The following is a 230,686-nucleotide window of genomic DNA, read 5'->3' as shown; positions in this document are numbered from 1 at the left end:
TTCCCCGATCCTGATGGCACTGGTGTGGCAGGAACAGCGATTGGCTGAGAGGTCGGCTCGCCCCTTTCTGGAAATAACGCACGTTTTTCTTCCGGTGAAGATTGCATCATATTTTGATACAACTCACCCTGTTTTTTCTGGTAGCTTTCCTTATGATGTGCTTGCGATGTGCCACGATCATGATGTTCATACCGTCGTGAAGGTGCCTCATCAGCTCGCTCATTACGCTTGCCGAGAAAATGATTTTCTCCCGCAGAAGGGCGATTCTCCGGCACCCAGCTTGCCGCACTTTCTTGGCAACCCAGCGCCAACTCATCTCCTCCAGTGCGTTGTTTCAGTACCGCCGCCACGCCTTGGTAAATAAAATCATGGACTAAGCGAGCCTGATGGAAACGGACTTCATGTTTGGCGGGATGCACATTGACATCCACTTGGCGCGGATCGATTTCAAGATACAAAACATAAGCGGGTTGCTGTTCACCCTTAATCAAATCCTGATACGCTTGACGAATCGCATGATTAATCAGGCGATCCCGCATCATGCGCCCATTGACATAGCAATATTGGATATCGCTGACTGCCGTATTCACGGGATCAGCAACCCAGCCCTTAATGGACAAGGAATCATGCTGCCATGACAACGCCAGCGCTTGTTGCACAAACGCGGCACCACAAATCGCGGCCAAGCGGCGTTCATACTGAGATTCATCTTTGGCGGGGCGATACTGACGCACCAATTTCCCATTGTGATTCAGATTGATGGCGACATCCAACCGCGCCAGCGCTATCCGACGTATCACTTCATCAATGTGACCAAATTCCGTTTTTTCCGTTCTCAGGAATTTTCGGCGAGCCGGCGTGTTATAAAACAGATCCAACACTTCAACGGTGGTTCCCACCGGATGAGCGGCAGGTTTTACCGTCACCTCCATATCACGGCCTTCAGCATAAGATTGCCACGCTTCTGTCTGGCTTTCAGTACGGGACGTTAATGTCAGCCTTGAAACAGAGCTGATACTCGCCAGCGCTTCCCCACGAAACCCCATACTGACAATCGCTTCCAAATCATCCAATGAAGCAATTTTACTGGTTGCATGGCGTGCCAGCGCCAGCGTCAGATCTTCCTGACTGATCCCACACCCATTATCGCGGATCCGAATCAATTTCGCGCCACCCCGTTCAATGTCAATATCAATACGGGTTGCACCGGCATCAAGGCTATTTTCCACCAATTCCTTGACCACAGAGGCAGGGCGTTCAACCACTTCACCGGCAGCAATCTGGTTTGCTAATTGTGGGGGTAATATCTTGATAGCCATATTTGACCTTACTTACGTTTTGACTTTGACACAGACTATTTACTTTGGTGCAGACTGCAATGGGTTAGCCTGAAAATAGTGACGTAACCCCAAGTGAATGGCTTGTGCCAATTTTTCCTGATATTGATTGGAACCTAATAGTTCTTCTTCAGACAAGTGACTGATAAATCCCGTTTCGACTAAAATAGACGGGATATCCGGCGAGCGCAAAACACCCAGGCTGGCATGTTCTGGTGTGCGCTTATGCAGAGAACCAATTTTAGTGAGCTGATTCAACACTTGCACAGCAACGTCATAGCCAACACGTTGTGAGTGCCCAAATTGCAAATCCAGCACCGCCTGACTCAGATAAGGATCACTACCATTGGCAAGTACATTTCCCGCACCGCCCAGTAATTCCGATTGTTTCTCATGCTGTTCCAGCCAATTTCCCATTTCACTGTTTGCACGACGGTTGGAGAGCACCCAAACCGAAGCACCTCTGGCGCTGCGATTGGGTGCGGCATCGGCATGAATCGAGACTAACATATTGGCTTTATGTTTACGGGCAACTTCGGAACGCCCCGCCACAGAGATAAAATAATCGCCATTTCGCGTCAACACCGGCTTGAACATGGGATCATTGCGCAAAAGGGCTTCCAACTTACGGGCAACATTAATCGTTACGTTTTTTTCTTTCAATCCCCGTTGCCCAATCGCACCCGGATCTTGCCCACCATGCCCCGCATCAATAGCCACGACAATCGAACGAGTGATTCTTTCTTGTGCAGATTGGCCAGCCTGTTTTTTCACACTTTGTTCACGGTGATTCGCGACTGGCTTCGTCTCTTCTTTTCCCGTCAGCGCCGCATTATTTGTAAGTAATCGCTTACTGTCATTTTGTAAGGCATGATGATTGGATACTGGCGCGTTGCTGGTGACTCCATGAGTTTTCAGTGTCAGCACCACTTGCGATTTATTAGCGCCATTTTTCGCCGAAGACGTTTTCACCACAGAAGTTGCCGTGGCCTTATGTGTTAACTCCAATACCACCCGCTGATGATGTGCATCAGGTGATTGGCTGGAGCGTACAAGTTTTACCAGATTCTGGCCGGATAAACGCAGCGGCAACCCAATAACTTTACCGGATTGGCGAATATCCACCACCAATCGCTCAGGAGAATGCAAAGGAAAGAATCGATAATCAGGATACCCGCCGGTGAATTCCAACGTCACGACGGCCTCGGAGGAACCATTTTTCACATGAATATCTGACAACGTGGCCGCTGAGGCGGTCGTCATGATCAACTGACCCAACATGAAAAACAGAACACTGGCCATCCCCCAATGGGCACGCCATTTTTTGCTTATATTCACAAAAAAATCATTCGCAAAACAAACAGTCACGAAAAAGGCATTCATCATGGTCGGGGATTCCTTCATAAGGACTTCAAATTATCCAACAGACTTTCACCATATTTAGATAACGCAACAAAACGTGCCTGTCGCCCTTCACGGTCGTAGCTCAAGTGCAGCTCAATATCCGCATCCGGCAAAACGCCAGCTCCCTGCTGAGGCCATTCCACCAAGCAAATGGCGTCCTGATGGAAATAATCACGGATACCCATAAATTCCAGCTCTTCAGGGTCAGCCAAACGGTAAAGATCAAAATGATAAACAGGCCGTGGTTGTAAGGCATAAGGTTCGACTAACGTATAAGTCGGACTTTTCACATGCCCCTGATGGCCGAGAGCTTGCAGAAAACCACGACTAAATGTAGTTTTTCCCGCACCAAGATCGCCATATAAATAAATAACATAGCCGCGATCGCCAACTGCCGCCACTGCGTTACCCAATGCAACGGTGGCATCTTCATTTGGAAGTGATAAAACGAGTTCTTTCATTGAAAAATATCTATGTTGATTTATTGGATTAGAAACGAATCAGGTAGACATATCAGTTAAATAGCTAACCAATAACCATAACATAATTTAGACGTGATCATTGAGAATCTTCTGCACTGCCATGTATTAAGCTAAGTATTCAACTGGCGTGAAGAAAAGTGTCTGTGTGTCGCGGAAGGTCCGGCAATTTGCCGTATCAAGACTGGGTGTGCTTAATAAGCAATCAGCCGAATTTCTTATAAAAAAACCCGTTCGTTTCCTTGTGAATAAAAATAAAAATACTTTGCTGATCAACTAACAAACAGAGAATAAACACTGATCATGTTATTTTTAAATTAGGTTAATTACTTTAATTAATCAATAAGTTAAGTTTGAACTATGGTTGTGAATGATAAACCTAAAAAACCAAACACGAAGAAGCCTCCTGTGGATAACTCTGTGTAACAACTAGAGCATCATCAGGTGACTCAGCAGGGTAATCATGTTAAATACTGTGGATAAAAAACAAGAATTGAATTCTCGTGGACAACACCAGAAATCAGCAGCGAAATAAAAAATCCACTCATCCATTCTAGACGCTAGTGGAGAAATTTTCCTCTGCCTCTTCAAAAATGAGGCGGCATTATGGACCTGTTGGAATCGGATAGCAAGTGCTTTATCGACAATTTATATTTGGTAGAGATTGTCTTGCAATAAGTACCAACATCTCTACGCTGACGCTATTTTCCTACTGTCCAGTCACTACCGACTATTCCTTACAGGCTATGTCTCCATAGCCCATAATTAGTAGATAATATAGTTAGTAGACAACATAATTAGTAGACAACACAGTTAGTAGACAACACAGTTAGTGGATAAGGTTAAAGTAAAACTAGGATACTGTTATATTCTCAACTAATTCTTTCGAGAATTTCCAATCATAACGATCATAAAAACGATTAAGCGTGACAAAATGTGAACCGGAATAAAACATTTCATATTGCAAATGCCTTGACGCGAATTCCGAACCAACCGAATCCCAAACCAGTTTCATCAACCGAACTTTTTCTATCGGGGAAAGAGTAGATGAATACTGCGTTTTCTCAACCACATTTAATACTTCATCATTTAACAAATCTTCTTCACTGGATGGCAACATAATGACACCACCGCCGACCAAATTCCGTATCGTATCCATTACTTTTGGGTAAATAGATTGCGCAATAACCTGACAGGCGTAAAGTTGGGTTTGATCAGGAAGATAAAATCCATTATGTCTATTTGGATTATGTATCAGACTTCTAAAAAGTCCTTCAATATTCATTGCATAGCACGCAAGTTCAGCAAGAGATTCTCTCACCGCAGGATATTTATTGATTCCATTAGCCTCCGACATCGCTTGAGCTAACCCAGCAAGAAAATGCAACTTCACGGCATACCTAGCCATACTCTGGGTATCCATCAGCATTTCTGCCCCCGTTGCATGAAATTGCTTACGACACATCTCAATATCTTCAAAAATAAATACACGTTCCCAAGGCACAAGTACATCATCAAAATAGAGAATCGCATCATTCTCATCAAATTGGCACGATAACGGATAATCTTTGGGATTTACCCCCAACCCATAAGATCGCCGTGAAATAATCTTGATACCTTTTGTACTCAATGGCATAGCAAAGGACAAAGCATAGCGCTCATCAATGCCAGGTTTGAGGGGATTATGTACACCAATCAGTACTTCATCAGCCAATGGCGCTCCTGTTGCAAGCATCTTCGAGCCTCTGACAATGATTCCTTGTGAATTTTTTTCAACCAATCCGAGTGTGTGATAGATATTTTTGGCGTGTTCACCTGGTGTTTTCGAACGATCTCCCTGCGGGTTTACTAGTGCATAAGTTAGGTAAAGATCTTTCTCACTCACATAGGCAAAGTAATTTTTCAAAGCATCCGCACGCTCTTTTGAATAGGACTCGAATACATCAATATGAGTCATCATCCCAACCAACGCAGACGAAACGTGATCGGGACCTCGTCCTATCCATCCAGCGCCTTGCATCGCCCAATCATAAGCAGCTTGTCCGCGTTCTATTAATTTTAGAGCTGTTGTCGGAAACTCCCAATATCGCCCTATTCGATTACCTGACTTTGTTATGAAAGTCATTTTTTCAAAATTTTCTTTCTGATAATCGTATAAACCAGCTATCGTTTTAATCGCATTTTTAAATGCGGCGTGATCTACATGATGAGTAATTTTTTCTCCATTTATAAAAATGGTACGCCCATCACGAAGATCCTTAATATATTGCTCTCCTGTTCTTATCATCTTTTCTACACTCCTTCAGTCCATACGGTTCATTTTAAAGATCAAGAAAAGAAATTTTTCTATTCAGTACTGAACGCCCAACATACAAAGATAGTTGTTCCCATTGAGACCCAACATGACCACGATACATTTGTACATCATTAAAATATTGAAGAAGACGAGATCCTTTTAATGCAGCCGATGAACCAGCACTTCGAAAAAGCATATCAATACTTTCACTTGCTAAACGACCGGCTTGTTGCAACTGTCCCCATAAACGTAAATTTTCATCTACAGTCATAGGCAATCGATGCTGTTCCCAACGCTGACACAATGAAGCGTACTTATCGAATACATTAAATAAGATAGCTTCTGCTGAATCAGAAAGTAATGTTGCCAAACCTAATGCGCGTACAAATACCATTTCATTGACATCACCAGATTTTTCATATTTCCTGAATTCTTCAAGTGCAGCTTTACTCGCCCCAATAATAGGAACAAGCAGATTAGCGTGGTAAGGAGCCATCAAATAACCAAGGTACATAGAATTATGATGTATTCTTGTTCCTTCAGTGCCATTATCAACATCTTGATCTGCATAAAATGCCCGAAAAGGCCTGGCCATTCTCTCTGGTACGAACACCGAATTCAGCCGAATGCTATTGGAACCACTAGCCCACATACCCAACGTCCGGTATTCTCCCCAGTCATTTAATATTTCAAAATCTCGCCTAGGAATAATGCAGCTCATCGGATGCTGATTAGGTTGTTGGGAATCACAAATCACAGTGAGAATTACGTGGGTTGCATACGTGATACCACTACAGTAAGGAAAAATGCCATCTACAATATATCCCTGATTTATCTTTCTGCACGTTCCTGCCGGAAATGCCTTGTGCGCTGCAATAAATTGTTCATTCCCATTAAAAAGCTCATCTTGAACAGACTCAGAATAATGTGACGCAATTAAAAAAACATGCGAAGCCCCAAGAGTTAAATTCCAACCAAGAGAAGGATGCCCCTCTGATATTGCCAACATGATTCGATAATATTCAGAAAAAGAAAATTCAAAACCACCATACCTCTTTGGTTGCAATAAACGGTAAAATCCCCGTTTCAGAAAAAACTCATGTAACTCTTGAGAATATGTCCCTAATTTATTGTGTTCGTCTTGTTTTTCCCTCAGCAAGTTTCGCATATTTAAAGCCATTTGGTGAAAATGGAGAAGCGATGTTGGCATAACACCGCTGTTTTCTCTCAATGCAGCATACATTGTACTTTGCATTCTTTTCTCCTCATAAACGTTCAATTTCCCTGAAACGAGCGGTAAAGTGTCTTAATATTTTGGGTTCATATTCAAATTCAAGAGGTTTTAACATGTCAGCATTTTTAACAACATTAATCAGCGAATCAGCAACATAACTCATATGATTATCAGTATAAGTTCGACGTGGAATGGTTAACCTCATTAATTCAAATAATGAAGGTTCCTGCTGCCCTGTAACGGGATCTCTTCCCATCATTAATGAACCTATTTCAGTTGCTCTGACGCCACTTTCTAAATACAGGGCATTACAAAGAACCTGAGCAGGGAAATTTTCCGGTTTAATATCAGGAAATATTTTACGCGCATCAACAAATACAGCATGTCCCCCTACAGGGGTTTGGATAGGAATACCTGCTTGTTGTAATTTATATCCCAGATATTCAACTTGAGCTATTCGACTACGTAGATGATCCTCATCCAGTGCTTCCCGCAATCCGGTGGCCATTGCTGCCATATCCCGCCCCGCCAGCCCTCCGTATGTCACAAACCCTTCCATTGGGACACACCTTAGCTGAACTTGTCTAAATAAAGATTCATTGTTACGGAAGCAGCACAAACCCCCAATATTCACCATACCATCTTTCTTTGCAGACATAATAAATATGTCTGCCTCATTAAATATTTCTTTAACTATCTTAGATATAGATTTATGAGAAAATTCACTATCCCTTTGCTTAATAAAATAGGAATTTTCTGCAAATCGTGCAGCATCAATAATAACAAGAATACCAGAATCACGAGCCATTCTTGCAGCGGCTCGAATATTCTCCATCGAAACTGGTTGCCCACCTACACTATTACAGGTAATTGTAATAATAATGGCGACAATATTCTTCTGATTATATTTAATTTCATTGTACAATTCATTTAAATCAAAATTACCTTTCCAATCATCCGCAATTTCTGTTTGTAAAGAAGAAGAGCAAATGAAATTCTTAGCTCTAGCCCCTGCCATCTCTATGTGAGCTTTTGTTGTATCAAAATGGTGATTAGACAAAAAAACAGGCTTGGAAGCCCCCTTTTCTTTCGCTAATTCCACAAGCAATGGAAATAGTATTTGTTCTGCCCCCCGACCTTGATGCACAGGAATTGTGTATTGAAAATCAAATATCTCTTCAACAGCCTGTGATAATAGATAATAACTCTTACTACCTGCATAAGATTCATCACCTAAAAACATGCTGGCCCACTGCTGATCACTCATGGCGCCTGTTCCGCTATCAGTGAGTAGATCAATAAATACATCTTCTGATTTTAAAATAAATGGGTTCAATCCCGCTTCTATCAATGCATTTTTGCGTTGAGATTGGGTTGTCATTCTTATTGGCTCAACCATTTTGATTCGCCAAGGCTCTGGAACAAGTTTTGACATAACTATTGCCCTCAAATAATGATTATTGTTATGAAGTTACTATTGATACATTAAATATGATTTCAAAACTGCCATTTGCTCATCACTGAGACCGATTTTTTTATTATTATTCAGCATATGTTTTATAGCATTCAAACCACGATCACCATATTTATGTATATATTCTTTGACATATTCTATTGAGTCTGAAAGAAATGCTATGTCAAATTCCACCATCTCTCTAACAACTAATAATGGTATAGGTGAACGTAAAGGATAAAAGCTTGAATTTCGTAATCCTCTTTTTTCACAAGAACTAAAAAACTCTCCCAACATTAATCCCGCATGTAAAAATATGGGTTTCATTTCATAATGCAAACGAGAAATATCTTCTTCGGAATAAATATCATCCCATATACTAACAATAGTCTTAAATTGAGTTTCCTCACCAGCACGAGGTTCTTGTTTATGGAATAGATAAGAAAGACTGATAACATCTTTCTTTATTTCTTCTTCAGTTCGTCCTTTAGTTTTTATTTCAGTAAGCCAAAATGTTTCTTTTTTCATGGAAATAGGAGAGTAGGGACAAACAACACCCGACCTTCCTAACTCAGGATGTGGCTTACATAAATAATCAATACACCACTGAGCAGTCGTCTTCAATGCATTTGAATTTAATTCATTAAACGATAACACATCTGATATCGGAATAAGTTTTGGTGAACAATATGAATGAGTTACTAATGGAGCCAAATTCGTCTGCATGGTAACGCCTCCAAGCTAAGTTTTTATCAAGCATTTTGTTACACTGGTCTTAATTAGAACGTACAGCTATTCAATCATTTCTCAAAGTCACAAAACAAACAGCAGCAGCCAATAATGTTATTCCCATTAGGGTATAAATCAGGATACTGAAAGCGCCACTATAAATAGCCATCAAACCTTGTTCTGATAAACCGACAAACAATCCCTTAGCACTCTCAAAATTTCCTGTTGTCAAATTATTCGCCGCAGTTGAAATGGTACTTGGAGATTGTTGGGAAACCTGTTGTAAATCTATATGTAAAAGAAAATTCAACATTGCCAACGCTCCCGCAACACATATAGCTTCACCACAAGCCCGCATTGTGGTGAAAATACCTGTCGCCATTCCTGCCCGTTCAATCGGAACCACTCGGATTGAAAGATCATCCATCAATCCCCAAGGGAAACCCGTGCCAATGCCAATCAACAACAATGGCAACATTAACATTGTCGGCTCTGTTCCCACTGGCAGATTTGCTAACCACGCCAACCCAACGGCTGCACACAGCAAGCCCATACAAGAAAGTATCGGTGATGAAATCCAACGGGTCAGTAATGCCGCCAGAAAAGGAACAAGAAGCATCGGGGCTGACAGTGCAATCATCATTTTTCCTGCCTCAATTGCGCTGTAACCTTCAATACCGATCAGACGAATCGGAAACAATATCAGCAAAACAATAAAGCAGACTGCGGTTGCCAGAGGCAAGAATTGCACTCCAACAAACTTTTTGAATCGGAAAAGAGAGATATCTAACATTGGGCGAGCATGAGTGAGTTCACAGGTAATAAAAATAACCAACATGAGAACTGCTGCACTGAGAAGCAAAATAACAGGGAAACTACCAATACCACTTTGCGGAATTTGCATAATGCCAAATGTCAGCAATACGAGAAATGCCGTAAAACTAATTAACCCCTTAATATCGAGTTTAGCTGCATCAGGATCACGCGAGTCTCGCATATGAAGGCTACCGATTATCAATGCAATGCCACCGAACAAAGCTCCCAATAGAAAAACAGAACGCCAACCTAATGTTTCGACTAAAGCCCCTGAGATCACAGGCCCAAATGCTAATCCGGCACCAAAAGCTGTTCCCAGTAATCCGAAAGCCTTTGTTCTTGCTCTCCCCTCAAACTCTTGTGCTAAGGACGCATTACCTCCTGCCATCGTTAAGGCGGCAAAAAACCCTTGAACTCCGCGCACCAAATCAAGAAAAACGACATGAGTGGCAACACTGACGATGACAGAAAATAGCGTAAAACCCGCTATGCCGATCACAAACATCTTCTTACGCCCATATTGATCGGCTAATGCCCCTGCCGCCATCACGGCACTGCCAAAACTTAGAGCAAATGCATTGATAACCCAAGATAAAGCAATTCCGCTGCCGCCCAATTCAGTTTGGATCGCGGGTAATGCTACGGCTGGGCCAGTATATTCCAATGGTAAAATCAGCCCTGCCATGCAAACAGCAGCCAAGACCCAATAACGGCTCCAAGATTTCTTATCCATTATCTGCATGCGACGTTCTCCACAAAGAATATCTTTCAAAACAGAACCACTCGATTGTTTGATTTTACTTATGTAAAATCAGCAATAATATTGCTATATACTCAAATATAAATTGTGGAAATGGCATGAATCATGATCTGACACTCTGGCAGCTCTTTTTTCGTATTGTCGAGAGAGGCAGCCTGACAAAAGCAGCAAAAGACTTGCGATTAGATCCCTCTGTTGCCAGCCGACGCTTGGCCGCCCTTGAGCATCAACTCAAGGTTCAATTAATTAATCGTTCAACCAGAAAACTTAGCCTAACAGCCGCCGGAACGTTGGCCTATGAGCAAATACGTCCCTTACTGTATGAAATGGATGGCATATTGGGTGATATCAGTAATAAGTCATTGGCTGGTAAAATAAAAATAACCACCCCTGTAAATTTAGGGGAACGTTATGTCACACAATGGCTAACGCTTTTCCAGCATCAATATCCTGACATTACCTTCGACTTAGTACTTTCGGACAATTGCTTGGATCTTCAGCAAGAAGGAATTGATCTTGCTATGCGTATTGGGGAATTACCCGCTTCCAGTTTGGTCGCTAGAAAATTGGGCAATATGGCTGGAGTATTATGCGCCAGCCCTGATTACCTACAGAAATACGGTACGCCAAGGCATCCACAAGATCTGAGTTTTCATAAAACTATCATTTACTCGCTTCATCAACATATCTCCCCCACTCGCCTGCAACTCTCCCGCGATCATGAAATAGAGCAAATAGAACTATCCGGCAACTTTTACCTGAATAATGTCGGTGCAATTTACCAAGCTGTCTGCCACGGTGCAGGAATTCATGCTGGTCCTGCCTGGCTATTCAATGAAGCCATTTACAGCGGGAAATTAGTCAAACTGCTACCTGATTGGCAACTGCCTGCACTACCTGTTCATCTGCTAAGAATGAAAAGCCACTATGTTCCCCACCGGATATCGGTATTGATGGATTGGATGGTGTTATGTTGGCAGGAGATAGAGGGCGGTACTGGAAAACAGCACCAAAATAGTAACGGAAAATAAGAAAGCTCGTTATATTAATTATTCCTTATGTTTCAGGAAATGTTTGATTAAGTACTCAAGAGAAATTAATTGCAAATTGGTTACCATAACCGCCCAATAACGTATTTAATTCATTCTCCATTGTCTCCTGAGTCCAAGTGATAAAACGTCGCCAATGGTATTTGGCTTGTTTCCAGACGATTTCAATCAAATTCAGCTCTGGGCTGTAGGCGGGAAGGTAGAATAAAAACAGGTTGTGTTCTCGTAACCAGCTATTTCTGATTTTTTCTTCAATCCCGTGATGGATACGCGCATTATCCAACACTAAAAATGTCAGGCGGTTGTCCCCTTGTTGGGCGAGCTGCTCTAAAAAATCAATCACGTCATCTCGCGTGATACTGCCTGACGTTGTCTGGTAAAACAGCGTGTTATCCGTGTAATTTAACGCCCCCAGAACTGACCGCCTGTCATGCTCTTGAGGCTCAGTTTCATGGGGCTTACCCCGTGGACTCCATCCATATTGCACCGGAGGAGATGCGGCAAAACCCGCCTCATCAAAATAGACCAAACGGTAATGGCCTAACTGTGCTCCAGCCTTAATTTTATTCAGCAAGGCGGATTTGTTAGCAAACTCCGTTTCGTTGCGCTTTTTTTAAGCGATAGACGGGTGCGTTTATAGGTGAGCCCCTGCTTTTTCAGGGTATTTGCCAGCGTTTCAAGCGTACAAGGCAGGGGCCCATGCTTTGCCTCAACGCACTGGGCTATCCGTGCGAGAGTTAGGGACTCTGCACAGGCAGCTTCGACCGCAGTGGCAATCATTTCAGGCGTCATAGCGAGATACCGGCCTCCAGCATGACCGCCTAATAATCCCGCTATCCCTGAATTGTGCCACATGTGAACCCAATTATAGATAACCCGGAGACTGCATCCTATTTCAGCGGTGATCTGGGACGGCTTGCTCCCTCTGGCAAGCATGAGCAAACCCGTTCCTAGCGTACGGATATCCCGGTGGGGATGATTCAAAGCGAGTTGTTGCAATGTTATTCGTTCAGGCTCAGAGGGTATTATCTTCGATTTCATAAGGACAGGCAGAAAATCAGGTTATCGTGTTATCGATTGTAACAGTAATGCAGATAGTTTATCTGATTAACTTAATACAAGAATACGAATAAAACGGACAGAATTAATGTATTAACGCTAATTAAATAAATGGTTCTTTTTATAAAGAATAAAGAAAAGAATACAAAAGCAGACACAAAAATAAGCGATTGTTGGAATTATAAAGATTTTTTATAAAAAAAAGAGAGAAGAAATTGGAGCGGGAAACGAGACTCGAACTCGCGACCCCAACCTTGGCAAGGTTGTGCTCTACCAACTGAGCTATTCCCGCGTCGCTGACAGCTAATATTATTAGCTAGAGATACCTGAATACCGACTTCTGACATCCGTTAACCCTATGAGTTACCAGATGATTATTGGAACCTGCATATCAGGAATGGGCGTCATTATGAACGTGTTCAGATAAGATGGCAAGCCCTTTGCTTCCACTTCCGTGCTAAATGCCCAAAATATACTCGCCCAAGTTTGAAAAAAAATCCATCCCCGCACCTCAACAGTTATCTGGAATAACAAACATCATGGCGTTAACATAAAATAAACAACTAACCAACATCTAATAATGTTTATGCTTGTCGTAACGATTTTGTGGAAATAGATTAACAACAATTTTGGTCATTACTTAGATGATTATTCTCTTGAGAGAGGGTCAAAAATATGGCTCGATATTATCAATCTAAATTCGTCACGGGCACTGAGGCACTGGTTGACCTTCTACTCGCTCAAGCTGAGTTGGATAAAGTCCATAATCTCAACACAGCGGGGTTCGTTTCAGGTTACCGTGGTTCCCCTTTAGCTCGTTTAGATCAAACATTATGGCAACACAGCAAACAACTTATTCAAGCCAATATTCGCTTTCAGCCTGCCGTCAATGAAGATCTTGCAGCCAGTGCGCTGATAGGAACACAAAAAGTCGAAACCGATCCGGACAGACAGGTTAGCGGTGTTTTTAGCATGTGGTACGGCAAAGGGCCAGGCGTCGATCGTTCCGGTGATGCGCTTAAACACGGTAATGCCTACGGTTCCTCTCCACACGGCGGTGTGCTGGTTATCGCCGGGGATGATCATGGTTGTGTCTCTTCTTCCATGTCCCATCAATCTGATCTCAGTATGATGGCTTGGAGTATGCCCATCCTGCATCCCGCATCGGTTGCCGACTATATGAGTGTCGGTTTATGGGGTTGGGCGGCATCCCGTGTGAGTGGTGCATGGTTTGGCTTCAAAGCCATCAGCGAAGTGGTGGAAAGCGGTGCGGTCAGGGAAAGCCAGCCACTCCCTGATTATCAAATTCCACAGGTTGATCCGGGTCCCGATGGGCTGCATTGGCGCTGGCCTGATCTGCCCGGCCCACAGATTGAAAAGCGCCTGGCCTATAAACTGAAAGCCGTCGAAGAGTTCGCTAAACTTAATCCCATTGATTACCTGCTCGTTCCTTGTGAACATCCACACGCTTTATTGGTCACGGTGGGCAAAGCCCATAAAGATGTGATGGAAGCCCTGCGTGTCGGGGGATTAACACCTTCTGAACTGGCCCAACACGGGATCGCCTTTCTCCATGTCCGCTTAGTTTATCCTTTATCCCCCCTTCTCAGTGAACTGGCGGCGCAAGTCAGTCATATTTTTGTCATTGAAGAAAAAGCCGCTATGGTTGAAATGCTGCTGGCGCACCGATTAGTTCAATTACAAAAAAATATTCGCCTGATAGGTAAGCATAATCATCTTGGTCAGAAATTATTACCCACTGACGTTGAACTACGCCCTTCACGGGTTATCTCCCCCCTTGCGGGATGGTTACAGCAATTCAATATATTTCTCTCCGTGCCACCAGAATGGTCAACCGCAGTCATTCAGCACGATGCAACTTTGCCCAAACGCACCCCTTATTTCTGCGCCGGATGCCCCCATAGTACGTCAACGCGCTTGCCAGACGGCAGCCAAGCCCAGCCTGGCATTGGCTGCCATGTCATGGCCTCGTGGATGGATCGCAACACCGGAAGCGGCCTCTTACCTATGGGGGGAGAAGGCGTTGACTGGATAGGGCATTCCCCGTTTGTGAATCGCTCTCACGTCTTTCAAAATCTGGGAGATGGCACCTATTTTCATTCTGGTCACTTAGCCATTCGCCAATCCGTCGCCGCAGGGAGCCATATTACTTACAAATTGCTGTTCAATGATGCCGTGGCGATGACGGGCGGGCAGCCTCTGGATGGCAATATCACCCTACCGCAAATAGTTTCTTTGATGCTGGCAGAAGGTGTGAAAGAGGTGGTTGTCGTAACGGATGACCTTGATAAATATAAAGATAAAAACAACCTTCCTGCCAATGTAAAACTCTATGAGCGCGATTATCTGGAAGATGTCCAGAAGCGTCTTCGGGATATTGTTGGCGTCACGGTGCTTATCTACGATCAAGCCTGTGCCACAGAATTACGCCGTAAAAGAAAGCGTGGCTTGGTGCCAAAAGTCACGCGCCGCGCCGTCATCAATGAATGGGTTTGTGAGGGATGTGGTGACTGCCAAATACAATCAAATTGCCTTGCCGTCATTCCCGCCAAAACACCTTTAGGTACTAAGCGTCAGATAGACCAACACGTTTGCAACTCAGATCTGTCCTGCCTGAAAGGATTTTGCCCCAGCTTTATCACGGTCGAAAATGCCACCCCACGCGCAGATCTCAGCAAACTCATCCCACATGATGAGTTAGATAAAATTATCCACCAATTACCGCAGCCAACGCGGGTTTCTGCCGAAACACCTTATGAAATCCTGTTAGTCGGCATCGGTGGTACAGGTATTGTCACCGCAGGGCATTTACTCTCAAATGCCGCGCAATTAGACAATTGTTTCGTCAACTTGCTCAATTTTACCGGTTTTGCCCAAAAAGGCGGGGAAGCAATAACCCATGTTCGGTTATGCCATAACCAAGATAAACTGCATCAGGTCAGGATTGATCGGGGACGCGCCAATCTGGTTATCGCCGCGGATTTAGTGGCAGCAACCGGGCAAAGCTCACTGGAAGTGATGTCGAGAAGCTCAACAAAATGCCTGCTGAACACCCACGAAACACAAATCGGCACCATGCTTCGCTCCCCTATGCTGGATTTAGATCACCCCAAAATGCTGGATACCCTGCATCAACACACGCAGACATTACTTTCCATTGATGCAGAAATGATGGCAGCGCATCTCGTCGGCGACAGGGACCAAACAAATATCATCTTAATCGGTTATGCCTGGCAACTCGGCAAACTCCCCATCACATTATCTGCTATCAATAACGTCATGCGAGAGCTGGGAGCTTCAGCAGATAATGCGCAGCGGGCTTTCTGTATAGGCCGCATTGCAGCCGTGCAACCCGATATTCTGCAAAAACACCTCACTATGACGCCACAAAAAAAGATAAAAAGTCTGGACGATCTCATTATGCATCGCTATCAATTTCTGGTTGATTACCAAGATGAAAGATATGCGATGCGTTATCTCAGCCGCGTTGCCCAAGTTCAAATGGTTGCTCAACAGATCGATGCCGAAGAGATTACCCAATCCATTGCGGAAAATTTATTCAAATTGATGGCGTATAAAGATGAATATGAAGTGGCACGACTTTATGTCAAAACTGGTTTTTTTGATAAACTCCGCGCGCAATTTGATAATACCGATACCCTTCGTTTTCACCTTAGCGTTCCCCTCTTCAATCGCAAAGATCCCCGCACAGGCCAGCGAGGAAAAAGGGAATACGGTTCGTGGATCATTCCTGTATTCCGCCTCCTTGCCGCCTGTAAGCCACTGCGTGGCACTGTTTTCGATATTTTTGGTTATCAGGACGAGCGTAAGCAGGAGAGAAATTTGCTGCTTGAATATGAGCGGTTAATTGATTTTTTGATCGAAAAGATGGATCGCACTAATTTGGCAACCTGTCAGCAACTCGCGGAACTCCCCAATCAGGTGCGCGGCTTCGGTCATGTAAAGCAAAAAGCGATACAACGCATGTTGGAAAGTAAAGCAGAGTTGCTGAAAGCGTTATAAAAACAGAATGATAATCTATTGATTGAATACGAAAAAAGCACCTAAAGGTGCTTTTTTCTATGACTTGCAGACTCTGATAAAATCTACCGTCCTGAATTTGGAGCGGGAAACGAGACTCGAACTCGCGACCCCAACCTTGGCAAGGTTGTGCTCTACCAACTGAGCTATTCCCGCATGGCTAGCGCATTATTACAGTGATATAAAATCTGCAATCATTTGATTGTAAATAGATTTTTATCATCTACGCATCAGAATGGGCGCTATTATGGCTTGGTTTGAAAGAGATGGCAAGCATTTTACACACGGCAAAACATCAAGCGCTCAAAATACATTCTAATTAATACTATTACTGCCTCCAATTATCACTACTTAACATCTGCAAGTTATTCACTCATACAGGGATAAAGTACTACGGACTGTTAATTGTTGACGAAAAGTTAAAGTCATATTAATCTGTCATTCAATAATTACATTGAATGTTTTATTTTAATGGCATCATAGTATTTCATACCACTCTTTATCTATTAGGAGTTTTCATCATGCCGTCTAACAATATTTCCTCTAAAAACAATGAAGAACTACAGATAAAATCGACACAGAATACCCAGAGACTAGCATTCACGATCTTGGCAATCGTCCAGTCAACTCTGATATTTACGATCGCATTAATCACAGTTCCACTTCCAAAAATCGCGATAGAATTCAACCTCACATCCGCTGATCTACTCCTTGTTCTTGCTGCCTACGGACTCCCATTCAGCAGCCTATTACTCTTTGGAGGGCGGCTGGCAGACAGGTTTCAAGGACGACGAATGTTCGCTGTTGGTTTACTCATCTTCGGTATATCTTCCGTTATTGCTGGTTTCTCTCCTACGTTTAAGGTACTTGTTGCCATGCGATTTGCTCAAGGGATAGGGGGAGCGTTGACAGCACCAGCTGCAATGGCTGTATTACGTGCTTTGTTCCCAGAGCATAGTGCCTTTTCCCGGGCAATGACCACATGGGGAGGTGTTTCTGTTCTGGGTGCCGTCTTAGGATTTGTCATCTCAGGAGTAGCAACAACATGGATTTCTTGGCGATGGATGTTCGCTATCCCTGTCTTGGTTTCATGCATAGGTTTGATCAGCGCTCGCACCCTACTTCCAGCCGGAGCTGATGACTCTCATCAGCATAGGCCAAAATTAGACTTGATTGGCGCAATACTCGCCACTCTCGGCATTTCTTTAAGTAGTTATGGCTTGATATTAACGGGCGATCACCCGTGGATATCATCAATTGTACTGTTCCCACTGCTGACTGGCCTTTGCTTATTAGTTGCCTTTGCAGTACTCGAACGTTTCGTCCGTGACCCACTTCTTCCTCCCGGATTTATTTTCGAACGGTCTCGACTAACTGGGTTATTTGGTATGTTTCTCGCTGCCGTAGGATCAGGTGTTATCAACTTTGTTTTATCTCTCTACCTACAACAAGAGTTAGGATGGACACCGCTTATGACAGCAACTGCATTCTTACCATTTGCTATCGCTCTTATCGCAATCGGACAAATGACAACACACTTAGTTGGTCGCTTGGGAGCAATACGGGTAACAAGCTCAGGGCTATTTATCGCTGCGATAGGATTTGGATTGTTGGTTAATATTGACAGAAATACGACTTACGTTATGGGGCTACTACCCAGTTTGATTCTTGTGGCAGTAGGTACCGCGCTGGCTTTTTCAGGTTCTGCCGTACTTTCCACAATGAATGTACCACAACACCAAGCGGGACTGGCTGGAGGAGTCATGAACACAGCTATGGAACTCGGCCCCACTATAGGCTTATCAGCATTAATGGCCGTAGCCGCGACACAAGTAGATGCTATTGATGGATATGTATGGGCGTTTGGAACTGCTGCCGTTGTTTATACCAATCGCCATTGAAGATGCTTGATTTCTTATCCAAACCCGATCATGCTTGCAATCATGAAAATTCATCTGACACCAGAACAAAAACGTGCCCTCGAATTGATGCATGATACCACTCGTGATAGTCGAGTCTGTGATCGCATCAAGGCCGTGCTTTTGGCGTCAGAGGGCTGGACAGCTCAGATGATTGCTCAGGCCTTACGTATTCATGAAACTACGGTAAGCCGTCACCTAAAAGATTTCATCGCGCAGGAAAAACTCACCCCCGAAAATGGCGGTTCTGAAAGCCATCTCTCTGCCAAACAAACCGCCGATCTGGTTGATTATTTGACGGCAAATTTGCTGCATACGACCGCTCAAATTGTGGATTATGTACGAGCTCGTTGGCAGGTGTCTTTCAGCGTGGGAGGCATGACGAAATGGCTTCACCGACAAGGTTTCAGCTACAAAAAGCCAAAGGGCGTTCCTCATAAATTCGATGCGGATAAGCAGCAACAATTTATTGATGACTACCAGTCTCTGAAAGACCGGGCAGGTCAGAATGAACCTATCCTATTTATTGATGCGGTGCATCCTTCGCAGTCCACAAAGCTCAGCTATGGTTGGATGAAAGCGGGGAAAAATCAGGTAAAAGTGGTCGAAACCACCGGCAGTCGTACCCGTCTCAATCTTCTGGGCGCCCTCAATTTACAACGAATTGAAGACACCGTGATCCGTGAATACCCGAGTATCAATGCCGAAAATATCGCGTATTTTTTCGGCGCTATTAGAGAAACTTACCCACTTTCGCAAAAAATTCATATTATTCTGGATGGGGCGGGTTACCACCGGGCAGAATTGGTGAAAGAGGTGGCATATGTCCTTAATATTGAACTGCATTACCTACCGCCTTACAGCCCAGGCCTCAATCCAATAGAGCGATTGTGGAAGTATATGAATGAGCAAGTACGTAACAATGTTTATTTTCCGGATGCAAAGACATTCCGTGAAACCCTTCGTCACTTTTTTCATGTGACTTTGCCAGAAAAAGCGAAAGAACTCACGACTAGACTGACTGACAACTTTCAGATTTTAAAACCTGCATCTTCAAGTTAGATTGGTATATATCATTGCAGCATTACTGGCGATCCTGCTTACAAACCGAAATTCTGTTGCATTAGGAAAACCGCATCATGAATAAAATTCAATCAGAGAGTGCTAGCCCGAAAGATTTATCGGGAATAACAGAATCACCAACACAAAAGCAGCGCGATATACCGATCTCCATTTATTTGCTCGGACTGACGATATTTATACTTACCACCTCTGAGTTTATGGTTGTAGGTATGATGCCATCATTAACCGGGGTGTTTGGGGTCACTGTCGCGGATATTGGCTACCTGATTTCACTCTATGCTATCGGCATGGTCGTCGGTGGGCCGATATTGACAGCACTGTTTGTCGCGCTACGAATCCCCAACAAAAAAGCGCTACTTTGGCTGCTGGCGCTTTATAGCTTCGGAGGGATAATAGCCGCAACTGCTGGAAATTATCTAACTATGGCTATTGCCCGAGTTATCACTGGTGTTGCAGGTTCTGCTTGTATTGGTATCTCCTTAGCAATCTGTGGTGAAGTTGTCAGAACTGAAATGCGAGGAAGAGCCTCATCAATTGTACTCGGTGGCATGATGTTAGCGACCGTTTTAGGCGTACCCGCAGCAACCGTGATCGATCAGCACCTTGGCTGGCGTTTGAATTTTTGGTTGGTTGTTATATTCACCATTACTTGTTCCTTCATCGTGTGGGCGCTAGTGCCTGTTTCGCGCAATACCTCAGATATCCGTATTAGCGATCAACTGACCTCATTCAGAAATGGGAAACTTTGGGCGGCTTATGCTACAAGTGCCCTCATCATCGGGGCATCTTACGCAGCTTTCAGCTACATTTCTGCAATCTTAACTGAAGTCACAGGGTTACAGCCTACCATTGTGCCTATTTTACTCGGCCTTTACGGTGTAGCGAATGTTATTGGCAACACGATTACTGGTCGTTTTGCTGATCAACAGACCTTCGTGGTACTCACTATTGGGATTAGCATACTGGCTATATCGTTACTGATATTCGCACTTTTTCCAGAAAATCGTTATATAAGCGTTATTGCCTTTTTAATAATTGGTCTTGTCGGTGTTCCCATGAGTCCCGCAATGATTACACGTGTTATGCGAGTAGCAAATGCAGGCCCACTGGTCAGTAGTGTTCATGTATCTATCATTAACAGCGGCTTGGCATTTATCGCATGGGCTGGAGGGTTAAGCATTGGTGCAGGATATGGATTAATATCGCCACTATGGATAGGCTTAATTCTGGCTATCTTTGCCCTACTTTCACTTACACCGCGTAGTGTTAGAATTTCAATAACACCACCTAAAGTGAGATAATAATGGACTATACCAGCCGATGGATTTCCTCTCATTGGAGAATGTGGAATGAATGGACTTTGGCTGGTTACTGGCACGTATCGAGATGGTTTGCATCAATCACCTCTGCTAGCTGACTACGTTGCCAATGCCATCTATGGAAAACCAAATACTGACATCGATCTTAGTGATTTTACTCCCATACGTGCCCCCTTAACTGGCCTTTCCCGCGACATAACGGCCAAAGAAACCGTCTCACAAATGCTTGGTGTAGGTTATGAGTGTCTCTGGGATATCAAGCCAAATTGGTCCCCAATGATTCAAGAAGGGCTGTTGCATCGTTACGATAATTTAATTCATTCTCTTCATCCTCGTTTTACGCCTCCTCCGGAGATCATCGCTTTCTCCCACTACAACGACAAGATAAGAGAACGATTACTGGCATACTATGACGCTTGGTCATAAACAATACTGTAATTAAGCCTATTGAGATATGGTTAGAGATAGTGTGCGTGTCCACCATGCAGGCTATCTTTTTCTCGGACTAGAAAAGTGAACGATAGATAGGGTCTTATGAAATCTGAGAAATCGATGTAGATTTGTGAACGAAGATTTGGAGCGGGAAACGAGACTCGAACTCGCGACCCCAACCTTGGCAAGGTTGTGCTCTACCAACTGAGCTATTCCCGCGTAAATTTTGGCGTGCTGTACTTTTGAATTTCTTCATCGGTACGGGGAGCGCATTATACGAGAAATTATTCCTCTGGCAAGTCCCCCAAAAGCAAAAAATCGGGTTTTCTCTCTGATTGATGATTAAATCGACAAATTATCCGCTTAACCACCAACTCAGAGATTAATTTACGTACATTTTTGTACTCAGTACCGCACCTTATTTTTGGGCTATTTATATTTATTTCTGGATAAAGTGCTCACGGTAATAGACCAATTCAGCAATCGATTCCCGAATGTCATCCAATGCCTGATGGGTATTTTTCTTGCTGAACCCTGATAACATCTCAGGCTTCCAACGACGCGCCAACTCCTTGAGCGTACTGACATCCAAGTAACGATAGTGAAAATACTTTTCTAACTCTGGCATATAACGGAACAGAAAACGGCGATCCTGCCCCACGCTATTGCCACAAATTGGGGATTTTCCTGCCGGCACCCACTGTTCCAAAAAAGCAATAGTGGCTTTTTCAGCTTCTGCATCACCACACTGGCTCTGCTTTACACGTTCCACCAATCCACTGGCGGTATGCGTGCGGACATTCCAATCATCCATCAACGCCAATTGTTCATCCGACTGATGAACCGCAATCACGGGGCCCTCTGCAAGGATATTCAATTCCGAATCGGTGACAATAGTCGCAATTTCAATTATGCGATCGCGCTCGGGATCTAACCCCGTCATCTCTAAATCTATCCAGATAAGATTGTTCTCACTTTTTGACATGATATATCCTAGTTTCCTTCAAAAGAGGTAGTCTGTCTCTGTGAGGTATCATAGCGTTTTTGATCACTCACAGCGATGATCAGCAAGATAGATGAAAGATAAACGAAAAAATAAGTGAGGTTCGGTGGCTAAAAATAAACTCTCCAAAGGGCAACAACGCCGTGTGCAGGCCAATCACCAGCGCAGGCTGAAGAACGCGGATGCCCAAAAGCCAGAAATGGATGACAGCCAGTTGGGTGAGCCACAGGAAGGATTGGTGATCAGCCGGTTCGGGCAACATGCCGATATTGAAGCCGCAGATGCTTCTATACAGCGTTGCAATATCCGCAGGACAATACGCTCATTGGTCACCGGCGATCGCGTGGTATGGCGCCCGGCACTGCAACGCCAGTCTGATGTCAAAGTGAATGGGATCGTAGAGGCGGTTCACGAACGCACTTCCGTTCTTACCCGTCCTGACTATTATGATGGCATCAAGCCCATTGCATCCAATATCAACCAAATCGTGATTGTTTCCGCTATTTTGCCCGAACTTTCGCTGAATATTATCGATCGCTATTTAGTCGCCTGTGAAACGCTCAATATTGAACCGTTAATCGTCCTCAATAAAATTGATATGTTGGATTCCGAAAGCCGTGAATGGGTCAACGAGGTAATGGATATCTACCGTCATATCGGCTATCGCGTACTGGAACTCTCCAGCTATACCGGCGAAGGTATCCCTGAGCTGACGGCGATGCTGGCTGACAAAATCAGTATCTTTGCCGGGCAATCCGGTGTCGGGAAATCCAGCCTGCTCAATACCCTGCTGCCTGACGATGAAGACGATATTCTGGTCAACAATGTTTCAGATAATTCAGGTCTCGGCCAGCATACCACCACCGCTTCACGCCTTTACCATTTCCCGCTGGGGGGCGATGTGATCGACTCTCCAGGGGTGCGTGAATTTGGGCTGTGGCATCTCACGCCAGAACAGGTTACCCAAGGTTTTGTTGAATTCCGCGAATATCTGGGGGGATGCAAATTCCGTGACTGCAAGCATCAAGATGATCCCGGATGTGCCTTAAGGGAAGCGCTGGAACAAGGCACCATTGCTGAAGAGCGTTTCGAAAATTACCACCGGATTCTGGAAAGTATGGCACAGGTTAAACCTCGCCGAAATTTCACAAGCGGTCAAAAATAAGACAATAATTAACGATATCCTGACATTCAAAATAATGGCAGGTACAATAGCCAACTTTTGTCCAATTTGCCAAGAAAAGATCCAAGAGGTTGACGTGCTGGATAATTTTAAAATCAGTCTACAATATTTACTGCCAAAACAAGCTATTACAAAATTGGCGGGTTGGTTTGCCAATAAAAAAGCGGGATGGTTGACTCAGCTTGCCATCAAGGCTTTCGCCAAAGTCTATAAAGTGGACATGAATGAAGCCAAAGATCCTTCATTTACCGCTTATGCAACATTCAATGAATTTTTTGTCCGTCCGCTTAAAGAGGACATTCGCCCTGTCGTCAATGAAGCCCATCAGTTGGCTCTGCCGGCCGACGGCACGGTAAGCCAGCTTGGGGCGATCCGCGAAGATCAGATTATTCAGGCCAAAGGCCACTACTACACGATAGAAGCCCTGCTGGCCGGGCAGTATCAACTGGCTGAACAGTTCCGTGATGGTCAATTTATCACGACTTACCTGTCGCCAAGGGATTATCATCGTGTCCATATGCCGTGTGACGGCGTGCTTAAAGAGATGATCTACGTTCCGGGTGATCTGTTTTCCGTGAATCCATTGACGGCCGCCAATGTGCCAAACTTATTTGCACGCAATGAACGTGTCATCTGTTTATTTGAGACCGCATTCGGCCCAATGGTACAAATTCTGGTTGGTGCTACCATTGTTGGCAGTATTGAAACCGTTTGGAGTGGCTGTGTTACTCCTCCTCGTGAAGGCATCATCAAGCGCTGGACTTACCCGGTTGAAGGTCAGGAAGGCGTTATCTCACTGAAAAAAGGCGAGGAAATGGGGCGATTCAAGCTGGGTTCAACCGTGATCAACCTGTTTGCTGCCAATCAGATTGATTTTACCAACAACTTATACAGTGGTTCACCGACCCGTATGGGCGCCATGATGGCGCAAGCTGTCACCCCAGAAGAACCCACAGTCAATACCGATGAATCCATGACCAATGAATCCATGAATTAACGATATCGTCAGCAAATTAGAACCAAGGAGCCCCTTATTGTGCGCCTGATTATCAGTTTACTTCTCAGCCTCTTGATCACGAGCCCGGCTTTTGCCTCTGTGTTGCCGTTGGATGAAAACCAACTGAAACAAGAGTTAAAGCAGGTTGGGGGCAACAAAAGCTCACAAGATTCTGAAATCACACACGCACTCCAAGGGGCAATAAATTGGGTTAATGAAGCAAAATCCGCTAATGAGCGTACCCAGAAGTATCAACAATCTATTGATGAATTTCCGAAAATCATCAAAGAACTACGCCAGAAAATCCTTACTGAAAACGATCTTGCTGGAAAAAATCCTGCTGAAAACAATGTCGCTACCCCCATTCCGGCCAATCAGACGATCAGCAATTTAGAACAGCAAATTATCCAGACCAATAACCAATTGCAGGAGCAGGGGCGCCAATTACAGCACGAACAAAATAAGCTCCGGGAAATCAGTGATTCCATGGGTCAATTGCCTCAACAACAAGCTGAGGCAAAGCGTCTGCTGGCTGAGGCGACAGCTCGACTCCAGTCACTGGACTCACATTCCACGCCGCTGGCTAAAGCACAATTGACGCTGGCACAAGCAGAAGTCAACGCGCGTAAGGCGGTGGCCGATGAATTGGAGATGGCTCAACTTTCTGCCAATAATCGTCAAGAGATTGCGCGTATCCGCGCCGAGTTATACAAAAAACGCTATCAACGACTGGATGTTAAACTCCAGCAATTACGCAACCAGCTAAATACGCAACGCCAGCAGAAAACGGAATCTGCACTGGAGTATACCGAAATGCTGGCAGAGCAAAGTGGCGGAAAATTGCCCCAATTTTTGCAGGATGAACTCCAGCAAAACCGCCAATTATCGCAAATGCTCAATCAGCAAGCCCAGAGAATGGAAGCCATTGGTTCAAAACAGCGCAAGGCCAACAGCGAGATTTTGTCTGTTCTCCAAACACTGAATACGATCCGTGAACAAGCACAATGGCTCAACGATTCCACTGCCCTTGGCGAAGCCCTGAGAACCCGGGTCACCCATATTCCTGATATGTCAAAATCCCAGCAAATTGACCGGGATATTGTCGAACTGCGGGTCGAAAGGTTGAAATATGAGGAAATACTGGAACGCTTGCAACGCCCCCTCGAACAGATATTACCTTCGTATCACACTCTGACGCCAGAACAGAAGAAAGTCTACGAATCTCTGATCCGCACGAGGAAAGAGCTATTAAATTCTCTGCTATCAGGCTATGACAATGAGATACTGGAACAGACACAATTTAAGGTCATCACCAACAAATTAAATGATGCCCTGAAAGAAGTTCAGGATGCGACTCACCGCTATCTGTTCTGGGTTGCGGATGTCAATCCCATCTCTCTCAATTATCCGCTCCAGATGGTGCAAAATCTGACGCGCCTGCTATCGTTGGATACGTTCTCTCAATTGGGTGCCGCAATCCACGGCATGTTGACCAAGCAAGACACCCTGCTCTATTTACTGGGGACTTTGCTACTGGTCATTTTTAGTATTAGTTCACACCGCCAGTATCATGCTTTTCTTGAGCGTTCGAGCAATCGCATCGGTAAAGTGACGCAAGATCATTTCTCTCTGACTGTACGTACCGTTTTTTGGTCGGTCATCGCAGCATTACCGCTGCCCATGCTCTGGTCAGCCATTGGTTATGGGCTGCAAAATGCGTGGCAGTATCCGATAGCGACCGCAATAGGCAACGGTGTCCGTGAAACAACGCCCGTTCTGTGGGTCTTTATGCTCAGTGCCGCCTTTGCCCATCCCAATGGCTTATTTATCGCCCATTTTCGCTGGCCGGAAGAGCGCATAAAACGAGCGATGCGTTTCTACCGTCTTTCCATTTTCCTGATCGTGCCACTGATGATGGCATTGATCACTTTCAATCATTATAAAGACCAAGGCTTTATCTCAACCCTCGGCAGACTGTGTTTCATTATGCTGTGTATCTCGCTGAGTCTGGTCACCAGCAGCCTGAAACGTGCCGGCATTCCACTTTATATGGACAAACATGGTTCCGGCGAAAATATCGTCAGCTCTGTGCTCTGGTGGATACTACTTTCTGCCCCAATCCTGGCAGCACTCGCTGCGATCCTGGGTTATCTGCAAACCTCACAGGCGCTCTTGGGTCGTCTGGAAACCTCAGTTGCTATCTGGTTCTTTTTGCTGGTCATTTACCACATTGTGCGCCGGTGGATGCTGATCCAGCGCCGCAAAATTGCGTTCGAGCGGGCAAAACAACGCCGGGCGGAAATATTGGCCCAGCGTGCCAAAAGTGAAGAAGATTCTGCCAATATCAATAGCAGTGTCGAAGGTTCAATCGAGGTTGAAGAGCCTGTCATCGATCTGGATGCCATCAGTGCTCAGTCGTTAGGGTTAGTGCGTTCAATCCTGACCATGACGGCACTGGTTTCACTTATCCTCTTGTGGTCTGAGCTGCATTCCGCTTTCTCTTTCCTGGAAAATATCCGGCTTTGGGACGTTAGCACAACCATCAACGGTGTGGATAGCGTTCAGCCCATTACCATGGGTTCCGTGTTAATTGCCATCTTGGTGATTGTCATTACTACACAACTGGTCCGTAACTTACCGGCCCTGTTGGAGCTTGCCCTGTTACAGCATCTGGAGCTAACACCGGGAACCGGTTACGCCATTACAGCACTGACCAAATACAGCATTACGCTCATTGGCGGCTTGGTGGGGTTCTCTCTGGTGGGGATTGAATGGTCGAAACTCCAATGGCTAATTGCCGCAATGGGGGTTGGGCTGGGTTTTGGCTTACAGGAAATTTTCACCAATATTATTTCGGGTCTGATCATCTTATTTGAAAAGCCGATCCGCATTGGTGATACCGTGACCATCCGTGGTCTGACCGGCAGCATCACCAAGATCAACACGCGGGCAACCACCCTGTCTGACTGGGACAGAAAAGAGATTATCGTTCCCAACAAAGCCTTTATTACCGAGCAATTCATCAACTGGTCACTGTCTGACACCATTACCCGTATTGTCCTGACCATCCCGGTGCCGGCGGATGTTGATTCAGCAAATGCGACCGACATCTTAATATCTGCCGCCAGAAGTTCACCTTTAATCCTTGATAACCCGATGCCGGAAGTCTATTTAGTGGATTTGCAACAAGGCATTCAGATTTATGAACTACGTGCCTATGCCGCAGAGATGGGGCATCGTATGCCTGCCCGTCATGAAGTCCATCAACACATTTTGCAGGAATTCCGCAAGCATGATATTACCTTGCCATTCCCGCCATTTCAGGCGCGTGTTGATATTTTTGGGCAAGAGATCCGCAGTGCAACCACTAATTATACGGGGCGTAATCCCCCACGCAGGCCGGGAGAACTGTAACCTGATACCAACATGACCAAACGAATCCCTTTTCAGGTTAGCGGGTTACTGGCATTCAATGGCGTTTCTATTTTGGGAAACGCCATCACTGAAATTGCTATTCCCTGGTTGATTCTGGAAATATCAGGCAGCCCACTTTTGGTTGCTGGCGTGATGTCCGCCAAAATCCTTCCCTTACTCTTTTCCATTTTCTTTAGCGCTCAGTTAGTGGATAAATACGGGGCATACCGTATTTCCCTGTTATCTGATTTAGTGAATTTCCTCAGCGTGTTGCTGATCCCGCTGTTTTATTCGATGGATATCCTGCACTTTTATTTGTTGGCGGTTTTACTGATATTTTCCACTATCTTGGATTCCCCTGGACGCCTGGCAAAAGATATTATTTTGGCGAAAGAGATTAAACAGCATAAAAGTGAACATGAGTTGATCAATGGGATTAACAGTACGATTGAAAATATTTGCGATCTGATTGGCCCAGCCGTTGGCTCACTGCTTATTGCCACACTTGGCACGATCACTGCCCTCTATTTCGATGCCGTGAGTTTTTTAGTTGTAGCACTGGGAATCATGATTCTGAAAAAACATTTTGTGGCCAATATTAATGAAGTCACTCAAGCGCCCGCCCTACCACACCATTATTTCCTCGAAGCATTCAGATACATTAAATCTGCAAAAACACTTTTCGCTGTACTGATTATCAGTTCAGTCGTGAATTTTGTTATCTCGCCGTTTTTGATCGTTTATTTACCCTACATGAATAAGCAAGAATTTAATTCCGTTTTAAGCCTCGGTGTTTCAATGACCTGCTTTGGCGCAGGAACAACGCTCTCGGCGTTACTCTATGGTATCTATGGCAAATATTTTTCTGGTAACCGTATTATCATTGTCGGCTACAGCTTATTGACGTTATGCCTGATATCTCTGAGCCTATTTAACGGACAATATGCCTTGTTCCTCCAGCTTTTCGCGATTGGCATGTGCATTGGTTTCTCTGCTCCCGTTGAAATCACGCTAATTCAACGTCAAGTACCAGAAAATTTGTTTGGCAGGATCATGACGTTATTCTCTTCTACACGGTTCCTCTCTGTGCCTGTAGGATATCTCTGTTTTGGTGCCTTGCTGGAATCCAACCTTGCCGAACAAACGCCATTAATCATGGCTACCGTGGTCTTGGGGGGATTGGTGAGTTATTGGCTGGTGCGTAAGGAACGTCAATGAAAACGACTTTAAGACAAAGTGCCGGATAAAAGGATCAGCACTTTGTCAATAATCTAATGGCTGGCTATTTTTATAGCAGATTATTTCCGGTTCAGAAAATAACAGATGCAGGTAAAGATTAATGCAAGTCCTGCCAAAAATAATGTTAGCGCTTGATAACCTTGAGCTAATGTATTAAATCGGGCTAATAAAAATACAGCAAAAGCGATACCACAAGCGCCTCCCATATTATGAATAGTCCATGAAGTTCCCATAGCAACTGCCGCTTGCTCTTGAGGTAAAGCCCCCAATGCAATTAATGTTGATGGCCCAAGAATTAAGCCCCATCCCATGCCAAATAACAGCAACGGGATAATAAAACACCAAGCATTTTCCTGTGCTGATGCGAAAGCAAGTAAAGCCGCAGCCGCTACAAACAATAGCAGGCCAACCAAAATGATCCGTGGAGGACCTAATTTTTCACTGCGATTACCTACCCAAGGCGAGGTTAAAGCAAACATGACTGTAGCAGGTAACAAAAATAAACCTATCTCAATATCATTTTTCTCCAATTGCCCTGCAAAAAATATAGGTAATGTCAACAGAACTATGCAATAGAAAAAAGCGAGAAAAAATGTTGCAAATAGTGCTGAAACAAAACGCATATTACGGAAAAAATGGAACTCAACAATCGGTTCTACTGTTTTCAACTCATGCCGTATAAAGATAAACAGAGCTATCACAGCAATCACCAACAGACTCCATTGTTGTAGCGAATTTCCATCCAGGGAAAAATAACTCACCAGACTCATTAGAAAAATAATCAGGAAAAGACAACCGAGCACATCCAATTTTTTCACTTTTTCTGCTTTATATTCAGGTATAGACCAGATGCATAAAATAAAGCTAATTATGATAAAAGGAATATTTATCAAAAAAGCATAACGCCAATCTACAATACCCGCAAATAATCCACCAATAATAGGGCCTATTGCAAGACCCAATCCATTAATACCAAATAAAATTCCAAGCGCTTTTCCTTGATCATTTTTATCAAATAAATAGGAAATAATGGCACCAGAAACAGTATAGAGAATGGCACAGCCCATTCCTTGAATAAATCTAAAGACAGTGATCGTGGCAAGGTTAGTTGCGAGACCAACAAATAATGACGCTGCACCAAACAGCATTAACCCCCACATCAATATTTTTTTACGCCCGAAGCTGTCAGCCAGTGTCCCGACAGGGACCATAAAAGCGGAAAGCGCTATCATAAATACAGACGTAATCCACTGTGTTTCCCTTAACGAGGTATTAAATTCACGCCCAATTGCAGGAATAATCGTATTCACAACAGTGAGATCTATACACCCAAGAAAACTTGCAATACATATTCCGATTAATCCGGTATATTTTCGGATTTCAATTGCTGATTCACTCATTCATTAGTTCCCTTTGCTCTGCCTCAATAGAAGATTGTGATTTTTTCTTAAATTTCAAAGAGAGCCAATTAGCGTATTTATTATATGACTCTTCAACAAAAATCTCTCTGGTTTTACTCATTGCCGCAGTCATTGATTTCGGATAAATGATGAAATCGATACCATCATTTGCCCACATTGGCATGATGATAGGACATTCTTCAAGAATATAAAAAAGTGATCGATAAAAAGCACCTTCGTATTCTGGAGTTCCATATTTAAGATTATTTCTTTCTGCAAATACATTGATGGTTTCATTTATGCATGCACGATAATTTTCATTAGAGTAATACTCATTTAGAATACGATCATAATAATGCTTATAATCTTCACGCTTAAGATATACGTCCCAGCGAATTATCTCATTAGGTATTGTTAAATTAGATAAACTCTTTGCATTATTCTTTATCCATTCATTTCCGCGCATCAAGCTGTAGTGGTAATTATCACGTGCTGTGCCAGTACTATAGTTATGTCGTTGTAAGGAATCTGCTACAGCAATTATGCATTTACTGAAACCTGATTGATTTATTTTATCTATTGTTGCAGAAAATTTTTCTCCCTCATGATATTCTTTTCCTACACTGATCAATAGAAGTACTGTCTTATCCATATAATGATTCGCTTTAAATTTTCCTTGCGCTTGTAATGAAACTTTGTACATTTATTAACTCCAATAAACTAACGGATCATTTTCAGATATGACCCCAATGAAAGAACTAAGAGTTATACGATCTTGTTCTTTAACTGGACGAACAGCATGTATAAAACGAGGATTTAAAATGATTAGATCACGTATTTTTGGTTTAATTACTAAATCAGGCGAAGGCATATCGTGACGATTAATACCGTAATGTCGTTTTCCTTTCAGGCGCCCATACTCTAGAGCACTAGGTTGAATATTCCATATCTCAAGCTCACCACCATTATCAGGAACCTGCATGTAGATATTAGCTGAAAGTTGATATTGTAATATCCAATCAGCATTAGGAGGAAGTGTCCATTCTAAACTATCAATATGAGGCTCAAGATCAATATTTGGGGTAAGATAACGACAAACACCAACAAAACATTTTTGTCTTTTAACCGATAATAAACGAGCACCTTCTGGCCAAATATCATCTAGTAACATTCTGAAACTATCTATTGGTGAAACTAATACCCCGAATATATCACGTGTCCGTTGGATATTTTTTATTGCTTGTTGGTGGTATTCTTGTCTTACCTCATCTGTCTCTATTTCAGCATAAGCGATACCGAGTCGAGTAAACTCTTGAGCATGTCCGAGAGCGCCTTTCTCCTGATGAAAGAATAATTTTTCTTTTGCTCTCTCAATAACTTCAGTTTGAACAAAATTAGGTATTCTTATAGCTAAGATATCACCAATACACAGTGCGCGCAGATGATTATCTGTCAAAGAATTTACATCAACTTCTATTACTTTATTCATATTATCTCCTTTATGAAAACATAGAAATAGTCTTGCATAAAAAAACAGAAACAAACAAATAACAAATAATGATGAATTTATAATCTTTCATAATAAACAATTATGATACTTAATAAGCGTTCCGTGATAATAGCCATTAAACTTAATAAATGATTATCTTGAATAAAATCAATTACTATATGTTGTATTGATAATATATTCCCTATAGACTTCAAGTTGCAGCCGCAAAACGAAATAAGCTTATCTCTATGATGTAATTCGTTGTGTTTCATAGTAATTTAATAAATTTAATCACATATAAAAGAACACCAGATTATTATCTTGAAGCACAGCGAGTATAAATGATAAATTTAATTTATTCTTTTCAAGAAACATTTATCAATCCGTCATTCCGCCAGCATATTGTAATATCATGTTTTAATTAAGAATTAATGTGTGTATACAAAATATATAAATAATTATAAATCATAATATTACAGAGTTAGGTGCGAAATGTAGGATAAATCTAAATAACCTGCATTTTAGATAAGAAATAAAAATAAATGCCTGTCCCAAGATCAGAGTTTTAGACATTGAGTAGGGGGCAAGATCACTCCCGCTGTCCTCTCATATACATAGACCCCTAGTTTACCAAACAATCGTTTTTCGGTTTAGCCTTTTTATCCGGGTACAATCAACAAAAACATGCGCCACATCAATGTGGCTACAATCTTAACCTAATTCTAGTCATGACAAGCGATAGGTTATTCCAAGTCCAAAGGAATGCACGATCAAGTGATAGGAACTTTCATTAAGCGTGAACATTATTTTTAATACTCAATCTAACCATTTAATATATGGCCATTTTTCTCTACACGATTTCTTGCTGTACCTGTAGGATATCTCTGTTTCAGTACCGTGCTGGAATCCAGCTTCGCCGGACAAACGCCATTAATCATGGCGGCTGTTGTCTTGGGAGGATTGGTGAGTTACTGGCTGGTGCGCAAGGAGCATCAATGAAAACTGCTATTTTTCCGGCGAATAAACCATTACAGCATAATAGTCCTTTACCCCTCTATCACCAGATATACCAACGCCTTATTCAAGCCATCAACCAAGGCATATTAAAACCAGGGCAACGGATACCTTCTATTCGTACATTATCCAGTGAATTACACGTTTCACGTAGTACGGTTGAATCCGCCTATACACGATTACTTGAAGAAGGCTATCTGGAAGCCAGAGGGCAAGCTGGTACGGTGGTTTCCCCACGGCTTGCTGACACACCTTCACCGCCTGCAACACAAATATTTCCTGTTTCGGATAAAACAGATTTATCGTTATTCGATTCGGCTGCATTAACGCAACCACTGACTTATCAACTGGGATTACCTGCGCTGGATCTTTTTCCCCGTAAGTTATGGAACACACTGACAGCTAAACAGATCCGCTTGCAAAGCCGGCATATGTCTTATCCGCAATCTGCGGGTTATCCGCCATTGCGGGAAACCATTGCCGCTTATCTGCAATTATCACGGGGAATAAATTGCACCCCACAACAAGTTTTTATCACTGCGGGGTATCGCGGGGCGCTCAGTCTTATCGGTCGGGCTGTTCTAAAACAGCAAGATCAAGTCTGGCTTGAAGATCCCTGTTTTCCACCCAGTTATCATTTGCTGACTCAAATGAGTGCCGAGATCGTTCCCGTGCCCGTTGATCAAAATGGAATCAATGTCGCCACAGGTAAAACGCTCGCCCCGAATGCACGTTTCGCACTAATAACACCTGCTCACCAAAGCCCGTTGGGAGTGACCTTATCAATGGCACGGAAACAGGCGCTTTTAGCATGGGCAGAACAAAACAGGGCGTTGATTATCGAAGATGACTATGACAGTGAATTTCTCTACGATCACCGCCGCAAGCCAGCGCTGGCCAGTCTATCGAATAATGTTTTGTATATTGGTACATTCAGCAAAGTCCTGACACCCGCGCTCCGGCTCGCTTATCTGGTTGTGCCTCCTAATCTCCTGTCGCATTTCAATACCACATGCCACGCTTGGCATGATGGCTGCCCTTTATTGCAGCAGGCCATTGTCACTGATTTTATGCAGGAAGGTCATTTCTCACGCCATCTGCGTAAAATGCGTGCCATCTATGCTAAACGCAGGCAAATGGTGATTGAGAGCTTAGATCAGGTTTTTGGTTCCCGATTTAAATTCGATATTCCTATTGGCGGGCTGCATTTACTGGCAAAACTTGCTCAACATGAAGATGATGCCGCCTTAGCTCAACAGGCCAGAAAATATGGGTTTGGGATTGCGGCGCTGTCTTCACGCAGTTTAAACGCGGATTGTGGCAAGGGGTTACTGTTTGGATTTGCTAATGAGCCAACACCAGAAACCGCCTTGAACCATGCTAAGGATCTGCAAAAGTGTCTTTTACAAGTTACTGACGCATCCCGATAGCCAGCCGGTTCATTCCATTCATCAGCGCAATGGCAAACGTCAGATCAGAAATTTCCTGATCGGTGAAATAGTCTTTTAACGGCAAGTAAGCACCATCATCAGCATGGGTTGCCGTCACATATGTCAGTGCTTCTGCCCACGCCAATGCTGCTTTTTCACGAAAAGTAAATTGGCTGCTGACACGCCATCCTGCCAATTCGGCCAATCGACGTTCGGTTTCTTCGGTCTGGCGCAAAGACTGCGTGTGTTTGTTTAAGCAAAAAGCACAACCATTGATTTGGGAAACCCGCAGATAAACCAATTCGACCAACGGTAGCCCCAACGGACTTTTCTCCAATCCCTCTTTGACAGAACGAAACCCTTGCAACAGTTCGGGGGACAAATCGTAATAAGCAAGACGCAATTGACTCATACACCATACTCCTTATCTCAATGAATGCGATTAACGATATGGCAAACCCGCCATTAAGATAAGGGACAAGATTGGCATTTTTGATCAGGACAAGTTATTTTAGAAATAAAAAACACTGCCTATTATTTTAAGCAATGTTTTTATTTACATGGCAAACTACAGAGTTAATTTATGCTATATCTTAATAATTCTTTTTAGGGTCTACACCATAATCATTATCACCCTTCGTCCCTTCGATGCAGTAAAACGCTAATAAAACAATACCGCCAAAGGGAATAATGGAGATTAATAACCACCAACCCGAATGATTAGTATCATGAAGGCGGCGTACTGTGACTGCAAGACTCGGGATCATAGTCAGAATCACATAAACAGCAAACAATGCCATACCGGCATTTTCATCAATCGCTGAACCTAATACGATGAGGGCTACGCATACAATTGAATGAAATAAAGAAAACATCCAATATTCTGTGCGACGCGCACGTCCTGAAAAATCTGCATAATTTTTTAAAACACTAAGATACCAATTCATAATGTCACTTTACTAAAATTAAATGATATAAGTACTCAAGAGAAATTAATTGCAAATTGGTTACCATAACCGCCCAATAACGTATTTAATTCATTCTCCATTGTCTCCTGAGTCCAAGTGATAAAACGTCGCCAATGGTATTTGGCTTGTTTCCAGACGATTTCAATCAAATTCAGCTCTGGGCTGTAGGCGGGAAGGTAGAATAAAAACAGGTTGTGTTCTCGTAACCAGCTATTTCTGATTTTTTCTTCAATCCCGTGATGGATACGCGCATTATCCAACACTAAAAATGTCAGGCGGTTGTCCCCTTGTTGGGCGAGCTGCTCTAAAAAATCAATCACGTCATCTCGCGTGATACTGCCTGACGTTGTCTGGTAAAACAGCGTGTTATCCGTGTAATTTAACGCCCCCAGAACTGACCGCCTGTCATGCTCTTGAGGCTCAGTTTCATGGGGCTTACCCCGTGGACTCCATCCATATTGCACCGGAGGAGATGCGGCAAAACCCGCCTCATCAAAATAGACCAAACGGTAATGGCCTAACTGTGCTCCAGCCTTAATTTTATTCAGCAAGGCGGATTTGTTAGCAAACTCCGTTTCGTTGCGCTTTTTTTAAGCGATAGACGGGTGCGTTTATAGGTGAGCCCCTGCTTTTTCAGGGTATTTGCCAGCGTTTCAAGCGTACAAGGCAGGGGCCCATGCTTTGCCTCAACGCACTGGGCTATCCGTGCGAGAGTTAGGGACTCTGCACAGGCAGCTTCGACCGCAGTGGCAATCATTTCAGGCGTCATAGCGAGATACCGGCCTCCAGCATGACCGCCTAATAATCCCGCTATCCCTGAATTGTGCCACATGTGAACCCAATTATAGATAACCCGGAGACTGCATCCTATTTCAGCGGTGATCTGGGACGGCTTGCTCCCTCTGGCAAGCATGAGCAAACCCGTTCCTCGCGTACGGATATCCCGGTGGGGATGATTCAAAGCGAGTTGTTGCAATGTTATTCGTTCAGGCTCAGAAAGTATTATCTTCGATTTCATAAGGACAGGCAGAAAATCAGGTTATCGTGTTATCGATTGTAACAGTAATGCAGATAGTTTATCTGATTAACTTAAAATAAAAACGGGCAAACTATAAAGGATGGTGGATTTTATACTTAATTTTCTTTTGAAGTCCATCATCCATTATTGGATAGTTAATACCATCTGATTTACGCCATTATTAGATAGTGAATTAAAAAATACTTCCAAATATCAAATTAGAAACAGAATCAACAGGAATGTTTTTCATCCATAGCAAAGTTACGCTTAAATCCATTAGAGAAATAAGGCTCATTAATTTATGATTAATGGGTCTTAGAGAGTTATTTGATTTCAAAGATTATAATTATCTATGTTATTTATATAAAATGCCTAATTTCAAAATAAAAATACTAATTTCGATTCCATAACAGCGGGAAAGTCAAAAAGTGCTGAATTCGCAATCAGTCCATTTACATAAAGTTAACTAAGGGGTTATGTCATTTTAGTGTGATGTACTGCCATAGGAATTTACTCGACTGACAACGAAAGTCTGTCACTTAAGTTTACAGCCACAAGATTCACCAATCTGTAATTCAAATTCAAACTCACGTTCTTGTGCTGTCCCATTCCATGTCCTCAATATTTCGATGGCGGTTTGGGCCATTTTGTCGATGGGCTGGCGCACTGCCGTTAAAGAAGGCACATTAAACTGTGATTGCTGGGTGGCATTAAAACAAACTAATGCAATATCATCAGGGACTGCCAGCCCGTTTTCGGCCAACGCGCGCAAGCAACCAAAAGCCTGTAATTCATTAGTCGCAAACAGGGCACGAGGCCGCTTTCCTTTTAACATTTGTAACGCGGCTTCATAACCGCCCTGACGAGTATATTCAGCAGGAAAAATCCATTCATCACATATCGTCACATTTGCCTGAATCAACGCATCACCCCAGCCAGATAGCCGATCCTGCGTATTTAGCATCTCAAGAGGGCCACAAATAATGGCGATATCGCGATAACCATGCTGAGCCAGATGTTGAGTTACCTTGAATGCCGCTATCCGCTCATTGACACGAATTGCACTGACATTTGAACCCGCATTTACCCAATCCAACATCACACAAGGCGTACCGCTGGCCTGAATAAGATCGATATAAGGATGCCGATCAACGCTGGTATACAGCAGGCCATCAATCTGGCGGTTCAATAAATTATTGAGCAGTTCTTTCTCACGGCGGCGATTATCCCCCGAATCCCCAGGCAATAATACTTGCCCATGTTTGAAAGCCTCTTGCTGCAAAGCGTGAGCAACAGAAGAGAGGAAAGGGTTGGCGATATTCGGCAAAATAAGCCCATAAGCGTGTGTCGTGCCAGAAACCAATGCCTTGGCAATGCTATTAGGCCTGTACCCTGTTTTTTGAATAGCGGCCAATACCCGTTGGCGGGTTGCTTCTGCAACCGGTCTTGGGCCGCCATTAATCACATAACTCACAACGGCGACCGAGGTTCCGGCCTCTTTTGCAACATCACTACGTGTCACTCTTTTCATCGGCACTAAATCGCATCCTCAAGTAAATTGAGATCCCTGCCGCGTGTTTCTGGCGCGAAGAATGTGGTGATAAACCCAATACCTGCCATCAATGAAAAATAACCCGCAATCGGCCACCAATGCCCGGTGAAAGACAAGAATGCCGATGCAATCAATGGCGCCGTTCCCCCTGACAGCATCGCACCCAACTCTTTTGCGAAAGCCATTTTGCTATAACGATTCGCTACCCCAAAGAGTTCCACTCCCCATGCCGCCTGAGCACCAAATATCCCCAAAGAGGCTAACCCCATTCCCACGACAATCGTTGGAATAACAATCATCGGTTCACGACTTTCCAGTAAGATAAAAGCAGGAAACGCGTACAGCACAAGTAACAGGCAAAACCAGCGGTAAGTGATACGGCGTCCAAAACGATCGGATAGATAGCCCGAAAATGGAATGATCAGGAACCCCAAAATGGACGCGATAAATACCGCGATTGTGGGAATAAATTTATCCAGCATCAGAACATTAGCCACATAACCAATCATGAATCCTTGAGCCAGATATGATGGGCCATTCTCGCCAATTCGTAAGCCAACCATGATCCAAAAGGCTTTGGTTCGTTGCCAAAAACGCGGTTTTTCAGCCACTTGTTGGTGTTCACTTGCAGCTAATGATTGCAAACGTTGTTCTGCCAACATTGCCTTATAACGCTCAAAAACCGGGGTCTCATTCATATGTCGGCGAATATAGAGTGCAACTATCGCGATTAAGGCGCTCGACAGAAATGGAATACGCCAGCCCCAATCCAGCAAACTCTGTTTATCCATGCTCAATACCAACAACCAAGTCAGTGATGCCAATAACGTTCCACTATTCGAACCCAAGGCAATGACAGACGAAACCAAACCGCGTTTTGCCGGAGGCGAAAACTCGCCCAAAATGACGGTACCACCAGATAAAGCCGCCCCTGCCCCCAAACCCTGCATAAACCGCAATATGACTAAACAGGCAGGAGCCCAAGCACCGATATGGGCATAACTTGGAATAAGCCCTATTAACGTGGTAGAAATTCCCATCAGAATAACCGTCATTATCATGACGATCTTGCGTCCTTTGCGATCCCCTAACCATCCAAATACCAGAGCACCAAACGGCCGGGCAATGAATCCCACAGAATAGGTTGCAAAACTGGCAAAGAGGGCAACAGCGGGCGTCATATCAGGAAAGAAAACATCAGCAAAAATAATGCCCGCAGCTAAACCATACAGAGCGAAATCGGCATACTCCATTGTTGTCCCGAACCAACAAGAAAAAATGGCATTCCTAAACCCTTTGCGCCCTTCTTTTGTTGCCAGACACGCTTCTGAAGCATGTTGTATTTGAGTGACAGCGAATGCCGTATTTTTATACGGCATAGCGAGATATTCCCTGAATGTTGGAACAGTAAATGTTTAATTCCAACCGAATATGCTGAATAATACTATGGTTATTCATGAATTATATTTATGTATAAACTTATCTACTCGCGTAGAATATTCAAACGTAAGAAACCAATAGTTGAACACCAGTCACAAATATCAGGGAAAAATTCACTTTTGTAATTAATAAATTTTAAAACAAGCAAATAAAAAAACAGCATCACACAGGATGCTGTTTTCAAACACGTATTCAGGCTATTCGCTTCTTTTTCACGCCATTAGCTTCAAACCTGATACCTTTTCGGCAAATATTTTACGTAAATAACCAGAAACGGCATCATCCGCATTGGAACCAATGACTTCCATATCCGGTAAGCTGTCTTTCAGGCGTTGGTGCGCTCCCTGCATAATGCAACCCTTACCGGCCACAGTCAGCATTTCCTGATCGTTCATGCCATCGCCAAAAGCAATGCAATCACTCAATGGATAGCCAATCAATTGACAGACTTGCGCCAATGCGTGCCCTTTAGAAACCCCACCCGCCATCACTTCCAGGCAATTTCTCAGTGAAAAACTGACATTCACCCTTGCTCCCCAACGCGCTTTAATTCTCTCTTCCAACTCCACCAAATAATCATGATCTTCACTGGTGTAGTAAACCTTGCACACGCCATCGGTGGGAAAATGGTTGCGTTGAAAAAGTTGGTAATGGAAAACGGATTCCTGAAAAAATTCTTCCTGTTCAGGCGCTTCTCTATTTATTAGCCAATCATCGTTATTGAAGTAATTGGTCAGGACATTGGGATTATCAAATTCCAATAAACACAAATCATGGGCAATCTCAGGATCTAAGTTATGGCTGAATATCAATTCATCCTGAATATTGTGAACTCTGGCGCCGTTGGACGTGATCATATAAGCATCAATGCCCAATCCATCACGGATCTGCCCCACATCAATATGATGACGCCCTGTTGCGAAAACAAAATGAATCCCTTGTTCCGTCAGTAAGTTCAATGTTTCCTTGGTATACGGGGTGATTTTATGGTCGGGAGACAACAGCGTGCCATCTAAATCTGAAGCAACAACATGATACATAGTTATGGTTCCTAAACTGAATCAGTTCTGGTCAAAAAAATCACAAATTGCATTGAGAGCCTGCGCCCGCAATATATCTTTTTCGAACAGGATTTCGTGATGAGCCCCTTGGATAACCAGAGGATTTTGTTCCGCTTTTCCTGTTGCCGCTTTTTGGCGTGATGCACAAAAAGCCAGTAATTCCCGGTTACTCACAATCTTATCTTCACTCGCCTGTAATATCATGAGTGGCGTTTGGATCTTATCTGCATTTTCAATCAGGTTATCGCCCATCAGCATGCTCTCACGCATCCAATGGTAAGTCGGCCCCCCAAGGCGCAATTCAGGATAATCCGCATAGTAACGCAAATAACGCTGGTAACGCGCATAACTGTGCGTTAACAGATTGATAAAATAGGGTAATGGCCGCCATTGCCCCGTTGATAGCGCATAAGCATTACGTCTTTGGGCCTTGGGTTCTGCCTGGTTAACCAGAAAATTTGCCAGCCAGCGCGGCATGGGTAAATTGATACCAAACATCGGCGCACATAACGCCGCAGCACGAAAAATCGGCTCCTGATAGCGCATCAGAAAGCGGCTCAAAATCGCACCGCCCATTGAATGGGCGAGTGCATAACAGCGATGAGATTGGCGAGGTGTCACTTCAAGTTCAATAAATTTAGCCAAATCATCCACATAGTGGTCGAACGCTTCAACGTGGCCTTTTTGTCGGTCATCCAACATTCGTCCTGAACAGCCTTGTCCACGATGATCAATAATGAAAATATCATAGCCTAAGTGGTAAAAATCATAGGCCACTTCGGGATATTTCACGTAGCTTTCACTACGGCCGGGCAAAATGATGAGTGTTTTGTCATGATGGGGAGAACAAAAGGAGACATAACGGATGGGAATATCGTCAATTCCCATAAATTGCCGCTCTTCTCTTGTTCGCCAAAAATCCAGTAATGATCCGTTCGTAAAGGCGGAGAACTGAGGTTCACGGTTTAACCAGCTCGCTTTCAATATCTCAGGCGCCATTTATCATCCTCTGTTTATTCCCCTTTAGCGATTCAAATCATTCAGTTACTCGAATTCTTCAAAATGCTCACGGATTAATGCCATAAATGCCTCACCAAAACGCTCCAATTTCCGCTGCCCAACACCGTTAATCAGCAAAAGTTCATCCGGTGTGATTGGGCACTGTTCTGCCATCTCAATTAACGTGACGTCATTAAAAACGACAAAAGGAGGAATATTGTTGTCATCAGCAATGGATTTACGCAATTTGCGCAATTTGGCAAATAACTTGCGATCATAGTTGCCGCTGTATGATTTGTTTTGTTGATTGCGGCTTTTCAGGTTTTGGATACGTGGCACAGCAAGTTGTAGAGACACTTCGCCGCGTAATACAGGTCGCGCAGCTTCCGTCAGTTGTAGCGCAGAGTAGTTGGCAATATTTTGGCTAATCAGCCCTAAGTGAATGAGCTGACGCAAGACACTCGTCCAATGCTCCTGACTCTGTGTTTTACCAATGCCATAAACCGGCAGCTTGTCGTGCCCAAAATCTCTAATACGTTGATTATTTGCACCACGCAGCATTTCTACAATATAGCCAATCCCAAAACGTTGTCCAACGCGATAAATACAGGATAGTGCTTTTTGTGCCTCCACCAGACCGTCATAACGCTTGGGAGGATCAAGACAAATATCACAGTTACCACAAGCTGTTTGGCGGCTTTCCCCGAAATAATTCAGCAAGACTAAGCGCCGGCAAGTTTGTGCCTCTGCAAATGCGCCCATCGCATTGAGTTTGTGCCGTTCGATGTCCTGTTGTTCACTCGCGGGTTTTTCTTCCAAGCAACGACGCAGCCACACCATATCCGCAGGATCGTAAAACAGCACGGCTTCCGCCGATAAGCCATCCCGCCCGGCCCGGCCCGTTTCCTGATAATAAGATTCGATATTGCGGGGAATATCAAAGTGCACAACAAAGCGCACATTCGGCTTGTTGATCCCCATACCAAACGCAACCGTTGCCACAACGACCTGCAAATCATCTCGCTGGAAGGCATCCTGCACCCATGCACGTTGATTGTTTTCCAGCCCCGCATGATAAGGGGCAACACTCAGCCCCCGTTTTTGCAGGCGCTCCGCGGTCTCTTCCACTTTAGTGCGACTATTGCAGTAGATAATGCCACTTTTTCCCTGCTGACCACGGACAAATGACCAGAGCTGATCAAGGGGTTTGTATTTCTCCACTAAGGTGTAGCGAATGTTGGGACGATCAAAGCTGCTGATATGGATAATCGGCTCATGTAACTCTAATAAGCGAACGATATCCTGACGGGTCGTTTTATCTGCCGTCGCGGTGAGTGCAATCACAGGCAGACCGGGGAAGCGGCGGCGAAGTTGCCCTAATGCCCGGTATTCCCGGCGAAAATCATGCCCCCATTGAGAAATACAGTGCGCTTCATCGACGGCCAGTAAAACGGGCTGCCAATCGTGCAGTTGGTCAAGAAAGTTATCCGTGACCAGCCGTTCAGGGGCGATATAGAGCAGTTTAATGCTCCCTTTACGGCAACGTTGAATAATATCGAATTGCTGTTCACGACTTTGGGTTGAGTTCAGACATTCCGCTTCAACGCCATTCGCGCGCAGTTGATCGACCTGATCTTTCATCAATGAAATTAACGGAGACACAACCAACGTCAGCCCATTGTTAACCAGTGCGGGGATCTGATAACACAGCGATTTACCGCCTCCCGTTGGCATAATCACCAAACAGTCGCGCCCGTCAAGAACGGCGTCGATAACCTGCTGCTGCCCTGGTCGGAATTGCTGGTATCCGAATGTTTTTCGTAATGCTTGTTCAGCCAGCGATGCCGTGCTGATGAGTTCTGCGGTAGACACGCCTTTCCTCGATCGTTAGAAGCTAATTTCTGAAAAAAACTAAATATACCCGATAAACTTCAAGTTGCAGCTTATAAGACGAAAGCCGCTGATTATCTTGAAGTACGGCGAGTAGATGTTATTTCACTGTAAGGGCAGTTACAGCATGTCATTCAACATGACACCGATACCAAAACGGGTTTGCTTGAAATTGTAGTCAATCATCGATTCGCCATAACCACAGAAAAGCTGCGTGTAAATACGGACATGATTTGCGAGCGGATAACTCCAGCCCAACTCGCCACTGCCATAACCGCTGTTCCAGTTATAGCGCCCTTGGGCGGTAAATACGCTGTCACCCCAGATATAACCAACTTTCAGCCGGTAATAGCCCATATAACGGTTCATATCTGGGTTATCATCATGACGGGCGCTTTCGGGCAGCCGATACCACGATTTCAAATCCGCCTGCCAATTGCCATTCTGCACCATAAAACGGGCATAGAGGCGATTCCAGCTACGAGAAGTCGCTTCCGGCCGCCCGTTAGATTGATGGTTAAACCCCGCTTCAATTTCCCGCAGGCGCCAACCCGCAAATTCATAATCCGTTAACCATGCCAGAAAAAGTTGGGGTTCATAATTCGTTTCACGAAATGGAGATGATTCTTTTTTATTACTGAGTTGCCACCATGAACGCTGTGTGTAAGAAGCCCCAAGCAACGAGTTCTCTCCTGCAATTCCCCGCCACAAGGGAAAACCAAAACTTATCTGAAAGCTCACTTCATCTCTGCGGGCATTATCTGCCCAATCATAACTATGAATTGCCGATTTATTCATATTGGCATCATAAGTATAAATAATGTAATTCGTATCATAGGGATAGAGCATTAGAGGAGAATCTTGCTCGCCCAGCATCGTCGAGAGCACGCTCCCTCTCACGCCACCCCCCTGCTTTTCTGCTGCATGGGCCAATGGAGATAATAGGCCGATAATAACCAGTATTTTCCATAATAAACGCATGTCTGGTTTTCCTGTTGAATAATTTCAAGCTAAAAAAATTACCGCTTATTCTACACGCTATTTGATTATTTTTTGTAGTCCGTTTTTGCCCTGAGAAAGGGTTTGTCGAAGCGCTTCACAAACTGGCAAAGTCGATAATGAAAGCATAAACTTAACAAGTTATTAACCACAAACACCCATTTAATATTGGTTTGTTTTACTTTTTATTATCAGGAATTCCGCCATGGAAAATATTCAGCGAGTAGACACCCTCTTAACCCCAGAAGAAGCCCGTCAATTTATTGGTGAAGTTTTTGTGTACCATATGCCATTCAATCGCCTGTTGGGTCTTGAACTGCTCCGCTTTGAGCAAGACTACGCAGAACTGCAATTTCACCATCAGGAAAAGTTGGTCGGCAATATGATCCATAAGATTCTGCACGGTGGTGCGATCGCGTCCATATTGGATGTTGCCGGCGGGCTGGTTTGTGCAGGCAATGCACTAACAGCAATGGAAACGCTCACCATCGCTGAGATCCAAAAACGCCTGACCACATTAGGTACTATTGATTTGCGCGTGGATTATCTGCGACCCGGACGCGGTGAAATATTTACCGCCAGTTGCAACATTATCCGTGCCGGCAATAAAGTCTCTGTCGCCAGAATTGAACTGCATAATGAAAAACAGGTGCATATTGCCAGTGCAATGGGGACTTATTTAGTGGGTTAATGTTTTTGAGCTTATGTTTTTGAATTTATGTTTTTGATTTTATAAATTGAAGGTATTGACAGGAGAGGCAAAGTTTTATTTTTTGCCTCTCACACCTTCATCATTATTCACAACACGCCACTCTGTGTATATGATACCCCAATACTGCGAACAGATCCCCAATAACCCGAAAATCTCACAACACTTTGTTTTTACCATTAATTAATCATAAGCAAATTAGATATTTTTTCATATTCATCATAGTGAGCGTCTGCAATCTTGTCGCGCAGAACAAGATTAACCCCTGACATTTTGAAACGATATTCAACATGAGAATAGGCTATGAACCCAAGAACCAAAGCAGAATCGGAGATCCTCGCTGGTAGGGCTGTTGATGCTGTCGTCTATATCTGGTATCCCTGCCGGAGCTTCGCGGTTGGACATGCTGCTATTTATATCGGTGGCGTACCGAAATATCCTTGGACGGATTTATATCCACGGCATCCACCCGATGATAACTATGTCAGTTTCCTTGCCGAACCCGATATATCGCGAGGCATTTTATCCTGTGCGGGAGCCTTGAACAGCCTTCACGCTGATTTTGTCGATCCCCCACATGTGGAATATTATCTGATTGGTTTAGATGTTGAAAAAATGCGAGACCACGCGGATGAAATCCATAAAGGCAAAAAATATGGCAATTTCAGGATAAGCCACAGTTATAATTCCATTAATAAAAATTGTGCAACAATGGTTGCCAACATATTAAAAGCCGGTGGAGTCGAAAATCTCTTAAATACCATTCAACAAGTTGGTTATGCCAAAAATATCTATTGGACACCTAAAGATATCGCTCAATTGTGTAATGAGTTAAGAAATAATGATAAAGCAGTAAAAGTAAAAGGGTTGGATTGTCCAAGTAAACTGGATTTACCATTTAAAACATTAATGGGCTTTAGATAGCGATAATAAAATAGATTTATCTACCTAAAGCGCCCTTGGGTAAGGTGTCTGTTTTTCAATTTAACATAAAGTGCTATTCAGCTCAGTAGAAAAATTTAATTTATTACTCATGCCATTAACTACTTGTAAATCATTCATCCCAATGACACATTGTATGGGTCTACGAGCTATCACCTTAACAAGCTCTTCTGATTTTCTGAACATTCTCTAAACATTCAAGGATATTATGAGTAACCAACAGACGGCCAAAGGTATCTTGTATGCCTTGGGAGCTTATCTTATTTGGGGATTGGCACCCATCTACTTCAAATCCATACAATATGTCCCTCCCGATGAAATTGTGTCACATCGTGTGATCTGGTCAGTTTTCTTTATGGTATTGATGATCACGTTGACGCGTCACTGGCGTCAGGTTTGGGGGGTGGTTCGCCAACCGAAGATATTGCTGTTATTAGGCATTACGGCCTTTACCATTACCAGTAACTGGCTGACCTATATCTGGGCAGTCAATAATGGGCATTTGCTGGAAGCCAGTCTGGGATATTTTATTAACCCGCTGGTGAATGTTTTGTTTGGCATGATCTTTCTTGGTGAACGTTTCCGGCGTATGCAGTGGATTGCCGTGGGGCTGGCCTTTACTGGCGTACTGATCCAGCTATGGCAGTTTGGTTCCGTACCGGTGATTGGTTTGTATTTGGCAACGACATTTGCGGTCTATGGGTTGGTTCGCAAAAAATTAGGAGTTGATGCTCAGACCGGTATGTTAATTGAAACCACCTGGGTATTCCCTGTCGCGCTGATTTACCTGCTGTTCTTCACCCATAGCCCGACCAGTAATATGTTGGATAATAGCTACTCTTTGAACCTGATGCTGATTGCGGCCGGTATTATTACGACGGTGCCTCTGCTGCTCTTCACCGCCGCCGCTGCGCATCTGCGTTTGTCCACGCTGGGTTTCTTCCAGTATCTTGGCCCAACCTTGATGTTCTTACTGGCAACGCTGGTTTATGGTGAGCAAATTGGCCCGGATCGTTTGATCACGTTTGGCTTTATCTGGGCGGCCCTGATTCTGTTTACCCTGGATGCGCTCTATACGCAACGCCGTTTACGGAAATAGTCAAATTCTGGCAACAAGCATCAATATCCATCATCTTTCTGAACTGACCCAACATGTTATCTGACATTTGGGTCAGTTTTTTCATAAAATAACACGCTCTTCCTCAATAATATCTTGGCGTTCAGATAGAAATTCCGCGTCGGCTTTATCCTCATATAAAAATGAATCCCAGCTAGGTCTTACCGGACGCAATATAATAGTTTCTCCTTCTCGGGTAATTTCCAGTTCATTGATACCCTCAAAATCCAGATCCTTAGGTAAACGGATAGCACGGTTATTACCATTTTTAAAAATTGCTACAGTCCGCATGGTAAATCTCCTGTATTAAAAGTACATACCCTAAGCATATGCAAACCCATATCACTGGTCAATATATAAACACAACTACCCTATTTTCATTTTGAAAACTATGCAATCGGTGGTTTTATTACAGCCAATTTTTCCGTTTGAAATAGAGATAAGGCGCCAGACCCGCTGCTATCATCAATCCAATGGCCGCAGGATAGCCGAATGTCCAATGCAACTCCGGCATAAATTCGAAGTTCATGCCATAGCTGGACGCGACCAGCGTCGGTGGCAGGAATACCACGGAAACCACGGAGAAGATCTTGATAATGCGGCTCTGTTCGATGTTGATAAAGCCCATCGCCGCCTGCATCAGAAAGTTCACTTTCTGGAACAACGATTCATTGTGTGGCAGCAAGGATTCAATATCGCGCAGAATTTCACGCGCCTGTTCCAATTGATTGGTCGGCAAGCGGGCACGGCGCACAAGGAAGTTCAGGGCGCGCTGGCTATCCATCAAACACAGGCGGACTTTCCAACCGATGTCTTCCTGTTCAGCCAGGTTAGACAAAGCCGAATCAAATTCATCGCCCTGCTTGCCATTCATAATGACCCGGCTCAGGGATTCCAGCACGCTGTAAATGTTTTCAATGACATCCGCCAACTGTTCAATTTTGGTTTCGAACAAATCCATCAACAGTTCATAGGCATTCCCGTCAACCATCGTCTGGTTGCGGGCACGCATGCGGTATAACCGAAAGGCAGGGAGTTCACGCTCTCGCAATGTGTAGAGACGACCGTCACGGATGGTAAATGCGACCGTCGAGTTGCCAGCATGGTCTTCGGCATCTTCAAAATAGAAGAATGAGTGGACGTGCATACCATCTTCATCTTCAAAAAAACGGGCCGATGCCTCGATGTCATCCAATTCAGTGCGGGTTGCCAGAACTTGCCCCAGCTCATTCTGGACTCGGAGACGATCATTATCCCCCAGCCCCACCAAATCTACCCACATAGAGTCAGATAACTTATCACCTTCTTCAAGTTCAAGACGGAGCAGGCGATTATTCTCTAATTTAAATGCGTTCAGCATGTACCATAAGTCTCCTTATACTCCCTACGTTTATCGTAAGGCGCGAATGTTACGCTGAGAAGAAAAAACCTGTCAACATTCGACCGGATTATTGCCCCGTTTCGAGTCTGGCATAAGCGGCCACCAGCCATTTGATGCCTTCACCCTGAAACGCGATTTGCAAGCGGCAATGTTCACCACTGCCTTCGATATTGACAATCGTCCCTTCACCAAATTTGGGATGGCGTACACGCTGCCCAAGTGCGTAACCACTGTCGTTGGCGCTGATGGGCGTGCCCAGCCGTTTATGGCTGACCGGACGGGAAACGGTCGCTCGCAGGCGAACTTCTGCCACGCATTCCGGCGGCAATTCGCCGATAAAACGGGATGGGCGATGATACACTTCTTTGCCATATAAACGACGGCTTTCCGCATACGTCAGCGTCAGTTTTTCCATCGCTCTGGTCACCCCGACATAGGCCAAGCGACGCTCTTCCTCCAGCCGATCCCCTTCGTCAATGGACATCTGGCTCGGAAACATGCCCTCTTCCACGCCGACAATAAAGACTTGCGGAAATTCCAGCCCCTTCGCAGAATGCAGGGTCATCAATTGCACCGCATCCTGATAGATATCCGCCTGACCTTCCCCCGATTCAAGCGCGGCATGGGAAAGGAAGGCGGGCAATGGCAGCAGGTTTTCATCTTCATCCTGATAACTGAATTGACGGGTTGCGGTCACCAGTTCCTCAAGGTTTTCAATGCGCGCCTGTGCCTTTTCGCCTTTTTCCTGTTGATACATCGCCCACAAGCCGGAATCACGAATAATGCGATCGGTTTGCACATGCAGTAACATTTCCTGCGTTTCGGTTTCCAGTGCTTCAATGAGTTCAATAAAGCGCTGCAACGCGGATGCTGCACGGCCAGCCAGCACTTTTTCCTGTATCAATAGCAAGCTGCTTTCCCACAAGGTTTTTTGCTGATCACGCGCCACTTGGCGCACCACATCCAGCGTTCTGTCACCAATACCGCGCGTCGGTGTATTCACCACGCGCTCAAACGCCGTGTCATCGTGGCGGTTTGCCACCAAACGCAAGTAGGATAAGGCATCTTTGATTTCCTGACGCTCGAAGAAACGCTGGCCCCCATAGATGCGGTAAGGCAGGGACGCCTGCAACAAGGCTTCTTCCAAGACGCGGGATTGGGCATTGCTTCGATAGAGGATCGCACACTCTTTCAGTGCGCCACCCTGCTCTAACCAGTGCTTGATACGGCCGACAACATAACGGGATTCATCCAGTTCATTGAAGGCGCAATACAGTGAAATCGGCTCGCCCTCGCTCCCCTCTGTCCACAGGTTCTTGCCCAAGCGGTCGCTATTATGGGCAATCAGGGCATTGGCCGCTTTCAGGATATTGCTGGTCGAACGGTAATTCTGTTCCAGACGGAGCATGCCCGCGCCCGGAAAATCCTTGAGGAAACGCTGGATGTTTTCTACCTGCGCGCCGCGCCAGCCATAAATGGACTGGTCATCGTCACCGACAATCATGACTTTGCCGCTTTCGCCCGCCAAAAGGCGAACCCAAGCGTATTGAATGCTGTTGGTATCCTGAAATTCATCCACCAGAATATTGGTGAAACGTTCACGATAATGTTGCAGGATCTGCGGCTTGTTCAGCCAGAGTTCATGGGCGCGTAGTAATAATTCGGCAAAATCCACCAGCCCGGCACGGTCACACGCTTCCTGATAGGCCTGATAGATTTTCAGCCAGGTGGCTTCTACCGGATTGCCGTAACTTTCAATGTGTTGTGGACGCAAGCCTTCATCTTTTTTGCCATTGATGTACCACATTCCCTGACGGGCTGGCCACTTTTTATCATCCAGATTCATCGCTTTGATGATGCGTTTAATCAGACGGTGCTGATCGTCGCTATCCAGGATCTGAAAATCTTGCGGCAGGTTTGCATCAAGGTGATGGGCGCGCAGCAGGCGATGGGCAAGGCTATGGAATGTCCCGACCCACATTCCGCCTTGACTGGTGCCAATCAGGTTTTCAATGCGGTGGCGCATCTCAGCCGCCGCTTTATTGGTGAATGTGACCGCCATGATGGAAAATGGCGAGGCATTTTCAACTGACAGTAACCAGGCGATCCGGTGTACCAGCACGCGCGTTTTACCACTGCCGGCACCCGCCAGCACCAGCATATTATTACGGGGTGCTGCGACCGCTTCGCGTTGTTTATCATTGAGGCCTTCGAGCAGATATGAAACGTCCATAATTACCATCAATTGTTTGCAAGGTTCGGTAGGATTAACAAGCCAAGCTGTTTTTTTATATATATTCGTCGTACTTCAAGGTGCTTTTATTATCTCTCCGCGTTGCGGGGAGATAATAAGCCGTTTTCGTTTTGCGAGCTGCAATTTGAAGTGTATAGGGTATAGATTTCAATTTGAAATTATATCAGTGCTATCAAAGAAGCCAAATCAGAAATCTCAACATGTGGAACCCGTCGTCCTTCCGGTTCCTGCATCAAATTTTTATTTTCGATGTTGATCCAACAGGCCTGCATGCCGCTGCAAAGCGCCCCTTCTACATCGGTATTCAGGTTATCCCCCACATGCAGGATCTGATGGATGGGGAGGTGGAGCCGTTGCGCCGCCAGACGGTACATATCCGGGTAAGGTTTGGCACGCCCATCCACGCCCGCTTTCAATACAAAAGCAAAGTAAGGGGCAAGACCGCAGGCAGCCGGTTCAGCATTCCCATTGGTGATTGCCACCAGCGGCATTTTTTCCGCCAAGACAGACAAAGTGTGATGAGTCGATTCAGGCACGGTGATTTGGTTACGCCAGTACATAAAGCAAGACATAATTTCATCCGTGCCACGCATTGTCTCTTCATGATTGAAGCCATGATGAGTAAACATCAGTTCTGCGGATTGGCGGCGCCATGAGGTCACATCGTGATAAATATCCGGTTCCTGTTCAAGCACAGCCTGACGGTATAAACGCAGCTCTTCATGCCCAAAGTGGCCGAATTTGGCATCGTACTGCCTGATAAAACACAACACTTCTTTTTCGGTTTTATCGATCACAGGATGGTTATCGTAAAGCGTATCATCCAGATCGAATGTCATCGCCGCAAACGGCGCGAGAGGCCGATAAAAACGCATTATGATTTTCCTCGTTTGGCTCTGGGGTGAGCCACGTCATAGACTTTGGTCAGATGCTGGAAATCCAGATGGGTATAGATCTGGGTCGTCGATAAATTCGCATGACCGAGTAATTCCTGTACTGCCCGCAGATCACCGCTGGACTCCAGAATATGTGTAGCAAAAGAGTGGCGCAGTTTATGAGGATTGATATGGCTGCTAACGCCTTGTCGAATTCCCCACTGTTCAAATCGTTTCTGTACGTTACGGGCAGAGAGACGTTTTCCGCTCTGGCTGGAAATAAAAAGCGCGTCACTTTCCGGCTCAAACAACTCGCGCATTTCCAGCCAACGCCGCAGCCATTCCTGAGCCATGCGACCGAACGGCACCTTACGCTCTTTACTGCCCTTGCCATGTACCCAAACTTCCCCGCTTTCCAAATCCAAATGGCGACAATCAAGCCCCACCAGCTCAGACAAACGCAAACCCGCTCCGTACATGACTTCCAGCATCGTTCTGTCACGCACTGACAGCGGATCGTTGAGATTAATATTGAGGAGTTGGTTAACTTCGTCCACGTCCATGTTTTTCGGCAAGTGGCGTTTTTTACGGGGAGCACTGACGGTTTTCGCAGGATTGGCCGCCAGTTTATTTTGCATCACCATCCAGTCAAGAAAGCTACGCAAGGAAGAAAGGCGCAGGGCAAGGCTGGCGGACTGCAAACCTGCCCGACGACTGCGGGAGGCAAACATTCTGACTTGGGCAGGCTCCAGCGCCTGCCACTCACGTATTCCCATTTCCAGTGCCATTGCCGCCAAAACCGCCAAATGGCGCCGATAATTGGTGATAGTGGCAGGGCTTAAGCGGCGCTCAACCCGCAAATAGTGCAAAAAGTCTTCCACGGGCGCTAGCAGTAAATCAATGGGCTGGGTCATGCGCGTTCAATCCAGCGGGACAGCAAGCCCGGCAGCAGCTTCGCCAAATGGTCGAGAATGTCCGTTCCCATGCCTTCGTGGTAGTGCTGTTTATCATGGCTGTTGAAAATCACCAGACCCAAATCCCCTTGTGCGCCTAACAGGGAAATGGCCACGGAGCCAACATGGCGTGCCTGTGGCATCAACAATAAAATCTCCGGGCCATGCAACTGGCCGAGATAATGATTTTTTTCACCAAAGCGCTTAATGCGGACGGTCTCAAAGGCATGACGGGAAATCGCCAGCTCCGGCGAATTCAGGGGTGCACCAAGATGCCATTTATCACTGAACAACCGAATATAGCTGTTACTCAATCCCAATGTTTTTGACCATGAACTCAAGCAGGAAAGAAAATCCTGCAAACTCTTGGCACCAGAAAGAGTTGACAGCAATTGCAACAGATTGCTAAACAGCACTTCATTCTGCTTCGCCTGCTCTATCAAATGGTTGAGATCATCTTCCAAATAGCCGATGCGTTTCCTCTGGCGACTCATATGCCATTCCATCAAAGAGATACTCTCCCGCACCGGATGGGGAACTCTTATCTTATCAACCCGATTGGCATTACGGATAAAAAAATCGGGATTATTCAACAAATAATCCATGACCGATTGATCATCCAGCCGGTTGTCGCTATGCAATGGATCGTCTTTTTTAGCCATTTTCCAATGCCCCATATTTCAGAGTGACTCAATCACAAATGAATCGTGCCATCATAGACGTGGGTTGCAGGCCCGGTCATAAAGAGTGGCTTGCCTGGCCCATCCCAGCGAATTTGCAGGGTTCCTCCCGGAAGATCAACCCGAACTTGATTATCCAGCAGATTTTGCTGGATACCGACGGCGACCGCGGCACATGCGCCACTGCCACATGCCTGTGTCTCACCCGCACCACGCTCAAAAACACGCAACCGAATATGGCCCCGATTGATCACCTGCATAAAACCAATATTGGCCCGCTGCGGAAAACGTTCATGGCTTTCTAACACCGGCCCCAATATGGCCACTTCAGCGGTGTTCACATCCTCAACCTGTATGACACAGTGAGGGTTCCCCATCGACACAACGCCACAAAGCACCGTGCGTTCGATGGCACGGATAATATAGGTTTTCTCCGCTTTATTGGCGCGAAAAGGAACCCGCTGCGGTTCAAAATCCGGCTCACCCATGTTGACACAAACTTGGTCATCATGGGTGATGCTCAATGTCATGTAGCCTGCTTGCGTGCTGACCTTGATATCGCGTTTATTGGTCAGACCCTTGAGGCGAACAAAACGGGCAAAACAGCGCGCCCCATTGCCACACTGGGAAACTTCACTGCCATCCGCATTAAAAATGCGGTAGTGAAAGTCTAAGTCAGGATCATAGGGGGCTTCAACAACCAAAAGCTGATCAAAACCCACCCCAGTATGCCGGTTAGCCAGACGGCAAATTAACTCTGGAGAAAAATAAACATTTTGGGTCACGGCATCAACGACCATAAAGTCATTGCCAAGACCGTGCATTTTGGAGAACTGCATATACGGCCCCAAGAGAAATCACATTACCGGATTGCTATCATTAAGCATCCATTGAGCTATTGTCTTTTAATAAGCTGTTTTCTGACAATTTTTCTGGCTGCACCTTATCCGCTTTGTACACAGATGCTTGTGTTGCTGAGGTTTCCGCCGGGGGAAAATAAAGGGGCCCTTTCAAGCCACAACCAGTCAGAGAAAGTAATGTTATGATAGTCAGTGACCAACAGAGTTGTTTTTTCATTATATTAATGCCTGTGATTCATGCGCCAATACTCTCTATAATCGCAGCTAGGCCCTGAAAAGCAAATAGGAAATAAACATGAACGATAGCGAATTTCATCAATTGGCAGATCAATTGATGCTTCATCTTGAAGAGCAACTGGATAATTACGATGGAGATTCGGATATTGACTATGAAACCAACGGCGGTGTGATGACACTGAGTTTTGAAAACGGCAGCAAAATCATTATCAACCGCCAAGAGCCTTTCCATCAGATATGGCTGGCAACCAAAAATGGCGGTTACCATTTTGATTATCAGGATAGTCAGTGGATTTGTGACCGCAGTGGTCACGATTTTATCGCCATGCTGGCACAAGCGATCACTGACCAAAGCGGTGAGCCATTTCAATTTTCGTGAATATTTTTCACGGCAATCCAGTAAAAATCATTATATTAACCAAAAGCGCCTGATAAAACAGGCGCTTAGTGTCATTGATAACGAAAAATATCAAAAAGACAAATATCAATAGTGATACAACGAACGATAAGGATCATCCCGGCATGTCTTATCAAGGCACACCTCAACATGCAGCCTTGCGTCATTCGCTTCGATATCATCCACCGGATACACGCCTTCTATAAACGGGGTGACATGGGTGCGCTCACCTTTATTAACGATTTGATAGAACTGCGGTAAATTGAAATTGACAAAACTGGAACCATAAGTGAAGCGATCATGCGATGATGAATAAAAGCGGCTGATATCCCGCACTAATTCTTCTTTGCTCCCTTCACAATGGGAATAAATTTCCACCCGATTGGATTCATCAAGAATATAGATATTGAATCCCTGATTATTTTCGATATCTTCGAAAAAAAACTGAATAATTCCCTCGCAGGCAAAACCGTCTATGACCGGGGGTAAGTGTTTTTCTTTAGTATCAATCTTGACTGGCAGGCCATGCAGTTTGGTATTGGAAATCGCCCCATAGAACTCCACGGCATTTTCCAGTTTTTGCACCGAAACGTTTAACCGTTCGAAGAATAATCCCCAAGTTTGCCCTGAAAGCCGTAACGCCTTAAAACGATTAGGATCTTGTCGATTACTGGACAGACGTAACTCGATACACTCCGACACTAATTGCTGGATACGGGTGCGGATCAATCCACGCAAGTGTTTGCTATAACAGAAGACTTCAACATCCGCCGGTGGCGCTGCATCTTGATGCATTTTGCCCAATATGGTCTTTAAGGCTTCCAGTACCGATTGTTCACCACTGAAATGCAGCGTTCTCACTTCGTTCCATGAATTGCGATAGAGCAAATCAATGCTGCCGACCAGACATTGCTGCAATTCGCCAAAACTGAAAACATTCAGGTTCCTTAAATCAAAACGAACAATTTGTTCGAAAAATGCCGCCGTTGGATCTTGCTCTAAATTAACAATGATCGCCAAATGGCGGATTTCGCAAGGGCTGTAGAGTGCTTTGGGTGTCGGTGCAGGTAAGCGGAGCGGGAAATGAGAGGCAATATCATTCACCAAATCACCTAATTTTTGCCTGTCACACTGGGATTTCCCATGATGAATATGCAGCCGGGTTGCTTGGGTCAGCAGGCCATTAAAATAGGTCCAGGAAACTAATTTATTCAGATAACGATTGTATTCCAGCGGTTGGTGACCCATGATCGATTCAATCGTTGGGGCATGATTGTAAAGATACCAGCCACTTCGGTTTACTCGCCCAGGAGGCACATAAATGAAAGTCAGATCCTGTTCTGACAGATCCGGTGAGATCTGGGGATTGACCAACGTCACTTTACCGGGCAAGGCTTCAAAAGCCGCATACAATTTACGGGTCAATACACCAATATCTTGCGGGCTGGCACTCACACTTAAATTATTGCGGCGGGCAAAACGGATCAGGTTGCGATAACTCTGCATCATGGTATCAAGCAATTCGTTATGGGCATCACGCACCTGCTCAATTTTCCATGCATTACGGTTGTCCAGCATGGCCAGTTTATTGTCATCCCAATCCCATTCTCGCACCAATTGGGAGATAACCTGACGACGCCATCCGGTACAGCCTTTGTCACCCTGACTTTCCGGTAATTTCTCACATACCTTGAGATAAAAACAACGACGCGCCAAATCGAGGCGCGTAAGATCGTTCGTAGCAGCCAGGTAGCGGGTTACGCGTTCCAGCATCATGCTATAAGCATCGAGGCCAAAGGAAACAATCGCGCCGTCATGAAAATATTGCTTCATCTCCATCGCCAGCAGTTTTCCATTGGGATATTCCCATGAATACGCTTCCAACAGCAGGCTTTTCAATACGGCCTTATAAGGCGAGTCCACACTTTTATAAAGCTGCCAAAGACTGGCCCCAAAATATTCTTCTGCCGACAATTCACCCAAGCCGCCCAAGTCCAGCCATTCATTTGGCGTCAACACCCCTTGGGCATAAAGAGAAAGGACATACTCATCATAATGCGCTTCCTCTTCCACCGGAACCATTGCCCACAACAAGCGTTTGCCAGCCATACAGACCGCTGTGCGGTAAAATTCATCAAGCAGAAGGATATGTTGGGTAGAACCGCAGTCTTCACCGTTCAAACTACCACAGGCGTTATGCCGAAAACGGTTTTCATCAATCAGAAAAAAAGTCACCTCGATGCCCAGTGACGCTGCCCACTGTTCTATCAAGGTACATTTTTGTTCCAGTAAGGCTTTTTCATCACTATCCAACCAAGATTGATGGCAGACCCAAACATCCACATCAGAAGAGCAGCTTTGCCCGATAGAAGAGGTACTGCCCATCGAGTAAATCCCGGTAATCGGCAATTCACCATTGGACGTATGCAACAATACATCTGGCAAGGCACCAGTCAACTGGCTGTCCAGATCATTAATCCAAAACTGCTGTGCTTCATCAGGCATAAAAAAGCAAACACCGTGAGGGACGTCGCTTTTGATATAGCCCGGCATCATTGGATGATGATAATGTAATAATACTGGAATTAAACTATAAACTTGCTTGAAAGCGTCACCCATTAAACTCGTGGCGCGTTCTAATCTAAGTTGGTTAATTGCATCCAGTCGCTGCTTCAGCGTTTCAATATAGAGATACAAGAGTTTTGCCTGATATCAGTTCCAGTGCCCAAAGTAGTCCCCTGTTTCCGATAACGCGTGGTATTGCAAGATTATTTAAAATTATTTTTACAAACTTATTGTCGGAAACGTGATCAATTTAACACCTTGCAGTCAAAGCGTAAAGTACGCAATACCATCTTTTCTCTTCACCTGCAATAGCCAAAACATAATTAACCCTTTGTAAAATATTAAGTTAATCACGAAATAGACACAATAATATGCTTTTTTAGCATAACTATCATAGTTGATTATTTTTCGTATCGTAGATGTAAAGCATTGTAAGTACATCATTCTTCCGTAAATATTTAATCTAAACCTATTTTTCTATTGTTAAATATTTGCACCGCTTTTTATCATCACGCTAAACAAAAATGTTAATTTGCTTTTAAGTCAATCTTTTTGTTTATTTTCTCCATTCAAATAAAATATTATTTAATAATTAAAATTATTTTTATCTTATAATCGGTATATCCATAAACTATTTTGATTTTTTTCTGGCTTTTTCGTCACTGGAAAAAAAATCATTGAAATGTTAAAACTGGCACTATTTTCTGACTAATTGGTGACTAACTGGTGGCTAAAAACCATTATCCCAATCAATTAATACACTGACCCAATACATTTACCCAATATACTATCCATGACAATGAAAACCATTCGCATCGCTACCCGCCAAAGCCCATTAGCCATGTGGCAAGCGCAATATGTGCAAAAACAACTGAAACACTTTCATCCAGAACTGAAAGTCGAGCTGGTGCCGATGGTGACACGCGGCGATATTATCCTCGATACGCCATTGGCGAAGGTCGGCGGCAAGGGGCTGTTTGTAAAGGAGTTGGAACTGGCTCTGCTTGAAAAGCGGGCTGATATTGCCGTCCACTCCATGAAAGATGTCCCTGTCGCATTTCCTGAGGGTTTGGGGTTGGTCACAATCTGCGAACGGGATGATCCACGGGATGCTTTCGTTTCAGTAAACTACGCCTCGCTTGATGACCTGCCCGCCGGCAGTGTGGTGGGAACATCCAGCCTGCGCCGCCAGTGCCAGATTCGCCAGCAACGTCCTGATCTGGTGATCCGTGATTTGCGCGGTAATGTCGGGACACGTTTGAGCAAGCTCGATAACGGCGATTATGATGCCATTATTCTTGCCACCGCGGGGCTGAAACGGCTGGGGCTGGAAGAGCGCATCCGTATGCCGTTAGCGCCTGAGTTATTGCTGCCCGCCGTCGGTCAAGGAGCGGTAGGGATTGAGTGCCGGCTTGATGATCACCAAACCCGTGAACTGCTGTCCCCCTTGAACCACGCCAGAACAGAAACCTGCGTTCTCGCTGAAAGAGCCATGAACACCCGCCTTGAAGGCGGCTGCCAAGTCCCGATTGGCAGTTATGCCATCTGGCAGGAAGACCGTATTTGGCTACGCGCACTCGTCGGCGCACCGGATGGTTCAGTGATCGTGCGCGGTGAAAGAGTGGTCTCACCCAACGAGGCCCGTCAAGCGGGTATCGCCTTGGCGGAAGAGTTATTGGAGAAAGGCGCCCGCCAGATTTTGGCTGCCGTATACCAGAGGAATCCACCGGAATGAGTATTTTGATCACCCGCCCTCTCCCTGCCGGAGAGGAGTTAGCCAAGCGACTGCGATCTATGGGAAAATCCGCTTTCAGCGCGCCCCTCATCGACATTCAACCTGGGGCTGATTTACCCTTACTGTCACAAAAACTGCAATGGCTGTCTGCGGGCGATCTGATTTTCCTATTATCAAAAAATGCCGTCCATTATGCCCATAAGCAACTGATGCAAGAAGGCCAGTCATGGCCTAATCAACTCTCTTATTATGGTATCGGCAAATCCACTTCCCTGATGTTTCATCGACTCACTGGGTTAGACATCTTCTGTTCCGGGCAAGGTGAAACCAGTGAAGATCTGCTGCAACTTCCCGCCTTACAAAAAATGGACAATAAAAAGATTTTATTGCTCCGAGGCAATGGTGGCCGCGAAGTGATCGCCTCAACATTAAGGTTTCGGGGAGGTGAAGTCGATTATTGTGAATGTTATGCACGTCGGCCGGTCAACTATGATGCCGCCAATTTCAGTCGTCACTGGCGGCAATGTGGTATAAAAACCCTCGTTGTGACCAGTGGCGAAATGCTGCAACTGTTATATAACTTAGTCACTGATAGCGATGGGAAAGCGTGGTTACTGAATTGTAAGCTGATTGTGGTCAGTGAACGCCTTGCTGATATCGCCCACACCTTGGGCTGGCAAACAATAAAAGTCGCCAAGAGTGCAGATAATGACGCCTTAATCCAGGCGCTGGAATAAATTAATATGGGATGTCCAATGATGACGGAACAAAAGCAAACTACCGATGCGGTTGAGACAAAACGCCCTCAGCAACCTGCAACGGCTCCCCATAAATCCAAGAGTTATGGATGGGTGGGCAATACGCTCTCAATTGCCATTTCTCTGGCGATAGGGGTGGGTGGCCTTTATATTTATTATCATGGTCAACAGCAGAATGCAGCATTAAGCGACAAAAATCTTGCTCTTCAACAAGAGATGGCGGCTCTGACACAGCAGCAGTCTGCCAATAAACAAAATTTTGATGCCAAACTCCAAGCGCTGGAGACGTCCTTACAACGAGCCAGTTCGCAAAGCCAACAGTTAGATGATCGCATTGCAGAGCTGCGCAACCGTGTTTCGGCCTTGTCAAATACGGATATCGAAAACTGGCGGCTGGCGCAGGCAAGCTCCCTCGTTAAGATGGCCGGCCGAAAAGTCTGGAGCGAGCAAGATATCACCACCGCCATCGCGTTGCTGAAAGATGCTGACCAGAATCTGGCTGAAATGGATGATCCCAGCCTGCTCTATGCCCGTAAAGCTATCATGGCCGATATCGATTCTCTGACCAAAATCAAACAGGTTGATTTGGATGGCATTATCCTGACGCTGAATCAGTTATCAAATCAGATCGATCATTTACGCCTTGCCGATAAAGTAGAGCAAGCCACATCAGAGCAAGCAGATAACCATGAAATTACCGCTTCACTCTCTGACTGGCGTCAAAACCTCAGCAATAGCTGGCACAGCTTTATGGATAATTTCATTACCATTACCCCGCGTGATAACAGCAAAGCGCCGCTGTTGGCACCTAATCAGGGGGTTTACCTGCGCGAGAACATTCGTTCCAAGCTGCTCATTGCTGCGCAGGCCGTTCCCCGCCATCAGGTTAAAATTTATCAGGGGGCGTTGGAAGATGTGCAAACTTGGGTGAAGACCTATTTTGATACGGCTTACCCAGATGCAGAAAACTTCTTAAAAGAGGTGGATTCACTGCAAAAAAGACCGCTGTCTATCGATATCCCTGAACAACTGAGCAGTCAGTCAATATTGACAGAGTTGGTACGTAAGCGTATCTACAATTTACCGTCTTCAAAGCAGTTACCGTCTGCAAAACCATTGCCTCATTCCAAGCCACCTCAAACGGGTTCCCAGTCAGACACTCAGCCTGATGCGCAATCACTGCCGACCACAACAGAAACGGCAGATGATCAAGAACAAACATCTGCCGGGGAGATCTGAACATGCTAAAAGTCTTATTGCTGTTCGTTATCCTGATTGCTGGGATCGTGCTCGGCCCCTTGATGTCTGGTCATCAAGGGTATGTTTTGATCCAGACGGACGAGCACAATATCACCACCAGTATCACCGGGCTGGTGATCATCTTCCTTCTGCTGCAATTCCTGCTGATTTTTCTCGGTTGGGGCTATCGTCGCTTGAAACGCACCGGCACCTCCACCCGTAGCTGGATCTTTGGCGGGTATAAACGTCACCGTGCCCGTTCACAGACCAGACAGGCGCTGCTGAAATTCACCGAAGGGGACTTCAAACAGGTTGAACGCCTGATGGCGCGCAACGCTGACCATGCAGAACTGCCTGTCGTGAACTATTTGCTGGCCGCCGAAGCCGCTCAACGGCGGGGTGATTATTTCCAGACCCACCACTATATTGCACAAGCGGCAGAAGTTGCGGATAAAGACCAGCTTCCCGTCGATATTAGCCGTGTGCGTGTCCAACTGGCGCAAGGTGATGTTCATGCCGCCCGCAAGGGGGTGGAGAAACTGCTGGAACATACCCCTCGTCACCCCGAAATATTGCGATTGGCTGAACAGGCTTACTCGCTTTCCGGTGCTTATCAATCCCTGATTGATATGTTGCCTTCTATGCTGAAAGCCAACCTGCACAGTGAAGAAGAGATTGTTAAATTGCGTCAGCAAGCCTACGTCGGATTAATGAATCAGGTTATGGCAGGGAAAGGCAGCACCGGGCTGAAAGTATGGTGGAAAGATCAAAGCCGCAAAATTCGCCATGATATTGTGCTGCAAGTCGCGATGGCAGAGCATTTGATTGAATGCAATGATCACGAGACAGCCCAGCAACTCATTTTGGATGGGCTAAAACAGCAGTATGACGAACGTCTCCTGCTATTAATTCCACACCTTAAGATAACGGATGCGACAACCATACAAAAAACGCTTTCTCACCTATTAAAGCAACATGGCGCTACCCCATTGCTCAACAGTACACTGGGACAGGTTGCTTTGCGTCAGGGTGAATGGGCGAACGCTGAATCGGCATTTAAGGCAGCATTAGCACAGCGACCGGATGCCCACGATTACGCATGGCTTGCCGATGCACTGGACAGATTGCACAAGCGTGAAGAAGCCACCCAAATCCGCAACAAAGGCTTTATGCTGACTTTAAAGCGTGACAGTGACGTCGAAGCATAAGGCATAACTTCTGCCTCAGTTAACGATTCGGTGCATGGATGCCGTTGAGTCGTTAACCGGGGTCTGCAGATCAACAGACAAAAAAAACACCTATCAAAGAAGACAGGTGTATAAATACAATCAGGTCTACAGACGGATAGTGCCTCACTCAACGTTATGTCCGGTTTGCGATGAAAAGACAGAATGCTCATTCATCTATAACATGGACCATAGGCACTGACAATCAGCTCTACATCATCCTGAGGTTTATGAAGCCACAGGCTGTCATAAGGAGTAGGATGAGTATCTACGGTTTTAATTAATGCATTTTACGTGCCAATTTTCTCAGTCTGGATAAACCTTCCTTACCCAAGATTTGCCAGGCTTTCCAGAATAGATAGCGTATTTTTCACCAAGTCTCGTTAAAAAGACCGTCTCTCATTTGAGACGTCTTTTGAGTCGTTTACATATAGGCAATATAAATCATGGTGTTAAATGTCTCCTATTTGAGACATTCGATGGTACTGCTTGTCGTTGAAATACAACACCAATACAAAAATAGCTTTTAAAACAGAATGTTAATTCATTAATAAACGCAACGGCATTTAATTTTACGCTAAAAAATCAACCAGAAATTAACAGGAAACAGGAAGGAAAAAACTTTTTATCAGCGGGAAAAGCAGAAAGAAATAAAAAGAAAAAACCCCGACAAGCGGGGTTTTCTCAGAATCTGGTCGGCGAGAGAGGATTCGAACCTCCGACCCACTGGTCCCAAACCAGTTGCGCTACCAAGCTGCGCTACTCGCCGAAATATTTTTTATCTCTTTTATGGTGCGAAGGGGGGGACTTGAACCCCCACGTCCGTAAGGACACTAACACCTGAAGCTAGCGCGTCTACCAATTCCGCCACCCTCGCGTTTCATAAAAAAGATGGGGTGGCTAACGAGACTCGAACTCGCGACAACTGGAATCACAATCCAGGGCTCTACCAACTGAGCTATAGCCACCATAACAACTATCTTTTTTCACATATTGCTATTTTCATAGCAATATTTTTACAACAACGTTGCCTACCAAAATAACCCACTATCACTGCTCTTGCACGCTTTAAATGGCGCGCCCGACAGGATTCGAACCTGAGACCTCTGCCTCCGGAGGGCAGCGCTCTATCCAGCTGAGCTACGGGCGCTTAACGCCGTTGCGGTGGAGGATAGTACGGATTTAATGTCGTACTGTCCAGTGCTTTTTTAAAAGAAATGATGCGTTTGATTACGCTTTACTCATTTAGCTGATAAAGACAGCACATTGCCACCGCAGCCGTGCTATGAACAGGACCTTTTTGGCAAATACAACTTCATCAATCCATAAATGGATGACACGATCAGCAAAAATATTCCCCCGACCATCAGCGAGAAACGTGTATCCGGGTTAATCGCCATGCCGACCAAGACACAACACAGGAAAAACAATGTCAGGTAGTTAACATAAGGGAACAGAATCGATTTAAACCGATGCTGTTTCATGGCTTCCTCATGATGTTTACGGAAACGCAATTGGCTGACCAGGATCACAAACCACGGCACCATGCCGGGCAATACGCTGGCACTATAAACGTAAACAAAGACTGACTGCGGATTGGGTATTAGGTAATTCAGGCTGGAACCCGCAATCAGGCAAATAATGGTAATGGCAATACATCTTACCGGCACACCATTTTTCGACAACTTCAGCAATGAAGCAGGCAATTGGCGGTTCTGCGCCAAGGCATACAGCATTCTGCCACCGCTGTACATGCCGCTGTTACAGCCTGACAGCGCAGCGGTCAGCACAACAAAGTTAATCACTGCGGCCGCAGAAACGATACCCACTTTCGCAAAAGTCATCACAAACGGGCTGCCATGTGCACCGACGTCGGTCCACGGAAACAAAGTCACGACAATAAAAATCGCACCGACATAAAAAATCAGGATACGCCATAAGATGTTATTGATCGCTTTTTTCAGGGTCACTTGTGGGTTTTTCGCTTCACCGGCGGTAATCCCAACCAGCTCTACCCCCTGATAGGACGCAACCACAATACAGAGAGCAAATAAAAAGCCTTTCCATCCACCGGAGAAGAAACCACCATGTGAGGTCAGGTTATCCAAACCAATCGGTTGCCAGTCATTGCCCAAACCAAAGAAAATCAAGCCGATGCCAACCAAGATCATCACAATAATCGTTGTGACTTTGATCATGGCAAACCAGAATTCCAACTCACCATACAGCCTGACCGCTGCCAGATTTGCCAGGGCAACCAATCCAACCGCCACCAGTGCGGAAACCCATTGGGGTAATTCCGGAAACCAGAATTCAGCATAGACGCCCACGGCCGTGATCTCTGAGATCCCGACAGAAACCCACATGAACCAGTAACCCCATGCGGTGAGGCATCCCCAATAAGGACTGAGATACTTATGCCCAAAAGCGGCAAATGAACCCGTGACAGGTTCAAGGAACAACATTTCTCCCATGGAACGCATGATGAAAAAGACAAAAAGCCCAGCAATCATGTAAGCCAGCAAAACAGAAGGACCGGCCCATTTCAAGGTACTGGCTGACCCCATGAACAGCCCGACACCGATGGTGCCACCCAGCGCAATCAGCTCAATATGACGTGCCTCAAGTCCCCTTTGCAGGCTCTGTTTTGAATCACTCATAAAACTCCCTAATCCACTTTTATGATGTTTATATTTGCAAACAGAAAAATACAGGAATTGATAATCAATCGTTGTAAAAAGGCTGGGATCAAAACACGTTTTGCCCATCAGTGAAATAAAAAAATGATAAAACGTCGGTTTTCCGCGTTTTTGCCACATAAGATTTGGGAACAGGCAGAGAAACGATAAGAACAGTGATCAGGAATGAAGCAGTAACCTGCTGCACAAGATCGATGCAGCAGGCAGGTAGAAAGAAAATAGAAAGAAAAGCAGGGAGATTACTGGGATCAGAGCTTGCCGCCGTAATAATAGCCAAGGAATCGCAACAGCTTTATCTGTCTGCGGATGCGACTTGGTTGAGAGAGCAAGCGATACAACCACTCCAGACCTAAGTTTTGCCAGATTTTCGGGGCACGTTTCACTTGCCCGGTAAAGACATCATAAGTGCCGCCAATCCCCATATACAGGGCATCCGGATGTACCTTGCGGCAGTCGCGCATAAAGATTTCCTGTTTGGGTGATCCCATTGCCACCGTAATAATCGCAGCGCCACTGGCGTGGATTTGCTCAAGCACCTGATCGCGCGTTTCGGGGGTAAAATAGCCATCTTGGCTGCCGACGATATTCACGTTCCATTGGGCACGCAATTTCTTTTCAGTCTGTGCCAAAACATCCGGTTTTCCGCCGACCAGAAAGACCTGCGTGCCTTCACGCCCGGCTCGCTCCATCAGGGCTTCCCACAAATCAGCGCCTGCAATACGCGACACATCCGCATCGGCGTATTTACGGCGAATGGCACGGACAATACTAATGCCATCTGCGTACAAATATTCCGCCTCATCCAGCAACATGTTCAGTGCATTGTCTTGCTCTGCGGTGAGCACTTTTTCGGCGTTAATCGCCACCAATGTGCCGGTTTTGACCTGCCCATTCTGGAAAAGGTGGTCGAGGAAATGCGACATGCCGCGGAATCCCCAGATATTGAGGCCACGAATGCGGTATTTGGGAATGTTATTCAATGCCATTTTTTTTCCTTACATCCAAAAGAACAGATGTTTTTTGCGAAGTCGCCAAGCTACTGACCATCAACGTTCGGATAAGCCCGGCACTTTCAAACAGCCAATACAGCAATTTCGCCACGACCAGACACAGGCCAAAGACAATACAAAAGAACACCACCCGTGAAACAAACGAATCGACACCTTCACGGGCCAGCACAATCATGTTAAAGATGGCACCAAAACAAAACGCCTGCAAAATGGCTGCCTTATAGCGATTGCGCTCTTGTTTCCCGGCTTCATAAATCCAGTCAAACCATTTGATAATAAAACCGACGGCTATCGCCCCCAGAGGAATAAAGAATACGCCGCCCATCACCACCAGAGAACCAATCAGTGTGGGTGAAATTGCAAGACCAGAGTGGTTATTCAATACATCCCACGTGAAATAGTTAGCGGTATTCCAGACCAGATTCGGTCTGTCCGTCCATACCCAACTGGGGATAAAGACATAAAAATCACGGACAATCGGTGCCAGACCCTGAAACTCTATTTTGCTGTAATTATCCAGCAATAGCGCCAAATTTTCCCACGGCGAGAAAGTATCGCGCGTGAGATACAGGAAGGTATAAAAGGCTTCTGCCCCGCTCACATCCAGACTGTAGCGCTTCAACGCCAGCCAGAACATACCGACAATGCCCATCATTCCCGCAGCAAACAGCATCCATAATGTGATCCAGCCTCGGACAATCCCGATAAACAGGAACAAGGCAAACGCGATAATGATGTTCGCCCGCGTTCCCCCCACCACGACATACGTCAGGATACCAAACCCGACTGTTGCCACTAAAAAACACAACCAGCGTGCCTTGGTCGGTTTCAGGAAAAAGACCACCAGCATGGCAGGAATAAAGAAATAGAAGAACCGCTTGAGTGCCACGCCGGAAACCTGGCTGGAAAATATCTGGCTGTAGGATTGGAGCTTAAACAGCAAAAAGCCGTTCTGCATAAAGAACGAACCGACCGTAAAGACAGCAATGCCGGCAAGCAACAGCCATGTCAGGTTCGTCTCCACCCGGTTCATGGTAAACAGCGGCTTGCGCGATGCAATCACCCCTGCGGTGCCAGATTTGGCCTTATCACTGATTCGGGTTTTATAAGCCACATAATAAATGGCATAAAAACAACCCGATGCCAACATCGCATGCAGCAACGAATCGACAGGCACGACCTGCACACCAAACTGAAAAACCAACAGACTGGTGAGTGGAAAGCCAAAATAGAATGTCAGCAAATATAACAATGAGAAGAAGACATTAAAATTAAAGCGGACACGGCGAAATTCTTGATAGGTCAAGGTCAAAATAAAGGCCACCGAAATGACATAAACAACGAAAAGCCCACCGAATTGTGTCAAGGTCATCGATACTCTCCAGATGCAACCGACAGGGCGGTTTTCCACCCCTCAATGAAATTGGGATCAAAAAAAGCAATCGCCTTTTTATCGAGGGACAGCATCTGACGCTGTGCTTCCTGCACCCAGTGTTTATTCAGTTCATCACCATCAAACAGAACCGGGATCTGCTGCTCAGTTAAATCATGCCAGAATGGATTTTGACGGCTCAACACAAACGGAATACCAAATTGAATCAACAAGCAGAGGGTTCCAATCCCCTGCTGACGATTGAAAATGAAATAACCCAAATCGCATTGGCGCAACAATGCCAAGTATTCATCAAACGCGAGTTGTTTTGTCAAAATACGGACATTTTGCGCCGGAAACAACGACAATGCCGTTTGCTCTACACGCTGAATATAGGCTTGGTTATTTTCAGGATAACCCATTGGTATCACCACCCTCGCCTCATCGCCAAACTGACGGTGAATTTTCGGCAAGGCTTCAATATGGTGGTTGGATTGATCCCCTGAGTTTCCCAATATGATGGTGATTTTTTTCTGTGAATCCGGGGAATCCGGTGAAAACGTTTTCTCCGTCACCGTCAGCGCAGGGTCCATGCGAGTCGGGAAATAGAGCAATGATGAGGGCACGGGCTTGGCCTGCGTTGAATGGCGAAAAAAATACCGGAGATCGCCGCGCGTGGCAAAAATATGCCCGACCCGCTTCTGTGCCAGACGCCGGATCAGATAGAACAAACGAAATTTCAGTTGACGGGATTCTTCATATAAATCCGCCCCCCAAACATGCCACAAAAATTGATGCCGCTTGATTTTGCCCGTTAATAAAGCCAGCCACAAAGCGGCATTAAACTGCCCGTGGAAAAAGAAACGAACGGCTCTATTGGCCTTCGCTTTCTCTATTACCGCCCGTGACAAGGCAGATTTATTGTTATAAAGGAAAATCGTTAAGTTAGGGTAATCCGCTAACCCTGTCTGGTCTTTAGACACCATCATAAAACACGGTTTGGCGGAAAAATGGATTTCCTGAGCCAAGACGTCATTAAAGAAACGCAGTAACGTTTGATTGTGATGTGGGATATCCGATCCCAGAACGTGAATTAGGGTTGTCATGCTCGCCTGCGGTAAATAATAAATACGCTACAACAAAGAATGAAATAAACAAGGTAAGTTGCCATATATGACTGTGCCGCCCCCAATGCCCCATTGGCGGGTATCAGCCAATGAGAAAAACCCGTTAGTAAAAGGAACTGGCTCACTTCCGTCAATAGATAAAAACGCAGTGCCGCTTTCGCTATCACTAAATAACCAAACACATAAGCGCCCACTTTCAACACATCGCCCACTAACTGCCACGCAAACAGATCCCGCATGGCAATGAATTTGTCGGAAAACAACAGCCAAATAACAACATCACGCAACAGCCAGACAGAAAAGCTGGCAACAGCCACAGCAGGCAAAACAAATTTCAGGGCCTTCACAATTTCGCGGGTAATGTCTTGCTTACTCTCCAGACGAGAAAGCGTCGGCAACAGATAGACCGTGAAGGAGGCGGTGATAAATTGTAAATACGCATCCGAAATAGTGCTGACGCCCTGCCAAATCCCGACCTCCTCCCAGCTATAACGCGCGGCCAGCAGGTTTCGCATCATGACATAAGCCACGGGTAAGGTAATGGCGGTCAGCAGCGCCATCAGAGTGAATTTACCCAGATTGCCGGCAATCGCGCGATCCCACCTCGGCTTTAAGGCAGAAAAGGTAATGACCTTGTGATGCAGTATCATCAAACCAGCGGGTAAAACCACCAATGCAGGGACTAGCGCCAGACCCGCTAACGCACCTTCGTAGCCGCCCAACCCATAACACAGGCCATAGGCAAGCACCCCTGTCAGGCTGCCCAAAATAATTGCCAGCGCATTTCCCTTAGCATCCCTGAACCCTTTCAGGATAGCCAGAAAATAGTTGGCATAAGCGATACCCATTTGAATAAATGCGAGCGCCTGCACAACTGTTTTGTAATCGGTGTGACCGAACAAGCCAATACTGATCTCTTCACTGAACAAAAGGAAGAGCGCCGCCAGTAAGGTTGAAAAACCCAGAATCATTGAGGACGATGTGCCTAATAGCGCCCTGAGCCTTTCCGGTTGCTGGTGATGTTCCGCGACGTATTTGGTGACACCATTAAAAATCCCCGCGCCAGAGAGCACCCCCAGTACGGTAATGAGTTGGCGGAAATTGCCGGCTTGCCCAACACCCGTTGGGCCAAAAGAGACCGCCAGCAGTTTAATGACCAGCAACCCCGCGCCGACTTTGATCAGCGTGGAGCCTGCCGTCCAAACAGAAGTTTTGGCAAGTGACATATCAGGCAAAAAATTCCTTGATACGGTCGATAACGACTTGCTGTTCTGCATCAGTGATGTTGTAGAACATCGGCAAGCGAACCAAGCGGTCACTTTCGCGGGTGGTAAAGCGATCTTCGCCGTGGAAGCGGCCACATTTCTCACCCGCAGGACTGGTATGCAAAGCCACGTAGTGGAAGACACTGAGGATGCCATTCTCTTTCATGTAACGGTTGAATGTGCCGCGCTCTTCGACATCCTTGAGCTTGATATAGAACATATGGGCGTTGTGTTCCAGACCTTCCGGCACAATGGGCAACGCTAAATGCCCCGCGTCTGCCAACGGTTTCAGGGCTTGATAGTAGTTATTCCACAAAGTCAGGCGACGCTGGTTGATTTTTTCCGCCAGCTCCAGTTGTCCCCACAGGTAAGCCGCTTGCAGATCAGACAACAGATAGCTGGAACCGATATCACGCCAGGTGTATTTATCGACTTGCCCGCGGAAAAATTGACTGCGGTTGGTACCTTTCTCACGGATGATTTCAGCACGGGCAATCATGGACTTATCATTGATTAACGTTGCCCCACCTTCACCCCCGGCAGAGTAATTTTTGGTTTCATGAAAACTGAAACAGCCAATATGCCCAATCGTGCCCAATGCCCGGCCTTTATAGGTGGACATGACGCCTTGGGCGGCATCTTCCACCACAAACAGGCGATATTTTTCCGCCAGTGCCATGATGGTATCCATTTCACAGGCCACGCCCGCATAATGCACCGGCACAATAGCACGGGTTTTCTCGGTAATGGCGGCTTCAATTTTGTTTTCATCAATGTTCATGGTATCCGGCCGAATATCCACGAACACAATGGTGGCACCACGCAAGACAAACGCATTGGAGGTCGAAACAAAGGTATAGCTCGGCATGATGACTTCATCACCCGGCTGGATATCCAACAGCATGGCCGCCATTTCCAGCGACGCGGTACAAGAGGGGGTCAGCAAGACCTTCGGGCAACTGAAACGCTGTTCCATCCAGGCTTCACAACGTTGGGTAAATTCACCATCACCACACAATTTACCGCTCGCCATCGCTTGCTGCATGTATTCAAGTTCTGTGCCGACTACGGGTGGTTTATTAAATGGAATCATTTCGTCCTCTGTATAACCAATAGGCGGTGCTCTCAATCATGGCACCACGACGTGTATAAAGACGCAAGGCAGGGGTATTGCTGAGTTGTGTCGCCACTCTCAACCGTTGTATCTGATGGTTCTGACACCACTGCTGCGCCGCCGACATTAATTTATCGCCAATCCCTTGATGATGATGACCCGGTACTGCGGCCAGTAAACCGACGCGCGCTTCTCTGTTACCGAGGTCCCTTAAAGTGACAAAACCCGCGATTTGATCGTGTTCATTATTGATAAGCAGGCATTCGTGATCAAACGACCCCAAAACGGCTTTTTCAACCCAAGCGGCATAGAATCGCCCGCTGTCATCCGGTTGATACCAAGGGGCGCGGAAGCGGCTGGCGGTAAAGACACGCGCCGCCGCAGCCTGCAATACGGGGATATCTTGTGGTTTTGCCGTCATTAACGGTTTGGCAGTACCCGCCCCAATCGCCAGCTGTAAATCCACTTCACCTTCCACCAGAGAAAACCCCAAGGCAGCAAGTTCATCAAGCGTGGCAGTTTGTTGGGCGGCCACCTTGGCTTGCACCAAGGCATATTGATTCAAATCGGCAGCCGTCAACACGGACGCGGCTGACGAAAAATTCAGGCGGGCAGTGGACAAGCCAAAAAATTGGCTATCCCAAGCCAAAGGTTCAAGGTTGGCGTGTATAGACATTGAGCAGATCCACCAGATATTTGCCATAACCGGTTTTCGCCAATTCCGTCGCCGCGATTTTTAATTGCTCATCACTGAGCCAACCGTGACGCCATGCGATCTCTTCCAGACAGGCAATTTTGAAGCCCTGGCGTTTTTCGACGGTCTGGACAAAGGTACTGGCCTCAATCAGGCTGTCATGCGTTCCGGTGTCTAACCAGGCAAAACCCCGCCCCAATAATTCAACATTCAATTCACCGCACTCCAGATACATCTGGTTGATACTGGTGATTTCCAGTTCTCCGCGGGCAGAAGGTTTCACCTGTTTGGCAAAATCCACCACTTTGTTGTCGTAAAAATAGAGGCCGGTCACCGCCCAATTGGATTTAGGTTGTACCGGTTTTTCTTCGATGGACAGTACCCGATATTGCTCGTCAAATTCCACGACGCCAAATCGTTCAGGATCCATCACTTGGTAACCGAAGACGGTTGCGCCGGTGTTTCTGGCTGCGACATGTTGCAGTTTCGGGCTAAACGCTTGGCCAAAAAAGATATTATCCCCCAGCACCAGACAACACGCCTCATTGCCGATAAATTCCTCGCCAATCAGAAATGCCTGTGCCAGACCCTCCGGTGAAGGCTGTTCGGCATAGCTAAGATGAATGCCAAATTGTTCGCCACTGCCGAGTAATCGTTTAAAAGCTGGTAAATCTTCCGGTGTCGAGATAATCAGGATATCGCGTATTCCCGACAGCATTAACACTGACAGCGGATAGTAAATCATCGGCTTGTCATAAATCGGCAATAACTGCTTTGATACGCCACGCGTTATTGGATACAAACGGGTGCCGGAACCTCCGGCCAGTATAATTCCTTTCATCTGCTCCCCCTGACGGGTTTATTTATTCCCCAGCCCAAGCCGCTCCCCGGCATAAGAACCATCCTGAACCCGGCGCCACCAATGCGCATTGTCCAGATACCATTGTACGGTCTTGCGAATGCCAGATTCGAATGTTTCCTCTGGGGTCCAACCCAGTTCGCGTTCAATTTTTGCCGCATCAATCGCATAACGCAGATCATGCCCCGGACGATCCGCCACATGGGTAATCAGATCGCGATAATACGCCACTCCCGCCGGTTTTTCCGGGCACAACTCTTCCAGCAGTGCACAAATCGTTTCCACCACCTCAATGTTGCGGCGCTCATTATGCCCGCCGATATTATAGGTTTTACCGGCTTCTGCTTGGGTGACGACCAGATACAACGCCCGCGCATGATCTTCCACATAGAGCCAGTCGCGGATTTGTTCTCCCTTGCCATAGACCGGCAAGGCTTTACCTGCCAGCGCGTTCAGGATCACCAATGGGATCAGTTTCTCCGGGAAATGATAAGGGCCATAGTTATTCGAACAATTGGTAACTACGGTCGGTAAACCATAGGTACGCTGCCATGCCCTGACCAGATGATCGCTGGACGCTTTTGAGGCGGAATAGGGGCTGCTCGGCGCGTAAGGCGTGGTTTCCGTAAAGAAGCTCTCTGTACCGTGCAAATCACCATACACTTCGTCGGTTGAAATATGGTGGAAGCGGAATTTGGCCTGTTTTTCCTGATCCAACGATTGCCAAAAGGCACGTGCCGCTTCCAGCAAGGTATAAGTGCCGATGATATTGGTTTCGATAAACGCCGCTGGCCCGTCAATGGAACGATCAACATGGCTTTCTGCGGCCAGATGCATCACCGCATCCGGCTGATATTGCTGGAACACACGATCTAAGGCATCACGCTGACGAATATCAACCCGCTCAAAGGCATAACGGGGATGGTTCGCAACCGAGGCCAGTGATTCAAGATTACCGGCATAGGTCAGGCTATCAACCACCACGACGCAGTCTTGAGTCTGGTCGATAATGTGGCGCACCACCGCAGAGCCAATAAAACCGGCACCGCCTGTAATAAGAATACGTTTCAACGCCAAACTCCTTTTGTATCAACCACCCATTTTTGTTTTATTGCCGCACCCTGAATGGCTTTAAACTGGCGATGATCCACCAGCATCAATACCACGTCCGCCTCTGCTAATGCCTGCTGGATATCCACCAGCTTCACCAAATCTTTCAGCGAATCAGGCAGCTCATGCACATTGGGTTCAATCGCGAGGGTTTGCCCGGCATGCCACTGTGCAACCCTTTTGGTAATATGAACGGCAGGGCTTTCCCGCAAATCATCGATGTTCGGCTTAAAGGCCAAGCCAAAACAGGCAATCTTAATCTCATTCGCCCGTTTGCCACTCTCAGCCAAACAGTCAGCGACAGCGGCTTTCACTTGATCCACCACCCACAATGGCTTGCTGTCATTCACCAAACGCGCGGTATGAATTAAACGAGACTGTTCCGGGTTCTGGGAGACGATAAACCACGGATCGACGGCAATGCAGTGCCCGCCAACACCCGGACCGGGTTGCAGGATATTGACCCGTGGATGGCGGTTTGCCAGACTAATCAGCTCCCACACGTTGATCCCCTGTTCGGCACAGATCAGGGACAATTCGTTGGCAAACGCGATATTCACATCACGGAAACTGTTTTCTGTCAGCTTGCACATTTCCGCGGTTCTGGCGTTGGTGATCACACACTCACCTTCAAGGAAAATCTTGTACAACTCACTTGCCCGGCGGGAGGATTTGGCGGTCATCCCGCCCACGACGCGGTCATTTTTGATCAATTCCACCATCACTTGCCCCGGCAAGACACGCTCAGGGCAATAGGCGATATCAATATCCGAGTGGTCACCCGCTTGTTGCGGGAATGAAAGGTCAGGACGTGCCACAGCTAACCATTCTGCCATCTGTTCTGTGGCACCCACGGGAGAAGTGGATTCCAAAATAATCAAATCGCCTTTTTTCAAGACAGGGGCGATAGATTCCGCCGCAGAACGCACATAAGCCATGTCCGGTTCATGCTCCCCTTTAAAGGGTGTCGGAACCGCAATCAAAAAGGCATCCGCCGTTTGTGGCACCGTGACGGCTTTCAGAAAACCGCCTTCTACCGCCACTCTCACCACTTCATCTAAATCAGGTTCAACGATATGAATCGAGCCACGGTTAATCGTCTCTACCGCATGTTGATTAACATCGACGCCAATCACCGTTTTTTGACGGGAGGCGAATGCCGCTGCGGTGGGCAAACCGATATAACCCAGGCCGATCACAGAAATTGTTTCAAAACTCATAATGTCACCTGACTTTTTCTTAATGCTTCGAGAATTCGCTGGCAAGCCCGGCCGTTACCATAGGGGTTATGGGCATGGCTCATTTGTTGGTAAGCGTTAACATCTGTCAATAGACGCGTCACTTCCGCAACGATAGTTTGGGTTTCTGTTCCCACCAGTCGCACGGTTCCCGCGTCAACTGCTTCAGGTCGTTCAGTGGTATCGCGCATCACCAGAACGGGTTTGCCCAAAGAAGGCGCTTCTTCCTGAATCCCCCCTGAATCGGTCAAGATCAAATAGGCATGATTCATCAAATAGACGAAAGGCAGGTAATCCTGTGGTTGGATAAGGATCACGTTATCAATGTCATGCAAGATGCGCTTCACGGGTTCATTGACATTCGGGTTCAGATGAACCGGATAAACCACCTGAACATCAGGATGTGCCCTGGCAATCTGTGCCAAGGCTTCACAAATGCGCTCAAACCCTCGGCCAAAACTTTCACGGCGGTGACCGGTCACCAAGATCATCTTTTTATTCGGGTTAAGGAAAGGATAAAGTTCAGCAAGCTGCCCGGACAGGGCTTCATCATTCATGATGCGATCACGTACAGATAGCAGCGCATCAATCACTGTATTGCCGGTAACAAAAATACGCTGGTCCGCAATGGATTCTTTTAAGAGGTTGTCGCGGGAATTTTCCGTCGGTGCAAAATGGTACATGGCCAAATGCCCGGCAATCTTACGGTTGCCTTCTTCCGGCCACGGCGAATAGAGATCGCCCGTTCTCAAGCCCGCTTCAACATGGCCGACCGGAATATGCTGATAGAAAGCCGCCAGACTGGTTGCCATAGTTGTGGTGGTATCACCATGCACCAACACCACATCGGGTTTAAATTCTTCCAACACCGGCTTCATCCCTTGCAGGATACGGCAGGTAATATCTGTCAGATCCTGCCCTTTTTGCATGATATTCAGATCAAAATCCGGCGTTATCCCAAACAGGTGCAATACCTGATCCAGCATTTCTCTATGCTGGGCTGTGACACAGACTTTTGCTTCGAAGGCCGTATCCATCGCCAACGCATGGACCAACGGGGCCATTTTAATGGCTTCCGGCCGGGTACCAAACACAGTCAACACTTTCACAGTGACTCTCTTATTTTGTCAATCATTGCAGATACTTCCAAGAAAGGGGGATTAAAAACCTGTCGCTTATTTATATTGTTACTGATATGAACAGGCAGAGCGTGAGCGCCTGACCAAAGCGACCCCTGCACCCACCAACATGCCAACAGCTCCCCACAAAATCATCATAAAAACACGGCGAGGGCTGTCCCGGCTGACGGGTTCCTCCGGTGTTCTGAGATAACGGTAAGTCAGGAAAGAATTTTGCAAAGTCGGGCCAACATTCAATGTCGTCAGCATCGCAATATTTTGATCATAATCGAGGCTGTAATCAGGGCCTGTAGCTTCCAAGGTTTCCATTTGGGCTTGCAACAATGATGTGCCCAGCATAAACATTTTGGATTCAGGGAGTTCTTCGAGGGGGATATTGGTCTGATTACGGTGAATACCTTGTTTCTCAGCCACTTTTAGCGATTGCTGCAAGACATTCAATTCACGACTATAGATCGCCTTTGCCACTATTTCCTGACGCTTCACCAGCGCTTTCATGGACTGGGTACGTGTCGCCCACGCACCCTTAATTTCGTTGTTCAGGTGAGAATTCGCCCGTTGGTTGGCAAACGCAATATACTGGCGCAGAAGTTGGTTAGCATCAACGGCGGTTTCTGCCGTCAGTTTGATACTGTCATTTGACGACGTTTTATCATCACTGCGCGTGATTTTAATATCGTTAATCAATTCATCCAACAATACCGCATCCGCTTTGGCCTGCCCTTCCCTGCGTTGTTTATAATATTCAGAATGAAGCCAGAATTCACGGCGGGTGTCATACGCTGAAACCTGTGTCATGAACTCTTTGTATGCCCCGTCTGGAATGGTCGGTAATTGCGCCTCTGGCGAGGCATTGATATGGGTATCTAAATTACGCAAGAATTGTTGTTGCGAATAGTAGCTACCCAAATTATTGGTTGTCGGTAAATCCACAATAGCGGTTGCGCTCCATTTTTGCTGCATCAGATAAGATGCACCCAGAGCGACGGCAGCGAAAATCATTGCCAGTGCGATAATCCATATCTTTCCACGCCATAAAGCATAACACAGTGCCCGAATATCCAGTTCATGCTCTATAGCAGGTTGATCCTGTATAGATTTCGTTTCTGAGTTTATCACTGCACAAAACCCCTTTGATAGTCGATGTTTTTAATGATGGCTTGCTGCCCGACGCATACGCCGCTTACACCGTTTGATAAAACGGGCGACTTTCCACGCGCGTTTGATGCAATAGCCATACAACATAAATGCAAGCAAAAATAATGCCAACATCACCCACTCAGGAACAAAAATCAACCGCTCAGCTATTATTCCGATCGATGCCAATAAAGCCGCCGCCAAAGTGATCAAAATAAATGCCTGACGAGAGGTAAAACCAGCACGCATAATCAAATGGTGGATATGCTGGCGATCCGGAGAAAACGGGCTCATCCCCTTACGCAATCGACGGTACATAATCGCGACCATATCCATCAGTGGGATCGCAATAACCCATAATGCGGTCACAGGACTAATAGACGCATTTTCTCCTTGTGTCGCTTCAGTCAGTAACCAAATAATGGTAAAGCCGATTAACGTACTTCCCGCATCCCCCATAAAGACTTTAAAACGTTTTCCTAATATTCCAAGATTAAGGAAGATGTAAGGCAAGATCCCTGCGATAAACGCAAAACACCAAAACGCCAGTGCCGTATTACCACTTGCGTACAACAAAATACCCAAGGCACCGAAAGAGACGCAAGATAGCCCGCCCAATAGCCCATCGATACCATCCACCATATTGAAAGCGTTAATCGCGGCCCAAACAGCGAACAGGGTCACAACGTAGCTGAATGGCCCAAGTGACATTTCCCATGCCCCGAATGCGTGTCCCAAGCTATCAAGTTTCAGGCCAGCAAAATACATCATGCTGATACCAACCAGAGCCTGAATGGTGGCCCGAATCTTCACACTGATATCAAAACGGTCATCCAAGGCACCGATAAGAACCAATATTCCGGCACAAACCAAATACAGCCACTTATGAGGTATAAACTCTTTTGTAATCACAAATGCGAAACACACGCTAAAAAAAACAGATATGCCTCCTACCAAAGGCACTAAACCCTGATGACGTTTACGGTAATTAGGTTTATCAACCAGGCCGATTTTTTTTGCTGCCTTACGCGCCACAAACAAAAACACCAATGAGAATATAAATACGCAAAAAATTTCGACACTCATACTGGGAATATTCACAATAACAACTCTCTATAAGATAATGATGGGGCATCTATTATTTTATTCATTGACTTATGGATGTCCCACTTGACACCGAATCCATAAGTTCCCTGTTAACAAAACAGGGCATCCTGACTCATAAAATTAATCAATTGGACCATGCAACCTGTAAAGCATGATTCATCATTATAAAACGTTTGGTCAGGAAAAACGCATCTAATCACTCGAAAAACATGCAAAAAATGTACCATTTCAGTCAAATAGAGTCAGTAACTGATAAAAAAAGCGCCACAAAAACGTGGCGCTTTAGAGAAGTGAATAAATATTATTTATTACTTAATATGGATGATTACGGAACTATCCAATTTCACAAAAACGATATTTCACAACAACTATATTTCACAACAACTATGAGCGTTTCATAAAGTCGAAGAATTCTTCGTTTGTTTTTGTCATAGCCAGTTTGTTGATAAGGAATTCCATCGCATCGGTTTCACCCATCGGGTGAATGATCTTACGTAAGATCCACATCTTCTGTAGCTCATCCTGTGTAGTGAGCAGTTCTTCTTTACGGGTTCCAGAGCGGTTGTAATCAATGGCTGGGAAGACACGTTTTTCAGCAATCTTACGTGACAGGTGCAATTCCATGTTACCTGTACCTTTAAACTCTTCGTAAATAACCTCATCCATCTTGGAACCGGTATCAACCAGCGCAGTCGCAATGATGGTCAGGCTGCCGCCTTCTTCAACGTTACGTGCCGCACCAAAGAAACGTTTCGGACGATGCAGGGCGTTCGCATCCACTCCCCCCGTCAGAACCTTACCGGAAGCCGGAACCACGGTGTTATAGGCACGAGCCAGACGGGTAATGGAGTCCAGCAGGATGATAACGTCTTTCTTGTGTTCAACCAGACGTTTCGCTTTTTCGATAACCATCTCAGCCACTTGAACATGGCGGGAAGCCGGTTCATCAAAGGTTGAAGCAATGACTTCGCCTTTTACCAGACGCTGCATCTCGGTGACTTCTTCTGGACGCTCATCAATCAGCAAAACCATCAGAACGCAATCGGGATAGTTGTGGGCAATGTTAGCTGCGATATTTTGCAGCAGCATGGTTTTACCGGCTTTTGGTGGCGCCACAATCAGGCCACGCTGACCACGACCAATCGGCGCGGCCAGATCCAGAACACGGGCAGTCAAATCTTCAGTCGATCCGTTACCACGTTCCATACGCAAGCGGTTATTGGCATGAAGTGGCGTCAAGTTTTCAAACAGGATTTTACTGCGGGCGTTTTCAGGTTTGTCAAAGTTAACTTCATTAACTTTCAACAGGGCAAAATAGCGTTCACCTTCTTTGGGTGGGCGGATTTTCCCTGAAATGGTGTCACCGGTACGGAGGTTAAAGCGGCGGATTTGGCTAGGAGAAACGTAGATATCATCGGGACCTGCAAGGTAAGAACTGTCTGCGGAGCGGAGGAAACCAAATCCATCCTGCAATATCTCCAGCACACCATCTCCAAAAATATCCTCTCCGCTTTTCGCATGCTGTTTGAGAATAGAGAAAATGATGTCCTGCTTACGCATACGAGCCAGGTTTTCCAGCCCCATATTTTCGCCGAGAGTAATCAACTCAGATACCGGCGTATTCTTTAATTCGGTAAGATTCATAATGGTGGGTTCTTTAACTCGGGGTATATCTCGAACTATGAACGTGAATGGTATGGCAGCATTATCGATGCCTGTTTATTTGTACCAGAAACAAATAAGACCTTCTAACATATTAAATGATATTACAAGGCAATAGTTTGAAGTACTCAGATTGATTTCAAAATAGATGCCATATGTTATAACTATCTATAATGTAAGTACAATTCTATGATGCAAATACTATTATAAGGTTTAATAGTGGGCACTATTTCAGCATATACATCTTTCAGCATAAACGTTTTTTAACGTAACTGTTTTTTGACATAAGCACTGTTAGCGGATTCGGGACCTAACGTAAGAAGGTACAACATAAAAATGCTTAGGATAAAAACACCCTGCTTAAAGATATTCAGCATTAGAACGCTATGGGTGTACCAAGCTATATACTGGATTGTTCGTATATAGACTCAGAAATTCTACCAAATGCGATATGCCATCAGATACTTCAGGTGACCCAGAGATAACAGATTTATCAGACACTACAAACTGTTTAGTATGCAACATGCTTAATGTCAACTCTTTATATCAATCAAGATATGTCAATAAGCCTTTATATCGAATAAAGAATCCGCTCAAGCGAGGCTTCACATTAGCACATGCCCGCTAACTTACCATGCTTCGTAGCGGACGTCTAGCGGTCAATAGGATAAATCACCTTATCCGCCAAACGCCCGTCATTACTGTGACCTGACTCTAAATTAGAGGTGTGGTTCCAAAAACTCTTTCAGTTGAGTTTTTGACAAGGCGCCCACTTTTACTGCAACCTTCTCGCCATCTTTAAACAAAATCAGGGTTGGAATACCACGAATACCGAATTTTGGTGCGGTTTCAGTGTGATCATCAACATTCAGCTTGGCAACTGTCAGTTTCCCTGCATACTCTGAAGAAATTTCATCCAAAATAGGAGCAATCATTTTGCAAGGACCGCACCATTCAGCCCAGAATTCGACAAGGGCGGCACCACTTACATTCAGCTTATCTTCGTTGAAATCACCGTCAGTCAGATGAATGATGCCTGCATGCACAGCCTCATCGTTCACAATCTTTTCATTCATTTTGTTGCTCCAAAAGTAAAATCTTTTACAGTGTCAGTGTACATTAACCAACATTAGGGTGTCTTTATTTCAGCGGATACACTTTCTTAAAGCAATAGTTAACTGATATTCTACCATACTATGAGCAAAACACATTTGACAGAAAAGAAGTTTTCCGACTTCTCATTGCACCCCAAAGTCTTAGAAGCCCTTGATAAAAAGGGGTTTTACAACTGCACGCCGATACAGGCGCTAACATTGCCTTTAACTGTCGAAGGCCGAGATGTTACGGGGCAAGCACAAACCGGAACGGGCAAGACGCTGGCATTTTTGGCGTCTACTTTTAATTACTTATTGACCCATCCTGCGGCGAGAGAGCGTAAAACGAATCAGCCAAGAGCGCTGATCATGGCGCCGACCCGTGAATTGGCGGTTCAGATATACTCTGACGCAGAAGAATTGGCGGAAGTCACTGGGTTGAAAATGGGTCTTGCCTACGGCGGCGATGGCTATGATAAACAGCTTAAGGTACTGGAAGCTGGCGTCGATATCGTCATTGGTACCACAGGGCGTTTGATCGATTACACTAAACAGGGTCATATCCATCTTGGGGCCATTCAAGTTGTTGTGCTTGATGAAGCTGATCGCATGTATGATCTGGGCTTTATCAAAGACATTCGCTGGTTGTTCCGCCGGCTGCCTGCGGCGACAGAAAGAATGAATTTGCTGTTTTCCGCAACGCTCTCTTATCGGGTACGTGAGCTCGCTTTTGAACAGATGAATAATCCTGAGTATGTGGAAGTCGAACCTCTGCAAAAAACCGGGCATCGCATCAAGGAAGAGCTATTTTATCCTTCCAATGAAGAAAAAATGCGCCTGCTACAGACGCTGCTGGAAGAAGAGTGGCCTGATCGCTGCATCATTTTTGCCAATACCAAGCATCGCTGTGAAGACATCTGGGCCCATCTGGCTGCTGATGGTCATCGGGTTGGTTTACTGACCGGTGATGTTGCACAGAAAAAACGTCTGCATATTCTTGAAGAATTCAGCCTGGGCAATCTGGACATTCTGGTTGCCACCGATGTTGCCGCCCGTGGGCTGCATATCCCATCTGTAACCCATGTATTTAACTATGATCTACCGGATGACTGTGAAGATTATGTTCACCGGATTGGCCGGACAGGTCGTGCTGGAGAAAGCGGCCACTCCATCAGCCTGGCATGTGAAGAATATGCGCTGAACTTACCAGCCATTGAAGAATATATCCAGCACCAGATACCTGTCAGCAAATATAACAGTGATGCGTTGCTACAAGATCTGCCAGTCCCTAAGCGCCGTAACCGTACCCGCTCAGGGGGACACCCTCGACGTACCAACATGGCGCGCCGTGGCAATACCACACGCAATCGTAAGCGTCCAAGCTAAAATGGCACAATGCTGAAATAATACGACATTGAAATAATGCGATACTGAAACAACACAGGCTGGAATAAATACTATGCTGAGGGCTTCTTCGCTTTATGCCGCTATCGATTTAGGTTCAAACAGTTTTCATATGCTGGTTGTCCGTGAAGTATCCGGTAACATTCAGGTCGTCACTCGCGTCAAGCGCAAAGTCAGGCTGGCTGCCGGATTGGATAAAAATAATTATTTATCACAACAGGCAATGGAACGGGGATGGCAGTGCTTGCGCCTCTTTTCCGAATATTTGCAGGATATTCCAGCCTCACAGATCCGCGTTGTTGCCACTGCAACCTTGAGGCTTGCTGAGAATTCGGATGAATTTGTCAGGAAAGCCTCAGAAATATTGAGCACCCCGGTTAACGTGATCAGTGGTGAAGAAGAAGCTCAGTTAATTTATCAAGGTGTTGCTCATACAACTGGCGGATCTGAAAAGCGGCTTGTCGTCGATATTGGTGGTGCCAGTACTGAATTAGTCACAGGTATCGGCGCCAAGGCCAGTCAGCTTTTCAGCCTTGAAATGGGCTGTGTTACCTGGCTGGAACGTTATTTCAATGATCGCAGCCTGACAGCAGAAAACTTTGCCAACGCAGAAGCGGCTGCCCATGATATTCTCCGCGCTGTCGCCACTGAGCTGCTTGAGCAAGGCTGGGAAATTTGTGTGGGCGCTTCCGGCACGGTACAAGCCTTGCAGGAAATCATGATTGCTCAAGGTATGGATGAACTGATCACCCTGCCCAAACTCCAGCAACTCAAACATCAGGCGATTGAATGCGGCAAACTGGAAGAGTTGGAAATTGATGGATTAACACTGGAACGGGCACTGGTTTTTCCCAGTGGATTAGCCATCTTAATCGCTATTTTTCAAGCACTGCATATCGAAAGTATGATACTGGCTGGCGGCGCACTGCGCGAAGGTCTGGTTTACGGTATGTTGGATTTGCCGATTGAACAGGACATTCGGGCAAGAACCCTGCGCAATGTCCAGCATCGTTTCCAACTGGATATCGAGCAGGCACAACGTGTCAAACAGTTGGCTGAAAATTTTTGCCAACAAGTTGCCCAGTCATGGAAATTGGGTGAACGTTGTCGTGAGTTATTGGGCAGTGCCTGTTTGCTCCATGAAATCGGTCTGTTTGTTGATTTTCGCCAGGGGCCTGCCCATTCTGCTTATCTGATCAACCACTTGGATCTGCCTGGTTATACCCCTGCCCAAAAACGGCTTTTGGCTACGCTATTGAAAAATCAAAGCGGTCCAGTGGATTTAGCCTCGCTCAGTCAACAAAATGCCGTGCCACCGCGACAGGCACAACGGTTATGTCGCTTATTGCGACTGGCCATTATTTTTGCCAGTCGCCGGCGGGATGACACGTTACCCGCTTTACGGTTACAGGCGGAAAATGAAGCCCTCACTGTCACCCTGCCCCATCAATGGCAGGTAAAGCATCCACTCAGAACTGAGGCATTACAGCAAGAAATGAAGTGGCAAAGTTATGTCCAGTGGTGGTTGTTCCTTGAGGAACAAAATAACGCTCGTTTAGGCTGAAACTTTTACTTGGTTCCCTGCATTTATCCACAAATGCAGGGTTTTCATCATGCTATTAGTTGCCTATTGATTATTGCCGTTTTTCTGCCCGAACCCTAAACGGGATTTAATGTCGGCAAGCCGCGATTGCCCCTGTTTCATCCTTTCTTCCGCACTAATCACTCGCTTACCCTGCGGCCAATTCAAATCATCCTGTGGCAATTCAAGCAAAAATCGGCTCGGTTCCGGACGGATAAGTTCACCAAACTGCCGACGCTCTTTACTGAGTGTGAAAAAAAGTTCTCTCTGCGCGCGTGTAATGCCCACATAGGCCAAACGGCGCTCTTCCTCAATGTTGTCTTCATCAATGCTGCTCTGGTGTGGCAACAAACCTTCTTCCATACCCACCAAAAAGACATAGGGAAATTCCAACCCCTTGGACGCATGTAACGTCATTAACTGAACCTGATCCAACGCTTCATCTTCCTCGCCTCTCTCCAGCATATCCCGCAAGGTAAAACGCGCCACGACTTGGGAAAGGGTCATGGGTTCATTCAAATCATCTCCCTCAAGCATTTCACTCATCCAAGTGAAAAGTTGATTGACGTTTTTCATTCTCATTTCAGCCGCTTTCGGACTAGGGGAAGTCTCATATAACCAGCTTTCGTAATCCATGCCACGCAGTAAATCTCTCACCGCCAGTAATGGCTCCCGCTCCGCCTGACGGGATATTTCATCCATCCAGTGGGTAAAGCGCTGCAATGCAGCCAAACCTCGCCCGGTTAAATACTGTTCTAACCCAAGATCGAAGCTGGCTTGATATAAGCTCTTATTACGTTGATTCGCCCATTCACCCAATTTTTGGATCGTCACGGCACCGATTTCTCGCCGTGGTGTATTCACAATACGTAAAAACGCACTGTCATCCTCAGGATTAGTCAGAACACGCAAGTAGGAGAGCAAATCTTTGATTTCAGGCCGGGAAAAGAACGAGGTTCCTCCCGAAATTCGGTAAGGAATACGGTTTTGCATCAGCATCTTTTCGAAGATACGAGATTGGTGATTACCACGATATAAGATAGCGTAATCTTTATATTCCGTTTTATTAATAAAGTGATGCGCGATCAATTCTCCCGCCACACGTTCAGCTTCATGCTCTTCATTACTCGCTTCGATCACCCTGAGCGGCTCACCATACCCCAATTCTGAAAAGAGTTTTTTCTCAAAAACATGGGGATTATTGGCGATCAGAATATTCGCCGCTTTCAAGATCCGTCCTGATGAACGGTAATTTTGTTCCAGCTTAATCACATTTAGCGACGGAAAATCTTCTTTCAATAAATTCAGGTTCTGTGGACGAGCACCGCGCCATGAATAAATAGATTGATCATCATCTCCCACCACTGTAAAACGGGCTCGATTCCCCACCAGCAATTTCACCAGTTGATATTGACTGGTATTGGTATCCTGATATTCATCCACCAGCAAATAGCGAATTTTATTCTGCCAACGTTCCCTGACTTCTTCATCACGCATTAACAGCAATGTTGGTTTGGTGATCAAATCATCGAAATCGAGCACATGACAACTGTTCAGTTGCAGGTCATAACGACGGTAACACTCGGCAAATTGGTGTTCCTGTGCTGAACGCGCCGTCTTCATCACCTGCTCAGGTGACATTAAGTCATTCTTCCAGTTAGAAATGCTCGCAATCAGTTTTTGTAGCAGATCCTTATCTTCTTGCAACAAATCTGCGGTGAGATCTTTCAACAACGCCATCTGATCGTGATCGTCAAACAATGAGAAGTTGCTTTTCATTCCCAGCGCCTTGTATTCACGTTTAATGATCTCCAACCCCAAAGTATGGAAAGTCGAGATCATCAACCCTCGAGTTTCCTTGCGACCCAAAGTTTGGGCAACACGCTCTTTCATCTCACGCGCCGCCTTATTGGTAAAAGTGACAGCCGCAATATGGCGAGCCTGATAACCACAGGTACGGATCAGGTGGGCAATTTTATTGGTGATCACTCGGGTTTTACCGGAACCGGCACCCGCCAGAACCAGACAAGGCCCTGTGACAAATTCAACCGCGTGTTGTTGGCTTGGATTTAATCGCATACTGTTTCAAAAACTCTATCAGGATGAAAAGTCGGGGGAGCGGAATTGTAAGCATTAAAAGGATTTTAGCCAAATACATCAATATTGATTCTACCGTGAACAAAATACATAACACCTCTTTAGTCGCATCAATGCTATAACAATCCTGAAAGATAAACGGGATCAAGAGGATGTAACATGCTACGTAAGACAGGCTTTTTCTTTGATGAACTCTGCTTCTGGCACCATTCTGGATTACAACATGTTTTGACATTTCCGGTTGGGGGATGGGTACAACCTCCCACAAGTGCAGGACATGCCGAGTCACCAGAAACCAAACGCAGAATGAAAAACTTAATCGATGTTTCAGGATTAAGCCATTCATTGCAACTGCGTGGTGCTGAACCTCTCGATGATGCCACGCTGAAACGGGTTCACACCGAAGATTATTTACAGCGTTTTAAATCGCTCAGTGATCAGGGCGGGGGAATGTTAGGCCCAGAAGCGCCAATAGGACAAGGCAGCTATGACATCGCCAAACTGTCCGCCGGACTGGCTTATGCGGCGGTGAAAACCGTGTTACAAGGCGAATTGGATAACGCCTATAGCCTTTCCCGTCCGCCCGGACACCACTGCCTGCCAGATCAAGCGATGGGCTTCTGCTTCCTTGCCAATATTGCCCTTGCGATTGAGCACGCCAAAGCACAGCTTGGGGTTGGTCGAATCGCCGTCATTGACTGGGATGTTCACCACGGTAATGGGACACAGCATATTTTCTGGGAGCGTGACGATGTTCTGACTATTTCACTGCATCAGGATGGCTGCTATCCCGAAAGTTACAGTGGCGAGGAAGATATCGGTGCCGGCAAAGGAGAAGGTTTCAATATCAATATCCCGTTAATGGCAGGCACCGGGCACAATAGTTATCTTTATGCGATGGATAACATTGTGATCCCTGCATTGCGACGTTACCAACCTGAGCTGATCATCGTTGCCTGCGGCTATGATGCCAATGCGTTTGATCCTCTGGCTCGGATGCAGTTGCACAGTGACAGTTTCCGCGAAATGACCCGCAAGGTACAGCAAGCCGCCGATGCGCTGTGTCATGGCAAATTAGTCATCGTTCACGAAGGGGGCTATTCCGAAGCCTATGTGCCTTTCTGTGGGCTGGCGGTCATGGAAGAATTAAGCGGCGTGCGGACTAAAGTCAACGATCCGGCGCTGAACATGATCCAAGCGCAGCAGCCGAAAGAGCGATTTGACGCATTTCAGCGACAAGCCATTGATGAACTAAAACTGAAATTCGATCTGTAAAGAGGCAAGATTGACCTGCCCGATAAGATAACGTCGGGCAGGTCAATATCCGGTTAGCCACCGACGGCAATACGTTTCATGTCAGTCATATAACCGCGCAAAGTACGGCCGATAACTTCAATAGGATGGTTACGGATCGCTTCATTCACATCACGCAACTGCGCATTATCGATGCTACGATCGGCAACGGCTTTACCTAAATCCCCGGCTTGCAGGGTTGCCATGAATGTCTCTTTCAGCAACGGAACCGCGACGTATGAGAACAGGTAGTTACCATATTCTGCGGTATCAGAAATCACCACATTCATTTCATACAGGCGCTTGCGCGCAATGGTATTCGCAATCAACGGCAGTTCATGCAAAGATTCATAATAAGCAGACTCTGCGATAATGCCGGTATCGACCATCGTTTCAAAAGCCAGTTCTACCCCGGCCTTGACCATGGCAATCATCAGAACGCCATGATCAAAGTATTCTTGCTCACTGATATGCCCTGCGTCGTCCGGGTAATTTTCGAAGGCGGTTTTACCGGTTTCTTCCCGCCAGGCCAGCAAGTTCTTATCGTCATTTGCCCAATCTGCCATCATTGTGGCAGAGAATTCGCCCGAAATGATGTCATCCATATGTTTCTGGAACAACGGGGACAAAATGGTTTTCAGTTGTTCAGATAGGGCATAAGCCCGCAATTTCGCCGGATTGGAAAGGCGATCCATCATCAGTGTAATACCGCCCTGTTTCAGCGCTTCGGTGATCGTTTCCCAACCGAATTGGATTAATTTTCCGGCATAACCGGGTTCAATACCCTCAGCAACCAGTTGGTCATAACACAACAGGGAACCCGCCTGTAACATGCCGCACAGAATGGTCTGCTCTCCCATCAGGTCAGATTTCACTTCTGCGACGAAAGACGATTCCAGCACACCTGCCCGATGTCCGCCTGTCGCGGCGGCCCACGCTTTTGCGATCGCCATCCCTTCACCTTTTGCATCGTTTTCTGGATGCACAGCAATCAGGGTAGGCACACCGAATCCACGCTTATACTCTTCGCGCACTTCCGTACCCGGACATTTAGGGGCAACCATTACGACAGTGATATCTTTGCGTATCTGCTCACCCACTTCGACGATATTGAAACCGTGGGAATAGCCCAACGCGGCACCTTCTTTCATCAGAGGTTGCACCGCCTGAACCACCGCTGAATGCTGTTTGTCTGGTGTCAGATTGATCACCAAATCGGCCTGTGGGATTAACGCTTCATAAGTGCCAACCTTGAAACCATTTTCGCTTGCCTTGCGCCATGATGGGCGTTTTTCATCAATGGCTTCTTGACGCAGTGCATAGGCAATATCCAAACCCGAATCTCGCATATTGAGACCTTGATTCAGCCCTTGTGCACCACAACCGATGATCACGACTTTCTTGCCTTTTAAATACCCTGCTTCGTCAGCAAATTCTTCCCGCGCCATAAACCGACATTTGCCTAACTGCGCCAATTGTTGGCGCAGGTTCAACGTATCAAAATAATTAGCCATGGTGACTCCGGTATAATTAGAGATTGTGAGGTCGTTTGCATAGAGACAATATATGACGACAATATATGACATGAAAGCCATTGCTGAAATTGATATATTGACAAGACTCTATTGCAGTTTATGCAACATACTTTCTTTCGGCAAAAAACCTCTGGGCAAAGGGCACCAAGACCATGGATCTACGTGATTTAAAGCTGTTTTTACACCTTGCGGAAAGCTGTCACTTTGGCCGTTCAGCCAAAGCCATGCACGTCAGCCCCTCCACACTGTCACGCCAGATCCAACGCCTTGAGGAATTATTGGGGTATCCGCTTTTTCTGCGGGATAACCGAACGGTGAAATTGACCCCCGCTGGTGAACAACTCAGACAATTTGCCCAACAAACTCTTCTGCAATATAAACAGCTACAGCATTCCTTAAACCACCAAAGCCCATCACTGACGGGCGAGCTGCGGCTATTCTGTTCGGTCACGGCGGCATATAGCCATCTTCCCCAAGTATTGGATAAATTTCGGGCAGAACATCCGTTGGTAGAAATCAAGCTGACAACGGGCGATGCGGCTGATGCGGTTGACCGGGTTCAATCCGATGCTGCGGATTTGGGGATTGCAGGCAAGCCGGAGAAACTGCCGGATAATGTCAGCTTTACCCAAATAGGGGAAATACCGCTGGTGCTGATTGCCCCTTCCCTGTCTTGCACCGTGAGAAATCTCGCCACACAGGCGCAGCCTGATTGGAGTCGCATCCCTTTTATCCTGCCCGAACACGGCCCTTCCCGTAAGCGCATTGAGCTTTGGTTCCGGCGGCATAAAATCCTGCATCCCGTCATTTACGCGACAGTTTCCGGTCATGAAGCGATCGTGTCTATGGTGGCACTGGGTTGCGGCATTGCACTGATCCCTGCGGTTGTGGTCGAAAACAGCCCCGAACCGGTACGTAACCGTATCTCATTGCTGGACAATATTTCGCTGGTCGAACCGTTTGAATTGGGGGTTTGTGCGTTGAGTAAGCGCTTGAATGAACCTCTGATTAAGGCATTTTGGGCGCTGTTGTAATCTGAGAATCGTTATAATCTGAATATAGGTTATTTTATATGCGACGCAAAATAGACAGGTATCTTGAAGCCGTCAGGTTATATCAATATCACAAACAGTATTTGGTGCTTTCTCATCATATGAAAACAGAGTGGCACCGGCATCCTTGTATCCAATTGAGTGTCTCTTACGATTGCTCAAAAATACAAATTGAGACTGGACAAGGTACACAGCAATTATATGGTTTTATTATCGCCAGCAATATTAAACATCGCTTACACTCGGAAGGTAAACCCTGTTTCAATTTTCTGATAGATCCGGCTCATCCCTTATATCATGTGTTATCGCACCAGATTGAAAATACAAACCTTATCGCCCTTAACCCGGAATCGACTCATTTAATCGCGAATTATTTTATCCATTGTTTACAGACAGACACGCCACCCGATATTTTGGTGTTAAGTCGTTGGTTAAATGACACCGGTGAGTGTCACTGCTATCAGGATACGCGCATCATAAAAGCGACCACCCTGATTACTGAGTTACCGGTTAAAAGTATCTCCTCCGGTGAAATATCCGATCATATCTATCTGTCAGAAAGCCGATTCTTACATCTGTTTCGGCAAGAGATGGGCACCAATTTCCGCGGTTATTTATTGTGGAAGCGCTTCCATCACGCACTTGAAAAAATAAACTCCCCAGATTCGCTGACGTTACTGGCTTCCCACAGTGGATTTTCTGATAGTGCACATTTTAGCCGGACGGGAGTGTCGCTATATGGATTCAGCCCTTCTGAGTTGAAAAATGCCAGTGCTGCCTTTCCTGATCATTTTCTCCCTCAGGTGTCAAGATAGCCAGTTTATTCAATTAAAAATACACGCTCCCCACTAAGCTACCTCTCTGTTCTCATTATTTTAAACGCCAACACCAGAATATTTATCCGCCTAAATACCAACATAAATAACGCTATTGTCGGCTGAACCTATAGGAAAAGGGGTGGAAGAAAGAATGCCAAAATCGTCGCTTATTGCCGAGAAAAAATCAAAACGGAAGCTGGCCCTGATCCTTGCAACACTTTTATTTATCTCAATGGGCTTAGTCTATTTTGCCTATTGGCTTACGGTGCTGCGCCATTACCAATCCACGGAAGATGCTTATGTCGTTGGCAATCAAGTACAGGTAACGGCACAGATTTCAGGTAGCGTAGCAAGTATTCATGCTGACAATACTGATTTTGTCCGTCAGGGAGATATTTTAGTCAGTCTGCATACGGTTGATGCTGAACACGCTTTTGAACGGGCAAAAAACGGGCTTGCCAATCGTGTCCGGCAAACTCATCAGATCATGATTGAAAATGAGAAATTGCGCGCCAATATCGACCTAAAACAGATCCAATTACAACAAGCGATAGATGATCTGAAACGACGCGAACACTTAGGCTTAACGGGAGCCATTGCTAAAGAAAATTTGATCCACGCCCGTAATCATGTCCAGATGGCAAAATCTGACCTGCGCTTTGCTCAACACCAATATCGTGCCAACCAAGCGTTAATGATAAATACCCCACTGGAGCAGCAACCCACGATTAAACTGGCCGCCAGCCAACTCCGCGATGCCTGGTTGGCCTTGCAACGTACCCGTGTTGTCGCCCCCGTCACTGGTTATGTTTCTCGCCGCAATGTACAAGTGGGATCGCAAATAAAAAATGGCTCTCCGCTTATGGTCATCGTGCCTGCTGGCCAACTTTGGGTTGAAGCGAATTTTAAAGAAGTACAGCTTGCCAATTTCCGCATTGGGCAGCCCGTCACTTTAATCAGCGATTTTTACGGCAGTGATGTGATTTATAAAGGTAAAGTGGTTGGTCTGGATATGGGGACGGGCAGTGCCTTTTCATTATTACCCGCACAAAATGCCACTGGTAACTGGATTAAGGTTGTCCAACGCCTGCCCGTCAGAATCGAACTGGAATCACAACAATTGACCGATTCCCCATTACGTATCGGATTATCCATGCGCGCTTCTATCGATACCCGAAATCAAGCTGGCGTCGCCCTCGCCAAAATACCTCGTCAAGGGATCGTGTATGCAACCGATGTCTTGTCTTACAACACCGAGGAAATTGAGCGACTGATTAACGAAATCATCTCCGCGAATACCAGCAGAGGGTGAAATCAACATGGCACAGCAACCATTATCAGGTATCAAACTTGGCTGGCTGACCCTGGCCTTGGCGCTGGCGGCTTTTTTACAAATCTTGGATCTGACAATCGCTAACGTTGCCATTTCAACCATTGCCGGTGATTTGGGCTCCTCCACCTCACAGGGCACCTGGATGATTACTTCGTTTGCCGTCGCCAGTGCGATTTCTATTCCACTCACCGGTTGGTTGGCAAAAAGATTCGGGGAAGTGCGTATTTTTTTAGCGTCGACGATTTTGTTTATTGTGGCCTCTTGGTTATGCGGCATTGCTAACAGTCTGGAAATGCTGATTGCTTCCCGTATCTTGCAAGGCATTGCCGCCGGCCCGATTATGCCTCTTTCACAAAGTTTATTATTAAATAATTTTTCGCAATCCAAACGCAATATGGCCTTGGCGCTATGGTCAATGACGATTGTGGTGGCGCCTGTCTGTGGCCCTATTCTCGGTGGCTGGATCAGTGATAACTATCATTGGGGCTGGATATTCCTGCTTAACATCCCATTTGGCCTTGTTGTTATTGCGATTACTGGGATATTGCTCAAAGGCCGGGAGACTGAAACCGAAGTTCGTTCAATGAACCTTGTGGGACTCGTTTTATTGGTCGCAGGTGTTGGCTGTTTTCAGTTATTGCTTGACCGGGGAAAAGAGCTCGATTGGTTTAACTCGTCAGAAATCATAATATTAGCGATTATCGCCGTGGTTTGCCTCACTTTTCTTATTATCTGGGAACTGACTGATAAAAATCCGATAATAGATTTATCGCTGTTTAAATCCCGCAATTTTACCATTGGCACTATTTGCATCAGTCTGGCTTTTTCGCTCCACATTGGAACGCTTGTCCTGCAACCGCAATTATTGCAAATAGTGTTTGGTTATACCGCAACTTGGGCAGGATTAGGCATGGCTCCGTTGGGGATCATGCCAATCATTCTGGCGCCCATTATCGGTCGTTTCAGTTCAAGAATCGATATGCGCTATCTGGTGATGTTCAGTTTTATTGTTTTTGCTTTATGCTTTTTCTGGCGTGCTTATACGTTCGAGCGTTCCATGAATTTTTCCGCTGCTGCGTGGCCCCAGTTTATACAAGGCGTTGCCATCGCCTGCCTGATCATGCCACTGAATGCGATCATTCTGTCTGATATTAAGCCTGACAAAATCGCCTCTGCGGTAAGTTTGTTTAACTTCCTGCGCACTCTGGCAACCTCCGTGGGCACCTCTATCACAATGACGCTCTGGTCACAACGTGAGTCAGTCCACCATGTCCAACTTACGCAAGCCGTGACACCTTATAACCCGATCGCAACACAAGCCTATGAGAATATGCAACAACTGGGTTTATCGCCTACCCAAATCAGTAGTAAGTTGGCGCATGAAATCACTCATCAAGGTCTTATTATCGCCGCCAATGAAATTTATTGGTTATTCGCTTTTCTTTTCCTGATGATGGTGTTTTTAATCGGGATGGCGAATCCCATCACGACAACCAAAGAGAAATAAAATAAGGAACAAAATTAGCAAAATACCTCCCAAAAGGAGGCTGTTTTGCTCTTTATTTTATTTTATAGCCTTATTGATTAAGTCAAAAATAATTTAAATGAGGGATTATCGGTTTCATCATGATATTCGTAGCCCAGTGCATCCAAATAACGATCAAAACTCACTTCTGGCCCTGAAAGCTCAAACGCGGCTAATACCCGCCCATAATCGGTGCCGTGGCTACGGTAATGAAACAGCGTGATATTCCAATGCGTCCCCAGAGTCTGCAAAAATTTCAGCAAAGCCCCCGGAGATTCAGGAAAGGCAAAGCTAAACAACCGTTCCTGCAATGGCTTGGATGGCCTGCCACCGATCATGTAACGAACATGCAGTTTTGCCATTTCATCATCGGTAAAATCGGTGACTTGATATCCCGATGCTTTTAACTCTTCAATGATTTCATGACGTTCGGTATTCCCCCGACTCAATCTGATGCCGACAAAAAGACAGGCTTGGTTTGAATCCGTTGCATCCGAATAACGATAGCTGAATTCCGTCACAACACGCGTGCCCAGTCTCTGGCAAAACTGCAAGAAACTGCCCTTTTGTTCAGGAATAGTCACCGCCAGCAAGGCTTCGCGTTGTTCCCCAAGCTCACAGCGTTCTGAAACGTAACGCAACCCATGAAAATTCATATTGGCACCAGAGAGAATATGCGCCAATCGTTCTCCCTGAATCTGATGTTGCTGGACATATTTCTTCAAGCCTGCCAGTGCCAGCGCACCGGAAGGTTCTGCAACTGCCCTGACATCTTCAAAGATATCTTTCATGGCAGCACAGATAGCATCACTGTCTACGGTAATGACATCATCGACATATTGCTGACATAAACGAAATGTTTCATTGCCAATGCGTTTAACGGCCACACCTTCCGCAAATAGTCCCACTCTGGGTAAATCCACCGGATGCCCCACTTCCAGCGCCGCTTTCAAACAGGCAGAATCTTCGGCTTCCACACCAATCACTTTCATTTCAGGTACAAGCTGTTTGATGAGAACCGCCACGCCGGCAATCAATCCGCCACCGCCCACCGGAACGAAGATGCGATCAAGATGAGCATCCTGCTGTAGCAACTCCATCGCCAGTGTGGCCTGACCGGCAATCACGACAGGATGGTCAAAAGGTGGGACGAAGGTGTAACCGTACTCTTTTGCTATCTCAATGGCTTTTTCTTTCGCTTCATCAAAATTCGCCCCATGCAACAGAACCTCTCCGCCAAAACTGCGAACGGCATCGACTTTAATATCCGCTGTCGCTATCGGCATGACAATGGTGGCTTTTACGCCAACCTTACTGGCCGATAAGGCAACACCTTGCGCATGGTTGCCCGCAGAAGCGGTAATCACACCTTTGTTTTTTTGTTCTTCCGTCAAACCCGCGATCATCGCGTACGCACCGCGCAATTTGAAACTATGCACCAACTGGCGATCTTCTCGTTTCACCAAAATTGTATTGCCTAAACGCGCAGAGATTTTTTTCATTTCCTGCAAGGGCGTGATTTGCGCAACATCATAAACGGGTGCGCTCAATGCCGCCTTAAGGTATTCTGCGCCCTTAGGTTCAGTATTATTAAGAGGATAAACCGCCACAATCAGCTCCCCAGTTTGGTTTTATCACGCACAGCACCTTTGTCTGCGCTGGTTGCCAACGATGCGTAGGCACGTAATGCCAAGGAAACCTGACGCTCACGGGATTTAGGTGTCCACGCCTTATCTCCACGGGATAATTCAGCCTGTGTCCGTTCTGCCAATTCGGTTTCCGGTACATCCAACTGAATTTTACGGTTTGGAATATCAATATTGATGATATCGCCGTCATGAATCAGGCCAATCACTCCCCCATTTGCCGCTTCTGGAGAGACGTGACCGATAGACAATCCCGATGTTCCTCCTGAGAAACGCCCGTCCGTAATCAACGCACAACTTTTTCCCAATCCCATCGATTTCAAATAAGTGGTGGGATAGAGCATTTCTTGCATACCCGGCCCGCCCTTCGGCCCTTCATAGCGAATAACTACCACGTCGCCTGCGACCACTTTTCCACCGAGAATAGCGTCAACGGCATCTTCTTGGCTTTCGTACACTTTAGCCGGGCCACGGAAGGAGAGGATTTCTTCATCAACGCCGGCTGTTTTCACAATACAGCCATCAATGGCAATGTTGCCGAATAAAACAGCCAGCCCCCCATCCTGACTATAAGCATGGGCGCGCTCACGAATACATCCGGCTTCGCGATCCGTATCCAGCGACGGCCAACGACAATCTTGCGAGAAAGCGCGCGTGGTACGAATGCCGGCCGGACCCGCTGAATACATGCTCTTGATGCTTTCCTCTTCTGTCAGCATGATGTCGTACTGAGCCAATGTTTGTGGCAAATCCAAGCCCAAAATATTTTTCACTTCGCGATGCAAAAGCCCTGCGCGATCAAGCTCCCCCAAGATCCCCATCACACCGCCGGCACGATGTACGTCTTCCATATGGTATTTTTGCGTGCTTGGGGCCACCTTACATAAATGAGGCACCCGACGGGACAGACGGTCAATATCCGTCATCGTAAAGTCAACTTCTGCTTCCTGCGCGGCGGCCAACAAGTGCAGAACGGTGTTAGTCGAACCGCCCATCGCAATATCCAGTGTCATGGCATTTTCAAACGCCGCTTTGGTCGCAATATTACGCGGGAGAACACTCTCGTCATTTTGCTCATAATAGCGTTTAGTTAATGCAACAATGCGTTTACCCGCGTTGATAAACAGGGTCTTACGATCGGCGTGAGTCGCAAGCAGTGAACCATTACCCGGCTGTGACAGCCCAAGCGCTTCAGTCAGGCAATTCATCGAATTCGCCGTAAACATACCAGAGCAAGAGCCACACGTCGGGCACGCCGAACGTTCGATTTGATCGCTTTGTTCATCACTGACATTTGGGTTGGCGCCCTGAATCATGGCATCGACCAAATCCAGCTTAATCAGTTGTTCGGATAATCGCGTCTTACCGGCTTCCATTGGGCCGCCGGAGACAAAAATAACCGGAATATTTAAGCGCAGGGAGGCCATCAACATGCCCGGCGTGATTTTGTCACAGTTGGAAATGCATACCATGGCATCGGCACAGTGGGCATTGACCATGTATTCCACCGAGTCGGCGATCAACTCACGCGAAGGTAATGAATAGAGCATGCCGCCATGCCCCATCGCGATACCATCATCAACCGCGATGGTATTAAACTCTTTCGCCACACCACCTGACGCCTCAATCTGCTCTGCCACCAGCTTGCCGAGATCACGCAGATGCACATGCCCCGGCACGAACTGCGTGAATGAGTTAACCACCGCAATGATAGGCTTGCCAAAATCTGCATCTGTCATACCTGTGGCGCGCCATAAGGCACGAGCTCCCGCCATATTGCGGCCATGAGTCGTTGTGGCCGAACGGTATTTAGGCATTGTCTTCACTCCCATGTCAGTCTTATCAATTAACGTCTAATTTCAGTCATCAAAACAGGCGGGGAACGACCGCCTGTAGGGTTTTATATTTTTTATTAAGGATTAACCGGGTCCAACCAGCCCCATTTATCTTCTGTCGTACCATCAAATAAGCCAAAGAATGCACTTTGGATTTTTTTCGTGACCGGGCCACATTTGCCAATACCCACCTGAATACCATCTACGCTACGTACGGGGGTGATCTCCGCCGCCGTTCCGGTCATAAAGACTTCATCCGCCAAATAAAGCGATTCGCGAGAAAGTGCCTGTTCACGCACTTCCAAACCAAGATCCTGTGCCAATTTGATGATGGCATCACGGGTGATCCCCGGCAGGGCCGATGATGTAAATGGCGGCGTAAATAAAATGCCATCTTTCACTTCAAACAGGTTTTCGCCCGCACCTTCTGAAATATAACCATGAACATCCAGTGCAATACCTTCCTGATAACCATGACGTCGCGCTTCACTGCCCACCAGCAACGAAGAGAGATAATTGCCTCCCGCTTTTGCGCCTGTCGGGATCGTATTGGCCGCCACGCGATTCCAAGAAGAAACCATCGCATCAATGCCCTGATCCAAGGCTTCTTCACCGAGATAAGCCCCCCACGGGAAAGCGGCAATAATCACGTCGGTTTTATAACCCGCAGGCGGGTTGACGCCCATTCCGACATCACCCACAAATACCAATGGGCGAACGTAAGCACTGACCAATTTATTTTTACGCAGCGTTTCACGGCAAGCCTCCATCAGATCATCAACAGTTTGGCTTACTGGAAAGCGGTAAATCTTGGCTGAGTCACGCAAGCGCTGCATATGTTCACGATGACGGAAAACAACCGGCCCCTTGTGAGAATCATAGCAACGAATCCCTTCAAATACCGAGGTCCCATAATGTAAGGCATGGGACATAACGTGAACTTTAGCCTCTGCCCAAGGCACCATTTCCCCATTGAACCAAATATAATCGGCTTGCTTTGTCATTCTCAGTTTTCCTTCAATGGCGCGTTATGCGCTTATTAATCGTGATTCTTTGTGTTTGATCTCAACACCAGCAACATCCACCAATTTCATCAATTGAGAAAAAAGTAAATTAACCGGACGCTGGCTAGTGACGGTGAGTTCAATACTTACATTATCACTATCTGTTGTATGATCCATATTCAATGCACAGATCTGAAATCCGCGGTGACGGGTAACCCGCAGAATCCGTTCTAAAATCTCAGGACAAGACCGCGCTTCAATAGCAAGTTGATGCTGTATCATAATGATTTCTCCAACATGGTTTCGTTGCTTGCGCCTGGTGGAACCAACGGCCAAACATTCTCTAATTCCTCAATAGACACGTGTAATAGATACGGGCCCTCACTGTTGAACAACGCATCTAATGCTTCATCCACTTGTGCTTTGTCAGTCACTCGCTGTCCTGGAATATCAAAGGCCTGCGCCAACATAAGAAAATCAGGATTATCCGTTAAGGTTGTTTCGCTATAACGTTTGTCAAAAAACAACTCTTGCCACTGACGAACCATACCCAATCTTTGGTTATCCAATAAGATCAGTTTGACCGGCAATTGCTTGCGTTTAATGGTGCCCAATTCCTGAACGTTCATCATGAAAGAGCCGTCACCCGATATGCAGATAACCCTATCTTGCGGACGCGCTATCTGAGCACCAATCGCTGCCGGGATGCCAAATCCCATCGTGCCTAATCCACTTGATGTGATGAAATTTTCTGGTTGACTGAAAGTCATATGTTGGGCAGCCCACATCTGGTGCTGCCCAACATCAGTGGTAATAACGGTACTAGGCGATGCTCGTTCAGAAACTTGCTTCAACAACAAAGGAGCATAAATACTTTCGCCTTGATAGTCATAACGCCATGCATGTTCGTTTTTTAATTGTTTGATTTCTTGCTGCCAAGCTTGGATCGATAAAGGTTGCTGTAAATGAGGTAGCAAGGCTTTCAAATCACCCAATAATGAAACATGGGCTTGGCATAATTTATTGAATTCAGCAGGATCAATATCCAGATGAATCACGTTGGCATGAGGTGCAAATGTATTCAGCTTCCCGGTAACACGGTCATCAAAACGTGCTCCCGCCGCAATTAACAAATCACAGGATTGAACGGCCAGATTAGCGGCTTTAGTGCCATGCATTCCTAACATTCCCAGATAGCATTCATGTTCAAAATCTGCCGCGCCCAAACCTTTCAATGTGGAAACGACAGGAATGCCCGTTTCAGCGACAAAATGGCGCAATTCAGGAACAGCGCCAGACATGCCAACGCCTCCCCCTACGTACAAAATCGGTTTCTGGGATGAAGCCAACAATTGACGGGCCAGCTCCATCTCTTGTTTTGGGAAGGAAAATTGAGGCGGTGTCGGCAGCAAATAGGGAGTAAAATCCCCTTGAGCCAACTGAATATCCTTGGGTAAATCAATCAGAACAGGGCCGGGACGACCACTCATAGCAATGGTAAAAGCATCGGCCATGACTTGAGGTAATTTTTCCAGTGAATCAACAAGAAAGCTGTGTTTTGTACAAGAAAGAGACATTCCCAGTATATCGATTTCCTGAAAGGCATCCGTCCCGATAAATGCAGAACTGACTTGGCCGGTAATGGCGATAACAGGAACAGAATCCATTAATGCGTCAGCCAATCCCGTGATTAGGTTTGTCGCGCCTGGTCCTGATGTCGCGATGCAAACGCCGGGTTTACCACTGGCTCTCGCATAGCCAATTGCCGCCATAGCCGCGCCTTGTTCATGGCGACATAAGATGTGCTCAACACCGCCGTCATACAACGCATCATAAACTGGCATGATGGTTCCACCTGGATAACCAAAAACTTTTTCAATTCCCTGTGTTCGTAATGCCTCTACAACCCATTTTGCCCCGTTCATTGCCGCCTCCCCCTGTTATGTGATGTTTTGTTCTATTCGTTTCTATGTGTTGATCGGTATATTGAGCCTAAAAAAAACCCCCGCGCCTTTCGGTGCGGGGGTTTTTCGGAATCTGGTTATGTTTGCTATCTAAACCATTCTTCGTCCAAGTGCAGCCCCGCACGGTGGAATAATCACCACCACGCTCACAATAATTAGGCTAATCACTAGGACAAATGTGTTCATCATTTTATTCGTTTTTGACTCATATGCTGACGTATATTTAAGAGTTAACACTTTCTATGATTGTTGACAACAATTATTTTTATTTTTTCATAACAAAATTATTTTATTTATATTTTTCATTTAGATAAATAAACAAGCAGATAAATTCACTGGAACTTACTCACTTTTCTCTCAGAAAAAATCACCAACTGTTTGTTTAATAAAATAATTGATAAATAAAGTAATAAAAAAAAGAGTTAATCCTCTAAATATCTATAACATGGCAAAAAGGCGATCCAAACCCAAATATATTTACGAACCTTTTCACAAAATAACGACAGGCGACTTTTCATTATTTTTTATCGATTCATGATAACAGCTTTCTTGCTAAGGAGAGCATCATGACACTTGCCGTCATCCATACACGGGCAACGATTGGTATTGATTCCCCTATCGTCACGATAGAAGCACATATCAGTAATGGCTTACCCGGTCTTACCCTTGTCGGTTTACCTGAAACTACCGTAAAGGAAGCCAGAGATCGGGTCAGAAGTGCTTTGATCAACAGTGGTTTTACTTATCCTCCTAAAAGGATCACCGTTAATTTAGCGCCTGCGGATCTGCCCAAAGAAGGGGGAAGATATGATTTACCCATCGCTATCGCAATTTTGGCCGCATCGGAGCAGATCTCAGCAGATAAGCTACATAATTATGAGTTTTTGGGTGAATTAGCGCTCTCAGGTGAAATACGGCGAGTCATGGGAGCCATTCCCGCTGCATTGAGCGCAAAAAGGGCAAAAAGGCAACTTATCCTCTCCTCTGAGAATCAAGCCGAACTGGCAATTTTGTCTCAGAATGAAACACTAATGGCAAATCACTTGCTCCAAGTCTGCCATTTTTTACAGGGAGAACAGGAAGAACGAGGAGAAAAAGTCACTCTATCCTCCCCTCCTCCTGTTGAACTACAAACAGAATCCTTTGCTTTGGATATACAAGATATTATTGGTCAGGAGCAAGCCAAACGCGCACTGGAAATTACCGCCGCTGGTGGACATAATCTCCTGTTACTCGGCCCCCCAGGCACCGGTAAAACCATGCTTGCCAGTCGGTTATGTAGTTTGTTACCCCCATTGACGCATCAGGAAGCTCTGGACGTCGCTGCAATCAATAGCTTATCCGGACATCTAGTTAATCCTCAAAAATGGCATACACGCCCATTTAGAGCCCCTCATCATAGTTCTTCAATGGCAGCGCTTGTTGGAGGAGGTTCAATACCTAAACCGGGAGAAATTTCTCTTGCCCATCATGGCGTGTTATTTTTAGACGAATTACCCGAATTTAATCGTAGTGTCCTTGACGCCCTGCGTGAACCGTTGGAATCCGGCGAAATCGTGATATCCCGTGCCAGGGCAAAAGTCCGTTTTCCAGCTCAGGTTCAACTGATTGCTGCCATGAATCCTAGCCCAACCGGCTATCATCAAGGGATGCATAATCGAAGTAGTCCACACCAAGTATTACGCTACCTTTCCAAACTTTCAGGCCCTTTTTTAGATCGTTTTGATCTTTCCATTGAAGTACCCCTGCTTCCACCAGGCATTTTAAGTCAATCATCAACAAAACATGGCGAAAGTAGTCAGGAAGTCAAAAAACGCGTAGCAATAGCAAGAAAAATACAAATAGAACGGTGTGGACATATCAATGCTCATCTCGGTAGCAAACAGACCGAAGATATTTGCAAAATTAGCATGGAAAATGCCGTTTTTCTGGAAAATACTTTATTGAAATTAGGACTATCTATACGTGCTTGGCACAGAATACTTAGGGTTTCCCGCACAATTGCCGACTTAAAAGAACAAAAAAGTATAGAAAAACCGGATATTATGGAAGCATTGAGCTACCGAAGTATGGATAGGTTACTTATCCAATTACAAAAACAGGTTGGATAAGTTATTGGTTAGAAGAGGGGCTATTTGCCCCTCTTGCGTAGATCATTAATATCAATGATGGTATTAATCATCAGTGTCGGTATAGTCCTCTGAAGAATCAACCTGCGGTTTTCCGCCGGAAAGAGTATGAAAACGTTTTGGACGGCTTATTTTTGCCAAATACTTAGTCCATACTTTTTCCTCTGTCGTTGCAGGGGCACGTTCACCACGGCAAACCGCAACAAACAGTATTTCTTCTTCTGTTTGAGGTTCACGTTTACCAAGGTCCAATTCATTGAACGCATGACCATGACGTTCTAGCAATTGAGCCTCTTTGATGGTGAAATCACCATGACGGGAAAATCCACGTGGATAATGTTTATTATCAAAAAAACGATTAGTCGTGATGAAGCTTTCAGCCATCTGACACACTCCTAACTCTAATGTCATACTAATTATGGCGCGGAGTATTAGGGAGGCTTGACATTCTGTAAAACAAAATATTTAAATCTTAACGACAAAAACTATTGGAGATGCATGTGGACACTGAATTACTGAAAACCTTTTTGGAAGTCAGTAAGACTCGTCACTTTGGTCGGGCAGCTGAATCGCTCTATCTAACACAATCCGCTGTTAGCTTTCGGATCCGCCAATTAGAAAATCAGTTGGGCACCAATTTATTCACACGGCATCGCAATAATATTCGCCTGACAGCCGCCGGAGAACGGCTGGTACCCTATGCAGAATCACTAATGAGTACCTGGCAATTGGCGAAGAAAGAAATCAATTATGTCGCCCAGCACACTAAACTTTCTATCGGCGCTACCGCATCCCTATGGGAAAGTTATCTAACATCTTGGCTAAATACATTTTATCAACACCATCGGGAAACAAGAATTGAGTCTCTGGTTTCGACACGCCAGTCACTCGTCAAGCAATTGCATTCTCGCGAATTGGATCTCTTGATTACCACTGAGCCACCTAAAATGGATGAGTTTCAAAGTCAGTTGATAGGTAATATCCAGCTTGTTTTATTAACAACCCGACATAATCTTGATAGAGGAGTAGAAAATTATATTAAATTAGAGTGGGGAGCAGATTTTCATCAGCAAGAACAAAAAATCTTAAAGAGCGATCTTCCACCTATCATGACAACCACATCAGCACATATTGCCAGAGAATTATTGGATAGTGTTAATGCTGCCACTTTCCTTCCTAGACATTGGCAAGAAGAGTATCCAAAACTCGTTGCCTCACCTAATAATGAGTCAATAAAACGCCCATTATATGCGGTATGGCTGCAAAACAGTGACCAACACGCCCTTATCCAACACTTATTAAAAATTCCTGTCGAAAAAGCGCCTGTGGCTACTTCTGTTACTACCCAATAGCCATTTTTATAGCAAAAAATAAGGATTGATATACGGTATAGTGCGCAAAGGAGCCGCGCCTACAAAGAAATTAGAATTACATAAGAAAATAACAAGCAAGAAAAAACCCAGCTAAAATTAGCTGGGCTATTAATCTGAAAGCTATATCAATTATTACTTAGTTGTTAACTGGCAGGGGCGGAGAGACTCGAACTCCCAACACCCGGTTTTGGAGACCGGTGCTCTACCAATTGAACTACGCCCCTAAATACGGTGGCGGTGCGGACGGGACTCGAACCCGCGACCCCCGGCGTGACAGGCCGGTATTCTAACCAACTGAACTACCGCACCACCGAATTTCTTTATCCTTGCTGCCTTTTGTGCCGGCAACAAGCCCTTAATTGAATGTCTGGCAGTGCCCTACTCTCGCATGGGGAGGCCCCACACTACCATCGGCGCAACGGTGTTTCACTGCTGAGTTCGGCATGGGGTCAGGTGGGACCACCGCGCTATTGCCGCCAGACAAATCCTGTTTTCAATCCCGAACAAGCTGTGACATTCTTTCATCTGAAACTTTTCGTCTTTTTCTCAAAATCACCCCAAAACACCTTCGGTGTTGTCAGGTTAAGCCGCACGGGTCATTAGTACCGGTTAGCTCAACGTCTCGCGACGCTTACACACCCGGCCTATCCACGTCCTCGTCTCGAACGTTCCTTTAGTGCCCTCAAGGGACAAGGGAAGACTCATCTCAAGGCAAGTTTCCCGCTTAGATGCTTTCAGCGGTTATCTCTTCCGCACTTAGCTACCGGGCAGTGCCATTGGCATGACAACCCGAACACCAGTGGTGCGTCCACTCCGGTCCTCTCGTACTAGGAGCAGCCCCTTTCAATCTTCCAGCGCCCACGGCAGATAGGGACCGAACTGTCTCACGACGTTCTAAACCCAGCTCGCGTACCACTTTAAACGGCGAACAGCCGTACCCTTGGGACCTACTTCAGCCCCAGGATGTGATGAGCCGACATCGAGGTGCCAAACACCGCCGTCGATATGAACTCTTGGGCGGTATCAGCCTGTTATCCCCGGAGTACCTTTTATCCGTTGAGCGATGGCCCTTCCATTCAGAACCACCGGATCACTATGACCTGCTTTCGCACCTGCTCGCGCCGTCACGCTCGCAGTCAAGCTGGCTTATGCCATTGCACTAACCGCATGATGTCCGACCATGCTTAGCCAACCTTCGTGCTCCTCCGTTACGCTTTGGGAGGAGACCGCCCCAGTCAAACTACCCGCCAGACACTGTCCGCAGCCCGGATGACGGGCCTACGTTAGAACATCAAACATTCAAGGGTGGTATTTCAAGGATGGCTCCGTGCAGACTGGCGTCCGCACTTCACAGCCTCCCACCTATCCTACACATCAAGGCTCAAGGTTCAGTGTCAAGCTATAGTAAAGGTTCACGGGGTCTTTCCGTCTTGCCGCGGGTACACTGCATCTTCACAGCGAGTTCAATTTCACTGAGTCTCGGGTGGAGACAGCCTGGCCATCATTACGCCATTCGTGCAGGTCGGAACTTACCCGACAAGGAATTTCGCTACCTTAGGACCGTTATAGTTACGGCCGCCGTTTACTGGGGCTTCGATCAAGAGCGTCGCGTTACCGCTAACCCCATCAATTAACCTTCCAGCACCGGGCAGGCGTCACACCGTATACGTCCACTTTCGTGTTTGCACAGTGCTGTGTTTTTATTAAACAGTTGCAGCCAGCTGGTATCTGCGGCCGGCTTCGGCTCCGTGAGCAAGTCACTTCACCTAGTGCCGGCGTGCCTTCTCCCGAAGTTACGGCACCATTTTGCCTAGTTCCTTCACCCGAGTTCTCTCAAGCGCCTGAGTATTCTCTACCTGACCACCTGTGTCGGTTTGGGGTACGATTCAATGTTACCTAGTGCTTAGAGGCTTTTCCTGGAAGCAGGGCATCTGTCACTTCAGCACCGTAGTGCCTCGTCGTCACGCCTCAGTGTTATCAGCAATCCGGATTTACCAAGACTGCCCACCTACACGCTTAAACCGGGACGACCGTCGCCCGGATGACATAGCCTTCTCCGTCCCCCCTTCGCAGTAACACCGAGTACAGGAATATTCACCTGTTTCCCATCGACTACGCTTTTCAGCCTCGCCTTAGGGGTCGACTCACCCTGCCCCGATTAACGTTGGACAGGAACCCTTGGTCTTCCGGCGAGCGGGTTTTTCACCCGCTTTATCGTTACTTATGTCAGCATTCGCACTTCTGATACCTCCAGCCAGCCTCACGACCAACCTTCAACGGCTTACAGAACGCTCCCCTACCCAACAACATAAAAATGTCGCTGCCGCAGCTTCGGTGCATGGTTTAGCCCCGTTACATCTTCCGCGCAGGCCGACTCGACCAGTGAGCTATTACGCTTTCTTTAAATGATGGCTGCTTCTAAGCCAACATCCTGGCTGTCTGAGCCTTCCCACTTCGTTTCCCACTTAACCATGACTTTGGGACCTTAGCTGGCGGTCTGGGTTGTTTCCCTCTTCACGACGGACGTTAGCACCCGCCGTGTGTCTCCCGTGATAACATTCTTCGGTATTCGCAGTTTGCATCGGGTTGGTAAGCCGGGATGGCCCCCTAGCCGAAACAGTGCTCTACCCCCGAAGATGAGTTCACGAGGCGCTACCTAAATAGCTTTCGGGGAGAACCAGCTATCTCCCGGTTTGATTGGCCTTTCACCCCCAGCCACAAGTCATCCGCTAATTTTTCAACATTAGCCGGTTCGGTCCTCCAGTTAGTGTTACCCAACCTTCAACCTGCCCATGGCTAGATCACCGGGTTTCGGGTCTATACCCTGCAACTTAGCGCCCAGTTAAGACTCGGTTTCCCTGCGGCTCCCCTATGCGGTTAACCTTGCTACAGAATATAAGTCGCTGACCCATTATACAAAAGGTACGCAGTCACACCCCAAAGGGTGCTCCCACTGCTTGTACGTACACGGTTTCAGGTTCTCTTTCACTCCCCTCGCCGGGGTTCTTTTCGCCTTTCCCTCACGGTACTGGTTCACTATCGGTCAGTCAGGAGTATTTAGCCTTGGAGGATGGTCCCCCCATGTTCAGACAGGATACCACGTGTCCCGCCCTACTCATCGAACTCCCGGCTGGTGCATCTTCGTGTACGGGACTGTCACCCTTTACTGTGCGCCTTTCCAGACGCTTCCACTGACACACAAGCCGTTGTTGGTTCTGGGCTGCTCCCCGTTCGCTCGCCGCTACTGGGGGAATCTCGGTTGATTTCTTTTCCTCGGGGTACTGAGATGTTTCAGTTCCCCCGGTTCGCCTCATTCACCTATGGATTCAGTGAATGATGGTGCAACGGATTGCACCGGGTTTCCCCATTCGGACATCGCCGGCTGATAACGCTTCATATCAGCTCACCGGCGCTTTTCGCAGATTAGCACGTCCTTCATCGCCTCTGACTGCCTAGGCATCCACCGTGTACGCTTAGTCGCTTAACCTCACAACCCGAAGGTGTCTTCGGACTGGAGTGTGTTGAGAGACTCATCAGTATTGTCAATATGACACTACTGAGTGTTTCAAATTTTCAGCTTGTTCCAGATTGTTAAAGAGCAAATATTGCTAAACTGACTCGCAAGTCACGCTTAACAATATCGGTGGCCGCCGCCTTTCACCCAGGGCCTTGAGCAGATGGCGTCCCCTAGGGGATTCGAACCCCTGTTACCGCCGTGAAAGGGCGGTGTCCTAGGCCTCTAGACGAAGGGGACATCGAGTCTTCTTCGCAGACGCTGCTCATTTCTTCTTTCATCAGACAATCTGTGTGAGCACTGCACAAAATCTACTATCTCAGGTTAAGGAGGTGATCCAACCGCAGGTTCCCCTACGGTTACCTTGTTACGACTTCACCCCAGTCATGAATCACAAAGTGGTCAGCGCCCTCCATAAAGGTTAAGCTACCGACTTCTTTTGCCACCCACTCCCATGGTGTGACGGGCGGTGTGTACAAGGCCCGGGAACGTATTCACCGCAGCATTCTGATCTGCGATTACTAGCGATTCCGACTTCATGGAGTCGAGTTGCAGACTCCAATCCGGACTACGACAGACTTTATGAGTTCCGCTTGCCCTCGCGGGGTCGCTTCTCTTTGTATCCGCCATTGTAGCACGTGTGTAGCCCTACTCGTAAGGGCCATGATGACTTGACGTCATCCCCACCTTCCTCCGGTTTATCACCGGCAGTCTCCCTTGAGTTCCCACCCGAAGTGCTGGCAACAAAGGATAAGGGTTGCGCTCGTTGCGGGACTTAACCCAACATTTCACAACACGAGCTGACGACAGCCATGCAGCACCTGTCTCAGCGTTCCCGAAGGCACGCCTCTATCTCTAAAGGCTTCGCTGGATGTCAAGAGTAGGTAAGGTTCTTCGCGTTGCATCGAATTAAACCACATGCTCCACCGCTTGTGCGGGCCCCCGTCAATTCATTTGAGTTTTAATCTTGCGACCGTACTCCCCAGGCGGTCGATTTAACGCGTTAGCTCCGGAAGCCACGCCTCAAGGGCACAACCTCCAAATCGACATCGTTTACAGCGTGGACTACCAGGGTATCTAATCCTGTTTGCTCCCCACGCTTTCGCACCTGAGCGTCAGTCTTCGTCCAGGGGGCCGCCTTCGCCACCGGTATTCCTCCACATCTCTACGCATTTCACCGCTACACGTGGAATTCTACCCCCCTCTACGAGACTCTAGCCAACCAGTCTTGGATGCCGTTCCCAGGTTAAGCCCGGGGATTTCACATCCAACTTAATTGACCGCCTGCGTGCGCTTTACGCCCAGTAATTCCGATTAACGCTTGCACCCTCCGTATTACCGCGGCTGCTGGCACGGAGTTAGCCGGTGCTTCTTCTGCGGGTAACGTCAATCGTAAGCTGTATTCGAGCCTACGCCTTCCTCCCCGCTGAAAGTACTTTACAACCCGAAGGCCTTCTTCATACACGCGGCATGGCTGCATCAGGCTTGCGCCCATTGTGCAATATTCCCCACTGCTGCCTCCCGTAGGAGTCTGGGCCGTGTCTCAGTCCCAGTGTGGCTGGTCATCCTCTCAGACCAGCTAGGGATCGTCGCCTAGGTGGGCCCTTACCCCGCCTACTAGCTAATCCCATCTGGGTTCATCCGATGGCGTGAGGCCCGAAGGTCCCCCACCTTGCTCCACAGAGATTATGCGGTATTAGCCACCGTTTCCAGTGGTTATCCCCCTCCATCGGGCAGATCCCCAGACATTACTCACCCGTCCGCCACTCGTCAGCAAAACAGCAAGCTGTTTCCTGTTACCGTCCGACTTGCATGTGTTAGGCCTGCCGCCAGCGTTCAATCTGAGCCATGATCAAACTCTTCAATTCAAAGTGTTTGATGCTCAAAGAATTTCACTGTTAGTTCGTCATGAATTAACTGTTGTTCACTCTTCAAGACTTTAATATTTTCCGCCTTTCGGCGTTGGATAGTGTCTTGCGAGTGCCCACACAGATTGTCTGATTAGTTTGTTAAAGAGCGGTTGCAACCGGCCGTTTCTGCCGGGTTGCGAGGCTGCGTATCTTACGCTTTTTGCCTCCGGAGTCAAGCGTTTATTTTCGCTTTTCTCCGACTCCCCTCAGCGGCTGTTCTCAGCTCGGCGTCGGTCAGTGGTGGCGCATTATAGGGCCTTTTACGGCGCTGGCAATAGTTTTTTTGTATTTTATTTTCAAGTGGGCATTTTTTATTCTTTTTGATATAAAAACCATTCAAATAGACTAAAATTAATGCGATTTCTTTCTTTGCATGGCGTTTTTCCCCAATTACATTCCTATATAATTGTGTCTACAATTACTACCTGCTCTATTGTTTGAGGTTTTTATGTCCACTGTTTTACGCCAATATCTAAATTTCTATCCCCAAGTTGGTCAAAGAGTTCTTTTAGACCCCTCTTCTGTTGTAATTGGAGATGTCAGATTAGCAGACGATATCAGCATTTGGCCCCTGGTCGTTATCCGGGGAGATGTAAATTATGTCTCAATTGGCTCACGCACAAACATTCAAGATGGTTCTGTTTTACATGTGACTCATAAATCTTCTGATAATCCAAATGGCTTCCCACTAATCATTGGGGAAGATGTCACCGTAGGTCATAAGGCAATGCTGCATGGATGTAAAATTGGAAATCGAGTCTTAGTTGGCATGGGATCCATCTTACTTGATGGAGTCACTATTGAAGACGATGTTGTGATTGGCGCTGGTAGTCTAGTCCCTCCAGGAAAAAAATTAGAAGGCGGTTACCTGTACGTCGGAAGCCCTGCCAAACAAGTGAGAAAACTCACACCTGAGGAGTTGGAAGGGCTGCTTTATTCTGCTAATAATTACGCTCGCTGGAAAGATAACTACTTATCAACACAATCTGAAAGCAAGGAGTAACGCCCAAATTGATCATCATGCCCACTCAAAATAACCGTTTCAAACTCTTCTTCCAAATCCCAGCGATGTTGGCGAAACAGATCGAGTGGATGATGATCCTTACCATAACGCTCTATTATTTCATCAGAACTGATCATACATTCCACCAACAAACCATTCACCATTGCTGGAAATATCACCATATTTTCTATCTCATCCCACTCTTCACGATCTGGAAATTGAATTGATTGGTTCATCCGTGTAATTCCCGTCTCAAGGCAGTTAAAACAGGTTCTATTTTGGGGAATACCCCATGCCACAACTCAAAAGAATACGCGGCTTGCCCCACCAGCATTCCTAAACCATCAGCCAAACGTGAAACGCCATTTTGATGAGCTAACGTAAGGAAAGGAGTTAGTCCACGCTGGTAATACATGTCGTAACACACATTATTATTTTGGAAAACCAACGGTGAAATAGCCGGAATTTGTCCGTCAAGACCAGCGGCTGTGGCATTAATGATAATATCAAAGTCCGGAGTATTAAGGCCAAGAGCACTCATTTCAATGGCTTGGATATCGCCTAATAGAGAAAATGTATTTGCGATGGCTTGAGCACGTTCAAATGTACGGTTAGTAATAGTGATTGAGCAGCCTTGTAATAACAAAGGAGATAATACACCTTTCGCAGCTCCGCCAGCCCCTATTATCAGAATTTTCTGCCCTTGAGAGAGGAACTTGAGCCGCTGCAAGTCCACCAATAATCCCATTCCATCGGTATTATCACCAAGCAGTCGGTTTCCCTCTATCCGTTTTAATGTGTTAACTGCCCCGCAGATATTTGCCCGCTCAGTTAATTCATCTGAGCATTTATAGGCTCTCTCTTTAAAAGGAACGGTGATATTCGCCCCTAAGCCACCCTGCTCAAAGAAATGCTCTAAGGTTTGCTCAAAGTTATCTACTGGAGCAAGTACTCTCCCATATTGATGTTCGATACCTGTTTGCTCAGCAAACAATCGATGAATATAAGGAGATTTACTATGTGCGATTGGATTACCAAAAACCGCGAACTTATCCATGATTACCTATCCTTGCCGATACAATTTGCCCGTTAAAGCATCCCTGATTTCTGATGGATTCTTACGCCCACCAACTTCTCCTTCTAAAATTGGGATACGATTTCCAAATTGCTGTCGCACTTCTTCCACATTACGACAGGGTTCTAATCCACTTAGATTCGCACTGGTCGAAACAAGTGGTTTTTCATATATAGCACATAGCTGCTTAACCAACGGATGATCTGTGACTCGAACGGCCAATGTTGAAAACTTGCCAGTCAACCATTTTGGTGTAGCGGCCTTTGCTGGTATTACCCACGTAACGGGACCAGGCCAAGATGAGAATATGGTTTCTTTCTGGATATCACTTAGCTGTTCATCATCAATATAAGGACATAACCTCTCATAATTATCAGCGATAAGAATTAACCCTTTTTCCCAAGACCTGTTCTTCAACGCTAATAGCTCTTGTGCTGCATTTTCACTATCAGGATCACATCCTAATCCAAAAACAGCTTCAGTCGGATAAGCAATAACTTTTTCTTCGCTTAAAGCTGTGATAACCACATCAAATACCGATGATATTTCGTGACTCATTTCATTTCTCAATTTCATTAGCTTGCTGCTTGCTACACAATTTGCTGGCACAAAATAATTTTACGCCCTGAGAAGTGCGCTTTTCTATTAACAATGGATAGTGGCAAAACATGCATTCTCCTGAGATGGGCTTATTGTTAAGTGCAAACTGGCACTCTGGATAGCGACTACAGGAATGGAATGTTTTACCAAAACGAGATTTACGCTGGAGCAATTTTCCTTGCTGACATTGAGGACAATTAATTGATGTATCGTCTGGTTTATCAATCAATTCTGTATGTTCACATTCAGGATAATGACTACAGCCAATGAACATGCCATAACGCCCTTGACGTAAGACTAAAGTGAAACCACATTTCGGACAGATCTGCCCATCCAGTTCTTTAACAATATGTCCATCTACTTGTGTCTTCAAAGGACGAAGATAATAGCAAGACGGATAACTGGAACACGCATAAAATGGGCCATGAGCTCCATTACGGATCACTAATTCAGCATCACACTCAGGGCAACGCTCCATTTCTTTTATGGCAAAAAGCTCTTTCTTAGACATATCTCACTCGCTGAATACCGGCAGCCACCATAACATTGGAAAAGCGCAAATTAACTAGTTAATTAGTTCGAACATACCCACCAGCAACAACAGCAACTTTCCCCATTAGTTCTAACTCCAATAATTTGGTCATAACTTCGGTAACAGGCAGGGAAGAGCGCTGGGCAATCACATCAATAGGTGTAACTTCACTACTTACGTTAACCAGCACATCCACAAATGGCAACTCTGTTTGTTCAAATTGTTTATTTTCCTCTTCCTTACCTTTCACTTCGACATTAACCCATTGAAATGACGAACTAATATGCTCCATGATATCCATTACATTCGTTGCCAAATAAGCCCCTTGTTTGATCAACCAATGATTCCCTTCGTTTGCAGGCGTTCCCAATGGACCAGGTAATGCAAAAATGTCCCGCCCTTGTTCAAGGGCACAGCGAGCGGTAATCAGTGATCCACTATTTTTGTGGGCTTCCACGATGAGGAGAGCCAAACTTAACCCACTAATAATTCGGTTTCGCCTTGGAAAATGCTTGGCTTTAGGCGGGGCATCAGGAAAAAATTCGGAAACTAATGCACCGTTTTCTTGGATATGCCTGGCCAAAAACTTATGCCTGCTGGGGTAGATATTATCTAGCCCACTACCCAGTACCGCTATTGTTTTCCCTCCCGAATCCAAAGCTGCCTGATGGCAGATACCATCAATACCAATCGCCAGCCCACTCGTCACCACCAGATTATTTGTAGCCAAATCACTGGCAAATACCTTTCCCCATTTTTCGCCATAAAAAGTTGCTGCTCTACTGCCAACCATTGAAATCTGCTTTTGAGATAAGGCCGATATATCGCCTGCAACAAAAAGAACAAGAGGTGGAGAATGTATTTGCTTTAATAAAGGTGGATATGCGGGATGAGAGAAAGTCAACAAATGATGATCCGGTTGATCTAACCAATTGAGCGCTGAAATCAGAGCGGAAGAATTGGCCTTCATAAATTGCAAGCATTGTGCGGATGACAGGCCACATGTTTTAAGAGAGGATATGCTACAATTCTTGGTTTGCAGCAGACGATCCATAATAAGCATGGCCTTCGCTACTGAAAGATGAGAGACCATTTTCATTCTTAACCACATTTCCATCGCTTCCATATCGTCATCCTGACTTGAGATTGAGAGCCACCCTCTCATGATTAATTTATGTTCAATACTGTCAATCTAAATAGGAAATGTCTAGAATAGGCACCAATTATCTCTCACTTTTTGGATGCAGTTCTAAACATATATGTCAGTTTTACAAGTATTACATTATCCAGACGAGCGGCTTCGCACAATTGCCAAGCCAGTAGAAAAAGTCGATGCAGAAATTCAGCGTATCATTGATGATATGTTTGAAACGATGTATGACGAGGAAGGTATCGGTTTAGCGGCAACGCAAGTCGATATACATCAGAGAATTATTGTCATTGACGTCTCTGAGAATCGTGATCAACGTCTTGTTCTGATTAACCCGGAATTGATTGATGAAACGGGTGAAACAGGAATAGAAGAAGGCTGTTTATCTGTTCCTGAACAGCGTGGATTTGTACCTCGTTTTGAGCAAGTAAAAATTAAGGCGTTAGATTATCACGGCCAACCATTTGAATTGGAAGCCGACGGGTTGCTGGCCATTTGTATTCAGCATGAAATGGATCACTTGATCGGCAAACTCTTTGTTGATTATTTATCACCACTGAAACGCCAACGCATTCGTCAGAAAGTTGAAAAAATTAACCGACTGAGAGTCAAAAACAAATAATTTTTTATTATCGCAGGAAATAACAGTGTCTGATTCTTTACGTATTATTTTTGCCGGAACACCTGATTTCGCGGCTCGCCATCTGGCTGCTTTATTAAACTCTCAACATCAAGTTGTTGGAGTGCTCACTCGACCAGACAAACCGGCAGGAAGAGGTAAGAAACTGACACCAAGTCCTGTAAAGGTATTGGCTGAAGAACATGATGTCCCTGTTTTCCAGCCAAAAACCTTACGTACAGAAGAAAGCCAGCAATGGGTCATGGAGCAGCAAGCTGATATTATGATCGTTGTTGCTTACGGATTAATTCTTCCTCAAGATATTTTGGATATACCGCGTCTCGGGTGTCTGAACGTCCACGGTTCTTTGCTACCTCGCTGGCGTGGTGCAGCGCCTATTCAGCGCTCAATTTGGGCCGGTGACCAAGAAACTGGTGTAACAATAATGCAGATGGATGCGGGGCTTGATACGGGTGATATGCTCCTGAAAGCTATTTGCCCAATTACAAATGAAGATACCAGTGCCAGCTTATATGAAAAACTTGCCGATATTGGCCCAGAAGCCTTACTCGGTACCTTAAGTTTAATCACGTCGGGAAAATGTCAGCCCGAAGTTCAAGAAGGCGCACTTGCAACTTACGCCGAAAAACTGAGTAAAGATGAAGCAAAAGTCGATTGGAATTTATCTGCTACCCAAATTGAGCGTTGTGTTCGTGCTTTCAACCCTTGGCCTATGAGCTTCTTCTTACTTGATGATCAACCAATTAAAATCTGGCAGGCAGAAGTCATCACAGAGCAATCAATCCAAGCTCCCGGAACAATTATCAGTGCAGATAAAAAAGGTATTCAAATTGCAACTACAGAGGGGATATTAAATATTACTCAGTTGCAACCACCTGGCAAGAAAGCAATGTCGGCCGCTGATCTCTTAAACTCCAAGCGTGAATGGTTTACCCCTGGTAGCAAACTCAACTGATATTAACTTTGCCTGAATGTTTTTAGCATCCTGGCTTCTTCCTATTTACCATGCTGACGAAAGTCAGCTTTTTTGACCGTACCATGAAAAATACATATAACCTGAGAAGCATCGCTGCAAAAGCAATCACTCAAGTGCTTGAGCAAGGGCAATCCCTCAACACCGTTATACCCGAACTCCAACAAAAAGTTTCTGATAAAGATAAGGCGTTGCTGCAAGAGATCTGTTTCGGTGTGATGAGAGTATTACCTCAACTTGAGTGGTTTATCAGTCAACTAATGGCAAAGCCATTGAAAGGAAAGCAACGTATTTTCCACTATCTAATCATGGTTGGTATATATCAACTGATGTACACACGTATACCTGCACATGCTGCACTTGCCGAAACCGTCAGTGGTGCAACTAACTTAAAACGGCCACAGTTGAAAGGCGTAATTAACGGTGTTCTTCGCCAGTTTCAGCGCCAACAACAAGCATTAATTGAACAAGCAAATAATCATATTAGTCAGCACTTACATCCCAAATGGTTGCTAGAACGCATCCAAAAAGCCTATCCACAGAATTGGCAAACTATAGTGGATGCCAACAACCAAAAACCCCCTATGTGGTTGCGAGTTAACCAACTCCATCATACAGCTAATGAATATCTCTCATTATTAGAAAAAGCTAACATAGAAGGAGAATTGGATAGCAGCCATTCTTGTGCTATTCGTCTTCTGAGTCCCTGCCCTGTCAATGCACTACCTGGATTTAGCCAAGGGTGGGTCACTATTCAGGATCGCTCTGCGCAAGGATGTGCTGAACTCTTAAGCCCATGTGACGGGGAGTCTATACTGGATCTTTGCGCCGCACCTGGTGGAAAAACGACTCATATCCTCGAAATAGCACCAAAATCTCAAGTTCTCGCTATCGATATTGATGAACAACGAATTAAACGAGTGAAAGAGAATTTACAACGGCTTAATTTACATGCTGTCGTCAAAACAGGCGATGGGCGCCTCCCACACGAGTGGGCTGCTGATAAACAATTTGATCGTATTCTTCTTGATGCGCCATGTTCTGCCACAGGGGTCATTCGCCGTCACCCTGATATAAAATGGCTACGCAAGAATGAAGATATTGATCAATTAGTTACATTACAATCTGAAATCCTTGATGCTATCTGGCCCTACTTAAAACAAAATGGCACATTGGTCTATGCTACCTGTTCAATTTTGCCTCAAGAAAATAGTGAGCAAATAAAAGCATTTTTGACCCGTCATCCTGATGCAGTGTTATCAAAAACAGGTAATCCAGGTATGCCCGGAACGCAAATTATTCCAGGAGCTACGGGTGGTGATGGTTTCTTTTATGCCCGGCTAACTAAGCAATGATACGTTCTCTCGTTCCAACAGAACGAGAGGACTTTATGGTTTTGCTAAAATATCAAGAATAGAAAACGGCTTCCAATCAAGAAGAGAACGCTATGAAGATAATCATTTTGGGTGCTGGCCAAGTTGGTGGAACTTTAGCCGAGAATTTGGTTGATGAAAACAATGATATTACTGTCGTTGACACCGATACAGATCGTCTACGCCAGTTACAAGATAAATTTGATCTCCGAGTTGTCAATGGCCATGGTTCCCACCCTAAGGTATTGAGGGAAGCCGGAGCTGAAGATGCTGATATGCTGGTCGCAGTTACAAATTCAGATGAAACCAATATGATTGCATGTCAAATTGCTTATTCTCTATTTAACACGCCTAATAAAGTCGCCAGAATACGCTCATCAGAATATATACGAGAATCAGAAAAATTATTCCAACCTGATGATATTCCTATTGATTATCTCATATCTCCCGAGCAACTAGTCATTGATTACATCTATAAATTGATTCAATATCCAGGAGCATTACAAGTTGTTAATTTTGCTGAAGGGCGTGTCAGTATTGTCGCAGTTAAAGCTTATTATGGTGGTTCACTGGTAGGTAATGCCTTATCCTCACTCCGAGAGCATATGCCACATATCGATAGCAAAGTTGCTGCAATATTTCGTCAAGATCGCCCTATTAGACCACAAGGTTCAACAATTATTGAAGCTGGAGATGAAGTCTTCTTCGTTGCAGCATCACAACATATCAGGGCAGTAATGAGCGAATTACAACGTCTTGAAAAACCCTATAAACGCATCATGATTGTTGGGGGTGGTAATGTTGGTGCAGGCTTAGCCTTGCGGCTTGAGAAAGACTACAGCGTCAAGCTAATCGAACACAACCAAGAAAGGGCCACTGAATTAGCTGAACTATTGCACGATACCATTGTGTTTTATGGTGACGCTTCCGACCAAGAGTTACTAGCTGAAGAACACATTGAGCAAGTTGACGTTTTTATAGCGCTAACAAATGATGATGAAGCTAATATTATGTCAGCTATGCTTGCAAAACGAATGGGAGCCAAAAAAGCAATGGTTCTTATTCAACGCAGTGCATATGTTGATTTAGTACAAGGTGGAGTCATTGATATTGCAATTTCACCTCAACAAGCAACAGTATCGGCGCTGCTTGGTCATGTCCGTAAAGCAGATATTGTCAGTGTGTTCTCATTAAGAAGAGGAGTTGCTGAAGCTATCGAGGCCATAGCTCATGGCGATGAACATACTTCAAAAGTTGTTGGGCGTAAGATAGGTGATATTAAATTACCACCAGGCACAACAATAGGTGCTATTGTCCGCAATGAAGAAGTCATCATTGCTAATGATTACAGTATTATTCAACAAGGCGATCATGTAATCATGTTTATTACTGACAAAAAATTCGTTCCTGAGGTGGAAAAACTTTTCCAGCCTAGTCCTTTCTTCCTGTAAAAACATCAGCCCGGATTTTATTAGATTAATATTGTCCACTTAAGACGCTAGAAGGCCAATGATAACAACTTGAAAAAATTATTATCATTGGCCTCCCAACCACACTTTTTACCCTGTTTTTCTTTACGGTTATAACTTCCTTTACCTTTTTTATTTTTTTCTACTCTCTGTCTAAACAAGGGATCGTATAATAGTGCTTCTATAGCATTATCTTTAATAACGCCTTTTTTATGGCGATATGTTGTCATAATGACCTCTAAGTTAATTGATAAAATAATTTTCTGATTAAAAACAGCGCGATTGTACTCTTAGCGCTTGGAATAATAAAGAAAAAATTATCTATTTGTCGCACCTTCTTCCAGTATTTCTAATATAGAACAATATGTACTGACGTGCGCACTACCACAACAAGCATCACTCAACATTTTCAAAGAATCGCGCATCTTCTGCATTTCTAATAATTTTTCTTCAACTTCCCGCAATCTAGAATCAACAATATGTTTTGATTCCCGACATGTATGATGCTCAGGATCAACTCGAATAGATAATAGTTCGACAATAGCTTCCAGTGTAAAACCTAATTGTTTTGCATAACGGATAAAACGTAATCGCTGTAGATCCTGTCCAGTGTAGAGTCTATAACCACCTTCCGTTCTCTCTCCATGGAACATCAATCCCTGTTTTTCATAAAAGCGGATAGTGTCAGGTGTCACTCCTGCTAATTTAGCCAATTGACCGATACGATACATGGAATTCTCCTATCAAGTAGTTAATAAGCACAATACTACCAGAATAGGTTAAGAGATCACCTGCACAGGAAAAATTTGCAGATTAATTGATAAGTATAAAATGGAGATTAGAGGATCAAAATTATAGGGCAATAAAAAACCGGGATAATACCCGGTTTTTTACGCTCCTACAGATTACTCTGCAGATGCTGCTTCTGTCTGAGACTCTGCTGCACGGTCAACAAGCTCGATGTATGCCATCGGTGCATTGTCACCAGTACGGAAGCCACACTTCAGAATACGAGTGTAACCACCTGCACGGCTCGCAAAACGCGGACCCAGTTCATTAAACAGTTTTGCCACGATCTCGTTATCACGAGTGCGGGCGAATGCCAGACGACGATTAGCTACGCTGTCGGTCTTGGCAAGAGTAATCAGCGGCTCAACGACGCGACGCAGTTCTTTCGCTTTAGGCAGAGTCGTCTTGATGATTTCATGACGAACCAAAGAACCTGCCATGTTGCGAAACATAGCTTGGCGATGGCTGCTGTTGCGGTTCAATTGACGACCACTCTTACGATGGCGCATGACCTTATCCTTCTCAGTAAAACCTTAACCTGTGATCGAGTTATTCATCAGCAATACTTGCTGGTGGCCAGTTTTCCAGACGCATGCCCAGAGAAAGTCCACGTGAAGCCAGTACGTCTTTAATCTCAGTAAGAGATTTTTTACCCAAGTTAGGTGTCTTAAGTAACTCAACTTCAGTACGCTGTACCAGATCACCGATGTAGTGGATAGCTTCTGCTTTAAGGCAGTTAGCAGAGCGGACAGTCAATTCCAGATCGTCAACAGGGCGCAGCAGGATCGGATCAAACTCTGGCTTCTCTTCTTTAACTTCTGGTTGACGTACGTCACGTAAGTCAACGAAAGCTTCTAGTTGTTCAGCCAGAATGGTAGCTGCACGGCGAATCGCCTCTTCAGGATCGATTGTACCGTTAGTTTCCATCTCGATAACCAGCTTATCCAGGTCAGTACGCTGTTCTACACGAGCTGCTTCAACATTGTAGGCGATACGCTCTACTGGGCTATAGCAAGCATCTACTAACAAACGACCGATAGGGCGCTCATCTTCTTCCGAATGAATTCGGGCAGAAGCCGGCACATATCCACGACCGCGCTGAACTTTAATACGCATACTAATGGACGCGCTTTCGTCAGTCAGATGGCAGATTACGTGCTGCGGCTTGACGATTTCGACATCACCATCATGGATGATGTCGGCTGCAGTCACAGGGCCAATGCCAGATTTATTCAAAGTAAGGATAACTTCATCTTTACCCTGAACTTTCACCGCCAGCCCTTTCAGATTGAGGAGAATCTCCAGGATATCTTCCTGTACACCTTCTTTGGTGCTGTACTCATGCAGTACACCATCAATCTCAACCTCAGTCACCGCACAACCCGGCATAGACGAAAGCAGAATACGGCGCAGTGCGTTGCCAAGAGTATGGCCAAAGCCACGCTCTAATGGCTCAAGGGTCACCTTGGCGTGCGTCGAACTGACTTGCTCGATATCTACCAGGCGCGGTTTTAGAAACTCTGTCACAGAACCCTGCATTGTGTCCTCTCTTTGGTGCTAAGCTTTACTTGGAGTAAAGCTCGACGATCAGGTGTTCGTTAATGTCAGCGGATAGATCAGTACGTTCAGGAATACGCTTGAACACACCTTCCATCTTCGCAGCATCAACTTCCAACCAAGTTGGTTTCTCACGCTGCTCAGCCAGCTCTAAGGCTGCTTTAATGCGAGCCTGCTTCTTCGCTTTTTCACGAACGCTGACTACGTCATTCGGGGATACCTGATAAGAAGCAATGTTAACAACGCGACCATTTACCGTGATAGCCTTGTGGCTTACCATTTGACGTGCTTCAGCGCGAGTCGCGCCAAAACCCATACGATAAACGACGTTATCCAAGCGACCTTCCAGCAAGTTCAGCAGGTTTTCACCTGTGTTGCCTTTCAGACGAGTCGCTTCTTTATAGTAGTTACGGAATTGACGTTCCAGGACACCGTAAATACGGCGAACTTTTTGTTTTTCACGTAACTGTACACCATAGTCAGACAGACGCGGCTTACGTGCGCCATGCTGGCCTGGTGCTTGTTCTAATTTACACTTGGTGTCAATCGCGCGAACGCCAGACTTCAGGAAAAGGTCTGTACCCTCGCGACGGCTCAGCTTGAGCTTAGGACCCAAATATCTTGCCATTTTCTTTCTCCAACAATCCTAAAAACGAAGACGCATTAAACGCGACGTTTTTTCGGTGGACGACAACCGTTATGAGGGATCGGAGTCACATCAGTAATATTAGTGATGCGGAAACCAGCCGCGTTTAATGCGCGGATAGTTGACTCACGGCCAGGACCAGGTCCTTTAACCATAACTTCCAGATTCTTGATTCCGTATTCTTTTACTGCTTCAGCGCAGCGCTCTGCTGCAACCTGAGCTGCGAACGGAGTAGACTTACGAGAACCACGGAAACCGGAACCACCGGCAGTTGCCCAACCCAATGCGTTACCCTGACGATCAGTAATAGTAACGATGGTGTTGTTGAAAGAAGCATGGATATGAGCCACACCGTCAGAGACTTGTTTTCTTACACGCTTACGTGCACGAACAGGTGCTTTTGCCATTATTCAATACCCCGATTATTTCTTGATCGGCTTACGCGGACCCTTACGGGTACGTGCATTGGTCTTAGTACGCTGACCGCGAACAGGCAGACCACGACGATGACGCAAACCACGATAGCAACCAAGGTCCATCAGACGTTTGATACTCAGGGTTACTTCACGACGCAGATCACCTTCTACAACGTATTTGGCAACTTCGTCACGCAGCTTGTCAATTTGCTCTTCAGACAGCTCACTGATCTTAACATTTTCAGCAATGCCCGCTGCTGCACAGATTGCTTGTGAGCGGGTTTTACCGATACCATAGATCGAAGTTAATGCGATCACAGTATGTTTCTGATCAGGAATGTTAATGCCTGCTATACGGGCCACTATGCACTCCTACAATATTTATTCACTGCAACACCATTCTGAAAAGCCCGTTTTCAGGATACTCAAATAATGTTGCTGTCAGATAAAAAAGATTGGCTGGCTAATTTAGCCAGCTCAACCCAACTTTGCAAGAAAAATATGCGATTAATTAGCCTTGGCGCTGTTTGTGCTTAGGCTCTGCATTGCAAATCACACGAACGATACCGTTACGTTTAACGATTTTGCAATTGCGGCATAATTTCTTGACGGAAGCACGAACTTTCATTTTTACTCTCCGTAACTTCTCAAGCAAACCAATTAGCGGTTATATCCTTTCAGGTTTGCCTTCTTCAATGCAGACTCATACTGACTCGACATCATCAGAGTTTGCACTTGAGCCATAAAGTCCATGATGACGACAACTACAATCAGTAGGGAAGTACCACCAAAATAGAATGGAACTTTCATTGCATCACGCATGAACTCCGGGATTAAGCAGATAAAAGTAATATATAACGCACCAACTAAGGTTAGACGAGTCATTACTTTATCAATGTACTTAGCCGTTTGCTCTCCCGGACGAATTCCTGGTACGAATGCACCGGACTTCTTCAGGTTATCTGCTGTTTCTCTTGGATTGAAAACCAAAGCCGTATAGAAGAAACAGAAGAAGATGATTGCAGATGCGTATAATAACACATAAAGCGGTTGACCTGGTTGCAAATACATAGAAATAGTTGTCAACCAATTCCAGCCTGTTCCACCACCAAACCAAGAGGCTATGGTACCAGGGAACAAAATAATACTGGAAGCAAAGATCGCAGGGATAACCCCTGCCATATTCACTTTCAACGGCAAATGTGTACTTTGTGCCGCGAAAACTTTACGACCTTGCTGACGTTTCGCATAGTTCACAACGATACGACGTTGACCACGCTCCATGAAAACAACGAAGAAAGTTACGGCAAACACTAATACTGCAACCAACAGCAACAGGAGGAAGTGCAGGTCGCCTTGCCGAGCTTGCTCGATGGTGTGACCAATTGCAGGCGGTAGACCTGCAACGATACCAGCAAAGATTATGATTGAAATACCGTTACCGATACCTCGTTCAGTAATCTGCTCACCCAGCCACATCAAGAACATGGTTCCCGTGACCAGACTTACAACAGCCGTGAAATAGAATGCAAGACCAGGATTAATAACTAACCCTTGCATCCCAGGCATATTCGGCAACCCAGTCGCAATACCGATTGATTGGAATATCGCCAGCACTAATGTGCCATAACGGGTGTACTGACTGATCTTACGACGACCAGCTTCCCCTTCCTTCTTAATCTCTGCTAAACGGGGGTTAACCACAGTCAGCAACTGGATAATAATAGATGCAGAAATATACGGCATTATACCCAGCGCAAAGATAGAAGCACGGCTTAAAGCACCACCAGAGAACATGTTAAACATTTCAATGATGGTGCCTCTTTGCTGCTCGAGCAATTTGGCAAGCACAGCGGCATCAATACCAGGGATTGGAATAAAAGAGCCAATACGGAAAACAATTAGAGCTCCAATGACAAACAAAAGTCTGCGTTTTAACTCGCCTAATCCGCCTTTGGCACTTTGAAAATCTAATCCTGGTTGTTTAGCCATCTGTTACTTATTCCTCAATTTTACCGCCAGCAGCTTCAATTGCAGCACGGGCGCCTTTAGTAACACGCAAGCCACGCACAGTTACTGCGCGATTGACTTCGCCAGAAAGCATTACTTTAGCGAATTCAATTTGAGGGCCAATAATGTTAGCAGCTTTCAGTGCATTCAGATCGATAACATCGCCTTCAACGCGGGCAAAGTCAGACAGACGAATTTCTGCGGTAACCATTGCCTTACGAGAAGTGAAACCAAATTTTGGTAAACGACGATATAAAGGCATCTGGCCGCCTTCAAAACCACGACGAACGCCACCGCCAGAACGAGATTTCTGACCTTTGTGACCACGACCGCCGGTTTTACCCAAACCAGAACCGATACCACGACCTACACGTTTAGGTGCATGCTTGGCACCTTCAGCCGGAGACAGAGTATTTAAGCGCATCTGTTACTCCTCAACTTTAACCATATAGGAAACCAAGTTGACCATACCGCGAATCGCTGGTGTATCTTCACGTTCAACAGTATGCCCAATGCGACGCAGACCTAAACCAGTCAGAGTTGCCTTATGTTTAGGCAAACGACCAATTGAACTGCGAACCTGAGTAATTTTAATAGTCTTAGCCATGGTCATTACCCCAGAATTTCTTCGACGGATTTGCCACGCTTAGCTGCGACCATTTCTGGAGACTTCATGCTGTCTAAAGCGTCCAGTGTTGCACGAACCACGTTGATCGGGTTAGTGGAACCGTAGGTTTTAGCCAGTACGTTACGAACTCCAGCCACTTCCAGAACAGCACGCATCGCACCACCGGCGATGATACCTGTACCTTCGTGAGCAGGCTGCATGAACACGCGAGAACCGGTGTGTGAACCTTTCACTGGGTGGTACAGAGTGCCGCTGTTAAGTGCGACGGTTTTCATATTGCGACGTGCTTTTTCCATCGCTTTCTGGATCGCTGCCGGAACTTCGCGTGCTTTGCCGTAGCCAAAACCAACGCGACCGTTACCATCACCAACTACAGTCAGTGCTGTAAAGCTGAAAATGCGGCCACCTTTAACGGTTTTAGATACGCGGTTTACCGCGATCAGCTTTTCCTGCAGTTCGCCAGCTTGTTTTTCGATGTGAGCCATCTTACACCTCTACCTTAGAACTGAAGGCCAGCTTCACGGGCAGCATCTGCCAGTGCCTGGACTCTACCATGATATTGGAAACCAGAACGGTCAAAAGATACATCTTTGATGCCTTTTTCCAGAGCACGTTCAGCAACAATTTTACCAACTAATGCTGCGGCTTCTTTGTTTCCAGTAAATTTCAGTTGTTCACTGATAGCTTTTTCTGTTGTAGAAGCGGCCACCAGAGTTTCAGAACCATTTGGTGCGATAACCTGCGCATAAATATGGCGAGGGGTACGGTGTACCACCAGGCGAGTTGCACCCAGTTCCTGGAGCTTGCGGCGTGCGCGGGTCGCACGACGGATACGAGCTGCTTTCTTATCCATAGTGTTACCTTACTTCTTCTTAGCCTCTTTGGTACGCACGATTTCATCGGCGTAACGAACACCCTTGCCTTTATATGGCTCAGGACGACGATAGGCACGCAGATCTGCCGCAACCTGACCAATCACCTGCTTATCCGCACCTTTCAGTACGATTTCAGTTTGTGATGGGCATTCCGCAGTTATGCCTGCTGGCAGCTGATGTTCAACCGGATGCGAGAAGCCTAAAGACAAGCTAACTGCATTGCCTTTAACTGCTGCACGGTAACCAACGCCAACCAGCTGAAGTTTCTTAGTGAAACCTTCGTTAACACCAATAACCATTGCATTCAGCAGAGAACGAGTTGTACCCGCCTGCGCCCAAGCATCAGCAAAACCTTCGCGTGGAGCGAAAGTCAGTTGGTTATCCGCATGATTAACTTCAACTGCGTTGTGGATTGTACGACTTAGCTCGCCGTTTTTACCCTTAATCGAAATAACCTGACCGTCGAGTTTAACCTCTACGCCGGCAGGAATGACGACGGGTGCCTTTGCAACACGAGACATTCTTTCCTCCCGAATTAAGCTACGTAGCAGAGAATTTCGCCACCCAGACCAGCCTGGCGAGCTGCACGATCAGTCATTACACCTTTAGAGGTAGAAACAACAGCGATTCCCAAACCAGCCATAACTTGTGGCAGCTCATCTTTTTTCTTATAGATGCGCAGACTTGGGCGGCTTACACGCTGAATACTTTCTACAACAGCCTTACCTTGGAAATACTTCAGAGTAATTTCCAGTTCTGGCTTAGTGTCGCCTTCGATTTTAAAATCTTCAATGTAACCTTCTTCCTTCAGCACCTTGGCAATTGCCACTTTCAGCTTGGAGGAAGGCATGGTGACCGCAACTTTATTCGCGGCCTGACCGTTACGGATACGGGTCAGCATATCCGCGATCGGATCTTGCATGCTCATCTGTCTTTACTCCCGTGATTCAATTGGTGACAATTACCAGCTAGCCTTTTTAAGGCCCGGGATTTCACCGCGCATAGCGGCTTCACGGACTTTAATACGGCTCAACCCAAACTTCCGCAAAAATGCATGCGGACGCCCAGTTTGACGGCAGCGGTTACGCTGACGGCAAGGACTGGAATCACGTGGCAGTGTTTGCAGCTTAAGAACAGCATTCCAACGGTCTTCATCAGATGCGTTTACATCAGAGATGATCGCTTTCAGTTCAACGCGTTTTGCGAAGAATTTCTCAGCTAATTTCGCACGTTTTACATCACGTGCTTTCATTGATTGCTTAGCCATGAGTACCCTGCCTTACTTGCGGAACGGGAAGTTAAACGCAGCCAACAGTGCGCGGCCTTCATCATCAGATTTCGCAGTCGTGGTGATAGTAATATCCAAACCACGTACACGATCCACTTTATCGTAATCGATTTCAGGGAAGATGATTTGCTCACGAACACCCATGCTGTAGTTACCACGACCATCGAATGATTTAGCGGACAAACCACGGAAGTCACGGATACGTGGTACAGCAATAGAAATCAGGCGCTCAAAGAACTCCCACATGCGTTTTCCACGCAGGGTTACTTTACAGCCGATTGGATAGCCCTGACGGATTTTGAAGCCTGCAACTGATTTGCGTGCTTTGGTGATCAATGGCTTCTGACCAGAGATTGCTGCCAAGTCAGCTGCTGCGTTATCCAGCAGTTTTTTGTCAGCGATCGCTTCACCAACACCCATGTTCAGGGTGATCTTCTCGACCCGAGGGACTTGCATGACAGAATGGTAACCGAACTGAGTCATCAGTTTCTGGACTACCTCGTCTTTGTAGTAATCATGCAGTTTCGCCATCGTATACTCCAAATTACTTGATAGTTTCGTTGTTAGATTTGAAGAAACGTACTTTTTTGCCGTCTTCGAATCTAAAACCTACACGGTCAGCCTTGCCAGTTGCTGCGTTAAAGATTGCAACGTTAGAAACATTGATAGCTGCTTCTTTTTCAACGATGCCACCTGGTTGGTTCAGAGCCGGAACTGGCTTCTGATGTTTTTTAACCAGGTTGATGCCTTCAACAATGACTTTACCAGAAGAAAGAACCTGTTTTACTTTACCGCGCTTACCTTTGTCTTTACCGGTCAGCACGATAATTTCGTCATCACGACGGATTTTCGCTGCCATTTCCTGCTCCTTAGAGTACTTCAGGTGCCAGAGAGATAATTTTCATGAACTTTTCATTACGAAGTTCACGAGTTACCGGCCCAAAAATACGCGTACCGATAACTTGCTCACTATTGTTATTCAACAATACACAAGCGTTGCTATCGAAGCGAATGACAGAACCGTCCGGGCGACGAACACCCTTCTTGGTGCGCACCACTACCGCTTTCAGGACATCACCTTTTTTCACTTTGCCACGAGGAATTGCTTCCTTGATAGTGATTTTGATAATGTCACCGACATGTGCGTAGCGACGGTGCGAGCCACCTAGAACCTTGATACACATTACGCGACGTGCACCGGAGTTGTCGGCCACGTTCAGCATAGTCTGTTCTTGGATCATTTTAGTGCTCCGCTAAATGTCAACTACTACTGAGCCACTTTATTTTTAAAGAGGCCGTTTCAATATCCCATACTACGAGGGCGCGGCATTATAACACCACATCTTCGCGATGGACAGAAAAATAAACGGCCCCGTTATTTTTTGGGCCGTTTATTTCGTACGATAAGCGATCTATTATAGAACCGCTTTTTCTACAACGCGAACTAAAGTCCAAGATTTAGTCTTAGACAGTGGACGGGTTTCGCGGATTTCCACTACATCACCAATTCCACATTCATTGTTCTCGTCATGTACGTGCAGTTTAGTCGTACGTTTGATGAACTTACCATACAATGGGTGTTTCACCTTACGCTCAATAGCAACAACAATGGATTTTTCCATTTTGTCGCTAATAACACGACCTTGCAGAGTACGGATTTTATCGGTCATTACGCACCCGCCTTCTCAGTCAGTAAAGTCTTAACGCGTGCAATATTACGACGCACTTGTTTCAACAGGTGAGACTGTTGCAGCTGGCCACTTGCCGCCTGCATACGCAAATTGAATTGTTCACGTAACAGGTTCAGCAGCTCAGTGTTCAGCTCTTCAACGCTTTTTTCGCGCAGCTCTTGTGCTTTCATTACATCACCGTCTTAGTTACAAAGGTGGTTTTGATAGGCAGTTTCGCTGCTGCCAGCTTGAATGCTTCACGAGCCAGCTCTTCAGGCACACCGTCCATTTCATACAGGACTTTACCGGGCTGGATCAAGGCAACCCAATATTCTACGTTACCTTTACCTTTACCCATACGCACTTCGAGTGGCTTTTCGGTGATAGGTTTGTCTGGGAACACACGGATCCAGATTTTACCTTGACGCTTAATTGCACGGGTCATAGCACGACGTGCCGCTTCAATCTGACGTGCAGTCAGACGACCACGGCCCACAGCTTTCAGACCGAAAGTGCCGAAGCTAACATCCGCACCTGCAGCCAGACCACGGTTGCGGCCTTTGTGCACTTTACGGAATTTCGTACGCTTTGGTTGTAACATCAGCGACTCTCCTTACTTGCGGCCTTTACGCTGCTGCTTTTTAGGTTGAGCAGCCGGTTTTTCCGCCTGTTCAACTGCAGCCATACCACCCAGGATCTCACCTTTGAAGATCCATACCTTAACGCCGATTACACCATAAGTGGTGTGCGCTTCAGAAGTATTGTAGTCGATGTCCGCACGCAGAGTATGCAGAGGTACACGACCTTCACGATACCACTCAGTACGCGCGATTTCAGCACCGCCCAGACGGCCGCTGACTTCCACTTTGATACCTTTAGCGCCCAGACGCATAGCGTTCTGTACAGCACGTTTCATCGCACGGCGGAACATAACACGACGTTCCAGCTGTGAGCTGATGCTGTCAGCAACCAGTTTTGCGTCCAGTTCAGGTTTACGCACTTCGGCAATATTAATCTGCGCAGGAACGCCAGCGATATCCGCTACAGCCTTACGCAGTTTTTCAACGTCTTCACCTTTTTTACCGATTACAATGCCTGGGCGAGCAGTGTGAATAGTCACACGGATGCTTTTCGCAGGACGTTCGATAACAATACGTGAAATAGATGCTTTAACCAGTTCTTTGTTCAAGTACTGGCGAACTTTAAAGTCGCTGTCCAGGTTGTCAGCGAATTCTTTGGTATTCGCATACCAGGTAGAGTTCCAAGGTTTGACAATCCCCAGACGAATACCATTAGGATGTACTTTCTGACCCATTGCTAGTCTCCAGAGTCTCAGCGATCGGACACAACCACAGTGATGTGGCTGGTGCGCTTCAAGATACGATCTGCGCGGCCTTTGGCACGAGGCATAATACGCTTCATAGTTGGGCCTTCGTCTACGAAAATTTTCGTGACTTTCAGATCATCGATGTCAGCGCCATCGTTGTGTTCTGCGTTAGCAATAGCAGACTCAAGTACTTTCTTCACTAAACCAGCAGCTTTCTTGTTGGTGTAGGTCAGAGTTTCCAGAGCTTGCGACACTTTCTTACCGCGGATCAGGTCAGCCACAAGGCGAACCTTCTGAGCAGAAGAACGAGCGTGGCGATGTTTAGCGATAGTTTCCATCTCTTCCTCCTACCTTAGCGCTTTTTGGCCTTTTTATCGGCCGCATGGCCGCGATAAGTACGGGTCGGCGCGAATTCACCCAGTTTGTGACCAACCATTTCGTCGGAAACAAAAACTGGAACATGCTGACGACCATTATGGACAGCGATGGTCAAACCGATCATGTTAGGAAAGATCGTTGAACGACGGGACCAAGTCTTAATAGGCTTTTTGTCTCCGCTTTCCACCGCTTTCTCTACCTTCTTCAGCAAGTGCAGGTCAATAAATGGACCTTTCTTGAGAGAACGTGGCATGGTTTATCCTCTAATTATTTTTTAGAACGACGACGTACGATATATTGATCAGTACGTTTGTTGCTACGGGTCTTCTTACCTTTAGTCTGAACGCCCCATGGAGTTACAGGATGTTTACCAAAGTTACGACCTTCACCACCACCATGTGGGTGGTCTACTGGGTTCATCGCCGTACCACGAACGGTAGGACGGATACCACGCCAGCGGCTTGCACCAGCTTTACCCAGAACGCGCAGCATGTGTTCTGCGTTACCAACTTCACCTAAAGTAGCACGGCAGTCAGACAGTACTTTACGCATTTCACCAGAGCGCAGACGCAGGGTTACATAAGAACCGTCACGTGCAACGATCTGAGCATAAGCACCTGCTGAACGAGCCAACTGGCCGCCTTTACCTGGTTTCATTTCTATGTTGTGAACAGTAGAACCAACCGGGATATTACGCATTGGCAGAGTGTTACCGGTCTTGATTGCTGAATCAGCACCAGACTGGATTTGATCACCCGCTTTCAGGCCTTTAGGCGCAAGGATGTAACGACGCTCACCGTCTTTGTACAGAACCAGTGCGATGTTTGCTGAACGGTTTGGATCATATTCCAGACGTTCAACAACAGCAGGGATACCATCTTTATTACGTTTGAAGTCAATCAGACGATAGTGCTGCTTATGGCCGCCACCGATGTGACGAGTGGTAATACGACCATTGTTGTTACGACCACCAGTTTTGCTGTTTTTTTCCAACAACGGAGCATAAGGCTTACCCTTATGCAGCTCAGGGTTAACCACTTTAACAACGTGGCGACGGCCCGGAGACGTAGGTTTACATTTAACAATTGCCATTGTTCTTTACTCCTCCGACTTACTCAGCGCCGCCAACGAAGTCCAAATTCTGGCCTTCTTTCAGGGTGACGTAAGCTTTTTTCCAGTCGCTACGACGACCAATACGCTGACCGTGGCGTTTAACTTTACCTTTAACCAGCAAAGTGTTTACACCCTCAACTTCAACTTCGAACAGTTTCTGTACGGCAGCTTTGATCTCTGCTTTAGTCGCGTCTTTCGCAACTTTGAGAACGATGGTGTTGTTTTTTTCCATCGCTGTAGAAGCTTTTTCAGATACGTGCGGCGCGCGCAGTACTTTCAGCAGACGTTCTTCACGGATCATGCCAGCATCTCCTCAACTTGCTTCACAGCTTCAGCAGTCATAACCACTTTGTCGAAGGCGATCAGGCTTACTGGATCGATACCAGCTGCATCACGAACGTCAACCTTGTACAGGTTACGAGCTGCTAAGAACAGGTTCTCATCAACTTCGCCAGTGACGATCAGCACGTCTTCCAGAGCCATTTCTTTCAGTTTCTGTACCAGCAACTTAGTTTTAGGTGCTTCAACAGAGAACTTCTCGACAACGATCAGACGATCTTGACGTACCAGTTCAGACAAGATGCTTTTCAGAGCACCACGGTACATCTTTTTATTAACTTTTTGACTGTGGTCCTGTGGTTTCGCTGCGAAAGTTACACCACCAGAGCGCCAAATTGGACTCTTAATAGAACCAGAACGCGCACGGCCAGTACCTTTTTGACGCCATGGTTTTTTACCTGAACCAGAAACTTCAGCACGAGTTTTCTGAGCACGAGTACCTTGACGAGCACCAGCTGCATACGCAACAACTACTTGATGCACAAGCGCTTCATTGAAATCACGCCCGAAGGTAGTTTCGGAAACAGTCAGCGCGCTTTGCGCGTCTTTCATTACCAATTCCATTCCTATCTCCTCGACGTTACGCCTTGACAGCCGGTTTTACGATCAGGTTACTGTTCGTTGCACCTGGAACAGCACCTTTGACCAGCAGCAGGTTACGCTCAGCGTCAACACGTACTACATCTAGGCTCTGAACGGTTACACGCTCATTACCCAGTTGGCCTGCCATTTTCTTGCCTTTGAACACCTTGCCCGGAGTCTGGTTCTGACCGATAGAACCCGGAACACGGTGAGACAAGGAGTTACCATGGGTAGCATCCTGAGTACGGAAGTTCCAGCGTTTAACAGTACCCGCGAAACCTTTACCTTTAGATGTACCAGTAACGTCGACTTTTTTAACGTCAGCGAAAATTTCAACACTAATGCTTTGACCTACAGTGAACTCTGCATCGTTTTCTGACAAACGGAATTCACGCAGGATGCGGCCAGCTTCTACGCCAGCTTTAGCGAAATGACCTGCTTCAGGTTTATTAACGCGGCTAGCTTTTTTGCTACCAGTCGTTACCTGAATTGCACGATAACCGTCAGTCTCTTTGCTTTTAACTTGAGTTACACGGTTATTTTCGATTTCGATAACAGTTACAGGGATTGAAACACCATCTTCCGTGAAGATGCGAGTCATACCCACTTTTTTACCGACTAAACCAATCATTGTTTCAACCTCTCAATCGTTCAATGACCTGATTAACCCAGGCTGATCTGCACGTCTACACCGGCAGCCAGATCCAGACGCATCAGAGCATCAACGGTTTTCTCGGTTGGCTCAACGATGTCAACCAGACGTTTGTGAGTGCGAATTTCGTACTGATCACGCGCGTCTTTGTTAACGTGCGGAGAAATCAGAACGGTAAAACGCTCTTTACGAGTCGGCAGCGGGATCGGACCACGAACTTGCGCACCAGTGCGTTTCGCAGTCTCTACGATTTCCGCAGTTGATTGATCGATCAAACGATGATCAAATGCTTTCAGGCGGATACGGATTCTTTGGTTCTGCATGAGACCAGAGCTCCAACTATTTTATAAACGTAAATGATTACTCCTCGCACCCATTTCGATTGATAGGGGAGTGTAATCGTTCTATGTATAACCCCCATATCGGGAGTATTTTAAATGGCGGTAATTCACCACTCATTACTGATCATAAATCAGACCTACTCTGTGTAGGTAAGCTCGCGCATTATACGTGAATTTACCCACAAAGCAAGATTAAGAGCGAAATCTATGCAAAAAAGTACATAGAAGAAAGGGAAATGGAAAGAAAGCGCCCTATATACATCAAATTATAGGGCGGCAAAATTATAGTTATTCTTCTTCGCTAAGCTGAGATTGAATATAATTCTGTATTCCAATTCTAGTTATCAGTTCAAGTTGAGTTTCCAACCAATCGATATGATTTTCTTCATCAGAAAGTACCTCTATCATCAAGTCTCTACTGACATAATCATGAACTGAATCAGCATATGCGATTGCTTCTCTGAGATCTTTTGTACCACGTAATTCTAATTCCAGATCAGATCTCAGCATTTCTTCTACATCTTCTCCGATATTAAGTTTGCCTAAGTCTTGTAAATTTGGCACCCCTTCCAGAAAAAGAATGCGCTCGATAAACTTATCCGCATGCTTCATCTCATCAATGGATTCGTGATACTCGACTTCATTTAGGCGCATCAATCCCCAGTTTTTAAACATTCGGGCATGCAAGAAATATTGATTGATGGCGACAAGCTCATTACCAAGAAGTTTATTCAAATGTGCAATTATTTTTTTATCACCTTTCATAGCAAATTCCTCCGCTTCCAGTCACTACAGTGTAGTACTAATTTAGCAGAGTAATTGCAAGAAAATTGTATTTATTTTAGGCAACATTATTTATTGGAGGTAGCTGAGCAATCTCCTCATTCATTATTTCACGTGCTTGACGTATGCATTTTCCACAGTCGTTTCCTACAGGAACAAAGTTCCTTAACTCTCTGATAGAACGAATATGTTGCTGATGCACAGCATTACGTATGGTTTTATCGCTTATTGCATTGCAGAGACAAACATACATAGAAGCACTCTTCTGACTATTTACACTCTTGATGGCTATTCAGGTCGGATAAAACTCCCATACCCAAAATTGTTCACGCTTATAAAATAAACGATATCCCAGAATAGTAAATAGAAATAAATCTCATTTCAATTATTGTTTTTATTTTATTGAATAACAAAAAAGCCACTGTAATCGGTGGCTTTAAAATAGAAAAGAGGAGTCAAGGCTCCTCTTTTCTCATAATCTGTTAATAATCAAAAATTAAGCAATAACTTTAGCAACAACACCCGCACCTACAGTACGGCCGCCTTCACGGATTGCGAAACGCAGACCTTCGTCCATGGCGATTGGGGCAATCAGGTTAACGACCATGTTGATGTTGTCACCTGGCATCACCATCTCTACGCCTTCTGGCAGTTCGATAGTGCCGGTTACGTCAGTTGTACGGAAGTAGAACTGTGGACGGTAACCTTTGAAGAATGGCGTATGACGGCCACCTTCGTCTTTGCTCAGGATGTACACTTCAGATTCGAACTGAGTGTGTGGCTTGATTGAACCTGGTTTCGCCAGAACCTGACCACGCTCAACGTCATCACGCTTAGTACCACGCAGCAGAACACCCACGTTCTCACCCGCACGGCCTTCGTCCAGCAGTTTGCGGAACATTTCAACGCCGGTACAAGTGGTTTTGGTGGTCTCTTTGATACCGACGATTTCAACTTCGTCACCCACTTTAACGATACCGCGCTCAACACGACCGGTCACTACAGTACCACGGCCGGAGATGGAGAATACGTCTTCGATTGGCAGCAGGAACGGCTTGTCAATGTCACGCTCTGGTTCTGGGATGTAAGAATCCAGTGCTTCAGCCAGCTCGATGATTTTCGCTTCCCACTCTGCTTCGCCTTCCAGCGCTTTCAGCGCAGAACCACGGATGATTGGGGTGTCGTCGCCTGGGAAATCGTACTGAGACAGCAGCTCACGCACTTCCATTTCAACCAGTTCCAGCAGCTCTTCATCATCAACCATATCACATTTGTTCAGGAACACGATGATGTAAGGAACGCCTACCTGACGACCCAGCAGGATGTGCTCACGCGTCTGTGGCATTGGGCCATCAGTGGCAGCAACTACCAGGATCGCGCCGTCCATCTGGGCAGCACCGGTGATCATGTTTTTCACATAGTCGGCGTGGCCTGGGCAGTCAACGTGCGCGTAGTGGCGAGTTGGGGTATCGTATTCTACGTGAGAAGTGGAGATGGTGATACCACGCGCTTTTTCTTCTGGTGCGTTATCGATCTGGTCGAATGCACGCGCGTTACCGCCGTAGGTTTTCGCCAGAACGGTGGTGATTGCAGCAGTCAGGGTAGTTTTACCGTGGTCAACGTGGCCGATAGTACCAACGTTAACGTGCGGTTTTGAACGTTCAAACTTTTCTTTAGACATTAGGTTGTCCCTCTAAGACACGGAATCGGTGGTTTCACCACATCAACCAAGCAATTGCTTGTGAGATATTTACAGGAAGAAAATCAGGAGGCAAGGACAGGGGAAGTGGTGCTGATAGGCAGATTCGAACTGCCGACCTCACCCTTACCAAGGGTGTGCTCTACCAACTGAGCTATATCAGCACATCTTGGAGCGGGCAGCGGGAATCGAACCCGCATCATCAGCTTGGAAGGCTGAGGTAATAGCCATTATACGATGCCCGCGTGAACTCGGCTACCTGACTTTAATCAGCTGTATACTGTACTTCAAGTGTTTTGTCTAGAGTATAACTCGAGCAGAACACTCAAGATTAAAACTGGTTAATGGTGGTGGGGGAAGGATTCGAACCTTCGAAGTCTGTGACGGCAGATTTACAGTCTGCTCCCTTTGGCCGCTCGGGAACCCCACCTTTCCAAATTTTTAATGGTGCCGGCACCAAGAATCGAACTCGGGACCTACTGATTACAAGTCAGTTGCTCTACCATCTGAGCTATGCCGGCATCAAGTGCTGCGCATTCTAGGAAGAGTTGGCCCACGATGCAACAAAAAAATTGCTTTTTTTGTTCTTTCGCTCACAAAACAGCCATTTTCAATACTGTTGGTGTTTTTTTAAATAGATTAAGCTTAAATATCCGACAATGAACTCTTAATACGAGAAGAGTCAATAAATGCACCCACCAATTATTTTTTGAAAATTATTTGTATTATCCTAGATTTCTTCCTTTTAAAAAAGAAACTGGCAGCCAGAACAGCCGCAGTAACGGTACAATTTTTTTACATTTTTGTATTTACCATCAAAAAAAATTACTAAGATCATAAAAAATTCTACGCCTACGATAACGCAACCTATATGATGAGCTTTATTTTTTGTCGGATACGGGTGTTCTTCAACAACCTGTCCAACCTGCATAGACAGGCAGATGTTGGCTTATGAATAAGAAAGAATCTTTTTTGACGACTCCATATTTACAATTTGAACGTGAACATTGGGCAACATTGCGTGACTCAGTGCCTTTAACATTAACAGAAGAAGAAGTTGCTGCTTTAAAAGGGATTAATGAAGAAATCTCAATAGATGAAGTAATTGAGATCTATCTTCCATTGTCACGTCTACTTAATTTTTATATTAGTTCCAATTCACGGCGACAGGCTGTTCTTGAACAGTTCCTGGGAACAGATGAACAAAAAATACCTTATGTTATTGGTATCGCAGGCAGTGTTGCTGTCGGGAAAAGCACGACTGCCCGCTTATTACAGGCATTACTAAGCCGTTGGCCAGAACATCGCCGTGTTAAGTTAGTGACAACGGACGGTTTTTTGCACTCCAATAATGTATTAAATGAACGTGGTTTAATGAAAAAAAAGGGGTTTCCTGAATCCTATGATATGCGTAGCTTGGTTAAATTCGTCGCTGACATCAAATCAGGTGCCGAAAAAGTTACTGCACCAGTATATTCTCACCTGAGCTATGACATTGTTCCTAATGAACAACTTATTATCGAAAAGCCAGACATTCTTATCCTTGAAGGTTTAAACGTATTACAAAGTGGCATGGATTACCCACATGAACCACATCATGTATTTGTTTCTGATTTCGTTGATTTTTCTATTTATGTTGATGCATCAGAAGAATTACTCGAACAATGGTATGTCAGTCGTTTTCTCAAGTTTCGACAAGGTGCTTTTTCCGATCCTGATTCTTACTTCCATAATTATTCTAAGCTAACGACAGAAGAAGCGATAAAAGTGGCATCAAGCATTTGGCGGGAAATTAACGGCTTAAACTTACAGCAAAACATCTTACCAACGAGAGAACGGGCTAGCTTGATTATGACGAAAGGAATCAATCACACAATTGAAAGCGTCAGATTAAGGAAATAAAACAGAAGCCGGAAATATTTCCGGCTTTGTATTCAACAGCCTCTCAAGGATATTTCGCCACCAATATAAGGCGTAACAACGCCATTAATATCAAGTAACAGAGCTCCTTGTTGATCTATTCCACGGGCTATTCCATAAATCTCTTGATCACCAATAATTAATTTCACCGGACGATTAATAAAATTATCTAATTCAAACCAACGAGGAATGAAAGAAGCTAATCCTTCGTTTTCAAATTGAATTAATGCTTCTTTAAGTTCTACCACGATTTCAGCAACCAATTTATTCCGTTCAATAACCGTTCCTGATTGCTGTAAATTAGTCCAATTTTGGTTAATTGATGTCTGTTGATCGCTACTCATCGAAATATTCATACCTATTCCGATCACAACATGGGCTGCATCCCCCGTTTTTCCCGTCAATTCAACCAATATTCCAGCCAATTTTTTATCATCCAAATATAGATCATTTGGCCATTTTACTTTTACTCTTTCTGCTCCCTGACGGTTAAGAACTTCTGCAATGACGATACCAACGACTAAACTTAAACCTATCGCTGCTGCGGGCCCTTGTTCCAAACGCCAATACATGGATAGATATAAATTTCGACCAAACGCAGAAACCCACTTCCTACCGCGACGCCCTCTGCCTGCATACTGATATTCAGCAACACAGGCATCTCCTGAATTGAGTTCTGCTAACTTCTCCAGAATATATTGATTTGTGGAGTCAATGACAGGTATAACTTCAATATGATCATTGGGGAGATAATTTTCAATAAGCTCTTTATCCAGCAGATTCATTGGAGCAGGAAAACGGTAACCTTTACCTGAGAGAGTTAGAATCTCGACTCCCCATTCACGAATAGTTTGAATATGTTTATTGATTCCTGCACGGCTCATTCCCAATTCTTGACCAAGTTGCTGGCCTGAATGAATTTTACCATCAGATAACACTCTAATTAATTTTAATGGGATACTAATATCTTTCATGAAATACATTCCACTGCGTCTATCTCACCTTCACTGCCAATGAAGCGTACTTCAGGCTCTAAGAAGATATTAAATTTTTCTGCGACCTTGTTACGCACATAAGCAGCCAAGGCAATGATATCTTGTCCTGTTGCATTATCTTTATTAATCAATACCAATGCTTGTTTCGTGTGTACAGCGGCTCCACCAATAACATAACCCTTCAATTGGCATTGTTCGATAAGCCAACCCGCTGCAATCTTTATGTTATGCTCATCATGAGGATATTGAGGACAGTCAGGGTATTCAGATTTAATTCTGTATGCTAACTCGATCGATACAATAGGGTTTTTAAAGAAACTTCCAGCATTACCCATCAGCGCAGGATCGGGTAATTTATTCTGGCGCATCTCACACACTGTATCGAATATTTGTTTTGGTGTGACCTTTTCTCGCGAGAACTGGGCTAAGGCACCATAAGTTAAGATGGGTTCCCATTTTTTATTCAAGCGTAAACCGACTGCTGTGATAACATAATCATCTTTATACTGATGTTTAAAAATGCTATCCCTATAAGCAAACTGGCACTCATTCGCCGTCAAACGCATTGAATTACCTGTTTTCAGTTCAACAAAATCCACATACTCACAGACTTGTTTAAATTCAATTCCATATGCACCAATATTTTGGATTGGAGCAGAACCAACATTGCCGGGGATCAAGGCTAAATTTTCTAAGCCATAGATCTGTTGATTAAATAAATACGTAATCAATTCATGCCAATTTTCACCTGCGCCAGCATGAACATGCCAGGCTGTATCAGACTCTTGTATATTAATACCAAGAATGCGGTTTAGAATCACAGTACCTTTAAAATTTTCGGTGAAAAGAACGTTACTTCCTCCTCCCAACAATAAAATAGGATGATCCTTTTCCATTGCTTCTTGCCATAAGGTCAGAAGAGATTCAATAGAGGTGGCTATACCGATATGATCGGCGCAGGCTGAAATGCCAAATGTGTTGAACGCTTTTAGTTGGGTAGATTGACAAACAGACATTCACTTCAAGCTCAATAGGTAATTTAAGTCGTAGTCTATCAGACTCTATATTTGAAAGGTAAGTTTGAAAGAAAAGTAAGTCATTCCAATCTGTTGATAGAAATAAAAAATAACTAGAAATGCAAAAGGCCACTCATATGAGTGGCCTTTTGACTGGGTATTAAAGCTTGGCAGTTCCCTACTCTCACATGGGGAGACCCCACACTACCATCGGCGCTACGGTGTTTCACTACTGAGTTCGGCATGGGGTCAGGTGGGACCACCGCGCTATTGCCGCCAAGCAAATTCTGTTTTATTTGCCGAACATATTATTCATGGTGCTGATACCCAGATTCGAACTGGGGACCTCACCCTTACCAAGGGTGTGCTCTACCAACTGAGCCATATCAGCAAATGCTAAAAATAAAAAGTGTTGCCAATCGGGCAACACTTATAAAATAATGTCTGGCAGTGCCCTACTCTCGCATGGGGAGGCCCCACACTACCATCGGCGCAACGGTGTTTCACTGCTGAGTTCGGCATGGGGTCAGGTGGGACCACCGCGCTATTGCCGCCAGACAAATCCTGTTTTCAATCCCGAACAAGCTGTGACATTCTTTCATCTGAAACTTTTCGTCTTTCTCCCAAAATCACCCCAAAACACCTTCGGTGTTGTCAGGTTAAGCCGCACGGGTCATTAGTACCGGTTAGCTCAACGTCTCGCGACGCTTACACACCCGGCCTATCCACGTCCTCGTCTCGAACGTTCCTTTAGTGCCCTCAAAGGGACAAGGGAAGACTCATCTCAAGGCAAGTTTCCCGCTTAGATGCTTTCAGCGGTTATCTCTTCCGCACTTAGCTACCGGGCAGTGCCATTGGCATGACAACCCGAACACCAGTGGTGCGTCCACTCCGGTCCTCTCGTACTAGGAGCAGCCCCTTTCAATCTTCCAGCGCCCACGGCAGATAGGGACCGAACTGTCTCACGACGTTCTAAACCCAGCTCGCGTACCACTTTAAACGGCGAACAGCCGTACCCTTGGGACCTACTTCAGCCCCAGGATGTGATGAGCCGACATCGAGGTGCCAAACACCGCCGTCGATATGAACTCTTGGGCGGTATCAGCCTGTTATCCCCGGAGTACCTTTTATCCGTTGAGCGATGGCCCTTCCATTCAGAACCACCGGATCACTATGACCTGCTTTCGCACCTGCTCGCGCCGGCACGCTCGCAGTCAAGCTGGCTTATGCCATTGCACTAACCGCATGATGTCCGACCATGCTTAGCCAACCTTCGTGCTCCTCCGTTACGCTTTGGGAGGAGACCGCCCCAGTCAAACTACCCGCCAGACACTGTCCGCAGCCCGGATAACGGGCCCACGTTAGAACATCAAACATTCAAGGGTGGTATTTCAAGGATGGCTCCGTGCAGACTGGCGTCCGCACTTCACAGCCTCCCACCTATCCTACACATCAAGGCTCAAGGTTCAGTGTCAAGCTATAGTAAAGGTTCACGGGGTCTTTCCGTCTTGCCGCGGGTACACTGCATCTTCACAGCGAGTTCAATTTCACTGAGTCTCGGGTGGAGACAGCCTGGCCATCATTACGCCATTCGTGCAGGTCGGAACTTACCCGACAAGGAATTTCGCTACCTTAGGACCGTTATAGTTACGGCCGCCGTTTACTGGGGCTTCGATCAAGAGCGTCGCGTTACCGCTAACCCCATCAATTAACCTTCCAGCACCGGGCAGGCGTCACACCGTATACGTCCACTTTCGTGTTTGCACAGTGCTGTGTTTTTATTAAACAGTTGCAGCCAGCTGGTATCTGCGGCCGGCTTCGGCTCCGTGAGCAAGTCACTTCACCTAGTGCCGGCGTGCCTTCTCCCGAAGTTACGGCACCATTTTGCCTAGTTCCTTCACCCGAGTTCTCTCAAGCGCCTGAGTATTCTCTACCTGACCACCTGTGTCGGTTTGGGGTACGATTCAATGTTACCTGGTGCTTAGAGGCTTTTCCTGGAAGCAGGGCATCTGTCACTTCAGCACCGTAGTGCCTCGTCGTCACGCCTCAGTGTTATCAGCAATCCGGATTTACCAAGACTGCCCACCTACACGCTTAAACCGGGACGACCGTCGCCCGGATGACATAGCCTTCTCCGTCCCCCCTTCGCAGTAACACCGAGTACAGGAATATTCACCTGTTTCCCATCGACTACGCTTTTCAGCCTCGCCTTAGGGGTCGACTCACCCTGCCCCGATTAACGTTGGACAGGAACCCTTGGTCTTCCGGCGAGCGGGTTTTTCACCCGCTTTATCGTTACTTATGTCAGCATTCGCACTTCTGATACCTCCAGCCAGCCTCACGACCAACCTTCAACGGCTTACAGAACGCTCCCCTACCCAACAACATAAAAATGTCGCTGCCGCAGCTTCGGTGCATGGTTTAGCCCCGTTACATCTTCCGCGCAGGCCGACTCGACCAGTGAGCTATTACGCTTTCTTTAAATGATGGCTGCTTCTAAGCCAACATCCTGGCTGTCTGAGCCTTCCCACTTCGTTTCCCACTTAACCATGACTTTGGGACCTTAGCTGGCGGTCTGGGTTGTTTCCCTCTTCACGACGGACGTTAGCACCCGCCGTGTGTCTCCCGTGATAACATTCTTCGGTATTCGCAGTTTGCATCGGGTTGGTAAGCCGGGATGGCCCCCTAGCCGAAACAGTGCTCTACCCCCGAAGATGAGTTCACGAGGCGCTACCTAAATAGCTTTCGGGGAGAACCAGCTATCTCCCGGTTTGATTGGCCTTTCACCCCCAGCCACAAGTCATCCGCTAATTTTTCAACATTAGTCGGTTCGGTCCTCCAGTTAGTGTTACCCAACCTTCAACCTGCCCATGGCTAGATCACCGGGTTTCGGGTCTATACCCTGCAACTTAACGCCCAGTTAAGACTCGGTTTCCCTGCGGCTCCCCTATGCGGTTAACCTTGCTACAGAATATAAGTCGCTGACCCATTATACAAAAGGTACGCAGTCACACCCCAAAGGGTGCTCCCACTGCTTGTACGTACACGGTTTCAGGTTCTCTTTCACTCCCCTCGCCGGGGTTCTTTTCGCCTTTCCCTCACGGTACTGGTTCACTATCGGTCAGTCAGGAGTATTTAGCCTTGGAGGATGGTCCCCCCATGTTCAGACAGGATACCACGTGTCCCGCCCTACTCATCGAGCTCACACTGCCAACACCTTCGGATACGGGGCTTTCACCCTTTACTGCCGGCCTTTCCAGACCGTTCTCCTGGCGCTGACAATGATGATGGCTCTGGGCTGCTCCCCGTTCGCTCGCCGCTACTGGGGGAATCTCGGTTGATTTCTTTTCCTCGGGGTACTGAGATGTTTCAGTTCCCCCGGTTCGCCTCATTCACCTATGGATTCAGTGAATGATGGTGCAACGGATTGCACCGGGTTTCCCCATTCGGACATCGCCGGCTGATAACGCTTCATATCAGCTCACCGGCGCTTTTCGCAGATTAGCACGTCCTTCATCGCCTGTGGCTGCCTAGGCATCCACCGTGTACGCTTAGTCGCTTAACCTCACAACCCGAAGGTGTCTTCAGGTCGGAGTGTGTTGAGAGACTCATCAATATCGTCATGAATGACCATACTGATTGTTTCAAATTTTCAGCTTGTTCCAGATTGTTAAAGAGCAAATATTGCTAAACCGACTCGCAAGTCACGCTTAACAATACTGTATGGCACTGCCTTTCACCCAGGGCCTGAGCAATATGGCGTCCCCTAGGGGATTCGAACCCCTGTTACCGCCGTGAAAGGGCGGTGTCCTAGGCCTCTAGACGAAGGGGACATCGAGTCTTCTTCGCAGACGCTGCTCATTTCTTCTTTCATCAGACAATCTGTGTGAACACTCACATTTCACCATCTCAGGTTAAGGAGGTGATCCAACCGCAGGTTCCCCTACGGTTACCTTGTTACGACTTCACCCCAGTCATGAATCACAAAGTGGTCAGCGCCCTCCAAAAAGGTTAAGCTACCGACTTCTTTTGCCACCCACTCCCATGGTGTGACGGGCGGTGTGTACAAGGCCCGGGAACGTATTCACCGCAGCATTCTGATCTGCGATTACTAGCGATTCCGACTTCATGGAGTCGAGTTGCAGACTCCAATCCGGACTACGACAGACTTTATGAGTTCCGCTTGCCCTCGCGGGGTCGCTTCTCTTTGTATCCGCCATTGTAGCACGTGTGTAGCCCTACTCGTAAGGGCCATGATGACTTGACGTCATCCCCACCTTCCTCCGGTTTATCACCGGCAGTCTCCCTTGAGTTCCCACCATGACGTGCTGGCAACAAAGGATAAGGGTTGCGCTCGTTGCGGGACTTAACCCAACATTTCACAACACGAGCTGACGACAGCCATGCAGCACCTGTCTCAGCGTTCCCGAAGGCACGCCTCTATCTCTAAAGGCTTCGCTGGATGTCAAGAGTAGGTAAGGTTCTTCGCGTTGCATCGAATTAAACCACATGCTCCACCGCTTGTGCGGGCCCCCGTCAATTCATTTGAGTTTTAATCTTGCGACCGTACTCCCCAGGCGGTCGATTTAACGCGTTAGCTCCGGAAGCCACGCCTCAAGGGCACAACCTCCAAATCGACATCGTTTACAGCGTGGACTACCAGGGTATCTAATCCTGTTTGCTCCCCACGCTTTCGCACCTGAGCGTCAGTCTTCGTCCAGGGGGCCGCCTTCGCCACCGGTATTCCTCCACATCTCTACGCATTTCACCGCTACACGTGGAATTCTACCCCCCTCTACGAGACTCTAGCCAACCAGTCTTGGATGCCGTTCCCAGGTTAAGCCCGGGGATTTCACATCCAACTTAATTGACCGCCTGCGTGCGCTTTACGCCCAGTAATTCCGATTAACGCTTGCACCCTCCGTATTACCGCGGCTGCTGGCACGGAGTTAGCCGGTGCTTCTTCTGCGGGTAACGTCAATCGTAAGCCGTATTAAAGCCTACGCCTTCCTCCCCGCTGAAAGTACTTTACAACCCGAAGGCCTTCTTCATACACGCGGCATGGGTGCATCAGGCTTGCGCCCATTGTGCAATATTCCCCACTGCTGCCTCCCGTAGGAGTCTGGGCCGTGTCTCAGTCCCAGTGTGGCTGGTCATCCTCTCAGACCAGCTAGGGATCGTCGCCTAGGTGGGCCTTTACCCCGCCTACTAGCTAATCCCATCTGGGTTCATCCGATGGCGTGAGTCCCGAAGGTCCCCCACCTTGCTCCACAGAGATTATGCGGTATTAGCCACCGTTTCCAGTGGTTATCCCCCTCCATCGGGCAGATCCCCAGACATTACTCACCCGTCCGCCGCTCGCCGGCAAAGTAGCAAGCTACTTCCCGCTGCCGCTCGACTTGCATGTGTTAGGCCTGCCGCCAGCGTTCAATCTGAGCCATGATCAAACTCTTCAATTCAAAGTGTTTGATGCTCAAAGAATCTTACTGTTAGTTCATAATGAATTAACTGTTGTTCACTCTTCAAGACTTTAATATTTTCCGCCTTTCGGCGTTGGATAGTGTCTTGCGAGTGCCCACACAGATTGTCTGATTAATTTGTTAAAGAGCGTTGGCAACCGGGCGTTTGTGCCGGGTTGCGAGGCTGCGTATCTTACGCTTTTCGCCTCCGGAGTCAAGCGTTTATTTTCGCTTTCTTCCTGCTTCCCTTCGCGGCTGTTCTCAGCTTGGCGTCGGTCAGTGGTGGCGCATTATAGGGCCTTTTACGGTGCTGGCAATAGTTTTTTTGAAAAAAATTACCGACCGGTGATTATTTCAGCAAATTTTACTTAGGTTGATAGTTTTTCCAGCATCAGGAAGCCATATTCACGTAAAACAGGACGTAATGCTTCACTCTCTGGCGCCATTTTCGTGCAATAAGCCCAATTCTCTGCTGTTGTTAAAAACAAATTATCGCGATTTTTGATCAACCATGCGGTTCTACGAGCGATGGCCGCTCCCGAATCAATTAATCTTGTTCCATCCGGTAAAACTTGTGAAAGTTCTTCTGCGATCAGAGGAAAGTGCGTACAGCCCAAAATAACGGTATCCGGTGGTTCTTTCATTCTCAGCCAAGGTTTCAATATCTTTTCCAGCGCTTCCCGTGGGACATCCTTACCATGTAGCTTCCGTTCAGCCAATTCCACCAACTCAGCAGAACCTATTAAATGCATCTGACAATCCGTGGCGAATTGGGTAATTAATTCTTTGGTATAGTCGCGATTCACGGTGGCGCGTGTCGCCAATAATCCCACAACACGATTACAGGTTAGCTTTGCAGCCGGTTTGATTGCCGGCACAACCCCCACAACAGGGAAAGAAAAACGTTCACGCAAGGCAGGCAAGCTGACTGTACTGGCAGTATTGCAGGCAATCACGACAACCGCCAAAGGATGCTTCTTCTGGATCGCATCAACAATCTGAACGACCCTTCCTATAATCACTTCTGCCGTTTTCTCGCCATAAGGGAAGGCTTCATTATCGAAAGCATATATATAGTGGAGATCCGGCAAGAGTTGCCGAATCTCTTGATAGACAGATAGACCACCAACTCCGGAATCAAAAACCAGAATCGTTGGACGGGCGGTCTTGTTTAAATCAGAAGTTGTAGCTGCCAGTAAGGTAGTATTCTCTTCCCGGAGTGCGGTAGCCATAGGCTGTCTCATAATTTTTATCAAACAGATTAGCTATTCTAGCACGGATCGTAAGGTGGTCAGTGATCGGATATGAGGCGCTGATAAACCAGAAAACTGGACATCCTTTGCACTTCCCCTACAATGCCGCTCGGAAATTTTTCTTAATGCGACCATACGAGAACCCGATAATGCAGAATGCTTTGCCAACGGAAAATTATGAAAATCAATTGATGGAAAAAGCCCATCGCCTAAAAGAAATGATGCTCCCCTTCAGCGCACCTGAGCCTGAAGTTTTCCGTTCCCCGGCATCCCATTACAGAATGCGGGCAGAATTCCGTATCTGGCATGAGGAAGATGACCTCTACCACATCATGTTTGATCAACAAACCAAACAACGTATCCGTATTGATCAATTTCCCGTTGCCAATCCGTTAATCAATCAAATGATGCAGGCTATCATTGCGGGCGTAAAAGATAACCCTGTATTGCGCCATAAATTGTTTCAGGTGGATTATCTTTCCACCCGCAGTAACAAAATCATTGTCTCCCTGCTTTACCATAAAAAACTGGATGAGGAATGGCGTGAACGTGCCATGGCACTGCGTACCCAACTTATCGCGGCAGGATTTGATCTCCAGCTTATTGGGCGCGCGGCAAAAACCAAAATCATGCTTGACCATGACTATATAGATGAAGAGTTGCCAGTTGCAGGTAAGACCATGATTTACCGTCAGGTTGAAAATAGCTTCACCCAGCCGAATGCCAGCATCAATATTCATATGTTGGAATGGGCGATTGACATCACCAAAGGTTCGAAAGGCGACTTGCTTGAGCTGTATTGCGGCAATGGTAATTTTTCTCTGGCACTGGCACAGAATTTTGAGCGCGTCTTGGCCACTGAAATTGCCAAACCTTCGGTGGCTGCCGCTCAATTTAATATCGCAGCGAACCAGATTGATAATGTGCAGATTATCCGCATGTCAGCGGAGGAATTTACCCAGGCAATGAACGGAGAGCGAGCGTTCAATCGCCTACAGGGAATTGATTTAAGCAGTTATCAATGTGAAACCATTTTTGTTGACCCACCACGCAGCGGGCTGGATGAAGAAACGGTAAAAATGGTGCAAGCGTATCCGCGCATTCTTTATATTTCCTGCAACCCAGAAACACTCTGCCAAAATCTGGCAACACTGACACAAACCCACAAAGTCAGCAAACTGGCACTTTTCGACCAATTCCCTTATACCCACCATATGGAGTGCGGTGTGTTACTGGAGAAAAGCGCATAATCATCAGTAAACTGACTGAAAAGCCAAAACGCCACGGATCTCATTTTGTGGCGTTTTTTATTGAATCGCCCGTAAACGGTTAGCTTTTTGCTGTGAGCATGGCTTGCTTGCGCGTTCTCATCTTGAGGTAGATCCAAAATACCAAGACAGTACCCACAACGACAGGCAAGAAATTAGAGCCAATTGCCGGATATTCCATCCGAATAAATGCGCTGTACATGAACATGCCTAAGAAAAAGCATCCCACAGCCAGTTTAGGTAACCCTTCTGCCATTGGGTAATTCAAATAACGTTGATGGAGACAATACACAGACAGGGCCAGTGCAATAATAGGGAAAATAGAAAAAGGGACGAATGAATTGAAAAATGCTGAGAAAGTTCCGTGTGTTGCCATTCCAACGATAAGAGCCAGCAACATTGTGCTTTTATCTTGGCGGTATTGTTCCATCGTATTATGCTCCTTTCATTATTATTTCAGGGTCTTAGGGATTGTTTTGGGGATCGCTTTAGGGACAGTGTTTTTTTCTTGCTCTCGACGATACCAATAATAAGCGCCTTTGGAAATCATGCGGAGTTGTAAAACCAAACGCTCTTCGAGACGACGCCTTTTTTCTTCATCAATATCCAATGCCTCTGCGCCTGCACTGAATACGATTGTCACCATCGCCTCGGCTTGTATTTCAGTAAAATGACGAGGCATATGGCTGGCTTGCTCAAGGTAGTCTGCCAATTCCGCAATAAAATGTTGGATTTCCCGTGCGACAGCCGCACGAAATTCAGCCGATGTGCCAGAGCGTTCGCGCAGCAACAGCCGGAATGCGTTGGGATTGTTGCCGATAAATTCCATAAATGTTGCAACCGAAGTGCGGATGACACTGCCACCTTTGGCAATGCGCTGGCGTGCCTGACGCATTAACTGACGCAACATCAAACCGCTTTCATCTACCATCGTCAGCCCCAGTTCATCCACATCCCGAAAATGCCGATAAAAAGAAGTCGGTGCAATACCCGCTTCACGAGCCACTTCCCGTAAACTCAGGCTGGTAAAACTGCGTTCAGCACTGAGTTGGCTGAATGCCGCATCAATCAGGGAGCGACGGGTTTTTTCTTTCTGTTTTGCTCTAACGCCGGTTACGTTACTCACAACAATCCTGATCTATCTCGCTTCTAATCAGGCAAATATAACAGATTCTACCAAGTTTGCTGTGATTGTTCTCTTAAAGACATTATTCGCTATTTTCCGGTTTTTTTTCTAAACCGTGAGATAAAAACCTTGTGCTCATTGGGTTATTACATCAAGTAATGTTAATATAGCGTTGTTATTTTGTGTAAAAACAGGTCTTTCCTCTATGCAACATACTCATTTTGATGCCATTGTGATTGGCTCTGGTCCCGGCGGGGAAGGAGCAGCAATGGGGTTGGTAAAACAGAATAAAAACGTTGCTGTTATAGAACGTTACAATAACGTCGGTGGTGGATGTACCCATTGGGGCACAATCCCGTCGAAAGCCCTCCGCCATGCCGTTAGCCGTATTATCGAATTTAATCAAAATCCCCTCTACAGTGATAATTCCCGCATTCTTCGTTCCTCGTTTTCAGAAATCCTGCGCCATGCTGACGTCGTTATAAATCAGCAAACCAAGATGCGCCAAGGTTTTTATGAACGCAACCGTTGCCGAATGTTTGCGGGAGAAGCCACTTTTATTGATGAACATCAGGTCAGTGTTCGTTATGCCGATGACAGTGTTGATATCTTGAGTGCGGACAAAATCATCATTGCCACGGGTTCCCGTCCCTACTGCCCGCCTGATGTCGATTTTTCCCACTCCCGTATTTATAACAGCGATACTATTCTGCAACTGGATCACGAACCACGCCATGTGATTATTTATGGTGCCGGGGTGATTGGTTGTGAATATGCCTCTATTTTCCGCGGGTTGGGGGTTAAGGTGGATTTGATCAATACCCGTGACCATCTTCTGTCCTTTCTTGATCAAGAGATGTCTGACGCCCTCTCCTACCATTTCTGGAATAGTGGCACGGTTATCCGCCACAATGAAGAATATGAAAAGATTGAAGGCCTTGATGATGGTGTGATTGTTCACCTGAAATCCGGCAAGAAAGTCAAAGCAGATTGCCTGCTGTATGCCAATGGCAGAACCGGTAATACCGACACGCTAGGTTTAGAAAATGTCGGGCTGGAAACCGACAGCCGGGGCTTACTGAAAGTCAATCGCGTCTACCAGACCGGTAATGAAAACATCTACGCCGTGGGGGATGTTATTGGCTATCCCAGTTTGGCTTCTGCGGCTTATGATCAGGGGCGCATCGCGGCCAGAGCGATGACAACAGGAAATGCGAGTCTGTATCTGGTGGAAGATATCCCAACCGGAATTTATACCATCCCTGAAATCAGTTCGGTGGGTAAAACCGAGCAACAGTTAACCGCCATGAAAATCCCTTATGAGGTAGGACGCGCCCAATTCAAACATCTGGCAAGAGCGCAAATTGCAGGGATGAATGTTGGCAGTCTTAAGATCCTGTTCCACCGTGAGACAAAACAGATTTTAGGCATCCACTGTTTTGGCGAACGTGCCGCAGAGATCATTCATATTGGTCAGGCCATCATGGAACAGAAAGGTGAAGGCAATAATATCGAATATTTCGTTAATACTACCTTCAATTATCCCACGATGGCGGAAGCCTATCGTGTGGCAGCGCTCAATGGGTTAAACCGATTATTTTGATCTTTTTCCGAGTATTTCGAAATAGTTGCCCATTTTAGTCCGAATCGCCTCTGCCAATTGCTCATAGCGACCACGCAGAGGTGAGCCGGGACGATAAACCAATATGACCGATCGCTTGGGTTCCGGTTCGTCACACGCCAGATAGCAAACCCCATCCCGCTTTCTCTCATTCGGCACTGATAAATCAGGCAATAATGTTATCCCGCTGCCCGCTGCGACCATATTGCGCAGTGTTTCCAGACTCGTCGCCCTAAAATGCGTATCTTCTTTGGCACCCGCCTGAAAACAGAATCCCATCGCTTGATCACGCAAACAGTGCCCGTCTTCCAGCATTAATAACTTTTCGCCGGATAGCTCACTCATCTTAATGCTGTCCCGCCCTGCCCATTTATGTTCTTCATACACCGCCAGCTTCATCGGCTCCTCAAACAATGGCACTTCGATAAAGGCTTCGGTTTCTTTCACCAACGCCAAGATGGCACAGTCAAGTTTCCCGCTATCAAGTTGAGCCAACAAACTTTGGGTTTGTGCCTCATGCAGGTACATTTCCAGTTTGGGAAACAATTTATGCAGTTCAGGAATGATAAGAGGCAGGAGATAGGGGCCGATGGTTGGAATAAGGCCGATATGCAACGGCCCGGACATACTTTCACCTTGCAGGGAGGCCATTTCCTGCAACACCTTCACTTCTCGTAATACGGTTTTGGCCTGTTCCACCAGCAGCATACCCTGTTGGGTAAATAATACCTTGCGGCTCGTGCGTTCCAGCAGCATCACACCAAGTTCATCTTCCAGTTTGCGGATCTGCCCGCTCAGTGTCGGTTGGCTGACATGACAAGCATCAGCGGCTCGGCGAAAGTGCCGATATTCAGCAAGTGCCACAAGGTATTCCAGATCGCGGATATTCATTTCCGACCCCATTGTTTACTGTCAATGTTTGATGAGAAAGCGCCATATATACCAATCTAACTTGAAGATGCAGGTTTTAAAATCTGAAAGTTGTCAGTCAGTCTAGTCGTGAGTTCTTTCGCTTTTTCTGGCAAAGTGACATGAAAAAAGTGACGAAGGGTTTCACGGAATGTCTTCGCATCCGGAAAATAAACATTGTTACGTACTTGCTCATTCATATACTTCCACAATCGCTCTATTGGATTGAGGTTTGGGCTGTAAGGCGGTAGGTAATGCAGTTCAATATTAAGGACATATGCCACCTCTTTCACCAATTCTGCCCGGTGGTAACCCGCCCCATCCAGAATAATATGAATTTTTTGCGAAAGTGGGTAAGTTTCTCTAATAGCGCCGAAAAAATACGCGATATTTTCGGCATTGATACTCGGGTATTCACGGATCACGGTGTCTTCAATTCGTTGTAAATTGAGGGCGCCCAGAAGATTGAGACGGGTACGACTGCCGGTGGTTTCGACCACTTTTACCTGATTTTTCCCCGCTTTCATCCAACCATAGCTGAGCTTTGTGGACTGCGAAGGATGCACCGCATCAATAAATAGGATAGGTTCATTCTGACCTGCCCGGTCTTTCAGAGACTGGTAGTCATCAATAAATTGTTGCTGCTTATCCGCATCGAATTTATGAGGAACGCCCTTTGGCTTTTTGTAGCTGAAACCTTGTCGGTGAAGCCATTTCGTCATGCCTCCCACGCTGAAAGACACCTGCCAACGAGCTCGTACATAATCCACAATTTGAGCGGTCGTATGCAGCAAATTTGCCGTCAAATAATCAACCAGATCGGCGGTTTGTTTGGCAGAGAGATGGCTTTCAGAACCGCCATTTTCGGGGGTGAGTTTTTCCTGCGCGATGAAATCTTTTAGGTGACGGCTTACCGTAGTTTCATGAATACGTAAGGCCTGAGCAATCATCTGAGCTGTCCAGCCCTCTGACGCCAAAAGCACGGCCTTGATGCGATCACAGACTCGACTATCACGAGTGGTATCATGCATCAATTCGAGGGCACGTTTTTGTTCTGGTGTCAGATGAATTTTCATGATTGCAAGCATGATCGGGTTTGGATAAGAAATCAAGCATCTTCAATGGCGATTGGTATATCTAGTCCTGATATACGTTGACACTTATTTTACTCATAACTGACGCCTGATGATGTACTTCATCGGGCGTTTTATATTTTAGGGCTAAGTGAGGTCGATACCGATTATAAATATCTATCGATTCACTCACCAGTGTCACCGCTTCTTCAAGGTCCGCGGGTTTACTGAGTAAAAATTCGGTTTTCAGGATACCATTAACACGCTCTGCCAACGCATTCTGATAGCAATCGTAACCGTCGGTCATCGAACAGATGACCTCATGGTGTTCGTGTAACGCTTGATAGCGCTTTGAACAATATTGTAATCCTCTATCTGAATGATGGATCAGCGATTGTTCGAGACATTTTCGGCTTTTTAAGGCCTGTTTATACGCCTTGATGACTGCATCTGTTTTTAAGTTATCGTGCACATGATACCCCACAATTTTACGTGACCAGGCATCTGTAATAAGACTTAAATAAGCTTCCCCGGTTTTCACGGGAAGATAGGTGATATCGGCCACCCAGACTTGTTCTGGCCCCGTCGGCGTTATCTTATTGGGACCGGCCTTGAGTAAATTGGGGTGACAGTAAAAACGGTGATGGCTGTTCGTTGTTTTATGGTAAGCCCGTCTGGGCGTCACTAACAGGTGATGGGCCCTGAGTAAATTGAACAGACTGTCTCTGCCTATTTTTAATGTCCCTGATTGATTGAGCAGATACTGCAACTTTCTCGTTCCAATACGGGGCTGCTTCAGGCGTATTGTCTGCACTTGCATCAGCACATCCTGTTCCTGTCTCGCCTTTATTGCTGCCCGCTGACATTGCTGATAATACGCCTGTCGCGTGATACCCAGATAACGGCAACATTGCGCCACCTTGAAGCCCGTCACTTTTTTCTCCTGGATGGCTTGCCTCGTGGCTTTTTTACGAGACTGACGCCATAGTCGCGTTTTAAAACTGCCACGACCGCCTCAAAAAATTCGGCTTTCTTTTGCATTTCAGTCAGTTGTTGTTCAGGTTCTTTTATCCGTTGCTCGGGTGTGAGCGAGGAGGATATGGTCATCGGTGCCCCCTGAGGATGGAAAGGTGTACAACCCAAACTCCAATCTAACTGACCATGCTTCCTAAGCCAAACTAAAACGGTTGACCGCCCTTGAATATAGCAGAATCATAATACTGTGTCATAATACCTCCATTCCAATGACAAGGCAGAATTGAGATGGGCTACAGCTTAGATTTCCGAAAAAGAGTACTGGAATACAAGGACAAGCATTCGTTGACGTTCGAACAAACGAGTGCCCACTTTGAGGTCTCTATCCGCACTCTGTTTCGGTGGTGCAATAAAATCGAACCCTGTATGACAAGGGATAAACCGCCCACGAAAATCAGGGACGACAGACTTATCACTGATGTCCAAAATTATCCCGATGACTACCAATGGGAAAGAGCAAAACGTCTGGGCGTCTCACAATCAGCTATCCATTACGCCTTGAAACGGCTGAATATCACCGTCAAAAAAACGTTAAAACACCCTCAGGCTGACGAACAGGCTCGTCAGAGATTTATCGAGCGTATTTGTCATCATGAACAGGCGGGCAAACCGGTTGTCTATCTGGATGAAAACGGTTTTGAGCAGTCAATGCCACGAATGCGCGGTTATTCGTTAAAAGGGCAACGCTGTTTCGGGACACACGACTGGCAGGCCAAAGGCCGCATTAATGCCATTGGCGCCATTATCAAAAAGACGTTTGTGTCCTTAAGCTTGTTTGCCGGGAATATTAATGCGGATGTGTTCCATGCCTGGATGACACAAGATTTGTTAGTACTACAGTCGTAATTGCTCTGTAATCATGCGGTTATCCCGACGACGATAATGGCATTGTTGTGCGTAATATTGATGTCGCCGCCGCCAATATGACCAATGCAAAATTTGTTCGAGTGTTTCTCCCACTCTTTCCATTAATTTGGATAGCAGCTTACGCAGTTCCGCCACACTGAGGGCTATCAGTCCTGTCGGCGTTTTTTTTCTCCCGTATCCGTAAGACCGCCAGAACCGCATGGGCCAGCAGCGATAAGGTAATATGCCGATACCAGCTATGCCATTGCCGCACTTCATAATGATCCAGACCGCATTCTCCCTTTGTTTCCTCAAAACCACATTCAATTTCCCAGCGACAACCTGCCACCTGCGCCAGGGTTTTCAGGTCAGCCTCTTCTCTGTGCGCATACACGACATAGTAAGCCCGTTCCTGTTTTTCATCCCGGCTGCGCCGGACCAGCAGATAATGGCCATATTCCCGTTCTTTCTCACTGAGTTGTAAACGCCAGAGCGGCACCTTAACCCAGTCATACTGACGTTCACCTTTCGCTCCCCGTCCCGCAGAATGTGTTTCCCATTGCTCAGGCGTCAGGCTGTCCACAATCTTGTCCGCTCTGATATAAGTCGGTCCTTGCCACCACAACGGTTCATTTTTGGGGATCGCCAGCACAAACGGTTGATTCCGGGACTCCAGCCAGCAACGCAGGCGACGGTTCTGACCATAAACGGCATCTGCCGTCACCCAGTGGCAGGGCACACCGGCCTCTAATGCGCGTTCCAGCATCTGCCGGGCGAGCTGCGGTTTGGTAGCAAAAGTGACCGCGTCAGGAATGCCGGCGGCTTCACAACGTGGGCGGTCATCAGTCCACTGCTTGGGCAGGTATAACGCCCGGTCAATAAAGGCATGGCCGCCCTGACCGGCATAACAGAGAAAGACGCCTACCTGACTGTTTTCGACGCGCCCGGCGGTGCCACTGTATTGACGTTGCACCCCGGCAGAATGCGTGCCTTTTTTGACAAATCCGGTCTCATCAACAATGAGCACACCGTGTTCATCGCCTAAGTGTTCCGTCACATAGTCCCGCAGAATATCGCGGGCGACGTCGACATCCTAGTGAGCTCGTTCCAGCAGATGCTGAACGCCATCAGGCGTGCGTTCGCCTATCCATTCCGCCAGTTGCCAGCCATTTTTACGTTCAACGTCACTGAGCAGCCCCCGGAGATAGGCGAGGCTGCGGTGTTGTGGGCCGGGATAGTGAAACAAGGGAGCCAGACGAGTATGGAGTGAGAGCAGTTCTTGTTCCCAGGCATTGGTCGGTGAGTGCATTGAACACCTCCCGTATTTTCAGGAAAAAAATGTCAGGGCCATCATGCCACAATGGGGCGTACGACTGTAGTATTAGAACCTATTCAGAATCTTTTTAAACCTGAATAGTTTTTCATGTAAACTGCTGGGATGAGAAAAACTTATGCCAGTGATATTAGTCGAGAAGTGTTCATGAAAATTGAACCCCTGTTGTCAGTAACAGGAAGCGCACACACCCCAGAAAAGTGGATGTCTACGAGGTATTTTGTGCATTGTTATATTTAACCCGAATTCCGTTTAAGCCGTCACTGGGAAATCTTCTTCTGAGTCGAAAATTTTCAGTGACGGTTTCTTTTCTTTAACGCAGTAAGCAATCAATCCACATAAAACGGTCAACAGAAATCCGGTTATACTTCGGTGGCGAGAATGCTCTATTTGAGAAATTTCTTTTAATTGACCATTAATGGTTTCAATGATAAAACGCTTTAATAACATCATCCTATCCCACTCTGCCTGCGCCTTCGCTTTCATGTTACGGCGTTTTTTCGTGACGAAAGTGACATCCGTTTGCGCTAAATCATCCGCCAGTTCCTGGCTAAGATAACCTTTGTCACCATACAGAGAACCCGTTAATTCTTTTACTAAGTCGCGGACAGGTTCCCGATCATCCACATTACTGGCAGTGACTTTGAGTGCCAAAATTTCGCCCTGATGGTTAACAACCAAGTGTAATTTGAACCCGTAAAACCCTATATGGACGCCCCCGGTTGTGCAAGCATTGAGTCGATACGGTTTGCTACCATATATCCGGCGTCATAAAGGGCTTATTTGCCCGCGCCATGATGTCATCCGCACCCTGTTTCCTTCTCAGCCGTCATCGGTATATGACTACCTAGGTTTTACTCAGGTTATTGCAGGACCGATAGCCGTTTTTTCATCAGTGTTTGCAAACTCGGTTAAAGCGTCTGTTTCAATTCACTTAATTCAATTAATTCAATTAATTCAATTAATTCAATTAATTCAATTAATGGATAGCAAAAGCTTTTTTCATATCATAATCAACCTCATCTGTCAGAATACGCCAGATAATTCGGGTCAGCTTGTTAGCTAAAGCAACTATGGCTTTCATGGGGCCACATCGGGTAATCCGTGTTCTTAGCCACTCGCCTAAAGAATCATCCCGTTTTTGCACGCCCTGCATCATCGCTCGGGCACCATGAATAATTAACGTTCGGAGATGACGGTTGCCATGTTTGCTCAGAGAAGAAAGACGGCTTTTCCCGCCCGAACTGTGTTGCCGGGGAACCAAACCACACCAGGCTGATAACTGCCGGCCATGAGTAAATTGGGATGCGTTGACGTCACTCACGAAAGCCGCCGCAATCAGGGGACCAACACCGGGAATAGTCAGCAAGTGCCCATACCCTGCTTGCTGACGGGAAAGCGCCGTAATTTCGTTATCCATTTCATGAATGCTGACGTTCAAATTCTGCAGATCTTCCCACAGCGTATGCAATAAACGACGCAGCACACAAGACAGAGCATTATCACCTTCTTCCAGAATATCAGGGAGGTGCTGTTGGAGTTTCTGAATCCCCACAGGCACAATTATTCCCTGCTCAGCGAGAAAGGCCCTGATTTGATTAGCAAGAGCAGTACGCTGTTCCACCATGAGCTGACGGGCACGGCGCAGTGCTTTGATATCTTGCTGTTCTACGGTTTTGATGGGAACAAAATGGAGACCGGGCCGGCAGGCCGTTTCACAGATAGCCAACGCATCATTGGCATCGTTTTTTTGATGATGGCTGAAAGCTTTTACATGCTGGGTGGGAACAATTCGGACATGATAGCCCATAGACTGCAACGTCCGTCCCCAATAATGAGAAGTGGCACAGGCTTCCATAGCGATGAGGGTTTCAGGTGGAAAAGCCCGTATGGCATCAAGAAATTTCTGTCGTGAAATTTTTCGGTTCGAAGCAACAGAACCGTCTTCCATCCAGACACAAACTTGAAAGACATTTTTAGCGAGGTCAATACCCACTACTTTGATCGTACTCATGAGATGTTCTCCCGAAATTCAGTGCATCGGATAAAAGATGGCACTATTTTCCATTGAAAAAGGGGGCGTCCATCACATCAGCCCATTGAGGTTTTTCCTCGCTGTGCTACCCCCTCAAACACCTTATGCCGGGGAATACGGATGTTATGACACACACGTAAACTCGTGGAATCAATAAAAGCAATTCCCGTAGGTTTTCCTTTTAATTGAGTCAGATAACTGCACAATGGAACCAAAACAGAAGGCGCGACACTGACAAAACAGGTATAACTGAGCAAGGTGGGAAAATCGTGATGATGATATTTCCAAATATGATCCAGATAAAAATGTTTAAAATTACGGTAATGCGACAGGTGAAAGAGGATTAATATAGTCATAATTTCACTGTGATACATGTGACCTTGCCTGCGCCGTAGGCGATACCCGTTGTCAAGACAAAATTGCGTCCATTGAGGCATGAAAAAACGACAAAAGTGGTGAGTAGACCTACCCAGTCACCCGGGCAGGCCCCTCCTCAGAACCGGACGTGCAGAACTACCGCATCCGGCTCCCGACAGATCCTAGTCGTCACACCTATTCAGCAAGAATTGAACATTGAATGGACTTTCCAGCTTGAAGGATAACCCAGCAGTTTCAGGATCAGCGTCAGCTTTTCCCACGTTAGCCCCCGACGTCCTCCCTTCCGATTTAACCATCGGTAAAGTATCCGCTTGCTTTGGCAGATAAACTGCCCAATTCGCCTCTGGTTGTCAGAAATACCGTGATAATTTATCCAGCCTCTGATTACCCTGATGACTGTAGCTAGGACAAACCTTTTGTCAGGGGTATTCAGGTTCTTCCAGAGGAAGTCCCTGAGTCCCTTCAATTTGGCGGCGAAACGGTCTTTCCGGCTGCGGTATTTCAGTCGCCAGAAACCTTTTCGCGATTTACCCCAATAGCAGGTAAACCCCAGAAAGTTGAACGTTGGCAAACGCCTGCCCGACTGATTGGCTCTCATTGCGGCAATGTGTCCCGCAGGGATTAGCTGCGATTTGTCATCGTGCAACTCCAGACCGTATTTATTCAGTCGTTTAGGCAGCACCTTATAAAAGCGTTTCGCCTCGTTAAGGAATTCAAAGGTAAATACCATATCATCAGCATATCTCACTATCTCTGCCCGACCGTGAATGTGTGAACGGCTGATTTCATCAAACCATTCGTCTATCACATGGTGCAGGTAGATATTGTATGGTAGCAAACCGTATCGACTCAATGCTTGCACAACCGGGGGCGTCCATATATGGTTTTAGGGTTTTAAACTTCATTTGGTCATTAATGATTGTGGTGAGCTTTTATCCGTTAAATTAACCCTAGGGAATACGGATGACCGCGAACCCATTAAGGAATTGGTGAAGGGATTATCCGGGCATTTGTATGGTGATAAAGGGTATTTATCACAGGAGTTATGGGATGAATTGAAAGAGGAAGGCATGACACTCATTACCAACGTTCGTCGTAATATGAAAACGAAGTTTTTGTCACTTTGGGATAAGGTGATGTTAAGAAAACGGTTTTTAATAGAAACCGTCAATGATCAATTGAAAAATATTTCTCAGATAGAACACTCAAGACATCGGAGTGTTATCGGCTTTTTGTTGGAGGTCGTATCAGGCTTAATTGCTTATACGTTCCAACCGAAAAAGCCGAGCTTAGGTTTACGTGATCGGGAAATCGCTGTGCTTAAACAGAGTTGAGGTTAATTAAAAATAAATTCATTCGTTTGGAAAAGCATCAGGATACTTTAATTTGTAATAAGGTATTGCTTTATCTTCTACTATCTTTTGACCTAAGAGACCTTTTATATTAGGTATCTTACAAAAAAGAAAAGAAGCAAAAATTATGACCACTCCGAAAATTAAAACTGAATTTTTAGCACCTAACCATGTGATAAGTAAGCCGCATAGTGATGATCCTAAGGGGATACTTATTTGGGATATAAATAATACGAAAGCTTCAATCCTTGAGCGATAGCGATCTGGAATAGCGGAGGCTCTGGAAGAAGAGACAATAACATTGAACTGAGCTACACCCGATCCAGCAATAAAAACAAGAAAGTAAAGCACATAGCTATTAGAAGCGAAGGCTGATAAAACAAGGCTACATCCCAAAATTATGACACCCAATAAACATAAATGAAAATTCATTGAGCTATTAAGATTTATGAGAGTTATCACGAAACTGCCAAATATCACTCCAGCACCAAACAAGGCCAGAAGAAAACCAAGTTCATAAGATGTGAAATGATAAAATTTTACAACCAACAACGGCATAGCTATATTTAGATAAGGAGTAATAAAAAAGTTTAGCAACATCATAAATAATGCAATATTTAATTCAGTTGGCACTTTTCTTACAGCAGCAAAACCCAGTTTAGTATCTTCATACCATCCAATGAAACTAAGCGATTTAGTTTCATTGGCTTTATAATCGACAGGTAATTTTATATACATTAAAATTGCAATAGCAGAAAAACTTAGCAATAAAATAGTCATTAAACCTTCACCGGAAAATGATAAAAATACCCCACCTAAACTCGGACCAACAAATAAAGTCAAAGACATTACGATAGACCTAATTTTAAAAAATTTTACTAAATCTTTCTTTTTGTCAACTAGATATGCAGAATAACTTATAGAAGACACAGTGAATATCATCGCTCCAATAGATAACATAAGAGAAATGGAAAAGATCACTAATTCAGAATAGTTATCATGGCCTAGGTATAACATGGCGACCGCTATTAAAGTGACAATTGAACCTAATAAAGAAACTTTAAATTTCGAACTAGTATCCACTAGTGCACCAGCAAACGGCATTGAAATCGTATAAACCCACCAATATAAACCTACAACATAAGATATAAATAAGGGACCTTTAGGAATTGAGAGCCAAGTGAGTAAGAAAAAAGCACCTCTGTTGGCTGTCATAATTGAGAACGTCACTAACTGAAACAAATTGAATCTGGATAGAATGGTTGACATCCTTTCCCCCCATGATGGAATTGAATTCAAGAAATGATAAAATAAAAATCAACCACAAATTTATTCACATCGTCATCTAACATTGATTTATCTTTACTTCTGAAGACGAAAAAGCAAGTATAATCTAATGCAACTCCTGCATGTATGGTATCACCCACATTTTTCCTGAGTATAACATCTAAGTACTCAAGAGAAATTAATTGCAAATTGGTTACCATAACCGCCCAATAACGTATTTAATTCATTCTCCATTGTCTCCTGAGTCCAAGTGATAAAACGTCGCCAATGGTATTTGGCTTGTTTCCAGACGATTTCAATCAAATTCAGCTCTGGGCTGTAGGCGGGAAGGTAGAATAAAAACAGGTTGTGTTCTCGTAACCAGCTATTTCTGATTTTTTCTTCAATCCCGTGATGGATACGCGCATTATCCAACACTAAAAATGTCAGGCGGTTGTCCCCTTGTTGGGCGAGCTGCTCTAAAAAATCAATCACGTCATCTCGCGTGATACTGCCTGACGTTGTCTGGTAAAACAGCGTGTTATCCGTGTAATTTAACGCCCCCAGAACTGACCGCCTGTCATGCTCTTGAGGCTCAGTTTCATGGGGCTTACCCCGTGGACTCCATCCATATTGCACCGGAGGAGATGCGGCAAAACCCGCCTCATCAAAATAGACCAAACGGTAATGGCCTATACCAATCGCCATTGAAGATGCTTGATTTCTTATCCAAACCCGATCATGCTTGCAATCATGAAAATTCATCTGACACCAGAACAAAAACGTGCCCTCGAATTGATGCATGATACCACTCGTGATAGTCGAGTCTGTGATCGCATCAAGGCCGTGCTTTTGGCGTCAGAGGGCTGGACAGCTCAGATGATTGCTCAGGCCTTACGTATTCATGAAACTACGGTAAGCCGTCACCTAAAAGATTTCATCGCGCAGGAAAAACTCACCCCCGAAAATGGCGGTTCTGAAAGCCATCTCTCTGCCAAACAAACCGCCGATCTGGTTGATTATTTGACGGCAAATTTGCTGCATACGACCGCTCAAATTGTGGATTATGTACGAGCTCGTTGGCAGGTGTCTTTCAGCGTGGGAGGCATGACGAAATGGCTTCACCGACAAGGTTTCAGCTACAAAAAGCCAAAGGGCGTTCCTCATAAATTCGATGCGGATAAGCAGCAACAATTTATTGATGACTACCAGTCTCTGAAAGACCGGGCAGGTCAGAATGAACCTATCCTATTTATTGATGCGGTGCATCCTTCGCAGTCCACAAAGCTCAGCTATGGTTGGATGAAAGCGGGGAAAAATCAGGTAAAAGTGGTCGAAACCACCGGCAGTCGTACCCGTCTCAATCCTCTGGGCGCCCTCAATTTACAACGAATTGAAGACACCGTGATCCGTGAATACCCGAGTATCAATGCCGAAAATATCGCGTATTTTTTCGGCGCTATTAGAGAAACTTACCCACTTTCGCAAAAAATTCATATTATTCTGGATGGGGCGGGTTACCACCGGGCAGAATTGGTGAAAGAGGTGGCATATGTCCTTAATATTGAACTGCATTACCTACCGCCTTACAGCCCAAACCTCAATCCAATAGAGCGATTGTGGAAGTATATGAATGAGCAAGTACGTAACAATGTTTATTTTCCGGATGCAAAGACATTCCGTGAAACCCTTCGTCACTTTTTTCATGTCACTTTGCCAGAAAAAGCGAAAGAACTCACGACTAGACTGACTGACAACTTTCAGATTTTAAAACCTGCATCTTCAAGTTAGATTGGTATAACTGTGCTCCAGCCTTAATTTTATTCAGCAAGGCGGATTTGTTAGCAAACTCCGTTTCGTTGCGCTTTTTTTAAGCGATAGACGGGTGCGTTTATAGGTGAGCCCCTGCTTTTTCAGGGTATTTGCCAGCGTTTCAAGCGTACAAGGCAGGGGCCCATGCTTTGCCTCAACGCACTGGGCTATCCGTGCGAGAGTTAGGGACTCTGCACAGGCAGCTTCGACCGCAGTGGCAATCATTTCAGGCGTCATAGCGAGATACCGGCCTCCAGCATGACCGCCTAATAATCCCGCTATCCCTGAATTGTGCCACATGTGAACCCAATTATAGATAACCCGGAGACTGCATCCTATTTCAGCGGTGATCTGGGACGGCTTGCTCCCTCTGGCAAGCATGAGCAAACCCGTTCCTCGCGTACGGATATCCCGGTGGGGATGATTCAAAGCGAGTTGTTGCAATGTTATTCGTTCAGGCTCAGAAAGTATTATCTTCGATTTCATAAGGACAGGCAGAAAATCAGGTTATCGTGTTATCGATTGTAACAGTAATGCAGATAGTTTATCTGATTAACTTACCAAAGTTCTGTAATCAGATAATGAATTTAAAGTTGGCAAGCTAGCAAGCTTTCCATTTTCCTGGGGAATCATGTTTACAATAGTAAAAAAATCATCAGGCTCTAACTCATGTAAAATCTCCTCATTAGGATTAAGTATACCTTCAAACCAAATCTCATAAAGTGTTTTACCATAAACATGTTTTGCCAAGTGATTAAAATGACTACCACCGGGTCTGGTGGCTACCTCGGAAACAATAACCTCACCAGACTTATTTATGAACAATTCCATATGGCAAATACATGCATTAATATTGAAACCGCTTATAATTTTGGAATAGTAGTTGTGAATACACTTATACAACTCACTATTAAGCTTGATATTAAGATACTCTGCACTATCAAATCTCACAGCTTCATTAGTGACATTCATGCACGGAAGATTATCTTTTGATATTGATAGAAACATAACCTGATTGGAACTGATAAAACAGTCTGCAACGTACTCATCCCCATCGACAAAATCTTCAATAATTATAGCATTTGAAATTAGATGAGGGTCTTTGAATTCTTTGAAATTATTTACGTAATCGTTCAGTTGATCACTATTATGCATTAGTTTTGTATTAAACAATGCAAAACCACATGCTGGCTTGGCGACTAAAGGATAACTAAACATACTAAAATGATTGTTATCCTGGTAACTATAAAAATTAGCACAGGGCAAACCTAATTCTTTAAACTTAGTTTTCATCAACCGTTTGTCTCTGGTCAAATTTATTGCATCAAATGATAATCCTCCACATTTAAGTTGATCAGTTAAGAAGCCAGCACTGTACTGACTCAATTCTCCTATAGATATGACACGCTCAATATCTAAACCGCTAAGTTTGATTGTGTTCACAATACTCGTGAGTGATTCTATACTGTCTATAGTGGGAATTATGAATTTTCCTTTCATACAACCAGTAATTTCGTGAGAGGAATGTACATTATGAACATTACAACTCTCAATAATAGCTATGTAGTTTTGGCCCAAAGAATCAAGAGCCTTGTATATATCAAACCAATAATTACAAATCAGAAACATAAAAAACCTCAAATTTTTTTAAAAGTTACTTGATATTTCGCCACAGAAAGTAAAACTCTCTTAGAGTTAGAAAACGTTTAGTGATAAAGAATTAAAGGATAAAGCAATAAATAGTGTCATTATAAAAATTCATCTAATATTGAATTTATTAAAATAATTTGATGTGGAAAATGGAATTACCCCCCCCTTTTACTTGTGATAATTGGAAAGCCTCTTTGAGCAATGTATCGGAGTCCCTGTGAGAAACTATAACTTCATGTTTATGAATTAATAGTTTTTGAGGTATACCGAGGTAATCAGCAAAACGCTCCTTATCAGACGATTTTACTTTACTACGGTCGTCTATTAGGACACGATCAGGTGGAGTATGAAGAATATTTACCAACTCTTGACAGTATTTCAAATCTTCGCTCCGTTGCGGTATTATACATATATCAAATGGACGTAAATGCTTAGGAATATTAAATCCCTTTTTATCTCTACAATTATCGAGTATTGCAAAGAAAAGTCTTTGCAACCCAAGCCCAAACGTAACAAATTTTGCGTTCATTTTTTTATTATCTTTACTGCAATATCGAGCGTATACTTTCTTATCTTGTCCGTACTCATAAGCCATGGAAAGACTTATTGCGGAAACATCTCCATATTTTTCATCCCCGTCTGGATGTAAGTAAAAGTATTCATTGAATTTTTTATCATGATTTATCTTATATTCTATTGGTAAAGAGTAAAGATCAGACAAATGCAACATATAGTCATGAAACAAATGTTTGAATGACTGTGAATTTTTGTTGAACTCATATAAACAAGCTCCAGCAAGCATTTTAAATTCACGAGTCTTAAGAATACTATGTACTTGGCTCAGTTGTCGGTAAAATTTTGCCGAAAACATCATTTTTAGTGGAAGCTGTCTATAACTTAGAAGTCCTTCCCTCATAAAATTTAGCAGTAAAGGTTCTGGGGTAGACAGCAAATGGTAGCGCTCCATTTTCCCTTTAAGAAAAATAAACTGATCTAGAAAACCCTCACTAAATTGTTCTCCCAAAGAAAGAATATTTGTTGGGATCATTTGTGTCATGTCTATATGGTTATAATCAAATAACTCAGCTTCCTTGATGCAAGATTGTTCAATGGCTGTCATTATTTTATTACCAATAGGTAAGAATAATGGTAAACCGCGCTCGACCATTTGATAGAATGGTCCAGAATTTAATAATGATCTTGTGGAGTTTTCGTCTATAAGTTTAGGTAATCTGTATTTATCAGGAAACAACTGTTTTGATAATCGCAAGTCGAACCTCCTTCTAAAGTAATTTTTTATATTAAGTGTATCCAATGGGTAAGAATAGGATGACTTTATTCTGAAAGTCATCCCTATATACCATCTACATTATAAAGATCAATATTATATATTTAAATTCTAGGAGGTCACAAAATTAAGTTAATCAGATAAACTATCTGCATTACTGTTACAATCGATAACACGATAACCTGATTTTCTGCCTGTCCTTATGAAATCGAAGATAATACTTTCTGAGCCTGAACGAATAACATTGCAACAACTCGCTTTGAATCATCCCCACCGGGATATCCGTACGCGAGGAACGGGTTTGCTCATGCTTGCCAGAGGGAGCAAGCCGTCCCAGATCACCGCTGAAATAGGATGCAGTCTCCGGGTTATCTATAATTGGGTTCACATGTGGCACAATTCAGGGATAGCGGGATTATTAGGCGGTCATGCTGGAGGCCGGTATCTCGCTATGACGCCTGAAATGATTGCCACTGCGGTCGAAGCTGCCTGTGCAGAGTCCCTAACTCTCGCACGGATAGCCCAGTGCGTTGAGGCAAAGCATGGGCCCCTGCCTTGTACGCTTGAAACGCTGGCAAATACCCTGAAAAAGCAGGGGCTCACCTATAAACGCACCCGTCTATCGCTTAAAAAAAGCGCAACGAAACGGAGTTTGCTAACAAATCCGCCTTGCTGAATAAAATTAAGGCTGGAGCACAGTTAGGCCATTACCGTTTGGTCTATTTTGATGAGGCGGGTTTTGCCGCATCTCCTCCGGTGCAATATGGATGGAGTCCACGGGGTAAGCCCCATGAAACTGAGCCTCAAGAGCATGACAGGCGGTCAGTTCTGGGGGCGTTAAATTACACGGATAACACGCTGTTTTACCAGACAACGTCAGGCAGTATCACGCGAGATGACGTGATTGATTTTTTAGAGCAGCTCGCCCAACAAGGGGACAACCGCCTGACATTTTTAGTGTTGGATAATGCGCGTATCCATCACGGGATTGAAGAAAAAATCAGAAATAGCTGGTTACGAGAACACAACCTGTTTTTATTCTACCTTCCCGCCTACAGCCCAGAGCTGAATTTGATTGAAATCGTCTGGAAACAAGCCAAATACCATTGGCGACGTTTTATCACTTGGACTCAGGAGACAATGGAGAATGAATTAAATACGTTATTGGGCGGTTATGGTAACCAATTTGCAATTAATTTCTCTTGAGTACTTAGATGTTATACTCAGGAAAAATGTGGGTGATACCATACATGCAGGAGTTGCATTAGATTATACTTGCTTTTTCGTCTTCAGAAGTAAAGATAAATCAATGTTAGATGACGATGTGAATAAATTTGTGGTTGATTTTTATTTTATCATTTCTTGAATTCAATTCCATCATGGGGGGAAAGGATGTCAACCATTCTATCCAGATTCAATTTGTTTCAGTTAGTGACGTTCTCAATTATGACAGCCAACAGAGGTGCTTTTTTCTTACTCACTTGGCTCTCAATTCCTAAAGGTCCCTTATTTATATCTTATGTTGTAGGTTTATATTGGTGGGTTTATACGATTTCAATGCCGTTTGCTGGTGCACTAGTGGATACTAGTTCGAAATTTAAAGTTTCTTTATTAGGTTCAATTGTCACTTTAATAGCGGTCGCCATGTTATACCTAGGCCATGATAACTATTCTGAATTAGTGATCTTTTCCATTTCTCTTATGTTATCTATTGGAGCGATGATATTCACTGTGTCTTCTATAAGTTATTCTGCATATCTAGTTGACAAAAAGAAAGATTTAGTAAAATTTTTTAAAATTAGGTCTATCGTAATGTCTTTGACTTTATTTGTTGGTCCGAGTTTAGGTGGGGTATTTTTATCATTTTCCGGTGAAGGTTTAATGACTATTTTATTGCTAAGTTTTTCTGCTATTGCAATTTTAATGTATATAAAATTACCTGTCGATTATAAAGCCAATGAAACTAAATCGCTTAGTTTCATTGGATGGTATGAAGATACTAAACTGGGTTTTGCTGCTGTAAGAAAAGTGCCAACTGAATTAAATATTGCATTATTTATGATGTTGCTAAACTTTTTTATTACTCCTTATCTAAATATAGCTATGCCGTTGTTGGTTGTAAAATTTTATCATTTCACATCTTATGAACTTGGTTTTCTTCTGGCCTTGTTTGGTGCTGGAGTGATATTTGGCAGTTTCGTGATAACTCTCATAAATCTTAATAGCTCAATGAATTTTCATTTATGTTTATTGGGTGTCATAATTTTGGGATGTAGCCTTGTTTTATCAGCCTTCGCTTCTAATAGCTATGTGCTTTACTTTCTTGTTTTTATTGCTGGATCGGGTGTAGCTCAGTTCAATGTTATTGTCTCTTCTTCCAGAGCCTCCGCTATTCCAGATCGCTATCGCTCAAGGATTGAAGCTTTCGTATTATTTATATCCCAAATAAGTATCCCCTTAGGATCATCACTATGCGGCTTACTTATCACATGGTTAGGTGCTAAAAATTCAGTTTTAATTTTCGGAGTGGTCATAATTTTTGCTTCTTTTCTTTTTTGTAAGATACCTAATATAAAAGGTCTCTTAGGTCAAAAGATAGTAGAAGATAAAGCAATACCTTATTACAAATTAAAGTATCCTGATGCTTTTCCAAACGAATGAATTTATTTTTAATTAACCTCAACTCTGTTTAAGCACAGCGATTTCCCGATCACGTAAACCTAAGCTCGGCTTTTTCGGTTGGAACGTATAAGCAATTAAGCCTGATACGACCTCCAACAAAAAGCCGATAACACTCCGATGTCTTGAGTGTTCTATCTGAGAAATATTTTTCAATTGATCATTGACGGTTTCTATTAAAAACCGTTTTCTTAACATCACCTTATCCCAAAGTGACAAAAACTTCGTTTTCATATTACGACGAACGTTGGTAATGAGTGTCATGCCTTCCTCTTTCAATTCATCCCATAACTCCTGTGATAAATACCCTTTATCACCATACAAATGCCCGGATAATCCCTTCACCAATTCCTTAATGGGTTCGCGGTCATCCGTATTCCCTAGGGTTAATTTAACGGATAAAAGCTCACCACAATCATTAATGACCAAATGAAGTTTAAAACCCTAAAACCATATATGGACGCCCCCGGTTGTGCAAGCATTGAGTCGATACGGTTTGCTACCATACAATATCTACCTGCACCATGTGATAGACGAATGGTTTGATGAAATCAGCCGTTCACACATTCACGGTCGGGCAGAGATAGTGAGATATGCTGATGATATGGTATTTACCTTTGAATTCCTTAACGAGGCGAAACGCTTTTATAAGGTGCTGCCTAAACGACTGAATAAATACGGTCTGGAGTTGCACGATGACAAATCGCAGCTAATCCCTGCGGGACACATTGCCGCAATGAGAGCCAATCAGTCGGGCAGGCGTTTGCCAACGTTCAACTTTCTGGGGTTTACCTGCTATTGGGGTAAATCGCGAAAAGGTTTCTGGCGACTGAAATACCGCAGCCGGAAAGACCGTTTCGCCGCCAAATTGAAGGGACTCAGGGACTTCCTCTGGAAGAACCTGAATACCCCTGACAAAAGGTTTGTCCTAGCTACAGTCATCAGGGTAATCAGAGGCTGGATAAATTATCACGGTATTTCTGACAACCAGAGGCGAATTGGGCAGTTTATCTGCCAAAGCAAGCGGATACTTTACCGATGGTTAAATCGGAAGGGAGGACGTCGGGGGCTAACGTGGGAAAAGCTGACGCTGATCCTGAAACTGCTGGGTTATCCTTCAAGCTGGAAAGTCCATTCAATGTTCAATTCTTGCTGAATAGGTGTGACGACTAGGATCTGTCGGGAGCCGGATGCGGTAGTTCTGCACGTCCGGTTCTGAGGAGGGGCCTGCCCGGGTGACTGGGTAGGTCTACTCACCACTTTTGTCGTTTTTTCATGCCTCAATGGACGCAATTTTGTCTTGACAACGGGTATCGCCTACGGCGCAGGCAAGGTCACATGTATCACAGTGAAATTATGACTATATTAATCCTCTTTCACCTGTCGCATTACCGTAATTTTAAACATTTTTATCTGGATCATATTTGGAAATATCATCATCACGATTTTCCCACCTTGCTCAGTTATACCTGTTTTGTCAGTGTCGCGCCTTCTGTTTTGGTTCCATTGTGCAGTTATCTGACTCAATTAAAAGGAAAACCTACGGGAATTGCTTTTATTGATTCCACGAGTTTACGTGTGTGTCATAACATCCGTATTCCCCGGCATAAGGTGTTTGAGGGGGTAGCACAGCGAGGAAAAACCTCAATGGGCTGATGTGATGGACGCCCCCTTTTTCAATGGAAAATAGTGCCATCTTTTATCCGATGCACTGAATTTCGGGAGAACATCTCATGAGTACGATCAAAGTAGTGGGTATTGACCTCGCTAAAAATGTCTTTCAAGTTTGTGTCTGGATGGAAGACGGTTCTGTTGCTTCGAACCGAAAAATTTCACGACAGAAATTTCTTGATGCCATACGGGCTTTTCCACCTGAAACCCTCATCGCTATGGAAGCCTGTGCCACTTCTCATTATTGGGGACGGACGTTGCAGTCTATGGGCTATCATGTCCGAATTGTTCCCACCCAGCATGTAAAAGCTTTCAGCCATCATCAAAAAAACGATGCCAATGATGCGTTGGCTATCTGTGAAACGGCCTGCCGGCCCGGTCTCCATTTTGTTCCCATCAAAACCGTAGAACAGCAAGATATCAAAGCACTGCGCCGTGCCCGTCAGCTCATGGTGGAACAGCGTACTGCTCTTGCTAATCAAATCAGGGCCTTTCTCGCTGAGCAGGGAATAATTGTGCCTGTGGGGATTCAGAAACTCCAACAGCACCTCCCTGATATTCTGGAAGAAGGTGATAATGCTCTGTCTTGTGTGCTGCGTCGTTTATTGCATACGCTGTGGGAAGATCTGCAGAATTTGAACGTCAGCATTCATGAAATGGATAACGAAATTACGGCGCTTTCCCGTCAGCAAGCAGGGTATGGGCACTTGCTGACTATTCCCGGTGTTGGTCCCCTGATTGCGGCGGCTTTCGTGAGTGACGTCAACGCATCCCAATTTACTCATGGCCGGCAGTTATCAGCCTGGTGTGGTTTGGTTCCCCGGCAACACAGTTCGGGCGGGAAAAGCCGTCTTTCTTCTCTGAGCAAACATGGCAACCGTCATCTCCGAACGTTAATTATTCATGGTGCCCGAGCGATGATGCAGGGCGTGCAAAAACGGGATGATCCTTTAGGCGAGTGGCTAAGAACACGGATTACCCGATGTGGCCCCATGAAAGCCATAGTTGCTTTAGCTAACAAGCTGACCCGAATTATCTGGCGTATTCTGACAGATGAGGTTGATTATGATATGAAAAAAGCTTTTGCTATCCATTAATTGAATTAATTGAATTAATTGAATTAATTGAATTAATTGAATTAAGTGAATTGAAACAGACGCTTTAACCGAGTTTGCAAACACTGATGAAAAAACGGCTATCGGCCCTGCAATAACCTGAGTAAAACCTAGGTAGTCATATACCGATGACGGCTGAGAAGGAAACAGGGTGCGGATGACATCATGGCGCGGGCAAATAAGCCCTTTATGACGCCGGATATATGGTAGCAAACCGTATCGACTCAATGCTTGCACAACCGGGGGCGTCCATATAGGGTTTTACGGGTTCAAATTACACTTGGTTGTTAACCATCAGGGCGAAATTTTGGCACTCAAAGTCACTGCCAGTAATGTGGATGATCGGGAACCTGTCCGCGACTTAGTAAAAGAATTAACGGGTTCTCTGTATGGTGACAAAGGTTATCTTAGCCAGGAACTGGCGGATGATTTAGCGCAAACGGATGTCACTTTCGTCACGAAAAAACGCCGTAACATGAAAGCGAAGGCGCAGGCAGAGTGGGATAGGATGATGTTATTAAAGCGTTTTATCATTGAAACCATTAATGGTCAATTAAAAGAAATTTCTCAAATAGAGCATTCTCGCCACCGAAGTATAACCGGATTTCTGTTGACCGTTTTATGTGGATTGATTGCTTACTGCGTTAAAGAAAAGAAACCGTCACTGAAAATTTTCGACTCAGAAGAAGATTTCCCAGTGACGGCTTAAACGGAATTCGGGTTAAATATAACAATGCACAAAATACCTCGTAGACATCCACTTTTCTGGGGTGTGTGCGCTTCCTGTTACTGACAACAGGGGTTCAATTTTCATGAACACTTCTCGACTAATATCACTGGCATAAGTTTTTCTCATCCCAGCAGTTTACATGAAAAACTATTCAGGTTTAAAAAGATTCTGAATAGGTTCTAATACTACAGTCGTACGCCCCATTGTGGCATGATGGCCCTGACATTTTTTTCCTGAAAATACGGGAGGTGTTCAATGCACTCACCGACCAATGCCTGGGAACAAGAACTGCTCTCACTCCATACTCGTCTGGCTCCCTTGTTTCACTATCCCGGCCCACAACACCGCAGCCTCGCCTATCTCCGGGGGCTGCTCAGTGACGTTGAACGTAAAAATGGCTGGCAACTGGCGGAATGGATAGGCGAACGCACGCCTGATGGCGTTCAGCATCTGCTGGAACGAGCTCACTAGGATGTCGACGTCGCCCGCGATATTCTGCGGGACTATGTGACGGAACACTTAGGCGATGAACACGGTGTGCTCATTGTTGATGAGACCGGATTTGTCAAAAAAGGCACGCATTCTGCCGGGGTGCAACGTCAATACAGTGGCACCGCCGGGCGCGTCGAAAACAGTCAGGTAGGCGTCTTTCTCTGTTATGCCGGTCAGGGCGGCCATGCCTTTATTGACCGGGCGTTATACCTGCCCAAGCAGTGGACTGATGACCGCCCACGTTGTGAAGCCGCCGGCATTCCTGACGCGGTCACTTTTGCTACCAAACCGCAGCTCGCCCGGCAGATGCTGGAACGCGCATTAGAGGCCGGTGTGCCCTGCCACTGGGTGACGGCAGATGCCGTTTATGGTCAGAACCGTCGCCTGCGTTGCTGGCTGGAGTCCCGGAATCAACCGTTTGTGCTGGCGATCCCCAAAAATGAACCGTTGTGGTGGCAAGGACCGACTTATATCAGAGCGGACAAGATTGTGGACAGCCTGACGCCTGAGCAATGGGAAACACATTCTGCGGGACGGGGAGCGAAAGGTGAACGTCAGTATGACTGGGTTAAGGTGCCGCTCTGGCGTTTACAACTCAGTGAGAAAGAACGGGAATATGGCCATTATCTGCTGGTCCGGCGCAGCCGGGATGAAAAACAGGAACGGGCTTACTATGTCGTGTATGCGCACAGAGAAGAGGCTGACCTGAAAACCCTGGCGCAGGTGGCAGGTTGTCGCTGGGAAATTGAATGTGGTTTTGAGGAAACAAAGGGAGAATGCGGTCTGGATCATTATGAAGTGCGGCAATGGCATAGCTGGTATCGGCATATTACCTTATCGCTGCTGGCCCATGCGGTTCTGGCGGTCTTACGGATACGGGAGAAAAAAAACGCCGACAGGACTGATAGCCCTCAGTGTGGCGGAACTGCGTAAGCTGCTATCCAAATTAATGGAAAGAGTGGGAGAAACACTCGAACAAATTTTGCATTGGTCATATTGGCGGCGGCGACATCAATATTACGCACAACAATGCCATTATCGTCGTCGGGATAACCGCATGATTACAGAGCAATTACGACTGTAGTACTAACAAATCTTGTGTCATCCAGGCATGGAACACATCCGCATTAATATTCCCGGCAAACAAGCTTAAGGACACAAACGTCTTTTTGATAATGGCGCCAATGGCATTAATGCGGCCTTTGGCCTGCCAGTCGTGTGTCCCGAAACAGCGTTGCCCTTTTAACGAATAACCGCGCATTCGTGGCATTGACTGCTCAAAACCGTTTTCATCCAGATAGACAACCGGTTTGCCCGCCTGTTCATGATGACAAATACGCTCGATAAATCTCTGACGAGCCTGTTCGTCAGCCTGAGGGTGTTTTAACGTTTTTTTGACGGTGATATTCAGCCGTTTCAAGGCGTAATGGATAGCTGATTGTGAGACGCCCAGACGTTTTGCTCTTTCCCATTGGTAGTCATCGGGATAATTTTGGACATCAGTGATAAGTCTGTCGTCCCTGATTTTCGTGGGCGGTTTATCCCTTGTCATACAGGGTTCGATTTTATTGCACCACCGAAACAGAGTGCGGATAGAGACCTCAAAGTGGGCACTCGTTTGTTCGAACGTCAACGAATGCTTGTCCTTGTATTCCAGTACTCTTTTTCGGAAATCTAAGCTGTAGCCCATCTCAATTCTGCCTTGTCATTGGAATGGAGGTATTATGACACAGTATTATGATTCTGCTATATTCAAGGGCGGTCAACCGTTTTAGTTTGGCTTAGGAAGCATGGTCAGTTAGATTGGAGTTTGGGTTGTACACCTTTCCATCCTCAGGGGGCACCGATGACCATATCCTCCTCGCTCACACCCGAGCAACGGATAAAAGAACCTGAACAACAACTGACTGAAATGCAAAAGAAAGCCGAATTTTTTGAGGCGGTCGTGGCAGTTTTAAAACGCGACTATGGCGTCAGTCTCGTAAAAAAGCCACGAGGCAAGCCATCCAGGAGAAAAAAGTGACGGGCTTCAAGGTGGCGCAATGTTGCCGTTATCTGGGTATCACGCGACAGGCGTATTATCAGCAATGTCAGCGGGCAGCAATAAAGGCGAGACAGGAACAGGATGTGCTGATGCAAGTGCAGACAATACGCCTGAAGCAGCCCCGTATTGGAACGAGAAAGTTGCAGTATCTGCTCAATCAATCAGGGACATTAAAAATAGGCAGAGACAGTCTGTTCAATTTACTCAGGGCCCATCACCTGTTAGTGACGCCCAGACGGGCTTACCATAAAACAACGAACAGCCATCACCGTTTTTACTGTCACCCCAATTTACTCAAGGCCGGTCCCAATAAGATAACGCCGACGGGGCCAGAACAAGTCTGGGTGGCCGATATCACCTATCTTCCCGTGAAAACCGGGGAAGCTTATTTAAGTCTTATTACAGATGCCTGGTCACGTAAAATTGTGGGGTATCATGTGCACGATAACTTAAAAACAGATGCAGTCATCAAGGCGTATAAACAGGCCTTAAAAAGCCGAAAATGTCTCGAACAATCGCTGATCCATCATTCAGATAGAGGATTACAATATTGTTCAAAGCGCTATCAAGCGTTACACGAACACCATGAGGTCATCTGTTCGATGACCGACGGTTACGATTGCTATCAGAATGCGTTGGCAGAGCGTGTTAATGGTATCCTGAAAACCGAATTTTTACTCAGTAAACCCGCGGACCTTGAAGAAGCGGTGACACTGGTGAGTGAATCGATAGATATTTATAATCGGTATCGACCTCACTTAGCCCTAAAATATAAAACGCCCGATGAAGTACATCATCAGGCGTCAGTTATGAGTAAAATAAGTGTCAACGTATATCAGGACTAGATATACCAATCGCCATTGAAGATGCTTGATTTCTTATCCAAACCCGATCATGCTTGCAATCATGAAAATTCATCTGACACCAGAACAAAAACGTGCCCTCGAATTGATGCATGATACCACTCGTGATAGTCGAGTCTGTGATCGCATCAAGGCCGTGCTTTTGGCGTCAGAGGGCTGGACAGCTCAGATGATTGCTCAGGCCTTACGTATTCATGAAACTACGGTAAGCCGTCACCTAAAAGATTTCATCGCGCAGGAAAAACTCACCCCCGAAAATGGCGGTTCTGAAAGCCATCTCTCTGCCAAACAAACCGCCGATCTGGTTGATTATTTGACGGCAAATTTGCTGCATACGACCGCTCAAATTGTGGATTATGTACGAGCTCGTTGGCAGGTGTCTTTCAGCGTGGGAGGCATGACGAAATGGCTTCACCGACAAGGTTTCAGCTACAAAAAGCCAAAGGGCGTTCCTCATAAATTCGATGCGGATAAGCAGCAACAATTTATTGATGACTACCAGTCTCTGAAAGACCGGGCAGGTCAGAATGAACCTATCCTATTTATTGATGCGGTGCATCCTTCGCAGTCCACAAAGCTCAGCTATGGTTGGATGAAAGCGGGGAAAAATCAGGTAAAAGTGGTCGAAACCACCGGCAGTCGTACCCGTCTCAATCTTCTGGGCGCCCTCAATTTACAACGAATTGAAGACACCGTGATCCGTGAATACCCGAGTATCAATGCCGAAAATATCGCGTATTTTTTCGGCGCTATTAGAGAAACTTACCCACTTTCGCAAAAAATTCATATTATTCTGGATGGGGCGGGTTACCACCGGGCAGAATTGGTGAAAGAGGTGGCATATGTCCTTAATATTGAACTGCATTACCTACCGCCTTACAGCCCAAACCTCAATCCAATAGAGCGATTGTGGAAGTATATGAATGAGCAAGTACGTAACAATGTTTATTTTCCGGATGCGAAGACATTCCGTGAAACCCTTCGTCACTTTTTTCATGTCACTTTGCCAGAAAAAGCGAAAGAACTCACGACTAGACTGACTGACAACTTTCAGATTTTAAAACCTGCATCTTCAAGTTAGATTGGTATAGGTGAATTCCAGTTGCCAAGTATGGTGACAAGATTGACAGAGGTAACGTTGATGACCAGAACGGGAACGCCCATTACGATGAACGCTTTTAACAGCACGACAAGATGGGCAGATAACATCCAATCTTTGCCATCTGAATGTTCTCCAAATAAGCGTCAGTTATGAGTAAAATAAGTGTCAACGTATATCAGGACTAGACAGAGAGTTTTATATTAACGTTCTTTTCTCATTAACTGCTTTGCCTCTGCAATCGCTTGCTTCACCTGTTTTTGCGCTACGCCCCCTTTTGCCAGACGCTTGTCCAAACAGGATTGCAGCGATAAAACGTCATAGACGTCCACCGAAATAACCTGGCTAAATTTTTGCAATTCAAGCAGAGAAAGCTCTTCCAGTGCCTTACCCCTGCCAATCGCCGCAACGACAACTTCCCCCACAATGTGATGTGCCTCGCGGAATGGAACGCCTTTTGCCACCAGATAATCAGCCAACTCGGTTGCATTGGCATAGCCCTGTTTTGCCGCCTCCTTACAACGGGCATGTTTGACTTGAATGCCATCCAGCACCAATATCGCCATGTGCAAACAATCCAGCCAAGTATCCAGTGCATCAAACAAACCTTCCTTATCTTCCTGCATATCTTTATTGTAGGCGAGAGGCAGCCCTTTCAGCGTCATCATCATCCCCGTTAATGCGCCCTGAACCCGACCACACTTGCCACGGATAAGCTCCAGCGCATCCGGGTTTTTCTTCTGCGGCATCAGGGAAGAGCCGGACGTGACCCGATCTGACAACTCAACAAATCCGGCTTCTCCGCTATTAAAGAAAATCAGATCCTCAGCAAAACGCGAAAGGTGGATCATACTTATGCTCGCATCGGACAGCAGTTCCAGGACATGATCACGATCAGAAACACTGTCCAGACTATTGCGTGTCGCTGAGGCAAAACCGAGCCAGCCAGCCAGTTGCTCACGATCAATAGCATAAGCCGTTCCTGCCAACGCCCCGCATCCCAACGGGCTGACATCCAGCCGCCTTAAGGCGTCCTGCAACCGGGTTTCATCACGACTGAGCATTTCCACATACGCCAAACACCAATGGGCAAACGTGACCGGTTGCGCCCGCTGCAAATGGGTATAACCGGGCATAACAGCATCCTGATTATTTTCAGCCGTGAATACCAGCGCTTGTTGCAACTCAGCCAAGGCTTGCAGAATGTGGACGATCTGGTCTTTGCACCATAATTTCAGGTCAGTGGCAACCTGATCATTACGGCTGCGCCCCGTATGGAGTTTCTTACCCAAATCGCCCACTTTGGTGATAAGTTTCCCTTCTACCCAACTGTGAATATCTTCCGCATCGCTTTGCAAAATGGCCTTGGGATTGGCTCGCACTTCATCCAGTAGCTCATTTAACGCTGATTCCAGCTTTTGCTGCTCTTCGGAAGTTAACACTCCTACTGTCACCAATGCCTTTGACCAGGCAACCGAGCCAACAATATCCTGCTGCGCCAAACGATAATCAAAACGCAGTGAATCATTGAATTGCTTGAACCGCTGATCGGCTTCCTGACTGAAACGCCCGCCCCAAAGTGCCATAATCTCGTTCCTGTTTTTTCTCTAATTGATTGCCAAAAGTTAATTGCCCGAAAATGACTTTTTGCCGTTCAGTGCACGAATGCGTGAAGAAAGCGAATAGAGGCGAATAAACCCTTCGGCATGGCGATGATCGTAAACCTCATCTTCGCCAAACGTGGCGAACTCTTCAGAATAGAGGCTATTGGCTGATTTTTTCTGCACCGCCGTGACCTGCCCTTTATACAGTTTCAGGACAACTTCACCGCTGACACTGGCGGCCAACACTTCTGCTGCCGCTTGAATTGACTGGCGCAAGGGGGCAAACCAACGGCCATCATAAACAACATAAGACATTTCCAGTCCCAATTGTTGACGCCATTTGAAGCTATCGCGATCCAAAACCAGTTGTTCGATACCACGCAGCGCTTCCATCATGATGGTTCCGCCCGGTGTTTCATAACAACCACGGGATTTCATGCCGACCAGACGGTTTTCCACGATATCGATTCGGCCAATGCCATGTTTGGCACCCAAGCCATTTAACTGGTCAAGGCATTGATACGGTGACAGCGCCTGACCATTCACGCCCACCACTTCACCTTTTTCAACCGTCACCGTGACATATTCCGGTTTATCGGGTGCCGCTTCTGGTTCTACGGTCCACACCCAACAATCTGGATTGGCCGCATTCCACGTGCTTTCCAAAACCCCACCTTCGGTTGAAATATGCCACGCATTTTCGTCACGGCTATAAATTTTTTCCAGCGTTGCGGTTGTCGGGATATCACGCACTTTCAAATAATCCAGCAACGCTTCACGGGAACGCAGATCCCATTCCCGCCACGGGGCAACCACTTTCAGATACGGTGCCAATGCGGTATAAGTGCTCTCAAACCGAACCTGATCATTACCTTTGCCGGTTGCGCCGTGAGCGACGGCATCCGCACCGACTTTCAGTGCCAGTTCAACCTGTGCCTTGGCAATAATTGGGCGAGCCATTGACGTACCGAGCAGATAACTGCCCTCATAGAGAGCGCCGGTTTTCAGCACGGGATAAACATATTCTTTGATAAACGCTTCTCGCAGATCAACGACGTGGCATTCAGACGCACCGGAACGTAATGCCTTCTGCTCCACACCCTCCAGATCTTCGCGGCTTTGGCCGACATCCGCGACAAACGCAATCACTTCGCAATTGCCATAATGCTCTTTCAACCACGGAATAATGGCGGAAGTATCCAAACCACCGGAATACGCCAGAACAATTTTCTTAATGCTTTGAGTCATAGGGATAACCTTTTTAATTTTGTTTATTAAGCTGAAATTCGTGTGCCAATAGGGATGCCATTAAATAACGCAATCAACTGATCTGCATGGCGCCAGCTCGCAATATCCACGGGTTGTCCGAGTGTTTTTGCCGCCTCCAACGCGGCATTCACCTTCACTATCATGCCGTCGGTGATAATGCCTTGGTCGATGAGCTGCTCGATCTTCTCTGCCGTAGCTTCCGGGATTTTTTGCCCTTTCCCATCCAAAATACCGCTGACATCGGACAGCAAGATCAAATCCGCATTCAGCACTTGAGCGATGGCAGTCGCCGCTTGATCGGCATTCACATTCATCAGTTCACCCTGTTCAGTGATACCAATGGAGCTGATAATCGGCATATAGCCCAAATCCAGCAAAATTTTCAGCAGATCAGGTTTTCCCGCTTGCGCCTTTCCCGTGTGACCGAAGTCGGCATCAAGTTGAGAAACCTTCACGGTTCCACCATCCCCCAGACATAACCCGATGGCAGGCAGACGAGACTTTGTTGCCCATGCCAGCAATTTTTTGTTGGCGGTTCCGGCCAACGTTCCGGTAATAATGTCGATTTGATCCTCTGGCGTGATCCGCAGGCCTTGTTTCTTCAAAATGGGCATCTGCAATTGCTGCATCAGTTCATCAACCAGGCAACCACCGCCATGTACAATCACCAGCGGACGCCTGTGTGTTTTTCGGTATAACTGCAATGTGGTAAATAACCGTTCCAGCGCTTCTTCACTGTCTAACAACACACCACCCAACTTGATTACTAACGGCTCCATCGGATTTATCCTCTGTCGGTATTAATATCGGTAGGAATCTTAATTTTTCGGCATTCAGTCATTAGAAATTAAAGCAATGCCAGCGTTTCCTCATACCCCAAACGCATGTTCATACACTGTACTGCCTGTGCTGCTGCACCTTTCAACAAATTATCCTCCGCCCCCACGATAATCAGGTGCTGCCCCTGAACAGCAAAACCAATATCGCAGAATGGCAAACCCACCACCGCTTTCAACGCGGGAAACCCGTTGTCATATAAACGCACCAGTGGTTTATCATGATAGGCCTGCTGATAAGCCTCTCTCACTTGTGCTTCTGTCACACCCGATTTCAATTTACAGGTGATTGTGGCAAGAATACCGCGGGAGAAATTGCCCAAATGCGGGGTGAAAATCACTTCTGTCCCTAAATGGGTGGCAATTTCAGGTTGATGGCGATGGTTAAAAACCCCGTATGCTTGCAGGCTCACTTCACAAAAGCTATTTGTGATCGAGGCCTTCCGGCCCGCGCCACTGACACCACTCACCGCATTGATAACTGGCCACTGTTCTGTATCTAATAAATTTTGTTCAAGCAACGGCTTCAAGGCGAGTTGGGAAACTGTCGGGTAACAGCCGGGCACGGCAACCAATTGTGCTTGCTTGATTTTCTCTGCTTGCCACTCGGCCAACCCATATACTGCTTGCGCCAACCACGCAGCATTTTTATGTTCGAACCCGTAGTATTTTTTATAGAACTGTGTATTTTGTACGCGATAGGCACCGGATAAATCAAACACAATACATCCTGCTGCCAGAAATTCCGGGGCAATATCATGGCTGACTTCATGGGCAGTCGCGAGGAAGACCACATCAATCCCCTTTGCCGTCTCAATCACATCGGTCAACGGCTGTAAGGGTAAATCAAGTATTCCCTTATATTGAGGATAAAGTGCTGAAAAACATTTCCCCGCATCTAAACTTTGAGAAGAAACCCACAAGCTGGAAAGATGGACATAGGGATGACGTTGTAGATATGCTGCTAACTCAGCTCCGGTATAACCACTGGCACCTACTATCAGCGTATTCAACATGGGATTTATTCACCTTATAGTATTAACCCAATCGTATTAATTCCACCACCGAATTGCATTTGTATGCAATTAATTTGCATGAATATTGATACTATTATGAGTAAGGGCTGTCAACAGTGAATATGAAATTACCGTCTTTTATTAAATTATATCATCAGCTCATTGCAGCTCCTTCTATCAGTGCAACCGATGCTGAACTGGATCAAAATAATGAAGTTGTTATCAATCTGCTGGCGGAGTGGCTAACAGAGATCGGCTTCTCCATTGAAATTCAACCCGTCCCTGAAACGCGAGGCAAATTCAATCTGCTGGCAACCTTGGGCAGTGGTTCAGGGGGATTACTGCTATGCGGCCACACCGATACCGTTCCTTTTGATGCAGGGCGCTGGACCCAAGATCCCTTCACCCTGACCGAACGCGATGGCAAGTTATATGGGCTTGGCACGGCTGACATGAAAGGCTTCTTTGCTTTTATCATTGATGCTTTGCGGGATATTGATATCAGTAAGCTGTCTCATCCCCTTTATATTCTGGCTACCGCTGACGAAGAGACCTCCATGGCAGGCGCCCGTTACTTTGCTGCCAACACCAACATTCGGCCTGATTTTGCGATCATTGGCGAACCCACCTCATTACAGCCAATTCGCGCCCATAAAGGGCATATCGCCCCTGCGATCCGCATTGAAGGAAAATCAGGGCATTCCAGCGATCCGGCTCGCGGTGTCAATGCCATTGATCTTATGCACGAATCCATTACCCAACTGATAGCACTACGCCACACCTTACAAGAGCGCTACCACAATCCCGCGTTTGTCATCCCTTATCCGACCATGAATTTCGGTCATATTCACGGCGGTGATGCGGCAAATCGCATTTGCGCCTGCTGCGAGCTGCATATGGATATCCGCCCGCTGCCTGGATTGACCTTGCAGGATTTGGATGAATTGCTGAATGACGCACTGGAACCGGTAAAACAGCGCTGGCCGGGTCGCCTAAGCGTGACAGAACTTCATCCCCCCATTCCGGGCTATGAATGCCCGACAGACCACAAACTGGTCGGTGTGATTGAAAAACTGTTGGGAACGAAAGCCGATACCGTCAATTACTGTACGGAAGCGCCTTTTATTCAGGAATTGTGCCCAACATTAGTCTTAGGTCCGGGATCGATTGAACAGGCGCATCAGCCCGATGAATTTTTGGATATGGCGTTTATTGAACCCACAAGAAAACTGCTTTCACAGCTTGTAGAGCACTTTTGTTTGAGTGCAGCGTAATTCTCACTACCTATAACCCCGGTGGGTACATCGGGGTTTTTACAACTATTCATAATTTGAATAATTTTGTATTAAAAAAATGATTTCAATTCTTTTTATTAATATTTAATAATCACCACACCCTAAGGTCGTTACTTATCCAATAGGTACATCTTCACTCAAATATAGAAAAACATGCTTAGTATCACAGAGTCCTAGAACTCGATACTCAGCCAAGGAATATAGTTAAACATAATAAAGTGACTTAACATTAACTTGAGGCAATACCAATGACATCCCCTATCTCAATATCAACGGCCATTTTGGCATGTGGAGCGATTTTCGCCGGAGCTGTAGTACCACTTCAGGCTGGTGCCAATGCAGCATTAGGACGGAGTTTAGGGCATCCATTATGGGGAACAGTGGTATCACTTTTAGTGAGTTTATTAGCTGTTATTCCTGTTTTCCTAACAATGAGAGTACCAACGCCACAAATTACTCAGGTAATAAATTTACCTATATGGTCTTGGTTCGGTGGTATTGCTGGAGTTATCTACATTACCGCTGCGATTATTCTAACGCCACAATTAGGCGCAACTAACTTCATTATATGTGTGATAACAGGACAAATTATTGTATCTGCACTGGTTGACCATTTTGGATTAATGGGATTACCTATTAAGGAAGTGAATTTCGGGAGAATCTTTGGGATAGTGTTAATTTTTTCTGGTGTTTTTGTGGTGCAATATTTCACGACTAATGCTAATAAATTTTGAAATTTTTAATTATGAGAAAATTGACATTCAGGAATTTAATTAAAATAATCACGCTTTACAAGAAAGGAATTATTTTAAACTCTGATTTTTTCTCACATAATAGATAATTTACTACGTCAGCAATACAACCATATTTTATAAGGTATAAAAACAGTTGAATAATCACTCAAATAGCAATACTATCGAATTCTGACAATAAATTACGTATATTTTATTACGCTTAACTCTACTGTCTTCTTGTAGATATTTTTCTCTTGAGTTGATGAAATTTCTAAATGCCTTTTCATAATGCTGAGACTCTGATATTTCTGATTCCTTTCAACGTCTTTTTTCCTGACGCCGTTTTTAAAAAAATTTTCACATTTTTAATCAGTTGCCACATAAATTGGCAACCATGATTACGGGTAACCGTTTCATGTAACGATTGCCATAACCGCTCTATTTTGTTCAACCAGGGCGAATAAACCGGAAGGAATAAAAGTGTCACGCTTGGATTCTGTCGTAACCACGCTTTTACTGACTTACTTTTATGAATAATGTAGTTGTCTAAAATCACGGTGAGCGTTTCTGCGTGACGATATTGGCGTTTTAATTCTTCTAACGTATTGATAAATAATTGAGCGCTTTTCTTCATGTAACCCGTAAAAACAATTTTGTTGGTCCGGACATCAAGACAACCCGCAACGTAGTATTTTTGATTTTTTACCCGGCGTATTAATGCGTTTTTGCTGGGCTTTAAAATACCAGCCCGCCCCGATTTTCGGGTTCAAGTGAATATCCCTTCATCTTCATAAACAACAGGATGTTTCTCTGACGCCGGGGAAGCGCTTCGGTAATGCGGGCCATTTTTTTTCATATTTCGGGAACGGGTACTTGAATGGCGGGGCCGCTCTTCTTCAGAAAATCCCTTGTTGACGAAAAAAGGGAAAAGGCGTGGTCATTGAAGGGGGATTTTAAGAACCTTTTGATTAAAAAAACAAAAAGGCCAGGGTCCATTGGGGAAACAGAATAACCGAACTGTTGGGGAAATAGTTCAATAAAAAAGAAAAAAAAAGGCAAAAGGGGGGTTAAATGCCATCGGGTATGGCGGCCTGCCGGTAAACTGAGTAACCCCATCCATCCCAGCTCCCTAAACCGCTTAATCCAGCGCCAGACAGAAGACTCAGCGCAACACAGTTTATCGGCCACTTGGGAGACCGGCTCTCCTTGGCATAACCAGAGTATGCCCATGATCCGGCGGGCATAATTTTTATCTGTGGTTTTTTGAACGACTTTTTTCATCTGGCGCCGTTCATTTCGGGAGGTTGGTGGTAAGATAAGCATAACTCAGTCCTTCCTTTTGCGGTTTCTTTTATTGCAATCAAGACATTCGCAAAAATAGGACTGAGTTTCTTTGAGACTCCTACCATTTTGGCAAGCCATTTAGTATCTGATGAGTATACCCTCAGTTATTAAACTGTAAATATACCCAGTATATTCTAATTTGTGATCTATATTTTACTTATTTAAAAACCATCTATAATTATAAGTTAACTTAATGTATTTTATTAAAAATTTTAAATTCCATTATAATAAATATGAATAATCTACGAAATGTTGACCTTAATCTATTAGTTACTCTGCAGGTATTATTAATCGAAAAGCATATTACTCGTACAGCAAATCGGCTACATAAGAGTCAACCCGCAATCAGTCATGCACTTGCAAATTTACGTAACCTGTTTAATGACCCCTTATTAGTTCGTCGCTCTGGTAAGCTCGAACTAACAACCCGAGCTCAAGAATTACTCATACCTCTTCGTGAGATTTTGGGGCAAATTCATACCTTGATTGAGCCTCCATTATTTGATCCAACTCAGACAAAAAGAACATTCCGTTTATCTATGTCAGACTATGGAGCCCGTGTTTTACTGCCAACTTTAATTCGAACATTCCGCGTTATTGCTCCCAATATTGAACTATCCATAAGTCAAACTAGTAGAGAGTCGATGCTTGTTGATGTAGTAGATAGCGAAATTGATCTCGCTTTCGGCGTATTCCCCCAAAAAATGCCTGAAGATTTGCATGCTCATATCTTATTTACCGAAAAGTTTTCCTGTCTCGCTGATGCTTCAACTATTCCAAAAAATGGATACCTTGATAGAAATTCTTGGCTGGCACGTCCCCATGTATCTGTAGCTATGCGTGCAGGCGTTGAAGACGATATCGATCGTGTTTTATCAAAAGAAGGTTTACATAGACAAATTAGAGTACAACTACCTCATTGGGGAATAGCCCGTGACATCATTTCCGGAACTGATTTAATTCTCACAGTGGCTCACCGTAGTTTGGTTAGCGTAGAAAATGACCCTAGCTTACAGATATTTGCGCCACCATTCGATATCGCTCCTTTTGATTTTAAAATGGTTTGGCACAAGCGGCGAGAAATAGATACTGCCCATTGTTGGTTAAGACAGATAATCATGCGTCTTGTGAACAATAATTAGCACATAAGTTATTTTCTTAGAATATTATTACTTTTATAGGCATTAATTATTAATACCTGTTTATCCTTCCTGTCGTGTTCCCCAATTGTACGTTTTCGACCAATCATCTGATGTATAGCCGCTATAGTCATTACTTAATCCTGCTGTTTAATCAGTAGGATTAACTGCCACATTCCCCCAACATGAATTTCTTTCCTGATCACTTTGAATATTCCTCATTGGGAATAAGCCATTTCCCGATTGACTAAAAACACAGCTTCGCGCATTCTATTTGGACATCTAAACGTATAGACATACAAACATTTAAACATCTAAAGGTAAGCGGATAAAAATTCCGCTTGTTCATGAGGGCACAGGGTATGAGTTTTTTTCACGCTAATCAGCGAGAAGCGCTGAATCAGAATCTGGCTGAACTTGAAGGGCAAATTCGTGTTTCCTTTGAATTCTTTCCACCCAGCACGACTGAGATGGAACAAACCCTGTGGAAATCCATTGATCGCTTGAGCAAGCTGAAACCTAAATTTGTTTCCGTCACCTATGGTGCCAACTCTGGCGAACGCAATCGCACTCATAGCATCATCAAAGGCATTAAAGAAAAAACGGGGCTTGATGCGGCTCCACACCTGACTTGCATTGATGCCAGCCGCGAAGAACTGCGCAACATTGCCCATGATTATTGGCAAAATGGCATTCGTCATATCGTGGCATTGCGGGGTGATTTACCGGCTAACGGTGGTAAGCCAGAAATGTATGGATCTGATTTGGTTGGACTTTTAAAACAAGAAGCGGATTTTGATATCTCCGTTGCGGCTTATCCAGAAGTGCATCCAGAAGCGAAAAGCGCGCAGGCCGACCTGATTAATTTAAAGCGTAAAATTGATGCCGGTGCCAATCGCGCTATTACCCAATTCTTTTTTGATGTAGAGAGTTATCTGCGTTTTCGCGATCGCTGTGTCGCAACGGGAATTGACGTAGAAATTGTGCCAGGCATTTTGCCCGTCTCAAACTTCCGTCAGTTACAACGGTTTGCCACCATGACCAATGTTCGTATTCCAAGCTGGATGACCAGAATGTTTGAAGGATTGGATGACGATCCGGAAAGCCGCAACTTGGTCGGTGCATCAATTGCAATGGACATGGTAAAAATCCTCAGTCGTGAGGGTGTGAAAGATTTTCATTTTTATACCCTGAACCGGGCGGAATTGAGTTATGCCATCTGCCATACATTGGGGGTTCGTCCTGTATAAATTCACTATTCAGTTGATAAAAAAGGGGAATAACAACAGCCTGCGCGAATTTATACTTTCAAGCATGAGGGCTGTTCACATTCCCTGTAGTTCTCGACTTTTGATAAAAAACATAGTGAGAAACACTACAATCATCACAATACCCACAATATTCAAAATCCCCCAGCCTGCCTGATAACTCATTACAGCGCCGACAGATAAAGAGGCAAACATATTAGACAAATAAGTAATCAGTGAATTGAATCCCTGCAATTTATGCTTGAATGGACTATTAATAAATCCATTCAATAAAAACGTTCCACCGTTAAACATTAATGCCCAACCGAGACCGACAAAAATCAGCGAAAACAGAAAACCGAGTTTTTCATCCCAGTAAACAGCGATAGCCATACCGATGAGAAAAAACACAGCCCCCGACATAATCAAATTCACCGTTTTAAACTTATCCACCAAAAATGGCAGAATCAAAGCAGGGGCGTACATAGCAAAAAAATGCCATTGCAAAACAACTGCACTGTCTTCAATGGAAAATTGTTTATGTAGCATCGCTAACGGAGTCGCATTCATCAATAATGTCATCAGGGAAAAACCTACCGCGCAGCTCCCCGTCGCCAGCAAAAATAACTTCGATTTTAACAGACTGGCAAAATCATCGTTCTGATTATTACCCTTGTTTGTCAAAAGGATAATTTTCTCTTTTTGCACGACAGGAAGGCGGATAAAGAGCTGTGTTATCAATGTCAGGCCACATATCATGGCAGAGAGGAAAAATGCGCCCAAAAAGTGATAATCCGGTAACAAGTAAGCCCCTTTTGTAGCAATATAGGGTCCCAATACCCCACCAATCACGCCGCCACCAATAATCAATGAGATGGCTTTTTTCTTGCTGGAAGCGTCATCAAAAACCTCAGCCGCGGCAAAGCGGTAGTATTGATTAAAAACGGTTGATCCTCCCAAAATAAAAGTTCCTAACGTGAAAAAAGCAAAAGATTGATAGACAATCGCCATTCCCGCCAATCCACTTCCCACTATTCCAATCAAGTTGCCAATAACAAAAGCATTTCTTCTGCCATATTTTTCCATCAGTGTTGCAGCGTAATAAACCATCAATGCTGCGCCGCACACCGTGGCTGTCACTGGCAATGTTGATAGAAAATCAGTGGGTGACAATTTATGACCCACTAACGTTGAGGTGAGCGTTAATAAAGAAATGATGGTTCCAGTAAGACCTTGCCCGATAAAAAGTAAGAATATATTCAGATAATTTTTGTGCATTATCACTGTTCATCATTCGACAAAAAGAAATGATGCAGTTTTATCCTATTTTTTTATTCTAAATAAGAGGGGGTTATCAGAAATGTGAAGGGTATCTTTCTTCAACAAATTAAAACTAAAAAAGCCGAACGGTTTCCCACTCGGCTTTTGGCACTCAAAAAACTAAAAATCGCCAATCTTGCACATTTCCACAGCAACCTCATTCAGCAATAGCCGTCTCATGCAAATAACGCCAACGAGGGTGCCCATCAATATATGAAATACTCACAACTGACCAACGACTATGCGTATTTCCATCTCTGGTATGTTTTTCACGATAGCGTAAAACGACACACTGTTCGTTTGATGTAATGACTTCACATTCATCAATCTCGATTTTTAGTCCAGGTCGGGAACCAATGTTTAGCCTAAACATCGTTTTTACTTGGTCTAAGGTCATATATTGCCCTGACGTCGTTATCATGGCGAAATCAGAGGCAAAGCTATTCAACAACTTATTCAGTGTTCCAGACTCTTGTTGTAAGTGATTGGTAAAAACATTTTCAATCCATTGGTGTAGTTCAATAACACTTTGTTGAGCCACTAATTCTCGTTCCGTTTGCATACCTTCTCCACACGTTTTTTCAGTTGATTTAATCCGATTAATGGCAATAGACCCAATATCGCAGCAAGAACAAAAGTAAGGTGATACGCATAAGTAGAAATAAATTTCTGCTGCAATACATTAAAAATCATCGTGAACAGTGCCGCGCCTATACTGAATGATATTTGACGATTAAGGTTCCAAATAACGCTGGCACGGGATAATTGTTCGCCCGCAAAATCGATCAGCGCCGTTGTCTGTGCGGTATTAGCGCCAATGCCGCCACCGATGCCCATCAGTAAATAAGCGGCAACCAGACCAAACAGATCATGGCTATGATTAATCGTGCTCAAGAGCGCAATCCCAACAGCATGAAGTATCAAGCCACACAGAAATAAACGATAAGCACCTAAGCGGTTATACACTTTTCCACAAACCAATATCGCACCAAATGCACCAACCGCATATAAGATCATCAGAGAACCGGTTTTTTCTGCCGACCATCCCAATTGCTGTTGAAGATAAAAAATATTCAGCAGGTTAACGCCGGTAAATACACCCGGTATTGCGTGATATATCCACACAGAAAAACACATACGTGTATTTTTCATTATCGCCAAATCTAAAATCGCATCTTGTACATGGCGATAATGCCGTATGTAAAATACCGTGAATAAGCCGCCACAGAATAATGCAATGAATGGCAGCCACTGAGATGTGGAATCAGCATAGGCAGACAAGCCAACCAAGAGACAAACCAAAACCAGACTCACCAATAACAATCCCTTGAGATCCGGTTTACGGGCAACGATTTTTTCATTATTACCCAGCCAAATGAACGAAAGTATTGATGCGAGTAAACTGAAAGGGATATTGCTAAGAAATACCCAGCGCCAACTATAGTGATCTACAATTGCGCCCCCCAAACTGGGAGAAATTGCGGGGGCAATCAGCGCAACTGACATCACTAAGGTCGAGATTTTTGCCCGTTCATGTTGCTTAAACAAGCTAAAGGTTAATGCTTGCCCCACGGGGATGATTAAACCGCCTCCCAATCCCTGAACAAAACGCCACCCAATCAGGCTATAAAAATTTTCGGCCAGACCAGAAAATAGTGCTGCAAGAGAAAAAAGGAGCATGGAGACTGACATAATCTGCCGTGTACCAAAGCGTTCAGCCAACCAACTACTGATAGGTATAATCAGGGTTAAGCCCAAAATATAACTGTTTGCAACCCAAGCAACGTGGGATTCAGACACCGACATTTGGTTGGCAATATCCGGCAGCGCAATGGCCGACATAAAAATATTGACGCAGTCTATAAAAAAACCAAGTAAAAATATCAAGGCTATACGATAGCGATAAGTCATTGTTTTTCCTCCGTTGCCGGAGTTTAAGTGCTGTTGACTCACCGCGTCTATTCATCTATTTTAAACACTGAATTTCATTTAATTTAACAATTAAAATGCACCCTCACCTTAACCGAATACAAACTTTCCTCGCGGTCGTAGAGTGTGGTTCTTTTACACGTGCCGCAGAACGCCTTTTTATCAGCAAAGCCGTAGCCAGTATTCACGTGAAAGTGCTTGAAGAGGCGTTAAATGTGCCATTATTGATACGCAATACGCGGGGAATTGCACTGACGGAAGCGGGGAACGCATTTTATCAAGACTTTAAGGCGATATTTGATAATATCCAGAATGCCTTTGATCATGTGGCTGAACGGCATCATTCATTAACGGGCAAATTACGTCTTACTTCCACGGCCGAGTTTGGTGAAAAATTTCTGCTTCCTCTCATCAGCCAATTTTGCTCGCTTCATCCTCAACTTGAGATAAGCTATTTTGCAGATTCGGCGTTGAATGATTTAATTACCGAACGGATTGATTTGGCAATTCGGCTGGGTACGCTAAACGATTCTTCCCTGAGAAGCCGGCGTTTAGGCAGCTATGGTATTCAGCTCGTCGCTGCTCCGGTTTGGCTTAAACAGAATCCCATTGCTAAACCGACTGATCTCAATAAAGTTAATTGGATTGCCAATAGCAATTTACAACACCCAACACAGTGGGAACTCAAACACCCAACCTATCCCGCTCTTACCATTCGTGGCAAAGCCAAATATATCTCTAATTCGCCCTCTGCCATACGCGCTTTGGTCATATCCGGTCTCGGTGTTGCGGTTTTGCCAGACTGGATAATCGATGCTGATCTAAAATCCGGCAAGTTAGTGCCATTATTTCCCGAATACCCATTACCGCAGCAGGATATCACCGCGATATTTCCCAATAACGCCCAGCTTCAACGTAAGAGCCGTGTGTTTATTGATTATTTGCTGGAAAATTTAACCCTGTAATGCAGGAGCATGATAAGCAAAAAGCCGAACGGTTTCCCATTCAGCTTTTATGATTCAGAAAACGTACTACCCCGTATTACGCATTCCCGCTGCAACGCCGGCAATGGTTACCATCAGCGCCTGCTCAAGATGGGGATCAGGGTTTTCCTGCTGGCGGGAACGCTGTAATAGTTCGGCCTGAAGTACGTTCAACGGATCGGTATAGACGTTACGCAAGGCGATGGATTCAGCGATCCACGGCAAATCTGCCATCAGTTGCTCATCCTGCGCAATGGTCAGTACCGTTTTGATATCCTGTGCCAGTTGGTCACGCAATTTTATGCCCAACGGCCAGAGTTTCGGTTCTACCAAACGCTGATCGTAGTATTCAGCTAACCACAAATCGGCTTTGGCAAACACCATCTCCAGCATGGCAATACGGGTATTGAAAAATGGCCAGTCGCGACACATATCGGTTAATACTGGCAATTTACCTGCATCAATCACCTGTTGCAGCGCTGCACCCGCCCCCAGCCATGCCGGCAGCATCAGGCGGTTTTGTGTCCAGGCAAATATCCACGGGATCGCGCGCAAACTTTCGACACCCCCGGTCGGGCGCCGTTTCGCCGGGCGCGAACCCAACGGCAGTTTGGCTAACTCTTGCTCCGGTGTGGCGGCCCGAAAATAGGGCACAAATTCCGGTTGCTCACGCACATAATCACGGTACATGTCGCAGGAAACCGCCGAGAGCGTATCCATAATCTGCTGCCATTCTGGTTTCGGCTCCGGTGGTGGCAATAAGTTGGCTTCCAGGATCGCACTGGCATACAAGGCCAAGCTGCTGATCGTCACCTGCGGCAAACCAAACTTAAAGCGGATCATTTCCCCTTGTTCCGTGACGCGCAACCCGCCTTTCAGACTGCCCGGCGGTTGGGAGAGCAAAGCCGAATGAGCCGGAGCACCGCCACGGCCAATGGTACCGCCACGCCCGTGGAACAGCGTCAGCGTCACGCCCTCTTTTTCACACACTTTGATTAACGCATCCTGCGCCCGGTATTGCGCCCACGACGCCGCCATCACCCCGGCATCTTTGGCCGAATCGGAGTAACCTATCATCACCATCTGCTTGTCCTTAATCAGACTGCGATACCACTCAATCCCCAGAAGTTGCCGGATCACGCTTTCGGCATTGTTCAGGTCATCAAGGGTTTCGAACAGGGGAGCGACAGGCAATGACAGTGGGCATCCCGCTTCTTTCAGCAACAATTTCACCGCCAGCACATCAGAAGGGACTTTCGCCATGGAAATCACATAAGCGGCAATCGAATCTTGCGGTGACTCTGCAATCACTTTGCAGGTAGCGAAAACCTCTTGCGTGTCTGCGCTGGGTTGCCAATCACGCGGGATCAACGGGCGTTTTGACTGCAATTCCCGCAACAGGAACGCCTGTTTTTCGGCTTCCGGCCAGCTTGCATAATCGCCCATGGCCAGATATTGCGTTAGCTCAGCAATGGCATCGCGATGGCGGGTGCTTTCCTGCCGGATATCAATGCGCACCAAAGACAAACCAAAGCAACGGATGCGGCGCAAGGTATCCAGCAGTTGCCCGTTCGCAATAATTTCCATGCCGCAATTTTTCAGGGATTGATAACAGGCATAGAGCGGTTGCCATAGCTGTTCGTTATGCAGGAGCAGATCGGCGGGAGGCAGGGCTTGCTCACCTTTAAGGCATTTTTCCAGATAGACCAGCGTGTTACCTAACTGCGTCCGCAGTCGTTTGGCAATTTCACGATAAGGCTCCAGAACCTGCTCCCCTCCCGCCATTTGGCGAAGCTCAGGCGTACACTCCGACATGGAGAGTTCAGAAACCAAAACCTGAATATCTTTCAGGAACAGATCGGCGGCTTTCCAACGACTCAGCAGTAAGACATGGCGGGTAATTTCGGCGGTAACGTTGGGATTACCGTCACGATCGCCCCCCATCCACGAAGTGAAACGTACCGGCACCGCTTCCACCAGCAAACTATAACCAAGGGATTCTTCCAGTTGTTCATTGAATTCACGCAGGAAAGCCGGCACACCTTCCCACAAACTGTTTTCGACCACGGCAAAACCCCATTTGGCTTCATCAATCGGGGTGGGGCGGTTCTTGCGGATCTCATCGGTATGCCATGATTGGGCAATCAACTGACGTAATCGGCGCATGATGTTAGTGCGCTCATAATCCGCCAGATCATCATGATCAAGCTGTGCCAGACAACCATTAACTTCAACCAACTTATGGATCAGGGTGCGGCGGGCGATTTCGGTCGGATGAGCGGTCAGAACCAGTTCAATGGCCAGCGCATTGACCGCGTTGATCAAATCATCATTGCTGAATTGTTTGTCTTTGAGCCGATTAAATAATGCCGCCAGCGCGACCGGATTACTGGCCGCTTCACCGTGTGGCGAAATGCTGTGGTATTGTTCGGCAACGTTGGTCAGATTCAAAAACTGGTTAAATGCACGAGCAACCGGTAATAATTCATCATTGGATAAATTTTCCAGCGTCGATAAAAGCTGTTGACGATGGATTCCGTTACCCGCGCGGGATGATTTAGATAATTTCCTGATGGTTTCAACTTTATCAAGAATATCTTCTCCCAACGCCTCCTTAATGGTGTCGCCCAGCAACTTACCGAGCATACTGACATTACTTCGCATTGCGGAATATTGTTGATTCATAGGGTTCCTGGCCTTGTGTTGCGGTATATCACCCATTGCGCCAGCGGACTGGCGCAATCGGCATCTTGTTTAGATGTTAATCTACCAGCAGACTACAAAAGTTGCGACAGGCGGTTTAAATCGGATTGAATTGCGCCCGCCGTGACATCCCGTCCCGCACCGGGGCCGCGGATCACCAGCGGATTATCGCGATACCAGCGGCTTTCTATCGCAAAGACATTATCGGCCGGCAGCAGTGAGGCCAATGGGTGATCACTGCGCACCGCTTCCACGCCCACTTTGGCTTTACCACTGGCATCAAAACGTGCGACATAGCGGAGTACCATGCCCATTTCCCGTGCCGCTTCCAGACGTTGCAGCATCTGCTCATTAATGGCGGCACTGTTTTCAAAGAACTCTTCGAGAGAGCCGCCTCGTGCTTCTTCCGGCACCAGCGACTCAACCCGCACGTGATCAGGCTCTATCTCATAACCGGCTTCGCGAGCCAGGATCACCAGCTTACGCATCACATCCTGACCAGAGAGATCGATACGTGGATCGGGTTCCGTCAACCCCTGTTGCCATGCCTGTTCAACTAATTCACTGAAAGGCACCGAACCATCAAATTGCAAGAACAGCCAGGATAATGTGCCGGAGAAAACGCCGCTGATAGACAAAATCGTATCGCCGCTTTCCCGCAGATCCCTGACGGAGTAGTTAATCGGCAATCCGGCACCCACCGTGGCGTTGTATAACCAATGGCGCCCCGTTTTTGCAAAGGCATCGCGGATCAGGCGGTAGGTGTTGCTGGCGGAAGAGCCGGCAACTTTGTTGGCACTGATGACGTGAAATCCATAACTGGCAAAATAGATATACTCTTTGGCTAATTCTTCACTTGCCGTCACGTCCAGAACCACCAAATCGTCATAAGGATGCGCCCGCATCCATAAAAACAGCGCATCTTCTTCATGTTCAGTCGCTTCATCATCAAAGAAGGCCAGTGCCCGGCTGGCATCAATGCCCTGATAATTCAGCAAACTCCGGCGGCTATCGACGACACCCGCCAAAATAAATTCAAAATCGCTGCGGGCAGAAATATTCTTTTGTTCGCGGGCAAACAGTTCTAACCAACGAGAACCAATATTTCCTTTGCCAAACAGCACCAAACCGATGCGTTTTTCTGCCCGAAACAGGCTTTGGTGTAATCCCTGAATCAAATGCGACGTCTGATTGGAACGCAGTACCGCCACAAGACTGATGCCATCTTCCGCGTGCCAGATAAATTCAACGGGCTGATCTTTTAATTGTTGGTAAAAACGATGGCTGTGCAGCGGATTTTTGCATACCCCCGCCCCGACCAACGCCACCAGCGCCAAGCCTTCACGCAAAGAGAGTTTGCCGGGTAAGGCGGCATCCTGCAAAACATCAAGGGCGCTATTGACAACCTCTGAGGTGTAACAAAGTTGGATCAGGTTGCAGTCTGCATGTAATCCGGTTGCCAGTGGCCGGACTTGAGCGCGCTTTAACAACGCGTCAATGTCTTTGTAGATTTGCCTGAAATCATGGGCAGAAGAAACATGCAGTTCAATCAGGCAAACATCATCATGGCTGGTCACGATTTTGGCCCCAGTCCCCGTTGCCAGCACCCGTTCAATCCGGGTGGAACCCTGTTCAGGCTGATAACTGCAACGCAATTGCAGATCAATATCGCTGATGGAAACCGGCTGCAATGTCCGGGTATGCAGCACCGGTGCCGCCAGACGCGCCAATTCACTGGCTTCATCCAAACGCAACAACGGCAACAGGCAGGCATCTTTGACTTTACGCGGATCGGCACTGTAAACCCCAGCCACATCACTCCAAATCGTGACTTTTTTGGCGCCCGCCAACGCCCCGACTTGGGTCGCCGAATAGTCGCTGCCATTGCGCCCCAGTAATACCGTTTCCCCCTTCTGATTTCTGGAAATAAAACCGGTCACCACTAAACGCTTATTGGGATTTTGGATCAATAATTGGCTAAACAGGGGCTGGGATAAACTGATATCAACCTGCGGCTGTGCAACGCGCTCTGCCCGCAGGAATTGACGCGCATCCAGCCATGCGCTGGGTATCCCCTGATCCTCAAGTACCGCCGCCATTAAGCGCGCAGACCAGATTTCTCCATGACCGACCACTTCCGCATAAGTAATATCGGTGACGGGTTTATCCAACAAGGCACTTAATCTTTCCAGATCAGCGATAAACATGGCACTCAGCTCTTCTGCAACGGCTTCGGGCAACAAACCACGGATTAATTCTTGCTGGTAACGCCGCAAAGATTGCTGGATTTGATGGGCGGAGATCCGGTCACTCTGGCTCAATTTAAGCCAGTCGATCAACTGGTTGGTGGTACTCCCTGCTGCCGATACCACCATCAAATCACCCGGCTGGCTGTAGTTCGCCATAATGTCAGCTACCCGCTGATAGCACTTCACATCCGCCAGGCTGCTGCCGCCAAATTTATGTAACTGGCGGCCAGATTCCGCCCCCGCTGTTGCCAGTGTACTCATGATTACCTCGTTGCCGCTGCCTGAAACGCATGGTCCAGATCAGCAATTAAATCCTGACTATCCTCAATTCCTACAGAGACACGAAGAAGCAAATCCGTAATCCCTGCCTGAGCCCGTGCTTCGGCTGACATTCCCGCGTGTGTCATGGTTGCGGTATGAGAAATCAACGACTCCACCCCCCCCAGGGATTCAGCCAAAGTAAATAATTTTAACGCAGATAAAAAACGACGCAGGGTCTGTTCATCGCCATCCAGTTCGAAACTGAGCATCGCCCCAAAACCTTGCTGCTGTTTAACCGCAATGTCATGCCCCGGATGATCCTTCAACGCAGGGTAGAAGAGTTTTTTCACTTGGGACTGCTGTTGCAGGTAATCCGCAATGGCCATTGCATTATTTTGTTGGAGCAGCACGCGGGCCGATAATGTCCGAATGCCACGCAGTAGCAAATAGCTGTCAAAGGCCGCTGCCGTGACGCCAATATTATTCGCCCACCACACTAAATCTTCCGCAATGGACGACTCTTTGGCGATAATGGCGCCGGCAATCAGATCAGAGTGCCCATTCAAATATTTGGTACAAGAATGAACCACTAAATCCGCCCCCAACGCCAAGGGTTTTTGCAATACCGGGCTTAAGAAAGTGTTATCGACGACGGCCAATGCCCCGGCTTCATGAGCCAATGCACAAATATGTTGAATATCCACGATCCGCAACAAAGGATTACTCGGTGTTTCAATCAGCACCAATTTGGGTTTTTGGGCTAATGCCTGTTTCAACGCCTGTTCATCTGACTGATCAACAAAAATCACCTTGTATGCACCACGCTTGCTCAGGCTGTCAAAAAGACGGTAACTGCCACCGTAACAATCATGAGGCGCCACCAAGACATCCCCCGGTTGCAGGAAGACCGTACAGAGCAGGTGAATCGCTGACATACCACTACTGGTCATGACAGCGCCCGCGCCGCCTTCCAGCTCGGCCAAAACCTGTTGGACAATATCCCGGCTGGGGTTGCCACGGCGGGAGTAATCATGTGCCCTCGGTTCATTAAAACCGGTAAAGTTATAGGTACTGGAAAGATAGATAGGTGGAACCACACAACCATATTGTTCGTCAATATTTGAACCACTGTGAACCGCAATCGTCGCTTGCTTACATCCCATAGCCTTTCCCCGTCATCGTTATTATTGGCGTCACGCAAGAATAGCGACTGGAGAGATAGACGTCAATACATCTAGACATCCAAAATGTTTTACGGTTTAATACCACAATTCAATGAACGTCATTACACTTTATAAATGTATCTTGAAATACGGCGAGTATAGGTCTTCTGGTTATATTTTATAATTTAGTGCGGGTGAGGCGATATAGTCGATAGGTGAATTATGCTAGACTAGCGCATTATCGACATGAAAATAGGTCAGAAATTCCCGCCAACTTCTGATCTCAATGCTGGTCTCAATTAATTGATTCAAAAATTACTTAAGGTATCTCATGGCTGAGTGGAATGGTGAGTATGTCAGCCCTTATGCTGAACATGGCAAAAAAAGTGAACAGGTCAAAAAGATTACAGTTTCAATCCCGCTGAAGGTATTGAAAATTCTGACTGATGAACGCACCCGCCGTCAGGTGAACAATCTGCGTCATGCAACAAACAGTGAATTGTTGTGTGAGGCTTTTCTCCATGCATTCACTGGACAGCCTTTGCCTAATGATGACGATTTACGCAAAGAACGCCATGACGAAATCCCAGAGGCAGCGAAAATCATGATGCGTGAGCTGGGTATCGATCCTGATACATGGGAATATTGATTGATAACAAAAACGCCCGATGCAAAACATCGGGCGTTTTTGTTTCAACTATCTTTGTCTTAACTATCCGGCCTATATTGATTACCGACCGGAAAAAGTCATTACTTTTTAGTGCCTGGAACGCTGAAACGTTTGTTAAAGCGATCAACACGACCACCGGTCGCAACATCACGCTGCTTACCAGTGTAGAACGGGTGGCATTCACCACAAACGTCCAGATTCAGGTTGTGGCCAGCAGTAGAATTGATTTTGATGACGTTACCGCAAGAACAAGATGCAGTAATTTCTTCGTATTTAGGATGGATACCTTCTTTCATGGGAAACCTCTGTTCAGGCCGTGTCGCTATCCAGCCTTGTGACCGCCAGACACCACACGTCGTGTTGATAAAAATAAGTATCGGTAATTTCTATACCAAAGGCGGCGGATCATACAGAATATCTGTTTATTGCGCAATGAGATCTGCCGATTTGCTATGATATCCTTATCGCTAGATGTTTTTTTACAGACTCGTCATACTTCAAGATGCCTTTATTATCTATTGATTAATTATCCGGAAATCGCCTTATGACCGTTGTTCAGGTGGCATTGCCTGTCCCTCTCACCCGCACGTTTGATTATCTATTGCCGACAGGATTACCTTTGCCCCCCATTGGTGTGCGCGTGCGCGTGCCTTTTGGTCAGCGTAATGCAATTGGTATCGTCACGGGGATCGCAGACCACAGCGAACTTCCTCCTGAACAACTCAAGTTTATTGCCGCCATTCTTGATGCTCAGTCTCTTTTCCCCCACGATCTCTGGCAATTGCTCCAGTGGGCGGTCAGCTATTATCACTATCCACTGGGGGAAGTTCTGTTCCATGCCCTGCCCATCTTGTTACGGCAGGGAAAACCGGCAGAGTTTTCTCCACTCTGGCAATGGCAGGTCACTGAGGCAGGCCGTGAATTCCCGCTGACCCAACTCAAGCGTTCCGCCAAACAGCAGAAAGCGTTGGCCGCTTTGCACCAACAGCCTGTTTATCGTTACCAAGTCGTGGAATTGGGCTTAAGTGAAAGCGCACTGCAAGCGCTGAAAAAGAAATCACTGATTGCCCTGCATCCCATCCAACCCGAAGCGGAAAACTGGCATGCGCATTTTACAACCCTCGGCGAACGGTTAACCCTCAATACCGAACAAGCGACTGCGGTAGGCGCTATCCGGGCAGAAGATCAGACCTTTTCTCCGTGGCTATTGGCAGGTATCACTGGCTCCGGTAAAACGGAGGTGTACCTTAGTGTGCTGGAGAATATTCTGGCCCAAGGTAAACAGGCGCTGATTTTAGTCCCTGAAATTGGCTTGACTCCACAGACTATCCGGCGGTTCCGGGAACGTTTCAACGCGCCCGTTGATGTCCTGCACTCAGCCCTGAATGACAGTGAACGGTTGGCCGTTTGGCTGAAAGCGAAAAGAGGGGAGAATGCCATCGTCATCGGGACACGATCCGCCCTGTTTACACCCTTTGCTCATCTGGGTGTTATCATTATCGATGAAGAGCATGACAGCTCTTACAAGCAACAAGAAGGCTGGCGCTATCATGCCCGTGATCTCGCGGTGTTTCGGGCGAAAAAAGAGGGCATCCCGATCATTATGGGTTCTGCCACCCCCGCCCTGGAAACGCTCTATAATGTGCAACAAGGCAAATATCGCCAACTCACCTTAACCCAACGGGCCGGCCACGCTCAACCCGCAACCCAGCATTTACTGGATCTGAAAGGCTTGCCATTGACGGTGGGGTTATCACAACCGCTCATCAATCGCATCAGTGAACACCTCAAGGCTGACAATCAGGTCATCCTGTTTCTGAACCGGCGTGGTTATTCTCCCGCCCTGCTCTGCCACGAATGCGGCTGGATCGCAGAGTGCCAACGCTGTGATCACTATTACACCCTGCACCAGAACTATCGCCATCTGCGTTGCCATCACTGTGACAGCCAGCGCCCAATCCCGCGCCAATGCCCGCAATGCGGTTCCACTCACTTAATGCCTGTCGGTTTGGGCACTGAACAGCTTGAAGAAGGAATTTCCAAGCTGTTTCCTGCTATTCCGGTCACCCGTATCGACCGTGATACCACCAGCCGCAAAGGAGCACTGGAACAGCAACTGGCGGAAGTGCATCAAGGCGGTGCCCGCATTTTAATTGGCACGCAAATGCTGGCGAAAGGGCATCATTTCCCGGATGTAACACTGGTCGCCTTACTGGATGTCGATGGTGCCCTGTTTTCTGCGGATTTTCGGGCAGCCGAACGCTTTGCCCAACTCTATACCCAAGTCTCCGGTCGGGCAGGACGAGCGGGAAAGCGGGGGGAAGTTGTGCTCCAAACCCACCATCCTGAGCATCCACTGTTACAAATATTATTGGAAAAAGGCTACGATGCTTTTGCCCGACAAGCGATGGAGGAGCGCCAACAAGTTCACCTTCCCCCTTTTGTGAGCCATATCCTGCTTCGCACAGAAGATCATGACAATCAGCAAGCTCCCGCATTTTTGCAACAGATGCGCCAACTGTTTGAACATCATCCACATTATGATGACCATTTATGGATCATGGGGCCTGTACCTGCATTACAGGCCAAACGGGGCGGCCGTTATCGTTGGCAATTGATGGTTCAGCACCCTTCGCGCATTTTCCTACAGAAAATGATGGCGGGAATCTATCCCCAAATCACGGCACTGCCACAGGCGCGTAAAGTGAAATGGAATATTGATGTTGATCCGACTGAAGGTTGAGTAAGCAAAACAGAGACCATTATTTCTTTAATTTGCGAAGCATCTCTAAGAAATGATTCATATCACACTTTTTATGTAAACAAAGTAACGGATTGATCGATTAATCAGTTTAAAATGAACTCATTAATATTGCTGTAGAAAACAACCCGCCAGCACTCCTCAGGAATGACTGGCGTTTTTTTAGCAATCCGGATAGCAATCGTTTCGCTGCCTGTAGAAAGCGAGGAGTGAACTATGGAAAAAAAGAATTGCGCATTGGCAACTATGAAAGATGTTGCCAAAGCGGCAGGCGTTTCTACCGCAACGGTATCAAGAACCCTAATGAATCCTGATAAGGTTTCTGCCCGCACGCGCCAGAAGGTTGAGAATGCGGTATTGGAAGTCGGTTACTATCCCCACAAGCTGGTCAAAAATTTACGGCGCAATGATTCCAGAACTATCTTAGTTATCGTTCCCAATATCAGTGACCCTTTCTTTGCTGACGTCATTCACGGCATTGAAGAAACTGCGGCTAAACACGGTTACTTAGTTCTGATCGGGGATTGCCGACATCAGCAGCAACAAGAACATGCCTTTATCAATCTTCTGATCACCAAACGCATTGATGGTATGGTGTTATTGGGTTCCAACATGCCTTTTAATGTTTCCAAAGAAGAGCAAAAAAACCTGCCGCCAATGGTGATGGCGAATGAATTTGCACCAGAACTGGAACTGCCTACCGTCCATATAGACAACCTGACCGCCGCCTTCAACGCAACCCATCACTTGCAAAAGCTGGGACACAAACGCATTGCCTGCATTACCGGACCGGAAACCATGCCACTGTGCCACTATCGCTTGCAAGGTTACATTCAAGCGTTGCGGCGCACAGGGGAAGAGATTCGTGAAGAGTATATTATCCGCGGTGATTTCACCCATGAAAGCGGAGCAACATTGGCGGAAAACCTGCTGACTCTGCCAAAGCCGCCAAGCGCTATTTTCTGCCATAGTGATGTCATGGCGATGGGCGCAATGTGGCAAGCTAAAAAAATGGGATTAAAATTACCAGAAGATCTCTCTGTTGTCGGTTTCGATAATTTAAACCTCGCGCAATATTGCGAACCAGCCCTAACCACAGTGAAACAGCCCCGTTATGAAATTGGGCATCATTCCATTCTGTTGTTGCTGGAACAACTTCAAGGCCGCTCAGTTTCTAAAGGTTCAAGATTATTGGAGGCAGAATTGATCATTCGTGCAAGTACTTGTTCGCCTAAAAGCTAGGCAAATAACAATAGGTTAAGTAACATTAGTTATTCATTCCTTCATCTTTTAATAACTCAGTGAATTAAACAGTGGCACAACGAGATTATGTGAGTCGCGGGCGTAACAATCCCCGTCGGAAAAATACGGGTAAGAAAAAAAATCAGGTTCAAGGATTACCCAAAACTACATTAGCCGTTGCCGTGGCCTTGGTGGTCACGTTTATTGGTGGGCTTTATTTCATCGTACACAATAAGCAGGAAGAACGTGTACAAAATGCCCCACAGTCCCACCATCAAACCAAGGGGCATGGCCTGCCACCAAAACCAGAAGAGCGTTGGAGTTACATCAAAGAATTGGAAAATCGCCCGGTTAATCAATCTTCCCTACAGGAACCGGATGCACCATTGAATAAACCGTTCAATCAAGCGCCTCAATTAACGCCAGAACAGAAACAGCTACTCGAACAAATGCAGGCAGATATGCGCCAGCCGCCTATTTCATTGAAAGAGGTGCCTTATAATAGTGAATCCGTTCCACGTTCGCGGGTATTGATCCATCCTCCAGATCAATCTGATTATGCACAGCAACAATATACCCAACGGCCAACCGAACCGTCTTTGCCAGAACAAAAGCCAAAACCTGAAGCCAATGAGACAAAATTGATACTACAATGCGGCTCTTTCCGAACCATGGAACAGGCGGAATCTGTCCGTGCCAGCCTTGCTTTCGCAGGCATTGAGAGCCAGATTACCACGAAAGACAGTTGGCACCGTGTTGTGCTTGGTCCTTATAAAAACAAAGCCAGTGCTGAAAAGATGCGCGAACGCGTTGCCACCGCGGGTGTCCCCGGTTGTATTCTCCGCCCTGCCGGGGGTTGAAAAAGCGGAAAGCTCCCCCATCTTAATTCCTAATAACTGACACATGGTGCTTTTATCAGCAGTGCGCAGGCAATTGTGGGATAACAATGAATGCACCGTGTGTACCCTCTTCTATTTTGTAACCAGGGGCTAACTCGTGACTACAATCGTAAGTGTTCGCCGTAATGGCAAAGTCGTCATCGGTGGTGATGGACAAGCAACAATGGGCCATACCGTTATGAAAGGCAATGTCCGCAAAGTCCGCCGCCTTTACAATGACAAAGTCATCGCGGGTTTTGCCGGCGGTACTGCTGATGCGTTCACGCTGTTCGAGCTGTTTGAACGAAAACTCGAAATGCATCAAGGGCACCTGACCAAAGCTGCCGTTGAACTCGCCAAAGACTGGCGAACGGATCGCATGCTGCGCAAGCTGGAAGCCCTGCTTGCTGTCGCCGATGAAAATGCTTCTCTGATCATTACCGGTAACGGTGATGTGATTCAGCCAGAGAATGACCTGATCGCCATTGGTTCCGGCGGGTCATACGCACAGGCGGCTGCCCGCGCCATGCTGGAAACCACCGAACTCAGCGCCAGAGAAATCGCAGAGCGCGCTCTGACTATCGCCGGCGATATCTGCATCTACACCAACCATAATCACAACTTTGAAGAACTGCCTTCGAAAGCGTAAGGATAGATAGTATGTCTGAAATGACTCCTCGCGAAATTGTCAGCGAACTCAACAATCACATTATTGGTCAGGACAAAGCAAAACGTGCGGTTGCTATTGCCCTGCGTAACCGCTGGCGTCGCATGCAGTTAGATGAATCACTGCGCCATGAAGTCACGCCTAAAAATATTCTGATGATCGGTCCAACCGGTGTCGGTAAAACCGAGATTGCCCGCCGTCTGGCAAAACTGGCCAACGCGCCTTTTATCAAGGTTGAAGCGACGAAATTCACCGAAGTGGGCTATGTCGGTAAAGAAGTCGATTCCATTATCCGTGATCTCACTGATGCCGCCGTCAAAATGGTGCGTCTGCAATCCATTGAGAAAAATCGTTATCGTGCAGAAGAATTGGCCGAAGAGCGTATTCTGGATGTCCTGCTGCCACCGGCAAAAAATAATTGGGGACAGACAGAATCCCAATCTGAGCCATCTTCAACCCGTCAGGCATTCCGCAAGAAATTACGTGAAGGCCAGTTAGACGATAAAGAAATTGAAATCGAAGTTTCAGCCGCGCCGGTTGGTGTTGAAATCATGGCACCGCCGGGCATGGAAGATATGACGAATCAGTTGCAATCCATGTTCCAAAACCTGGCAGGTCAGCGTCAAAAAAGTCGCAAGATGAAAATCAAAGACGCATTCAAGCTGCTGATCGAAGAAGAAGCCGCAAAACTGGTCAATCCTGAAGAACTGAAACAACAGGCGATTGATGCCGTTGAACAACATGGCATCGTTTTCATTGATGAGATCGATAAAATTTGTAAACGCGGCCAAACTTCCGGCCCGGATGTTTCCCGTGAAGGGGTTCAGCGCGATCTGCTGCCGCTGGTTGAAGGCTGTACCGTTTCCACCAAACACGGCATGGTCAAAACGGATCACATCCTGTTTATCGCTTCCGGCGCCTTCCAGGTTGCCAGCCCTTCCGATCTGATCCCAGAACTTCAAGGCCGCTTGCCAATCCGCGTTGAATTGCAGGCCCTGACCACGGAAGATTTTGAACGTATCCTGACCGAGCCTAATGCTTCACTGACTGAACAGTACAAAGCCCTGATGGCAACGGAAGGCATGAATATCGAATTCACGACTGATGGTATCCGTAAAATTGCCGAAGCTGCATGGCAAGTGAATGAAACCACTGAGAACATTGGTGCCCGTCGTCTGCACACCGTGCTTGAGCGCATGATGGAAGATATCTCTTTCGATGCCAGTGAACGTCAAGGTCAATTCGTTGAAATCAATGCGGATTACGTCAAAGAGCACTTGGACGAACTGGTTGCCGATGAAGATTTGAGCCGATTTATTTTATAATCCGTTATCTTGGCATCATAAGAAATCGCAAAAATGGGAGGCTTTTAGCCTCCCTTTTCGCTATCTTCGATGGTATAAAATTTATTACACCAACATTTTATTACCCCATTCATAATGACAAACAGTGACAATATGAGCTCAACAACGTCTATCAGCCCGATACAGGCATGGCTGGAAAGTTTACGCCCCAAAACGCTGCCACTGGCCGTTGCTGCCGTCATAACGGGTTCGGCCCTTGCATCATGGGCAGGGCATTTCAAATGGCCTGTCGCGTTACTGGCGTTATTAACCGCCGCCATACTGCAAATTCTGTCCAATCTTGCCAATGATTACGGTGATGTGGTCAAAGGCAGTGATACCGAAGAACGCCTTGGCCCGCTGCGGGGCATGCAAAAAGGTCTGATTAGCGCCAAACAGATGAAAAATGCCTTGAAGATCACCGTGCTGCTCGCTTGTTTATCCGGCATTTCCCTTATTGCTGTCGCCTGCAATAGCCCAAGCGACATAGTGGGTTTCCTGGCTCTGGGGCTACTGGCGATTGTCGCGGCGATCACTTATACGGTGGGAACTCGTCCTTATGGCTATCTGGGATTGGGGGATATTTCCGTGCTGATTTTCTTTGGCTACTTAAGTGTACTGGGGACTTACTATCTGCAAGTCGGTGATTTTTCCATCAACACGCTTTTGCCCGCAACCGCCAGTGGCTTACTCTCCGTCGCAGTTTTGAACATCAATAACTTACGCGATATCGACAGTGACCGCCAAAATGGTAAAAATACGCTGGCTGTCCGGTTGGGAGGAAAAAAGGCGCGCTGTTACCATGCCGTCCTTCTGGTCACTGCCATGCTCTGTCTGGTGAGCTTCACGCTCCTGTACCGGAATGGTGGGTTGAGCTGGTTGTTCTTGCTCGCTTTTCCCCTGTTGTTGAAACATATCGCGCAAGTGCTGCGTGATCCCACACCGGAAGGGATGCGTCCCAAACTGGTACAAATGGTCAAAGCGGCCTTATTGACCAATATTCTGTTTTCCATTGGATTGGTATTTAATTAAGCGAGTAGGCATCAATTTTACACATAAGTTTTAAGATTGATGATTTTGCCAACACCCGCTTTAAAAGGATATACTGTCCGTTCCTTGCATAAACCAGACGTCAATCCCATGAAATATGATACTTCCGAACTTTGTGATATATATCAAGATGATATAAACGTGGTGGAGCCACTCTTCTCCAACTTTGGTGGGCGTACTTCATTTGGTGGTCAGATCATCACGGTGAAATGTTTTGAAGACAATGGCCTGCTTTATGATTTACTTGAAGAAAACGGTCATGGTCGCATTTTGCTCGTCGATGGTGGTGGATCGGTACGCAAGGCACTCGTTGATGCAGAACTGGCTCAACTGGCTGCCAATAATGAGTGGGAAGGCATTGTCGTCTATGGCGCCGTGCGTCAGGTTGATTATCTCGCAGAGCTTGATATTGGTATTCAAGCGATGGCTGCCATTCCTGCCGGCTCCAATAGTGAAGGGGCGGGAGAAAGCGATATTAGGGTGAATTTCGGTGGGGTTACCTTCTTCTCCGGTGATTATCTCTACGCAGACAATACCGGCATCGTGTTATCCGATGTCCCTCTGGAGATTGACGAAGAACCTGATGTAGACAGCGACGATGATCAAATGTAAAAAAAGGGCGCAATTATCGCCCTTTTTCAACTAAGCCATTGGATACCTTATTGTACATCTTCCATCTTACCCAACAAGGTGCGTAAGCGCTCTTGCCATGCTGATTGTTCTTGTTTGAGCTGCTCATTTTCACGTACCAGAGATTCACGGCTGTCGGTCATATTCTGGACGTCCTGAGATAAGACTGCATTCTTTTCTTTTAATTCTTCAATTTCCATTTGCAGCAAAGTGATGGTATCAATCGCCTGCTGAACTTTAGATTCTAGTTTTTCAAAAACTTCAAATGACATTCTGGGGCCCCTCTTGTAAGCAATGTATTGATTGTATTTAGCCTATTAACGTCTGTCTAGTTTCATCCTTTCAATGTGCGGCATAACGCGAAATATAGTGACCAAACCCAAATGTTTATAAGATCACATTTGGCAAGTTCAATAAAACACCAAACAAATGCGAATTCGCTCATTTTGTTGACGCAACACGCAGATTTCAATTTCGCTATTTCTCGTTTACGCGCATTAACGATAAATTCACAGGCACCTTTCTCTTAGTACATAAGAAGGGACTAATAATTACTCTCCCCCCTGTACTTTTTTATAGGATATAGAAATGAGCCAGACCACAACTCCCACACTATCAGGTCAATGCATTTCCGAATTTCTAGGAACTGCATTGCTCGTTTTTTTTGGCTTAGGCTGCGTTGCTGCTGCCCGGATCGCAGGAGCACAACTGGGCTTATGGGAAATCAGCATTATTTGGGGCTTGGGTGTCGCCTTAGCAGTTTATCTCACTGCCGGCGTTTCAGGCGCGCATCTTAACCCTGCTGTTACCCTTGCTTTATGCCTGTTTGCCAACTTCGACAGAAAAAAAGTGTTGCCTTACATCGTTGCCCAAATGTTCGGTGGCTTTGTCGCAGCACTCATCATCTACATGATGTATTACAACCTTTTCCTGGATTATGAGCAAGTTCACAACATCGTTCGCGGCTCGCAGGAAAGTCTCTTTACCGCCGGCGTTTTCTCTACTTACCCTGCCGCCCAGATCTCCGTACTCCATGCGTTTATCGTTGAAGTGATCATCGCGGCCGTTTTGCTGTGCCTGATCCTGTCGCTGACAGATGATGGTAATGGCCTGCCACGGGGGCCTTTGGCACCGCTGTTAATCGGCATTCTCATTGCAGTGATCGGGGGTTCATTTGGCCCTCTGACTGGATTCGCCCTGAACCCAGCCCGTGACTTCGGCCCCAAATTAGTGGCTTATTTGGCTGGCTGGGGAGAGATTGCCCTAACCGGAGGCCGGGATATTCCTTATTGCCTTGTTCCATTGGTAGCGCCTATTGTTGGCGCGATTTTAGGTGCTTTTGGCTACCGCAAACTGATTACTCGCCATTTACCGCGCCATAATTGAATAAAACCAGGTTATCGTTATGACTACAGAAAATATGACTGAAAAAAAATATATCGTTGCTTTGGATCAGGGCACAACCAGTTCACGGGCCGTTGTACTGGATCACAATGCCAATATTGTCTGCATCTCACAACGTGAATTCCCGCAAATTTATCCCAAACCCGGCTGGGTGGAACACGATCCGATGGAGATCTGGGCAAGCCAAAGCTCCACCTTAGTGGAAGTGCTGGCAAAAGCGGATATCAGTTCTGACCAAATTGCCAGCATTGGCATCACTAACCAACGGGAAACCACCATTGTTTGGGAAAGAGAAACGGGTAAACCGGTTTATAACGCGATTGTGTGGCAATGCCGCCGGACCGCAGACATTTGCACCAAACTGAAACAGAGAGACGGCCTGGAAGAATATATCCGTCACAATACCGGTTTGGTGGTTGACCCTTACTTCTCCGGGACGAAAATAAAGTGGATTTTGGACAATGTTGAAGGTGTCCGCCATCGTGCTGAAAATGGTGAACTGTTATTCGGTACAGTCGATACCTGGCTGGTCTGGAAAATGACTCAGGGGCGCGTACACGTGACCGATTACACCAATGCCTCCCGTACCATGTTGTTCAATATCCATAATCTCGACTGGGATCAGAAAATCCTTGATGAGTTGGGAATACCTCGCGTTATGCTGCCCAAAGTCGCTGCGTCCTCCGAGGTTTATGGCCAAACCAATATCGGCGGTAAAGGCGGCACGCGCATTCCTATCGCGGGTATCGCCGGTGACCAACAGGCCGCATTATATGGGCAACTGTGCGTGCACCCCGGAATGGCAAAAAATACTTACGGCACCGGCTGTTTCCTGCTCATGAACACCGGCAAAGACGCCGTTCGTTCCAATCATGGCCTGTTGACAACGATTGCCTGTGGCCCGCGCGGTGAAGTCAATTATGCACTGGAAGGCGCGGTATTTGTTGGCGGCGCATCCATTCAATGGCTGCGTGATGAACTGAAACTCATTGCGGATGCCGCAGATTCAGAGTACTTCGCGACCAAAGTCAAAGACAGCAATGGCGTTTATGTCGTTCCTGCCTTTACCGGCCTTGGTGCACCGTATTGGGACCCTTACGCCCGTGGGGCGATTTTCGGCCTGACCCGTGGCGCCAATAGCAACCACATTATTCGAGCCACCCTGGAATCCATCGCTTACCAAACCCGTGATGTCTTGGACGCGATGCAGGCTGATGCAGGAACACGCCTGCAATCCCTGCGCGTCGATGGCGGTGCTGTCGCCAACAATTTCCTGATGCAGTTCCAGTCTGATATTCTCGGCACCCGTGTAGAGCGCCCGGAAGTGCGTGAGAGTACAGCGTTAGGTGCGGCTTTCCTTGCCGGTTTGGCCGTCGGGTTCTGGCGGGATCTGGATGAAGTGAAAAGCAAAGCGGTCATCGAAAAAGAGTTCCGCCCAAGCATCGAAACGACTGAACGTAACCACAAATATAATGGTTGGAAAAAAGCCGTTGCCCGTGCCCAGGATTGGGAAGATCGCGCTTAATTCTAAAATGCTCATCTCCCCGCGACGCGGGGAGATGAGCAGGTATCTTAAGCCGAACTTACGAAACGGGATGTTCCTGACGCGGGTGCCGCTGGGAAATGGGCAGCCAGCAAAACAAGATCAGCAGCGACATGGAAAACATCAGCATACCAACGCTAAATTGGCTCGTTTGCGGTAACATTGCCGACAGCCACGTTGCTCCCCCTGAACCGACATTCTGTAATCCTCCCACTAAAGCCCCTGCGGCACCCGCCAGATAAGGGAAAGGTTCCATCGCACCGGTCGTTGCCAATGGGAACAACATACCGGCGCCAAAAAAGAATAACGCTGCCGGTATCAACAACGTCCAGATATTCATCAAACCAAACCAGCCGGGCAACCACATCAGGATACCCGCCAACAAGCAACAGATCACCGACTGCCACATCAGCCGGTAAGATGTTTTACCTTCACGCCCTGCATACCACGCGCCAAAAAACGCCGCAGGAATGGGCAGAATAAACAAGATACTGACCGTCAGGCTATCCAGCCCCAGCACCGCCCCCATCAATACGCCGCTGCTGGCTTCAAAAACAGCAATCCCGGACAAGCCCCCTACCAGCATGATCAGGTAAGAAACAAAGGCACCATGAGAGAGTAACTGATGGAAAGAAACCAACATCGTACTGTGTTTAGTCCCGGCGGGGCGGGTTTCCGGTAAATGCCGGGCCAGAAAGAAAACCACCCCGGCTCCTAACAGCAACAGGAACACATAACAGGCACGCCAACCAAAATAGTGGGCAACCATCCCACCTATCATAGGGGCGGCCAGAGGACTAACCAATATCGCCATGTTCAACAGGCTATTGGCATAACGCAAGGTCGTGCCGGTATATAAATCCCGTGGCATGGTACGTACCATTACCCCGGCAACCCCTGTGCCCAACCCTTGCAATGCACTCGCAAGCACCAACACCGATAAGTTCGGGGCAAACAGGGCACATATCGTCGCCACCAGATAAATGGACATGCCCGCCAAAATCACAGGACGGCGCCCTACTTTGTCAGACAGCGGCCCATAAAAGAGTTGCGAAAACCCGTAAGAAAACAGATACGCTGCCATCACCCGCTGAACTTCTCCCGCAGGCTGGTTAAGATCACTGGCCATATCAGCAATCACTGGCACATAGATCGTTTGCGTCATCTGCCCTACCGCGGTCAGGGCAATCAGCATCAACAATAAATTAAAGTGTTCTATTTTTCTCATCGTATTTATACAAAATAACCCATTGAAAATAATCGAATAATCAATCATCAGCCACAGTAAAACCCTCAAGCGCTTAATTAAAGCACCTGACGTACTGACTAAATGAGATAGGATTCAATGAGCAAATCTATATTTTTTCTTTGCAGTATACAATTTCACATGAAGAAAAAATTACAGAAATATCATCCATAAATGTCAATAAAAGTGTACATATCAATCCATAATAACGGCAAAAGTCCAGTCAATTACACCGTAACACGTAATCGATAATGCTATTTCCGCTGATCACGTAGAATCGTCACAAAAAATCATCAATTCACGCCGTATTCATTCACATTGTTAATTCATACCCTATTGTGTAGAGAGGTTAATCGTCATGGCAAATTGGGTTACAGGAAAAGTTACCGACATTACTCATTGGACTGACTCACTTTTCAGCATCAAAATTCATGCACCTATCGAACAATTCACTGCCGGGCAATTTGCAAAACTGGCATTGGAAATTGAAGGGGAGCGCATCCAGCGCGCTTACTCTTACGTTAATTCTCCCGATGACAATCAACTGGAATTCTATCTGGTGACCGTTCCGCAAGGAAAACTCAGCCCCCGATTGGCGGCACTAAAAACCGGGGATGAACTGCTGGTCACAGAGCAAGCGGCAGGGTTTTTCGTTCTTGATGAGATCCCTGACAGCCAAACACTCTGGATGCTGTCCACCGGCACCGCCATTGGGCCTTATCTTTCTATCCTCCAGCAAGGCATCGATCTGGAGCGATTCGACCATATCGTGTTGGTTCATGCGGTCAGGTGGGGAAAAGATTTGAGTTATTTACCCATGATGCAGGCATTGGAGAAAAAATTTCAGGGGAAATTGAGAATACAGACTGTCGTCAGTCGGGAAGAATGGTCAAATTCACTGATGGGCAGAATTCCGGCATTAATTGAAAATGGCACACTGGAATCCGCCGTCGGCTTACCAATTCAGGCAGAAAACAGCCATGTCATGCTGTGCGGGAATCCCCAAATGGTCAGGGATACCCAACAACTATTAAAAGAGCAGCGTAATATGGCAAAACATCTGCGCCGTAAACCCGGCCATATCACCAGCGAGCAATATTGGTAATCAGCGCATGATGGCGGGTCACGGTGCCCACAATAAACTTATCGGCGTTTTTGGGCAGGGTCATTGGCAGAAATATAATCCACCGTTTCTGCCATCTCACCAAAGCGATTAGTGCCTTCCGTTCCGCGAAATACCCCGCAATCCAATATCATCATGACAAAAATCAGGGTTGGGACAAAACGACCAATGCCCCACTGCCATATCGGTGCCATTGTGCTCCAGTCAAGGGACAGCAATACCCAAGCCAACGCAAAGAGTAACCCCCAGCCACCCCGTTTATTCCGGTCATGCAGACGCTTCGAAAAAATCGCCGCCGTTGGATACAATAGCAAAGCAATACCCACCGCCGCATAATTTATCGGGAGGATATTCATGCCATGCAGTGTCAGGAGGATAAAGATCAAAGCGAAACAGATGCCTGTGCCGATCCAAAACTCCCGTCGTCCAATTCGGCCTTTGAATGAAAATCCCCATTGTTGTAATGTCATGTACTCTTTTCCAATGATTTTCCAATTGTGTGGATGCTGTTTTTCCAGGATTTAACTCAGTGAGTAACAAAATGAAAACAGACATAAATAAACTGCTGGTGACAATATTAATCGCTTTTGGCATCGGTTTACCATTATCCGCCGCTGCCGATGCACCGTCTGTCACACCAGAAATCAACTCACCGTTAATAACTTCACCATTAATAACTCCACCATTAATGTATCTACTGCCGGATTCCCCCACTTTCGAAGACACCATCCCCACTTTTCGGGAAAAATACAACCAAAACCATCCCGGCACGCCGTTGTACGAATACCGAGTGATTGCCAGCAAAGATATTTCGCAGCCGTTTATCCGCGCCGCCAGTAAAATCAATGACAACATTTACTCTTCGGCCGTACTGGAGCGGGGCAGTGAAAAGATTAAAAGCCTGCAAATTACCCTGCTGTTATCACAAGATGAACGGGAAAATACGCAAAACCGCTTACTGGCAACAAAATATATCACCGCGCTGATCAACCAATTTGAACCCACGCTTTCCCTTGAACAAGCTGAAATTCAATGGGAAAGGCTCTTGCAGGCAGCAGAAAACCGCCCCGCTTTCAGTCAAAAAATGGGCGCAATACGCTATATCATCGTCAACAGCAGCGAAAATATAATGACCTTCGCAATTGAACCGATTAAGCTATCGCTATCTGACACATCAGCAAATGAAAATTAGTGACCCAGCGCAGAGCTATTCGCGTTGATGATCTTTATACTGTGCATTCATTTCGCAATTTGATTATTTTCTGGTTGGAGGGAAAAATATGCGACATCCATTAGTGATGGGTAACTGGAAATTAAACGGCAGTACCCATATGGTTAACGACCTGATTGCAGGCCTGCGTAAAGAACTGAGTAATGTTGACGGCTGTGGCGTCGCTATCGCACCACCAACAGTTTATGTTTCTCTGGCAAAAAATGCCCTGGCGGGTAGCCGCATTGCGCTGGGCGCACAAGATGTCGGCGTCAATCTTTCCGGTGCTTTCACGGGCGAAACTTCCGCAGAAATGCTGAAAGACGTCGGTGCAAAATATATCATTATCGGCCACTCTGAACGCCGTACTTACCACAAAGAGAGCGACGAATTCATCGCGAAGAAATTCGCTGTCCTGAAAGAGCAGGGCCTGATCCCCGTGCTGTGCATCGGTGAAACCGAGCAAGAAAATGAAGCGGGTCAGACTGAAGCCGTCTGCGCACGCCAAATCGATGCGGTTCTGAACACGCTGGGCGCCGACGCATTCAAAGATACCGTGATTGCCTATGAACCGGTTTGGGCCATTGGTACAGGCAAATCGGCAACGCCTGCCCAAGCGCAAGCCGTGCATAAATTTATCCGCGACCATATTGCAAAACAAGATGCCGCCATCGCGGAACAAGTCATTATTCAATATGGCGGCTCAGTTAACGCCGGTAATGCAGCCGAGTTGTTCACCCAACCCGATATCGACGGTGCATTGGTCGGCGGCGCATCACTGAAAGCGGATGCGTTCGCCGTTATCGTCAAAGCTGCCGCAGAAGCTAAAAAAGCGTAATTTTTTAACGCATAAAAATAGGATTCAACCGCCACGAGCAATGCTTCGTGGCGGTTTTTTCACTCCATCATCAGCCAATGACTAACGCCGGATAATCTCGTCAAACGTTCCGCCGGTAGCAAAATGTTCTTTTTGCGCCTTATCCCAACCGCCAAAGACTTCATCAATGGTAAAAAGCTTCAAAGCAGGAAAAACAGCGCGATATTTTTCTGCGATGGCTTTATCGCGCGGGCGATAATAATTTTTGGCCGCAATCTCCTGCCCAACCGGAGAATAAAGGTATTTCAGATATTCTGTCGCCAGCTCACGTGTTCCCCGTTTATCAACCACTTTATCGACAACAGAAACCGTCGGCTCCGCCAGAATAGACATGCCCGGCGTCACAATATCAAACTTCCCCTTGCCCAGCGCATTAATCGCCAGTAAGGCTTCATTTTCCCAAGCAATCAAGACGTCGCCAATCCCGCGCTCCACAAAGGTATTCGTGGCACCGCGTGCACCGGAGTCCAGCACTTCTACATTTTTATAGAGTGCTTTCACAAACGCCTTGGCTTTGGCCTGATCCTGATGGTTATGCGCTAATCCATATCCCCAAGCCGCCAGATAATTCCAACGCGCACCGCCGGACGTTTTCGGGTTCGGGGTCACCACGGCAACATCGGGACGGATCAAATCCGGCCAATCTTTTATCTGTTTCGGGTTTCCTTTTCGCACCAAAAAGACAATGGTGGAGGTATAAGGCGCTGAATTATCCGGCAGACGCTGAATCCAATGCTTATCAATGCTTCCACGCTCAGCAATGGCATCCACATCATAAGCCAGTGCCAGAGTGACGACATCCGCCTGAAGACCGTTAATCACGGAAGTGGCCTGCTTGCCCGAACCACCATGTGATTGGCGGATCTTCACATTGTCCCCGGTTTTATTGTGCCAATATTCGCTGAATGCCTCATCATATTGCTGGTACAGTTCACGGGTCGGATCATAGGAGACATTCAATAATTGCAGATCTTTTGCCCATACCTGATTAGCCAGCGGTGTTATCGCCAAGACCATCAAAGATAACGTTGAAACAATATATTTTTTTGTCATTGCCCATATTGAGCCAGTATTTATACCCCTTGCATTTATTATCGCCACGGCCACACCTTCCCCTCAGTTATTATGATTTCGCCATAAAAACTGACAGAAAGCGCGATGACGCAGAAATAATTTTAACTTTCTGCTTATGCACAAGAAGAATATGAGGAATGAGACAGCCACAGGATAGGGCTGTCTCCAACAGAGGATTTTTCAGGCAGGAGAGGATTAGTAGAGTTTCTTCGCGGTTTCCAGCCACTCTTTCTTAAAGACACGCTGCATATTTTGCACGGCATCAATGATATCGTGATGAACAAGTTTCTCGTTCTGGATACCCACACAACGACCGCCATGCCCTTCCAGCAGCAGTTGAACCGAATACGCCCCCATGCGGGAAGCCAGAATGCGGTCATACGCGACCGGTGCACCACCACGCTGGATATGCCCCAATACCGTTGCACGGGTTTCGTGGCGGGTCTCCGCTTCAATATATTTCGCCAGTTCAGCCACATCGCAGACATGTTCAGTGATGGCAACTATCGCGTGACGCTTGCCTTTTTCAATCCCGGCTTTAATCTCAGCCAGCAATTCTTCACGATCAAAGGGATCTTCATTTTCAGGCAGGACAATAAATTCACAGCCCCCCGCGATGGCTGCGGATAAAGTCAAATCACCGCAATAACGCCCCATCACTTCAACAATCGAAATGCGTTTGTGGGACGTTGAGGTATCACGCAAACGGTCAATCGCTTCAACCACCGTTTCCAGCGCCGTGAAATAACCAATGGTATAATCGGTGCCTGCGACGTCGTTATCAATCGTTCCCGGCAAGCCGATACAAGGGAAACCCGCCTCGGTCAGCTTTTTCGCGCCCAAATAAGAGCCGTCACCGCCAATCACGACTAACGCATCGATCCCATTTTTGCGCATGTTTTCAATGGCAATTTCCCGCACCTTATCATCCCTGAACTCCGGGAAGCGGGCTGATCCCAAAAACGTCCCACCGCGGTTAATCATGTCGGAAACACTAAAGCGATCCAGCTTCTTCATGCGGTTTTCATACAACCCCAGATAGCCATCATAAATGCCGTAAACTTCCAACCCTTCGGTTAAAGCGGCACGAACAACACCACGAATAGCGGCGTTCATGCCAGGCGCATCACCGCCACTCGTTAAGACTCCGATTCTTTTAATCTTGTTGATCATGATGACCTCTGACTTGTCGATATAATATTTGCGAAACCTGATTGTCACTTCATTAGCTGAATTGATTCAACTCCGCCTATGATACGGAAAAACAGCTATTCTGCATTAAGATTATGTCTATTTTTTGATGTGCTTTTGATTATGGATAAATTCTCCGTCAATCCCAACGGTTTTTATACTCTTCGGCGACAGCGGAGCAAGGATCTTGGTGAATAATAATATCGGCATCTGGAAACCTGTTCCGTAATTTATTTTCAATCCCTTCGGCCAACGCATGTGCCTGCACCAAGGGCAAATTATCATCCATCTCCAGATGGAACTGAATAAAACGAATCGGGCCTGATTGACGGGTGCGCAAATCATGCCCACCTGCCACACCGGGATAATTCCGGATCATCTCAATAATCTCCTGCCGCTCTTCATCCGGCAAGGCACGGTCAAGCAAGGACTGTACAGCATCATAGCCCATCCGTAATGCACTATAGAGGATATAAACCCCAATGCCCAAGGCAAAGAGCGCATCCGCACGTTTAAAACCATACCAACTCAGCAGCAACGCCAGCAAAATCGCCCCATTCATCAGGAGGTCGGACTTATAATGCAGCATATCCGCCCGGATCGCCTGACTTTGCGTTTTACTGATCACCCATTTTTGGAAGGTCACCAAACAGATCGTGGAAATCAGGGCAATAACAATCACCCCAATCCCGGTTGCCGCATGTTCCAGCGGCTTGGGGGAATATAGGTGCTGAAAGCCCGTCAAAAACAGGAAAATCGCTGAACCGGAAATAAACATACTTTGCGCCAACGCTGCCAATGATTCAGCTTTACCATGCCCGAAAGTGTGCTCTTTATCCGCCGGTTGGAGTGAATAGCGCACGATAAAAAAATTCGTCAGGGAAGCGGCCAAATCGACCAGAGAATCCACCAGCGCCGCCAATAAACTCACCGATCCCGTCAACCACCAGGCAAAAATTTTCACGATCAACAGCACACTGGCCAGTACCGTGGCCGCCAACGCAGCGGAACTGACCCATCGCCCATAATTGATATTCATTGACTACCGCCTTTTGGTTACTCCATCTCAGGTATAAAAATAGCGCGTTAGATGAAAAAATATAGGGGCGGCGAAACAAAGCGAGTCAATTCTATCCAACATTCCGCCGTGGCCTGCAATGATCCCGCCAAAATCCTTCACGCCGCTATCCCGTTTAATCGCCGACATACATAACCCGCCCATAAACCCCATCAGGGTAATTGCCAACGACATCAATCCCGCCTCCCACGGAGAGAAAGGTGTGACCCAGAACAACGACATTCCCAACAATGCAGACACGAAAATTCCGCCAATAAATCCTTCAACCGTTTTATTCGGACTCAGTTTCGGCACAATCGGGCGTTTGCCCAATAACTTCCCGAAGACATACTGCAAAACATCAGATATAGCAGAATCATAATACTGTGTCATAATACCCAAATTCCAATGACAAGGTAGAGTTGAAATGGGTTACAGTCTCGATTTCCGAAAAAGAGTTTTGGCATACAAAGACAAGCATTCGTTGACGTTCGAACAAACGAGCACCCACTTTGAGGTCTCTATCCGCACTCTGTTTCGGTGGTGCAATAAAATAGAACCCTGTATGACACGGGATAAACCGCCCACGAAAATGAGTGACGAAACACTTATTGCCGATGTCCGAAATTATCCCGATGACTATCAATGGGAAAGAGCAAAACGTCTGGGGGTTTCACAGTCTGCTATCCATTACGCCTTGAAACGGCTGAAGCTCACCTTGAAAAAAAACGCTAAAACACCCTGACGCTTGCGAACACGCTCGTCAGGTATTTAACGAGCGTATCCGCCACCATGAGCAGGCAGGCAAACCGATTGTTTATCTGGATGAAAGCGGTTTTGAGCAATCGATGCCACGAATGCACGGTTATTCCCCAAAAGGACAGCGCTGTTTCGGTCTACACGATTGGCAGGCCAAAGGGCGGATTAATGTCATCGGTGCCATCATTAAAAATACCTTTGTAACCTTAAGCGTATTTGGGGGGAATATTAATGCGGATGTCTTTCATGCCTGGATGACCCAAGATTTGTGGCCAAAGCTCCCAAGTGGAGCCGTGATTGTCATGGATAATGCCTCATTTCATAAACGCCATGACACGCGACAAGCAAAACCCAACCCGGATGCCAGTTGGAGTGGTTCCCGCCTTACAGCCCGGATTTAAATCCTAATCAAACAAAAAGGGGCGGGGACAAAAGCCACAAGAAAGGAAAGAAAAAGGTCCATTTGATGAATTTTTAAAAAAAAACCTGAATTTATGTTAATTATATTGATTTTGCTATAGTTGCACCACAATCATCAGAAACAGCAATAACTTGATATTTTGGTTCTTGTACTCTGGGATATCCAATATCAACAACGCGGGCGCATGGCTGATGGCAAACACTGTGATTAACATCCCCCACTGGATTTTGGCGGTGCGTTCCAAAAAATGGATAGTGTCCCCAAGCAAGGCTGTACGGACAGGTAAAAATAGCAAGACATAGACGGGAATAAAAACCGAGAATAGCTCATACCACTGCATTCCCACCAACACATACTGCGCAGGGATAAAAACAAAAAAACACCAGAACAGTGCCTTATGATCACTGCACCGAATCGGGGTTAGCATAATAAATTCACGCAGGGCAAAAAATGACATCATCGCAAATAAAATCACCGATCCCACTGGCCCAACCACAATAGCCAAGACACAGATAATGCATATCACCCACCAGCTACGGATGCGGGCATTCAGGTTATCGATAGTGGCATTGCGCCTTTCCCCTGCATAGCGCAAGGCCAAAATGCCGCCAATCACACTGGCAATCACCAATATGCCAAATATCCCGCCCAGCAACAGCATCAGATCATGATCGATATGAGAATAAACCATGTTGGGTATCCCTATCCCTTTTATATGAAGTGACAATGATAAGATTTTTTTAATAACGGAGTAATGGGAGGTAAGATAATCAAGATTGGTTAAGATAACAACAGGTTGTATCAAGAAAAACTATGCACCTTTGAGGAATTGAAATGTGAATTTTAGGCAAAAAAAGCCGCTCAATAGGAAGTGAATAGAGAACTAGCTATTCTGAAAATTTTCGGCGCGGTCAACCAATACCGATAAAAAAGAAGTTCTGGCAAGTTCATGCGCATTTGGCGTCATAATACTGATAAGTTGATATTTTTCTGGTTCACACCAATGACGGGTATAAACAAGATAACTATTACTTTTACGTGCTGCAACGGGCATTTTCGTCGGCCAAGGTTCCTCATCAGGTAATTTGATATGTATTTTGAACACGAAAGAAGCGCAGAGAGAAGCATGATCTTCCCACCGCCCCTCATCACCAAAAATGGCTGGTCTCAATCCGCCATTTTTCCAGTCTTTCAAAAAATTGGCATATTGTCTGGCAACAGCAGGTAATTCAATATCTTTATGAAGGGAAACAGTAACCACGATATTACCATCAATGGAAAATTGGTTTATCAAGACCCAGAGCTTGATGTTCAGAGCTAATCAATGCCTGCACATCTTCCTTATTGGATTGATTCGTGATTTCAATCAATTTCGGTGATTCATGAGTATTTTTAGTGAATGAAAGAATTTCTTCAATGGTATAACGCAAATCTGCGGCAGCCCGTCCAAACTGCATGATTTCCTGACAGTGTTTTTGGTCATCCACTTGATTTAAAGCTATTTTCGATGCCTTAACTAAGGCAGCACAAAGGGTAATATGCTTTGTAAAATAATGCAGATTATCTCTGGCAAATTTAGACATACTTTTATCGTCAATAGGAATGCGTTTTTTTTCCCACTCTGCCCGCAGATTCCGTAAATGCCCTCTCATACGATTGGCGAGATCAGCCATGTATTGCCGCGCTTCAGTAATAGGCAAATACACCACAGAATCATTAATATTTTGCAACACTAACGTATTTTGTGATGGGGATGTCGCCATGTAACTACCAACGCTGTCAGCAGGCACTGGCGCAAGTGATAATGCCATCGCGGCAGCAATGGAAGAAATGTTATTTTTGCTGAATTTCATAAAACCGACACTCTAAACATAGTGAGTTCATGTATGTGATTTGAGCATACAACTGTACTTCTGTCCACAAATTATACACTCATCTGGTACCTGATTTTTGCAGTTAGCGATAACATTGGATCCATTAAGTGAAGGTATAGAAATCTAGTAGCTATAAGCAATTGTAGATAACAAAAGTGTCCACACTTGAAAATTTTCAGTTCGTCTACAGTTGCTTAAGAAAACATTATGATGCTGATTTTAAAGGAAATTAATTTTAGCTACGGATAAAAAAAAGCCCCACAAGGGGGCTGAAAGACAGGGATGGTGTCTATGGCAAGGAAAATCGTTGGTGATGCTACTGTGTAACAAAAGTACTAAACATCAAAAGTGGTAACAAAAAAATCAGTTCACTTTTCGGGCTTCGTATTCATTTACTTCAACCGATTTTTTTAGCAGCGCTTTCTGTTCCGGTGTTAATAGCTGATAAATCTGATTATTAATGCGCGCAATTTCTACGCCCAGAGCAACATTCTTTTCGGCTATTTTTTCAAGCTGCAAACGAATCTCAGCTTCATCAAAATCCTCATCAGCCAAAAGGGCATTCAATCTTTGATGTTCAACTCGCATATCCATCAGCGGCTGTTCATACTGATGCTGCTCTTTGACTAACTTCCACATCTGTTCACGTTGCTGTTCAGTTAGCGCGATTCCACCGAAGAGATAACTATAGTTATATTGGCTGTTCCGGTGATGATTCAAATTCCTCTTAGAGCCATATGGCATACAATATGGATAGGGGGAGGAGGAACTCACCTCAGGAATATGATCCGTATCAGCAGTTTTAGCTAAAGCTTCTGTTGTTCCCAGAACAACCATTGACGCTAAAGCCAATATTGCTATGTTACGCATTAAATTTCCTCGCTTTCTCGAACAGCAGCATTCGATTCAGTGCGGATAACTATAACCTTACGGCTGCAAACTAGCGTCAGAGCATGTAAAAGAACGTAAAGTCATGGAATAGCGAAGTTTGTTATCGTATTTTGCTCTTGGAGGAAGAATTAATGCATAAAATCTTATTAGTTGATGATGACCGCGAACTGACATCGCTATTAAAAGAACTGCTAGAGATGGAAGGATTCAATGTGATCATCGCCCACGATGGCGAACAGGCTTTACAATATATCGATTCTTCAATTGACCTATTATTGCTGGACATCATGATGCCGCGCAAAAATGGCATTGAGACACTGAAAGAGCTACGGCAGTACCACCAAACCCCGGTTATCATGTTAACGGCGCGTGGCAGCGATTTAGACCGTGTTTTGGGGTTGGAACTGGGAGCGGATGACTATCTCCCCAAACCGTTTAACGATCGTGAACTGGTCGCCCGCATACGGGCCATTTTGCGCCGTTCCAACTGGAGTGAACAACAAGCCGATATTGGCACACCGATACTGGAGATCGATAAACTTCAACTCAACCCTGGGCGTCAGGAAGCCAGTTTTGATGGAATGATCTTGGATCTCACCGGCACAGAATTCACCCTGCTGTATTTATTGGCGCAACATTTGGGGCAAGTCGTTTCCCGTGAACATTTAAGCCAGGAAGTATTGGGAAAACGCTTAACGCCTTTTGATCGGGCTATTGATATGCATATTTCGAATCTACGCCGTAAATTACCCAACAGAACTGATGAACTTCCATGGTTTAAGACATTACGCGGCCGTGGGTACTTAATGGTTTCCGCAAAATGATCAATAGCTTGACAGCCCGTATATTCGCCATCTTTTGGTTCACGCTTGCGCTTGTCCTGATGATAGCCTTAATGGCGCCCAAACTGGACTCACGGCAGTTAACGCCGCTTTTGGACAGTGAATACCAGTTGGGAGAAAAGCTGGCAAAACTCATAGAAGAAGAACTCATCAACGACTCTGGGAATGACCTATTCTGGTGGCTACGTCTGGATCGCGCTGTTGCCCGGTGGACGCCATCTGGGCAACGTCTGATCCTCGTCTCCAGTGAAGGGCTAATCAGTGACATTAATACCCCGCCCCATCAACAACAAGTTATCCGCAACTTTATCGGCCAATCCGATAACGCCGATCACCCTAAAAAGAAAAAATACGGCCGTTCAGAAATACTCGGCCCATTTTCTGTCCGCGATGGAGAGGATCATTATCACCTCTACATCATTAGGCCAGCGGGGAGTCCACAGTCCGATTTTATTAATCTGATGTTTGACCGGCCTTTTTTACTGCCCGCTGCCACCATGTTAATCAGCGCCCCACTGTTATTGTGGCTGGCATGGAGCCTGGCAAAGCCCGCACGGAAACTCAAAAATGCCGCTGATGACGTGGCAAGAGGTAACTTACGGCAACACCCAGAACTGGAATCTGGCCCGCAAGAGTTTTTGGCGACGGGCAGTAGTTTCAACCAGATGATCAGTGCGCTGGAAAGGATGGTGACCGCCCAGCAGCGGCTGATTTCCGATATCTCTCATGAACTGCGCACGCCACTGACCCGATTGCAATTAGCGACTGCCTTGCTGCGCCGCCGTCACGGTGAAAGCAAGGAACTGGCACGCATCGAAACAGAGACCCAACGTTTAGATGGCATGATTAACGACCTGCTGGTGCTTTCCCGCAATCAGCATAAAAACGAGCTACTCCGCGAAAATATCAAAGCCCACGATATCTGGCATGACATCCTGGAAAATGCAAAATTCGAAGCTGAACAGATGAGCAAAACGCTGGATATCGTCTCACCTCCCGGAAACTGGGTAATTTACTGCAACCCGACAACGCTCGGCAGCGCACTGGAAAACATCGTCCGCAATGCACTGCGCTACTCCAGCCACCATATCGCCGTTGCATTTAAGTCAGACAACCACGGTGTCACGATTACGGTTGATGATGATGGCCCCGGAGTCAGCCCCGAAGACCGTGAACATATCTTCCGGCCTTTTTACCGGACGGACGAAGCACGGGACAGAGAATCCGGCGGAACCGGATTGGGACTGGCGATTGTTGAAACGGCTGTCAGCCAACATCGAGGTTGGGTCAAAGCAGAAGATAGCCCTTTAGGCGGGTTAAGGCTGGTGATTTGGCTGCCGTTGCACGGAAGATAGATAGTTTTCGTTTGGGAATTTAGTTAGTTACATAACGTAACAATTAAAGAAAAAAAGCTATTATACTTGACCTCATGGCGTCGAGGGACTAATCTCGTCGCTGCTTAACACAAATCATTGATATGTTAATTTTTGTTAAACAAAAAAATCCAATGATATTAGTTGGATAAGTCAAATTGTCACATACAACAGGCACTCTGGGAGCCGTAACCTAGTGCGGTAGCTTTGATATTAATTAAATAATCAAGCGGGAAATAGATTCCACCTTATATATTACCAATCCTTTTATTTTTCTGTACAACATTTTCTTTACGTATAAATTTATACCATTAATGTTCTTTCGATTGAAGGAACATTAATGTACAATCAAAATCTGAGACAGATATCACAGAAAACTAACGATTATCTATCCAAATCACCTCCACGCCAATTTTACAACTCCATGTTTCATACAATTTACTATAGACAAGGTAAAACTAATGGGGGTTATTCGAACCATTCTGCCTTGAATAAGTAACAGTGCATCGCTATCGGTATAATCAAGGATAGTAATTTGACTATCCTGCATTATAACTACCTAAACTTAGACTAAAAAAATGGTTTCAAAAAAAGACATTATTATAGGTTACACTGCTCAATTATTAAACGTTGGGTCTGGTATAATAATTCTACCAGCATTGCTCATCTTTTTATCAAAAGAAGAATTGGGCTTATGGTACATATTTAGCGCTATGTATGGGCTTATTCTTTTATTAGAGGTTGGTTTTCAGCCAACAATCTCTCGGCAATCTGCCTATATTTGTGACGGTGCTGTTGAATTAAGAGCATTTGACCTACCAGAGAAAAAAAGTAACTATCCCAATATAGATCTTTTTTGTGATCTATTCTGGGCGTCTAAGAAAATATACATGTCTATAGCCATTCTATCGTTTTTTTTATTATCGTTGATTGGTAGTGGATATTTAATATCATTGAAAATAGATGTTGATTATTCTTATGTAATCACAGCATGGTTGGTATATTCAATATCTGCTATCATAAATTTCTACTTTGGATATTATAATGGATTATTGCTAGGTATGGGGGAGATAACAAATGTAAACATGATAACTTCAGTAAGTAAATTCTTAATGGTGGTTTTCACAGTTATTTTTTTGTGGTGTGGTGCAGAATTATATTCTGTAGGTATTGCAAGTTTATTATCTTGTATTATCAATAGAATTTTAATTTCTAGATTATTTAACAAAATAATAAGATATAAATTTTGCTTAAAAAATGGAGTCGACAGGAGAAGAAAAAATAGCTTAGCAATGAGGGTTGTGTGGAGTGGAGCTTGGCGTTTAGGTCTAGTTCAATTAGGAACTTTTGTTATATTAAAAGGGAATCAATTTATAGCAGCCACTTTTATAGGAGTTGACGCGGCGGGAGTCTATGGACTAACCTCGCAAGTGTTATTGTTAATATTTACAGTGTCTTCATTACTAGGATATCTGCAACTCCCAAAAATGAACTCATTGCAATTAAATAATAACCTTGAAAAGTTAAGGGATGTATATTCCTTATCGGTACTTTCATTATGGTTTATATTTATTAGTGCAACGGTCGGTTTCTATTTTTTTGGTATTCCTATCCTTCGCGCTATAAATTCAACATCTAGTATTATAGACGCTCCATGGTTTTTCTTATTTGCATTTATCCTATTGCTGGAAGCTAATCATGGAATTAGTGGAAGTTATTTAACTACTTTAAACAAAATCCCATTTTTAACAGCAAACTTGATTTCAGGTTTTTTTGTAATATCTTTGTCTATTATTCTAGTGAAATATTACAACTTGGGAATTTATGGGCTAATAATGGGACAAGGAATTGTTCAGTTAGCTTTTAACAATTGGTATTGGCCTTTATTAGCTAGGAAACATTTAAAGTTGACTAGGTGTAATCTTCTATACAGAGGTTTTTTACTAATGAGAAATATATCAAAGTTGAAAAGAGAGTAATAATGGTTAAAAGAGTTTTCATTACAATAGATAACGTATATCCTGATGATAGTGGTGGTAAAAAGTTATCCTTAGGGAGAATTATGCATGCAAGAGATAATGGAGATAGTGTTTTTGTTATTCATTATAACTATTCAAATCAAAATATTGATAGTGCGAAAGCATTTTTCCATGAAAATGGAATAAGCTATACATGCTATAATCCAGTTAGTGATAGAACGAATATAATAAGTAGGACTTTTTATATTATTAGAGCTTTTTTTCATAATGAAGCTGAACCATATTTTTTTGTGAGAAAAGATAAGGCTTTTAATAATTTTATTTCTGAATTCATTAAAAACAACGCTATTACGGATGTTTCTATCGAATCTATTTTCCTATTTAGCGTTTATAAAATCCTGCTATGCGACGGTTGTAAAATAAATATTACATTTCATAATGTAGAATCAGAATTTTTTATGCAGTTATCCAATACCGCTCAAGGTATGTTGAAAAAATTATATTATAAGAGAGAAGGAAAGGTTATTAGAAAATTAGAACATAAGATATTATCTTGTAAAAAAAATTCTCTGTTAAAATATACTTTTCTTACCCCTCCAGATTCAAAGTTTTATATAGACAAGTATGATCTTAGTGAAGGGGAATATTCTTTAAATATAAATGATATTTATGTAAATAGTAAGATAGAAAGAACGGTTAATACAGAAAAACCATTTTTTCTTTTCCCTGGAAGCTTAGACTTTCCTCCTAATAACTATAGCTTGAAAAAATTATTACATTCATTCGATCAAAAAATATTTAACGAAATGATTCCTATAGTAGTTACTGGTAAATGTAGTGAGAAGAATAAAAAAATTTTTTCAAAATATAATAGTTTGAAAATAGTCGGCTATGTAAATGATGCAGAATTGAAGAAATTATATTCTACATGTGTTGCATGTATTTCTCCTATTACTGTTGGTGGTGGAGTTAAAATAAAAAATATAGAAACAATAAAACTAGGTGTACCACTAATAGCTACTAAATTTTCATGTATAGGTATCAATACTGAAGGAAAGAAAGTCTATCTTTCCGATGATTCGCCATCTTCTTTTGTATCAGCCATGAAAAATTTTTTGGAAATAACTATTTAAATAACCATGAAAAACTCTATAATAACATTTATTATATTGTTTAGTATTGCTCTTTGGTGTGGTTTTATTGGGCGTGCTACGACAAATGAATATGGTGGTGATTTACTCGGAGTAAAAATACAGGATACTATTAATATTAGTGATATGTTATTCGTTGTGTTTTTATGTCAGTTATCATACATAATTGCATATGTAGTTTATAATTTTTTTTTAAAGAGAAATTTTTCCATTAAAACGGGAGTGAATGCAGTAATAAATATAAAAAGATTTTCAGTTATAATGTTTTTCATCCTTATTTTCCATGTTGTTTTTGTTCTAGTGACTGGTGTTGGTAAAATTGGTAGCACCGCAACAAATCCTCTGAGTCCGATTTTTGCGGCCACAAATCCACAGGGAGTTTTTTTTCTTTATTATGCTATATCTAGAAAACGTGGAGGTAAACTTTTATTTACAAATTTAGCCCTATTTTTCTTACTACAACTTTCAAAAGGATGGACTGGATTTATATTGTTATTATTCTTTATTGAATTATCCCATCAATTTTCAAAAAGAAATTTCTTAGAAAAAAATAGAAAGTTTATTGTGGTTTTCCTACCTGTCCTTATTATATTCGGAGGAGCATATATCTATCAATATTTGTATATAGTTAAAAACCATATAAGAGGTTTTGAAGTAACCGAAATCAATTATGGTAAATCATTACAACTATTTACTGATCGCCTTACTAACTACTCTGTTGCATTAGGTGCATTCGCTGAACAAGATAGAATAATAGAACAGTCTAGATCAGATTATTTTTTAGAAACAAAAGGTTTTTTTCGTCCTATTTTACCAACCTCACTAATGTCCGATAAAAACTTTAGAACAATAAATAATTCAGTAATGCTAGCTTATTTTCCTGACTACCCTTTAAATTCTAGCGTTGATGTTGGAATTTTTATGTATTCATATTTGTTACTAAAATCTAGACCATTAGATGCCAGTTTCAATTTTATTTTGACTAGTGTTATCTTGTTTTTTTTGATAAAAACAATAAAGTTTTTATTTAAAAACCATTATTCTTCGAATATCGTTATATTCTATATTATATTTTATGTCTTTTACACTTGCTCTAGTGAGGTTATATTATCATCCCAGTATTTAATGCTATTCTTTTATATCCCAATTTTCTTGTTGTTTAATATATTAAAGTTTAAAAAAACTTATGAAAGATGAAAATTATGCCTAAAAATATTCTACCAATTGTAATGGCTGGTGGTGTTGGTTCAAGATTGTGGCCTTTGTCTAGGACATTATATCCAAAACAATTCTTGAAGATAAATGATGATCTAACTATGCTAGAAAAGACAATTGATAGGCTTAAAAATATACCCTGCTCACCGCCTATAATTGTGTGTAACGATATACACAAAGATATTTCACTTGATTGTTTAAAGAATAATAAAGTAACTAAATTTATATTAGAGCCTCAAGGTAGAAATACAGCTCCAGCAATTGCTATATCAGCACTCTTTGCTCTAAAACATTATGATGATCCTTTTTTACTAGTATTAGCAGCAGATCATGTAATAGATGATGACGAATTATTTTCTAAATACATATATCAAGGAATTGATGCTGCAAATAATAATCTTGTTACTTTTGGAATTGAGCCTACTTATGCAGAGACTGGCTATGGATATATAGAACAAGGAGAAATAATTTCTGATCATGCATACTCTATAAAAAAATTTAAGGAAAAACCTAATATACAACTTGCTCAGAAATATATTTTAGATGGTAAGCACTTATGGAATAGTGGTATGTTTTTATTTAAGGCATCAGTACTGCTAGAAGAGATCAAAAAATACGCCCCATCCATTTTTGATGCTTGCTTAAGAACGTTAGATAGTTCTTATGACAAAGAAAATATTCTAATGTTAGATAAAAACAATTTTGCTAATTGCCCTTCCAATTCTATCGATTATGCTGTCATGGAAAAAACTGAAAAAGGTTGTGTTGTTCCGATGAGATTGGGATGGAGTGATATTGGTTCATGGAAAGCTTTATGGGAGATTTCACGGAAGGATTCCTTTGGGAATGCAATAATTGGAGATGTAGAAACATATGATACACAAAATAGTCTTGTTTACTCTTCCTCTAGACTAGTTGCTACTCTAGGACTGCATGATATTGTTGTTGTAGAAACGGAAGATGCTGTATTAGTTTCATCTAGGGATAAATCACAGAAGGTGAAAGATATTGTTTCTAATCTCCAAAAAAGCAAACGTAAAGAAACAGAGAAAAATAGTGAAGAGCTTAGAGTGTGGGGTAGAACCACATTACTTGATCAGGAAAACACTCTAATTGTAGAAAAAATAAAGATAAACCCTAATCAGAAAACAATATTGGATACTGGTACTTTTGAAGGAAAAACTATTTTTACCATAGCTATGGGGTATGCAATAATCAGTAAGAATGGTGATAGTCGAAAATATATGAACGGTGAAACATTTTATCTTGTAACTGAAGAAGAATGTGAAATAACTAACATTGGTAAAGAAGATCTTATTATTATATCAATTAAATTTTAATAGATATAGGCGGAATAATAGTGATGGATATAGATCATTTGTTAAATAAATGTTTTAAAGCATATGATATAAGGGGAAAAGTTGAAAGTGAGCTTACAGATGAGGTTATGTATCGTATTGGTTATGCCTTTGCTCACTACGCGAAAGCAAAAGAGATTGTAATTGGTTGTGACGTTAGGCTATCGTCAGATAGACTGAAAAAATCTTTCGCGAATGGTGTCATGGATTATGGGTCAAATATTATTGATATAGGTCTCGTTGGAACTGAGGAGATCTATTTTGCTACCACATATTTAAATGTTGATGGTGGTGTTGAAATTACTGCTAGCCACAATCCTATAGACTATAATGGAGCTAAATTTGTTTTAAAAAATTCAACACCGATTAGTTCAGAAACTGGTTTGGATGAAATAAAAAATATAGCATCAAGATTAGATGTTAATTTCATTAAGAAAAAAAAGAAAGGAATATATAAAAAATTAGATCTAACAAATGAATATATAAACAAGATCATTAATTTTTTAGATTTGAAAAGTATTAAACCAATAAAAGTTACTGTTAATACAGGGAATGGAGCTGCTGGCCACGTAATTAAATATTTGGAAAAATTTTTTAAAGAATTAAATGTTCCGATTATATTTAATAAATTAAATATAAAAGAAGATGGTTCATTCCCTAGCGGAATTCCTAACCCATTATTACCTGAGTGTAGATCAGATACCAGTAATGCAGTCGTTTCCTCAAAATCTGATCTTGGTATAGCTTTTGATGGGGACTTTGATCGTTGCTTCTTCTTCGACGAAAATGGACGATTTATTGAAGGATATTATATTGTTGGTTTGTTAGCTGAAACATTCTTATTAAAACACCCTAGAGAAAAAATTATTCATGATCCAAGATTGACTTGGAATACTATAGAGCTTGTACAGAAAAATGCGGGAATTCCTGTCGTTAGTAAAACAGGGCATGCCTATATAAAAGATAAAATGCGTCTGGAAAATGCTATTTATGGTGGTGAGATGAGTGCCCATCACTATTTTAGAGACTTCAATTATTGCGATAGTGGCATGATACCATGGTTATTAATTGTCGAGCTATTATCTAAGAAAAATAAAAAACTTTCTCAATTAGTTGATGATATGATTATTAATTACCCTGTATCTGGAGAAATAAATATTCATGTGAAGAACGCATCTAATACCATTGAAAAAGTACTGGAAAAATATAAAGCAACAGCGATTTTAATTGACTACATAGATGGATTAAGTATGGAGTTTAAATTCTGGCGTTTTAATCTCAGGTTTTCCAATACTGAAGATCTATTACGACTTAATGTTGAATCTCGTGGAAACATAGAGTTAATGGAGATTAAGAAAAAAGAAATAATCGATTTAATATCTAACAGCTAAATTTATGAATAAAAAGATTATAGTTAACGCCACAGCTCTTTCAACCAGTGGAGCTTTAACAATACTAAAACAATTCTTAGAAGGAACTAGATTTTCTAACCGAGAGTTTATATGTTATGTCCCTGAAGATGTTGATTTTGATGATTATAAAAATGTACAATTGGTCAAAGTAAAAAAAATGGGTTGGTTGAAAAGGATCCTATGGGATTCATATATTTTACCAAAAACCATTAAGCGTCAATCTATAGTTTTTACCGATATCATTTCATTACAGAATACAAGCATCAATGTAAAAGAGAAACAAATAATTTATCTTCATCAGCCTATACCATTTAGCAATATAAACTTTTTAAATCATAATAGTTTCTCCTTTAAGTTTTTTTTGTACAAGTTTTTTTATAGTTATTTTATATTTAGATATGTTAAAAAGGAAACTATATTTATTGTTCAAACAAATTGGATGGCGCTAGCATTACAAAAAAAGAATAAAGTTAAATTAAGTAATATTCATGTAATGAGACCAGATTTCATTATTCCAAAAAAAAGAAAAGTTTTCTTTGATGAAAATGATCAAACAGACTGTTTTAGATTACTATATCCCGCAACACCTATAACATACAAAAATCACTTAATAATACTTAAAGCATTAGCCATCTTGCCTATTGAAAACTTTAAGTTTCAAGTAACTTTTAATATAGGAGAGTACCTAAAATTTGATAAATTAGTTAGTCAACTAGGACTTTCAGAAAAAATTGAATATTTAGGCTATGTTGATTATGAATCTTTGATAACTTACTACGTTCTATCAGATGTTGTCTTATTCCCTAGCTATCTTGAAACGTTTGGCATGCCTCTTTTAGAGGCTGCATCATTGAGAAAAAAGATAATTTGTAGTGACTTACCTTACGCTAGAGAAGTTCTAGCTAATTATAATGGTGTATCATTTGTTATGTTTGATAATGCAAATGATTGGGGTAGAGAAATATTAAATGAATATCACTTAAAGATTAATGAATCTTGCACTCCTATTTTAAATATACCC

At 45.3% G+C, this 230,686-nt stretch carries 200 protein-coding genes, 16 tRNA genes, 7 rRNA genes and 20 pseudogenes (2 of these 243 cut by a window edge); 79 read left to right on the top strand and 164 right to left on the bottom strand.

Annotated elements, in window-relative coordinates; genetic code table 11:
- From mutL to XDD1_RS01975, 8 genes are all read right to left on the bottom strand, one after another.
- Nucleotides 1-1,319: the 5' portion of a DNA mismatch repair endonuclease MutL gene (mutL, locus tag XDD1_RS02010; RefSeq protein ID WP_045968237.1), read on the bottom strand. 598 nt of this gene lie to the left of the window's left edge; only the first 1,319 of its 1,917 coding nucleotides appear in the window; it begins with the start codon at nucleotides 1,317-1,319; its stop codon lies beyond the left edge, outside the window.
- 39 nt (nucleotides 1,320-1,358) lie between these two features.
- On the bottom strand, nucleotides 1,359-2,741 hold the full coding sequence (gene amiB, locus XDD1_RS02005; protein ID WP_084720906.1) for an N-acetylmuramoyl-L-alanine amidase AmiB: 1,383 nt from the start codon (nucleotides 2,739-2,741) through the stop codon (nucleotides 1,359-1,361).
- Nucleotides 2,738-3,202 (bottom strand): tRNA (adenosine(37)-N6)-threonylcarbamoyltransferase complex ATPase subunit type 1 TsaE, encoded by a 465-nt coding sequence (gene tsaE, locus XDD1_RS02000; RefSeq protein ID WP_045968235.1) that lies wholly within the window; start codon nucleotides 3,200-3,202, stop codon nucleotides 2,738-2,740. Before tsaE ends, amiB begins: the two co-directional genes overlap by 4 nt.
- 871 nt (nucleotides 3,203-4,073) lie before the next feature.
- Nucleotides 4,074-5,507 carry a 4-hydroxyphenylacetate 3-hydroxylase family protein gene (locus XDD1_RS01995; protein WP_045968233.1) on the bottom strand — a complete coding sequence of 478 codons (1,434 nt, stop codon included), beginning with the start codon at nucleotides 5,505-5,507 and terminating at the stop codon, nucleotides 4,074-4,076.
- A gap of 34 nt (nucleotides 5,508-5,541) precedes the next feature.
- Complete coding sequence (locus XDD1_RS01990; RefSeq protein WP_045968232.1) at nucleotides 5,542-6,771, bottom strand: acyl-CoA dehydrogenase family protein; 1,230 nt, start codon at nucleotides 6,769-6,771, stop codon at nucleotides 5,542-5,544.
- A gap of 10 nt (nucleotides 6,772-6,781) precedes the next feature.
- A complete protein-coding gene (locus XDD1_RS01985; protein ID WP_045968230.1) occupies nucleotides 6,782-8,185 on the bottom strand; it encodes a tryptophanase in 1,404 nt (467 codons plus the stop codon).
- A gap of 39 nt (nucleotides 8,186-8,224) precedes the next feature.
- Complete coding sequence (locus tag XDD1_RS01980; RefSeq protein ID WP_045968227.1) at nucleotides 8,225-8,929, bottom strand: DUF6875 domain-containing protein; 705 nt, start codon at nucleotides 8,927-8,929, stop codon at nucleotides 8,225-8,227.
- Between the two features lie 70 nt (nucleotides 8,930-8,999).
- A complete protein-coding gene (locus XDD1_RS01975) occupies nucleotides 9,000-10,490 on the bottom strand; it encodes an MFS transporter (protein WP_045968225.1) in 1,491 nt (496 codons plus the stop codon).
- 116 nt (nucleotides 10,491-10,606) lie between these two features.
- On the opposite strand from XDD1_RS01975, the gene XDD1_RS01970 reads away from it, so the two are divergent.
- A complete protein-coding gene (locus tag XDD1_RS01970; RefSeq protein WP_045968223.1) occupies nucleotides 10,607-11,539 on the top strand; it encodes a LysR family transcriptional regulator in 933 nt (310 codons plus the stop codon).
- Nucleotides 11,540-11,594: 55 nt separating this feature from the next.
- Here the strand turns inward: XDD1_RS01970 and XDD1_RS01965 are convergent, their stop codons facing one another.
- The 3 genes from XDD1_RS01965 to XDD1_RS01955 form a co-directional block, all read right to left on the bottom strand.
- Complete coding sequence (locus XDD1_RS01965; protein ID WP_084720900.1) at nucleotides 11,595-12,131, bottom strand: IS630 family transposase; 537 nt, start codon at nucleotides 12,129-12,131, stop codon at nucleotides 11,595-11,597.
- The gene (locus XDD1_RS01960; RefSeq protein ID WP_045968221.1) at nucleotides 12,125-12,598 is read right to left on the bottom strand and encodes a helix-turn-helix domain-containing protein; all 474 of its coding nucleotides are present in this window, start codon (nucleotides 12,596-12,598) and stop codon (nucleotides 12,125-12,127) included. Before XDD1_RS01960 ends, XDD1_RS01965 begins: the two co-directional genes overlap by 7 nt.
- A 234-nt stretch (nucleotides 12,599-12,832) precedes the next feature.
- A tRNA-Gly gene (locus XDD1_RS01955) sits at nucleotides 12,833-12,908 on the bottom strand.
- Nucleotides 12,909-13,291: 383 nt separating this feature from the next.
- Here XDD1_RS01955 and XDD1_RS01950 point away from each other — a divergent pair.
- A complete protein-coding gene (locus XDD1_RS01950) occupies nucleotides 13,292-16,660 on the top strand; it encodes an indolepyruvate ferredoxin oxidoreductase family protein (RefSeq protein ID WP_045968219.1) in 3,369 nt (1,122 codons plus the stop codon).
- A gap of 98 nt (nucleotides 16,661-16,758) precedes the next feature.
- Here the strand turns inward: XDD1_RS01950 and XDD1_RS01945 are convergent.
- Nucleotides 16,759-16,834 (bottom strand) — tRNA-Gly (locus XDD1_RS01945).
- A gap of 365 nt (nucleotides 16,835-17,199) precedes the next feature.
- Between XDD1_RS01945 and XDD1_RS01940 the strand changes: the two genes are divergently transcribed.
- The 4 genes from XDD1_RS01940 to XDD1_RS01925 all read left to right on the top strand — a co-directional run bounded on the left by XDD1_RS01940 (nucleotide 17,200) and on the right by XDD1_RS01925 (nucleotide 21,425).
- Entirely contained in the window at nucleotides 17,200-18,579 is a 1,380-nt protein-coding gene (locus tag XDD1_RS01940) for an MFS transporter (RefSeq protein ID WP_084720904.1), read from the top strand.
- 42 nt (nucleotides 18,580-18,621) lie between these two features.
- Nucleotides 18,622-19,659, top strand: coding sequence for an IS630 family transposase (locus XDD1_RS01935; protein ID WP_045973286.1), 1,038 nt, complete (start codon nucleotides 18,622-18,624; stop codon nucleotides 19,657-19,659).
- Between the two features lie 77 nt (nucleotides 19,660-19,736).
- Entirely contained in the window at nucleotides 19,737-20,981 is a 1,245-nt protein-coding gene (locus XDD1_RS01930) for an MFS transporter (RefSeq protein ID WP_231854446.1), read from the top strand.
- A gap of 48 nt (nucleotides 20,982-21,029) precedes the next feature.
- Entirely contained in the window at nucleotides 21,030-21,425 is a 396-nt protein-coding gene (locus tag XDD1_RS01925; protein ID WP_045968217.1) for a hypothetical protein, read from the top strand.
- A 149-nt stretch (nucleotides 21,426-21,574) separates the two neighbouring features.
- Here XDD1_RS01925 and XDD1_RS01920 read toward each other — a convergent pair.
- Nucleotides 21,575-21,650, bottom strand: a tRNA-Gly gene (locus XDD1_RS01920).
- Nucleotides 21,651-21,870: 220 nt separating this feature from the next.
- Nucleotides 21,871-22,416: an oligoribonuclease gene (gene orn / locus XDD1_RS01915; RefSeq protein ID WP_045968215.1), complete on the bottom strand. Its 546-nt coding sequence runs from the start codon at nucleotides 22,414-22,416 to the stop codon at nucleotides 21,871-21,873.
- Between the two features lie 124 nt (nucleotides 22,417-22,540).
- Between orn and rsgA the strand changes: the two genes are divergently transcribed.
- From rsgA to XDD1_RS01895, 4 genes are all read left to right on the top strand, one after another.
- Nucleotides 22,541-23,599 (top strand): small ribosomal subunit biogenesis GTPase RsgA, encoded by a 1,059-nt coding sequence (rsgA, locus tag XDD1_RS01910; RefSeq protein ID WP_045968213.1) that lies wholly within the window; start codon nucleotides 22,541-22,543, stop codon nucleotides 23,597-23,599.
- Between the two features lie 94 nt (nucleotides 23,600-23,693).
- Nucleotides 23,694-24,614 (top strand): archaetidylserine decarboxylase, encoded by a 921-nt coding sequence (asd, locus tag XDD1_RS01905; protein WP_045968211.1) that lies wholly within the window; start codon nucleotides 23,694-23,696, stop codon nucleotides 24,612-24,614.
- Between the two features lie 39 nt (nucleotides 24,615-24,653).
- Entirely contained in the window at nucleotides 24,654-28,028 is a 3,375-nt protein-coding gene (gene mscM / locus XDD1_RS01900) for a miniconductance mechanosensitive channel MscM (RefSeq protein WP_045968209.1), read from the top strand.
- Between the two features lie 12 nt (nucleotides 28,029-28,040).
- A complete protein-coding gene (locus XDD1_RS01895) occupies nucleotides 28,041-29,246 on the top strand; it encodes an MFS transporter (protein ID WP_045968207.1) in 1,206 nt (401 codons plus the stop codon).
- Between the two features lie 80 nt (nucleotides 29,247-29,326).
- Here the strand turns inward: XDD1_RS01895 and XDD1_RS01890 are convergent, their stop codons facing one another.
- Genes XDD1_RS01890 through XDD1_RS01880 form a run of 3 tightly spaced genes read right to left on the bottom strand, consistent with a single transcriptional unit; the run spans nucleotide 29,327 to nucleotide 32,156 of the window.
- On the bottom strand, nucleotides 29,327-30,667 hold the full coding sequence (locus XDD1_RS01890) for an MFS transporter (protein WP_045968205.1): 1,341 nt from the start codon (nucleotides 30,665-30,667) through the stop codon (nucleotides 29,327-29,329).
- Complete coding sequence (locus XDD1_RS01885) at nucleotides 30,660-31,370, bottom strand: hypothetical protein (protein ID WP_045968203.1); 711 nt, start codon at nucleotides 31,368-31,370, stop codon at nucleotides 30,660-30,662. Before XDD1_RS01885 ends, XDD1_RS01890 begins: the two co-directional genes overlap by 8 nt.
- Nucleotides 31,371-31,373: 3 nt before the next feature.
- Complete coding sequence (locus tag XDD1_RS01880; RefSeq protein ID WP_052705625.1) at nucleotides 31,374-32,156, bottom strand: 2OG-Fe(II) oxygenase; 783 nt, start codon at nucleotides 32,154-32,156, stop codon at nucleotides 31,374-31,376.
- Between the two features lie 995 nt (nucleotides 32,157-33,151).
- Between XDD1_RS01880 and pdxR the strand changes: the two genes are divergently transcribed.
- Nucleotides 33,152-34,600 carry a MocR-like pyridoxine biosynthesis transcription factor PdxR gene (gene pdxR, locus XDD1_RS01875; protein ID WP_045968201.1) on the top strand — a complete coding sequence of 483 codons (1,449 nt, stop codon included), beginning with the start codon at nucleotides 33,152-33,154 and terminating at the stop codon, nucleotides 34,598-34,600.
- On the opposite strand, the gene XDD1_RS01870 is transcribed toward pdxR, so the two are convergent.
- The 10 genes from XDD1_RS01870 to pldA all read right to left on the bottom strand — a co-directional run bounded on the left by XDD1_RS01870 (nucleotide 34,581) and on the right by pldA (nucleotide 44,509).
- Nucleotides 34,581-35,012: a carboxymuconolactone decarboxylase family protein gene (locus XDD1_RS01870; RefSeq protein WP_045968199.1), complete on the bottom strand. Its 432-nt coding sequence runs from the start codon at nucleotides 35,010-35,012 to the stop codon at nucleotides 34,581-34,583. The two genes, pdxR and XDD1_RS01870, sit on opposite strands and share 20 nt — an antisense overlap.
- A 181-nt stretch (nucleotides 35,013-35,193) precedes the next feature.
- On the bottom strand, nucleotides 35,194-35,547 hold the full coding sequence (locus tag XDD1_RS01865) for a DUF805 domain-containing protein (RefSeq protein ID WP_045968197.1): 354 nt from the start codon (nucleotides 35,545-35,547) through the stop codon (nucleotides 35,194-35,196).
- A gap of 35 nt (nucleotides 35,548-35,582) precedes the next feature.
- Nucleotides 35,583-36,119: an IS630 family transposase gene (locus XDD1_RS01860; protein ID WP_084720900.1), complete on the bottom strand. Its 537-nt coding sequence runs from the start codon at nucleotides 36,117-36,119 to the stop codon at nucleotides 35,583-35,585.
- Nucleotides 36,113-36,586: a helix-turn-helix domain-containing protein gene (locus XDD1_RS01855; RefSeq protein ID WP_045968011.1), complete on the bottom strand. Its 474-nt coding sequence runs from the start codon at nucleotides 36,584-36,586 to the stop codon at nucleotides 36,113-36,115. The genes XDD1_RS01860 and XDD1_RS01855 overlap by 7 nt, the downstream gene beginning before the upstream one ends.
- A gap of 535 nt (nucleotides 36,587-37,121) precedes the next feature.
- Nucleotides 37,122-38,117, bottom strand: a complete 996-nt coding sequence (locus XDD1_RS01850) for a LacI family DNA-binding transcriptional regulator (protein ID WP_045973283.1) — start codon at nucleotides 38,115-38,117, stop codon at nucleotides 37,122-37,124.
- Between the two features lie 5 nt (nucleotides 38,118-38,122).
- On the bottom strand, nucleotides 38,123-39,517 hold the full coding sequence (locus tag XDD1_RS01845; RefSeq protein ID WP_045968195.1) for an MFS transporter: 1,395 nt from the start codon (nucleotides 39,515-39,517) through the stop codon (nucleotides 38,123-38,125).
- A gap of 273 nt (nucleotides 39,518-39,790) precedes the next feature.
- On the bottom strand, nucleotides 39,791-40,618 hold the full coding sequence (yigL, locus tag XDD1_RS01840) for a sugar/pyridoxal phosphate phosphatase YigL (protein WP_045968193.1): 828 nt from the start codon (nucleotides 40,616-40,618) through the stop codon (nucleotides 39,791-39,793).
- Between the two features lie 21 nt (nucleotides 40,619-40,639).
- The gene (gene pldB, locus XDD1_RS01835; protein WP_045968191.1) at nucleotides 40,640-41,638 is read right to left on the bottom strand and encodes a lysophospholipase L2; all 999 of its coding nucleotides are present in this window, start codon (nucleotides 41,636-41,638) and stop codon (nucleotides 40,640-40,642) included.
- Between the two features lie 45 nt (nucleotides 41,639-41,683).
- On the bottom strand, nucleotides 41,684-43,510 hold the full coding sequence (gene recQ, locus XDD1_RS01830; protein WP_045968189.1) for an ATP-dependent DNA helicase RecQ: 1,827 nt from the start codon (nucleotides 43,508-43,510) through the stop codon (nucleotides 41,684-41,686).
- A gap of 138 nt (nucleotides 43,511-43,648) precedes the next feature.
- Nucleotides 43,649-44,509, bottom strand: coding sequence for a phospholipase A (pldA, locus tag XDD1_RS01825; RefSeq protein ID WP_071827234.1), 861 nt, complete (start codon nucleotides 44,507-44,509; stop codon nucleotides 43,649-43,651).
- 223 nt (nucleotides 44,510-44,732) lie between these two features.
- Here pldA and XDD1_RS01820 point away from each other — a divergent pair, with 223 nt between their 5' ends.
- From XDD1_RS01820 to rarD, 3 genes are all read left to right on the top strand, one after another.
- On the top strand, nucleotides 44,733-45,218 hold the full coding sequence (locus tag XDD1_RS01820) for a thioesterase family protein (RefSeq protein ID WP_045968187.1): 486 nt from the start codon (nucleotides 44,733-44,735) through the stop codon (nucleotides 45,216-45,218).
- 321 nt (nucleotides 45,219-45,539) lie between these two features.
- A complete protein-coding gene (locus XDD1_RS01815; protein WP_045968185.1) occupies nucleotides 45,540-46,160 on the top strand; it encodes a hypothetical protein in 621 nt (206 codons plus the stop codon).
- A gap of 226 nt (nucleotides 46,161-46,386) precedes the next feature.
- Complete coding sequence (gene rarD / locus XDD1_RS01810; RefSeq protein ID WP_045968183.1) at nucleotides 46,387-47,277, top strand: EamA family transporter RarD; 891 nt, start codon at nucleotides 46,387-46,389, stop codon at nucleotides 47,275-47,277.
- 81 nt (nucleotides 47,278-47,358) lie between these two features.
- Here rarD and vapB read toward each other — a convergent pair whose 3' ends face one another.
- From vapB to lptM, 8 genes are all read right to left on the bottom strand, one after another.
- The gene (vapB, locus tag XDD1_RS01805; RefSeq protein WP_045968181.1) at nucleotides 47,359-47,586 is read right to left on the bottom strand and encodes a type II toxin-antitoxin system VapB family antitoxin; all 228 of its coding nucleotides are present in this window, start codon (nucleotides 47,584-47,586) and stop codon (nucleotides 47,359-47,361) included.
- 118 nt (nucleotides 47,587-47,704) lie between these two features.
- Entirely contained in the window at nucleotides 47,705-48,655 is a 951-nt protein-coding gene (gene corA, locus XDD1_RS01800) for a magnesium/cobalt transporter CorA (RefSeq protein WP_045968178.1), read from the bottom strand.
- Between the two features lie 88 nt (nucleotides 48,656-48,743).
- The gene (gene uvrD, locus XDD1_RS01795; protein ID WP_045968176.1) at nucleotides 48,744-50,909 is read right to left on the bottom strand and encodes a DNA helicase II; all 2,166 of its coding nucleotides are present in this window, start codon (nucleotides 50,907-50,909) and stop codon (nucleotides 48,744-48,746) included.
- Between the two features lie 179 nt (nucleotides 50,910-51,088).
- Nucleotides 51,089-51,805, bottom strand: coding sequence for a 5-amino-6-(5-phospho-D-ribitylamino)uracil phosphatase YigB (gene yigB, locus XDD1_RS01790; protein ID WP_045968174.1), 717 nt, complete (start codon nucleotides 51,803-51,805; stop codon nucleotides 51,089-51,091).
- A complete protein-coding gene (gene xerC / locus XDD1_RS01785; protein WP_045968172.1) occupies nucleotides 51,805-52,719 on the bottom strand; it encodes a tyrosine recombinase XerC in 915 nt (304 codons plus the stop codon). Before xerC ends, yigB begins: the two co-directional genes overlap by 1 nt.
- Nucleotides 52,716-53,420, bottom strand: coding sequence for a DUF484 domain-containing protein (locus XDD1_RS01780; protein ID WP_045968170.1), 705 nt, complete (start codon nucleotides 53,418-53,420; stop codon nucleotides 52,716-52,718). Before XDD1_RS01780 ends, xerC begins: the two co-directional genes overlap by 4 nt.
- Before the next feature lie 32 nt (nucleotides 53,421-53,452).
- Nucleotides 53,453-54,277 (bottom strand): diaminopimelate epimerase, encoded by an 825-nt coding sequence (gene dapF / locus XDD1_RS01775; RefSeq protein WP_045968168.1) that lies wholly within the window; start codon nucleotides 54,275-54,277, stop codon nucleotides 53,453-53,455.
- 40 nt (nucleotides 54,278-54,317) lie between these two features.
- Complete coding sequence (gene lptM / locus XDD1_RS01770; protein WP_045968166.1) at nucleotides 54,318-54,515, bottom strand: LPS translocon maturation chaperone LptM; 198 nt, start codon at nucleotides 54,513-54,515, stop codon at nucleotides 54,318-54,320.
- Between the two features lie 78 nt (nucleotides 54,516-54,593).
- Between lptM and cyaY the strand changes: the two genes are divergently transcribed.
- Complete coding sequence (gene cyaY, locus XDD1_RS01765; RefSeq protein ID WP_045968164.1) at nucleotides 54,594-54,914, top strand: iron donor protein CyaY; 321 nt, start codon at nucleotides 54,594-54,596, stop codon at nucleotides 54,912-54,914.
- Nucleotides 54,915-55,019: 105 nt separating this feature from the next.
- Here cyaY and XDD1_RS01760 read toward each other — a convergent pair whose 3' ends face one another.
- On the bottom strand, nucleotides 55,020-57,629 hold the full coding sequence (locus XDD1_RS01760; RefSeq protein ID WP_045968162.1) for a class I adenylate cyclase: 2,610 nt from the start codon (nucleotides 57,627-57,629) through the stop codon (nucleotides 55,020-55,022).
- A gap of 661 nt (nucleotides 57,630-58,290) precedes the next feature.
- Here XDD1_RS01760 and hemC point away from each other — a divergent pair.
- Genes hemC through hemY form a run of 4 tightly spaced genes read left to right on the top strand, consistent with a single transcriptional unit; the run spans nucleotide 58,291 to nucleotide 62,437 of the window.
- Complete coding sequence (gene hemC / locus XDD1_RS01755) at nucleotides 58,291-59,232, top strand: hydroxymethylbilane synthase (RefSeq protein ID WP_045968160.1); 942 nt, start codon at nucleotides 58,291-58,293, stop codon at nucleotides 59,230-59,232.
- A complete protein-coding gene (hemD, locus tag XDD1_RS01750; protein ID WP_045968158.1) occupies nucleotides 59,229-59,969 on the top strand; it encodes a uroporphyrinogen-III synthase in 741 nt (246 codons plus the stop codon). The genes hemC and hemD overlap by 4 nt, the downstream gene beginning before the upstream one ends.
- A gap of 21 nt (nucleotides 59,970-59,990) precedes the next feature.
- Entirely contained in the window at nucleotides 59,991-61,229 is a 1,239-nt protein-coding gene (hemX, locus tag XDD1_RS01745; protein WP_045973281.1) for a uroporphyrinogen-III C-methyltransferase, read from the top strand.
- A 2-nt stretch (nucleotides 61,230-61,231) separates the two neighbouring features.
- The gene (gene hemY, locus XDD1_RS01740; RefSeq protein WP_045968156.1) at nucleotides 61,232-62,437 is read left to right on the top strand and encodes a protoheme IX biogenesis protein HemY; all 1,206 of its coding nucleotides are present in this window, start codon (nucleotides 61,232-61,234) and stop codon (nucleotides 62,435-62,437) included.
- Between the two features lie 710 nt (nucleotides 62,438-63,147).
- Here the strand turns inward: hemY and XDD1_RS01735 are convergent.
- The 19 genes from XDD1_RS01735 to trxA all read right to left on the bottom strand — a co-directional run bounded on the left by XDD1_RS01735 (nucleotide 63,148) and on the right by trxA (nucleotide 81,064).
- Nucleotides 63,148-63,224, bottom strand: a tRNA-Pro gene (locus XDD1_RS01735).
- Nucleotides 63,225-63,245: 21 nt separating this feature from the next.
- Nucleotides 63,246-63,332 (bottom strand) — tRNA-Leu (locus XDD1_RS01730).
- A gap of 15 nt (nucleotides 63,333-63,347) precedes the next feature.
- Nucleotides 63,348-63,423 (bottom strand) — tRNA-His (locus XDD1_RS01725).
- Between the two features lie 105 nt (nucleotides 63,424-63,528).
- Nucleotides 63,529-63,605: transfer RNA gene (locus XDD1_RS01720), tRNA-Arg, on the bottom strand.
- Nucleotides 63,606-63,738: 133 nt separating this feature from the next.
- Nucleotides 63,739-65,115 (bottom strand): bifunctional threonine/serine APC transporter ThrP, encoded by a 1,377-nt coding sequence (gene thrP / locus XDD1_RS01715; protein WP_045973280.1) that lies wholly within the window; start codon nucleotides 65,113-65,115, stop codon nucleotides 63,739-63,741.
- Nucleotides 65,116-65,402: 287 nt separating this feature from the next.
- Entirely contained in the window at nucleotides 65,403-66,140 is a 738-nt protein-coding gene (gene wecG, locus XDD1_RS01710; protein ID WP_045968154.1) for a lipopolysaccharide N-acetylmannosaminouronosyltransferase, read from the bottom strand.
- A complete protein-coding gene (gene wzyE / locus XDD1_RS01705) occupies nucleotides 66,127-67,536 on the bottom strand; it encodes an ECA oligosaccharide polymerase (protein ID WP_045968151.1) in 1,410 nt (469 codons plus the stop codon). Before wzyE ends, wecG begins: the two co-directional genes overlap by 14 nt.
- Nucleotides 67,533-68,642 carry a TDP-N-acetylfucosamine:lipid II N-acetylfucosaminyltransferase gene (locus tag XDD1_RS01700; RefSeq protein ID WP_045968149.1) on the bottom strand — a complete coding sequence of 370 codons (1,110 nt, stop codon included), beginning with the start codon at nucleotides 68,640-68,642 and terminating at the stop codon, nucleotides 67,533-67,535. The genes wzyE and XDD1_RS01700 overlap by 4 nt, the downstream gene beginning before the upstream one ends.
- Nucleotides 68,639-69,889 (bottom strand): lipid III flippase WzxE, encoded by a 1,251-nt coding sequence (gene wzxE / locus XDD1_RS01695; protein WP_045968147.1) that lies wholly within the window; start codon nucleotides 69,887-69,889, stop codon nucleotides 68,639-68,641. Before wzxE ends, XDD1_RS01700 begins: the two co-directional genes overlap by 4 nt.
- Before the next feature lies 1 nt (nucleotide 69,890).
- Complete coding sequence (rffA, locus tag XDD1_RS01690) at nucleotides 69,891-71,021, bottom strand: dTDP-4-amino-4,6-dideoxygalactose transaminase (protein ID WP_045968145.1); 1,131 nt, start codon at nucleotides 71,019-71,021, stop codon at nucleotides 69,891-69,893.
- A complete protein-coding gene (rffC, locus tag XDD1_RS01685; RefSeq protein ID WP_045968143.1) occupies nucleotides 71,008-71,718 on the bottom strand; it encodes a dTDP-4-amino-4,6-dideoxy-D-galactose acyltransferase in 711 nt (236 codons plus the stop codon). The genes rffA and rffC overlap by 14 nt, the downstream gene beginning before the upstream one ends.
- A complete protein-coding gene (gene rfbA / locus XDD1_RS01680; protein WP_045968142.1) occupies nucleotides 71,696-72,577 on the bottom strand; it encodes a glucose-1-phosphate thymidylyltransferase RfbA in 882 nt (293 codons plus the stop codon). The genes rffC and rfbA overlap by 23 nt, the downstream gene beginning before the upstream one ends.
- Nucleotides 72,578-72,595: 18 nt before the next feature.
- Nucleotides 72,596-73,666, bottom strand: coding sequence for a dTDP-glucose 4,6-dehydratase (rffG, locus tag XDD1_RS01675; protein ID WP_045968140.1), 1,071 nt, complete (start codon nucleotides 73,664-73,666; stop codon nucleotides 72,596-72,598).
- Complete coding sequence (wecC, locus tag XDD1_RS01670) at nucleotides 73,663-74,925, bottom strand: UDP-N-acetyl-D-mannosamine dehydrogenase (RefSeq protein WP_045968138.1); 1,263 nt, start codon at nucleotides 74,923-74,925, stop codon at nucleotides 73,663-73,665. The genes rffG and wecC overlap by 4 nt, the downstream gene beginning before the upstream one ends.
- Nucleotides 74,922-76,052, bottom strand: a complete 1,131-nt coding sequence (gene wecB / locus XDD1_RS01665) for a non-hydrolyzing UDP-N-acetylglucosamine 2-epimerase (protein WP_045968136.1) — start codon at nucleotides 76,050-76,052, stop codon at nucleotides 74,922-74,924. The genes wecC and wecB overlap by 4 nt, the downstream gene beginning before the upstream one ends.
- A 78-nt stretch (nucleotides 76,053-76,130) precedes the next feature.
- Nucleotides 76,131-77,201, bottom strand: coding sequence for an ECA polysaccharide chain length modulation protein (gene wzzE / locus XDD1_RS01660; RefSeq protein ID WP_045968134.1), 1,071 nt, complete (start codon nucleotides 77,199-77,201; stop codon nucleotides 76,131-76,133).
- A 30-nt stretch (nucleotides 77,202-77,231) separates the two neighbouring features.
- Nucleotides 77,232-78,320: a UDP-N-acetylglucosamine--undecaprenyl-phosphate N-acetylglucosaminephosphotransferase gene (wecA, locus tag XDD1_RS01655; RefSeq protein ID WP_045968132.1), complete on the bottom strand. Its 1,089-nt coding sequence runs from the start codon at nucleotides 78,318-78,320 to the stop codon at nucleotides 77,232-77,234.
- A 390-nt stretch (nucleotides 78,321-78,710) separates the two neighbouring features.
- Nucleotides 78,711-79,970, bottom strand: a complete 1,260-nt coding sequence (gene rho, locus XDD1_RS01650; protein WP_045968130.1) for a transcription termination factor Rho — start codon at nucleotides 79,968-79,970, stop codon at nucleotides 78,711-78,713.
- Nucleotides 79,971-80,707: 737 nt separating this feature from the next.
- Nucleotides 80,708-81,064, bottom strand: a complete 357-nt coding sequence (gene trxA / locus XDD1_RS01645) for a thioredoxin TrxA (RefSeq protein ID WP_045968128.1) — start codon at nucleotides 81,062-81,064, stop codon at nucleotides 80,708-80,710.
- A 120-nt stretch (nucleotides 81,065-81,184) separates the two neighbouring features.
- Here trxA and rhlB point away from each other — a divergent pair, with 120 nt between their 5' ends.
- Both rhlB and gppA read left to right on the top strand, forming a co-directional pair.
- Nucleotides 81,185-82,468, top strand: a complete 1,284-nt coding sequence (rhlB, locus tag XDD1_RS01640) for an ATP-dependent RNA helicase RhlB (RefSeq protein ID WP_045968126.1) — start codon at nucleotides 81,185-81,187, stop codon at nucleotides 82,466-82,468.
- Between the two features lie 73 nt (nucleotides 82,469-82,541).
- Nucleotides 82,542-84,050 (top strand): guanosine-5'-triphosphate,3'-diphosphate diphosphatase, encoded by a 1,509-nt coding sequence (gppA, locus tag XDD1_RS01635; protein ID WP_045968124.1) that lies wholly within the window; start codon nucleotides 82,542-82,544, stop codon nucleotides 84,048-84,050.
- A gap of 63 nt (nucleotides 84,051-84,113) precedes the next feature.
- Here gppA and rep read toward each other — a convergent pair whose 3' ends face one another.
- The gene (rep, locus tag XDD1_RS01630; RefSeq protein ID WP_045968122.1) at nucleotides 84,114-86,147 is read right to left on the bottom strand and encodes a DNA helicase Rep; all 2,034 of its coding nucleotides are present in this window, start codon (nucleotides 86,145-86,147) and stop codon (nucleotides 84,114-84,116) included.
- A gap of 177 nt (nucleotides 86,148-86,324) precedes the next feature.
- Between rep and XDD1_RS01625 the strand changes: the two genes are divergently transcribed.
- Complete coding sequence (locus XDD1_RS01625) at nucleotides 86,325-87,440, top strand: class II histone deacetylase (RefSeq protein WP_045968120.1); 1,116 nt, start codon at nucleotides 86,325-86,327, stop codon at nucleotides 87,438-87,440.
- Between the two features lie 53 nt (nucleotides 87,441-87,493).
- Here XDD1_RS01625 and ilvC read toward each other — a convergent pair whose 3' ends face one another.
- Nucleotides 87,494-88,972: a ketol-acid reductoisomerase gene (gene ilvC / locus XDD1_RS01620; protein WP_045968118.1), complete on the bottom strand. Its 1,479-nt coding sequence runs from the start codon at nucleotides 88,970-88,972 to the stop codon at nucleotides 87,494-87,496.
- Nucleotides 88,973-89,145: 173 nt separating this feature from the next.
- Here ilvC and ilvY point away from each other — a divergent pair, with 173 nt between their 5' ends.
- From ilvY to XDD1_RS01600, 4 genes are all read left to right on the top strand, one after another.
- Nucleotides 89,146-90,027 carry an HTH-type transcriptional activator IlvY gene (gene ilvY, locus XDD1_RS01615; protein ID WP_045968116.1) on the top strand — a complete coding sequence of 294 codons (882 nt, stop codon included), beginning with the start codon at nucleotides 89,146-89,148 and terminating at the stop codon, nucleotides 90,025-90,027.
- Nucleotides 90,028-90,065: 38 nt separating this feature from the next.
- On the top strand, nucleotides 90,066-90,860 hold the full coding sequence (locus XDD1_RS01610) for a helix-turn-helix transcriptional regulator (protein WP_045968114.1): 795 nt from the start codon (nucleotides 90,066-90,068) through the stop codon (nucleotides 90,858-90,860).
- A gap of 154 nt (nucleotides 90,861-91,014) precedes the next feature.
- The gene (gene emrA / locus XDD1_RS01605; RefSeq protein ID WP_045968112.1) at nucleotides 91,015-92,175 is read left to right on the top strand and encodes a multidrug efflux MFS transporter periplasmic adaptor subunit EmrA; all 1,161 of its coding nucleotides are present in this window, start codon (nucleotides 91,015-91,017) and stop codon (nucleotides 92,173-92,175) included.
- Nucleotides 92,176-92,182: 7 nt separating this feature from the next.
- Nucleotides 92,183-93,703: a DHA2 family efflux MFS transporter permease subunit gene (locus XDD1_RS01600; protein WP_045968110.1), complete on the top strand. Its 1,521-nt coding sequence runs from the start codon at nucleotides 92,183-92,185 to the stop codon at nucleotides 93,701-93,703.
- 77 nt (nucleotides 93,704-93,780) lie between these two features.
- Here XDD1_RS01600 and ilvA read toward each other — a convergent pair whose 3' ends face one another.
- The 6 genes from ilvA to XDD1_RS19310 form a co-directional block, all read right to left on the bottom strand.
- On the bottom strand, nucleotides 93,781-95,331 hold the full coding sequence (gene ilvA, locus XDD1_RS01595) for a threonine ammonia-lyase, biosynthetic (protein ID WP_084720902.1): 1,551 nt from the start codon (nucleotides 95,329-95,331) through the stop codon (nucleotides 93,781-93,783).
- Between the two features lie 2 nt (nucleotides 95,332-95,333).
- Nucleotides 95,334-97,184, bottom strand: coding sequence for a dihydroxy-acid dehydratase (gene ilvD, locus XDD1_RS01590; protein ID WP_045968105.1), 1,851 nt, complete (start codon nucleotides 97,182-97,184; stop codon nucleotides 95,334-95,336).
- Nucleotides 97,185-97,279: 95 nt separating this feature from the next.
- Entirely contained in the window at nucleotides 97,280-98,206 is a 927-nt protein-coding gene (locus tag XDD1_RS01585) for a branched-chain amino acid transaminase (protein ID WP_045968103.1), read from the bottom strand.
- Nucleotides 98,207-98,230: 24 nt separating this feature from the next.
- Complete coding sequence (gene ilvM / locus XDD1_RS01580; RefSeq protein ID WP_045968101.1) at nucleotides 98,231-98,488, bottom strand: acetolactate synthase 2 small subunit; 258 nt, start codon at nucleotides 98,486-98,488, stop codon at nucleotides 98,231-98,233.
- The gene (gene ilvG / locus XDD1_RS01575; protein ID WP_045968099.1) at nucleotides 98,485-100,131 is read right to left on the bottom strand and encodes an acetolactate synthase 2 catalytic subunit; all 1,647 of its coding nucleotides are present in this window, start codon (nucleotides 100,129-100,131) and stop codon (nucleotides 98,485-98,487) included. Before ilvG ends, ilvM begins: the two co-directional genes overlap by 4 nt.
- 129 nt (nucleotides 100,132-100,260) lie before the next feature.
- On the bottom strand, nucleotides 100,261-100,356 hold the full coding sequence (locus tag XDD1_RS19310) for an IlvGEDA operon leader peptide (protein WP_148886013.1): 96 nt from the start codon (nucleotides 100,354-100,356) through the stop codon (nucleotides 100,261-100,263).
- Between the two features lie 380 nt (nucleotides 100,357-100,736).
- Between XDD1_RS19310 and XDD1_RS01570 the strand changes: the two genes are divergently transcribed.
- Nucleotides 100,737-102,281, top strand: coding sequence for a YifB family Mg chelatase-like AAA ATPase (locus tag XDD1_RS01570; RefSeq protein WP_045968097.1), 1,545 nt, complete (start codon nucleotides 100,737-100,739; stop codon nucleotides 102,279-102,281).
- A 63-nt stretch (nucleotides 102,282-102,344) separates the two neighbouring features.
- On the opposite strand, the gene XDD1_RS01565 is transcribed toward XDD1_RS01570, so the two are convergent.
- A complete protein-coding gene (locus XDD1_RS01565) occupies nucleotides 102,345-102,683 on the bottom strand; it encodes a DUF413 domain-containing protein (protein ID WP_045968095.1) in 339 nt (112 codons plus the stop codon).
- A gap of 116 nt (nucleotides 102,684-102,799) precedes the next feature.
- Here XDD1_RS01565 and hdfR point away from each other — a divergent pair, with 116 nt between their 5' ends.
- Nucleotides 102,800-103,651 carry an HTH-type transcriptional regulator HdfR gene (gene hdfR, locus XDD1_RS01560; RefSeq protein ID WP_045968093.1) on the top strand — a complete coding sequence of 284 codons (852 nt, stop codon included), beginning with the start codon at nucleotides 102,800-102,802 and terminating at the stop codon, nucleotides 103,649-103,651.
- A 169-nt stretch (nucleotides 103,652-103,820) separates the two neighbouring features.
- Here hdfR and XDD1_RS01555 read toward each other — a convergent pair.
- From XDD1_RS01555 to XDD1_RS01530, 6 genes are all read right to left on the bottom strand, one after another.
- Nucleotides 103,821-103,896, bottom strand: a tRNA-Trp gene (locus XDD1_RS01555).
- 8 nt (nucleotides 103,897-103,904) lie between these two features.
- Nucleotides 103,905-103,981: transfer RNA gene (locus XDD1_RS01550), tRNA-Asp, on the bottom strand.
- Between the two features lie 56 nt (nucleotides 103,982-104,037).
- Nucleotides 104,038-104,153 (bottom strand): 5S ribosomal RNA (gene rrf / locus XDD1_RS01545).
- A gap of 97 nt (nucleotides 104,154-104,250) precedes the next feature.
- Nucleotides 104,251-107,159 (bottom strand): 23S ribosomal RNA (locus tag XDD1_RS01540).
- 191 nt (nucleotides 107,160-107,350) lie between these two features.
- Nucleotides 107,351-107,426 (bottom strand) — tRNA-Glu (locus XDD1_RS01535).
- An 85-nt stretch (nucleotides 107,427-107,511) separates the two neighbouring features.
- Nucleotides 107,512-109,054: ribosomal RNA gene (locus tag XDD1_RS01530) — 16S ribosomal RNA — on the bottom strand.
- Together the 16S, 23S and 5S rRNA genes with 3 tRNA genes alongside form the textbook arrangement of a ribosomal RNA operon.
- A gap of 490 nt (nucleotides 109,055-109,544) precedes the next feature.
- On the opposite strand from XDD1_RS01530, the gene XDD1_RS01525 reads away from it, so the two are divergent.
- Complete coding sequence (locus XDD1_RS01525) at nucleotides 109,545-110,099, top strand: gamma carbonic anhydrase family protein (protein WP_045968091.1); 555 nt, start codon at nucleotides 109,545-109,547, stop codon at nucleotides 110,097-110,099.
- On the opposite strand, the gene XDD1_RS01520 is transcribed toward XDD1_RS01525, so the two are convergent.
- The 5 genes from XDD1_RS01520 to dprA are packed head-to-tail and all read right to left on the bottom strand — an operon-like array spanning nucleotide 110,066 to nucleotide 113,432.
- Complete coding sequence (locus tag XDD1_RS01520; RefSeq protein WP_045968089.1) at nucleotides 110,066-110,335, bottom strand: DUF1488 family protein; 270 nt, start codon at nucleotides 110,333-110,335, stop codon at nucleotides 110,066-110,068. The genes XDD1_RS01525 and XDD1_RS01520 overlap by 34 nt on opposite strands.
- On the bottom strand, nucleotides 110,332-111,156 hold the full coding sequence (gene aroE, locus XDD1_RS01515) for a shikimate dehydrogenase (protein WP_045968087.1): 825 nt from the start codon (nucleotides 111,154-111,156) through the stop codon (nucleotides 110,332-110,334). Before aroE ends, XDD1_RS01520 begins: the two co-directional genes overlap by 4 nt.
- Nucleotides 111,157-111,162: 6 nt before the next feature.
- Nucleotides 111,163-111,732 (bottom strand): L-threonylcarbamoyladenylate synthase type 1 TsaC, encoded by a 570-nt coding sequence (tsaC, locus tag XDD1_RS01510; RefSeq protein WP_045968085.1) that lies wholly within the window; start codon nucleotides 111,730-111,732, stop codon nucleotides 111,163-111,165.
- Between the two features lies 1 nt (nucleotide 111,733).
- Nucleotides 111,734-112,285 carry a DNA topoisomerase family protein gene (locus tag XDD1_RS01505; protein WP_045968083.1) on the bottom strand — a complete coding sequence of 184 codons (552 nt, stop codon included), beginning with the start codon at nucleotides 112,283-112,285 and terminating at the stop codon, nucleotides 111,734-111,736.
- Nucleotides 112,286-112,343: 58 nt separating this feature from the next.
- On the bottom strand, nucleotides 112,344-113,432 hold the full coding sequence (gene dprA, locus XDD1_RS01500; protein WP_045968081.1) for a DNA-protecting protein DprA: 1,089 nt from the start codon (nucleotides 113,430-113,432) through the stop codon (nucleotides 112,344-112,346).
- Between the two features lie 133 nt (nucleotides 113,433-113,565).
- Between dprA and def the strand changes: the two genes are divergently transcribed.
- The 4 genes from def to trkA all read left to right on the top strand — a co-directional run bounded on the left by def (nucleotide 113,566) and on the right by trkA (nucleotide 117,893).
- Nucleotides 113,566-114,078 (top strand): peptide deformylase, encoded by a 513-nt coding sequence (gene def / locus XDD1_RS01495; RefSeq protein WP_045968079.1) that lies wholly within the window; start codon nucleotides 113,566-113,568, stop codon nucleotides 114,076-114,078.
- Nucleotides 114,079-114,103: 25 nt separating this feature from the next.
- Complete coding sequence (gene fmt, locus XDD1_RS01490) at nucleotides 114,104-115,051, top strand: methionyl-tRNA formyltransferase (protein WP_045968076.1); 948 nt, start codon at nucleotides 114,104-114,106, stop codon at nucleotides 115,049-115,051.
- Nucleotides 115,052-115,134: 83 nt separating this feature from the next.
- A complete protein-coding gene (gene rsmB / locus XDD1_RS01485) occupies nucleotides 115,135-116,424 on the top strand; it encodes a 16S rRNA (cytosine(967)-C(5))-methyltransferase RsmB (protein WP_045973279.1) in 1,290 nt (429 codons plus the stop codon).
- Nucleotides 116,425-116,516: 92 nt separating this feature from the next.
- Entirely contained in the window at nucleotides 116,517-117,893 is a 1,377-nt protein-coding gene (trkA, locus tag XDD1_RS01480) for a Trk system potassium transporter TrkA (RefSeq protein WP_045968075.1), read from the top strand.
- A gap of 47 nt (nucleotides 117,894-117,940) precedes the next feature.
- Here the strand turns inward: trkA and XDD1_RS01475 are convergent, their stop codons facing one another.
- The 37 genes from XDD1_RS01475 to XDD1_RS01300 all read right to left on the bottom strand — a co-directional run bounded on the left by XDD1_RS01475 (nucleotide 117,941) and on the right by XDD1_RS01300 (nucleotide 135,525).
- Nucleotides 117,941-118,141, bottom strand: a complete 201-nt coding sequence (locus XDD1_RS01475; protein ID WP_045968072.1) for an alternative ribosome-rescue factor A — start codon at nucleotides 118,139-118,141, stop codon at nucleotides 117,941-117,943.
- Nucleotides 118,142-118,228: 87 nt separating this feature from the next.
- Nucleotides 118,229-118,642 carry a Zn(2+)-responsive transcriptional regulator gene (gene zntR / locus XDD1_RS01470; protein WP_045968070.1) on the bottom strand — a complete coding sequence of 138 codons (414 nt, stop codon included), beginning with the start codon at nucleotides 118,640-118,642 and terminating at the stop codon, nucleotides 118,229-118,231.
- Nucleotides 118,643-118,816: 174 nt separating this feature from the next.
- Entirely contained in the window at nucleotides 118,817-119,209 is a 393-nt protein-coding gene (gene rplQ, locus XDD1_RS01465) for a 50S ribosomal protein L17 (protein ID WP_045968068.1), read from the bottom strand.
- 40 nt (nucleotides 119,210-119,249) lie between these two features.
- A complete protein-coding gene (locus tag XDD1_RS01460) occupies nucleotides 119,250-120,239 on the bottom strand; it encodes a DNA-directed RNA polymerase subunit alpha (RefSeq protein WP_038269634.1) in 990 nt (329 codons plus the stop codon).
- Between the two features lie 25 nt (nucleotides 120,240-120,264).
- A complete protein-coding gene (gene rpsD / locus XDD1_RS01455; RefSeq protein ID WP_045968066.1) occupies nucleotides 120,265-120,885 on the bottom strand; it encodes a 30S ribosomal protein S4 in 621 nt (206 codons plus the stop codon).
- A 35-nt stretch (nucleotides 120,886-120,920) separates the two neighbouring features.
- Entirely contained in the window at nucleotides 120,921-121,310 is a 390-nt protein-coding gene (gene rpsK / locus XDD1_RS01450; protein ID WP_004388621.1) for a 30S ribosomal protein S11, read from the bottom strand.
- A gap of 15 nt (nucleotides 121,311-121,325) precedes the next feature.
- A complete protein-coding gene (gene rpsM / locus XDD1_RS01445) occupies nucleotides 121,326-121,682 on the bottom strand; it encodes a 30S ribosomal protein S13 (protein ID WP_038240472.1) in 357 nt (118 codons plus the stop codon).
- A 148-nt stretch (nucleotides 121,683-121,830) separates the two neighbouring features.
- Nucleotides 121,831-121,947 (bottom strand): 50S ribosomal protein L36, encoded by a 117-nt coding sequence (gene rpmJ / locus XDD1_RS01440; protein WP_045968063.1) that lies wholly within the window; start codon nucleotides 121,945-121,947, stop codon nucleotides 121,831-121,833.
- Nucleotides 121,948-121,979: 32 nt separating this feature from the next.
- Nucleotides 121,980-123,311, bottom strand: a complete 1,332-nt coding sequence (secY, locus tag XDD1_RS01435; protein WP_045968061.1) for a preprotein translocase subunit SecY — start codon at nucleotides 123,309-123,311, stop codon at nucleotides 121,980-121,982.
- A gap of 7 nt (nucleotides 123,312-123,318) precedes the next feature.
- Nucleotides 123,319-123,753, bottom strand: a complete 435-nt coding sequence (gene rplO, locus XDD1_RS01430; protein ID WP_045960137.1) for a 50S ribosomal protein L15 — start codon at nucleotides 123,751-123,753, stop codon at nucleotides 123,319-123,321.
- A gap of 3 nt (nucleotides 123,754-123,756) precedes the next feature.
- Nucleotides 123,757-123,936: a 50S ribosomal protein L30 gene (gene rpmD, locus XDD1_RS01425; RefSeq protein ID WP_045968059.1), complete on the bottom strand. Its 180-nt coding sequence runs from the start codon at nucleotides 123,934-123,936 to the stop codon at nucleotides 123,757-123,759.
- A gap of 5 nt (nucleotides 123,937-123,941) precedes the next feature.
- Nucleotides 123,942-124,442: a 30S ribosomal protein S5 gene (gene rpsE, locus XDD1_RS01420; protein WP_045968057.1), complete on the bottom strand. Its 501-nt coding sequence runs from the start codon at nucleotides 124,440-124,442 to the stop codon at nucleotides 123,942-123,944.
- 14 nt (nucleotides 124,443-124,456) lie between these two features.
- Nucleotides 124,457-124,810, bottom strand: coding sequence for a 50S ribosomal protein L18 (gene rplR / locus XDD1_RS01415; protein WP_038240476.1), 354 nt, complete (start codon nucleotides 124,808-124,810; stop codon nucleotides 124,457-124,459).
- 9 nt (nucleotides 124,811-124,819) lie between these two features.
- Complete coding sequence (gene rplF, locus XDD1_RS01410) at nucleotides 124,820-125,353, bottom strand: 50S ribosomal protein L6 (RefSeq protein ID WP_045968054.1); 534 nt, start codon at nucleotides 125,351-125,353, stop codon at nucleotides 124,820-124,822.
- A gap of 14 nt (nucleotides 125,354-125,367) precedes the next feature.
- On the bottom strand, nucleotides 125,368-125,760 hold the full coding sequence (rpsH, locus tag XDD1_RS01405) for a 30S ribosomal protein S8 (protein ID WP_038240479.1): 393 nt from the start codon (nucleotides 125,758-125,760) through the stop codon (nucleotides 125,368-125,370).
- Between the two features lie 33 nt (nucleotides 125,761-125,793).
- Nucleotides 125,794-126,099 (bottom strand): 30S ribosomal protein S14, encoded by a 306-nt coding sequence (gene rpsN, locus XDD1_RS01400; RefSeq protein WP_010847489.1) that lies wholly within the window; start codon nucleotides 126,097-126,099, stop codon nucleotides 125,794-125,796.
- A 12-nt stretch (nucleotides 126,100-126,111) separates the two neighbouring features.
- On the bottom strand, nucleotides 126,112-126,651 hold the full coding sequence (gene rplE / locus XDD1_RS01395; RefSeq protein ID WP_045968052.1) for a 50S ribosomal protein L5: 540 nt from the start codon (nucleotides 126,649-126,651) through the stop codon (nucleotides 126,112-126,114).
- Nucleotides 126,652-126,664: 13 nt separating this feature from the next.
- A complete protein-coding gene (gene rplX, locus XDD1_RS01390; protein ID WP_045968050.1) occupies nucleotides 126,665-126,979 on the bottom strand; it encodes a 50S ribosomal protein L24 in 315 nt (104 codons plus the stop codon).
- 10 nt (nucleotides 126,980-126,989) lie between these two features.
- The gene (gene rplN / locus XDD1_RS01385) at nucleotides 126,990-127,361 is read right to left on the bottom strand and encodes a 50S ribosomal protein L14 (protein WP_010847486.1); all 372 of its coding nucleotides are present in this window, start codon (nucleotides 127,359-127,361) and stop codon (nucleotides 126,990-126,992) included.
- 174 nt (nucleotides 127,362-127,535) lie between these two features.
- Nucleotides 127,536-127,790, bottom strand: coding sequence for a 30S ribosomal protein S17 (gene rpsQ / locus XDD1_RS01380; protein WP_038240484.1), 255 nt, complete (start codon nucleotides 127,788-127,790; stop codon nucleotides 127,536-127,538).
- Nucleotides 127,790-127,981, bottom strand: coding sequence for a 50S ribosomal protein L29 (rpmC, locus tag XDD1_RS01375; RefSeq protein ID WP_010847484.1), 192 nt, complete (start codon nucleotides 127,979-127,981; stop codon nucleotides 127,790-127,792). The genes rpsQ and rpmC overlap by 1 nt, the downstream gene beginning before the upstream one ends.
- Complete coding sequence (gene rplP, locus XDD1_RS01370; RefSeq protein WP_012990491.1) at nucleotides 127,981-128,391, bottom strand: 50S ribosomal protein L16; 411 nt, start codon at nucleotides 128,389-128,391, stop codon at nucleotides 127,981-127,983. Before rplP ends, rpmC begins: the two co-directional genes overlap by 1 nt.
- A gap of 12 nt (nucleotides 128,392-128,403) precedes the next feature.
- The gene (gene rpsC, locus XDD1_RS01365; protein WP_010847482.1) at nucleotides 128,404-129,105 is read right to left on the bottom strand and encodes a 30S ribosomal protein S3; all 702 of its coding nucleotides are present in this window, start codon (nucleotides 129,103-129,105) and stop codon (nucleotides 128,404-128,406) included.
- 17 nt (nucleotides 129,106-129,122) lie between these two features.
- Complete coding sequence (rplV, locus tag XDD1_RS01360; protein ID WP_010847481.1) at nucleotides 129,123-129,455, bottom strand: 50S ribosomal protein L22; 333 nt, start codon at nucleotides 129,453-129,455, stop codon at nucleotides 129,123-129,125.
- A gap of 14 nt (nucleotides 129,456-129,469) precedes the next feature.
- Complete coding sequence (rpsS, locus tag XDD1_RS01355) at nucleotides 129,470-129,748, bottom strand: 30S ribosomal protein S19 (RefSeq protein ID WP_011148791.1); 279 nt, start codon at nucleotides 129,746-129,748, stop codon at nucleotides 129,470-129,472.
- Nucleotides 129,749-129,762: 14 nt separating this feature from the next.
- A complete protein-coding gene (gene rplB, locus XDD1_RS01350) occupies nucleotides 129,763-130,587 on the bottom strand; it encodes a 50S ribosomal protein L2 (protein WP_045968047.1) in 825 nt (274 codons plus the stop codon).
- Nucleotides 130,588-130,606: 19 nt separating this feature from the next.
- A complete protein-coding gene (gene rplW / locus XDD1_RS01345; protein ID WP_045968045.1) occupies nucleotides 130,607-130,909 on the bottom strand; it encodes a 50S ribosomal protein L23 in 303 nt (100 codons plus the stop codon).
- The gene (rplD, locus tag XDD1_RS01340; RefSeq protein WP_045968043.1) at nucleotides 130,906-131,511 is read right to left on the bottom strand and encodes a 50S ribosomal protein L4; all 606 of its coding nucleotides are present in this window, start codon (nucleotides 131,509-131,511) and stop codon (nucleotides 130,906-130,908) included. The genes rplW and rplD overlap by 4 nt, the downstream gene beginning before the upstream one ends.
- Before the next feature lie 16 nt (nucleotides 131,512-131,527).
- Entirely contained in the window at nucleotides 131,528-132,160 is a 633-nt protein-coding gene (gene rplC / locus XDD1_RS01335; RefSeq protein WP_045968041.1) for a 50S ribosomal protein L3, read from the bottom strand.
- Nucleotides 132,161-132,192: 32 nt separating this feature from the next.
- Nucleotides 132,193-132,504, bottom strand: a complete 312-nt coding sequence (rpsJ, locus tag XDD1_RS01330; protein ID WP_001181005.1) for a 30S ribosomal protein S10 — start codon at nucleotides 132,502-132,504, stop codon at nucleotides 132,193-132,195.
- A 306-nt stretch (nucleotides 132,505-132,810) separates the two neighbouring features.
- Nucleotides 132,811-133,287 carry a bacterioferritin gene (bfr, locus tag XDD1_RS01325; protein ID WP_045968039.1) on the bottom strand — a complete coding sequence of 159 codons (477 nt, stop codon included), beginning with the start codon at nucleotides 133,285-133,287 and terminating at the stop codon, nucleotides 132,811-132,813.
- A gap of 76 nt (nucleotides 133,288-133,363) precedes the next feature.
- Nucleotides 133,364-133,558: a bacterioferritin-associated ferredoxin gene (bfd, locus tag XDD1_RS18705; RefSeq protein ID WP_071827233.1), complete on the bottom strand. Its 195-nt coding sequence runs from the start codon at nucleotides 133,556-133,558 to the stop codon at nucleotides 133,364-133,366.
- A gap of 243 nt (nucleotides 133,559-133,801) precedes the next feature.
- A complete protein-coding gene (tuf, locus tag XDD1_RS01320; protein WP_045968037.1) occupies nucleotides 133,802-134,986 on the bottom strand; it encodes an elongation factor Tu in 1,185 nt (394 codons plus the stop codon).
- A 106-nt stretch (nucleotides 134,987-135,092) separates the two neighbouring features.
- Nucleotides 135,093-135,168, bottom strand: a tRNA-Thr gene (locus XDD1_RS01315).
- Between the two features lie 6 nt (nucleotides 135,169-135,174).
- Nucleotides 135,175-135,249, bottom strand: a tRNA-Gly gene (locus XDD1_RS01310).
- A 100-nt stretch (nucleotides 135,250-135,349) separates the two neighbouring features.
- A tRNA-Tyr gene (locus tag XDD1_RS01305) sits at nucleotides 135,350-135,434 on the bottom strand.
- Between the two features lie 15 nt (nucleotides 135,435-135,449).
- Nucleotides 135,450-135,525: transfer RNA gene (locus XDD1_RS01300), tRNA-Thr, on the bottom strand.
- 430 nt (nucleotides 135,526-135,955) lie between these two features.
- Between XDD1_RS01300 and coaA the strand changes: the two genes are divergently transcribed.
- A complete protein-coding gene (gene coaA / locus XDD1_RS01295) occupies nucleotides 135,956-136,906 on the top strand; it encodes a type I pantothenate kinase (RefSeq protein ID WP_045968036.1) in 951 nt (316 codons plus the stop codon).
- 32 nt (nucleotides 136,907-136,938) lie between these two features.
- On the opposite strand, the gene birA is transcribed toward coaA, so the two are convergent.
- The 9 genes from birA to murI all read right to left on the bottom strand — a co-directional run bounded on the left by birA (nucleotide 136,939) and on the right by murI (nucleotide 145,626).
- Nucleotides 136,939-137,898: a bifunctional biotin--[acetyl-CoA-carboxylase] ligase/biotin operon repressor BirA gene (gene birA / locus XDD1_RS01290; RefSeq protein WP_045968034.1), complete on the bottom strand. Its 960-nt coding sequence runs from the start codon at nucleotides 137,896-137,898 to the stop codon at nucleotides 136,939-136,941.
- On the bottom strand, nucleotides 137,895-138,935 hold the full coding sequence (gene murB / locus XDD1_RS01285; RefSeq protein WP_045968032.1) for a UDP-N-acetylmuramate dehydrogenase: 1,041 nt from the start codon (nucleotides 138,933-138,935) through the stop codon (nucleotides 137,895-137,897). The genes birA and murB overlap by 4 nt, the downstream gene beginning before the upstream one ends.
- Nucleotides 138,936-139,100: 165 nt before the next feature.
- Nucleotides 139,101-139,216: ribosomal RNA gene (gene rrf / locus XDD1_RS01280) — 5S ribosomal RNA — on the bottom strand.
- 34 nt (nucleotides 139,217-139,250) lie between these two features.
- Nucleotides 139,251-139,326: transfer RNA gene (locus XDD1_RS01275), tRNA-Thr, on the bottom strand.
- A gap of 51 nt (nucleotides 139,327-139,377) precedes the next feature.
- Nucleotides 139,378-139,493 (bottom strand): 5S ribosomal RNA (gene rrf / locus XDD1_RS01270).
- A 97-nt stretch (nucleotides 139,494-139,590) separates the two neighbouring features.
- Nucleotides 139,591-142,500 (bottom strand): 23S ribosomal RNA (locus tag XDD1_RS01265).
- A gap of 192 nt (nucleotides 142,501-142,692) precedes the next feature.
- A tRNA-Glu gene (locus XDD1_RS01260) sits at nucleotides 142,693-142,768 on the bottom strand.
- An 82-nt stretch (nucleotides 142,769-142,850) separates the two neighbouring features.
- Nucleotides 142,851-144,394, bottom strand: a 16S ribosomal RNA gene (locus XDD1_RS01255).
- Nucleotides 144,395-144,762: 368 nt separating this feature from the next.
- The gene (gene murI, locus XDD1_RS01250) at nucleotides 144,763-145,626 is read right to left on the bottom strand and encodes a glutamate racemase (protein WP_045968030.1); all 864 of its coding nucleotides are present in this window, start codon (nucleotides 145,624-145,626) and stop codon (nucleotides 144,763-144,765) included.
- Nucleotides 145,627-145,796: 170 nt separating this feature from the next.
- Between murI and trmA the strand changes: the two genes are divergently transcribed.
- Nucleotides 145,797-146,897: a tRNA (uridine(54)-C5)-methyltransferase TrmA gene (gene trmA, locus XDD1_RS01245; protein ID WP_045968027.1), complete on the top strand. Its 1,101-nt coding sequence runs from the start codon at nucleotides 145,797-145,799 to the stop codon at nucleotides 146,895-146,897.
- 79 nt (nucleotides 146,898-146,976) lie between these two features.
- Here trmA and XDD1_RS01240 read toward each other — a convergent pair whose 3' ends face one another.
- Both XDD1_RS01240 and fabR read right to left on the bottom strand, forming a co-directional pair.
- Nucleotides 146,977-147,345, bottom strand: coding sequence for a YijD family membrane protein (locus tag XDD1_RS01240; protein ID WP_045968025.1), 369 nt, complete (start codon nucleotides 147,343-147,345; stop codon nucleotides 146,977-146,979).
- Between the two features lie 21 nt (nucleotides 147,346-147,366).
- A complete protein-coding gene (gene fabR, locus XDD1_RS01235; RefSeq protein ID WP_045968023.1) occupies nucleotides 147,367-148,041 on the bottom strand; it encodes an HTH-type transcriptional repressor FabR in 675 nt (224 codons plus the stop codon).
- 205 nt (nucleotides 148,042-148,246) lie between these two features.
- On the opposite strand from fabR, the gene sthA reads away from it, so the two are divergent.
- Complete coding sequence (gene sthA / locus XDD1_RS01230; RefSeq protein WP_045968021.1) at nucleotides 148,247-149,644, top strand: Si-specific NAD(P)(+) transhydrogenase; 1,398 nt, start codon at nucleotides 148,247-148,249, stop codon at nucleotides 149,642-149,644.
- Here the strand turns inward: sthA and oxyR are convergent.
- The 3 genes and pseudogenes from oxyR to XDD1_RS01215 all read right to left on the bottom strand — a co-directional run.
- Nucleotides 149,636-150,553 carry a DNA-binding transcriptional regulator OxyR gene (oxyR, locus tag XDD1_RS01225; RefSeq protein ID WP_045968019.1) on the bottom strand — a complete coding sequence of 306 codons (918 nt, stop codon included), beginning with the start codon at nucleotides 150,551-150,553 and terminating at the stop codon, nucleotides 149,636-149,638. The two genes, sthA and oxyR, sit on opposite strands and share 9 nt — an antisense overlap.
- A gap of 56 nt (nucleotides 150,554-150,609) precedes the next feature.
- Nucleotides 150,610-151,647 carry an IS630 family transposase gene (locus XDD1_RS01220; protein WP_045968390.1) on the bottom strand — a complete coding sequence of 346 codons (1,038 nt, stop codon included), beginning with the start codon at nucleotides 151,645-151,647 and terminating at the stop codon, nucleotides 150,610-150,612.
- 61 nt (nucleotides 151,648-151,708) lie between these two features.
- Nucleotides 151,709-152,847 (bottom strand): annotated as a pseudogene (locus tag XDD1_RS01215) (IS3 family transposase); the annotation flags it as partial.
- A gap of 60 nt (nucleotides 152,848-152,907) precedes the next feature.
- Here XDD1_RS01215 and XDD1_RS20280 point away from each other — a divergent pair.
- A pseudogene (locus tag XDD1_RS20280) lies at nucleotides 152,908-153,222 on the top strand (IS630 transposase-related protein); the annotation flags it as partial.
- 105 nt (nucleotides 153,223-153,327) lie between these two features.
- Nucleotides 153,328-153,525 carry a hypothetical protein gene (locus tag XDD1_RS20275; protein WP_331710078.1) on the top strand — a complete coding sequence of 66 codons (198 nt, stop codon included), beginning with the start codon at nucleotides 153,328-153,330 and terminating at the stop codon, nucleotides 153,523-153,525.
- 139 nt (nucleotides 153,526-153,664) lie between these two features.
- Here XDD1_RS20275 and XDD1_RS01200 read toward each other — a convergent pair.
- Nucleotides 153,665-154,834, bottom strand: a pseudogene (locus XDD1_RS01200) (IS701 family transposase).
- A gap of 129 nt (nucleotides 154,835-154,963) precedes the next feature.
- On the opposite strand from XDD1_RS01200, the pseudogene XDD1_RS19295 reads away from it, so the two are divergent.
- Nucleotides 154,964-155,103, top strand: a pseudogene (locus tag XDD1_RS19295) (transposase); the annotation flags it as partial.
- Nucleotides 155,104-155,110: 7 nt separating this feature from the next.
- On the opposite strand, the pseudogene XDD1_RS01195 reads toward XDD1_RS19295, so the two are convergent.
- From XDD1_RS01195 to XDD1_RS01180, 4 genes and pseudogenes are all read right to left on the bottom strand, one after another.
- Nucleotides 155,111-155,560: pseudogene (locus XDD1_RS01195) on the bottom strand (IS982 family transposase); the annotation flags it as partial.
- Between the two features lie 277 nt (nucleotides 155,561-155,837).
- Nucleotides 155,838-156,872: an IS110 family RNA-guided transposase gene (locus tag XDD1_RS01190; RefSeq protein WP_045968017.1), complete on the bottom strand. Its 1,035-nt coding sequence runs from the start codon at nucleotides 156,870-156,872 to the stop codon at nucleotides 155,838-155,840.
- An 80-nt stretch (nucleotides 156,873-156,952) separates the two neighbouring features.
- A pseudogene (locus XDD1_RS01185) lies at nucleotides 156,953-157,330 on the bottom strand (transposase); the annotation flags it as partial.
- 119 nt (nucleotides 157,331-157,449) lie between these two features.
- Nucleotides 157,450-158,097 (bottom strand): annotated as a pseudogene (locus tag XDD1_RS01180) (reverse transcriptase domain-containing protein); the annotation flags it as partial.
- Between the two features lie 64 nt (nucleotides 158,098-158,161).
- Between XDD1_RS01180 and XDD1_RS01175 the strand changes: the two are divergent.
- Nucleotides 158,162-158,605 (top strand): annotated as a pseudogene (locus XDD1_RS01175) (IS982 family transposase); the annotation flags it as partial.
- An 18-nt stretch (nucleotides 158,606-158,623) separates the two neighbouring features.
- Here the strand turns inward: XDD1_RS01175 and XDD1_RS01170 are convergent.
- Both XDD1_RS01170 and XDD1_RS01165 read right to left on the bottom strand, forming a co-directional pair.
- Nucleotides 158,624-159,838 carry an MFS transporter gene (locus tag XDD1_RS01170; protein ID WP_167541615.1) on the bottom strand — a complete coding sequence of 405 codons (1,215 nt, stop codon included), beginning with the start codon at nucleotides 159,836-159,838 and terminating at the stop codon, nucleotides 158,624-158,626.
- Nucleotides 159,839-160,078: 240 nt separating this feature from the next.
- Complete coding sequence (locus XDD1_RS01165) at nucleotides 160,079-160,654, bottom strand: IS630 family transposase (RefSeq protein WP_231854445.1); 576 nt, start codon at nucleotides 160,652-160,654, stop codon at nucleotides 160,079-160,081.
- On the opposite strand from XDD1_RS01165, the gene XDD1_RS01160 reads away from it, so the two are divergent.
- Entirely contained in the window at nucleotides 160,643-161,680 is a 1,038-nt protein-coding gene (locus XDD1_RS01160) for an IS630 family transposase (RefSeq protein ID WP_045968015.1), read from the top strand. The two genes, XDD1_RS01165 and XDD1_RS01160, sit on opposite strands and share 12 nt — an antisense overlap.
- Nucleotides 161,681-161,713: 33 nt before the next feature.
- On the opposite strand, the gene XDD1_RS01155 is transcribed toward XDD1_RS01160, so the two are convergent.
- The 3 genes from XDD1_RS01155 to XDD1_RS01145 all read right to left on the bottom strand — a co-directional run bounded on the left by XDD1_RS01155 (nucleotide 161,714) and on the right by XDD1_RS01145 (nucleotide 164,621).
- Nucleotides 161,714-162,187: a helix-turn-helix domain-containing protein gene (locus XDD1_RS01155; protein WP_045968011.1), complete on the bottom strand. Its 474-nt coding sequence runs from the start codon at nucleotides 162,185-162,187 to the stop codon at nucleotides 161,714-161,716.
- A gap of 66 nt (nucleotides 162,188-162,253) precedes the next feature.
- Entirely contained in the window at nucleotides 162,254-163,144 is an 891-nt protein-coding gene (locus tag XDD1_RS01150) for an ATP-grasp domain-containing protein (protein WP_167541616.1), read from the bottom strand.
- Between the two features lie 334 nt (nucleotides 163,145-163,478).
- Nucleotides 163,479-164,621 (bottom strand): aminoacyl--tRNA ligase-related protein, encoded by a 1,143-nt coding sequence (locus XDD1_RS01145; RefSeq protein ID WP_045968012.1) that lies wholly within the window; start codon nucleotides 164,619-164,621, stop codon nucleotides 163,479-163,481.
- A 220-nt stretch (nucleotides 164,622-164,841) separates the two neighbouring features.
- Here XDD1_RS01145 and XDD1_RS01140 point away from each other — a divergent pair, with 220 nt between their 5' ends.
- The 3 genes from XDD1_RS01140 to XDD1_RS01130 all read left to right on the top strand — a co-directional run bounded on the left by XDD1_RS01140 (nucleotide 164,842) and on the right by XDD1_RS01130 (nucleotide 167,300).
- Nucleotides 164,842-165,315, top strand: coding sequence for a helix-turn-helix domain-containing protein (locus XDD1_RS01140; protein WP_045968011.1), 474 nt, complete (start codon nucleotides 164,842-164,844; stop codon nucleotides 165,313-165,315).
- On the top strand, nucleotides 165,309-165,845 hold the full coding sequence (locus XDD1_RS01135; protein ID WP_084720900.1) for an IS630 family transposase: 537 nt from the start codon (nucleotides 165,309-165,311) through the stop codon (nucleotides 165,843-165,845). The genes XDD1_RS01140 and XDD1_RS01135 overlap by 7 nt, the downstream gene beginning before the upstream one ends.
- 240 nt (nucleotides 165,846-166,085) lie before the next feature.
- Nucleotides 166,086-167,300: an MFS transporter gene (locus XDD1_RS01130; RefSeq protein WP_167541615.1), complete on the top strand. Its 1,215-nt coding sequence runs from the start codon at nucleotides 166,086-166,088 to the stop codon at nucleotides 167,298-167,300.
- 18 nt (nucleotides 167,301-167,318) lie between these two features.
- On the opposite strand, the pseudogene XDD1_RS01125 reads toward XDD1_RS01130, so the two are convergent.
- Nucleotides 167,319-167,762 (bottom strand): annotated as a pseudogene (locus XDD1_RS01125) (IS982 family transposase); the annotation flags it as partial.
- 64 nt (nucleotides 167,763-167,826) lie between these two features.
- Here XDD1_RS01125 and XDD1_RS01120 point away from each other — a divergent pair.
- From XDD1_RS01120 to XDD1_RS01105, 4 genes and pseudogenes are all read left to right on the top strand, one after another.
- A pseudogene (locus tag XDD1_RS01120) lies at nucleotides 167,827-168,474 on the top strand (reverse transcriptase domain-containing protein); the annotation flags it as partial.
- Between the two features lie 119 nt (nucleotides 168,475-168,593).
- Nucleotides 168,594-168,971 (top strand): annotated as a pseudogene (locus XDD1_RS01115) (transposase); the annotation flags it as partial.
- Between the two features lie 80 nt (nucleotides 168,972-169,051).
- Nucleotides 169,052-170,086 (top strand): IS110 family RNA-guided transposase, encoded by a 1,035-nt coding sequence (locus XDD1_RS01110; RefSeq protein WP_045968008.1) that lies wholly within the window; start codon nucleotides 169,052-169,054, stop codon nucleotides 170,084-170,086.
- A 277-nt stretch (nucleotides 170,087-170,363) separates the two neighbouring features.
- Nucleotides 170,364-170,813, top strand: a pseudogene (locus tag XDD1_RS01105) (IS982 family transposase); the annotation flags it as partial.
- A 7-nt stretch (nucleotides 170,814-170,820) separates the two neighbouring features.
- Here the strand turns inward: XDD1_RS01105 and XDD1_RS19290 are convergent.
- A pseudogene (locus XDD1_RS19290) lies at nucleotides 170,821-170,960 on the bottom strand (transposase); the annotation flags it as partial.
- A 129-nt stretch (nucleotides 170,961-171,089) separates the two neighbouring features.
- Here XDD1_RS19290 and XDD1_RS01100 point away from each other — a divergent pair.
- Nucleotides 171,090-172,259 (top strand): annotated as a pseudogene (locus XDD1_RS01100) (IS701 family transposase).
- A gap of 139 nt (nucleotides 172,260-172,398) precedes the next feature.
- On the opposite strand, the gene XDD1_RS20270 reads toward XDD1_RS01100, so the two are convergent.
- Nucleotides 172,399-172,587, bottom strand: a complete 189-nt coding sequence (locus XDD1_RS20270) for a hypothetical protein (RefSeq protein WP_331710077.1) — start codon at nucleotides 172,585-172,587, stop codon at nucleotides 172,399-172,401.
- A 114-nt stretch (nucleotides 172,588-172,701) separates the two neighbouring features.
- Nucleotides 172,702-173,016, bottom strand: a pseudogene (locus XDD1_RS20265) (IS630 transposase-related protein); the annotation flags it as partial.
- A 60-nt stretch (nucleotides 173,017-173,076) separates the two neighbouring features.
- On the opposite strand from XDD1_RS20265, the pseudogene XDD1_RS01085 reads away from it, so the two are divergent.
- Both XDD1_RS01085 and XDD1_RS01080 read left to right on the top strand, forming a co-directional pair.
- Nucleotides 173,077-174,215, top strand: a pseudogene (locus tag XDD1_RS01085) (IS3 family transposase); the annotation flags it as partial.
- 61 nt (nucleotides 174,216-174,276) lie between these two features.
- Nucleotides 174,277-175,314 carry an IS630 family transposase gene (locus tag XDD1_RS01080; RefSeq protein ID WP_045968390.1) on the top strand — a complete coding sequence of 346 codons (1,038 nt, stop codon included), beginning with the start codon at nucleotides 174,277-174,279 and terminating at the stop codon, nucleotides 175,312-175,314.
- A gap of 3 nt (nucleotides 175,315-175,317) precedes the next feature.
- On the opposite strand, the pseudogene XDD1_RS19050 reads toward XDD1_RS01080, so the two are convergent.
- The 5 genes and pseudogenes from XDD1_RS19050 to argC form a co-directional block, all read right to left on the bottom strand.
- Nucleotides 175,318-175,446, bottom strand: a pseudogene (locus tag XDD1_RS19050) (IS1 family transposase); the annotation flags it as partial.
- An 89-nt stretch (nucleotides 175,447-175,535) separates the two neighbouring features.
- Nucleotides 175,536-176,918, bottom strand: coding sequence for an argininosuccinate lyase (argH, locus tag XDD1_RS01075; protein WP_045968003.1), 1,383 nt, complete (start codon nucleotides 176,916-176,918; stop codon nucleotides 175,536-175,538).
- Nucleotides 176,919-176,957: 39 nt separating this feature from the next.
- Nucleotides 176,958-178,184: an argininosuccinate synthase gene (locus tag XDD1_RS01070; RefSeq protein WP_045968001.1), complete on the bottom strand. Its 1,227-nt coding sequence runs from the start codon at nucleotides 178,182-178,184 to the stop codon at nucleotides 176,958-176,960.
- Nucleotides 178,185-178,210: 26 nt separating this feature from the next.
- Entirely contained in the window at nucleotides 178,211-178,984 is a 774-nt protein-coding gene (argB, locus tag XDD1_RS01065; RefSeq protein WP_045967999.1) for an acetylglutamate kinase, read from the bottom strand.
- A gap of 68 nt (nucleotides 178,985-179,052) precedes the next feature.
- On the bottom strand, nucleotides 179,053-180,057 hold the full coding sequence (argC, locus tag XDD1_RS01060) for an N-acetyl-gamma-glutamyl-phosphate reductase (protein ID WP_045967997.1): 1,005 nt from the start codon (nucleotides 180,055-180,057) through the stop codon (nucleotides 179,053-179,055).
- Nucleotides 180,058-180,173: 116 nt separating this feature from the next.
- Here argC and argE point away from each other — a divergent pair, with 116 nt between their 5' ends.
- A complete protein-coding gene (gene argE, locus XDD1_RS01055) occupies nucleotides 180,174-181,331 on the top strand; it encodes an acetylornithine deacetylase (protein WP_045967995.1) in 1,158 nt (385 codons plus the stop codon).
- A 269-nt stretch (nucleotides 181,332-181,600) separates the two neighbouring features.
- A complete protein-coding gene (locus XDD1_RS01050) occupies nucleotides 181,601-182,086 on the top strand; it encodes a DMT family transporter (protein WP_045967993.1) in 486 nt (161 codons plus the stop codon).
- A 283-nt stretch (nucleotides 182,087-182,369) separates the two neighbouring features.
- Here XDD1_RS01050 and XDD1_RS01045 read toward each other — a convergent pair.
- Nucleotides 182,370-183,409: pseudogene (locus tag XDD1_RS01045) on the bottom strand (IS630 family transposase).
- A gap of 254 nt (nucleotides 183,410-183,663) precedes the next feature.
- Here XDD1_RS01045 and XDD1_RS01040 point away from each other — a divergent pair.
- Both XDD1_RS01040 and metF read left to right on the top strand, forming a co-directional pair.
- Nucleotides 183,664-184,572 (top strand): LysR family transcriptional regulator, encoded by a 909-nt coding sequence (locus tag XDD1_RS01040; RefSeq protein ID WP_045967991.1) that lies wholly within the window; start codon nucleotides 183,664-183,666, stop codon nucleotides 184,570-184,572.
- Between the two features lie 359 nt (nucleotides 184,573-184,931).
- Nucleotides 184,932-185,819, top strand: a complete 888-nt coding sequence (gene metF / locus XDD1_RS01035; protein WP_045967989.1) for a methylenetetrahydrofolate reductase — start codon at nucleotides 184,932-184,934, stop codon at nucleotides 185,817-185,819.
- Nucleotides 185,820-185,894: 75 nt separating this feature from the next.
- On the opposite strand, the gene XDD1_RS01030 is transcribed toward metF, so the two are convergent.
- From XDD1_RS01030 to XDD1_RS01020, 3 genes are all read right to left on the bottom strand, one after another.
- A complete protein-coding gene (locus tag XDD1_RS01030) occupies nucleotides 185,895-187,094 on the bottom strand; it encodes an MFS transporter (RefSeq protein ID WP_045967986.1) in 1,200 nt (399 codons plus the stop codon).
- Nucleotides 187,095-187,293: 199 nt separating this feature from the next.
- Nucleotides 187,294-187,698, bottom strand: coding sequence for a hypothetical protein (locus XDD1_RS01025; protein ID WP_052705622.1), 405 nt, complete (start codon nucleotides 187,696-187,698; stop codon nucleotides 187,294-187,296).
- Nucleotides 187,677-189,047 (bottom strand): MFS transporter, encoded by a 1,371-nt coding sequence (locus XDD1_RS01020; RefSeq protein ID WP_045967984.1) that lies wholly within the window; start codon nucleotides 189,045-189,047, stop codon nucleotides 187,677-187,679. The genes XDD1_RS01025 and XDD1_RS01020 overlap by 22 nt, the downstream gene beginning before the upstream one ends.
- Nucleotides 189,048-189,142: 95 nt before the next feature.
- On the opposite strand from XDD1_RS01020, the gene XDD1_RS01015 reads away from it, so the two are divergent.
- A complete protein-coding gene (locus XDD1_RS01015) occupies nucleotides 189,143-190,030 on the top strand; it encodes a LysR family transcriptional regulator (RefSeq protein WP_045967982.1) in 888 nt (295 codons plus the stop codon).
- 66 nt (nucleotides 190,031-190,096) lie between these two features.
- Here XDD1_RS01015 and ppc read toward each other — a convergent pair whose 3' ends face one another.
- The 3 genes from ppc to metB all read right to left on the bottom strand — a co-directional run bounded on the left by ppc (nucleotide 190,097) and on the right by metB (nucleotide 196,424).
- A complete protein-coding gene (gene ppc, locus XDD1_RS01010; RefSeq protein WP_045967980.1) occupies nucleotides 190,097-192,733 on the bottom strand; it encodes a phosphoenolpyruvate carboxylase in 2,637 nt (878 codons plus the stop codon).
- Nucleotides 192,734-192,825: 92 nt separating this feature from the next.
- Nucleotides 192,826-195,261 carry a bifunctional aspartate kinase/homoserine dehydrogenase II gene (locus XDD1_RS01005; RefSeq protein WP_045967978.1) on the bottom strand — a complete coding sequence of 812 codons (2,436 nt, stop codon included), beginning with the start codon at nucleotides 195,259-195,261 and terminating at the stop codon, nucleotides 192,826-192,828.
- Nucleotides 195,262-195,263: 2 nt separating this feature from the next.
- Nucleotides 195,264-196,424: a cystathionine gamma-synthase gene (gene metB / locus XDD1_RS01000; RefSeq protein ID WP_045967977.1), complete on the bottom strand. Its 1,161-nt coding sequence runs from the start codon at nucleotides 196,422-196,424 to the stop codon at nucleotides 195,264-195,266.
- 331 nt (nucleotides 196,425-196,755) lie between these two features.
- On the opposite strand from metB, the gene metJ reads away from it, so the two are divergent.
- Nucleotides 196,756-197,073, top strand: coding sequence for a met regulon transcriptional regulator MetJ (gene metJ, locus XDD1_RS00995; RefSeq protein WP_045967975.1), 318 nt, complete (start codon nucleotides 196,756-196,758; stop codon nucleotides 197,071-197,073).
- Between the two features lie 101 nt (nucleotides 197,074-197,174).
- Here metJ and rpmE read toward each other — a convergent pair whose 3' ends face one another.
- The gene (gene rpmE / locus XDD1_RS00990; protein ID WP_045967973.1) at nucleotides 197,175-197,390 is read right to left on the bottom strand and encodes a 50S ribosomal protein L31; all 216 of its coding nucleotides are present in this window, start codon (nucleotides 197,388-197,390) and stop codon (nucleotides 197,175-197,177) included.
- A 248-nt stretch (nucleotides 197,391-197,638) separates the two neighbouring features.
- Between rpmE and priA the strand changes: the two genes are divergently transcribed.
- The 7 genes from priA (at nucleotide 197,639) to rraA (ending at nucleotide 205,647) form a co-directional block, all read left to right on the top strand.
- A complete protein-coding gene (gene priA, locus XDD1_RS00985) occupies nucleotides 197,639-199,837 on the top strand; it encodes a primosomal protein N' (protein ID WP_045967971.1) in 2,199 nt (732 codons plus the stop codon).
- Between the two features lie 234 nt (nucleotides 199,838-200,071).
- Nucleotides 200,072-201,097 carry a DNA-binding transcriptional regulator CytR gene (cytR, locus tag XDD1_RS00980; RefSeq protein ID WP_045967969.1) on the top strand — a complete coding sequence of 342 codons (1,026 nt, stop codon included), beginning with the start codon at nucleotides 200,072-200,074 and terminating at the stop codon, nucleotides 201,095-201,097.
- Between the two features lie 71 nt (nucleotides 201,098-201,168).
- Nucleotides 201,169-201,957, top strand: a complete 789-nt coding sequence (gene ftsN, locus XDD1_RS00975; RefSeq protein WP_045967967.1) for a cell division protein FtsN — start codon at nucleotides 201,169-201,171, stop codon at nucleotides 201,955-201,957.
- A gap of 136 nt (nucleotides 201,958-202,093) precedes the next feature.
- Nucleotides 202,094-202,624: an ATP-dependent protease subunit HslV gene (gene hslV, locus XDD1_RS00970; protein WP_045967964.1), complete on the top strand. Its 531-nt coding sequence runs from the start codon at nucleotides 202,094-202,096 to the stop codon at nucleotides 202,622-202,624.
- Between the two features lie 11 nt (nucleotides 202,625-202,635).
- Nucleotides 202,636-203,967: an HslU--HslV peptidase ATPase subunit gene (gene hslU / locus XDD1_RS00965; RefSeq protein ID WP_045967962.1), complete on the top strand. Its 1,332-nt coding sequence runs from the start codon at nucleotides 202,636-202,638 to the stop codon at nucleotides 203,965-203,967.
- Between the two features lie 132 nt (nucleotides 203,968-204,099).
- Nucleotides 204,100-205,017 (top strand): 1,4-dihydroxy-2-naphthoate polyprenyltransferase, encoded by a 918-nt coding sequence (locus tag XDD1_RS00960; protein ID WP_045967960.1) that lies wholly within the window; start codon nucleotides 204,100-204,102, stop codon nucleotides 205,015-205,017.
- A gap of 108 nt (nucleotides 205,018-205,125) precedes the next feature.
- The gene (rraA, locus tag XDD1_RS00955) at nucleotides 205,126-205,647 is read left to right on the top strand and encodes a ribonuclease E activity regulator RraA (RefSeq protein WP_045973271.1); all 522 of its coding nucleotides are present in this window, start codon (nucleotides 205,126-205,128) and stop codon (nucleotides 205,645-205,647) included.
- A gap of 47 nt (nucleotides 205,648-205,694) precedes the next feature.
- On the opposite strand, the gene zapB is transcribed toward rraA, so the two are convergent.
- On the bottom strand, nucleotides 205,695-205,937 hold the full coding sequence (gene zapB, locus XDD1_RS00950; protein ID WP_045967958.1) for a cell division protein ZapB: 243 nt from the start codon (nucleotides 205,935-205,937) through the stop codon (nucleotides 205,695-205,697).
- 316 nt (nucleotides 205,938-206,253) lie between these two features.
- Between zapB and XDD1_RS00945 the strand changes: the two genes are divergently transcribed.
- Both XDD1_RS00945 and glpK read left to right on the top strand, forming a co-directional pair.
- Nucleotides 206,254-207,051 carry an MIP/aquaporin family protein gene (locus XDD1_RS00945; protein ID WP_045967956.1) on the top strand — a complete coding sequence of 266 codons (798 nt, stop codon included), beginning with the start codon at nucleotides 206,254-206,256 and terminating at the stop codon, nucleotides 207,049-207,051.
- Nucleotides 207,052-207,070: 19 nt separating this feature from the next.
- Nucleotides 207,071-208,594: a glycerol kinase GlpK gene (glpK, locus tag XDD1_RS00940; protein WP_045967954.1), complete on the top strand. Its 1,524-nt coding sequence runs from the start codon at nucleotides 207,071-207,073 to the stop codon at nucleotides 208,592-208,594.
- 58 nt (nucleotides 208,595-208,652) lie between these two features.
- Here glpK and emrD read toward each other — a convergent pair whose 3' ends face one another.
- Nucleotides 208,653-209,840, bottom strand: coding sequence for a multidrug efflux MFS transporter EmrD (gene emrD, locus XDD1_RS00935; protein WP_045973270.1), 1,188 nt, complete (start codon nucleotides 209,838-209,840; stop codon nucleotides 208,653-208,655).
- 376 nt (nucleotides 209,841-210,216) lie between these two features.
- Here emrD and fpr point away from each other — a divergent pair, with 376 nt between their 5' ends.
- Nucleotides 210,217-210,963: a ferredoxin--NADP(+) reductase gene (fpr, locus tag XDD1_RS00930; protein WP_045967952.1), complete on the top strand. Its 747-nt coding sequence runs from the start codon at nucleotides 210,217-210,219 to the stop codon at nucleotides 210,961-210,963.
- Nucleotides 210,964-211,001: 38 nt separating this feature from the next.
- Here the strand turns inward: fpr and XDD1_RS00925 are convergent, their stop codons facing one another.
- The gene (locus XDD1_RS00925) at nucleotides 211,002-211,451 is read right to left on the bottom strand and encodes a DUF805 domain-containing protein (RefSeq protein ID WP_045967950.1); all 450 of its coding nucleotides are present in this window, start codon (nucleotides 211,449-211,451) and stop codon (nucleotides 211,002-211,004) included.
- 71 nt (nucleotides 211,452-211,522) lie between these two features.
- On the opposite strand from XDD1_RS00925, the gene XDD1_RS00920 reads away from it, so the two are divergent.
- Together XDD1_RS00920 and tpiA are read left to right on the top strand one after the other, a co-directional pair.
- A complete protein-coding gene (locus XDD1_RS00920) occupies nucleotides 211,523-212,173 on the top strand; it encodes a DUF1454 family protein (protein ID WP_045967948.1) in 651 nt (216 codons plus the stop codon).
- Nucleotides 212,174-212,261: 88 nt separating this feature from the next.
- Complete coding sequence (gene tpiA / locus XDD1_RS00915; protein ID WP_045967946.1) at nucleotides 212,262-213,029, top strand: triose-phosphate isomerase; 768 nt, start codon at nucleotides 212,262-212,264, stop codon at nucleotides 213,027-213,029.
- Between the two features lie 81 nt (nucleotides 213,030-213,110).
- Here the strand turns inward: tpiA and XDD1_RS00910 are convergent, their stop codons facing one another.
- The 4 genes and pseudogenes from XDD1_RS00910 to XDD1_RS00895 form a co-directional block, all read right to left on the bottom strand.
- Nucleotides 213,111-214,085: a sulfate ABC transporter substrate-binding protein gene (locus XDD1_RS00910; protein ID WP_231854491.1), complete on the bottom strand. Its 975-nt coding sequence runs from the start codon at nucleotides 214,083-214,085 to the stop codon at nucleotides 213,111-213,113.
- Between the two features lie 252 nt (nucleotides 214,086-214,337).
- Nucleotides 214,338-215,315: a 6-phosphofructokinase gene (gene pfkA / locus XDD1_RS00905; RefSeq protein WP_045967942.1), complete on the bottom strand. Its 978-nt coding sequence runs from the start codon at nucleotides 215,313-215,315 to the stop codon at nucleotides 214,338-214,340.
- Between the two features lie 157 nt (nucleotides 215,316-215,472).
- Nucleotides 215,473-216,372 (bottom strand): CDF family cation-efflux transporter FieF, encoded by a 900-nt coding sequence (gene fieF / locus XDD1_RS00900; protein ID WP_045967940.1) that lies wholly within the window; start codon nucleotides 216,370-216,372, stop codon nucleotides 215,473-215,475.
- A gap of 27 nt (nucleotides 216,373-216,399) precedes the next feature.
- Nucleotides 216,400-216,759, bottom strand: a pseudogene (locus XDD1_RS00895) (phosphatidate cytidylyltransferase); the annotation flags it as partial.
- Between the two features lie 58 nt (nucleotides 216,760-216,817).
- Here XDD1_RS00895 and XDD1_RS00890 point away from each other — a divergent pair.
- Nucleotides 216,818-217,135, top strand: a complete 318-nt coding sequence (locus XDD1_RS00890) for an IS630 transposase-related protein (protein ID WP_045967938.1) — start codon at nucleotides 216,818-216,820, stop codon at nucleotides 217,133-217,135.
- 112 nt (nucleotides 217,136-217,247) lie between these two features.
- Nucleotides 217,248-217,550, top strand: a complete 303-nt coding sequence (locus XDD1_RS00885; protein WP_231854442.1) for a transposase — start codon at nucleotides 217,248-217,250, stop codon at nucleotides 217,548-217,550.
- Nucleotides 217,551-217,667: 117 nt separating this feature from the next.
- Here the strand turns inward: XDD1_RS00885 and XDD1_RS00880 are convergent.
- The 4 genes and pseudogenes from XDD1_RS00880 to XDD1_RS00865 form a co-directional block, all read right to left on the bottom strand.
- Nucleotides 217,668-218,261: pseudogene (locus XDD1_RS00880) on the bottom strand (phosphatidate cytidylyltransferase); the annotation flags it as partial.
- A gap of 192 nt (nucleotides 218,262-218,453) precedes the next feature.
- Nucleotides 218,454-218,831: a type II toxin-antitoxin system YafO family toxin gene (locus XDD1_RS00875; protein ID WP_045973267.1), complete on the bottom strand. Its 378-nt coding sequence runs from the start codon at nucleotides 218,829-218,831 to the stop codon at nucleotides 218,454-218,456.
- A gap of 10 nt (nucleotides 218,832-218,841) precedes the next feature.
- A complete protein-coding gene (locus XDD1_RS00870; protein ID WP_045967936.1) occupies nucleotides 218,842-219,423 on the bottom strand; it encodes a hypothetical protein in 582 nt (193 codons plus the stop codon).
- Between the two features lie 384 nt (nucleotides 219,424-219,807).
- Nucleotides 219,808-220,314, bottom strand: a complete 507-nt coding sequence (locus XDD1_RS00865) for a Spy/CpxP family protein refolding chaperone (RefSeq protein WP_045967934.1) — start codon at nucleotides 220,312-220,314, stop codon at nucleotides 219,808-219,810.
- Nucleotides 220,315-220,466: 152 nt separating this feature from the next.
- Here XDD1_RS00865 and cpxR point away from each other — a divergent pair, with 152 nt between their 5' ends.
- The 8 genes from cpxR to XDD1_RS00825 form a co-directional block, all read left to right on the top strand.
- Entirely contained in the window at nucleotides 220,467-221,159 is a 693-nt protein-coding gene (cpxR, locus tag XDD1_RS00860) for an envelope stress response regulator transcription factor CpxR (protein WP_045967932.1), read from the top strand.
- Nucleotides 221,156-222,532: an envelope stress sensor histidine kinase CpxA gene (gene cpxA / locus XDD1_RS00855; RefSeq protein WP_045967930.1), complete on the top strand. Its 1,377-nt coding sequence runs from the start codon at nucleotides 221,156-221,158 to the stop codon at nucleotides 222,530-222,532. The genes cpxR and cpxA overlap by 4 nt, the downstream gene beginning before the upstream one ends.
- A gap of 596 nt (nucleotides 222,533-223,128) precedes the next feature.
- The gene (wzx, locus tag XDD1_RS00850) at nucleotides 223,129-224,529 is read left to right on the top strand and encodes an O-unit flippase-like protein (RefSeq protein ID WP_045967928.1); all 1,401 of its coding nucleotides are present in this window, start codon (nucleotides 223,129-223,131) and stop codon (nucleotides 224,527-224,529) included.
- Between the two features lie 2 nt (nucleotides 224,530-224,531).
- Entirely contained in the window at nucleotides 224,532-225,662 is a 1,131-nt protein-coding gene (locus XDD1_RS00845) for a glycosyltransferase (RefSeq protein ID WP_052705621.1), read from the top strand.
- 6 nt (nucleotides 225,663-225,668) lie between these two features.
- A complete protein-coding gene (gene wzy, locus XDD1_RS00840; protein ID WP_045967923.1) occupies nucleotides 225,669-226,877 on the top strand; it encodes an oligosaccharide repeat unit polymerase in 1,209 nt (402 codons plus the stop codon).
- Between the two features lie 5 nt (nucleotides 226,878-226,882).
- Nucleotides 226,883-228,235: a mannose-1-phosphate guanylyltransferase/mannose-6-phosphate isomerase gene (locus tag XDD1_RS00835; protein WP_045973266.1), complete on the top strand. Its 1,353-nt coding sequence runs from the start codon at nucleotides 226,883-226,885 to the stop codon at nucleotides 228,233-228,235.
- Nucleotides 228,236-228,258: 23 nt separating this feature from the next.
- Entirely contained in the window at nucleotides 228,259-229,644 is a 1,386-nt protein-coding gene (locus XDD1_RS00830; RefSeq protein WP_045967921.1) for a phosphohexomutase domain-containing protein, read from the top strand.
- A gap of 4 nt (nucleotides 229,645-229,648) precedes the next feature.
- On the top strand, nucleotides 229,649-230,686 hold the 5' portion of the coding sequence (locus XDD1_RS00825) for a glycosyltransferase (RefSeq protein WP_045967920.1). The gene runs 45 nt beyond the window's last position; the window shows 1,038 of its 1,083 coding nt (coding positions 1-1,038); it begins with the start codon at nucleotides 229,649-229,651; the stop codon falls past the right edge of the window.

Origin of the sequence: Xenorhabdus doucetiae (assembly GCF_000968195.1) — a bacterium.
Taxonomy (GTDB): domain Bacteria; phylum Pseudomonadota; class Gammaproteobacteria; order Enterobacterales; family Enterobacteriaceae; genus Xenorhabdus; species Xenorhabdus doucetiae.
This window is presented reverse-complemented; position numbering and strand designations above follow the sequence as displayed.

Bases quoted from the DNA above. Each gene is read 5' to 3' on its own strand.
- rpsE (WP_045968057.1), bottom strand. From the start codon at position 124,442: ATGGCTCACATCGAAAAACAAGCTGGCGAACTGCAGGAAAAGCTGATC.
- XDD1_RS01080 (WP_045968390.1), top strand. From the start codon at position 174,277: ATGAAAATTCATCTGACACCAGAACAAAAACGTGCCCTCGAATTGATG.
- XDD1_RS01005 (WP_045967978.1), bottom strand. From the start codon at position 195,261: ATGAGTACACTGGCAACAGCGGGGGCGGAATCTGGCCGCCAGTTACAT.
- XDD1_RS00890 (WP_045967938.1), top strand. From the start codon at position 216,818: ATGGGTTACAGTCTCGATTTCCGAAAAAGAGTTTTGGCATACAAAGAC.
- XDD1_RS01950 (WP_045968219.1), top strand. From the start codon at position 13,292: ATGGCTCGATATTATCAATCTAAATTCGTCACGGGCACTGAGGCACTG.
- rplX (WP_045968050.1), bottom strand. From the start codon at position 126,979: ATGGCAGCGAAAATCCGTCGTGATGACGAAATTATCGTGCTGACCGGT.
- XDD1_RS01895 (WP_045968207.1), top strand. From the start codon at position 28,041: ATGACCAAACGAATCCCTTTTCAGGTTAGCGGGTTACTGGCATTCAAT.
- murI (WP_045968030.1), bottom strand. From the start codon at position 145,626: ATGGCTACCGCACTCCGGGAAGAGAATACTACCTTACTGGCAGCTACA.
- XDD1_RS01820 (WP_045968187.1), top strand. From the start codon at position 44,733: ATGGAAAATATTCAGCGAGTAGACACCCTCTTAACCCCAGAAGAAGCC.
- XDD1_RS01600 (WP_045968110.1), top strand. From the start codon at position 92,183: ATGGCACAGCAACCATTATCAGGTATCAAACTTGGCTGGCTGACCCTG.
- tsaE (WP_045968235.1), bottom strand. From the start codon at position 3,202: ATGAAAGAACTCGTTTTATCACTTCCAAATGAAGATGCCACCGTTGCA.
- XDD1_RS01475 (WP_045968072.1), bottom strand. From the start codon at position 118,141: ATGACAACATATCGCCATAAAAAAGGCGTTATTAAAGATAATGCTATA.
- rplB (WP_045968047.1), bottom strand. From the start codon at position 130,587: ATGGCAATTGTTAAATGTAAACCTACGTCTCCGGGCCGTCGCCACGTT.
- XDD1_RS01565 (WP_045968095.1), bottom strand. From the start codon at position 102,683: ATGGCTGAAAGCTTCATCACGACTAATCGTTTTTTTGATAATAAACAT.
- wecC (WP_045968138.1), bottom strand. From the start codon at position 74,925: ATGAGTTTTGAAACAATTTCTGTGATCGGCCTGGGTTATATCGGTTTG.
- wecG (WP_045968154.1), bottom strand. From the start codon at position 66,140: ATGGCATTGAATAACATTCCCAAATACCGCATTCGTGGCCTCAATATC.
- XDD1_RS00960 (WP_045967960.1), top strand. From the start codon at position 204,100: ATGAGCTCAACAACGTCTATCAGCCCGATACAGGCATGGCTGGAAAGT.
- tuf (WP_045968037.1), bottom strand. From the start codon at position 134,986: ATGTCTAAAGAAAAGTTTGAACGTTCAAAACCGCACGTTAACGTTGGT.
- wzxE (WP_045968147.1), bottom strand. From the start codon at position 69,889: ATGTCACTTGCCAAAACTTCTGTTTGGACGGCAGGCTCCACGCTGATC.
- XDD1_RS01890 (WP_045968205.1), bottom strand. From the start codon at position 30,667: ATGAGTGAATCAGCAATTGAAATCCGAAAATATACCGGATTAATCGGA.
- XDD1_RS00870 (WP_045967936.1), bottom strand. From the start codon at position 219,423: ATGAAATTCAGCAAAAATAACATTTCTTCCATTGCTGCCGCGATGGCA.
- metB (WP_045967977.1), bottom strand. From the start codon at position 196,424: ATGGGATGTAAGCAAGCGACGATTGCGGTTCACAGTGGTTCAAATATT.
- XDD1_RS01990 (WP_045968232.1), bottom strand. From the start codon at position 6,771: ATGCAAAGTACAATGTATGCTGCATTGAGAGAAAACAGCGGTGTTATG.
- thrP (WP_045973280.1), bottom strand. From the start codon at position 65,115: ATGAGTGATTCAAAACAGAGCCTGCAAAGGGGACTTGAGGCACGTCAT.
- XDD1_RS01030 (WP_045967986.1), bottom strand. From the start codon at position 187,094: ATGCACAAAAATTATCTGAATATATTCTTACTTTTTATCGGGCAAGGT.
- XDD1_RS00835 (WP_045973266.1), top strand. From the start codon at position 226,883: ATGCCTAAAAATATTCTACCAATTGTAATGGCTGGTGGTGTTGGTTCA.
- XDD1_RS01525 (WP_045968091.1), top strand. From the start codon at position 109,545: ATGTCCACTGTTTTACGCCAATATCTAAATTTCTATCCCCAAGTTGGT.
- XDD1_RS01625 (WP_045968120.1), top strand. From the start codon at position 86,325: ATGCTACGTAAGACAGGCTTTTTCTTTGATGAACTCTGCTTCTGGCAC.
- argH (WP_045968003.1), bottom strand. From the start codon at position 176,918: ATGGCACTTTGGGGCGGGCGTTTCAGTCAGGAAGCCGATCAGCGGTTC.
- glpK (WP_045967954.1), top strand. From the start codon at position 207,071: ATGACTACAGAAAATATGACTGAAAAAAAATATATCGTTGCTTTGGAT.
- rplV (WP_010847481.1), bottom strand. From the start codon at position 129,455: ATGGAAACTATCGCTAAACATCGCCACGCTCGTTCTTCTGCTCAGAAG.
- XDD1_RS00920 (WP_045967948.1), top strand. From the start codon at position 211,523: ATGAAAACAGACATAAATAAACTGCTGGTGACAATATTAATCGCTTTT.
- zapB (WP_045967958.1), bottom strand. From the start codon at position 205,937: ATGTCATTTGAAGTTTTTGAAAAACTAGAATCTAAAGTTCAGCAGGCG.
- XDD1_RS01570 (WP_045968097.1), top strand. From the start codon at position 100,737: ATGACACTTGCCGTCATCCATACACGGGCAACGATTGGTATTGATTCC.
- rarD (WP_045968183.1), top strand. From the start codon at position 46,387: ATGAGTAACCAACAGACGGCCAAAGGTATCTTGTATGCCTTGGGAGCT.
- rpmC (WP_010847484.1), bottom strand. From the start codon at position 127,981: ATGAAAGCACAAGAGCTGCGCGAAAAAAGCGTTGAAGAGCTGAACACT.
- cpxR (WP_045967932.1), top strand. From the start codon at position 220,467: ATGCATAAAATCTTATTAGTTGATGATGACCGCGAACTGACATCGCTA.
- XDD1_RS01190 (WP_045968017.1), bottom strand. From the start codon at position 156,872: ATGAGTACGATCAAAGTAGTGGGTATTGACCTCGCTAAAAATGTCTTT.
- secY (WP_045968061.1), bottom strand. From the start codon at position 123,311: ATGGCTAAACAACCAGGATTAGATTTTCAAAGTGCCAAAGGCGGATTA.
- rplF (WP_045968054.1), bottom strand. From the start codon at position 125,353: ATGTCTCGTGTTGCAAAGGCACCCGTCGTCATTCCTGCCGGCGTAGAG.
- XDD1_RS01870 (WP_045968199.1), bottom strand. From the start codon at position 35,012: ATGAGTCAATTGCGTCTTGCTTATTACGATTTGTCCCCCGAACTGTTG.
- coaA (WP_045968036.1), top strand. From the start codon at position 135,956: ATGAATAAGAAAGAATCTTTTTTGACGACTCCATATTTACAATTTGAA.
- cytR (WP_045967969.1), top strand. From the start codon at position 200,072: ATGGAAAAAAAGAATTGCGCATTGGCAACTATGAAAGATGTTGCCAAA.
- XDD1_RS01995 (WP_045968233.1), bottom strand. From the start codon at position 5,507: ATGATAAGAACAGGAGAGCAATATATTAAGGATCTTCGTGATGGGCGT.
- hemY (WP_045968156.1), top strand. From the start codon at position 61,232: ATGCTAAAAGTCTTATTGCTGTTCGTTATCCTGATTGCTGGGATCGTG.
- XDD1_RS01850 (WP_045973283.1), bottom strand. From the start codon at position 38,117: ATGAAAAGAGTGACACGTAGTGATGTTGCAAAAGAGGCCGGAACCTCG.
- metJ (WP_045967975.1), top strand. From the start codon at position 196,756: ATGGCTGAGTGGAATGGTGAGTATGTCAGCCCTTATGCTGAACATGGC.
- fpr (WP_045967952.1), top strand. From the start codon at position 210,217: ATGGCAAATTGGGTTACAGGAAAAGTTACCGACATTACTCATTGGACT.
- wzyE (WP_045968151.1), bottom strand. From the start codon at position 67,536: ATGACCTTGACACAATTCGGTGGGCTTTTCGTTGTTTATGTCATTTCG.
- rpsS (WP_011148791.1), bottom strand. From the start codon at position 129,748: ATGCCACGTTCTCTCAAGAAAGGTCCATTTATTGACCTGCACTTGCTG.
- uvrD (WP_045968176.1), bottom strand. From the start codon at position 50,909: ATGGACGTTTCATATCTGCTCGAAGGCCTCAATGATAAACAACGCGAA.
- XDD1_RS00865 (WP_045967934.1), bottom strand. From the start codon at position 220,314: ATGCGTAACATAGCAATATTGGCTTTAGCGTCAATGGTTGTTCTGGGA.
- XDD1_RS01160 (WP_045968015.1), top strand. From the start codon at position 160,643: ATGAAAATTCATCTGACACCAGAACAAAAACGTGCCCTCGAATTGATG.
- XDD1_RS01930 (WP_231854446.1), top strand. From the start codon at position 19,737: ATGAATAAAATTCAATCAGAGAGTGCTAGCCCGAAAGATTTATCGGGA.
- ilvD (WP_045968105.1), bottom strand. From the start codon at position 97,184: ATGCCTAAATACCGTTCGGCCACAACGACTCATGGCCGCAATATGGCG.
- XDD1_RS01020 (WP_045967984.1), bottom strand. From the start codon at position 189,047: ATGACTTATCGCTATCGTATAGCCTTGATATTTTTACTTGGTTTTTTT.
- rraA (WP_045973271.1), top strand. From the start codon at position 205,126: ATGAAATATGATACTTCCGAACTTTGTGATATATATCAAGATGATATA.
- XDD1_RS01140 (WP_045968011.1), top strand. From the start codon at position 164,842: ATGAAATCGAAGATAATACTTTCTGAGCCTGAACGAATAACATTGCAA.
- XDD1_RS01070 (WP_045968001.1), bottom strand. From the start codon at position 178,184: ATGACTCAAAGCATTAAGAAAATTGTTCTGGCGTATTCCGGTGGTTTG.
- metF (WP_045967989.1), top strand. From the start codon at position 184,932: ATGAGTTTTTTTCACGCTAATCAGCGAGAAGCGCTGAATCAGAATCTG.
- XDD1_RS20270 (WP_331710077.1), bottom strand. From the start codon at position 172,587: ATGCGCGGTTATTCGTTAAAAGGGCAACGCTGTTTCGGGACACACGAC.
- XDD1_RS00845 (WP_052705621.1), top strand. From the start codon at position 224,532: ATGGTTAAAAGAGTTTTCATTACAATAGATAACGTATATCCTGATGAT.
- hemX (WP_045973281.1), top strand. From the start codon at position 59,991: ATGACGGAACAAAAGCAAACTACCGATGCGGTTGAGACAAAACGCCCT.
- ilvY (WP_045968116.1), top strand. From the start codon at position 89,146: ATGGATCTACGTGATTTAAAGCTGTTTTTACACCTTGCGGAAAGCTGT.
- gppA (WP_045968124.1), top strand. From the start codon at position 82,542: ATGCTGAGGGCTTCTTCGCTTTATGCCGCTATCGATTTAGGTTCAAAC.
- XDD1_RS01700 (WP_045968149.1), bottom strand. From the start codon at position 68,642: ATGACAACCCTAATTCACGTTCTGGGATCGGATATCCCACATCACAAT.
- aroE (WP_045968087.1), bottom strand. From the start codon at position 111,156: ATGGATAAGTTCGCGGTTTTTGGTAATCCAATCGCACATAGTAAATCT.
- XDD1_RS01585 (WP_045968103.1), bottom strand. From the start codon at position 98,206: ATGACAAAGCAAGCCGATTATATTTGGTTCAATGGGGAAATGGTGCCT.
- argB (WP_045967999.1), bottom strand. From the start codon at position 178,984: ATGGAGCCGTTAGTAATCAAGTTGGGTGGTGTGTTGTTAGACAGTGAA.
- emrA (WP_045968112.1), top strand. From the start codon at position 91,015: ATGCCAAAATCGTCGCTTATTGCCGAGAAAAAATCAAAACGGAAGCTG.
- tpiA (WP_045967946.1), top strand. From the start codon at position 212,262: ATGCGACATCCATTAGTGATGGGTAACTGGAAATTAAACGGCAGTACC.
- rpsQ (WP_038240484.1), bottom strand. From the start codon at position 127,790: ATGACCGATAAAATCCGTACTCTGCAAGGTCGTGTTATTAGCGACAAA.
- XDD1_RS01610 (WP_045968114.1), top strand. From the start codon at position 90,066: ATGCGACGCAAAATAGACAGGTATCTTGAAGCCGTCAGGTTATATCAA.
- rplQ (WP_045968068.1), bottom strand. From the start codon at position 119,209: ATGCGCCATCGTAAGAGTGGTCGTCAATTGAACCGCAACAGCAGCCAT.
- bfr (WP_045968039.1), bottom strand. From the start codon at position 133,287: ATGAAAGGTGATAAAAAAATAATTGCACATTTGAATAAACTTCTTGGT.
- pdxR (WP_045968201.1), top strand. From the start codon at position 33,152: ATGAAAACTGCTATTTTTCCGGCGAATAAACCATTACAGCATAATAGT.
- amiB (WP_084720906.1), bottom strand. From the start codon at position 2,741: ATGAAGGAATCCCCGACCATGATGAATGCCTTTTTCGTGACTGTTTGT.
- XDD1_RS01975 (WP_045968225.1), bottom strand. From the start codon at position 10,490: ATGCAGATAATGGATAAGAAATCTTGGAGCCGTTATTGGGTCTTGGCT.
- rplP (WP_012990491.1), bottom strand. From the start codon at position 128,391: ATGTTACAACCAAAGCGTACGAAATTCCGTAAAGTGCACAAAGGCCGC.
- ilvG (WP_045968099.1), bottom strand. From the start codon at position 100,131: ATGAACGGGGCAAAATGGGTTGTAGAGGCATTACGAACACAGGGAATT.
- XDD1_RS01925 (WP_045968217.1), top strand. From the start codon at position 21,030: ATGAATGGACTTTGGCTGGTTACTGGCACGTATCGAGATGGTTTGCAT.
- rpmJ (WP_045968063.1), bottom strand. From the start codon at position 121,947: ATGAAAGTTCGTGCTTCCGTCAAGAAATTATGCCGCAATTGCAAAATC.
- cyaY (WP_045968164.1), top strand. From the start codon at position 54,594: ATGAACGATAGCGAATTTCATCAATTGGCAGATCAATTGATGCTTCAT.
- XDD1_RS01985 (WP_045968230.1), bottom strand. From the start codon at position 8,185: ATGTCAAAACTTGTTCCAGAGCCTTGGCGAATCAAAATGGTTGAGCCA.
- XDD1_RS01970 (WP_045968223.1), top strand. From the start codon at position 10,607: ATGAATCATGATCTGACACTCTGGCAGCTCTTTTTTCGTATTGTCGAG.
- XDD1_RS00910 (WP_231854491.1), bottom strand. From the start codon at position 214,085: ATGGTCTTGGCGATAACACCGCTGGCTAATCAGGTATGGGCAAAAGAT.
- XDD1_RS01845 (WP_045968195.1), bottom strand. From the start codon at position 39,517: ATGCCGTATAAAAATACGGCATTCGCTGTCACTCAAATACAACATGCT.
- lptM (WP_045968166.1), bottom strand. From the start codon at position 54,515: ATGAAAAAACAACTCTGTTGGTCACTGACTATCATAACATTACTTTCT.
- cpxA (WP_045967930.1), top strand. From the start codon at position 221,156: ATGATCAATAGCTTGACAGCCCGTATATTCGCCATCTTTTGGTTCACG.
- rpsC (WP_010847482.1), bottom strand. From the start codon at position 129,105: ATGGGTCAGAAAGTACATCCTAATGGTATTCGTCTGGGGATTGTCAAA.
- rffC (WP_045968143.1), bottom strand. From the start codon at position 71,718: ATGTCTATACACGCCAACCTTGAACCTTTGGCTTGGGATAGCCAATTT.
- rfbA (WP_045968142.1), bottom strand. From the start codon at position 72,577: ATGAAAGGAATTATACTGGCCGGAGGTTCCGGCACCCGTTTGTATCCA.
- priA (WP_045967971.1), top strand. From the start codon at position 197,639: ATGACCGTTGTTCAGGTGGCATTGCCTGTCCCTCTCACCCGCACGTTT.
- rplE (WP_045968052.1), bottom strand. From the start codon at position 126,651: ATGGCGAAACTGCATGATTACTACAAAGACGAGGTAGTCCAGAAACTG.
- XDD1_RS01240 (WP_045968025.1), bottom strand. From the start codon at position 147,345: ATGGAACAATACCGCCAAGATAAAAGCACAATGTTGCTGGCTCTTATC.
- xerC (WP_045968172.1), bottom strand. From the start codon at position 52,719: ATGACCCAGCCCATTGATTTACTGCTAGCGCCCGTGGAAGACTTTTTG.
- rplR (WP_038240476.1), bottom strand. From the start codon at position 124,810: ATGGATAAGAAAGCAGCTCGTATCCGTCGTGCGACCCGCGCACGCCGC.
- yigL (WP_045968193.1), bottom strand. From the start codon at position 40,618: ATGTATCATGTTGTTGCTTCAGATTTAGATGGCACGCTGTTGTCTCCC.
- rplW (WP_045968045.1), bottom strand. From the start codon at position 130,909: ATGATCCGTGAAGAACGTCTGCTGAAAGTACTGCGCGCGCCGCACGTA.
- rhlB (WP_045968126.1), top strand. From the start codon at position 81,185: ATGAGCAAAACACATTTGACAGAAAAGAAGTTTTCCGACTTCTCATTG.
- XDD1_RS01220 (WP_045968390.1), bottom strand. From the start codon at position 151,647: ATGAAAATTCATCTGACACCAGAACAAAAACGTGCCCTCGAATTGATG.
- XDD1_RS00830 (WP_045967921.1), top strand. From the start codon at position 228,259: ATGGATATAGATCATTTGTTAAATAAATGTTTTAAAGCATATGATATA.
- hemC (WP_045968160.1), top strand. From the start codon at position 58,291: ATGACAATGAAAACCATTCGCATCGCTACCCGCCAAAGCCCATTAGCC.
- XDD1_RS01130 (WP_167541615.1), top strand. From the start codon at position 166,086: ATGACAGCCAACAGAGGTGCTTTTTTCTTACTCACTTGGCTCTCAATT.
- XDD1_RS20275 (WP_331710078.1), top strand. From the start codon at position 153,328: ATGCCACGAATGCGCGGTTATTCGTTAAAAGGGCAACGCTGTTTCGGG.
- rpmE (WP_045967973.1), bottom strand. From the start codon at position 197,390: ATGAAAGAAGGTATCCATCCTAAATACGAAGAAATTACTGCATCTTGT.
- XDD1_RS01885 (WP_045968203.1), bottom strand. From the start codon at position 31,370: ATGTACAAAGTTTCATTACAAGCGCAAGGAAAATTTAAAGCGAATCAT.
- hemD (WP_045968158.1), top strand. From the start codon at position 59,229: ATGAGTATTTTGATCACCCGCCCTCTCCCTGCCGGAGAGGAGTTAGCC.
- rpsD (WP_045968066.1), bottom strand. From the start codon at position 120,885: ATGGCAAGATATTTGGGTCCTAAGCTCAAGCTGAGCCGTCGCGAGGGT.
- rpsK (WP_004388621.1), bottom strand. From the start codon at position 121,310: ATGGCAAAAGCACCTGTTCGTGCACGTAAGCGTGTAAGAAAACAAGTC.
- trkA (WP_045968075.1), top strand. From the start codon at position 116,517: ATGAAGATAATCATTTTGGGTGCTGGCCAAGTTGGTGGAACTTTAGCC.
- XDD1_RS19310 (WP_148886013.1), bottom strand. From the start codon at position 100,356: ATGAACACATTTGTCCTAGTGATTAGCCTAATTATTGTGAGCGTGGTG.
- XDD1_RS01015 (WP_045967982.1), top strand. From the start codon at position 189,143: ATGCACCCTCACCTTAACCGAATACAAACTTTCCTCGCGGTCGTAGAG.
- oxyR (WP_045968019.1), bottom strand. From the start codon at position 150,553: ATGAATATCCGCGATCTGGAATACCTTGTGGCACTTGCTGAATATCGG.
- argC (WP_045967997.1), bottom strand. From the start codon at position 180,057: ATGTTGAATACGCTGATAGTAGGTGCCAGTGGTTATACCGGAGCTGAG.
- XDD1_RS01520 (WP_045968089.1), bottom strand. From the start codon at position 110,335: ATGAACCAATCAATTCAATTTCCAGATCGTGAAGAGTGGGATGAGATA.
- murB (WP_045968032.1), bottom strand. From the start codon at position 138,935: ATGTCTGTTTGTCAATCTACCCAACTAAAAGCGTTCAACACATTTGGC.
- XDD1_RS00945 (WP_045967956.1), top strand. From the start codon at position 206,254: ATGAGCCAGACCACAACTCCCACACTATCAGGTCAATGCATTTCCGAA.
- XDD1_RS01960 (WP_045968221.1), bottom strand. From the start codon at position 12,598: ATGAAATCGAAGATAATACCCTCTGAGCCTGAACGAATAACATTGCAA.
- tsaC (WP_045968085.1), bottom strand. From the start codon at position 111,732: ATGAGTCACGAAATATCATCGGTATTTGATGTGGTTATCACAGCTTTA.
- def (WP_045968079.1), top strand. From the start codon at position 113,566: ATGTCAGTTTTACAAGTATTACATTATCCAGACGAGCGGCTTCGCACA.
- XDD1_RS01025 (WP_052705622.1), bottom strand. From the start codon at position 187,698: ATGCAAACGGAACGAGAATTAGTGGCTCAACAAAGTGTTATTGAACTA.
- XDD1_RS01880 (WP_052705625.1), bottom strand. From the start codon at position 32,156: ATGAATAAAGTAATAGAAGTTGATGTAAATTCTTTGACAGATAATCAT.
- rep (WP_045968122.1), bottom strand. From the start codon at position 86,147: ATGCGATTAAATCCAAGCCAACAACACGCGGTTGAATTTGTCACAGGG.
- XDD1_RS01040 (WP_045967991.1), top strand. From the start codon at position 183,664: ATGAATAATCTACGAAATGTTGACCTTAATCTATTAGTTACTCTGCAG.
- rpsH (WP_038240479.1), bottom strand. From the start codon at position 125,760: ATGAGCATGCAAGATCCGATCGCGGATATGCTGACCCGTATCCGTAAC.
- rplO (WP_045960137.1), bottom strand. From the start codon at position 123,753: ATGCGCTTAAATACTCTGTCTCCGGCTGAAGGTGCCAAGCATGCACCT.
- XDD1_RS01155 (WP_045968011.1), bottom strand. From the start codon at position 162,187: ATGAAATCGAAGATAATACTTTCTGAGCCTGAACGAATAACATTGCAA.
- XDD1_RS01050 (WP_045967993.1), top strand. From the start codon at position 181,601: ATGACATCCCCTATCTCAATATCAACGGCCATTTTGGCATGTGGAGCG.
- orn (WP_045968215.1), bottom strand. From the start codon at position 22,416: ATGTCAAAAAGTGAGAACAATCTTATCTGGATAGATTTAGAGATGACG.
- XDD1_RS01865 (WP_045968197.1), bottom strand. From the start codon at position 35,547: ATGAATTGGTATCTTAGTGTTTTAAAAAATTATGCAGATTTTTCAGGA.
- hslU (WP_045967962.1), top strand. From the start codon at position 202,636: ATGTCTGAAATGACTCCTCGCGAAATTGTCAGCGAACTCAACAATCAC.
- zntR (WP_045968070.1), bottom strand. From the start codon at position 118,642: ATGTATCGTATCGGTCAATTGGCTAAATTAGCAGGAGTGACACCTGAC.
- vapB (WP_045968181.1), bottom strand. From the start codon at position 47,586: ATGCGGACTGTAGCAATTTTTAAAAATGGTAATAACCGTGCTATCCGT.
- XDD1_RS01460 (WP_038269634.1), bottom strand. From the start codon at position 120,239: ATGCAGGGTTCTGTGACAGAGTTTCTAAAACCGCGCCTGGTAGATATC.
- XDD1_RS01935 (WP_045973286.1), top strand. From the start codon at position 18,622: ATGAAAATTCATCTGACACCAGAACAAAAACGTGCCCTCGAATTGATG.
- bfd (WP_071827233.1), bottom strand. From the start codon at position 133,558: ATGTATGTTTGTCTCTGCAATGCAATAAGCGATAAAACCATACGTAAT.
- ilvM (WP_045968101.1), bottom strand. From the start codon at position 98,488: ATGATACAGCATCAACTTGCTATTGAAGCGCGGTCTTGTCCTGAGATT.
- ilvC (WP_045968118.1), bottom strand. From the start codon at position 88,972: ATGGCTAATTATTTTGATACGTTGAACCTGCGCCAACAATTGGCGCAG.
- rpsN (WP_010847489.1), bottom strand. From the start codon at position 126,099: ATGGCTAAGCAATCAATGAAAGCACGTGATGTAAAACGTGCGAAATTA.
- rplN (WP_010847486.1), bottom strand. From the start codon at position 127,361: ATGATCCAAGAACAGACTATGCTGAACGTGGCCGACAACTCCGGTGCA.
- rpmD (WP_045968059.1), bottom strand. From the start codon at position 123,936: ATGGCTAAGACTATTAAAATTACTCAGGTTCGCAGTTCAATTGGTCGT.
- trmA (WP_045968027.1), top strand. From the start codon at position 145,797: ATGCAGAATGCTTTGCCAACGGAAAATTATGAAAATCAATTGATGGAA.
- XDD1_RS01505 (WP_045968083.1), bottom strand. From the start codon at position 112,285: ATGTCTAAGAAAGAGCTTTTTGCCATAAAAGAAATGGAGCGTTGCCCT.
- rpsJ (WP_001181005.1), bottom strand. From the start codon at position 132,504: ATGCAGAACCAAAGAATCCGTATCCGCCTGAAAGCATTTGATCATCGT.
- ppc (WP_045967980.1), bottom strand. From the start codon at position 192,733: ATGAATCAACAATATTCCGCAATGCGAAGTAATGTCAGTATGCTCGGT.
- pldA (WP_071827234.1), bottom strand. From the start codon at position 44,509: ATGCGTTTATTATGGAAAATACTGGTTATTATCGGCCTATTATCTCCA.
- XDD1_RS01980 (WP_045968227.1), bottom strand. From the start codon at position 8,929: ATGCAGACGAATTTGGCTCCATTAGTAACTCATTCATATTGTTCACCA.
- XDD1_RS00885 (WP_231854442.1), top strand. From the start codon at position 217,248: ATGCACGGTTATTCCCCAAAAGGACAGCGCTGTTTCGGTCTACACGAT.
- pfkA (WP_045967942.1), bottom strand. From the start codon at position 215,315: ATGATCAACAAGATTAAAAGAATCGGAGTCTTAACGAGTGGCGGTGAT.
- XDD1_RS00925 (WP_045967950.1), bottom strand. From the start codon at position 211,451: ATGACATTACAACAATGGGGATTTTCATTCAAAGGCCGAATTGGACGA.
- wzx (WP_045967928.1), top strand. From the start codon at position 223,129: ATGGTTTCAAAAAAAGACATTATTATAGGTTACACTGCTCAATTATTA.
- XDD1_RS01855 (WP_045968011.1), bottom strand. From the start codon at position 36,586: ATGAAATCGAAGATAATACTTTCTGAGCCTGAACGAATAACATTGCAA.
- XDD1_RS01815 (WP_045968185.1), top strand. From the start codon at position 45,540: ATGAACCCAAGAACCAAAGCAGAATCGGAGATCCTCGCTGGTAGGGCT.
- rho (WP_045968130.1), bottom strand. From the start codon at position 79,970: ATGAATCTTACCGAATTAAAGAATACGCCGGTATCTGAGTTGATTACT.
- rplD (WP_045968043.1), bottom strand. From the start codon at position 131,511: ATGGAATTGGTAATGAAAGACGCGCAAAGCGCGCTGACTGTTTCCGAA.
- wzy (WP_045967923.1), top strand. From the start codon at position 225,669: ATGAAAAACTCTATAATAACATTTATTATATTGTTTAGTATTGCTCTT.
- sthA (WP_045968021.1), top strand. From the start codon at position 148,247: ATGCAACATACTCATTTTGATGCCATTGTGATTGGCTCTGGTCCCGGC.
- XDD1_RS01780 (WP_045968170.1), bottom strand. From the start codon at position 53,420: ATGGCTAAAAAAGACGATCCATTGCATAGCGACAACCGGCTGGATGAT.
- XDD1_RS01165 (WP_231854445.1), bottom strand. From the start codon at position 160,654: ATGAATTTTCATGATTGCAAGCATGATCGGGTTTGGATAAGAAATCAA.
- rffA (WP_045968145.1), bottom strand. From the start codon at position 71,021: ATGATTCCATTTAATAAACCACCCGTAGTCGGCACAGAACTTGAATAC.
- dapF (WP_045968168.1), bottom strand. From the start codon at position 54,277: ATGCAGTTCTCCAAAATGCACGGTCTTGGCAATGACTTTATGGTCGTT.
- trxA (WP_045968128.1), bottom strand. From the start codon at position 81,064: ATGAATGAAAAGATTGTGAACGATGAGGCTGTGCATGCAGGCATCATT.
- XDD1_RS01170 (WP_167541615.1), bottom strand. From the start codon at position 159,838: ATGACAGCCAACAGAGGTGCTTTTTTCTTACTCACTTGGCTCTCAATT.
- emrD (WP_045973270.1), bottom strand. From the start codon at position 209,840: ATGAGAAAAATAGAACACTTTAATTTATTGTTGATGCTGATTGCCCTG.
- birA (WP_045968034.1), bottom strand. From the start codon at position 137,898: ATGAAAGATATTAGTATCCCATTAAAATTAATTAGAGTGTTATCTGAT.
- pldB (WP_045968191.1), bottom strand. From the start codon at position 41,638: ATGGCGCCTGAGATATTGAAAGCGAGCTGGTTAAACCGTGAACCTCAG.
- fieF (WP_045967940.1), bottom strand. From the start codon at position 216,372: ATGAATATCAATTATGGGCGATGGGTCAGTTCCGCTGCGTTGGCGGCC.
- yigB (WP_045968174.1), bottom strand. From the start codon at position 51,805: ATGCGTTTTTATCGGCCTCTCGCGCCGTTTGCGGCGATGACATTCGAT.
- corA (WP_045968178.1), bottom strand. From the start codon at position 48,655: ATGCTGAACGCATTTAAATTAGAGAATAATCGCCTGCTCCGTCTTGAA.
- dprA (WP_045968081.1), bottom strand. From the start codon at position 113,432: ATGGAAGCGATGGAAATGTGGTTAAGAATGAAAATGGTCTCTCATCTT.
- XDD1_RS01110 (WP_045968008.1), top strand. From the start codon at position 169,052: ATGAGTACGATCAAAGTAGTGGGTATTGACCTCGCTAAAAATGTCTTT.
- rplC (WP_045968041.1), bottom strand. From the start codon at position 132,160: ATGATTGGTTTAGTCGGTAAAAAAGTGGGTATGACTCGCATCTTCACG.
- rsmB (WP_045973279.1), top strand. From the start codon at position 115,135: ATGAAAAATACATATAACCTGAGAAGCATCGCTGCAAAAGCAATCACT.
- XDD1_RS01940 (WP_084720904.1), top strand. From the start codon at position 17,200: ATGCCGTCTAACAATATTTCCTCTAAAAACAATGAAGAACTACAGATA.